We start from the raw sequence: 220493 nt of genomic DNA on the forward strand, positions 1-220493 counted from the left end.
GACAGCGCTTGAGAAAGTGGCGGCTGCCTGCGGATGCGAGAACGTCGTCACCTGTCAGGACGTGGACACGGGCGCGACGCTGCAAGCGGCGATCGACAGCAAGCAGATGACGATCATCGTGGTGAAATGCGACAGCGGCAACATCAAGCTGCCAGTGATCACCATGGACCCCGTCGTCATCAAAGTCAGGTTCATGAAGGCGGTCGCAAGCTGATGAGCCGCGCCGCGCGTATTCATTCCAGTGAGGATGCGCGGCGCCTGGCCAAGTCCCGTCTGCCGTGGATGGTGTTTGATTACATCGACGGCGCGGCGGGCCGCGAGATGGGGGCCGCACGCAATCGCGCGGCCCTTGACGATTTATGCCTTGAGCCGCGCATTCTTCGGGATGTCAGCAACCGCACCCTAGCCGTACCTCTGTTCGGCAAAACGGCCAAACGTCCCTTTGGGATCGCGCCGATGGGCATGTGCAATCTGTCCGGCCCGGGTGCCGATCTCATGCTAGCGCGACTGGCGGCGCGCGACTCAGTGCCGGTTGGCGTGTCGACGGTGGCCTCCACTCCGCTGGAAAAGATGATCGAGGTGGCGGAAGGCAACGCATGGTTCCAGCTCTATTTCAGTGGTGACGGAACCGGGTCCTTCAAACTGGCCAAACGCGCGCAAGATGCGGGATACCAAACCCTTGTCGTGACCGTCGATGTGCCTGAAGTCGGCCGGAGGCCGCGGGAATTGCGCCACGGCTTTACAATGCCGTTCCGCATCGGACCGCGCCAATTTCTGGATTTCGCACTACATCCGCACTGGTCCTTGAGCTCGCTCGCCGCAGGGCGCCCACAGATGGCCAATTTTGAGATGGACGGTTTCGATTTTGATCGGACCGAAAGCCGCGCCAAGGCGGATTGGAATACTCTCAAGGACCTGCGCAATCTATGGCATGGGCAATTGGTGATCAAAGGCGTGACCAACGCGGAAGATGCACAGCTGCTCAAGGCAGAGGGCGTGGACGCCGTTCAAGTCTCCAATCATGGTGCGCGCCAGTTGGAAAGCGCACCCGCTCCGATCCACGCGCTTGAGCGGATTCGCGCTGCGGTAGGGCCAGAGTACCCGCTGTTTTACGATAGCGGACTGCGCAACGGCGAAGATGTTTTGAAAGCGTTTGAACAGGGGGCAAACTACGCCTTCTTTGGCCGCATTCTACAGTTTGCCATTGCGGCAGCTGGCGAAGAGGGTTTGCACAGGTTGTGGGAAGTTCTCACGGCAGAGCTATCGAGCGCGATGGCGCAGACGGGTCGAGTTGGTCTGGTTTGAAGGCTAAAAGTCGCTCTTTTTCTCATGTGTAACCAGCATTGCCGCGGGGATAGTATCATAAACAGGCCAATTCAGACTTTTTGGTAAATTACGGAGACTCTTCAGGGCACTACGATTACTTTTGTCCTGCAGCATGCATTCCCCCAGCAAAGGAAGGATCAAGTTAAACAGTTTTGCTTGTGAGCTAATACCACATTTTCTGTAGAGCCGTTTGCGAAATACTTCCACTGTTTCAGGACTGATAGCCAGCTTCCAAGCGACCGACATTGATTAGTGCCCCGTTAAATCATCTATCCAACCTCGGCCTGGAGGGTGCCTAGCCACACATGGTGTTCGGATCCTTGGGTTTGGATCAGGCGCGCTTTGATATTGGGCTCCTAAGATCCATCTGATGCATCAAATTCCGACCAACGCCGTTCAAAAAAGGCCAACGCCACTGAGGCAACGCGCTGGGTTGCTGCAATCTGGCCCGCTGAAAACCGGGAATTGGAAGGGGTATCGCGGCCTAGGTTCAGGGCCCATTAGTTGCCTTGAGGTTTGCGAGACAGGGCGCTTCAAGATTCCAAAGTGATGGGGACTTGATGAGTAATCTTTTCTGACTGAGCAACGAGCAGAAGGCGCGGCTTCGGGCCTATTTTCCGAAGAGCCGAGGTAAGCTACGTGTCGATGATCGGCGTATTCTGAGTGGCATAATCTTCATCAACCGCAATGGGTTTCGCTAGTGTGATGCACCGGCGGAGTATGGCCTCCCCAAGACGCTGTACAATCGTTGGAAGCGCCGGAGCGATATGGGTGTGTTCGCCCGCATAATGACGGGGCCGGCAGCAGAGGCCCCAGTTCTCTATCGACGCGACCTACCTCAAAGCACACCGTGCTGCCTCAAGCCTAGGGTTGAAAAAAGAGGGGCGTGGACGCCGGATCGGGCAGACGAAGGGTGGCATGAAAACCAAGTTGCATGTCGTTACGGACACCAGTGGTCGCCCGATCCGTTTCTTCATTACTTTGGGTCATATCAGCGACTACACGGGGCCTCAGCATTGCTGAACAGTTTACTGGGTGCGGACTGGTTACTTGCAGATCGGGGCTATGATGCCGATTGGTCCCGAGAAGCCTTGATAGACAAGGGCATCAGGCCCTGCATTCCGGGGCGCAAGTCACGTAGTAAGGCCATCCGATACGATAAGTGCCGCTACAAACGGCGCAATAGGCTCGAGCGGATGTTTGGCAGGCTGAAGGATTGGCGACGCGTAGCAACCCGCTATGACCGATGCCCTAAGGTATTCCAGTTAGCCGTAGCTCTCGCAGCAACCGTCACATTCTGGTGATACGTCCTTAGCCTAGGAAGTGATCGATGACCGAAAGATGCCGACCGTTCGGCGAAGTGGCTATTGCATTCGGTCGATTTGTGCACAAAAGTCTGGTAAACCATCCAAACAATATTTTTGATGAGTCCATTACGTAAAAATCGAGAGATACGAAATAATTTTGGGAGACCCCAGTGAAGAAAACGCTTTGTAAATCAGCTATTCTGTTGACAACTTTTGCGATGCTATCGGGATGCCAACCGCCGCAGGTGGAAGCCGAAGAAGCAGAGGAGGTTGTCCAAGCGGTTGCGCCTGCGCCCACTACTGCCGCTGCGCCTGCGCCCACTACTGCCGCTGCGCCTGCGCCCACTACTGCCGCTGCTCCTATTCCTGCTAGCACTTCGAGTTCCATTTCATCCCCGGATGAGGAAGAACCTGAGCGTGGCGATGGAGGCGACGGCGGAGGCGGCGGCGGCGGAGGCGGCGGAGGCGGCGGCGGAGGCTGGAGCGGGTGACAACGAGGCGGCCAAAATCGCTGATCGCTGCGCTGCTTCTGTCTGCATCTACGCTTACGGCAGGAACTGCAGACGCCCAAAATGGGCCTGCTCTCGAACGCCTGATTCGAGGTTCCTCCGAGGCTTCGCCAAAGCTCAGCGTCAGTGCTGAAACCCGGGCTGCCAATCGTTATGCGATTGTTATTGGGAACTCGGACTATAGCGCGATTCCGGACCTACCCAATGCCCTTTCTGACGCCCGCATTATGGCCCAGTTTTTCGAATCTCAGGGCTATGAGGTCAAACATCACGAAAACATCACCAAACGCGGATTTGAAGGGGTACTACGGCGCGTTTTGTTCGACGTTGATGGTGACACGGAAGTTGTAGTTTTCTTTGCGGGGCACGGGTTCCAAATTGGTTCAGAGAATTATCTGGTCCCTGTCGATGCCAATTTTGACTCAGTCTATGATGTACCATTTGAAGCAGTGTCTCTGGGGAGCCTTGTTGGTATCATTGGAGCCCGCGCACGGCTGCAAATTGTTATATTGGACAGTTGTCGCGATAACCCTTTCGCCGGTCAGGTTGCGTTGACCCAAATCGGCAACGAACTTCGAGAAACACGAACGGGTTTTTCCTCTCAGGCCGCGCCGCTGAATTCGATGCTGGTTTATTCCACGGCACCGGGGTCCGTCGCCTATGATGGTGAAGGTGCCAACAGCCCGTTTACTGGTGCATTGTTTCAAGAGGCCAGTTCGCGGCCTAACGATCTCGTCAAGGATGTGTTTGAGGGGGTTCGCCGCCGTGTTTATGAGGAAACCAACGGTCTTCAGGTTCCATGGGACAGTTCGACTCTGATCGAACCGGCAAGCTTTGGAATCGGGGACTCGCAATTAGAGAACATCGTTGTTGACGGTCGCGGTGGCGGTGGGACACGCGGGTTGGTCCGAATTGTCGTACCATCCCAGTCTGAGAATGTTTCTACAACGGAAGAGCCGGCTGCCAATTCGGCAATCCTTGACGCGGACTTTGTTCCAGAGGCCGAAATCCGGTTTTCCATTCGTGATGCGCTGGATTTGTCCCCGGTTGATCAGGTTACGATCACCGAGGGTCCTAAATCCGGTCGCTTGGTCTTGATGGACGAGTCAGGGTTTCGTCGTAATGTGGCAGGGGAATCCATCCCGGGTGCGGATGTGGATAAGCTTCTTCTGATCAATGATTCCGTCCAAGTGCCCGCCGTTTCGCTCGTTGACGGTAATATTGACGATGGACTCGTCTTGTCGGTCAACGGGGACCAAAGGAACATAGCGCTGCATCTGACACCTGATGCATGTGATTTCGAGGCAGGAGATCATCTTGATCCCGATGGCATGGGAGTGACACGCTATGCCAATGAGATACGGCCAGAGTTTGCTTTGGCCGCATGCGAAGTTGCAGTGCTACGTGACCCTGCTGTCGGCCGTTTCCATTACCAACTTGGACGCGCCCTCACGGCGCTTCGACGCTACGATGAAGCCGCTGCTGCTTATGAAAGGGCACGGGATTTGAACCACGCTCGCGCTTGGGTCGCTTTAGGTAACGCTGAACTGAACAAGGCGCGCATCACCGGCGGATTGACAAGTGGTCAAGCCAGCGATGAAGTCTTGCAATTGTTCGCACGCGGCGTTGCGGAAGGAGACCCTTATGCGTTTTACGCTTTGGGTCGCCAATTTATGCGCTTTGGCGGTAACGAAGAGCTCGAAATTGAGGGCTACGACCTGATGATGCGGGCTCTTGAAGTCGGCCACACGTTCGCAATGAACGAACTTGGCTACTTTTATCTGAACAAAGACGCAGAGTATTATGATCCGGAACGTGGTTTGCGGTATCTGCGCGAAAGTGCGCTTCGTGGTGATATCTATGGTTACAACAACATGGGCCTTGTCTACCTGCGTGGACTAGGGGGCGCCAAAATCAACCACCCTGCCGCATTTGAAATGTTCACGAAAGCTGCCGAAGGCGGACAACCGGACGCGCCATTCAATCTTGGCGTCATGTATCGCGATGGTTTCGTCAGCTCGGGAAAGGATCTTCGCAAGTCAGTCGACTGGTTTACCGAAGGACTAAACCGAGGAGACGCCTACGCCGGCGAGGAAGCGGCCTATCTGGTTTCGTCAGGCAATGTTCCCGGTTACGATCTATTCGATGCAGCCGTTATCGGCGCCAAGGCTGCGGCGCTTCGCAACCACCGGGCCGCGAACAGATCTCGCGAAATGATCGCCCGTTTTCCACGAAAAACACTGGACGGTGGGGCGCAGAAACTGATTTTGGAACTTGGCGGCGACGTATCAGTGGATGGCGCTTTCGGGCCGAGTAGCCAGAGCGCAATGGACGAAGTGTTGTTGAAGTATAACGCAGGCTCCGCGGCTACAGATCCAGTGGAAAGGATCATTCAACTGGCAGCTATAAGTTGGAAAATTTCGCCATTTCGCGTCGATCTCTATTGATCGCACGCTTCAACGGATTTGCCTTCAAAGGGGCGCCGTCAGACAAAAATGCGGTGAGTCGGGCAAAGTGGCTCTCAAACCCGTCCTCGTTATAAAACAGAGATCGCTTCAAGGGCTTTCACAGTAACTCCGAATTCATCGACCTCGCCGTCGCGCTGAGAGTGAGATTTTCGCCTTCGCTGCGGCCTCAACGAGTGGCCGCTTCTATAGTTGCATTGGAGTGTGGTTCTCGGATTGACTGGCGCGGCAGGTTTGCTGCATCTGCTCGGTTGGCAGTCGGGGCATGTCCGCTCTGATCGCTGAGCCGTCGTTATACACGCTCGGCTTTGAGCTGCGTAGTGCGGAAGTGAAACAGATTCTGTAAAGTCCATTTCCCGTGTCTAGCCCCCTGTTTCTGGGCCGCTGATTTGAGCTTTCTCTAATATGGTTTCAGGAACTGGTGGACGCATGTTGAGCGCCTGATGTGGACGCGTGTGATTGTATTGCCTGAGCCAGCGATTGATGACGATCTGTGCCTGCTTTGTCGTCGTGAACCACTCGGCATTGAGAACCTCGCGGCGCAGTGTCCCGTTGAATCGCTCGTTGTATCCGCTCTCCAAGGGCGAGCCTGGATAGATACGGATCGGCTTGATGCCCACTCTTCGCAACAATTCCTGCATTGCTTCAGCAGCGAACTCCGGACCGTTGTCTGACCGGATGTATTCCGGCGAGCCGTGCCTCAGCAGGAGTGGGTAGAGCGCTTCAAGTACGTCTTCGGCTCCCATCTTAGTGCGGACCGTCACTGCCAACGCCTGCCGCGTGTACTCGTCCAGCAAAGTTAGCATCTTGTAGGTTCGCCCGTTACTGAGCTTGTCGTTCACGAAGTCGATGGCCCAGACGTGGTTTGGATGGGTTGGCCTCAACCGGATGATCGAATGGTCCTTGTGATATAGCAGCTTGCGTTTCTTTTGGCGCTGCGGAAGCTGTAGCCCTTCTTCGAGCCACAGGCGCTCGACCTTTTTGTGGTTCACCCTCGGGCCTTCAACATGAAGCAACTCGGTGATCTTACGATAGCCGTATCGACCATATTGCTTTGCTAGCCGGATCAACGCCAACCGTAGCGCATCATCGTCTCTCGGCACTGGTCGGTATTGCAGGGAGCTCCGCGCGACGCCGATCACCCGGCACGTCCGTCGCTCATGTCAGCCAACCTTTGCGTAGAAAGCCATATGCGTGAACTGCTTGAGACCGGTTTTGAAGTCGCGGTGGTTCGGGATGCGACCGCTGGTGCGAAAGTCCCTGAAGGGGATGGATACCTCGCCGCATTAATCAACTTCCGGATGATCGCAAACGCCGTTTGGTGGACCGACGAAGCAGTCACTCGCATCGATCAGTCTGCCTAACTCTGCCCCCACCCCCCTCTTACGAAAGGACAAATCCAATGAAACTCTCTGTTTTTATCCGAGCCCTATCTGTCTCTCTGGCAATTTCGACAGCTGCCTTTGCGGCCGACGAATACAACGTCGGCAATGGCCTGACGCTGAACGGCAACCCCTTGGGCATGCATGGCATTGACCCTGTTTCCATGTTCCAGAGCGATGCACCTGCTCTTGGAACTGCCGTTCACACCTCCACCAATGCTGGAGTGGATTACTACTTTGCATCTGAGCAAGCACAGTCAGCTTTCGATGCTGAACCAGCACAATACTTGCCTCAGTTTGGCGGGTTCTGCGCCTTTGGTGTCTTTGTTGGCAAAAAACTGGATGGTGATGTGCGCTACGCCGACATTGTCGACGGCAAGCTTTATCTCTTCGTCAATGCGGCAATCTTCGAAAAATATCTCGAAGACAAGGCAAACGTGATTGCCGGTGCCGAAGCGAAATGGCCTGAAATCATGACAACTCCCATCAGTGAACTCTGACCAATCGGGATGCAACGCGGAGGCTTTCGCGTTCAAGAAAGCCTCCGCGACCCAACGAAAATCTTCACCAGCGGACTGTCAGAACGTTTCCGCGAATAAGGACAGCAACATGACCGATTTCCCCACGCACACCATGGCCTCTGCCCCGGAGGCAGCTAAACCGATCCTTCAGGCATCCCGCGAGAGCTACGGTTTTGTGCCAAATCTGTATGCCACAATGGCCGAAGCCCCAACGATCCTCGAAGGGTATGCGACACTTTCGAAAATCTTCGGCAAAACCGATCTCTCAGAAACCGAACGCCAGATCATTCTGATGACCAACAACCGTCTAAATGGCTGTCAGTATTGCATGGCAGCTCATACGACGCTTTCGCAGATGGGTGGGGTGGCTGATGATGTCATCACAGCCTTGCGGGATAACACCCCCCTTGAAGACCGCAAATTGGAGGCCTTACGCCAATTCGCGATCGCTATAAATGAACGTCGCGGCTGGCCAACGGACGCGCAACTCGACGCATTTCTGGCAGCGGGCTATGCACGTCAAACTGTCTTGGAAGTCATCCTCGGCACTGCTCTGAAAGTTCTGTCCAACTACACCAACCACGTTGCAGAAACGGCATTGGATGGTGCGTTTGCAAAGAACGCCTGGTTGGCCTCAACCAGACAAGCTGCGGAGTGAGGCGTCCCGACTGTTAAAGTTTCCGGAGGGGAGGGAGGTACCCTACTGCTGAGTTTGGAGCGATCTGTTCCTTCCCCTCAGGGCATTCCCTTGTCCTTGCTGTCGATGGGGAGGAAGAACAGCTAACTGAGCGGCATCAAACCGCGACAGGTCCAAAGTTTCACTTTCGGTATCCAATCGACAGACTTGCTGGAAGGCTGTACTTGACGCCCTCAAGGCTATGAAATACTACCTAAATTCGTTGAGCGGGCGTTGTGTAGTGGTAAGACCTTAGCCTTCCAAGCTAATGACGCGGGTTCGATTCCCGCCGCCCGCTCCAATCCCCAAAGTTCCTCACTTTCAGTCGCCTGCGGTGGCCTGTCCACTTGACCTTACACAGCCATTTCGGCCATCTGCACTGCGACAAGAAACTCCGAGGCCCGCATGAGCGAAACCACGAACCCTCAAATGCCCCCTCCTTCGGGCAATGAAGAGCGTGAAAAGTCCAAGAAGATCGGGGCTTTGCGGGAACTTGCGCCCTTTGTGCTACCCTATTGGCCGCTTTTGGTCGCGGCCCTTCTGGCGCTGGTGACGACGGCGATTGTTTCGCTGACCTTGCCGCTGGCCGTACGCCGCGTGGTGGACAATTTCGGGTCCGAAGATCCACATATTCTCGATCTCTACTTCATGGCCGCAATCGGCATTGCAGGCCTGCTCGCGGTGGGGACCGGGGTGCGCTACGCACTGGTGACGCGGCTGGGGGAACGCGTGGTGGCCGACATCCGAAAAGCGGTGTTTGACCGCGTGATCGGAATGTCGCCGACGTTCTATGAGAATATCATGACGGGTGAAGTCCTGTCCCGCATTACCACAGATACCACACTGATTCTCAGTGTGATCGGCTCCTCTGTTTCAATTGCTCTGCGCAATCTTCTGATCTTCATCGGTGGCCTTGCGTTGATGCTGCTGACTTCGGCCAAGCTGACCGGTCTTGTCCTGCTGATCGTGCCTGCCGTAGTTGTGCCGATCCTTGTGCTAGGGCGTAAATTGCGTGTGCTCAGCCGAGAAAATCAAGACTGGATTGCAGCATCATCAGGCCGGGCCTCCGAACAACTCAGTGCGGTGCAAACGGTGCAGGCGTTTACCCACGAGGCTGCCAGCCGCAGCATGTTTTCCGATGTTACTGAGGCAAGCTATGGGTCAGCCAAACGCCGCATTACCACCCGCGCGTTGATGACCGTCATCGTGATTTTTCTGACCTTTTCGGGTATCGTCGGAGTGCTTTGGATTGGGGCAAATGACGTGCGCGCTGGCCTTATGTCCCAAGGCGCACTGATCCAGTTTGTGATCTATGCGGTGATGGTGGCTGGGTCTGTTGCGGCCTTGTCCGAAATCATAGGAGAGTTGCAACGTGCAGCCGGAGCCACAGAACGGCTGGTGGAGTTGCTGCAAACCCGTGATGACGTGCGTGACATCGACACCCCCGCCGTGTTGGCGCAACCCATTCAGGGGCGCATTACATTTGAAGACGTACATTTTTCCTATCCCGCCCGGCCCAAAATCGCCGCACTCGATGGTACGAGCTTTGATATTCAGCCCGGCGAAACCGTCGCCTTTGTAGGGCCCTCCGGAGCGGGGAAAACCACCGTCATTCAGATGCTTTTGCGTTTTTATGATCCACAGTCGGGGCACATCCGGCTGGACGGGGTCGACGTCTCGACTTTGGAGCGAGAAAAATTCCGTCAGAACATTGCGCTGGTGCCGCAGGACCCAATGATCTTTGCGGCTTCTGCAGCAGAAAACATCGCCTTTGGCCGCCCAGGCGCATCGCGAGAAGAGGTCGAAGCCGCTGCTAAAGCCGCTGCAGCCCATGACTTTATCTCAGCCCTGCCTCAGGGCTACGACAGTCCGCTGGGTGAACGCGGTGTGATGCTGTCTGGGGGGCAAAAACAACGCATCGCCATCGCGCGGGCCATTCTGCGCGACGCGCCCGTTCTGTTGCTGGACGAGGCGACAAGTGCACTGGATGCGGAAAGCGAACGCGCCGTGCAGGACGCCGTGGACAAACTGGCCAAAGGGCGGACCACACTTATTGTGGCGCACCGTCTGGCGACCGTGAAAAAAGCTGACCGCATCATCGTGCTGGATCAGGGACGCATTGTGGCGCAGGGCCCCCACGATGCGTTGGTCGAGGAAGGTGGGCTTTACGCCCGTCTTGCGCGCCTCCAATTCACCGACGGGATCGCGGCCGAGTAAGGCCGTTTGTGACCTAGGGTCACAACATTTGACGCCGCGTCCTTGCGGCTCGGATCGTCTCGCAGAGCTTGCAGATTGCGACCATCCACCGCATCTTGACCACTGAAGAATACATGCGCCCGGATCTCAAGAAGGCGCGTCAGGGAGTATGCATATGACTTTTGCCGGGATCGCGGATCGCGACGCTATCGAGAATGAAATGCCGTGGGCAAGCCGCGACTTTGCCAGCACGCTTTATGGCATGCTCAGCAACACAGCAGAGAAATTCCCGAACCACAAGGCAATCAGTTACCAGATCTTCTCTGACCCGAAATCCAAGGCAGACACGCTGACGTGGACGCAGCTCAAGGACCGCACGACGCAATGCGCCAACATGCTGCGTGATCTTGGGATCGGCCCGACGGATGTCGTTGCCTATGTTCTGCCCAATGCGACGGAAACCGTGGTTGCCCTGCTAGGTGGTGCCACCGCCGGCATCGTGAACCCGATCAATCCGCTGCTGGATGCTGAACAGATCGGCGCGATCCTGCGCGAAACGAACGCCAAAGTTGTCATCACTTTGCGCGCTTTCCCGAAAACGGATGTGGCCGAAAAAACCGCCAAGGCTGTCGCCTTGGCACCCAATGTCAAAACCGTGCTTGAGGTCGATCTGCTTGCGCACGTCTCTGGCCTCAAATCTCTGATTATCCCGCTGATCCGCCCCAAAATGGAAAAGGCACCGGGGGCGACGTACAAATCCTTCAACGCCGAAGTAGACAAGCAACCCAAGACCCTCAAATTCGAGGACGTGCAGGAAGACCGTGTCGCCTGCTATTTCCACACTGGCGGGACCACGGGTATGCCCAAGGTCGCGCAACACAAGTATTCCGGCCTGATCTACAACGGTTGGCTCGCCAATCGCCTGCTCTTCACCGAACAGGACGTGGTGATGTGCCCGCTGCCGTTGTTCCACGTTTTTGCATGCCACCCGATCCTGATGGGCGCGGTGGCCTCTGGCGCGCATGTGGTGTTCCCAACGCCGCAGGGCTATCGTGGCGATGGCGTGTTTGACAACTTCTGGAAGCTGATCGAACGCTGGAAGGTGACGTTTATCATCACCGTGCCCACCGCGATCTCGGCCAAGATGCAGCGGCCTATCGACGCCGACGTCTCGTCGATCAAAACGGCCTTCTCCGGTTCAGCCCCGCTGCCCCAAGAGCTGTTCAAACGGTTTGAAAAGGCCACTGGTGTTACGTTGGTCGAAGGGTACGGTATGACCGAAGCGACCTGCGTGGTCTCGCTCAACCCGCTCGATGGCGAGAAAAAGATCGGCTCGGTTGGCATCCCGGTCCCTTACACTGGCGTCAAAATCTACAAAGGGACGCCCGAAGGTCCGGTCGAGGCAGGCATCGACGAGATTGGCGAGATTTGTGTGTCCAACCCCGGCGTCTATTCGGGGCACACCTATACCGAGGTGGATAAGAACAAAGACCTCTTTTACAACACCGATTTCCTGCGCACCGGCGATCTGGGGCGTATCGACTCTGACGGTTATCTTTGGATCACCGGTCGCGCTAAGGATCTGATTATCCGTGGTGGGCACAACATCGACCCCGCAGAGATCGAAGAAGCACTGCTCGGCCACGAGGCCGTCGCCTTTGCAGGCGCGATCGGTCAACCCGACATCCACTCCGGCGAAGTGCCCTGTGCATATGTCGAACTGGTGGCCGGAGCGTCAGTCACACCGGATGAGTTGATGGCATTTTGCTCTGAAAACGTACACGAACGCGCCGCGCACCCCAAGCACATGACCATCATGAATGAGCTGCCCAAAACGGCTGTGGGCAAGGTATTCAAACCCGACCTGCGCCGCGACGCCATCACCCGTACCTACAACGAAGCCCTTCAAAAAGCAGAGCTTGAGGCGCGCGTGACCTCTGTCATTGATGACAAGAAACGTGGGCTTGTGGCGCAGGTCGAACTCAATGGCGCAACACAATCATCGGTGCAAACCGTGCTGGGCGACTTCGTGAGACCATGGGAAGTTGCAAACGCGGCGTTAGCGGCTGAGTAAACTCGCTCCATGACGCGAACGTGAGGGTTGCGTGATCGGTTTCTGAACTAGTGTGGCGGCATCAAAAGGATACGCCACACGATGCCCAAGTCGCGCGCAAAAACCCGCAAACCCAAAGCTGCCCAACCACCCCAACCGACCCGGCGCGGCATGCTGAAGTTGGCAGGCGGTGGGGTTTTGGCTGTCGCCGGGGCAGGGGGCGTTGGCCTTTGGGCGATGGGGTCTTTCCGCGCCTACGCGGCTGAGCACGATCTGACCCGTGTAGGCCAGGGTGACATCGCGATCGTGCAAATCCACGATCCCCAATGTCCCACCTGTACCGCTTTGCAGAAACAGACGCGTGCTGCGTTGCGCGATTTTGATGACTGCGGGATCACTTGTCTAGTGGCTGATATCACAACGCTCGATGGTGCTGCGTTTGCGCGCAAACACCGTGTCTCTCATGTGACGTTGTTGCTTTTTGACGGGGCCGGTGAATTGCATGAAACGGTGCAAGGGTTGCAGCAGGCCAGCCAACTGGCCCAGACCTTTGCCGCGCATAAGGCAGCGGTCGGGTAGAGGCACCGGTTTTACCGCGACAGACGCGCACCGCCCGCGCCCGCGATTCAGTGTTTCGGGACCGGTGGTTGAGAAGGGGCGGGCGTTGACCTACAAAACCCGGCATCGCACCTGAGACGTCCAAATCACCAGAAAAGGAACGCAGCGGAATGATTTCCTACGTCACAGTTGGGGCCGATGACATGGCTGCTGCGAAACGGTTCTACACAGCATTCCTGCCCGCCCTCGACTATGGGCTGAAAGAAGGGTCAGAGGGCCTCAGCTTTGCCCTGCCTGTAGAGCCGGGCAAAAAGCCAGTCTTCCCGGATTTCTACGTCAAACCGACATTCGATGGACGTCCGGCCTCCGCCGGAAATGGCGCGATGGTCGCATTCGAAGCACGCAACCAACGTCAGGTGCGCGACCTGCACGCCGCCGCACTGGCAGCGGGCGGCAGTGACGAAGGGCGGCCCGGTTTTCGCGCCGACTATGGCGCGCATTTCTATGTCAGCTACCTGCGCGATCCCCAAGGCAACAAGATCGCCCTGTATTCGAGCGACCCAACCGAACCGGGACGCGACGGATAGCAGGATAGGGTTTGGCTTTTGCCGTGCATGGGCGATGGCCATCCGCCTTTTGACGAGTGACCCGCCTGTGACACGGGGGATTGCGTGAACGTTCGACACTCGTTTGGCTTGCGGTTAGGTTTTGGTGCAACTGGACGGAAGCAGACATGAGCGCCAAACCACTCGCCGGGAAAACAATCCTCGATCTGACCAACGTGCTGGCTGGCCCGTTTGCCTGTCACCAACTGGCGCATCTGGGCGCCGAGGTGATCAAGATCGAAATGCCGGGCAGCGGGGACCTCGCGCGGCAACTGGGCCAAGACGAAGGCCTGAGCGCGCGAAACATGGGCATTTCGTTTCTGGCCCCCAATCTGGGCAAAAAGTCGGTCACGCTGAACCTCAAGCACGATTCCGGCAAGGCGCTGCTCAAGCAGTTGGTGCGCAAGGCGGATGTGCTGGTAGAGAATTTTCGCCCCGGTGTAATGGCCGGGCTCGGGCTCGGGCCGGACGTGCTGCGCGGCGAAAACCCGCGCCTGATCTATTGCGCGATCTCGGGCTTTGGACAGGACGATGCGCTGGCAGGACGTCCGGCCTATGACCAGATCGTGCAGGGCATCTCGGGGGCGATGGCGATCACCGGAACACCCGAGGCGAACCCGCTGCGGGCCGGGTGGCCCGTGGCAGACACGGTCGGCGGCTTGACGGCAGCACTTGCGATCTCAGCAGCCCTGAACGCGCCAGAACCGGGCGGCGTCATCGATATCTCGATGCGTGATGCGCTGATGGCGACGATGGGCTGGGCGGTGTCGAACTATCTGGTCGCCGGGGTCGAGGCAGTGCCAGCAGGAAATGAAAATCTGACCTCTGCACCGTCCGCCGCCTACGAAACCGCGAACGGCCCGATCAACATCGCGGCCAACAAACAGGACCAATGGGAAAAACTGGCCCGCCATCTGGGTCTCGAGGCGCTTTTGGACGATCCCCGCTTTGAAACCCGTGCGGATCGCAAGGCAAACAGAACAGCGCTTGACGCAGCCATCCAAGCGAAGCTGGGCACACGCCCGGCAGAAGTCTGGGAAGACGAGTTGAACGCGCTCGGCGTGCCGGCAGGGCGGGTGCTGTCCCTGCCTAAAGCGTTGGAACAAGCGCGCGCAGCGGGCCAAATCGCGGCGTTCGAATTGCAAGGGGGGCGTCAGGCCGAAGTGTTTCGGACGGGCATGCGGATCGACGGAGCACCCCTTTCGGTCGACACGGGGCCGCCCGAACTGGGGCAAGACACCGACGCGGTTCTTGGGGAACTGGGATTGGATGCGAACGAGATCAACGAGTTGCGAAAGGCGGGCACAATATGAGCGACGTGGTAGACTGGTGGCGCACCTCGATCATCGACATGGAACCGGGGCGGATAGACATTCGCGGACGCCCCATCGCGGACCTGATCGGAAACACAAGCTTTGCGCAGATGATCTGGCTCATGATGCGCGGCGATGTGCCAAGCGACGGACAGGCGCAGCTTTTGGAGGCGGCTTTGGTGGCCGCGGTCGATCACGGGCCACAAGCGCCTTCGATTGCGACCGCACGGATGGCGGTGACGTGCGGCGCATCGCTTAATCAGGCGATGTCCAGCGCGGTCAACATGCTGGACGATGTGCATGGCGGCGCTGGCGAGCAGGCAGTCGAACTGTACCACAGAATTGCCAAAAGCGGTGATCTGGAACGCGAAGTCGCAGGCTGGCGCAAAGAACATGGGAAATACATTCCCGGCTTTGGGCATCGCTTTCACAAACCGGTCGATCCGCGCGCGCCACGACTGATGGCCTTGGTGCAGGATGCGGCGTCAGACGGGGTGGTCGAGGGTCACTTTGGCCAGATAGGCATGGCGGTTGAGACCCGTCTGACAGAACGCGCAGGCAAGCCCGTGCCGATGAACATCGACGGCGCAACGGCGGTCATTTTCGCCGAACTAGGGTTCGAAGCGCCCCTTGCGCGGGGGCTGTTTTGCCTGTCCCGCTCGGTCGGCATTCTCGCCCATGCATGGGAGCAGAAACAGCAGGGCGGGCGGAACAAGGGACCAACGCCGCCCAGCTACCGCTGGACCTACGAAAAGCCGAACACGCGCTAAACACTGGACAGGCAGCCGTATATTTGGTGTTCTCGACGAGTCAAAAAAGGCCACCCGGAAACCGGGGGCACAATGACTATTGGGAGGATATCTATGAAAACCCGTTTGACCGGTCTTGCGACCGCGTTTCTTTTGTCTGCTGGCGCGGTCCAAGCCGCTGAATGCATTGCGCCTGCGAACCCCGGCGGTGGCTGGGACTTTACCTGCCGCCAGATCGGCAAAATTCTTTATGATATTGGCCAGGTCGATAAACCTGTTCAGGTGACCAACATGGCCGGTGGCGGCGGTGGTCTGGCCTTTGCAAGCGTCGTGAACGAACGCAATGACGATGGCGATCTGATCGTGGCCGCATCGCAAGCGACAGCGACACGCCTTGCGCAGAACGCCTATGGCGGAGCAACCGCAGATCAGGTGCGCTTTGTTGGCGCAATCGGTGCCGATCCCGGCGTGATCGTGGTGGCGGCTGACAGCCCGCTGAACAGCCTTGATGACCTGATGAATGCTATCAAAGCTGGCGACGACGTATCCTTTGCGGGCGGTTCAGCTGCGGGTGGTTTTGACCATCTCAAAGTGCTGATGCTGGCCAAAGAGGCGGGCATCTCTGACATCCGTTCGATCAAGTATATCGGTGTGGACGGTGGTGCAGATGCGATCACCCAGACCATCGGTGGATTCACCACGGGTATGACTGGTGACATGTCGGAAATCGTGGGCTTCCTGAAGTCCGGCGAAGTCAAAGCGCTTGCCGTTCTGACCGAAGAGCGGGTTCCGGGCTTTGAAGACGTCCCTACGGCTGTCGAACAGGGCTATAAAACGGTCGCTGTGAATTGGCGTGGATTGTATGTGCCCAAGGGCATTTCGGACGACCGGTTCAACGAGTGGGGCCAAAAGCTGGCCGCAGTTGCTGAAAGCGCCGAGTGGAAAGAAGCCATGGCTGCGAATGGTCTGGCGCCATTCACCAAAGTCGGCGGCGACTTCCAAAGCTGGGTGGACGGCGTGATCGCTGACACCGAAGAACTGAGCCGTGAAATCGGCGTCATCCAGTAAGGCGCTGACACATGCTTCGATCGGACCGAGTCTTCGGACTGGTCGTGATTCTGGCGGCGCTCGCGTATATCGCGAGCGCCCTTCAGCTTCAGACCAGCTTTTTGTCTGACCCGATGGGGTCGAAGTCCTTTCCCATTGGGTTAGGTGCTATCGCGGTCCTTTGTGGGATCGTGATGATTTTCAAACCGGAGGACGAGGCCGAATGGCCCGCGCCGGTTGCCATCCTCAAAATCTTTATTTCAGTGGTTGTCATGGTGGCCTACGCCTACGCGCTGAAACCGTTGGGCTTTCTGATCCCAACCACTCTGGCGGCCGGGATTCTCAGTTACCTGATCACCCCACGCCTGACGTTTAACGTGATGGTGGGCATTGGACTGGCTATCGGCCTGTACCTGCTTTTCCGCTATGCGCTGGGCCTAGAGACATTGCAGGCCATTCCCAAAGGCTGGAGGGGTTAGGCCATGGACATTCTTTCCAACCTTGCGCTGGGTTTCTCGGTGGCGCTCAGCCCATGGACCCTGATGCTGGCTGTTATTGGCTGTTTTCTGGGCACAATCATCGGCGCGTTGCCGGGGCTTGGTCCCTCGAACGGTGTGGCGATCCTTATTCCGCTGACCTTTTCGCTGGGGCTGGATGCGACCTCGGCGCTCGTTCTGCTGACCTCGGTCTATTACGGGGCGATGTATGGCGGGCGGATCAGCTCGATCCTTTTGAACATTCCGGGCGACGAACCGGCCCTGATGACAACCCTTGATGGCTATCCGATGGCCAAGAACGGGCGCCCCGGCGATGCGCTGGTGATCTCTGGCGTGGCCTCTTTCGTCGGCGCACTTCTGGCCACCATCGGGTTGATGCTGCTCGCCCCTCTGCTCAGCCGGGTGGCCTATCAGTTTGGTCCGGCCGAGTATTTCGCGCTCTATCTGCTGGCCTTTTGTACATTGGGTGGCCTGTCGTCCAAGAACCAGGCCAAGGCGGCCTTTGCGGCGGCGTTGGGGCTCGCGATTGCGACCATCGGGCTGGACAACCAGACGGGTATGCCGCGCTTTACCGGCGGAAACCTGCACCTGATGGACGGCGTTGATTTTCTTGTCCCGCTCGTCGGGCTTTTCGCTGTCTCCGAGGTGCTGATCTACATCGAAAAGCAGGGCAAGGATTCCTCGCTTGGGATCAAACTTGAGAAGGTGACCATCCCGTTCCGCGAGATTGGGCAATCCTTCTTTACCATGCTGCGGGCCAGTCTGGTGGGGTTCGTCGCTGGCGTTCTGCCGGGGGCAGGGGCGTCGCTGGGTTCTTTCCTGGCCTACATGTCCGAGAAATCCATTGCGGGCAAAAAAGGTGGCTTTGGCACTGGTGTTGCGCGCGGGATCGCGGCTCCAGAGGCCGGGAACAATGCGGCGGCTGGCGGGGCTTTGGTCCCGATGCTGACCTTGGGTGTTCCGGGCTCGGGCACCACGGCGGTGCTCTTGGCGCTTTTGATGACATTGAACATCACACCCGGTCCAACCCTGTTCACTGACCGGCCCGAAGTTGTCTGGGGTCTGATCGCCTCGCTTCTGATCGCCAACTTCGTGCTGCTGGTGATGAACGTGCCGATGGTAAAGCTGTTCGTGTACATTCTCGCCGTGCCGCCTTCGCTGCTGTTGCCGGGGGTGATGATGATCAGCTTTGTCGGGATCTTCTCGCTGACAGGCAGCTACTTTGACCTGCTGCTGATGACCGGCTTTGGCGTGATGGGGTACCTCTTCCGCAAGATCGGGATACCAACGGTGCCCATTATCCTTGGCATCCTGCTGGGCAAGCACATGGAGGACGCGCTGCGGCGCGCGATGATCCTGTCGGACGGCGATGTCAGCTATCTGTGGTCGTCTCCGATTGCCATCGGCCTATGGGTCGCAGCGATTGTGGGGTTTGTCGCGCCAATGTTCCTGCGCCCGATCCTCAAGCGACCTGACCGGGTAATCGACTAAGCGATGGTGCGGGTGCTCATCCCTTCTGGCGCGCTTGGGCTTGGCTATGACCACGACGCGCTGGAACGCGGGATCGCCAACAAACCGGACCTGATCGCCATCGATGGGGGGTCAACGGACAGCGGGCCGTCCTATCTGGGGCGCGGTGTGTCCAAATACGCCCGCTCCTCGACCAAGCTGGAATGGGCCGGGCTGATGGACGCCGCACGCCGTGCGGGATGCCCACTGGTGATTGGGACAGCGGGCACCTGCGGTGCTGGCAGTGCGGTGGACTGGCTGGTCGAGATCACCCAAGAGATTCTGACTGAACGCGGCGAAACGGCCAAGATCGCGGTCCTGAAATCCGACCAACCCGCGAACCGTGTCGTTGATGCACTTGGCGCGAACTGGATCACGCCGCTCACGCCCGCACCCGACATTGATGCGCCCATGCTGGAAAGCTGCACCAACATCGTGGCGCTGGCCGGAGTGGAACAAATCACCTGCGCGCTGGACACCGGGGCGGACATCGTGATTGCGGGGCGCACGACCGACACGGCGATCATCGCCGCCCTTCCGATTGCCAAAGGCATTGATCCCGGACCGGCATGGCACGCAGCCAAAATCGGAGAATGCGGCGCATTGTGCGCCACCAACCCGCAATCCGGCGTGATCCAGATCGATTGGGAGGGCGCGGCGTTTACGCTTACCCCATTGGCCGATGATGCGCGGGCGACCCCGCATACAGTCTCCGCCCACATGCTCTATGAAAATGCGGACCCGTATTTGTTGCACGAACCGGGCGGCACGCTGGACGTGACCGAGGCGCGCTATGACGCGCTCGATGACACCCGCGTGCGGGTCACGGGATCAGTCTGGCGCAAGGCGAACGGCTATAATGTCAAACTCGAAGGCGCGCGCGTGGCTGGGTATCAAACAGTGGTGCTCGCCGTGGTGCGCGACCCACACTACGTGACCAATGCGGCAACCTGGGCCAAGGACATCATCGCCAAATGCACCGACAAGGCGCTGCAACGCACCAGTGCCACGGCGGATGATTTCACCATCGAAATCAGACTGATTGGGCAAAACTCGGTGCTGGGCGACTTGGAAACCCGTGTGGCTGACCCTGTCGAGATCGGGGCGCTTGGTTTGGTGACCGCAAAAACGCCGGAACTGGCCAATGAGATTGGCAAGCTGTTGAACCCCTACCTGTTGCACCACCCGCTGACACGAGAAGAGGAAGTGCCGACATTCGCCTTTCCCTTTTCTCCGGCCGAGATCGACCGCGGACCCGTCTACGAATTCTGCCTGAACCACGTGATGTGGCTGGATGATCCGATGGACGCCTTCACACTTGAGGTACTCGATGCCTGAAGTGCGCGATCTGGCCGAAAAGGTGCGGTCCAAGAATGCCGGGCCATTCTGGGTGACGGTGGACATTTTCTGCGGCTCGGCGGAAGCGTTTGAGCGCATCAAGAACGGCCTGACGACCAAGGCCGTTGCCGAACGGTTCGATACACCCGAACAACTGCTGAAACGGTTCGATATCCAAAGCCTGAACGTCGTCAAAATTTCCGTGCCCCGCCCGTCGGTTCAGGGCACAATTTCAGACCGCGATATGCATGGCGCAGGGTGGGCGGCGCTGGTCGCCGAGATGCAGATCGAAGAATAGTCAGCCAACCACGGTTCGTCAGGTGCCGCTATATGTCTGCGGTAGGGTTTCTGCCGTCCGGTAACAACTGTCGCGGGTTTAAATTTCACGCCTGAGTTGCAACAGTGTGCGTTTTTATGCTATTATTGGAGCATTGAAACGCCGGGCGTCATTTTTGGATGCCGATATTTTTAACGCAATTCTCTTTTCTTTTGGTCGCCCTGCGTCCCGTAAAAGTCAATTTAGGAGCAAGTTAAGATGCCAAAAACACCCAACAAAAAGACCGTCGACAGCGCGATCGAAAAACTGAACGAAGTGCGCCGTGAATGGATGCGCCGCCCCGGGGTCACGGCTGTGGATGTGGGCTTTAAGATCAAAGACAAAGTCATGACGGACGACGTGGCACTTCGTGTTCATGTCGCGCGCAAAAAGCCCGTCACTGACCTGTCCTCCAGCGAAGTTTTCAACACAACCGGCAAGTCGCTCACGAAGCAAGGCGGGTTTCCGGTCGACGTGATCGAAGGCGATTACGCGCCAGCGGATGTCAGCACCGACCGTGTCGCTCTTGAGGACCTGATGGGCGAAGTGGGGGTCGGTATTGAGCGCACCACGGCTTTCAACCCACTTGTCGGCGGGATCAGCTGTGGCAACCCAAGGGTTACGGCAGGCACGCTGGGCGCAATCGTGTTTGATCGTGCGAGCTGTCGACCAATGATCCTCTCAAACTGGCACGTTCTGGCTGGCGGTTCGGCTGCGGCTGTGGGCGAAGACATCCTGCAACCGGGCCGGGTCGATGGCGGAACAGAGGCGGTTGCGACCCTCACGCGGATGCGGCTCGACTCGTCCATGGACGCCGCCGTTGCGACGCTCAACAGCGCGCGCGCGCACAGCCGTGACATCATGAACATTGGCACTGTCACCGGCACAGACGACGCGACACTGGGTATGGAGGTCGAAAAATCTGGCCGCACCACGGGTCTGACCAAGGGCATCGTGGATGGGGTCAGCATGAGTGTGTCCATCGACTACGGCGATCCGGGTGTTGTGGCATTCACAAACCAGATCCGCATCGTTCCGCGTCCGCCATGGCCTGCTGTGGATGTTGAAATCAGCTTGGGGGGTGACTCTGGCAGTATCTGGTTGAACGAGCGCACAAACCGGGCAATTGGCCTGCACTTTGGGGGGGAACGGAACCCATCGCCAGCGTCAGCGGAAAACGCACTGGCCAATCCAATCAAACCTGTCGCGTCGGCACTGAACTTCTCGTTCCTGCCGATTTTCTGCCCCTCCCGGCCAATCCCGACCAGACCCGTATTCAACATTTGCCAGCGCTATCCAGAGATTTGTGATCTGCTAATCCGCCGGCGCATTCCGATCTTTAACCCGCCCCGCCCGCGCCCAGACCCCAGACCGTTTGATGATCTGAGGTTTCTGCGCCAGTTGCTTGAGATGATGGAGGCGGAAGAACACGGCGGCGGTGGCTGTTCCTGTGGTGGTCATTCGGGCGAATATGACTACGGTCAAGACTACTAAGCAGGAGGTGAAAGTGGCAGATCCGGATCACGTCAAAACTGCGACTGAGGCGCTTGATTCCGTGCGCCGGGACTGGATGTCACGGCAAGGTGTCATCTCGGTCGAAGTCGCGCGGCGATGGATCGATGGAGTCCCGACCGATGAGGTCGGGATTCGCATCACCGTGGAAAAGAAACTGCCGCCCGATGATGTTCCGGCGGGTGAAGCGTTCCCGGAGGATTTGCAGGGCGTTCCCGTCGATCTGGTGGAGGGTACAACGCCAGTGCCTGAGAGCTGATCAGCCTCTCCGCTCACGGACGCTTTTGCAAAAGTTCTTCTTGCAAATCGCGCCCAGCTTGTGAAGCTGGTGACAGCCACGCGTGAGGGATAAATATGCGGAATTTTTGCGTTATGTTGTCGATTGTCGGTCTGACGGGTTGTCTCGCGCCTCCGGTTCCAGAAGAACCCGAGTTTGAGCCCGAGCCTGTTCCCCTCTACGAACCGGAAAACCCCGGTCCATGGTGCGGATACGCAACGCGCATTGGCTTGAACCCAGACACGCCCGCGTCCGAAAAGGAAGCCATCGAAGCCCTCGCGGCTGAACGGGGTTGCTAGTCTGAACTGCCGGCATTTTAGATCAAATTGACTGCGCGCGGGGCACTGCTCGGGGCGTTGGAGATCCACGCTTTAGGTGATTTTTTGCAAGGCATCAGATGCTGGAAAAAGGAAAATCGATTTGGCGGTTCCGTTTTCGATCATCAAATTCCTAGCAGTCCTATTCTTGATAGCTGTACCACTGGCTCAACCCGCCAAAGCAGAGAGTTATTGCAAGCCCGGCGATCGATTTGCACCGGATGGGCAGACAATTGATCTCGGCGGGCGTCAGTTTCGGATATGCGACGGTCGGTTTCAGCTCAACAATGGCTCTGGCGACGAGCTTTTTCTGACAATCTCACGAAACAGCTCACATGTGGCGCCGATATTACAGAAGTTTGAGAAGATGGATTTTTTGTGGGGTCGTCTGACCCAGGCAGATCAAGACTTCAGCTCTCGAATTGAGCAGGTTCAAGTGATCATGGACACCTATATCGGTGACATTTATTTGTCCGGCGCCGCGTACAAGTTTTATTCAAACGACGAGTTGAAGCCAGCAGAAGTCGAAAAGTTCTCGAATGGAACAGTTCCATATGGAATGTTGGTGTATGCTCCGACCTCTACGTCGACTGTTCAACCGCACTTTTTGAGTTGTCGCGGTGATTTAAAAGGAGCACCGCGCAAGCAATACAACTGTTTCATTTATGTTCGTTTTGACGCTGCCAACGATCTCTACCTGTTCTCAAGACTGCTTTGGGACCCCGAGGTGAGCAAAAACGATCCCTTTGATTTCGACAACCTCCACACGTATATTGAGGCTCTCACGGCGTTGTTTGCGAGTCTTGAGGTGTCGCCCTGACAAATTTTTCGTGTCAAAACGGATCTTCTTAGATCCGGCTGGGCTTAAGCCGTTTAACTGACAATTAAATTACCCCAATTCCGTCAAGTTGCAGTGCCCCGTTTGATGGCCAGACCACTTCGGGACCTCATTGAAATAAGGAGACTCCGGGAAAATTCTCGCGTTATGCACCCAAAAAAATGCCCCGGTGTTCTCACACCGAGGCAAAACCGAACGATCGGCCAGGGAATAAATCGTTACCAGTCTGCGGGGCCTTTGTCCGCAAATGCGTGCACCAAAAAGTCGATGAACGCGCGCACCTTCGGCTGCGTAAAGCGGCCTGGAGGGTAAACAGCATAGATACCTTGGGTCTCAAGCGGCAGGTCCGGGATCGCATCTTCGATCAGACCCTTTTCGAGGGCCTCCGCATAAAGAAAGCTGGGCAGGTAGGCGATGCCAAGGCCGGAAACGGCGGCATTCAGAAGGGATTGCCCGTCATTAACAGATAGCCAGCCAGCCGTACGCACTTGACGTTTTTCGCCTGATGGCGCGGTCAGTTTCCACATGTTGCCGGAGGACTGGTTGGAATAATGGAGCAGCTTGTGCTCGTTCAGATCGTCGATCTTTTCAGGGCGGCCATATTGTTCAAAATACTTGGGGCTCGCGATCATGCGCTTGGTCGTTTCGGTCAGCTTGCGGGCGCGCAGTGTGCTGTCTTCCAACTCACCGATCCGCACGGCCATGTCGAAGCCTTCCGAAATCAGCTCTACATAGCGGTTGTTCAGAACCATGTTGACCGTGATGTCCGGGAAATCGGCGAGGAATTCGGACAGGCGGGGTGACAGGTGATTGACTCCAAAATCTGTCGCAACTGAGATACGTAGCAGACCAGAAGGCGCCGATTGCATCGAAGTGACCAGTGAGTCCGCTTCGCCAGCATCATTCAGCACGCGGCGGGCACGGTCGTAGTAGGCCAAGCCAATCTCAGTTGGCGAAACGCGGCGTGTGGTGCGATTTAAAAGACGGGCACCTAAACGGGCTTCCAGAGACGAAACGTGTTTTGAGACGGCGGACTTGGAAATCCCCATCTTCTTGGCAGCATCCGTAAACCCGCCCTGGTCCACGACCATAGCGAAGGCTTCCATCTCGGTAAGGCGGTCCATGCCCGGCCCTTTCTTCTCAGTTCTTCGAGGACCGTGTATCGCGGCCAATCGCGGCACAATCAGGGCGGGGATGGGATAATATCGGGGTGATTGCAGGAATCGTTCCGGGCATGGAAACGACGGCGTTCGCTTAAGTGGCGATGTCCTGCGACCATTCCTGGAAGGTTTCGGCCTCTTGCGCGAGCGGTTCGCCGTCTTGTCCACCGATCAGCAGGAAGCCGAAACCGGGCGTGTTCCAGCGCGCTGCATCAAGGCCTTCAGCGGCCCCCATGCTCACGCCTTTCGCATCCGGTCCCGCAGGGATGATGCACAGAGCCACAGGCGTGCCGTCATCGCGAAGGTAGGAAATCTGTACCAGAGGCTTTCCGTTAAAGCCCAAAAGTTGCGCCCGCTTAAACGTCAAACCTTCGGCCTGTGGCAGTGCGGCTAGATCAATGCCAATCCCCTCGGATACGGACGCGAGCTGAAGTGCAGCCTCTGCCTCAGTCGGATTTACTTCTGTCAGCGTAGCGGTCGTGTATAGCGTCTGGTAGCTGGCCACGAAGCTGACCCAGCCGCGCGGCGCAGGTTCAGGCGTACCAAAGCCTGTGAAAAGTGCAACGGCCAGTCCGGCTGCGATCCCGGTGCCGAAAGTGCCAAGTCCCCACGCCCACTTGAGGGGCGCATTGGTGTTGGCCGGTTCCGGTTTTGCGACCTCCGGTGTAGGTAAAACTGGCATCGCCGGAGCATCGGCAAGCATCTGATCGAAGGCCCCTGCAATAGCATCCATTGGTATTTCCAAACCCGCCATCCGATCTGCCAGGTCCGGATCTGTTTCAAGCGCTGCGGAGATATCGGCCATCAGCGCATCATCCGCCTCGCCGTCCAAGAAGGCGGTTAGATCCTCGTCACTAAAGGCGCGGGGCGTGTTCATTGCTGGCCTCCCTCCGGGTCGGCCATGATCGTGTTCAACTTTTTGCGTGCGCCGGCCAACCGGCTCATCACGGTACCCACGGGGATCTCCATTATCTCTGCCGCTTCCTTGTAGCTGAACCCCTCCACATAGACGAGCAGGACGGACTGCCGTTGGGCCTCAGGGAGGGCATTCACATGGGATAACACCTGACGCGCCAGAATATTCACTTCGGTGCCCGGAGAATTGTCAGCAAGGTCGATCTCTTCAACCGGCATAAGGCCGCCGCCCGTGCGCATCTTGCGCGAGCGCAGTTCGTTCAACCACACGCGTTGGCACATGCGGAACATCCAACGGTCGAGATGGGTGCCAACTTCGAACTGATCGGCCTTGTCCAGCGCACGCAGACAAGTTGTCTGCGCCAGATCATCACCCCAGTCGCGCCGACCCGTCAGCGCAACAGAATAGCGCCAAAGACGCGGATAAATCGCGCCCATGCCATCACGCACGGTTTGTTGAGCATGAGTTGAGATGAATTCGGTCCTTAGAGCGCTAACTTTCTGTGAACATCAATAAACGGAGGAGGAAATCAATGAAACCTTTAGTGATCGCATTCGGCGCGGGGTTGCTCATGTCGACGTCTCTTTGGGCGCAAGGCACGCCAGTACCCGAAAATGCAGCAGTCTATTTCATAGGCCTTGAAGACGGCGACACAGTTTCATCTCCTGTGACCGTCGTTTTCGGTCTGGAAGGCATGGGCGTTGCACCTGCGGGTACGGAAAAAGAAAATACAGGCCATCACCACCTATTGCTGAACCGTCCCCCGATAGGAGAGGGTGAGGAGGGTGCTGAAGAGTTAGAATACGGCCTGCCTGCGGATGACAATCATATTCATTTCGGTGGTGGGCAAACGCAAACCACCATCGATCTGCCCGCAGGCACCCACACGATGCAACTTGTTCTTGGGGACCTGAACCACATTCCGCACTCGCCGCCCGTGACGAGCGAGGTGATTACAATCACTGTCGAGTAGCGCACGTCTTGCGCCGGATCACAACCAGCCCATCCGGCGCAATATCCAGACCGCAAGTCCTGTTAGAACAACCAGCGCCACACATAAAACGGTAAAGGCCAAGTCTGACTGCAGGCCCGGCATGCCACCTACATTGACGCCGAACAATCCAGTCACAAAGCCCAAGGGCAGAAAGATCGCTGCCACTAGAGAAAGCATGTAACCGTTATGGGCCTGCTTACTCGCGATCTGGCTGCTGTGATGGTCCTGGATGGCTGTCATGCGGCTGATAAGGCTATCCAGTTCCTCGACGGCCAGCTTGCCAAGGTTCGCCTGTTCGCGCAGCTGTGCCCGCTGCCCTTTGGACATCAGATCGGTCTGCGTGGCAACAAGCGCGAGCAACGCATCTCGTTGCGGGCCAAGGTAGCGACGAAAGCGGATCGCCATGCGTCGATCATCTGCCAGGTCGCCGGGCAGAAAACCGGTGTTTTCTGCTATCCCGTCTTCCATCGTGTCGACGCGCTGGCTCAGAGCAAAGACCGAGTCGCTGACGCGCCGCATCAGTGACGCGCTCAGCGTGCCCACAAACTCCATTGGGGTTGAAGGTGCCTTGCCCGCCGCAGCTGCGCTGCGCATGTCGTCCAAGACAAACACCCTGCGCAGGCGGACCGTCACAACCAATCCCGCAGTCACCCAGAGACGCACAGACACCATTTGATCAGCAGGTCCGTCCGCATTCAGGTTGACGCCTCGCAGGTTTAGGATCAGCCCCTCCCCATAGCTATCGCAGCGCGGACGCGTTTCGGGAGCAGTCAGGGCCGCTGCCGGAATGTCAGGCACATGGTCCGAAAGAAAGCTGGGGAGCTCAGGATCTCCGAGATCGAAATGGCACCAGCGGTAGTGCTGATGGGGCACCGGATCGGACAAAGCGGAAGAGACTGCCGTGCCCTCGGGGCTGATATCAAAGACGCAAATCGGCATGATCAGACGCTAACGTCGGGTGTGGAGCCCTGCAAGCCAAGGCTAGATTTGAGCCGCCAACCGTGTGCCCTGATCAATGGCGCGCTTTGCATCCAGTTCGGCGGCAACATCCGCGCCGCCAATAATGTGGTGGGAAATACCTGCTGACTCCAAGGCATCCGCAAGGGTTCGATCCGGCACCTGCCCCGCGCAGAGAATAATATCATCCGCCTCGATCAGTGTCGGGTTTTCGCGTGCCTCACCAAACGATACGTGCAGCCCTGCTTCGTCGATCTTTTCATAGTTCACTCCGCCCACGAACTGCACATCTTTCATGTTGAGTGCGGCGCGGTGAATCCAACCTGTTGTTTTGCCCAATCGACGCCCGTGCTTTTCTGCCTTGCGCTGCAGCAATGTGACCGCCCGCGCAGGTGCGTCGGGTTTAGGGCCTTCGGGGGCGAGGCCGCCACGGTTCACTGCGGGGTCGCTGACCCCCCATTCAACCATCCAGTCGGGCAGGTTCTCGGTCGGGCTGGTGCCTTCGTGCACAAGAAATTCAGAGACATCAAATCCAATGCCGCCCGCGCCGATTACAGCCACTCGTTTGCCGGGTTGGCTGCGTTTCTTGAGCACGTCGATATAGGAATGCACGTGCGCGCTGTCTTGCCCGGGAATGCCGGGGTCGCGGGGCAAAACTCCCGTGGCGATAATCACCTCATCAAATCCGCTTAACATGTCTGGTGTCGCTTCGGTGTTCAGACGAACGTCGATGCCTAGTTCAGCCACCATGGTGCGGTACCAGTCGACGAGACCCCAGAACTCTTCTTTACCGGGCACCTGCTTGGCCATGTTTAACTGCCCGCCGATCTCATCTGCACGGTCGATCAGTGTGACGGTGTGGCCGCGTTCTGCGGCCGTCATGGCTGCCGAAAGGCCTGCAGGGCCTGCGCCAACCACGGCGACGGATTTGGCTGTGGCTACCGGTTCAATGACCAGTTCCGTCTCGGAACAGGCACGCGGGTTCACAAGGCAGGAACTCAACTTACCTGAGAAGGTGTGGTCAAGGCAGGCCTGATTGCACGCAATGCAAGGCGCGATATGGTCTGCTTTTCCATCGCGCGCTTTGGCTACGAAATGCGCATCCGCGAGCATGGGCCGGGCCATCGACACCATGTCGGCGCAGCCTGTGGCCAACACATCTTCGGCCACCTCCGGCGTGTTGATGCGGTTTGAGGTGATGACAGGGATGCCCACCTGTCCCATCAGCTTTTTCGTGACCCATGCAAAAGCGGCCCGCGGGACGGATGTGGCGATTGTCGGAATGCGGGCCTCGTGCCAGCCAATACCGGTGTTTATGATCGTCGCACCTGCTGCCTCAACGGCCTTGGCCAGTTGTACGACCTCGTCAAAGGTCGACCCATTCGGCACAAGGTCGATCATGGAAAGACGGTAAATGATGATGAAATCTGTCCCCACCGCTTCGCGGGCGCGGCGGACCACCTCGACGGGCAGGCGCATGCGGTTCTCATATGATCCGCCCCAGCGGTCTGTGCGTTTGTTCGTGTGGGTTACGAGGAACTGGTTGAGGAAATAGCCCTCGGACCCCATGATCTCGACCCCGTCATAGCCCGCCTGTTTGGCGCGCGCGGCCGTCGCCACGATGTCGCTGATCTGCTTTTCGATGCCCTCTTCGTCAAGTTCTGTGGGAGGGAAGGGAGAGATCGGAGATTTCACAGCAGAGGGGGCCACACATTTTGGTCCGTAGGCATAGCGGCCCGCGTGCAGGATTTGCATGGCGATCTTGCCGCCTGCGTCATGTACCCGTTGCGTGACCACAGAGTGGTTTTCGATGTCTGCGTCCGTTGTCATCATCGCCGCGCCGGGCAGTACGGACCCTTCTAGGTTCGGGCCAATCCCGCCGGTGACCATCAACCCTACTTCGCCGCGTGCGCGTTCTGCGTAGAACTCCGCCACGCGGTTCCAGTCCTTGGTTTCCTCAAGTCCGGTGTGCATTGACCCCATCAACACGCGGTTCTTCAGTGTGGTAAAGCCAAGGTCAAGCGGGGCGAGCAAGTGGGGATATTGGTTCATTTTCGTCCTCCCAAACGAGTTAGGTCTTGGTGTCTTGTAAGATACGCGCGATGTCACGCACAACGCGGCGTCATGGGGGTGTTAAGCATGTTAGAAGTCAGGGAGATGCGCAGTGGTGAAGCAGACATGCTTGGTGCGGTCATGTTCAGTGCTATCCACGAAGGCGTCAGCCTTTACACCGCGGCACAACGGGCTGCCTGGCTGCCCGTACCGAATAGGGGGTCCTCTTGGGCCGAGCGGTTGGGTGCGCAAACCGTATGGGTGGCGCTGACGGATGCATCGCCGGTTGGATTTGTCACGCTGGCGTCAGGTGGATACATCGACTTTGCTTATGTGCGCGCGGACGCGCAGGGACGGGGTGTATTTTCGACCCTTCTTGCAACATTGGAAAATGAGGCGCGTGTATCTGCGTTTCCAAGGCTGTGGACCCATGCCAGTCTGATGGCAGAGCCCGCTTTCGCAGTGCGCGGCTTTCATGTAACGCGTCGTGAGACGGTGACGCGTGCTGATCAATCGCTGGCGCGCGCAGAGATGGAAAAGGTGTTGCCATGACCCCGGAAGAGATTGCCAAACTGCCCTATCGCCGCAACGTCGGTGTCATGGTGATCAATGGTGCTGGTCACGTCTGGGTCGGTCAACGCAATGACCGCTATAAAGACGCCTGGCAAATGCCCCAAGGAGGCATCGACAAAGGCGAAGATGCGCGCGTGGCCGCCTTGCGTGAGTTGGAAGAAGAAACAGGCATTACCCCTGATCTGGTTGAGGTGGTCGCAGAATCTGACGGCTATATTCCTTACGAACTCCCCCACGACCTGATTCCAAAGCTTTGGAAGGGCAAGTATCGTGGCCAAGAGCAGAAATGGTTTTTGCTGCGCTTCGCCGGTTCAGACGCACAGGTGAACATCGAAACGGATCACCCGGAGTTTTCGGCGTGGCGTTGGATGCTGCCTGCCGAATTGCCCGATGCCATCGTGCCGTTCAAACGTGACGTCTATGTTGCTGTTCTTGAGGCCTTCGCCGATCACCTCTGAGGGAAGACGTGCCGGGCGTTATTGCTTAACGTGGATCGTGGACAGCAAATTTGATCATGGTGGAGCGGGTCTGATCCCGTTTCGGGACGTTGGGAGTTAGTGGATGCGGTTTCTGGTTCTTGCGTTGAGCGTTTTACCTTTGCCTGCTGTTGCCCTGTCCTGCATGCCCTTTGGCGTCACCGATGCCTATCTGGAAGCAGCCGGAGCAGAGGAAGGTTATGTCCCGGTATTTGGCAATCTCAGCTTTGATCCCGCGCTTGTCCCAGAGGTCGATTGGAACAATCAGGCTAACGTTCCCCAAACAACGCTGATCCCTGCGACCTTTGAGGGCGATGCCCTGAGCGTCCGCGGAGTCGCCCAGCCGTTCTCGACAGATGTCGTGCTTGAGATCGGATGTGCTGGCCCTTGGTGCCCATCGCCGGCGCCGGGCCGTAGCCTCGCCTTCTTACGCAAGACCTCACACAGCTATGTGCTTGTTGTGGGTGCGTGTAGCGGCTTCTTGTTCGGGGATCCGAGCGAAGAGCAGGTCAAACAGGTCCAGGATTGCCTCGCTGGACGGCAGTGCCAACCCTCGAACTCTCGCTAAGCGTTTTAATCGCCCTTGGGCTCAATAATAGGTACATGCGGGGCCAGTGCCCGATTGTAGCCATGGTAGATCCGCGGGTCTTCGGCCACTTCGATTTTTTGCATGATCGGCGTAAAGCCCGACCTACGGTAGAACGGCAACGCTTGCTGGCTGTCAATTGTGCAGGTGTGCACGTGCAAACGGGTGATGGACGCTGCAAAGGCATGCTCGACCGCGCGGTCCATCAGGTACGCGCCCGCTCCCGTGCCGATCAGTTTGGAAGTCAGGCCAAAATAGGCCAGTTCGCATTCCCCCTCTTGGCGAAAATCCAGTTCCATAAGTGCTTCGGGCACACCGTCCTTCATGAAGGTGAAATACCGAGTGTCAGGATCGTCTAGGATCGTAGCGAGGTCTGCATTCGGAAGTAGATTGCGCCCATACCACAGCCAATCATCACCCACGCGTCGATAGAGTTTGCGATAGGACGCAACATCCGGGCTCATTTCTTCAAAGGTAAGCCCGTCTGGGAGTGGGACACCACGCAAGTGCGGCGTGCGCATTTCCAGATATGTGACCACCATCGCCACCTTGCCCGATGGGATGTCGTGAAAACCGTCCGCCAGCATTTATTCCAGTCCGGCGGCTGCGAACTGCTGTCTCATGTCTGTCTGGGGGCGGGGGCCAATATGGCTGATGACTTCTGCGGCGCACAGGTTGCCCATGCGCCCGCAGGTTGCCAGATCGCGCCCCGTTGCGATGCCGTAGATGAACCCGGCGGCGAACTGATCGCCTGCGCCTGTTGCATCGACAGGGGTGACCGTTTCGACCGGGATGTCGTGGCGTTCGCCCCGTCCCATGATGGTCACACCGTCGCCTGATTGTGTGCAGACCATAAGGTCGATCATGCCTTTGGTTTTGGCCATTGCCGCCTCAAGATCGTCCGTTTCGAACAGCGACATGATCTCGTGTTCGTTTCCAATGACGTAGTCCAACTCGTTGCCGATCATGTCGAGGAAGTCGGCGCGGTGCCGGTCCACGCAGAACGGATCAGAAATGGCGATTCCGGATTTGCCACCCGCTGCACGGGTCAGGCGGGAGGCTTGGCGGAACGCCTCTTTGCCCTTGTCCTTGTCAAAGAGATAGCCCTCCAGAAACATCAGTTCGGATTTGGACGCCACTTCGTCCGGAACGTCCTCGGGGCCAAGCTCGGTCGAGATGCCCAGATAGGTGTTCATCGAGCGCTCCCCATCCGGCGAGACAAAAATCATGGAACGCGATGTGGGCAGTTCGCCGCCGGGAACAGGCGCATTTACGAAATCCGTTCCGCTGTCCTGCATGGACTTTGCGTAAAACTGGCCCAGAGCATCGTCATGCACGCGTCCGATAAAGGCCGTGGGCAATCCAAGCGCGCCGACGCCTGCAATCGTGTTGGCAACAGCGCCACCCGGTGTCTGCAACCGGTCGTTCATTGCCCCGTACAAAACTTCACCACGCTCGCGTTCGATCAACTGCATGATCCCTTTCTCGATCCCCATAAGGTCCAGAAAGGAATCGTCGGCATGGGCAATCACATCGACAACAGCGTTGCCGATTCCGGCGAGGGTGTATTTGGTCATTCGGTTTTATCCTCAAAAGGGCAGAGATCGCGGATCAGACAAGCCCCGCATTTGGGCTTGCGCGCCACGCATGTATAGCGTCCGTGCAGGATCATCCAGTGATGCGCGTGCAGCTGGAAGTCGGCCGGTATGTTGTCTTCGATCGCGCGTTCAACAGCGTCCACGGTTTTGCCGGGCGCGATGCCAGTGCGGTTGCCAAGGCGGAAGATGTGGGTGTCGACGGCTTGGGCCGGGTAATGCCACCACATGTTCAGCACCACATTGGCCGTCTTGCGGCCCACTCCCGGCAGGGATTGCAAGGCGGCACGGGAATTGGGAACCACACCGCCGTAATCGTCCACGAGGATCTGGCTCAGCTTGATCACGTTCTTTGCCTTTTGCCGGAAGAGGCCGATGGTCTTGATATGCTCTGTCACCCCCTCAAGGCCGAGGTCGAGCATTTTTTGCGGCGTATCAGCGATTTGGAACAGAGCGCGGGTGGCCTTGTTTACGCCTGCGTCAGTCGCTTGCGCTGACAGTGCGACGGCCACAACAAGAGTGTAGACGTTCACATGCTCCAACTCGCCCTTGGGTTCGGGATCAGAGGTTTGGAACCGGGTAAAGATTTCGCGGATCGTGTGGTAGTCGAGTTGCTTGGCCATGGTGCGAGGTATGGGCACTTTTACCCGCTTGGGCAAGGTTCGGTTGCGGGGCGGTTAGACCTGTTGGGTTCGCACTTCGCGTCGGCGCGGCGGCCTGCGGCCTTGATCCCGCGCATGGGTTTCGCTGGGGCGTCTTTCAGTTGATTTGTTTGCAGTTGCGGCGAAGGTCGGCTTTGAGCCCGGAGCAGACGTCGTAAAGGGCGGAAACTCTCCAACGATTACGACGCGTGGCAAACAAACGTGGTTGCCGACAGCGGCATGGTCATATCGTTTGGTCCAAATGTCGCGTGGAGGCCCGACAGCATCTCTGCAACGACGTCTTCTGGGGAAACCCCACCGCGTTCCTTGATTTCATCTATCAACGGATTGCCAAAGACGAGAGCGGTCGCAAATGCCTCCGGGTCTTCAATGGTTTTATTCAGTTGGATTGTTTCGTGTTCTATGTCGGACCAACCTCCGGCGGCCAGATCGCCCCGTACCAATTCAGGGTCCCCATAATGAAAGGGAACATGATAGAAGCCGGGCGGATCGTCTGGAAAAAACATCTCTCCAACACCATGAGCCATTTTCGAGAAAGGGTTTTCGGACATGGCGCTCCAAACGTTGAAAACATAACGCCCACCGGGTCTGAGAACCCGAGCCGCTTCTTTGTATGACGCTGGCTTGTCAGGAAAAACATCACGCCGAATTGGCAAACCATCAAGTCGAACTCGTTGCTATCGAAGGGGATATCCATAGCGTTTGCGACGTGAAACTCGACGTTTTCCCCTTGCACGAATTTGCCTTTCGCGACGTCCAACATCGGAGGGTTTAGGTCGGTGACAACGAGATCAGCCTCAGGCGGCAACGCGTTTCGCAACTTTCGGCTTACAATGCCGGTCCCAGCTGCAAGTTCGAGCGCATTTCGAACATTGCTGTCGCGGCAAAGGCCTACAAGGCGGTCCGCGTAGTCGGCAAAAATATTTGGGCCAAGACCAGTGTCGTAGTGGCCCGGAATATCACCTACAAAACTGGAAGAGTTAGTCGACATTGGAGACCTCCTGCTGGCATTAGTAATTGTCTGTTGACGGAACACTATCTGAAATTGCCAAACTAAACCAATTTGGTTGCCTCAAACCGATTTCCGCATTTCGACTTTTCGGTCCGCACATCGGTCATTGGGGCCGCACGGGACGAATTACCGTTTCGTCCGCCAAGCCGCCATTCACCCTTTCTGAACAAACACCACCGTCCGCTGTGTTAACCACGCAATTTCGCCGCAAAGTGCACAGAGTGGTGCACAGGTTGTGTACAGGTTGTGACTGGCTCAACCCCTATTTTCATGGCGTTAACGCCTCGATTCGCGCGCGCCCCCTGCAATGGCCATCGAACGTTGCGTGATCCGGCGCGCCGAAGGTTCGAAATTCCTCTCAAGACCGGAAGGGTTGGGTCTGGCGCCATGCACATGTCATCAGCGCCCCGGATGATTACAGCAGGAAACGGGTCGCGTGTGATATCACCTTCGCCTATCTTCGCTCCATGGAACAGACACATATCTCCGACGCCGACAGCGGCTACCACTTCAACGTCATGCGCCGTGCAATCGACCTGATCGATGGGGCGGAGGATACGCTCAGCCTTGATGCGCTGGCAGGTGAAATGGGCATGAGCCCCGCCCACTTTCAGCGCATCTTTTCCCGCTGGGTGGGCGTCTCGCCCAAGCGTTATCAACAGTATCTGACACTCGGTCATGCGAAGGCGCTGTTGGCCGACCGTTTTACAACGCTTGAGGCCGCACATGAGGCGGGTCTGAGCGGGTCGGGGCGGTTGCACGATCTGTTCTTGCGTTGGGAGGCGATGAGCCCGGGTGAGTTTGCCAAGGGTGGTGCGGGGCTCACCATCTATTGGGGTTGGTTTGACAGCCCCTTTGGCTTGGCTTTGGTCATGGGCACGGACAAGGGGATTTGTGGTCTCGGGTTCGCCGCCGAGATGGGCGAAGACTGGGCCATGCAAGACCTTGTGCGCCGCTGGCCGCAGGCCGATTTTGTCGAAGACCCGATGCGTCTGCGCCCTTGGGTTCTGGCTGCTTTCGGGGCCGAAGATGCGGAACTAAAGCAAGCGCCCTTGTACCTGATTGGGGCCCCATTTCAGATCAAGGTATGGGAGGCGTTGCTGCAAATCCCAACGGGGCACGTGACCACCTATTCCGAGATTGCAGACAGCATTGGCAATCCGCGGGCTGTTCGTGCTGTAGGCACTGCGGTTGGGCGAAATCCAGTGAGTTGGTTGATCCCGTGCCATCGGGCTTTGCGCAAATCCGGTGGTCTTGGTGGCTACCATTGGGGCCTGCCGGTCAAGCGTGCGCTGCTCGCCTATGAATCTGCGCGCGTAGAGGCGTAATCGCCCTCTTCGTGCGCGCAATTGCACGTAAAATAAGTGCGCGAGATGCCGCTCATTTGAAATTCCCCCTATTTGTGGGAGTGCGCCATGCTTATCTTGTGCCCATCATAAGGCGCCCCGCCCGAACGGGGCCCGCTTCGAAGGCAGTAGGATAAAACCATGAACAGAATTCACCTTTCCATCGCTCTGAGCGCCGTTGTCGCGCTGGGCGCGTGTACTGATCCCGCAGCTCTTGGGACCGTTGGCCCGAACGGAGAGCCGATCAACGAAAAGCGCAATACGGGGGCCGCCATTGGCGCGGCTTCTGGCGCGGTGATCGGCGCTATCGCCGGAGGCACCGATACCGCGCTTGCAGGCGCTGTTGTTGGCGGTCTCGTTGGCGGTGCCATTGGCTATGACCTTGATCAGCAAGAGGCAGAGTTGCGTCGTGATCTGGACAGCGGCGTGACGATCACCAACACAGGTGACCGTCTCATCGTGTCTTTCCCCGAAGCGATCCTGTTTGACTCTGGAAGCTTTACCGTTCGTCCGGGACTGAATGACGATATGTATGCTCTCAGCCAGAGCCTCGATCGTTATCCACAATCCACCATCCAGATTGTGGGTCATACGGATTCTGACGGCGACGCGGCATCAAACCAGGAACTCAGCGAACGGCGCGCAAATGCGGTCGCAGATGTCCTGCTGAACCAGGGCGTGCCGTTCAACCGCGTGCGCACCTTTGGCCGAGGCGAAAGCCAGCCCATCGCGTCGAACTTTACCCCCGAAGGCAAGGCGCAGAACCGCCGGGTCGAGATTGTGATCCTGCCCAACGCTTAAGCGTTCATCCGGATGTGAGTTAGAGAGGCCCGGTAAACCGAACCGGGCCTATTGCTTTGCGAAGTGGCCGGGTCATCTTTTGAGCGAGCATAGGAGAGAGAAGATGAGCACCCCATCCCTGCTGGGCATTTCCGGCTCACTGCGCATAGACGCGACCAATCGAAAGTTGCTCCGCGAGGCCGCACGCTTGTTTGGTCCGTGCACCTATGTTGAGGCGGATTTGCGGATGCCCCTCTATGACGGTGATTTGGAAGAGGCGGAAGGCATACCTCAAGCCGCTGTCACCTTATCAGAGCAGATTGCGACAGGCGATGCGGTGATAATTTCCACGCCCGAGTATAACAAAGGTCCGTCAGGTGTATTGAAGAATGCGCTGGATTGGGTCAGCCGGACCAAAGGCGGTCCTTGGGCAGGCAAGCCGGTTGCAGTGATGTCCTCGGCGGCCGGCCGGGCCGGTGGTGAGCGCGCCCAACTGATCCTACGCACCTATATGGTTCCCTTTCGTCCTCGCCTGTTGCCTGGGCCAGAGATTCATCTTGCCTCCGCAAGCAACCAGTTTGACGAAGCCGGGCAGTTGACCGGAGAGATGTACATCAAGGACCTGACCGCCTTGATGGAGAACCTCAAAGCAGAGATCGTGCGTTAATCCCTTTGCTTTGGCCCGGCTCAAGTTTTCACTGTTCCTTGCCCGCACCATTGCCCATGATCGAAAGATGCAGCCGGATAGTACTCTGACGCAAAGCGATGTGATGGACCCTGCGCGTGCGCAGGCGATGCAGGTGGCTTTGGGGCATGCGCCCACACTTGTAGCTGGCGATGCGCTGCCACCGTTTTTTCACCAACTCTATTTTTGGACACCTTTGCCCAGCTCTCAGCTTGGGCGGGATGGCCATCCCAAGGTTGGTGGGGTGATTCCGGATATGGGCCTGCCAAGACGGATGTGGGCGGGGGGACGGTTGCAGTTCGATGCACCATTGCGCCTTGGGGCAGAGGCGCGTCGCGTGTCGGCGTGTGAAGCCGCCAACCGCAAGGAGGGGCGCACCGGCCCGCTGGCCTTTGTCACCTTGCGCCATGAGGTGTGGCAGGCCGATACGCTGTGCTTGACCGAATGGCAGGACCTCGTCTATCGCAAAGACCCGGACCCAAATGCGCCGCGCCCGGTTGTCCGGGAGGCCGCAGCGGATGAAGGCGCGGCAGAGATCGTGCATTTCGATGCGACCCTGCTTTTTCGCTATTCGGCGCTCACGTTCAACGGGCACCGCATTCATTACGACCAACCCTATGCGCGCGAGGTTGAGGGGTATGACGGATTGGTCGTGCATGGGCCACTTTTGGCCCAACACCTGATGCTGATGGCTGAGCGGGACTTGGGTCCGCTAACCGTTTTTTCATTCCGAGCGACGTCACCCTTGATGCATCACGAGACTGCAACTCTGTGTCGCAAGGGGCGTGAGTTCTGGGTGCGGGGGCCTGATGGTCGGTTGTGTATGACGGCCAGCGCCTAAAGTGAGGCGGCGACTTCGAACCCCTGCGGTATCGTATTTCGCCCTTCAAGGATCAGGTCAGCCATCACATGTGCGACTTTTGGGGCCATACCAAACCCGATCTTGAACCCACCATTGGCGATGAAGTGCCCGGGGCGGTCGGGCCACGCCCCCAACATCGGCGCGCGGCTGCGGCTGCGGGGGCGTAGACCGGTCCAGCGGGCCAGCACGGGGGCATCAGCCAAGGCGGGGACCGCCGCCCGTGCCCGCGCTATGATGTCGTCAAGCTGTGCGTCCGTTCTGGCAGGATCGTCATAGTCCCGCTCGGTCGTGGACCCAATGGCTGTTGTGCCATCCGCGTGCGGGATGATGTGCAGCGTATCGGCAAAGAGTTGGGGGGCGTCTGGGCGAGCAAAGCCAAGCAGAGCGGCCTGCCCTTTGATCCCGGCACCAACCAGTCGCGAATGGTTAGCATTTAGCGCCTCAAGTCCTGCGACCCCTGTCGCATGTACGGTGAGGGGAGTTTCAGGCCCGTTTTCCATCACCTCGACACCCTGTTCTTGCAGGGCGGAGGCGAGGGCTGCACAGGCTTGTTTCGGGTGAATCCGCCCACTGAGCGTGTCGTGAGTTTCAAGACCAGTTGCGCTGGGTGCGCACCATTCCTGGTCCTCAATTGGACGCACTTTCCAATGTGCAACCTCTCCCCACAACGTCTTGGCGGTGTCCTCGCGCGCTCTGGCCAATGTGAGGGCTGCTGCGTTTGCGATGGGCTGCACGCGGCCAGAGCGGGCGTATCCCGCGGACAGGCCTCCGACCTCTTCGACCTGTTGCCAAAAGGCGGTCGCCATCAACAGACTTTCCAGTTGGAATTGCTTTTTGGGGTTCCAGTTTTCCGGCACGTGCGGGGCAAGCGCCCCGACGATACCCCCGCTGGCCCCGGCCCCAACACCATACGGGTCGATCACCTGCACCTTTGCCCCGCGCTGTGTCAAAACCCATGCGATGGAGAGCCCAAAAACCCCAGCCCCGCGCACTGTGATCTTGTCCGTTGCCAAGGTCTGATCCTTCCGCCAATGTCACGCTGCTTTGAATGCCCTCCTTACAAGGACTTATAATGCAGGACCAGCAGGCAGAACTGGAATGGCGCGATGGCGGCGTCCCTGTTTCCGTGCGCTTTGATGATCCGTATTTCAGTCTGGACAACGGGTTGGCAGAGACACGCCATGTGTTTGTCGACGGGAACGATCTGCCTGCGCGCTTTGTTGACGGGTTTGCCATTGCAGAGCTTGGGTTTGGCACGGGTTTGAACTTTTTGACCACCTGGGCTGCGTGGCGGACTGCTGGGGTGCCGGGTGCTTTCCACTTCACCAGTTTTGAAGCCTACCCGATGGCGCCTGCGGACATGGCTGCGGCCCTTTCGGCCTTTCCTGACCTTGCCCCGTTGGCGCGGGCTTTGGTCGACTCTCTTGGCGCGGATGGCCGTGCGACCTTCGAAGATGCCACTTTGGTGGTGATTGGAGGCGATGTCCGCGAGACGTTACCCGGCTGGCAGGGTCAGGCGGATGCGTGGTTTCTGGACGGTTTTGCCCCTGCCAAGAACCCCGAGATGTGGGGCCCCGATTTGATGGCAGACGTGGCCCGGCATACCCGCCCAAATGGCACAGCGGCGACTTACACAGCGGCCGGTTTTGTCCGCCGCGGTCTGGAGGCGGTGGGTTTTGATGTGACTCGCGCGCCCGGCTTTGGTCGCAAGCGGCACATGACCCGCGCGGTGTTAAGATGAGCGCAGGCAACAACACCCGCCTTGGCATCGCCTTCATGATCGCGACCTCTATCGTCTTTGCCGGGCAAGACGGAATTTCGCGCCATCTGGCTGGGGAATACAACGTCTACATGGTCGTGATGATCCGCTATTGGTTCTTTGCAGCCTTTGTCATCACCATAGCCAGCCGTAAGGCAGGGGGGATCGTGGCAGCGGCCCGTACCAAGCGGCCTGTGATCCAGATGACCCGTGGCGCGCTGCTGGCAGCAGAGATTTGTGTGATGGTGACGGGGTTCACTATTCTGGGCTTGGTCGAGAGCCACGCCGTGTTTGCCGCTTATCCGCTATTGGTGGCAGCCTTGTCTGGCCCGATCCTCGGGGAACGCGTCGGCTGGCGGCGTTGGGTGGCAATCGGGGTTGGGTTCGTCGGAGTGTTGTTCATCCTCAAACCGGGCCTTGGCGTTTTCAACCCAGCGGCCGTCATTCCGTTGATCGCTGCGATCATGTTTGCCACTTACGGTTTGTTGACCCGCTATGTGGCACGCGATGACACAACAGCTACCAGCTTTTTCTGGACTGGCACGGTGGGCGCTGTGGGAATGACGGCCGTAGGATTGTGGTTTTGGGAGCCGATGACGAGTACCGACTGGATGTGGATGGGGGCACTTTGTATCACTGGTTCGCTTGGCCACTGGTTGCTGATCCGCTGTTACGAAGTGGCCGAAGCGAGTGCGGTGCAGCCGTTCGCCTACTTCCAAATGGTGTTTGCTGCGGGCGTAGGCATCACGGTGTTCGGAGAGGCATTGCAGATCAACGTTCTGATCGGCGCATTGATCGTGGTGGGTGCAGGTCTATTCACCCTGTGGCGCGAACGGCAGCAGGGTTGAGCCTGTAAGCTCTTGTGAAAACGGGATCGGCAATGGATCCTTACCCAGCCGTGCGCGGTAGATCGGCAGGCTTTCGGTGACGCGCATCACGTAGTTGCGCGTTTCGCGAAATGGGATGTGTTCGATCCAGTCGATCATGTCGAATTCTTCGGTTCCCATGCGTGGGTCGCCAAATCGTTCGATCCAGTTGATCGGTCGGCTTGGCCCTGCATTGTAAGCGGCGGACATCAGTATCACGTTGCCATCGAAGCGGGCGGCCAGTTGGGACAGAAACGCGGCACCAAGTTCGGCGTTGTAAACAGGATCTGAGGTCAGTCTGTCCGTGGAGTGTCCATCGCTGCGCCCCAGAGACGCGGCGACCTCGCGCCCTGTGGCGGGCATGATCTGCATAAGGCCGCGCGCACCCACCCCGGATTGCACCACAGGGTCAAATTCGCTTTCACGCCGGGCGATCGCGAGGTTCATTTCTGCGGCCATAGGCAGATCGGCCTCGGCCAGCGGGTGAAGGGGATAATAGGGCGCGTGCAGGGTGCGTCCGGTCCGTGCCACACGTTTGCCGATCATTACAGCGATATGAGGCTGACCGACATCAATGGCTGCCTGACCCAACTGTCCGGCCTGTTCGCGACCAAGGTCTTCGGCAAGGTGGGTCCAGAACCTCTCTGCCAGGGTGATCTCGCCCGAGGCTTGCAGCAGCAGCCCTGCCTCAAATAGATCGCGCGCCGCAAGCTCCGAGTTGCGCCAGTCTGGAAAGATTTCGGACCCGTCAAGATATGGGTCTCTTGGCAGTTTGCCCCGCTCGGCCGCGAGCAATCCATAAAAAGACGTCTGGTACAGGGCGCCGTCTGCGTAGGAAGACAGTGCGGCATCGGCATTGCCCGCCGCCTCATGAGCGCGTCCGACCCAGTACCCGGCACGGCCTTGCGAAATTGGCGATTTCGTCGCGGCGCTGTGCGCCTGAAAATGGCCCAGTGCCAGTTCCGGATCGTTCAGTTTGCGCAGGGCGATGTAGCCAGACAGCCATTCCAGATCAGCAAAATGCGATCCTTCAGTCAAAAAGTGCTGTGATGCGAGTTGATAGGCGAGGGTCGCGTCTCCGTCCCGCATTTCGTCGCGCGCAAGGGCACGGCGACGGTTCGACCACTTTTCGGGGCGGCCGAGGGTTTCGGCTGAGGCCGAACTTTCCAGAAGCAGCGCCTTGGCATCCGCCCATCGTCCCTTGCGAACACGCCATTCGAAAAGGTCATGGGTCAGGCCGGGATCACTTTGGAGGGCCTTAGGCACGGCCTCGATCAACGCATCGACGGCACCCGAGCGGGCCTGCAGCGCGAAACGCGCGCGGGCCAAAGCGACCTCTCCTTCGGGGATCAGATTGTACATACGCTCGGCTGGGCCGCGTAGGCCGTCCCAAACCATCGCTGCGGCGCGTGCACTGTGGTGTGGCGCCAACAAATCGCCGTAACGTGCCAGATAGCGCGCATGGACGCTGTCCGACATCGACAAGGTGCGCCAGGCGAGAACGACACTGGCCTCTGCCTCTCCGGAATTGCCGGCTTGAGTTTGCGCTTCGGCGTAATCAAGAATGCCTTGGGGGCTTTGGGGGTCTGACACGCTGTAAAACGCGCGCACCGCGTCTGCCCCGGCAGCTGCTACGGCGGGTTCGGCGCGGCGGCGCAGTGCCGGCATGCCCGGCCAGTCAGGACGGCGGGCAAGAAAGGCTTCGACTTCAGCGTATGTTCCGCGCCCTGCGCGCAACCTATGCCATTCGATCACGTCAGCGGCCACCGGCCCGTCACGTGCGGCCAGAGTGGCCGCGACGTCCCAATTTCCGTTCCGCATCGCATCCATCGCCCAGCCCAAAGGGCGTGGGCGTTCAGCTGATGCGACCGCTACGCTCAGGAAAAGCGCGATCAAGATGCCTGTAAACCGGCTCAACTCTTGCAATTTCCTTTGCTGCGTGGCTAGAGGCTCTGAGCTTATCCTTGGTTGGTCACGTTTCAACAGAACTTTCCGGGATTGGCTGAATTTAATCTCAGGCCATTTGCCGGCCAAACGACAATAAAGGAGCGTCGACATGCTGAAAGGTTCTATACCTGCCCTCGTCACGCCGTTTCGTAACGGCGCTTTGGATCTGGAGACGCTCAAGAAGCTGGTCGAGTGGCATATCGAACAGGGTAGCCATGGTCTGGCTCCGGTCGGCACTACTGGCGAAAGCCCTACTTTGAGCCATGAAGAGCATGAGACCGTGATCGAGACGGTTGTGAAAACTGTTGCTGGCCGGATTCCGGTGGTTGCCGGGGCGGGGTCGAACAACACCGCCGAAGCGATCCGCTTTGTCCAGTTTGCCAAAAACGTGGGGGCGGATGCGGCCTTGGTCGTAACTCCTTACTACAACAAGCCCACACAGCGCGGTCTGATTGCGCATTACACGGCGCTGCATGAATGTGCTGACCTGCCGATCGTCATCTATAACATTCCGCCACGCTCCGTGATCGACATGAGCCCGGCCACGATGGGTCAGTTGGCTAAGCTACCCAATATCGTGGGTGTAAAGGATGCTACGGGTGATTTGGCGCGGGTTTGCGATCAGCGCATGTCTTGCGGACAGGATTTTATTCAGTTGTCTGGCGAGGATGCCACCGCCCACGGGTTCAACGCCCAAGGTGGGACGGGCTGTATCACCGTGACGGGCAACGTAGCCCCGAATTTGCTGAGCCGGATGCAGGAGGCCTGCCTTGCCGGTGATTATGCCACTGCGCTGGAGATACAGGACAAAGTGATGCCACTGCACAAGGCTGTGTTCACTGAGCCCGGTCTTTGCGGCGTCAAATACGCCATGTCACGCCTGGGTCTGTGTTCAGACGAAGTGCGTTTGCCACTGACCACTCTGACAGATGAGACAAAGGCTCTGGTCGATGCCGGGTTGGCCCACGCCGAGTTGCTCTAAGGACAAGGCGGACGACACGTCCGTCTTACCTCAGCGTTTTCCGTAGTAGAGCCCGACAACATGTTCGGCTTCTGCAAAGAACAGCCATCTTGATGCCAATGCACCTGCGACGTGGCTCGCCACCGCGAGCGCAGCCAGAAAATGCGAAAACGGCGGAAGCAGGAACAGAATTGGTACCCCGGCCATCAGCACGATCGAGATGATCCGTACTTTCTGGCTGTGTTTACGCCCAACCGTGAATGCAAATTCCTTGAGCAGGTAGTTCGTGCCTGTATGGGGCGGTTCGAACGCGCGCACGTCGCCGCGCGGACCCAGTCCGGTTGCCGTTGCCAACGTCGTGCCAGAGCGTGCAAAGGCGCCATCACCTAGCGCCCAAAGGGCAATTTGGGTCGCACTGGCGATCAGCAGCAGGATAATTGCCCATGGTTCTTGCGCGGACAGCAAGGCTCCGGCGGCGAGCGAATAGCTTAGGAACATCACCGGCGTCAGGAGTGAATTCCAGCGTGGGATGGTTTTAAGCTGTGTGTAGATCATCGAAGTGGTGAATACGGTCAGCACTGAAAAGGCGGCGCCGATCAGCCCCAAGAGCTCCCAACGTTGGTCAAAGAATACAAGGCCCGCACCATAAAGTGCCATGGTGAGCAGCGCGACCACAGCGCACCAACCTTCGCGGCTTAGCCACGAAGAGCGCCACTGCGTAAACGCCTTGAGTGCGCGCTCAGGATGGCCGAGGTGGAAGGTCGACGAGATCAGACCGCCCACTGCCGCCAGATAAGCGATGAAGAAGAACGCGAAGGCTGTAAAGCCTGTGACGCCCGGATAACCGAGGCCGAGGAACGTCAGCAAACCAAAGCCGACCCCTGAAAACACGGTAAAGAATATGACGGAAGGAGCTGGATGCATCAGATCTTCTCCAGCGTTTTGTCAAGCCAGCCAAGGAAGCCTTTGGCCTCTTGCGCGACGGGTTCGAGGTAAGGGGCCAAAATATCGATATCGCCCTCTGGGACTGCCAATGTGTCTTTAGGCCGAGGTGGCAGGTATTTGTTCACAGGTTTGGTCCCTTGCTCGGGCATCAGGTTCATACCGCCGCGTTCTGCTGACAGCTTGGATACGTTACTGTCCGGGTCGGCAAAGTCGCCAAAGTGGCGTGCACCTGCAGGACACGTTCGCACACAAGCGGGTTCACGGTCTTCCTCGGGCAGGTTTTCGTTATAGATGCGGTCCACGCAAAGTGTGCATTTCTTCATCACCTTTTCAACGGCGTCCATTTCACGTGCACCGTAAGGGCAGGCCCATGCGCACAAGCCACAACCGATGCAGTCGCTTTCATTGACCAGCACAATCCCGTCCTCGACCCGCTTGTAGCTGGCCCCGGTGGGGCAAACCGTGACGCACGGCGCGTCCTCGCAATGCAGGCAGGATTTGGGGAAGTGGATCAACTGCGCCTCGCCTTGCGCAGGCTGAACTTCGTAGCTGTGCACGCGGTTGAGGAAGGTGCCGGATGGGTTGGCCCCGTAGGCATCCGTATCGGACAGAGCCGCGCCATAGTTTTCGGTGTTCCAGCCTTTGCACGAGATCACGCAGGCGTGGCAGCCAACGCAAGTGTCGAGGTCGATGACGAGCCCGAGTTTCTTCTGGGTGGAGGTGGGAAGTGTTGTCATGTCATGCGCCCCGCGTGTGGTGAGGACAGGACTGCGGCGCTGCCCCAGACCCCGGGATTTTTTGAATCAGAGAAGAGGGACGCATGTTGAGTCGGTTGCGCCGTGAGGCCGCCGATGGGTCCTGCCGTGCTGCTGTCCCAATTGGCGATGAAGTAGATTAAAGAGCCTAAGGCGAGCGTCACAAAAGCCGCGATGGCGAGCAGGGTGCGTTTGATCGGGGTCATTTGCCGACCTTCCAGACAAGATCACCGGGGTCATTGCCCACGGGCGACTCAATTGGCGGCAGGCTGGGTTGGGATTCGGATTGCGAATCGGCCTTTTCAATCCGCACCTTGAGGTCGAACCATGCAGCCTGTCCTGTGATCGGGTCAGAGTTGGCCCACCGCAGCCCGTCCCCTTTGGGGGGCAGCAATTCGTGGATCAGGTGATTGAGCAGGAACCCTTTGGTCGATTCGGGCGCATTGTCATCCAAGGCCCACGCGCCTTTCCGTTTGCCGATCGCGTTCCATGTCCACACCGTGTTTTCATTGAGCGCAGCCATTTCCAACACCGGCACTGTTATTTCACCGTGCGGAGAAGTGACCCGCGCCCAATCCCCGTCTACCAGATCATTTTCACGCATAAGCTTGGTCGGCAGATAGAGCGGATTGTGTCCGTGCAACTGACGCAGCCAAGCATTCTGGCTGCCCCAGGAGTGATACATGGCCATCGGACGCTGTGTGAGTGCGGTGATTGGGTAATCGTCGCTCTTGTTGTCCGGGGCGGGGTCGTACCACATTGGTAGAGGGTCCATTGCGTGTTTGATCCGGTCGCGCAGATGGTCAGGGGGTTGGCGGTCTCCGTGCCCTTCAGCGGCCAGTTGGAAGCGGCGCATCGGTTCGACATAGAGCGAGAACAGGTAGGGTTGGGGGGCATCAAACAGGCCCATGCCGACGGCCCAGTCCTGATAGTCAGCGTTCCATGGTTTATAGTAGTTCGCGCCCTCCGGGATGTGTTCGACAAAGAAGCCGCCATTCTTGATGTAGCTGTCAAGCTGGCCCTCGTTCACACCGCCGCGCCCGTTGGTCAGTCCCTTTTCACCCATGCGCCAACCTGCGAGCGGCCCGATTCCGGGTTTGCGTTCATGGTTGACGATGTAGTCGGCGTAATCAGCGTATTTCTGGCTGCCGTCGTCGTTCGTAAAGGCGGGCAGACCCAGCTTGGCACCCAATTCGCACAGAACAGACTGGAACCCGCGCACATCTCGGTCCGGTTCGATCACGGGCCAGCGGATGGCGTCAGCTGCAGCGTCCGCCTCGCAAATGGGGCGATCGAGCAGCGAGATGCAATCGTGCCGTTCAAGGTATGTGGTATCAGGCAAAACCAGATCGGCGTAAGCGACCATCTCCGAGCTATACGCATCCGAATAAATGATGCGTGGGATGACGTATTCGCCATCTTCAGTCTTGTCCGTCAGCATTTTCATAACGCCACCGGTGTTCATGGACGAGTTCCACGACATGTTGGCCATGTACATGAACAGCGTGTCGATCTTGTAGGGATCACCGGCATAGGCGTTCGAGATCACCATGTGCATGAGACCGTGGGATGACATCGGGTTTTCCCAGCTGAAGGCCTTGTCGATGCGGGCGGGCGTTCCGTCCTCTTTCAGCGCCAGATCGTTGGGGCCATGGGTGAAGCCAAGGTGGGGGCCATCAAGTGGGGCGTCTGGTGTGACCTTGCAGTGCGGCTTTGGGTGTGCGGTGGCCGGCTTGGGATAGGGCGGTTTGAAGCGGAAGCCGCCCGGCACTTCGACGCTACCCAGTATGATTTGGAGTACGTGCAGAGCGCGACACGTCTGGAACCCGTTGGCATGGGCCGAGATTCCGCGCATTGCATGGAAAGAGACCGGACGACCTTGCATGGTTTTGTGCGTTTCGCCGCGGAAGTCGGTCCACTCCTGATCGAGTTCGAACGCTTCATCAAAGGCGACGCGGGCAATTTCGGCTGCCAGCGTACGGATGCGTTTGGCAGAAATTCCAACCTTTTCGGCCACGGTCTCAGGGGCGTATTCGTCTGTGAGATAGCGTTCAGCCATGTGCTGCATAACAGTGCGGTGGCTAATGCCTGCGTGCCGGTGTGTGGCGGCGAGGTCGGGTTTGACCCCTTTCTGATCGAAGGGCGCCAGTTTTCCCGTGGCGCGGTCGATTACCAGTTCCTTGCCGTCGTCATCGCGCAGCAGCAAACCGAAGTCTGATGATTTTTCATCGCCATTTACTAAACAGGGCGCGTTGGTGAATTGCGCCAGATAGTTCAAGTCGATCTTGCCTGCCTTCATCAGGCAATTCACGAGGGACAGGATAAACAGCCCGTCGGTTCCGGGTGTGATCCCGACCCAATCGTCGGCCACAGCGTTATACCCGGTTCGGATCGGGTTCACGCCGACAACTCGCGCGCCGCGCGCCTTGATCTTGCCAATACCCATCTTGATCGGGTTGGAGTCATGGTCTTCGGCGACACCAAACAGCATGAAAAGTTTGGTATGGTCCCAGTCGGGCTGGCCGAATTCCCAGAACGCGCCGCCCATGGTGTAGATGCCAGCCGCTGCCATATTGACCGAGCAGAAGCCGCCATGTGCTGCGTAGTTCGGGGTGCCAAAGCTTTGGGCCCAAAGGCTGGTAAAGGACTGGGATTGGTCGCGGCCTGTAAAAAAGGCCAGCTTTTCCGGGTTTTCCTTGCGAATGGGTTCCAACCAATCGGTGGCGATTTGCAGCGCCTCGTCCCAGCTGATCTCTTCAAACGCGCCAGAGCCGCGTGGACCGACCCGTTTGAGGGGCGCCTTGAGGCGAGAAGGTGCGTTGACCTGCATGATTCCCGCAGAACCTTTCGCGCAGAGCACGCCCTTGTTCACGGGATGATCGCGGTTGCCCTCGATATAGGCGACTTTGCCTGATTTGAGGTGCACGTTGATCCCACAGCGACAGGCGCACATGTAGCAGGTGGTTTTGCGTATCTCGTCAGACACTTTGGGCGACAGATCAAGTTTGGGCTGGTTCATGTGCGCTCCTTGAGGGCGGCGGCTTGTAGTGCTGTGACGGCGATCATGTGCACCACGTCATCCGCCGTACACCCACGTGACAGGTCATTGGCAGGCTTGGCAAGTCCTTGCAGGATCGGGCCGATTGCCGCACAGCCGCCAATGCGTTGCGCGATCTTGTAGCCGATGTTGCCTGCGTCGAGGTTGGGAAAAATCATAACGTTTGCGTGGCCGGCGACATCCGAACCCTTGGCCTTGCTTGCGCCCACGTCAGGGTCAAAGGCGGCGTCGAATTGGAGTTCGCCGTCCGATGCTATGTCGGGATGTTGCTCCTGAAGCAACTTGGCGGCATCCGCCACTTTGGTGACCGATGGGTGACGCGCGCTGCCTTGCGTTGAAAAGGACAACATCGCGACCTTGGGTGTGGCGCCGAGCAGGGCGGCGAAAGATCCGGCGGACTGAGCCGCGATGGCGGCCAGTTCTTCGCTGTTTGGATCGATGACTAGCCCGCTGTCAGAGAAAATCATGGCGTCGCGCCCCGATGCGTGACCCTCTGGCAGAACCATAAGGAAAAAGCTGGAAACAAGGGCGGCGTCCTGGGCTTTGCCGATCACTTGCAGTGCGGCGCGTACAGTGTCGGACGTGGTGGCAACGGCCCCGCCGACGGTTCCGTCCGCATGACCCAAACGCACGAGCATGGCGGCAAAGACCATCGGGTCATGTGCTTGCTTTTGAGCTGTTTCAGGCGTGACGCCCTTGTGCTTGCGCAGTTCGAGATACGTATCAGCCACGTCTGTCGTGAGGGGGGATGTCGCCGGATCGGCGATATGCAACATCTCGGAAGGCGCGGCACCGATGGCGGCGAGTTGTTCCGTTACTGTTGCTGTGTCCCCGACCAGCGTGACTTGCCCAAGGCCTGCATCGACTGCACGGACTGCAGCCGAAACAATGCGCGGGTCGGACCCTTCGCTCAGGACGATATGCGCGGGCTGGGCCGCAGCGCGACGCTGGAGGGTTTCCAGCACGCTCATGCGGCCCAGCCTGTTGGTTTTATTGCTACCACGAAGATCAAACGACCTGCGCGCGCATGTCATCTTTGCTGATGCCGGCGACTTGCACTGGTTTCTTCATTGCATCGCGGCGGAAAGGATCACCAAGTTCCTGATTGATCATCGCTTCGATCAGAGTGGTGACACCATTTTCCATCTGGTCCTTGATGGCCGTCGCGAGGGCTTCGGTCAGTTCATCCTGCGTGCGGCAGACTACGCCCTTGAGACCGCAAGCGTTTGCGATACCGGCGTATGACACTTCCTCATCCAGTTCGGTGCCGACAAAGTTGTCGTCGAACCACAGGGTCGAGTTCCGTTTTTCCGCGCCCCACTGGTAGTTGCGGAAGACGATCTGCGTGATGGCAGGCCAGTCGCCGCGTCCGATAGCTGTGAGTTCATTGACCGAGATGCCAAAGGCGCCGTCACCGGCAAAGCCGACAACCGGCACATTGGGCTGACCAATTTTTGCGCCGACGATGGACGGCAGGCCATAGCCACAAGGACCAAACAGGCCGGGGGCCAGATACTTGCGGCTCTCGTTGAACGAAGGATAAGCGTTGCCGATGGCGCAGTTGTTGCCGATGTCCGACGAAATGATCGCCTCGACGGGCAGGGCCGCCTGAATCGCGCGCCATGCCATACGGGGGGCCATCCAGTCAGGCTTGGCCGCGCGGGCACGTTCGTTCCAGTTGGTGCCTGGATCGTCCTGTTCCTCGGTCATCGAGGTCAGTTCCTGCGCCCAAGCAGATTTTGTTGTCGCAATGGTGTTCTTACGCCCGGCGCGGTTTGTGTCGCCCGCATCGTCAGCCAGTTGGGCGGTGATGCCCTTTGCTACTTTGGCCGCGTCACCCACGATTCCAACGGTGACCTTCTTGGTCAAACCGATGCGGTCGGGGTTCAGGTCAACCTGAATGATCTTGGCCTCTGTGGGCCAGTAATCCATGCCGTAACCGGGCAAGGTAGAGAACGGGTTGAGGCGGGTGCCAAGGCAAAGCACGACGTCAGCCTGATTGATCAACTGCATTCCTGCCTTGGAACCGTTGTAGCCCAAGGGGCCTGCAAACAGTGGGTGGTTGCCGGGGAACGCGTCATTGTGCTGGTATCCGACGCAGACAGGTGCATCGAGTTTCTCGGCCAGAATGCGGGAGGCCTCGATGCCACCCTTGGACAGCACAGCGCCAGCGCCGTTCAGAATGACGGGGAATTTGGCTTCGCTGAGCATCTTGGCAGCGTCTGCAACCGCGGTGTCGCCGCCTTGGGGCAATTCAAAGTCGACGATGACAGGAAGGTCCACGTCGATGACCTGAGTCCAGAAATCGCGGGGAACGTTGATCTGGGCTGGGGCCGAAGCACGCTTGGCTTGCATGATCACCCGGTTCAGAGTTTCGGCGATGCGAGTGGGGTCGCGCACTTCTTCTTGATAGGCGACGCAATCTGCGAACAGGTGCATCTGCTCCATCTCTTGGAAACCGCCCTGACCGATGGTCTTGTTCGCGGCTTGGGGTGTGACCAGCAGCAGTGGCGTGTGGTTCCAGTATGCTGTTTTGACGGCTGTCACAAAGTTTGTGATACCGGGGCCGTTTTGCGCAATCATCATGCACATCTTGCCAGTGGCGCGGGTAAACCCGTCCGCCATCATGCCGCCGGATGTTTCATGGGCGCAGTCCCAGAATTTGATCCCTGCGTCCGGGAAGATGTCGGAAATCGGCATCATCGCCGATCCGATGATCCCGAATGCGTTATCGATCCCATGCATTTGCAGCGTTTTAACAAAGGCTTCTTCGGTGGTCATTTTCATGGCGGCGCTCTCCCAAATGAAAAGGGGGCGTCGAATCGCCCCGTGTAAGTTGGCTCCAAGGTAGTCGGCGACGTGTGGCGAGGTTAGGGCCAGTTGAAATCGCCGTTTAGGTCCAGACTACGCTGCGACTACATTCGCTATGCGGGCAATCCCTTCGGTGATCCGAGCGGGGGGGATGGAAGAGTACCCAAGCCTGTAAAAATTGCGTGGCGTGTCCTCTCCGGAAAAGAAGGCGTGGCCGGGTTCGATCAGAACGCTGTCTTCCTGCAGGCGCGTGGCCAGTTGGCGTGTATCCGTGTGCACGGGCGCACGCATCCAGAACGAAGAGCCGCCAACCCCCCCTACGCCTGCAACCTCAAGCCCGTGCGCATCAATCGCTGCCTGCATGGCCAGACGACGGGCGTGCAGTGCCGCGCCCATGCGCCGAATTTGAGCATCATAGTGCCCCATTGACAGGAAATAGGCCGCTGTGCGCTGGATGTGGCCGGGCGGATGGCGGAGCACGCTTGCGCGCAGTGCGCGTGCCTCGCGGATGAACGGCTCTGACCCCACAAGGAACCCAAGGCGCAATCCTGGAAACAGCGATTTTGAGAAGCTACCCACGTAGATCACCCGCCCGTCCGCATCCATGGACTTGAGCGCGGGCGACGGTGGCGCGAGAAAGGACATCTCGAACTCATAGTCGTCCTCGATGATCAGCGCATCGAGGTCGCGGGCCCGGTCCAGCAGGGCCTGTCTGCGCTCCATCGGCATCGTCGTTGTGGTGGGGCATTGATGGCTGGGTGTGGTAAAGATCGCATCCGTCTGGGGCGGTATCGCGTCGGGCGGCAATCCTTTGTGATCGACGCGAACTGGGGCCATATGGCACCGGGATTGCGTCAGAATTTCACGCAAGGCTGGATAGCATGGATCCTCGAACGCTGCAGTGCGCCGCTGTGTCAGCAGCACCTGTGCGGTGAGCCACAGCGCATTCTGCGCACCCATGGTGATCAGGATCTGATCCGCATTCGCAGCAATGCCGCGGCGGGGCAGGCTGTTGCGCTGAATGAACTCGATCAGCTGCGGGTCGTCACGATCAAAATAGTCCTCGGTCAGCGCCAAGAAATCACGCTGGCCCAATGCCTGCAATGCACACTGACGCCAGTTGGCATGGTCAAACAACTGTGGATCAGTCTGCCCGTAGATGAAAGGATAACGGAACTGGGCCCAGTCTTTGGGTTTGCTCAAAGTCTGGCCGCCAGAAAACCGCTGCCCGATTGCGCGGCTCCAGTCTACAGATTCCGATCCTTGGGGCTGAGGCTGATAAACCGGCGGGACGGGCGCGTTGTCGGATACGTAATAGCCCGAACGGCCCCGTGCGGTCAGATAATCAGAGGCAACAAGTTCGGTGTAGGCCAGTGTTACGGTGATCCGGCTGATCCCCAGATGCATGGCCAGCTTGCGGGTCGAGGGCAGTTTTTCCCCGCAACCGAAACGACCCGAAAGAATGCCATGCGCAATCATTTGCTGCACCTGACTTTGCAGGGTGCCCTGATGATTGGCGGATAGAAAGAAAGTTTCGATGGGTAGAGCCATACAGAAGTATAAACTGGACTTATGGGAAATTCAATCTGGTATTATTTTTGGCTGAATACCACAAAAGACGCGCTGTCCACAGCACGCTTCAGTCGATCATTTTATAAAATAATGGAGGCCTGTGTATCAAAAATTGCGGATTTGGCAAGTGATTTGAGCCAAAGTACCATGCACATCCTGTGCACAGGTCGTGCACAGGATGTGCACCGTTCTGCCATATCAGCGGCTCTTAACCTTGTCTGTCGCACAAGTAACGCACAGGTCGGCACTGACAAGAAAGGACGACACGATGCCTTACACATCCCGCGCCAGTCACAAGACAGATATGATGTACGAACTGGAACGCCACCAGGAAGACATAATGATCAACTGGCTTGACAAGAGCCTGCCGGATGCGTGGACCGGTTTGGATTACGGTGACCCGGTGGATCACCACAAGACCCGCGTAACGCTGCGCGTGGATACTGAAATGCTGAAATGGTTTCGCAAACTCGGGCCCGGTTATCAGGCGCGGATGAACCGCGTGCTACGCACCTATTGGACAGCGCTGCTGAGTGGTCACATCAAGGGCTATCCGGACGATCATACAATACCGCGCATTCAGGCCGAGGCGTTTCGTGCACTTGAAGAATTGAAGGCGGGTATGAACCGCGACCGGGGCGCATGACAGCGAAGGTTGGGTTTTGGACCATACCGGACTTTCGTAAAGTGCTGCAGCGAACGACTACTTTGAGCCCAAAGCAGCCGGACCAAAATCGTGCCCTTCGCTCTTGCAGCAAACTTTTCGCCTCGGCTAGGCGCTGCATCGCACCTAGAAAATCAGACAGTGAGGGGGCTTGTACGCCGCGATTTGGCCGTTGTGAATCCTAAGAACTTCGCCGCGGGTCGGAGCCGCTCCGTTCCATTGACACCGAATAAGGTAATACGCTGACTGGCGACTTTGGTCCAAAACTTGAAGCATCCACTTGGAACCTATTCTTCAATAAGTTCTTCTACAGCGCCGATTTCCTTAACTTTTTTACCGAGTTCACTTTCTCTCACTGCATAGTATCGCTCTTGAAAGTCCAAATCATCTGGTCCGATCGAGCAACCGGGCATCTCAATGCACCGCTCGATAAGTTCAATTTTTCCTTTGGACCCGAATTGAATCTGGACTGCCCTCACAAATTTGGGGCCACCCATACTGATGCAGAGAAACAGGCCTACTGTGACGGCAACGAGAACTAAATTTTTGGTCTTTTTTGGCACTTGGAACCCTTTTTGCGTCGTTACTCATGCAAGCAATGACTACTTCAGCAAATCTCCGACGATCCCCACGGCATCAACGACTGTTGAAAGATCTTCGGTAACTTCAAGAATTTCATCGTCCACGCGAATGTAGCGATTTCCGTTTCCAGGCGCTTTCAGATTCCACTTCGACAGATCCCCGATATCCGTGTACTTCAGATCACCAGAGAGTTTTGCCCCGCGCGTGTACTTTTTGATCTGTCCAGGTGGAATTGTCTTTGGCCCTTTGCCCGGTTTGCCATCCACTTGAACTTTATTACCCTTGGGCTTTCCCCCCTTGTCTTTGGCAAGTGCCGGATCGGCATACCCGAGCGTTAGTACAAGACAAAACACGGAAGCAATAGCTGTGAAGTATCTCATATGTTGTGTCCCGTTTTTGGAGAAACCTGGGCGTTGGTCAATTGCGATTGGGGTCTGAGGAGTACCTTCACCCAAGCGTGAAAACAAACAACATCGCGTTGCCGGGTGTCTCTATGTCCAGAAGCCATGCAGTTCGAAGTCATGCTGGGTTGCTTGAAAGATTGGCGGAGTAACTGACGCGATTTACCGACAACACACAATCGTTGCCTGATTTAAATCCCAGCAATCCTTCGCAAAGTCACTTCGTTTTTCACTTCAACAAAACCGCGGCCCGTCTGCAGAGTGCCTTGCTTTTTCCAACCTGACAGTACCTTAGACACCGCTTCCCGCGAAGCGCCGGCCATTTCTGCTAACTCGGAGTGCGATAGCTTCAGGCGGGCGCACCCTTCACCGTCCCTGGATGCAAACTGCAGAACCTTGCGCGCCAGTCGTTGCGGCAATGGCATAAAAACATATTCATGCAACTGCAGGTTCATATAGCGCATGCGTTGTCCCATGAGGCGGAGAAGTTCAAACGCAAGTCCGGGGTTGCCCTCAATCGCATGTTTGAGGTCTCCATGGCGCAGCATAAGAAGTCGGCACTGTTCCAGTGCCATTGCTGTCGCGGTCCGCGGACCAGGATCGAATAGCGCGATCTCACCAAACACAGCACCCCGAGACAAGACATCAAGGCCAAGCCTTCGCCCGTCTTCACAGGCAATAGAAATCTCTACCCGGCCCGAGAGCAACACATAGAGTGCATCACCTTGATCGTCTTCGCTAAAAACAGTTTCGCTGGTCGCTAGCCTGATGGGCATGGCCGCGCTCAGAAGCGCCGAGCGCAGGTCCCGCGACCCGACGTCCTTCAGAATATCCTCTTCGCCCAACATAGCAAGCCTCAGTTATATTAACTGTCAGACTATAACACACTTGCTGCACCAATGGGACGCTGCACTCTTGGCGCACTCCGGATGGCGCTCAACCTATGTGTCCTAGTTCACAGACCAGACACGCGACTCAGGGTAGTTTGAGTTAATTCACAGGAGGCAAAAATGACTTACCCAAAATCATTCCGTAGCGTCGCAGAACGAGCCCACTTCGCAAGCTTTTTCATTTCCCTGGTGCGAGGATGTCAGCGTTGCTCAGAAATGCAGTCCCGAGTGAACCGTTACCATTAATTGAAAGAAGCCTGAGACCGCTTTGACATCTGAGAACCAATAAACCGCAAAGTTTCTGAGCCTGTGATTTCAATTCTACGCGAACTGGTTTTGGTGCGAGTCAGATCAGAAAACGCCATCTTGCTGGACCCGGATGGCGAGTAAGCTTCTTCTCAGAACGGCCTGGGTCGCTAGCTAAGCCTGCACAGAAAAACTTCTTCCCACCCTTGGTTCTGTTCACAGTCGATGAAATGAGCCCACGGCCGTCTTTGCTACAAATGCAGCGCAAGTAGGGTCTGTCCGCATATCGGTCGGTTGTGAACTATGCGGCGAACGGCGACTTTTGTTCGCGAAGAGGACGCTGTCCATGGCATCTTGGGCTCAAAAATAATACGAAAAGACCCCGGCTGTTGCCGAGCCGTTTCGCGCGCTTTTGAAGCCGTTCGCTACCACCTACCGGGTCCGAGTGTGACCGCTCAAAGTGGGTTTCTCATTATTTGCAATATAGGGGCAAGCTTTTGATTTTATGTTGAATTCGCCAATTGAAACGGCTGTTAGAAGAGCTGCCTTGGCGGCTTGTGTGGCTTTGGCTTTGGGCGAGTCTGCCCGACTGACAAGTCCTAAATGACGGCTTGGGGCATCATTGCCCAGCGGTATCCTTTTAAGAGGCAGATGGTCACTTTCAGCTATGCACGTCTTTGGCACAATTGAAATTCCAAGACCGGCTGCGACCATGCTGGAAATAGCCTCAAGCCCCTCCAATTCCATCACATCATTCACGACGATCCCGTTGTTTTGTAACCACGCCTCAATTTTCCGTCCGACGACCGCATCCCGGTTGAAACGAATGAATGGTTGTGATTGCAACAAGTCCAGTGGCGGCAGATCCTTGGTGCTTTGAGCCGCAAGTAAGACGAGCTCTTCGGCGGCAATCTCTGAAAAAGCCATAGTATTTGGTACGACCTCAGGCTTTGAAACGACCGCGGCATGAATTTGTCCACGGTCAATCTGTAGCAAGAGCTGATGTGACAAACCCGGCACGACGCGAACCCGAATGCTCGGATGCGACTTCTTAAGCTGTGTCAGTGCAAGAGGCACCAGCCCGGTAAGCGTGGTTGGAACGGCGCCAAGAATGAGCTCTCCCGACACTTCGTCGTCAGAGCGGACCTTGTCTGCAAGGCTGTCATAAGCTGTGACGATTGCATCGGCCTCATCAACCAGTGCAAGGCCAGTCAAAGTGAGTTTCGGAGACCTGAGAGATCGTTCAAAGAGCTCGAGGTCCCATGACGCCTCCAAGTTTCGCATTTGTTGACTCACCGCCGCCGGCGTCAGGTTTTCCGCTTCTGCGGCTGCGCGAAAACTGCCATGCCGATGAATCGAGATAAGGGTGCGAAGTGCGCGAATGCTCATGTCACTGTACTCTCCCTTTCAATGATAGTTCATGAAAGAGATATACTTTTTCTTAACATTAGGGAAAAAATTTATCGTTTTTATCAAATCTAGCTTACGTCTAGTATCCGTCGCAGCGCGCAATTTACTGTCAAATAGCTGGAGATCTCATGGTTGCCCCGAAGACGAATGATTACAAACTGATCGATGCAAAGCCATTTGCGCCCAATCTTGGAGCGGAGATCTATGGTGTCGATCTGAGCCAAGATGTTCCAGACGATCAGTTCGACGAAATCCGTGACGCGTTCCACAAATATCAGGTCTTGTTCTTCAAAGAACAAAAGGAAATCCCGCCGGAGCAACATGTGAAGTTCGGCAAACGGTTTGGGCCACTGCACGCGCACCCGGCCGCCCCCACGATGAAAGGCCATCCCGAGATTTTCGAGATCCATGCAACCAAGGATTCCAAAATTGCGAACGGCGAGTTTTGGCATTCCGACGTCTCGTGTGATGAAAAACCGCCGCTTGGAACGATGCTTCAAATCCACATCGCTCCGCCGTGTGGTGGGGACACAATGTTCAGCGACATGTATGCCGCCTACGATGGCTTGTCCGAGCCGATCAAGTCGTTGGTTGACGGTCTGTCAGCCCTTCATAGTTCGGAGCACATCTACAAAGGCAGATACAGCGACCGCGGGAAGGCTGACGCGGACATCGACTGCCCAGAGGCGGTGCATCCGATTGTCCGAACCCATCCTGATACCGGCAGGAAGTCGTTGTTCGTAAATCGTACGTTTACCACAAAGATTCTGGGACTATCGGATAGTGAAAGTGACGCCGTACTTGCCATGCTGTTCGAACACGCGGAACATATCAATTATCAAATCCGTTTTCGCTGGACGCTCAACGATATGGCGTTCTGGGACAATCGGTGTTGTATGCACCGCGCGATTTGGGACTATTGGCCCGAGGAACGAAAAGGCAGGCGTGTGACCATTGAGGGTGACCGGCCCAAGTAACGGGTTCAGAGCCAGTGGCAGGGAAGGCCACCGAATGACAACAAAGGTGCGGGGATGCTTGCGGCAGTCGTAAGAAATTTTAACGAAGACCTCTCAATCGAAACGGTTGATGATCCGGTCTGTCCAGACAACGGTGTCGTGCTGGCGGTCGCCGCGTGCGGTGTGTGCCGTTCGGACTATCACGGATGGACTGGAGGGCACCCCAAAGTACAGAACGGATCGATCTTAGGGCATGAGTATTGCGGGACAGTGGTTGAGGCTGGTTCTGAGGCCAAGTACAAGGTCGGTGACCGGCTCATTGCCCCGTTTATCCTAGGCTGCGGGAACTGTGTGGCTTGTCATACGGGCGTTTCAAATACATGCGCTCATCAAGTCGTTCCAGGCTTTGGCACGCCCGGGGCCTATGCTGAATTTGTGGCTGTGCCTTACGACCACAACCTTGTTCACCTTCCGGCTTCGATATCTCCTGCACTTGCGGCGGGCCTGGGGTGCCGTGTGACAACCGCCTGGCACGCGCTTACCGACCGCGCCAATGTCAAAGCGGGGGAGTGGGTTGCCGTGCACGGAACGGGTGGCATCGGGCTGTCTGTTTTGCTTTTGGCAAAGATGTTGGGCGCGCAGGTCGTTGTCGTCGACATCGTCGAAGAAAAGCTGGAGCATGCGCGCCAACATGGAGCTGACGCCACTGTAAATGCGGCAACGGATGACGTGGTGACTGCGATCCATTATATCACTGGCGGCGGCGCGCAGGTTTCAATCGAGGCGCTTGGGATCGAGACCACGACAAACGCATCTGTCGAATGTCTTGCAATACTGGGTCGCCACGTTCAGGTTGGCATGCCTGCCGGTAGTGGTCAGATGCAAGTTAACATGCGGGCTATCTATTCGAAGCAACTTGCCTTTTTCGGCACGCGGGGAATGCCATCATGGAAATACCCGGACCTGCTAGGAATGATCGAACGTGGTGACGTGGATATTAGTCCGATGTTGGCCAGAGTGATTTCTTTGTCTGGGGCGAGCGGTGAGTTACGCGCGATGAACGGACCGACCCCTCCTGGTACTGCCGTCATTAATGACTTCCGACACTAGGCAGAACTGCTCTTGGTTCCTGTTCTGAAATTGTGAACTGCCTTGATGATGGGTTTCAGCGTCGAACAGCGCGCAGAGAGGACTGCCTGCGTGCGGTAATTTGTTTTTGCGGAGAGTATAACGAGAGCATTGCTTAGTAGACAAAAAAGACCGCAGAGTTCTTGTCTGCAAAGGTCTTGCCGATAGGTTGATACCCAGACTTACGCTTTTTGCCAATTTCATAAGTCAGGCCAAAGCTGATGCCTTTCCCTGAAAACCCGTTGAACGCGCCATATTCCACATATTCAATCCGAGCGGCGGCGCCTTCACCGAAGACATATTCGATGCCTGTGGAAACTTCCGTCGTGCTGTCCCCAGTTGGGTCGTCCGAGTTAAGAATGCCCCCGATCAGGTTAAACTGTTTGTAGATATTGTAGCGGCCATCAATTGAAACAAACTGAACTGTGGATGGACCGTTGTCGGTATTGATCAGCGAAAAGCTAACGTCGCCCTTGTTGAATATGTAGTCGGCATAAAGTTCCAGAAGTTCGAAATCGCTTTGTACGGTGGCTTGTGCTCCAAGCGTCAGGCCGTTTCCAAAGTCGTTTGAGATGAAGGCGAGAACGCCCATTTCGTCAACGTCAGCCGCGCCTGCATCGCTGATGTTGCTGTACAAAAGACCAGCACCAGCCACCAGTCCGTTCGCTGCGTATTGTCCGTAGGCAGAGACAACGTCGAGGGATGAATTCACGCCGAGGAAATCGTTTTCAAAGCTGATATGTGCGAGTTGCCCGCCAAAACTGAATGCGCCAAAGCTGCGTTCTCCGCCCAGGTCAACATACACGTTTTTGTATTTGTCATTAGGATCGCCGCCATTGGCGGTAAAATCGGTGCGCTGTGTTTCGAGCCCACCGAAGATGGTCCATTCGCCAAGTTCATAGACACCGTGGGCAGACGTTTGAACGTCGTTGTCGAAGGTTGCGACCGTTCCGTTGCGGTCCGCTTCACCGGTGTTGAACCTCACCTTTGCATTGAGCGAGGTAAAGCCATCCGCTGCGGCATTTGTCGCCCAAATCAGAGTTAAAGATGCAAAGGCGGATATCAGTCGCATATTTGTGGACCTCCTCATTCTTAGAAGTGGAGACTCCGGTTTTTTTCTACTGTTGCTAGTGGGTAGAAATGGAAAGGTGTTCGTCCGTGATAAAACTACATCATAAGTCGCCAGAAAACGCCGGGTGTCACGGCGATTTCTGGCGGCCAGAGATTTACCCGAACACGTCCGTCAGCGCTGTATCTACGGCTCCGACAATGTGATCGATGTTGTCTTTCGTTGCGATCAGCGCAGGCGAGAAGCACAGTGTGTTGTTGCGCCCCGGAAGCGACCGGTTGGTTGCACCAATGATCACTGCCTGCTTCATGCAGTGGCCGACCACCGCTTGAACCATCTTTTCGTCCGCAGGCTCGCGGCTATCACGGTCCGCAACCAGCTCCGCGCCAAGGAACAGGCCCTTGCCGCGCACATCGCCAATCACTTTGTGCTTGTCTTTGAGCGCGTTCAGTTGGTCGAGCATGTAGTCGCCCATGGCGATAGTGTTGCCTAGCAGGCCTTCGTCTTCGATGATCCGCATGTTTTCGATGGCTGCTGCCGGTCCTGCCGTGCAACCCCCAAAGGTCGAGATGTCGCGGAAGTAGTTGAGGTGGTCCGAAGTGTCGTCTTTGAACATGTCAAAGACTTCGTTCGTGGTGACCATGCAGGCGATGGCGGCGTAACCAGATGCAACCCCTTTGGCCATTGTCACGAAGTCAGGTTTGATCCCGTAGTGCTGGTAGCCGAACCACTCGCCAGTCCGGCCTACACCACAGACAACTTCGTCGATGTGCAGCAAGATGTCGTATTTTTTGCAGATCTCCTGCACGCGCGGCCAGTAGTCATCCGGCGCTTCGATCACGCCGCCGCCTGCGGTGACGGGTTCAAGGCAGAGGGCGCCGACCGTGTCCGGGCCTTCGCGCAGGATGATCTCTTCGATCTGATTGGCGGCCCATTCGCCGTAGTTCTGTTCTGGTGCGCCGTCCTGTTCGTGTTTGCGGTACTCAAGGCAATGAGGGACGCGCACGAAGCCAGGTGTGTAGGGCCCGTACTGTGCGTTGCGTTCGTCCTGGCCACCAGCTGACAGGCAAGCGATTGTGGTGCCGTGGTAGTCGCGGTCGCGGTAGAGGATCTTGTGCTTCTTACCGCCGTAACGCTTTTGCGCGATCTGACGGACCATTTTAAAGGCTTTCTCGTTCGCTTCGGATCCGGAGTTGCAATAGTAGACCCGATCAAGGCCGGGCATCTTGGTCAGCAGCTTTTCCGCGAACAGCGCACCGGGAACCGAGCCCACGGTGCCGCCGAAGAAGTTCATTTTCACAATGGCGTCACGCACCGCGTCGCCGATAGTCTCGCGGCCGTAGCCGACGTTCACCGTCCACACGCCGCCAGACACGGCGTCGATGTGTTCGATTCCTTTTTGGTCCCAGACCTTGATCCCTTTCCCCTCGACGATGATCTTGGGGTCCGCGCCGCTAAAGAAGGGCTGGTGCTGAATCAGGTGGTGCCACACGTTGGCGCGGTCAGCTTCGACCACACGGCTGATGTCGTTTTCGTTGAACGTTCCGTCCATTGGCTCAAAACCTTTCGATTAAACGCGGGGCCTGTGTTTCAAAGGCAGATCGGCCGGGCGTGTGGAGATAATCGCTGAGAATCTAGTCATAGCAATAGGGCCAGTTTGGGGGCGTAAATAAAGCCAGTTGCGCGCCGCAGAGGTGCCTATTTTGAAGCAGGGCGGTGCAATTCGCCTTATTTTCAGGCAGATGCTATGATTTTCGAAATATCAAAGGTACAGATCAAAGCATTCGCATTGTAACAGTTTCTTTGAATAAACATTGATCCTCCGAGCATTATCGGCTCGGATCACGCCAGCGCCGTAAGTTTTTGCGTGCCACCAGAGGCGGAGATACCGCCCGAAACCTAATCCAACATGCTGCCACAAGGCTGCATGAAACACGGGAGTTTAACATATGACCTTCAAATCCAAGCTGATGGGTGCTGTTGCAGCCACTGCAATGCTGGCCGGTGCACAAAGCGCGACGGCTGAAATCACAGTCGGGTACTTCCTGGAGTGGCCAATGCCGTTCCAGTTCGCCAAAGAGACTGGCATGTACGAAGAAGCCATGGGCACCAAAGTCAACTGGGTCAGCTTTGACACAGGGACAGCAATGTCCGCAGCGATGGCGTCCGGCGACGTCCAGATGTCCGTCTCTCAGGGTGTGCCACCCTTCGTTGTTGCAACATCTGCCGGTCAGGACCTTCAGGTCGTAGACGTGGCCGTGTCCTATGCTGACAATGACAACTGCGTTGTGCGCGCCGATCTTGAAATTGACGGCTCGAGCGCTGGTGAAATGGCCGGCAAGAAAGTCGCCGTGCCACTGGGTACAGCTGCTCACTACGGTTTCCTGCGTCAGATGGACCACTTCGGCATCGACGTTGGCGGCCTTGAAGTGGTCGACATGGCCCCTGCCGAAGGCGAAGCAGCCCTGAGCCAGGGTTCTGTTGACATGGCTTGCGGCTGGGGCGGCGCCCTGCGTCGTATGCTGGGCAGCGGCAACGTGCTGCTGAGCGGCGCGGAAAAGACTGAACTGGGCATCCTGACCTTCGACGTCACATCTGCACCTACCGGCTATGTTGCCGAAAACTCCGACGAAGTTGCGGCATTCCTTGCTGTGACGGCTGCAGCCAACGCGATGTGGGCGGATGAAGCCAACCAAGCCAAGATGCTGCCTGTAATCGCCAAAGACGCCGGTATGTCCGAAGATGACGCCAAGGCCACACTGGCCGGTTTCATTTTCCCAACAGTCGAAGAGCAGCTGTCTGAAGCGTGGCTTGAAGGTGCTGCGGTTGCGCACATGAAAGGTGTGGCGGATGTCTTCGTTGCTTCCGGATCGATCGACGCGGCAAAAGCGTCCTATGACGACAACGTCAACATCGGGCCGCTGAGCCAATAATCCAAAACTTTGAACGGGTGCCCATCGGGCGCCCGTTCTCCTTTAAAGTGCGCCGCAGCGACACGCACAGCAAAGCAACCTGGCAAGAGGGGAACACCCGTGAGTGGGCTTTTGGTCAATGATGTTTCGATGCGGTTCGACCTGCCAAATGGCGGGCACGTTCAGGCGTTGAAAAATGTGTCTCTGGATATCAAATCCGGCGAACTGATGAGCGTACTGGGGCCTTCGGGCTGCGGTAAGACGACACTGCTGAATATCGTGGCAGGTTTTTTGGCCCCAACTGAGGGTCAGATCGTGCTGAACGACGAAGAGAAAATCGGCCCCGGCCCCGAACGCGGGATGGTGTTTCAGCAGGGTGCTCTGTTTGAGTGGATGAGCGTGCGCGACAACGTGAGCTTTGGCCCCGACATGAAGGGCATGAGCCGCGCCGAAAGCAAAGAGAACGTTGAACACCTGCTCGACGTTGTTGGTTTGCAGGATTTTAAGGAAAAGGCCGTTTACGAACTGTCTGGCGGTATGCAACAGCGCGTTGCACTGGCCCGCTGTCTGGCCAATGACCCGGACGTTATCCTGATGGACGAACCGCTGGGCGCGCTGGACGCGCTGACCCGCGAAAAGATGCAAAGCCTTGTTCTGGATCTGTGGAAAGAGACTGGCAAGACAATCATTCTGATCACCCACTCGGTCGAAGAGGCGTTGTTGCTGGGCGAGCGGTTGCTCGTGATGGCGCCGCGCCCCGGTCGGGTGCACAAAGAATATCGTTTGCCCTTTGCCGACATGGGCGTTGGCAACGATCTGCGCGAAGTGAAAAAGGATCCCAAATACGCGCCGACGCGTGAAGAGATCCTCGAAATGATCTGGAACATGGAAGAAGAGATTATGGGCCGCACGGAGGAAAGCGCATGACCGGGGTACTTGTTCTTGCGCTCTATCTGGGCGCGTTCTTTGGATCGTTCTTTTTGGCGCGCATCATCTTCAAGAGCGCCTTTGAGAAGAAAGGTTTTAACAAACTAAAGACCGTCACCTTTGGCGACGAAAGCGCGATTACGGCGAACCGGGTCGCGTCTGTCATCTCGGTGATTACGGTATTCTGGCTGTGGGTGGCCTTCACGAACTCGGCCATCCCACTGCCCAAGTTTCCGGGGCCGTTCTCGGGCGATATGACCTTTACCTACACCGCGGAACTTGAAGACGGTACGACTGACGACGCCACCGTTTCTGTGCGCGTCTACCGTGAGGACATTCAGCAGACCCTTGATGCCGAAGGGAACCCGGGCCGGGAACCTGAAGCGGCAGAGGTGGAACTTGGCGACGGCTTTGCCAAGAACGACACTCTGACGGTGGCGCGCTATTCCTTTAAGGTAATCAACGTCTGGTCCAATGACGAGGTTTCCAAGAAAGATGGTTCGACGGTTGTCGCGATCAACGGGCAACCGATTGCTGCTGGGGAAAAGATCAGCATACCTGAGGGCACAGTTGGTTTGACGGACAAGGGCACGCCAACTTTCGAACCGGCGGTTGGTCTGCGCATGGCGCGCTTGTACTTGCCGGCCCCGGAAGTCGTGTTTCAGCGGTTTATCTGGCTCAACAAGGAAGGCTATCAGGGCTACACGCTCTTGGAGCACACTTGGTATTCGCTAAAACGCGTTCTACTTGGCTTTCTGATCGGTGCCGTTGTTGGTGTGCCGATTGGCTATGCCATGGGCCTGACGGGCTGGGCGCGCGGTTGGTTTGACCCGATTGTTGAATTCATGCGTCCCGTTCCACCACTGGCGTTGATCCCGCTGATCATCATCTGGTTCGGGATTGGTGAGATTGGCAAGGTTGTCCTGCTCTTCCTTGCCGCGTTGTGGATTATGATCATTGCCGCGCGATCCGGAGTGTCAGGTGTGGCCATTTCCAAGGTCCATGCAGCCTATTCCCTTGGCGCCTCCAAGTGGCAAATCCTGTCCAAGGTCATCGTGCCAAACTCTCTGCCCGACATCTTTACCGGTGCCCGCGTTGCTATGGGTGTGTGTTGGGGCACGGTTGTTGCGGCGGAACTCGTCGCGGCGAATGTGGGCCTTGGCAAGATGATCGTGACGGCGTCCAAGTTCCAGCTGACTGACATCATCATCGTCGGGATTATCATCATCGGTGTGATTGGTTTTGCCATTGAAGTTGGCATGCGGGCTCTGGAGAACTGGCTGATCCCATGGAAAGGCAAGTCCTGATCCGGACCCTTTGATAAAGCACACAAGAGCGGCGCCTTTGGGCGCCGCTTTGCGTTTCTCCTGATGGCCATCATGCAGGGAAGATGATCGGCCTGCCTACGCGATCGAGAATTCGCTAACCTGGCCGGGCGTCTGGCTGTCGCTTATTGCATGCTCATGCGGCTGGAAAAGTCGGCCCCGTCGCTCTAACGTAACGGAATTCGATAAGGAATTTGGATAACGCGGTGACGGGCAGGCAGGACGACACACAAGCACGAGACGGCTCCGCAGACGCTCAGGTTCATCTGGATGCCTTGCGGGAAATTCTGGACGTCATTAACAACAGTCGCGACGACGAGCGCCCCGTTTTTGATACGCTTTTGCGGGCGGCCAACCGGCTATGCGGAGCGAGTACGGCAGGTTTGCTTTTGGGGCGTCCAATTGACAAGCATCTGACGCTGGCAGCGCTGCAACACACCGACGACACGGAGAATGATGCCAGCGCCGACCGGATTGTGCGCGCCAATACCCCACCCATGGAAATGGACCCGGCGGTACATATTTCTGCCCGCGCCATTTGTGAGGGAAGCGTGGTTCACATTGCTGATCTGGCGGAGACCGACAGCTACAAAGCGGGCACTCCGTCATTCAAGATCATGGTGGAGGAAATGGGACAACGTTCCACACTCAGTGTGCCGCTCATGGATGCAACCGGGCCGATCGGTGCGATCAATCTGCACCGGAAAACCGCCGGTTTGTTCAGTGAAAGTGAGATCTCACTGATCAAAAGTTTTGCCATTCAGGCTGTCATCGCCATTGAAAACGTGCGTCAGTTCCGCGAGGTCCAGACCCGGCTGGAGCGTGAGCGCGCATCTTCGGAAGTCCTCGAGGTCATCAGCCAGAGTAGGGATGACGAGGGTCCCGTCTTTGATGCGATACTCAGCAACGCTTCGCATCTTTGTCACGCACCGATTGCCGGGCTGGTCATGGTCGATGATGAGCGGAAAACATACGACTTCGGGCATCACGAGGGGCCAAACCCGAGTTTGTGGAGGCTATTGAGAAAAATCCTCCTGCTCTGGATCCTGAACGGTTTGCAGCCGCGCGCGCCATCGTCGAACAGCGCATCGTCCATGTCGACGATCTTGCCTCGCCAAACCTTTACGGTGCGGATGACAAGCATCGGATCCGCACGACGCAACTGGAAGGTATCCGCACTGTTCTGTTTGTTCCTCTGATCTGGGAGCAGCAGAGCATTGGTGCCATTGGATTGTGGCGCCGCGAGGTCAAACCGTTCTCCGAAGATGAGATTGCTCTGGTCGAAACCTTTGCCGCCCAAGCCGTGATTGCCATCGAAAACGTGCGCCAGTTCCGTGAAGTGCAGGAACGGCTGGAACGTGAACGCGCATCTTCCGAAATATTGCAGGTGATCAGTCAGAGCCGCGACGACGATACGCCAGTTTTCAAGACGATCGTGGAAAATGCTGCACGCTTGTGTAACGCGCCAATGACTTTTCTGGTCTTGATCAAGGAAGACCATTCGCAGTGGAAGGTGGCCGCTGCCACGGGTGATGCAACGAGCATGATGCAGGTCGGTAACGTCTTTGACGTCGGGCAGGAATTTGCGCCTTACCAAAGCATCAAGACGCGTCGGATTGTCGAAGAACCTGATGTGCGCGAGACGGATTTCTACAAATCACGGCATCCGGACGCGATAAAACTGGTCGATGAGGACGGCATCCGGTCACGTGTTTTCGTACCACTCGTTTCGGGCGGCAAATCTCTTGGCAATCTGGTTCTTCTCCGAAGAGAGGTTGGGCATTTCGCCCCAGAAGACCTGCTTTTGGTCGAGACCTTCGCTGCTCAGGCCGTCATCGCCATTGAAAACGTGCGCCAGTTCCGCAAGGTGCAAACGCAGCTTGAACGCGAACGCGCCACCAGCGAAATCCTCAAGGTCATTTCCGAGTCGCGTGACGACGAAACCCCTGTGTTCGACTTGATGCTGAGAAAGGCTGCGCAGTTGTGCAATGCAGATGCCGCAGCGCTTGCCCTCGGCACGAAGGGGGGCACCTACCAGACCATGCCCGCCTCCTACGGCATCGCGCCGGCAACGCAAGAGATGTACGATAGCGGCCAAGTGCCGATGGACCCCGAGACATCCGTGGGAGCCAAGGCAATCCTGAGCGGAAAACCCGTCCATGTGCGGGACATGTCAGACACCGAACAATATCGTAGTGGCGTGTCGATCTTTCAGTCGGTGGTGCAGGACACAGGCATTCGCACCAATCTGCTGGTACCGCTTCTGACGCCCGCCGGTGGAATTGGCGTTTTGATCCTCTTCCGCAAGGAGGTGCGCCCCTACACCGAAGACGAAATCGCACTGGTCGAGACTTTTGCGGCACAGGCCGTCATTGCCATCGAGAATGTCGGCCAGTTCCGCGAAGTGCAGGAGCGGTTGGAGCGGGAGGCCGCAACATCTGAGGTTCTATCGATCATTAGCCAATCTCGTGATGACGAACGGCCAGTGTTTGACACCATCCTCAAGAAGGCAGCGGAACTTTGCGATGCCAATCAAGCCTCTTTGCAGCTCGCCAACGCTGAGCGGACGCACTTTGGGGTTGCCGCCTATTGGGGGTTCGAGGAAACCGCATTTCAAGTTGGTGGGTCCGCTCCACTGCACAGTGGGCGCCCAATTCCGCAGGTCATAAGCACCGGATGTTCCATGAACATCAAAGACTTGAGCCAGTCGGACCATTACCGTCAAAAAGATCCGATCATTACCCATGTGGTTGACATCGAAGGGATTCGTTCATGGCTCATCGTTCCCTTGATGAAAGACAAACAAGCAATTGGTGCCATCGCGCTCAGTCGTCGCGAAGTCAAATCGTTCAACGATTTTGAAATTGCTTTGGTCGAGACCTTTGCAGCCCAAGCCGTGATCGCCATCGAGAATGTACGCCAGTTCAAGGCCCTGGAGGAGCTGAATGCCGAACTCGGTGACCGCGTAGAGGAACAGGTGGATGAGATTGAGCGGATGGGCCGTCTGAAGCGGTTTTTGCCTGCTGCCGTGGCGGACACGGTGGTGTCACAAGGTTCGGACAACCTGCTCAAGAGCCACCGCGCGCTGCTGGGTGTTTTGTTCTGTGATATCCGCGGTTTTACGGCTTTTTGCGAAACGGCTGAGCCTAAAGAGACCATCGAAGTTCTGCAATCCTATCACGAAGAGATGGGCGCGTTGATCGCTGAACATGGGGCGGGTGTGGACACCCGTGCGGGTGATGGGATCATGGTGTTGTTTAATGACCCGCTGCCTTGTGATGATCCTGCCGGCGACGCTTTGCGTCTTGGTCTTGCAATGCGCGAACGTATGGCGGAGCTTTCCAAAAAGTGGCGCCGTCATGGGCATCGGTTGGGCTTTGGCGTCGGAATATCGCTAGGCTATGCGACGGTGGGTATGGTCGGCTCGGCCGGTCGTTTTGACTACACTGCCAGCGGGACGGCCGTGAACCTTGCCGCGCGCCTCTGTGATCAGGCCAAGGATGGTGAGATATTGTTAAGCCCGCGGGCCTATACAGCGGTTGAAGATGATTTTGACGCCGAGCCAGTAGGAGAGCTGACCTTGAAGGGGATACATGCCCCCGTCGAAGTGTTCCGGGTCCGCACAGAAGGTTGAGTACCAAGCCCACTTGTATCCTCCGACGTCCAATGAATAAAATCCCCGTATCGCATGTTATCTGTTAGATTGCTTTGACGCGTTGGTGTTTTGGCGACCTGCTATATTGACGAACGACCCGACTTCCGCATTTACGGAGCCTAAATGACCTGTTTTTGCCCTCCCCGCGTGGCACCTCTTGGGGCTCTGACTGCACCCAAAGCCAGTCTGTCCGTTCGGCCAGTTCCGCCACAAATGCCAAGACTGATTGCTGCGCTGGGTCTGCCGATGCCAGATTCTGCCCCTGCGCCCCGTATCGATATGAAGATGGCTGCTGTTATGGCCCCGATGGTAGGCCGGTCATGGGTGCCCCCCAAACCTCCAGCACTCATGGGCAGGATGGCAAACCTGTCCTCTTTAGCGGCCTTTTTGCCGCTGACGGATATTGCCGCGCTGATGGCTGAGTTGCAGCAGCTGGTTTCAGAACTGGCCCAGAATGTGCAGCCGGTTCTCAGTCAGGCGGCCTACATGCCCAAGAAACCCATGCTCAATATGGTCATGGCGGCTCGTATGACTTTGTCCATGCGCGCTCAAGGTCTGTGCCCGATGGATCTGTCGGGTCTTGATAGTACCTTTGCTCAGGCCGAGGGGCTTCCGCCCCACCCGGGCAAGATGAATGCGACCATGGCTGCGGTGCGCGGCATGGGGCCGATCCCGCGCTTTGCGGTGCCCATTCCGATGCAGTCCATGGCAATGACCTTGGCGAGCCTTGCCCCGCTGAAGACAATTCCGACATCCCTGGCAATGCCGCCGGTTAGTTCGTCAAAGTTTGGTGGCGCCGCGATGGCGATGCTGGCGCAGCTTGCGCGTATTCCACCTTTGCCAATTGACGCGAGCAAATTGTTGTCCGAGTTGGCCCGCCTTACGGATTTGGCGGCCATTCAGGCCGCCTTTGGCCAAGGTGCGATGACCACAACAGGCGTGGGCAAAGTACAGGCGATGCTGAACTACATGAGCCGGTTGCCCATGCCTCCGATCCCACCGATGGCACTGGGGTTGCAGCCCAAGCTTGACATGTTGCCACCGCTTCCAGCCGTCGAGGCTGGGGCACGGGTCGCGAGCCTGAATGTGCAGACCTTTAATCAGGCCCATTCCCTGAGCCCACCGCGCGTGCCGATCCTGTCGCCGCTGATGGCCCTCAATGCACTTAAAAACGTTTTGGCTGACATTCTGGGTGTGAAGCCGCATCAGGGGTGCCCGGTCTGTATGGGGTAAGCGAGCCTGCCACCCCAGCAGAGTATTGGCTAAGCAGATGAGCGAGAGGGCTGTTCATGCATTTGGGCGGGTTATGCGTTCTGGTGTGGATCGGGACATGACGCGCAAAACTGCAACAGTATGAAGCGGAAGAGACTCCGTTCGGGGACAGTCGGTTATATCCATTGACTAAATTCGCCGACAATCTTTGAATCTCGGCCATGGCACCAAAGCACACAGGTATATGGGCGCAAACGCTGGTTGAAGCGTTACGCGACCGAGGAATCTCTGACCAAGCTATCGTTGGTAATACTGGTATCCGTTTACGCCCTCTGGCAGGTGACGAGCCTAAAATCGGGTTTGACGATCTCGCTTTGCTTTTCGAACGTGCCGGAGAGGTGACAGGCGACAACCTGCTCGGATTTCATCATGCTCAGGGCCTCGACTACAGAAGAGGTGGATTGATCACCTACACGGGCGTGTCATCCCCAACCGTCCGCACCTGTCTACACAATCTTGCGCGCTACCAGCGCATTAGCGGCGACGCGATTGAACTCAGCACGACCAATTTGGACGATCATGGACTCATTGAGTGGCACTTTAAGGTTCCGCGCAGTTTAGTGCGTCGACAATATGTTGAGTTCGGTGGAACCGCGGTTGTGGATATCATCCGCCGTCTGACCAATCGTCGTGTGACCCCTCAGAAGGTTGAGTTCAGGCACTTCCGCAAGACAAACCTCAAACCAATTTCGCAGTTCTTTAGCTGTACGGTCGAATACGGAAGTGACGAAAATCGCATCACGCTGAAACAAGCGGATCTCGATCTGCCGCTGCGGAGCGCAGATAATCAACTCTACAAGTTGCTCAGAAAATTTAGTGAAGAGTCTTTGGATACGTTATGTCCTGAAAAGCCATCTATTGTGATTGCCTTAGAAGAACGGGTCGCTGCTAACCCAGGGAAGTCTCAGGACGATGTGGCAAAAGAGTTGGGCATGAGCACGCGAACACTATCACGACGGTTGACCGAGGCTGGAACAACATATTTCGGCGTGGTTGAAGCTTATCGCGAAGCCATGGCAAAGAGCATGTTGTCCGGGACAGAAATGCAGTTCACCGAAGTGGCCTATGTCCTTGGGTATGCAGACGCCAGCACCTTTAGCACAGCCTTCAAACGTTGGATGGGCAAGACGCCGTCGCAATACCGGGAACAGAACTCCCAATAGACTAACCGGATCTCCAAAGGTTCATCGCGCAGTCACTTCAATTGGAGAAGAGCAAGACAGGAAGTGCCTGATAGGCTGAACCGGTCTGCTGGTAAGGCGAGACCAATGCCCCTTAATTTCCAGTGTTTTTCAGACCAATTGAAATGGCGGTAATCCCAAAGCATTTGGCTCAAAATCAAAAGCGGCAAGAGAGCGGTCCACTTAGATCGGTAGTGTCGCTGGCGCAGTAGTGCCGACGGCGCTTGGCGCACCAGATTGCATCTATGTCTATCTGCGCGACCAAGCAACTGAGGGTGGGGGCAGTAGTTGGTGACTTGATAAAAAGTACCGCCCTCGATCCCCCACTTTCCTTGAAAACACGCTTTCGTTCGACACATTAATCTTGGGGCGGCCAAGTGTACCTACGATGAGGGCGAAGTTTCTGCCCGGTCAATTTCCTAGATTTAGGGGATTGAAGGTGATGGGAAGGTTCTATGGATCACAGCGGGACCGAACCGGTGTGATCCGCATGGACGCGCTACCGGATACGCGTCAATCAGCCCCCACAGTTGTATGCGAGCGCTTCTGGATATTCGCAATTTCGCAGGAGAATGGAGGAGCATAGCGGGATCGAACCGCTGCACTCAGGGTGGCGGCGTGAACCGATGCCCGTAAGTCAGCGCCCACGGTGGTCATCGGGACTACCTGCCATGCGTGGATTGGTAGGGGAATGGAGGAGCATAGCGGGATCGAACCGCTGCACTCAGAGTGGCTGCGGAGCAGACGCGCGTAACTCAGCGCCGGAAAGCGTTATCAGGCGAATGGTTTGTGCGTGAATTGGCAAGGGAATGGTGGAGCATAGCGGGATCGAACCGCTGACCTCCTGCATGCCATGCAGGCGCTCTCCCAGCTGAACTAATGCCCCATTCCTTGGGCGGCTGTTGCCAGCCGTGCGCCGCTGATTAGGCGCTTTGAGAGACGGGATCAAGTACTAATCGACCCCGTCAGGCTCGTGTCTTTAGCTGTCGTCGTCGTTGGTTGCGACGTCAGCGATCTCTTCGAGCGGAACTGTATCTTCGTCCGCGTCGTCGTCATCCAGAAGATCATCATCCAGATCCACATCGACGTCATCATCATCAACAACCTGATCCTCGTCCTCGGAGGCTGTGGCGGCCTTGGCTTTGGCTGTGACGGCATCTTCGGCGTCTGCTGCGATCATGCGAGTTTTAGAGCTGTCCAGCTCCACCACATCACCAGTATAGGGGCTGACGATGGGCGAACGGTTCATATCGTAAAACCGTTTGCCCGTGGTTGGGCAGAGGCGTTTGGTGCCCCATTCTTCCTTTGGCATCGGGTATCCTTGTGTGTCTGAAGGCCTCGGGCGCGGGTGCGTTTGGGCCATCTCTTATTGAAGCGATTCTGGGCAAGTGCCATAAGGCCAGCACGGAGTCAAAGCCTTATGGCCAGATAGGGGAAATGGGATGTCGACGCGTGTCCTGCAAGGGGATCCGGATATCGCGCTGACCTTGCGCCGCTCGGCCCGTGCGCGCCGCATGACCTTGCGCATCAATCAGATCGACGGGCGGGTCACTCTGACCCTTCCAACGCGCGCCAGTGAACGTGAGGCGTTGGCTTTTGCCGAGACAAAACAGGCTTGGATTCGCAAGCATCTGGAAGCGTCTATGGGCCAAGTGGCGGCTGTTTTGGGTGCCCGCATACCCATGGAAGGCACATTGTGCGACATCGCCACCGGCAAAGGGCGGCGCGTTCAATTCGAGGACGGTGTGTTACACGTGCCTGGCCCGGAAGAGAGAGTGCCCGCCCGCGTTCTTGGTTACCTGAAAACCCGTGCGCGTGATCGCCTGGCAGGGGCGAGTGATCATTATGCCGCTCGTTTGGGCCGATCCTATTCGGGCATTTCCATTCGCGATACGCGGTCCCGGTGGGGATCGTGTTCCAGTGCGGGGCGCTTAATGTACTCATGGCGTCTGATCATGGCCCCACCTGCAGTGCTGGACTATGTAGCCGCCCACGAGGTCGCACATCTGGCGCAGATGAACCACTCGCCCGCATTCTGGTCGGAGGTAGAGCGTATCCACGGCCCTTACGCCCAAGCGCGTGCGTGGTTGCGCCGAGAGGGCAATGACCTGCACCGCTATCGATTTGGCGATTGACCGCGCGACCCGCATGTGATCACAAATTCATATGCAGCCTGTATTGCCCGCAAAAGAAGCCTCGACCGCCGCCCATGATCAGGTCTATCGCCGTTTGCGAACCCGAATTATGCATGGTGATATCCTGCCGGGAACGGCCCTGACATTGCGCGGGATCGGCAAGCAGTATGAGGTGTCCATGACGCCGGCGCGCGAGGCGGTGCGCCGTCTGGTGGCTGAAGGGGCGCTGACCCTGTCTCAATCCGGTCGGGTTTCCACACCGGAATTGTCAAACGAGCGCATCGAAGAATTGGCTGCCCTGCGCGCCCTGATCGAGGTGGAACTGGCGACCCGCGCCTTGCCCCGCGCGCATCTGGCCCTGATCGAACGGCTGCAAACCATCAACGGGGCGGTGGCCGAAGCTGTCGCGCACCGGGACGCGGTCAGCTACATCCGTACCAATCTTGAATTTCACCGCACACTCTATCTGCGGGCACAAGCGCCCGCCATGCTGGCCATGGCCGAAACGGTGTGGTTGCAGATGGGACCGACGATGCGCAATCTTTATGGCCGCTTGCGGCGCACGGAACCGCCGCAATATCACCGCCATATCATTGCTGCTCTGCGCGCGGGAGACGAGCCCGGCCTACGCATCGCGGTACGTTCGGACGTCACTCAGGGATTGCGCATGTTGGCGACCTGAACGGAGCGACTTCGGATCGGGTGGCAACTCTATCTACAGAAAAGCTGGCGCTAGGCCGCGAGGCCCGTCTGCCCCAAATTCATGAATTTTTCACGCCGCTGTTTGATCAGTGCTTTGGCATCCATTTTGTCCATGTCGGCCAGCATCGCTTTTAGCGTCTTGCCGACCGCGGCCATCGTTTCGTCTGCAAATCGATGCGCACCGCCCAAAGCCTCTGGAATGATACGGTCAATGATACCCAGTTGTTTGAGGTCTTGGGCTGTTAGCCGCAGCGCTTCGGCGGCTTCGCGCATCTTTTCGGAATCCTTCCACAGGATCGAAGCGCACCCTTCGGGGCTGATCACCGAATAGACGGAGTGTTCGAGCATCGCGATCTTGTTGGCCGTGGCAAAGGCTACAGCGCCGCCCGATCCACCTTCGCCAATGATCACTGAGGCAATGGGTACTCCAATTTGCAGGCATTTTTCGGTTGAGCGTGCGATGGCCTCGGATTGGCCGCGTTCTTCGGCCCCTTTGCCGGGGTAGGCACCGGGCGTGTCCACCAGAGTGATCAGCGGTAGACCAAAGCGGTCCGCTATGTCCATCAGCCGGATTGCCTTGCGATACCCTTCGGGTCGCGCCATGCCGAAATTCCGCGCAATGCGGGATTTGGTGTCGTTGCCTTTTTCATGGCCAAGAACCACGACAGGCCGGTCATCGAACCGGGCCAGACCGCCCATGACGGCGTGATCATCGGCAAAATTGCGATCGCCGGCCAGCGGTGTGTATTCCGTGAAAAGCGCGTTAATGTAGTCGACGCAGTGGGGGCGATCAGGATGGCGTGCCACCTGACATTTGCGCCACGGTGTGAGGTTTTTGTAAAGATCTTCGAGAAGTGCCGCGGCTTTGCCATCCAGTGCCGCTGCCTCGTCCGCGACATCCATGTCCTCGTTTTGCCGACCCAGGGCGCGCAGTTCTTCTGCCTTACCTTCGATTTCTGCCAGCGGCTTTTCGAATTCCAGATATTGCGTCACGCGCACACTCCTGCTGCGGTCTTTGGCGTTATATGGCCGGGTGCGGAACCATTTGCAATGTTCAGGGAAAGAGCACGGGGTAAAGCGATGCCACCAGTAGCGCTGCCATAGTCCAGTTGAAGGCACGCAAACGCGCCGTGTTGGTAAGAAACCGCGCCATTTGCTGGCCCACAATTGTCCATGTGCTGACCGCCGGCAGGTTGATCGACCCAAAAACCAACGCCACTAACGCGATCGCGGCGAGCGTATTGTCGGGCGTGTAGACGGTGACCGCAGTCAGCGCCATGCTCCACGCTTTTGGATTGACCCACTGGAAAGCAGCAGCCTGAAGGAACGTCATCGGAGTACCGGTGTCTTCGCCTTTGCGCACAGGTGCGGCGTTGGCGATTTTCCACGCCAGATAGAGCAGATACAGGATCGAGCCGACTTTCAGTACCTGGTGGCTGATCGGGTAGGCGTCAAAGATCTGAACCAGCCCGGCCCCGACCAGCATAACCATCAGTGAAAATCCGATGCCGATGCCCAACATGTGCGGCACCGTGCGTCGGAATCCAAAGTTGGCCCCTGACGCCATAAGCATCAGGTTGTTCGGGCCCGGTGTGATCGAGCTGACAAAGGCGAAGGCGGCTAGCGCCGGTATGAGATCAAATATCATGGGCAATAAATGGGCCTATGTGGGCGATATAAAATTGCAAGTATGCCAAATACTGGTTTAAGTTTGCAACACATGAGTGATTTGGGTCCAATATCTGAACGAATAGTGCAAGAGTTGAGTCGCGATGGGCGGCTGAGCAACATTGCGCTGGCGGATCGCGTGGGCCTGTCACCCTCGGCGTGTCTGCGCCGTGTGCAGGATCTTGAACGGCGTGGGGTCATCACCGGATACCGAGCCGTACTTGATCGCTCCAAACTGGGCGGCGGGTTTGTTGCCTACATAGGCGTTGGTCTTAGCGCTCATTCCAAGGCCAGCCAGGAAGCTTTTGAGCATGCTATCGCGCGCGCCCCGGAAGTGCGTGAGTGCCACAACATCACGGGCACGATCGAATACCTGCTGCGCGTCGAATGTGCTGACATTGCTAGCTACAAGCTGTTTCACACTGAGATGCTGGGGGCGTTGCCAGATGTGAATTCTATCACGTCCTATGTGGTGCTGGGGTCACCCAAGGACGAGCGTGCCTGAGATTTGAGCGGGTGAGAGCGAGGGACCAACCTTTCGCGCTCCCCATGACATATCTGTTCAAGAGAACATGTGGATCAGTTCGTCGCTGCGGCGCTGATGGCTGAAAAGATCGTGTCGAGTTCATCTGCCAGTTTTGTCAGTTCGGGCCCTGCATCATCTGTGTAGGGCGCGAAGACCGTGGACGGCAGTTTGTAGCTGAGGGTCGCTGTGCCGTCCTCGTTTTCAGTGACGTACATCCGAATGGGTGCTTCGATCATGGCCGCGGTCGACAAGTTCAGAATGTTGACGGCGTAGGCGTTGTTGAACAGCCCGATCACCCGATTGCCGGGGATAGTGATCCCCCGCTTTTTCGCGGCGCCGGTTGGGCCGGCTTGGGTAACGACACCCATCTTGTTGGCTTTGGCGGCGGATTTGACGTCATCGACCAGTTGCCCGAACGGCTTGGTCGTGCGGGTTACAGACCAGCCGTCCCGCGCCGTCATTTCAGCGTGGGCGAGTGAGGCCGTCAGGATCAAAATGAATGCTGCAAAGAGGTGGCGCATGGGTTGGCTCCTACAGTTTGGGCAACCAATGCACAGCGCACATGGCCTTGCCCAATCACGTCTGTGTGCGCACAGGTTCGCCGGTGCCGATCAGCCAACACATCTGTGACTGGTCGCGTCCTTATGTCCGGTGTAGGTGAATGCCAGCTGAATCCGACGTCGAGGCCCATGCCAATGCGATTTCTTGTCCTTGCCTTTTCCCTTGTCCTGGCTGCCTGTTCTTCGTCGCAGCCAGAGCCACTCAAACCTGTTGAGTTGTACCCGAATGAAACTCCGGAACTGCGTGCGCTGATCGAAGCGGCTGCAGCTGAGAACGATATTCCCGTCGCTCTCGTCCAGAAGGTTGTTATTCGCGAAAGCACGCATCGTCCCAGCGCGCGCAATGGGCCCTATTTTGGATTGATGCAAATTCTGCCCGCGACGGCGCGGAGTATGGGATTTAGTGGCCAGCCCAGCGACCTTTTGGATGCCGAAACCAACCTTCGCTACGCGACCCGCTATTTGCGTGGGGCGTGGCTGGTGTCGGACGGGGACATGGACACGGCCGTCATGTGGTATGCGCGCGGCTACTACTTTGAGGCTAAAAAGCGCGGATTGGTCTCTGAGACCGGGGTGGACGGGCGCAAGGTCTGGCCGTCTTAATGATGAAGCATGACGTGCTTCGGCTGTCGCCAAAGGCCCTTCACGCTCCATCCTTTTTGGCTCAGATGCCCGCGATCATCTCGGATTGGCGCACGATCACCTCGGCCTGTTTTATCGAAGCGATGTCGACGAGCCGACCTTTGTAGACGGTAGCGCCTTCGCCATTGGCCTTGGCCGTTTCCATGGCAGCAAGAATCTCACGCGCCTCAGCGACGGCTTCTTGGGATGGGGTGAAGACTTCGTTTGCGATGGCCACTTGTTTGGGGTGGATCGCCCATTTGCCGACCATGCCAAGGGTCGCCGACCGGCGCGCCTGCGCACGGAAACCGTCATCATCCGAAAAATCGCCGAAGGGTCCGTCCACGGGCAGAACGCCATGGGTGCGGCAGGCGGCCACGATGGCGGCTTGGGCCCAGTGCCACGGATCAGACCAGTGCTTCTGGCCCTCGTGGAGCATGTAGTAGTTTTCCTGCGTGCCCCCGATGCCGGTGGTTTGCATGCCCATGGAGGCCGCAAAGTCCGCCGCTCCGAGCGACATAGCAGCCATACGGGGTGAGGCGGCGGCGATCTCTTCGACATGGGCGATGCCGGCGGCGGATTCGATGATCACTTCGAACTGGATGGGTTTTTTGCGTCCCTTTGCGTCCTCGATTGAAGTGACCAGCGCGTCGACAGCATAGATGTCGGATGCATTTCCCACTTTCGGAATCATGATCTGATCGAGCCGGTCGCTTGCCTGTTCCAGCAGGTCGACAACGTCGCGATACCAATAGGGGGTGTCGAGCCCGTTAATGCGCACCGATAGCGTTTTTGTGCCCCAGTCGATGTCGTGCGTCGCCTGAATGATATTGGCCCGGGCGCTGTCTTTGTCCGTGGGGGCAACCGAATCTTCGAGGTCGAGGTTGATCACATCGGCCGCAGACGCGGCCATCTTTTCGAAGATGGCAGGGCGCGAGCCGGGACCAAACAGCTGGCAGCGGTTGGGGCGGGCCGGCGGGGTGGGTTGGAGGCGGAATGACATGGCATGCTCTTTCGGTAAGAATATTGCGTCGGATTTGGTCGTTCAGTTATTAAATTACGCAATGCTCCACAACCCGCATTGTGCAGGTGCAGCATAAGTGCCGTTGCGCTCCGAAATGTTACGAAGCGGTGCGTTTTAGAGCGGATCGGCGCACCAATAGGTCCCATTTCGCCTCCGGAATGACGATTTTGCGATGTACGCCGCGCGCAAATAGGCCATTTTGCGCGCAGACATGTGTATAGAAAGACCTAGAGATGATTCAGACACCTTACCTTTTGTTTCTGGGCGACGCCCCGGATCAGCTTGCCGCCAAAGTGGCCCAGGGCATCACGGACTGGCGCCCGGAAAACGCTGTTGGCCAGTTCCGTCTGCCCGGATGTGGGGCGGATATGGGTTTGACAGATATGACTCTGGAAGAAGGTTTGGCCGCGGGTGCCAAAACGCTGGTCATTGGTGTGGCTAACCGGGGCGGCACCATTTCGGACGCGTGGAAGGTGGTTTTGGTGAAGGCCTTGCAGATGGGCTATGACCTTGCTGCCGGTCTGCACAATCTGCTGCGCGACGAGAACGAATTGCAATCCGCCGCTAAGGTGAATGGTGGAACGCTGCATGATGTTCGTGTGCCCACTGTGGCCTACCCCATAGCCAACGGGGTCAAGCGGACGGGCAAGCGTGTGCTTGCCATCGGCACCGATTGTTCCTGCGGCAAGATGTACACAGCCATGTCGATGGATGCAGAGATGCAAGCGCGCGGCATGAAGTCTGATTTTCGCGCCACCGGTCAGACCGGCATTCTGATCACGGGCAAAGGTGTGCCGCTGGATGCCGTCATCGCCGATTTCATGGCTGGTGCTGTGGAATATCTGACGCCTGACAATGATGCGGATCACTGGGATCACATTGAAGGGCAGGGCAGCCTGTTTCACGTGTCCTATTCCGGCGTCACGATGGCGCTGATCCATGGTGGCCAGCCTGATGCGCTGGTTCTGTGTCATGAACCGACGCGTACCCATATGCGCGGTCTGCCCCACTTCGGTTTGCCGGCGCTTGAAACATTGCGCGACACGGCCTTGCCTTTGGCGCGACTGGCCAACCCGGCCTGTCAGGTTACCGGCGTGTCTGTGAACACCAAGGCGCTGGATGAGGCGGCGGCCAAGGCATGTTTGCAGGAGATCGAAGATCGCATGAACCTGCCGGCGACCGACCCTTATCGTTTTGGGGCGGGCAAGTTGGTCGATGCGCTTGTTGACCTGTGAACACCGGTGTTCTGACGAGCCTTTTGGGAAAAGTTTTTCCGGCGAGATGAAGGTGAAGCATGCACATTGAAGTTAGCCACGATGTGTTTCAGCTGGCGCAAGTTTTCACGATCTCACGTGGGTCGCGCACCGAAGCAAAGGTACTGAGCGCGGTGATCACCGATGGGGACGCGCGTGGCTGGGGCGAGTGTGTTCCGTATGCGCGTTACGATGAGACGCTCAAGTCCGTAACATCCGAGATCGAGGGGTTGCCCGATGTGCTAACACATCAGGCGCTCTATGATCTGTTGCCTGCTGGTGCAGCGCGCAACGCAGTCGATTGTGCGTTGTGGGATCTGGAAGCAAAACGGTTGGGAAAACGGGTATGGGAACTGGCCGGGCTGGCCGCACCCGGCCCGGAAATTACTGCTTATACGCTGTCCCTTGCTTCGCCTGAGGCCATGCAGGCACAGGCGGCGCAGAATGCGCATCGCCCACTGCTCAAGATCAAGCTGGGAACGCCAGATGACATGCCACGCCTCGAAGCGGTGCGTGCCGGTGCGCCCAAGGCCCGCATCATTGTGGATGCCAATGAGGGGTGGTCGGCGGAAGTCTATGCCGATCTGGCCCCACATCTGGTCCGCTTAGGCGTGGAACTGGTAGAGCAGCCATTGCCCGCCGGGGAAGATGACGCACTGATTGGGATGGAACGACCCGTGCCAGTCTGCGCGGATGAATCCTGCCATGACCGCGACAGCCTGCTCGGTTTGAAGGGCAAGTATGACGTGGTGAACATCAAGCTCGACAAGACGGGTGGCCTGACCGAGGCACTGGCCCTGCGCGATGCCGCATTGGCCGATGGGTATGGCGTGATGGTCGGCTGCATGGTCGGGTCGTCCCTTGCAATGGCACCTGCAACGTTGGTGGCGCAGGGTGCGGCGGTCGTGGACCTTGACGGGCCGCTCTTGTTGGCCGAAGACCGTGATACACCGTTGATTTTTGATGACGCCGGGGTGCACCCGCCCCGCGCAGAGCTATGGGGATAAAGATGCGCACTGTTTACGTAAACGGAGACTACCTGCCTGAGAATGAGGCGAAGGTGTCGATCTTTGACCGTGGTTTCCTGATGGCCGACGGGGTCTATGAGGTAACGTCCGTTCTGGATGGCAAGCTGATTGATTTTGACGGTCATGCAGTGCGGTTGCAGCGCTCGCTTGATGAGTTGGACATGGCCAACCCGATTTCGAAAGAAGACCTGTTGGAAGTGCATCGCGAATTGGTGCGTTTGAACGGCATTGAGGAAGGCATGATTTACCTTCAGATCACGCGCGGCGCGCCAAGCGATCGCGACTTTGCCTTTCCCGACCCTGAAACGCCGCAAACAATCGTTCTGTTTACCCAGAACAAGCCCGGCCTTGCTGACAACCCTGCCGCCAAGAAGGGCATGAAGGTCATCAGCATCGAAGACATCCGCTGGGGTCGTCGCGACATCAAGACGGTGCAGTTGCTCTATCCTTCGATGGGGAAAATGATGGCCAAGAAGGCGGGCGTGGACGATGCATGGATGGTGCAGGACGGGTTCGTCACCGAAGGGACATCGAACAACGCTTACATCGTGAAGGGCAACAAGATCATTACCCGTGAAGCGTCGCCCGATATCCTCAAAGGGATCACCCGGACAGCGGTGCTCCGCTTTGCCCAAGAGGCGCAGATGGAAGTGGAAGAGCGCAACTTTACCATCGAGGAAGCACGTGAAGCGGACGAGGCGTTTATCACCTCGGCCTCCACGTTTGTGATGCCGGTCGTCGAGATTGACGGCGTGGCCTTGGGCGATGGTACGCCGGGCCACGTGGCACCGCGCCTGCGCGAAATTTATCTGGACGAAAGCCGTAAGGCCGCTGGGTGATCAGGGCACCTGGTCGCCTCTACAAAAGCGGCGATCTGCGCCATCTGAGACTCGTTTGGCCTTGAAATTCAGTGAAATCGTGTACAGATATGATATGTAAATACGATTAACTTTGAGGTGTATATTTATGAACGAAGACTTGATCCTGGGCCTGCTAAACGAAAACCTGATCCCAATTCTGGCCGCGCTCTTTTTGCTGCTGTGCCTTTTTCTGGGTGTGCGGATCGTTCCTCAAAGCGAGAAATATGTCGTCGAACGTTTTGGGCGCCTGCGCGCGGTGCTTGGGCCGGGGATCAATTTTATTGTCCCGTTCATGGATGTCGTCCGCCACAAGGTGTCTGTGCTTGAACGCCAGTTGCCCAACGAAAGTCAGGATGCCATCACGTCCGACAATGCTCTCGTACAGGTCGAAACCAGCGTGTTTTATCGCGTGACCGAACCGGAGCGTACCGTGTACCGGATCCGCGATGTGGATGGCGCGGTGCAGACGACAATTGCAGGCATTGTACGCTCGGAAATCGGCAAGATGGAGCTGGACGAAGTGCAGTCCAACCGCACGCAACTGATCAGCCAGATCAAGATACTGGTTGAAGAGGCGGTGGATGACTGGGGTATTGAGGTGACGCGCGCCGAGATTCTGGACGTGAACCTTGATGCGGCGACTCGTGAGGCAATGTTGCAGCAGTTAAACGCGGAACGTGCGCGCCGTGCCTCGGTCACCGAGGCAGAGGGTCACAAAAGGGCCACCGAGTTGAACGCCGATGCCGAGCTTTATGCTGCTGAGCAAGCCGCCAAGGCCCGCCGGGTGACGGCCGATGCTGAGGCCTATGCAACGCAGGTGGTGGCCGAAGCCATCAACACCCACGGTATCGAATCCGCGCAATTTCAAGTGGCGTTGAAACAGGTCGAAGCAGTTACCGAAATCGCGCGCGGTGAAGGGCAGCAGACAATCGTTCTGCCCTCGAGCGCGATGGATGCCTTTGGGGAAGCGTTTGGCATGCTGACCGGGAAGGCACGCAAATGAGCGAGCTTTGGAGCCTTTGGTGGGTCTGGATCGTCGCTGCGCTGGTGCTGAGCATCATTGAGGTCTTTGTGCCGGCCTTTGTTTTTCTGGGCATGGCGGTTGGCGCAGTGGTCGTCGGCGTAGGGCTGGCCTTTGGCCTGCTCGGATGGATCGCAACGCCGCCTGTCCTGTTCCTGATCTTTGCATCAGCCTCGGTGGTTGCGGCGCTGGTTCTGCGCTCTGTGATCGGCGTGCGCCGGGGACAGGTCAAAAAATGGGACCGCGACATTAACGAATGACGCGGTCTTCAGCCTAACCTTTTTTCTCGACGTTTTGTTCAAAGGCGGTCTCGAAGGCCGCCTTTTTCGCGTCTGACGCATCCGTCTGATAGTTAGCTTTCCATTCATCCATGGTCATGCCGTAGAACGCCTCACGCCCTTCGTCCTTGCTCATCTCGATACCTTTTTCGGCGGCAGCCTCTTGGTACCAGCGACTAAGGCAGTTCCGGCAGAACCCGGTGAGGTTCATCATGTCGATGTTTTGCACGTCCGTGCGGTCTTGCATCAGGTGTTGGCGCAAGCGGCGGAATGCTGCAGCTTCGAGTTCGAGTTGGGTTTGTGCGTCCATGGTGGTTTTCCTTGGTTTGGGCGTTGGACCGGTGCGATGCCCCAGATCCCGCGGTATTTTCCGTCAGAAGAACGTTTGTTTAAAGATTGGCCTTTTTGTGGGCCGCTTCAAGGTGTGGTGCGAGGGTGCTGGCCCAACGTTGCTGGCTGTCAGGGCTCGCGATGAGATCTTGGCGGATTTCCAGTATCACATTGGGCCGACCCGGTCCGTGGGCATGCTGGCTGAGCGCATCACCCGGAAAGAACCCTGCATAGGGCGCGTTGTCTCCAACCGGGCTTGTCAGGTGGTTGCTTAGGTTCCCGATCAGCGGGTCTGCAATCCGCCTGTCCTCAGCGGAGAGCACGCTGATTTCCCAAGGTCTTGGTGCACGTCCGACCAGTTGAGGCGTAAAGCTGTGGATCGAGAGGAAGGCGATATCGCGCCCATGTGCCAGCCCTGCAATGGCGTCATGATAGGGCTGGTACAGCGCTTCGATTCGTCGCGCGCGCTCTTGGGCGTCGACCCGTCTGTTCCCGTCGATGATGGTCCCATCGTAAAGCTGGGGGATCAACGTCGGATCGTCTGCACCACGGTTCGGGTCGATCACCAGCCGCGAATAGTTTGAGCAAATGACGGGCGCATTCAGTGCCTCTCCTAGGGCCAGCGCCGTGCCCATTGCGCCGATGTCATATGCGATATGACGGCCCATATCAGCGTCTGTCAGCCCCAGTGTCCCGCCTGCGACAAAATCAGGCACCGTGTTGGTTGCATGGTCGCATGTGATCACCCAAGGTCCCTGCCGGTCTGGACCATGGATGGAAAACGGGGAATATGTCATAGAGGCGTCACCATATTGGGGGCACATGTAGGCCAGTTGCTTCGGAAAGTGAATTGAGCAATAAGCGGCCCTGTTAGCGGTACCACAAAAAGGCTTTGGACGATGAAACGCATGCGCAACGTAAAAATCGTGGCCACTTTGGGCCCCGCATCGGAAGATTATGAAATGATCCGGGCGCTGCATGAGGCTGGCGCGGATGTGTTTCGTCTTAATATGTCCCATGGCAGCCATGACGAGATTGCAAAGAAACACGCAATTATCCGTCAGGTGGAAAAGGACACGGGTTCGTCCATCGCTATTTTGGCAGACCTTCAGGGGCCCAAGCTGCGCGTGGGTGTGTTTGCCAACCAAGATGGCGAAATGCTGGAAGACGGCGCCAAGTTCCGTCTGGACCTTGACACCGCAGACGGAGACAACGCCCGCGTTTGCCTACCTCACCCAGAGATTTTTGCAGCACTTGAGCCGGGCAAGACGTTGTTGGTAAATGACGGCAAGATCCGTCTGCAAGTAAAAGACTGTGGCCCCGACTTTGCCGATTGCGTCGTGATCGCAGGCGGCGTGATTTCCAACCGCAAGGGCGTGAACGTGCCGGATGTGGAACTGCCCCTTGCCGCGTTGTCCGAAAAGGACCGTGCTGATCTGGAGTTTACCGCCAAGCTGGGCGTGGACTGGATGGCGCTGAGCTTTGTTCAGCGTCCCGCTGACGTGGAAGAGGCCCGCGCGTTGGTCAAAGGCCGCGCCGCTATCCTTTCCAAAATTGAAAAGCCCAACGCAGTGGAACGTTTTGACGCTATTCTGGCCGCAAGCGATGGAATCATGGTCGCTCGGGGCGATCTGGGTGTTGAATTGCCTGTTCAGAATGTGCCGCCGATCCAGAAACGTCTGGTTCGCAAGTGCCGCTATGCGGGCAAGCCTGTGATTGTGGCCACCCAGATGCTTGAAAGCATGATCGAAAGCCCAATGCCCACCCGTGCCGAAGTCTCGGACGTGGCCACGGCCATCTATGAAGGTGCTGATGCTGTCATGCTGAGTGCTGAAAGCGCCGCGGGCAGCTATCCGATCGAAGCGGTTACGACGATGGACCGGGTTGCGGCAGAAGTCGAATTGGACCCCAACTACACCCAAATCATCGAGGCTAGCCGTCAGGCCAATCGTGGATCGATTGCTGACGGTATTGTTGCGGCTGCCCGAGAGATTGCGGAAACCACCAACATTAAGGCGATCTGCTGTTTCACTCAAAGCGGCACTACAGCCTTGCTGGTCTCGCGGGAACGCCCGCGCGTGCCGATCATCGCGCTGACTCCGCTGCATGGAACCGCCCGGCGTCTGGCGCTGAGTTGGGGATGCAACTGCGTCATCACACCCGCCATGGACCGCTTTAAGGGTGCCGTTGTCAGTGCGGCTAAGGCTGCATTGGAGGGCGGGTTTGGCACAGTTGAGGACCAGATTGTGGTCACCGCCGGAGTGCCGTTCAATGTCACAGGCACCACCAACATCTTGCGTGTCGCCCCATGCGATGAACGTTTGATTTTTGCGACCGATCCGGAGTAAATCTTGCCGCAGGTAAGCTTGAGGTGAATACTTGACGCCGGATATGTATTTGGTGCTCGGCATTCTGGTTGCCGGGTTTTCAATTCCATCGATTTTGTCGGCAATCGCCGACGGGCGCGCGCCACGCGCATCTGCCATAACTATCCTGATTGCCGGTGGCTTGATCCTGCTTGCGATCCAGACGCAGCCCGGCGGATACACGTTGCATGAGATCCCGGATGTGTTTGTGCGGGTGATTGCGCCGTTCATTTCCTGACGTGCGCGATACTTCGCTGTAGGATTTAGCGGCCCTTAAAGCCCGCCCTTTGAAAAATGGCTTGCACTTGGTGCAGCACCGCCTTATCTGGCGGCTTCGTTCCTGTGCGTCCGGCCTAAGTGGCATGCCGAGTCGCACGTTTACCGAACTCGAACTATGGAGACGGAAATGCCCAAGATGAAGACCAAGTCGAGCGCAAAGAAGCGCTTTAAAGTTACCGCGACCGGTAAGGTCATGGCAGGTCAGGCCGGCAAACGCCACGGCATGATCAAACGTACCCGCAAATTCATCCGTGACGCCCGTGGCACCACGACCCTGTCGGCTCCCGACGCTAAAATCGTCAAGGGCTTTATGCCCTACGACCGCTGATAGGAGGTATCTGATATGTCCCGTACCAAAGGTGGAACAATCGCCCACGCCCGTCACAAGAAGGTCATCAAGGCTGCGAAAGGCTACTACGGCCGTCGTAAGAGCACCTTCAAGGTCGCGCGCCAGGCCGTCGATAAGGCGAACCAGTATGCAACCCGTGACCGCCATAACCGCAAGCGGAACTTCCGCGCGCTGTGGATCCAGCGGATCAACGCCGCCGTCCGTGCCCATGATGAAGCGCTGACATACAGCCGTTTCATTAACGGTCTGTCGCTGGCTGGTATCGAAGTTGACCGTAAGGTTCTGGCTGATCTGGCCGTAAATGAGCCCGACGCGTTTGCTGCGATCGTAGATCAGGCCAAAGCGCAACTGGCCTAAGCGCCGTCGAAACAAATGTTTAGGCCCCGTCGATCCAATCGGCGGGGCTTTTTTCTTGTCTGCCGCAACAGCGGCAGTTCAGTTGCCGCTGAGTCTAACCGTCGCCGGCGCGCTACGTGGTGCAAGCGGGAACTGAACTCGACGGTTTTCTGCTTCGCCTGAAATGGTTCCTGCAAAGTTAACTGGTCGCGTCGCACCAAATCCGCGGGGCTGCAGGGAGGAGATGTCGTAACCTTCGCGCTGCAGTTGGTCGATCACAGACTGGGCGCGGAACCAGCTAAGGTCCATGTTCAATTGTGCGCTGCCGCGACGGTCCGAATGCCCCTCGACGATCACCTTGACCTCGTCGCAGGTCTTTACAGCTGTCGCGATGTTGCGCGCGCGGATCATGTCGGCGGCAACCGGGATGTCACTGCCCAGGGGAAAGTTGACCGTTGTAATCTTCACCAACGTATCAAGGTAGTCGATGCAACTGGGCACGCGGTAGCGATGTGTTGCCCCCAACCGCAGCGTTGATGGCGTGGTAGCGGCGACCTCGATCGGTTTGGGCGCGGGGGCCTCTTGTTCGATTTCGGGCGTCGGGGCCGGCGTTGCAATCGCTGGTACCGCCTCGGCGGTTTCGGTTTGCAGCAGGCTCATTTCCTGACGGGCGACGGCATTGGTCAGGTCGGGCAGCGACGGTTCTTCGAGCGCTGTGGCGGTTTCGGCAGTTACAAGGCCTGCCCGGTTCTGCTGGGAGATCAATAGGGTGGTGGTGATGACCAGCCCGGTGAACATCGCGAGAAACACTGCCGCGCCTGCGGCCAGTATCCACTTCGATATTCCTTGCTGCTTTTGCGGTACAAACACCGCTTCCCTTGGCGTGCTACTGCCGGGTGTATTCATCGTTAACTTTGCCATTGCCCGTCCCCCAAGCCAGATCAATGTATTGACTAAGATCATCGCTGTGACAGGCTTAGCCCGTATGTCACCCGCACATGTGGCAGCATGGCGGACGCGATCATCTAATGATTGCGCTAAGCATATCGCGGGTGTTTTCTCAATAGCCTCTATATTCGGTATTTTGCTTTTCTTGTTTATTTGTCGCGCAATGCTCGTATCGCGTGTTCTGCAAATGGAATGGCGGTCATGACTTGCACTGTAGTGACCGAAAGACTACTCCGCCTCGCAAGCGGGAGCGGAGCCGGAACCATGGATGATCTCAAAGCGAAATACCTGACTCAGATCGCGCAAGCGGGCGATGAAGCCGCTTTGGAGGCGATCCGACTTGCCGCGGTCGGCAAGAAGGGTGAGGTGGCTCTGAAAATGCGAGAGCTTGGCCGCATGACGCCAGAGGAACGCCAGGTCGCGGGCCCGGCGCTGAATGCGCTCAAGGACGAGATCAACAGTGCACTCAGCGCCAAGAAAGCTGGGCTGGCTGATGCTGCTTTGGATGAGCGGTTGCGTAGTGAATGGCTCGACGTCACGCTGCCCACACGTCACCGTCCGGTTGGTACCATCCACCCAATCAGTCAGGTGAGCGAAGAGGTCACCGCCATCTTTGCCGAAATGGGCTTCTCAGTTGCCGAAGGGCCGCGCATTGACACCGACTGGTACAACTTTGATGCCCTCAACATCCCCGGCCACCACCCCGCCCGGGCCGAGATGGACACGTTCTATATGCACCGCGCGGAGGGCGACAACCGCCCGCCGCACGTGCTGCGCACACACACCTCGCCCGTTCAGATCCGGTCGATGGAGAAATCCGGTGCACCTACCCGCATCATTTGTCCCGGTGGCGTGTATCGCGCCGACTACGACCAGACCCACACGCCCATGTTCCATCAGGTCGAAGGTCTGGCCATCGACCGCGACATTTCCATGGCGAACCTCAAATGGGTGCTCGAAGAGTTCGTGAAATCCTATTTCGAAGTCGACGGAGTCGATCTGCGCTTCCGCGCGTCGCACTTCCCATTCACCGAGCCGTCGGCCGAAGTCGATATCCGGTGTTCATGGGAAGGTGGCACGCTGAAAGTCGGTGAGGGCGATGATTGGCTCGAAATTCTGGGTTCTGGCATGGTGCACCCGAAGGTGTTGCAAGCCGGTGGTATCGATCCCGAAGAATGGCAGGGTTTTGCCTTTGGCATGGGGATCGACCGGATTGCGATGCTGAAATACGGCATCCCAGACCTGCGCGCGTTCTTTGACAGCGATCTGCGTTGGCTGCGTCACTATGGGTTCGCCGCGCTGGACGTGCCAACGTTGCATGGCGGGTTGAGCCGCTGAAGCGACCCGGAGAGATCCGGAGTTTCCGGCCCAACTTCACGACTTCCTTGATCACTTAGTGCAGTTGGTGCACAGGCGCGCCTGCACAGTACATTCCCGAACTCGGCGAAATTCTCGCCGACGCTTTGGCGTAATTCACCGACTGAGTGGTGTTCAAAGGTCAGGTGCAATTGCCTGGATCGGCAGGGGCGCTACTCTGTCGGGCATGCGTGTATATCTGGTTTTCACCTTGGTCGTCCTTATCGTTATTGCCCACATTTTCCTGTGGCGCTCCGACATGCCGGGTCATTTGAAACTGACGTTCACGATTTTGAACGCTATGGGTTGGGCTATCGTGCTGGCACCGATCTTGCTGATCGATCGCTGGCTTGACGCAATAAAAACTCGCAACGTGGACAAACATGATGATCTTTGAACCGCCCCATTCCAATCGAAGCGAAGCGTGGAAGCGCCGCTATGCTGTCTTTGAGATCGTGCACACGCTGATCGACTTTGGCGCCGCACTTTGCTTTATCATCGGCTCGATCATGTTCTTTTCCGAAGAGTGGCTGACCCCGGGAACATGGCTGTTTCTGGTGGGCTCCATCCTCTTCGCCTGCAAGCCCACAGTGCGCCTGATCCGCGAGTTGCAACTGGCCGCGCACGGCGATGTTGATGCGCTGGCCAAAGGTGAGGGCGGCACATAGCACACTACCCACAAAGATGTGACGTGACATGCCTGCGCTCGGGCGTAGCGTGCGCGTCATGAGATATCTGTTCTGTCTTTTGATGTTGTGGGTTGTGTCGCCCACGTTTGGTCATGCGGCCTCTTCCCGGTGCCAGCTGGATGTGCCGTGTGCCATTGGCGACCGGTCTTATCACGTCAAAGAGCCGGATGGCTGGGACGGCGCCAGCCCGTTGCCCGTTCTTATTCACTTTCACGGTTGGCAACGTACCGGGGCGCTGCCAGTGCAGCATCAGCGGATATCGGGTGCGACCCGTCTGCGTGGAGTGTTGCTGATTGCGCCTAACGGTTTGCGCAAGACGTGGAACATGTGGTCGCCAGAAACCGAGGACGTGCAATTTGCGGCCGACGTATTAAAGGATGTCATCAACCGCTACCCGGTCGATCCCGATTACATTTTTGTCTCCGGCTACTCCTATGGCTCCATCATGGCGTGGCGGGTAGCCTGTGATCGGGGCGAGGCGATGAACATCCGTGCGCTGCTGGGCATTTCCGGAACGTTACGGTTGGACGAAGGCTGCGCCGAGGCCCCCAAAGAGGCGCGCCATGTGCACGGTTTGAAAGACAATGTGCTCGACTTCCCCTATGGACCGGAGGGCGACACGACTTATCCGGTTAAACTGTGGCGCGACGCTCTGGGCTGTTCCGATATGGCCAGCACGCCCGAGGACTGGTCGGTTGTCGAATTCCTGACCCTCACCCGCACCTCATGGTCTGACTGCGCAGGCGGTGCGCAGGTCGCGCTTGATACCCACCCCGGCGGTCACTTTATCCCGCATGGCTGGATTGGGCGGCAACTGGATGAACTGCTGGGCCGCCCACCCACCTACCCCTGACTGCGGGTGCATAACGTGCTCCGATTGTTTCTGTCAGGCGCAGGACACCTGCGCCACGCTTGCACCTTGGCGCGATCTTTGCCATTGCAGGGCCACCGCAGACCCAAGGGCGAAACGACATGAAATTCACGCTTTCCTGGCTGAAACAACACCTCGATACCACTGCAACAGTGGACGAGATCACTTATGCGCTGACGGACCTCGGTCTTGAGGTCGAAGGCGTTGAGGATCGTGGGGCGAAACTGGCTGACTTTACCATCGGCCATGTGATCAGCGCGGAAAAGCATCCCGATGCGGACCGCCTGCGCGTGTGTCAGGTGGCCACGGACGAGGGCACCAAGCAGATCATTTGCGGTGCGCCTAACGCGCGCGAGGGGATAACTGTCGTGATCGCCAAGCCCGGCGTCTATGTGCCAGGCATCGACACAACCATCGGCGTTGGCAAGATCCGTGGCATCGAAAGCTTTGGCATGATGGCCTCTGAGCGCGAGATGGAGCTGTCAGAAGAGCATGACGGCATCATCGAACTGCCTTCGGGCGAGGTGGGCGATCGGTTCGTGGATTGGCTTGCCGCCAATGACCCGGCCAAGGTTGACCCGGTGATCGAAATTGCTATCACTCCGAACCGCCCCGACGCACTGGGCGTGCGCGGGATTGCACGCGATCTGGCTGCGCGCGGTCTTGGTACGTTGAAACCTATGCGCGACCCAAGTGTCGAGGGCGCGTACCCGTCGCCTGTTACCGTCACAATCGATGACGACACATTGGGCCAGTGCCCTGTGTTCTTCGGCCGTCACATTCGCGGCGTAAAAAATGGCCCCAGCCCTGTCTGGTTACAAGATCGCCTGCGCGCGATTGGTCTGCGCCCGATCTCCTTCCTTGTGGATGTGACCAACTACTTTACCTATGATCTCAACCGCCCACTTCACGTCTTTGACGCAGACAAAATCGAAGGCGGAGCGTTGCGCGTGCACCGCGCCGCTGGCGGTGAGACGCTGCTGGGGCTGGATGACAAAGAGTACACATTCGGTCCGGACATGACCCTGATTTCGGACACGAGCGGTGTCGAAAGCATCGGCGGCGTCATGGGGGGGCTGCGCACAGGCTGCACCGAAGAGACGGTAAACGTGTTTGTCGAGGCGGCATACTTTGATCCGATCCGCACCGCCTATACGGGCCGCGCGCTCAAGATTAATTCGGATGCCCGCTATCGCTTTGAACGCGGTATTGACCCGGCGTTCACACCCGCTGGCCTTGATCTGGCCTGCGAAATGATTGCCGAAAACGCGGGCGGAGAAGTTTCGAGCCGTGTGCAAGCCGGCGATGTACCGGATACGTCCCGCGCCTACCGTCTGAATGCCGCGCGCGTGCAAAGCCTTGTTGGCATGGACATTCCCGAGTCTGAACAACGCCAGACGCTGACCGCCCTTGGCTTCCGCCTTGAAGGCGATATGGCGCAGGTCCCCAGCTGGCGTCCTGACGTCATGGGCGAGGCCGATCTGGTCGAAGAGGTGGCGCGTATTGCCTCCCTAACCAAGCTACAGGGCCGTTCCTTGCCTCGGATAGGCGAGGGTGTGCCCAAGCCTGTGATGACCCCGATGCAGCGGCGCGAACAGATCGCGCGGCGCACGACGGCGGCGCTGGGCTACAACGAATGCGTGACTTACAGCTTTATCGATCAACGCTCTGCCGCGTTGTTTGGTGGTGGCGACGACGCCACGATGCTGGAAAACCCGATCTCGTCAGATATGAGCCACATGCGTCCCGCCTTGTTGCCGGGATTGTTGCAGGCCGCTGCACGCAATCAGGCACGCGGAAACATGGATTTGGCCCTGTTCGAAGTTGGCCCCGCCTTTCACGGCGGAGAACCGGGAGAGCAGCATTTGCTGGTCTCTGGTTTGCTGGTCGGTCGAACTGGTCCCAAGGACGTGCATGGCGCCTCGCGCGCAGTTGATCTTTACGATGTGAAAGCAGACGCCGAAGCGGTTCTGTCTGCCATGGGCGCGCCCGCGCGCGTGCAGATTCTGCGTGGGGCTTCAGATTGGTGGCATCCGGGCCGCCATGGCATGATCTGCCTTGGACCCAAAAAGGTACTGGGCGTTTACGGTGAATTGCACCCGCGCGTAATTGAAGCGATGGACATCAAAGGCCCGGCGATGGCCTTTACTCTTTGGCCCGCCGAAGTGCCGATGCCGCGTAAGGCTGGTGCCAATCGCGGTGCGCTTGAAATCAGCGATTTGCAAGCGGTCGAGCGTGATTTTGCCTTTGTGGTGGATGCGGATGTCGAGGCGCTGACATTGGTCAATGCGGCTCTTGGAGCCGACAAAGGGCTGATCTCGGACGTGCGTGTATTCGACGAATTCATCGGCGGCGCGTTGGGTGAGGACAAGAAATCCTTGGCCATCACCGTGCGATTGCAGCCCAAGGATGCCACACTGAAGGATGCGGATATCGAGGCCGTGGGCCAAAAGGTGGTTGAGAAGGTAACCAAGGCCACAGGCGGCACCCTGCGCGGCTAACCTATTTTCGGGATAGCATCTCGGCCAGTAGGTCAAACACCAGCCGGATGCGGCGGCTGGTGTGCAAATCCCGATGCGTGACCAGCCAGACCGGGAAAGACAAGTTGGTGTCCTCCGCAAGGACCGGGACCACATCGTCAAAGCGTCGCCCAATATCTCGGGACATCGGAAAAAGTCCGAACCCTTTGCGCACCAGTTCCCAGATCGTGATGCCGCTGGTTGAGCCTGCGCACAGGTTGGCCTCGGTGATTGGAATGCCCCTCCGCTGCATCTCTTCGAGATAACGTGCATCATCGCCCATGCTGATGAAATCATGATCGACAAGTGCTGGGATATCCTCGGGCACACCGCGCGCCTCCAGATACCCTTTCGAGGCATAAAGGCAGGCGGTTGCATCCCCGATCCGGCGTGCGATCAGATCGGGTTGTTCCGGACGCACGTGGCGGACGGCGATGTCAGCCTCGCGTTTGAGAATATCGCGGATGTCATTTGAGGCGATCACATCCACCCGCAGACGCGGCGCCAGATCGCGCAACTTTAGCAATGTCTCGGGCAGAACATAGGCGCTCATCATGTCGCTGGCGGTGATGCGGATGGTACCATCCAAGGCGTGCGCGCGCCCCTGGGCCAGCAGCGTGATGCGATCTGCCGCACTGCCCATCGCTTGCGCTGCCACAAGCAGGTCGCGCCCTGCATCAGTGAGCGTCATGCTGCGCGCGGTCCGCTCAAACAGAGCGATCCCGAGTTCTTCTTCCAAAGCGGTAACTTGTCGGCCAAGCGTGGGCTGGGTTTGCCCCAGCTGACGTGCGGCGGCAGACAGCGATCCTGTCTCTGCGGTCGCGAGAAATGCGCGCATGCGGTTCCAGTCAAATCCCTTATCCATGCAAATACGTATACTTAACTTGCAAAAATTGGCAATTCCGCTGGCAAGGCGACAGAATTATATGCGCTTGGAAAGGAGATGACCCATGAAACCCAATCGAGACTTCTGGAGCAAGATCGCCAAAAAATATGCGGCGTCGCCCATTTCCAACATGGATGCCTATGAGGCAACTCTGGACCGCGTACTGGCACACATGCCAAAGGGCGCCCGGGTTCTTGAACTGGGATGCGGAACCGGAGGCAACGCCTTGCGTCTGGCAGAGCATGCCCACAGCATCGTCGCCACGGATTTCGCGGATGGCATGATCGAGCAGGCCAAAGCGCGCGATGGCAAACCGAACGTGGAATTCGACTGCGCCGATGTGTTCGATCCATCCTTCAAGGACGGGTCATTTGACGTTGTTATGGGCTTCAACCTGTTTCATCTCGTGGAGGATGCGCCCCGAGCCTATGCCCGCATTCACGAGCTGTTGGCCCCCGGTGGTCTGCTCATCTTAAAAAGCCCCTGCTTGGGTGAGGGGTCTTTGGGCTTCAAATTTAGTTTGATGAAACGCGCCATTCCGCTGATGCAATGGATGGGCAAAGCGCCGTTTGTCCGCTTTGAAACGATCGCAAACCTAGAAGCAGACATCGCGCGGGCCGATTTTGATATCGTTGAGACCGGAAATTACCCGGTGCGTCCGCCCAACCATTTCGTCGTTGCCAAACGGGTCTGACGATTTCGATCCGCGCGCGGCCCGGCAGGGTGTAAGGCTTGCCTGCTGACCTTAGTCAGATTCCGGTACGCGGATAAAGTGCGCTCCAGTCGAATCTTTATTCGACGGCGTGGTTGCGGTTGAGTCCGTGTCCAACCCATCCTGCCCATCACTTTGCGGCACGGTTATGAATTTCGGGTCAGGCACGTCGGCAGGCGGAGGCGTGGTTGCGGCAGCATCAAGTTCCAATTCTTCTGGTTGGGAACCATGCGGCCTGGTCGCGACCCAAGCCCTGCCACTTGCCGCGCGCGGGGCCCTGACAAGGTAGCGGACCATGCCCACCGTGTTTTTGTTGACCTGACAAAAGAATTTAACGTTCTTGATATCGTCAAAATCCGCGGCGCCATACACAAAGGGGATCTGGTTTCGCCAGCGCACTTTCATGTCCCGCAGGTTGCTGGCGGCACGTTCCCCGGTCATTTCGGCACGACAAACATCTTTGGCGCGGTCTTCCAAACCCTGGGCGGAAGCAGCGGTTGCGCCAAACAGCAGAAGCACAAAAAGCAGCTGGGCAAAGGCCCTGCCGGCTGGATTTACTTTCATCATTTGGCTCTTCCTATGGCACCAATTTGGATCACATCAGGCCTTTGCTGCACGGTCTCCCATTACGGGACATACATTCAAATACGCCCCAGCATGATTAAGCCGTCACATTAAAAAAGCAACTGGACGTGTGAGGGCTATGGTTTGATATGCATGGCGTCTGGTACATTCAGGTAATTGACTGCAAACGAAGGGAACGAGCGGATGTTGAACGTATATCTTTCAGGTGAAATCCACACAGACTGGCGCGAACAGATCATCAATGGAGCGCAAGGGCTGGATGTTACGTTCAACGCGCCTGTCACGGATCATGCGGCGAGCGATGATTGTGGTGTGGCCATTCTGGGTGAGGAACCCAACAAGTACTGGCATGACCACAAGGGCGCGATGGTGAATGCCATTCGCACCCGCAAGGGGATCGCGGATGCCGATGTGGTCGTTGTGCGTTTTGGTGAGAAGTACAAGCAATGGAATGCGGCCTTTGATGCGGGCTATGCCGCCGCTTTGGGAAAATCGCTGATCGTTTTGCATGGCCCGGATCATGCCCACGCTTTGAAAGAGGTGGATGCCGCAGCCCTTGCCGTTGCTCAGGAACCTGCGCAGGTTGTCGATATCTTGCGCTATGTTTTGACAAGCGCGCTTCCAAAGTAGGTACCGGTCTGGTCTCCAGTTTTTCATGTTAAAGACCATTTCGGGGGGACAGCATGAAGTATGACTACGTCATTGTCGGCGGCGGTTCTGCCGGGTGCGTGATGGCCGCGCGGCTCAGCGAGGACGCCAATGTTTCCGTATGCCTGATCGAAGCAGGCGGCGACGGTCGCAGCCTGTTTGTGCGCGCCCCCGCGCTCGTGGCAGGCATGATTTCGGGGCGGCCAAAGATCAACAACTGGGCCTTCCACACTGAGCCTCAGCCCGGACTGAACGGACGGCGTGGATTTCAACCGCGTGGAAAAGGGCTTGGTGGGTCCAGCGCAATCAATGCCATGCTCTACGTTCGCGGACATGCGCGCGATTATGACGAGTGGGCGGACTTGGGCGCAACGGGCTGGGATTGGGAGTCCGTCCTTCCTTATTTCAAGATGTCTGAAGGCAACGTGCGGGGCGCGGATGATCTGCACGGTGTAGATGGGCCGCTGCAAGTCGCAAACCAGTCCGAGCCGCGCGCAATCAGCCATGCCTTTGTCGAGGCTGGCACGCAGGTACAGGTGCCCCTGCGCGAGGATTTCAATGGGCCGGAACAAGAAGGTATCGGCCTTTATCAGGTGACACAGGCCCATTCCGGAGCGGCCAAGGGTGAGCGATGTTCAGCGGCAGCAGCCTACCTGACGGCTTCGGTGATGGCCCGGTCAAACCTGACGGTGCTGACCCGTGCGGTTGCGCAAAAGGTCGAAATGCAAGACGGGCGCGCTGTTGGCGTGCGCATGCGACATGGCGGAAAGATCAAGCTGGTGGAGGCGGGGCGCGAAGTCATTCTGTCGGGCGGCGCCTTTGGCTCGCCGCATCTGTTGCTGCTGTCGGGGATTGGGCCGCGCGACGAGCTTGCGGCCCATGGCATCGAGGTCGTCCACGAATTGCCGGGTGTAGGACAAAACCTGCAGGATCACCTCGACTACATCATCAGCTATCATTCCAAGCGCGATGACGTTGTTGGACTTGGCCCCAAGGGCCTCATGGATCTGGCCCGAGCCGGTTTGCGCTGGCGCAAGGATGGGTCTGGCCTATTTGCGTCCCCCTTTGCCGAAGGTGGCGCATTCCTGAATTCCGACCCGAGCGTTACCCGTCCGGACCTGCAACTGCACTTCGTGGTGGGGATCGTGGATCAGCACATGCGCAAGATCCACCTGCGCTTTGGCTATTCCTGCCATGTCTGCGTGTTGCGCCCATACAGTCGCGGGCAGGTGGGGTTGCAGTCTTCTGATCCGGGGCGCCCACCGCGCATTGATCCGAATTATCTGGATGACTCACGCGATCTGGATCTGCTGATGAAAGGCGCGCGCAGTATGGAGCGTATACTGGACGCGCCGCCGCTCGATCCCTGGCGAGGAAAAAAGCTTTATGCGCATGATGGCAGTGATGCGGCTTTGGAGGCTGATATCCGGGTGCGCGCTGACACCATTTACCACCCTGTCGGAACATGCCGGATGGGGCATGATGATATGGCGGTCACCGACCCTGCGGGTCGTGTACATGGCTTGAAAGGTTTGCGTGTGGTGGATGCGTCACTGATGCCCCGCCTTTTGGGTGGGAATACCAACGCGCCGACCATTATGATGGCCGAGAAGATTTCGGCCGGGATGCGTGGCGCAACCTGAGCAAGGCTGCACCACGCAATCTGTCAGGGGCGCGGCGGGATGTTTTTCGCTTTTTCCACTGCTGGGCGCGCCATGAACCGGTCCAGATAGGCGACAAGGTTCTTGTGATCGTCCCAGCCAACCATGTCTCTGGATTCGTAAAAGTTGAGTGCATTGAGCCAAGGGGCGATTGCAATGTCGGCGATGGAGTACTGTCCGGTCACCCAGTCTTGTCCCTCAAGCTGCTTCTCCAACACCGCCAGCAGCCGCTTGGCTTCACTCACATAGCGCTGTTGCGGGCGTTTATCTTCCCACTGGCTGCCTGCGAATTTGACGAAAAAGCCCATCTGACCCAGCATCGGGCCTAAGCCGCCCATCTGGAACATGAGCCATTGGATAGTTTTGGCTTTTTCCGTGGCCGATTGACCCATCAATTTGCCAGATTTTTCGGCCAGGTAGATCAGGATGGCACCGGATTCAAACAGACCGATCGGCGTACCGTCGGGTCCGTTCGGATCAATGATGGCGGGGATCTTGTTGTTCGGGTTCAGGGACAGAAACTCCGGGCTTTTGACATCTGCATCAGCCAGCGTGACCAGATGGGCCTCGTAAGGGATTTCCATTTCCTCCAGTGCGATGGACACTTTGACCCCGTTTGGCGTGGGAAAAGAAAAAAGCTGCAAGACGTCGGGGTTCTGCGGTGTCCATTTTTGGGTGATCGGAAAGGCGCTGAGGTCAGCCATTGGGGTGTCTCCTGATTGTACCCGACTGACATAGGGGAAAAGTGGCGCCAAAGTACCCTTTGAGGTGTCCGCCAGTGTGCTATCCAGTGTTCATCAGCGCACGGATAAGCAAATTCGTGTTGGGACAGTGTGAGTAAGGAACAAAAAATGCTAAATGAATTCAAAGACTTTATCGCCAAGGGCAATGTCATGGACATGGCTGTGGGTATTATCATCGGGGCGGCGTTTACTGCGATCGTGGCTTCACTTGTCGCCGATCTGATTAACCCGTTCATCGGTTTGTTCATGGGCGGTATCGACTTTACCAACATGTATGTCGTGCTTGCGGGTGATGTCGCGGCGGGTACCTCGCTTGAGGCTGCGCGGGAAGCAGGGGCGGCTGTGTTCGCTTATGGGTCGTTCATTATGGCGATCATCAACTTTCTGATCATCGCTTTTGTGGTTTTCATGCTGGTGCGCAACGTCAACAAGATCAAAGACGCGGCTGCCAAGAAAGAAGAGGCGGCGGAAGAGGCACCTGCTGGTCCGAGTGAATTGGATATCCTGATGGAAATCCGGGACTCGCTGGCCAAGTAAGGCTAACCCGCCTTCGGCTCCCAAAACAGCGAACGCCACTCCAATGAAATGGGGTGGCGTTCTGCGTTTTTGTCCGACTAGGACTTTAACGCCAGTGAAGGGGCCAAAACGTCGATCCCCAGTGCGCGGCCCACGGCGTAATAGGTCAACTTGCCCGCGTGCACGTTAAGGCCCGCTAGCAGGTGCGCGTCATCTTCGCAGGCCTGTCTCCAACCCTTGTCAGCGAGAGCCAGCATGAATGGCATTGTCGCGTTCCCCAGCGCGATGGTCGAGGTTCGCGCGACGGCCCCGGGCATATTGGCAACGCAATAGTGCATGATGCCGTCCACGTCGTAGATCGGGTCTTCATGTGTGGTGGCGTGCGACGTTTCAAAGCAACCGCCCTGATCAATAGCCACATCCACCATGACCGCACCCGGTTTCATCGTGCCCAATTGTTCCCGTGTTACAAGTTTGGGCGCAGCTGCGCCGGGTATCAGTACAGCACCAACAACCATATCTGCGGCAGCGACCAGTTCTGCAGTGTTGCCTGCGCTGGCAAAGCCGGTCTTGAATTGAGTTCCAAAGGCATCGTCCAGATACCGCATCCGTGGCAGCGACCGATCCAGAACCGTAACGTCTGCCCCCATGCCCGCCGCCACACGAGCCGCATGGGTGCCCACGACACCACCACCGATCACGACGACGCGGGCCGGGCCCACACCGGGCACGCCACCCATCAGTACGCCGCGCCCGCCATTGGCCTTTTGCAATGTCCACGCACCAACCTGAGGCGCGAGTTTGCCTGCAACTTCAGACATGGGCGCAAGAAGTGGCAGGCCACCAGCGGCATCCGTTACGGTTTCATAGGCGATGGCCGTACAACCAGACTCAAGGAGGTCATTGGTCTGATCCGGGTCCGGAGCGAGATGCAAATAGGTAAAAAGAAGCTGCCCTTCCCTCAGCATTTTCCGCTCCACCGGCTGAGGTTCCTTGACCTTTACGATCATATCCGCTGCGGCAAAGATGTCCGCCGCATTGCCCGCGATTTCAGCGCCTGCATCAATGTAGGCTTGATCTGGGAATCCCGCACCGTCGCCTGCGCTGGTTTCTACAGTCACTTTGTGGCCGTGCACGACAGCCTCGTGCGCGGCGTTTGGGGTCAGGCCCACACGATATTCTTGCGGTTTGATCTCTTTTGGGCAGCCGATATGCATATTGATGTCCTTTAGTTGCAGGAAATACCTTAGGCTCTTCCGCTTGCAATTGATCGCGAAATAACGTTCGTGTTTAGGCGCAAACATAGAATATATTTGCGTTAAAGTATAAATTCTTCGAAGAAACGAGCGCCAATGACACTCGACTCAACGGATCGACGCATTCTGTCGGCATTGCAAAGGCAAGGCCGGTTGTCGAACGCAGACCTCAGCGAGACGGTCCACCTGTCACCATCGGCCTGCCATCGGCGGGTTCAGAGGTTAGAGGAAGCAGGTTACATCCGTGACTATGTCGCCTTGCTGGACGCACGCAAAATGGGCGTACCGACGACAGTTTTTGTTGAGATCACGCTGCAGGGACAAACCGACGAAGTCTTGGAAGCGTTTGAAAAGGCCGTTTCGCGCATCCCAGATGTGCTTGAATGCCATCTGATGGCCGGCACTGCGGATTATATCCTGAAAGTTGTGGCCGAAGACACTGACGACTTCGCTCGAATTCACCGTCAGCATTTGGCCCGGTTGCCGGGTGTGGCGCAGATGCAAAGCAGTTTTGCGTTGCGCACAGTTTTAAATACGACTGCACTGCCTGTCTGACAGAGGGTGTCTTTGCTTCTGGCAACCGATGCTTGCACAATGAGATAACCCGCAAAAATGAACCCCGCGGCTTTGTCACTCCATGAGGTGGGCTGCCGCACCCAGGAAGCTACGCCGCTCGTCAGGGTCGCCGATATGTTCAGCCACCTCGTTGGCAAGTACGGTCAACGTCGCCGCCGTTTTTGCTTGTCGTTTCACAAGCACGGGAGCGATGGGGCCCAGATGAGGCGTCAGTAATTTGACGAGGGCCGCGACTCCGTCCGGTGGCAGGGTACTGGTCACGGCGGATTGGGCAGACCCGGCAGAGGATACCGACCCGCCCGTCTTGAGAGCAGATTGAATTTTGAGCCGCAACGCATCCTTTTCGTCTTGTGTAGGAATGTCCTGCAGTACGGCGTCTATCAGTTCCTCGGCATTACGGGCGCTGCCGGCCACACGCCGTGCGATGACTTTTCCCATCGGCCCCATGCTGGTCGTCAGGTGGTGCTCGACTTCGCGCAGAGTCTGTCCACTCAGCTGGGTCAGCATTGTGCCGGATGTTGCCTCACTGCCCGAAGTGGGGACCTGTGGCATCACTCTAATCATGGTGGTTGGATCCGCGCCGGACAACGCAGCGTCGATCGCCGCTCGCATCTGGGCGGCATCTGCGAACCGCTTGTCAGCGTCGATCTGCATCGCCTTCATCACGACCTTGTCCAACGCGGGCGGGAGCTCCGGAACCAGAACGCTCGGCAGCACCGGCGTGTCATTCTGCACCGCGTTGAACATCGCTTCCATACCGCCACCCGGATAGGGTTTGCGCCCGGTCAGCAATTCATAAAGCATCACGCCGGTCGCGTAGATGTCGGCGCGCGCGTCGACGGGGTGACCCATCATCTGTTCTGGCGAAATGTAAGACGGCGTGCCGATCATGCCGGCATTCGTGGCCTCCATAGAGGTCAGTCGCGCGATCCCGAAATCGGTCAGCTTGACGGTATCATCCTCGGCCAGCATCACGTTCGCCGGCTTCATGTCGCGGTGCACGATTCCTGCTGCGTGGATTGCCGTCAGACCAGCCAGCATTTGTTTCAGAATGCTGTGGATGTCGTCCAGCGACAACAACGAGGATGCGTTGCAGTGATCCTTGAGCGTGACCGAACGCACCCGTTCCATCACGAGGTAGGGCACGCCATCCTCCAGCAAGAAATCGAAGATCGTTACGAGATTGGTGTGTAACACACGCCCCGCTGCGCGCGCCTCGCGGCTGAAACGTTCCAGCAGATCGTCTCCGGCAGAGGTGCCCAAAAGGTGGCCATGGATCGTCTTGATCGCGACAGGGCGCTGAATGTCGGGATCAACGCCTGCATAGACCACGCCCATTGCCCCTTCACCTAGGACGCTTTGGACCATGTATTTGCCGATGAACCGGCGGCCGCCATTCGGGGCTAGGACTGTAACTTCAGTCATCGATCATTCGCATCGCTTGTTCGAGGCTGCGGCGCATCCGGTTGAAGGACTTGGTCAGCGAGCTGATTTCATCATTGCCAGGTTTTTGATACTCAGGCACTGAAAAATCGCCCATGCTGACCTGTTCAGCAAGTGTCGACATCTGCCGCACGGGTTTTAGAACAATCCGACCCAGCATCAGGTTCGTCAAAGCAAAAACAAACAGGAAAACGGTCGACAGGCCGGCGATCAGGACCACACCAGTTTCCCAGGTGCGCTGCTCAACCAGTGACATGGGGGCCGAGATGATCTGCGCCCCAACGGTCTCTCCCAATTCCCATCCAAAGCCGTTTTCAGACCCGTAGAGATCGACCATGGCGGGCGGAGCCGCCTCCGGGGTTGAGTGGCAGCGCAGGCAGCCTTCTTGTGTCACGGTAATAGGGTACGCCATCGTCAGAAAGCGCCCGTTCTCATTCTCGACGACGGTCGAGACTTCGGTCAGCGATGCATCCGCCCGAAAGTCAAGGATCATGGACGCTTCGAGTGGGTTGGCCAGATCTGCGGGGTTGGTCGGGTTCAGCGCGGCTTCCTTGTAGCTGTATTCCGGGAACTCTTCCTGCATGCGGGCAAAGACAGACTGCGCTGCGAAAGAGGCCACCGTCTCTGGCAGGAACAAGATGTCATTATCTTCGGACAAAAGCGGCGTGACGCTTCGAACTGTGTGAAAGCGCACGGCATTTGCATTGGCGTGAATGATGTTGATGGAGTGCTTAATTTCCTCAACCGCGAAACGCTGGACGATTGTATAAGAGATGCCCGCAGCTCCGGCGAGGCCCAGAAGACAGGCAAGAAGCAGAACAAGGTTGTATTTAAATCGCAGGCCCATGGGTCGGTGTCCTTAACATGTGCGGTGTAGCGGTCTGTCTGCCGCCGGATGCGTTCAAGTGCTCAGATCGGTCAATTGGCGGCGGGTGAGTATGCCGGTCTGTTCTTCAGAACGGCTGTTCTGATAAGCGCTGATGGCGGCGCGGGTTTGGGGGCCGAAACTGCCGTCGACCAAGCCACGATAAAAACCGCGAGTGCGCAAATTCCGTTGGACAGACCGCTTTGCTGATCGTGAAAGGGACTGTTCCAGCGCTTCCAGTTCTTCTCGGGTTTCGGCTTCGTCAGTCGGGCTTGCAGGTTCTTTTAGCACGGGCGTAACCGCAGCGACCTCGACATCCTCCTCGGCCACGGCAGGCTGTTTCAGAAAGACGGGGCGCGGTTGCACATCGGATAGCGTGGCACCCTCAACCCGGGCCATCGCATTCAGAAGCGCCCCAAGCTCGACTGTGTCCAGTGGGGCCGCAGTGGCCAAAATGTCCAGTATCGGGCCAAAGGCGTCTGGGGCCGCCAAAAGGATCGGGCTTGATCCGGTGGCCGGTTGAGGTGCTGCGGTCGCAAGCGACAGATCAGTGGGCAGATCATCCTGCGTCGCCGCCACAGTTGCCACGACTGAACCTCCCTGTGCGGCCTGAACGGAGGATCGCGCAAATGCCTGTAACGGGATCGACCGGGTGAACAAGTCAGTGGCCTTATTCAGTTCCGACCCAGACGGCAATACAAAGGCGCGTCCTTCGAAGGTCACGATTGGGAGATCAATGTAGACCAGCGCAGCGCGGGAATCGGCGGCCTCACCGGCAAACCGTTTGAGGAGCGAGCGTAATTCCGTGCTGTTTGCAGATTGGGCGCGCAACGTTTCTGCGCCAATGGTTTGCAGTTGCGCCTGAAAAGCGTCGGCTCGGTTCTCGCCGTCGTCGCCGGCGACCACCAGCGCGACCACGCGATCGCTTTGCGCCATAACGCTCGGCCCCAAAAAACAGAGACCGCAGACTAACAAGATAACGCGTGCAAGCATTTTTCCCTCCTCACGCGGGTTGCTTCTTCACACCTTGGCGGAGCACCCACGGACTGCTTCTGGCTCTTCTATGACACAAACACCTTAACAATCGAGTTTCTTCATTTTTGGTGGCGGAATTACGTTCATTGCGCGGCAAATAATGCACGTGTGTCTCTGCAGTATCAAAACAGAAGGCCGCGGAACGTGGCAGTGTCCGGCTAAGGGCACCCAGTCCTCGCCAATGAAAAACCCCGGCAGCCACGCGGCTCCGGGGTTTTTGATGTTCTTTCAGCGTCGCTGTTGGTGTGACTTACATCATACCTTCGCGTTGCGCTTTTTTGCGTGCCAGCTTGCGGGCACGGCGGATCGCTTCAGCTTTCTCGCGCGCTTTTTTCTCGGACGGTTTCTCGAAATGTTGCTTGAGCTTCATTTCACGGAAAACGCCTTCGCGCTGGAGCTTTTTCTTCAGAGCCCGGAGGGCCTGATCGACATTGTTGTCGCGAACACTAACCTGCATGTGGTTGTCACCACCTTTCTAGTTTCGAGTTGCAAGGATTTGCAGGAAGTGGGCACATAGCAAGTGTGCCCTAGTTTGTCTAGTACCCGTTGAGCAGGAGATTGCCATGACAACGCCTTACGAGACCACCAAAGATGCGCTTCTGGATGCCGCATTGATGCATGTCCCCTTTGACGGCTGGTCAGAGACGACGTTCAAGGCCGCGGCAACGGATGCTGGTGTAGAATGGGCGATGGCCCGGGCGGTGTGCCCACGCGGCGCAATCGATCTGGCGCTCGCTTATCATGCGCGCGGGGATGCCGAGATGGTGGCACGTCTGAAGTCCGATGAACTACCGCAACGGTTTAGTGAAAAGATTGCGGCAGGGGTCCGGTTTCGCATTGAGGCTGTGAGCGACAAGGAGGCCGTGCGACGCGGCACCACGCTTTTTGCATTGCCGATGCATGCCGCCGATGGAGCCAAGGCCATTTGGGGCACTGCGGACAAAATCTGGGATACGCTGGGCGACACATCCGACGACGTGAACTGGTATACAAAGCGGGCCACTCTCGCCGGGGTGTATAGTGCGACGGTGCTCTATTGGTTGGGTGACGACAGCCCAGACAATCAGGCAACGTGGGCTTTTCTTGATCGGCGTATCGAAGACGTGATGCGGATCGAAAAGGTCAAGGCGCAAGTGCGTGACAGCAAAGCGTTGAGCAGTCTGCTTGCCGGACCCAACTGGCTGTTGGGTCAGATCAAAGCGCCATCGCGTATGTCGAACCCTGATTTGCCCGGCACGTGGGGCTCACGCGGCAAGTAGCCCGGCGCGCAGTGTGACTAGCACCGCCGCAATCTGAACTACAATAACCAGAACGTTTGTCATCACCACCGGATTGGACGAACCGACGACCCAAACAGTGGCAAGTTTGTAGCTGACCTGCACGCCAAACAGAGCCAGCGTCATTTGTATAGCCCACGGGTGCCCGACGCTATGCAGGGCGATCAGTGCAGCGCTCACAACTGCAATCGCTCCATAAACACAGGTCAAAATGCGCCGGGCGTCAGTCTCTGGGCCAAAGGCCGCATCCATGTAGGGCGATCCAGTGCTGAGGGCCCAGATCACGGGCGCAAGGATGGCGGTGTTCAGGATCAGCGCAGCGATGAGCATTTGGGTTTCTTTCCCGATCTGAATAAGGGTACGTTGCGCAAAAAGGAGCGGATCAGATGGCTGAACAGATGCGAGCAGTTGAAATCAGCGCCCCCGGCGGGCCTGAGGTTTTGCAAGTGGTCGAGCGGCCAAGACCTGAGCCGGAACACGGTCAGGTGGTGATCAAGGTGGCCTGGGCCGGCGTGAACCGCCCTGATGCTTTGCAGCGCGCGGGGCTTTACAATCCGCCCCCAACGGCAAGCGACTTGCCCGGCCTTGAGGCAAGCGGGACGATCGTGGCGATTGGCTCGGGCGTCAGTGGGTGGTCCGTGGGCGATACTGTGTGCGCGTTGCTGCCGGGCGGTGGATATGCGGAGTACGTCGCAACTCCGGCCGCTCATTGTTTGCCTGTGCCCGATGGCATGGGTCTGAAAGAGGCCGCCTGCCTGCCAGAGACCTATTTTACCGTCTGGTCCAATGTGTTCACACGCGGCGGCCTGCAAGGCGGCGAGCGTTTCCTGATCCACGGCGGGTCGAGCGGCATTGGCACCACGGCAATCCAACTGGCCAACCATTTTGGCGCACGGGTTTTCGTCACTGCTGGCTCAGAAGAAAAGTGTGCGGCCTGCCGCGATCTGGGGGCCGAAGTTGCGATCAACTACAAGGATGCGGACTTTGTCGAGGTGATGAAGGCGCAAGGTGGCGCAAACCTGATCCTCGACATGGTTGGCGGTGAATACATCCAACGGAACCTGAACGCCCTCGCCGACGATGGGCGCTTGGTCCAGATCGCCTTTCTTCAGGGACCCAAGGTCGAGTTGAACATGGTCCAGCTCATGACCCGCCGCCTGACCATGACGGGCAGCACCTTGCGTCCGCAAAGCGACCTGGCCAAGGCCCGGATCGCTCAGGATTTGCGCGAAGCGGTTTGGCCGCTTCTGGCGGCTGGACGTATTGGGCCGGTGATGGACTCTGAGTTTCCGCTGGAGCAAGCGGAAGCGGCGCATGTGAGGATGGAAAGCTCGGGCCACATCGGCAAGATCGTACTGGAAGTTGCGGGCGGATAGGTCCGCATCATCCAAATCACTCTCCAATCAAAAATGTTGAACGCACTGTCTTGAATTTCGCTACCAAGTGATACACTTTTGTCTCATGCGAGACAAAAGTGTATCAAAACGAGCTGTCATTCTGAACGCGGCCTTCGATGTGTTCAGTCAAAATCCTGGTGCGTCTTTGGCCGAAGTGGCCACACAGGCCGGTGTCGGGCGCGCGACGCTGCATCGCTACTTTGCGGGCCGCGATGACTTGATGGTCGCCCTGACCCTGACCGCCGCGCAAGAGTTGGACGCTGCCGCCGAAGCGGCAGTGGCCGAATGTACGACATACACAGAAGGGTTGCGCTTTGCCCTTGCTGCGATCCTGCCGCTCGCAGCGCTCCACATGTTTCTCGCCACCGAAGCGGCCAGCAACGATCCACGCGTGATCGAAGTGTACGCAGCGCAGGATCGTGACCTGTCTAGCGATATCGAGGCCGCCAAGGCGGAAGGCACATTTGCCGAGCACGTGCCGACGGCGTGGATCGTGCAGGCCTACAACAACCTAATCTACGCCGGTTGGGCGATGGTCGCAGCAGGTGACGCGACGCCAAAGCAAGCGGCTGATCTGGCGTGGCGCACTCTTACAGAAGGATTGAAGCCATGACTCTGGACATGCTGAAAACGCTGGGCAGCAGAATTGATGAAGCTTTCTTTCTGATCGGGGGTGCAGTCCTGCTCATCGAAGTGGCCGAAGTTTGCTTCAAAGGGGCTCATAAAGGTCGCTCTCTTGCGGAAATGGCGGTGAGTGCGTCGACTCAGATCCCTTCGATCCTGATGGAAGTGTTTGTACTGACCTTTGCTTACGGCCTTTACTATGTATTGTCAGAGACGCTGGTCAGCTGGAGCATTCCGTTAACGTGGTGGTCGGTGGTTCTGGCGCTGATCGCAGCAGATTTTACATACTATTGGGAACACCGGATCGCCCACGAAGTGCGGCTTTTGAGGACGCAACACGCAGTCCACCATTCGTCGCGCGAATACAACATCGTCACTGGGATACGGTTTGGACCTCTTGAAGGTGTATGGAGCCTGATCGCGCATATGCCGTTGGTTTTGATAGGGTTTTCTCCTGAGATGGTCTTTTTCGGGATCATCGTAGTGCTGGCCTACCAGACGTGGATACACACAGAGTTGGTGGGGAAAATGCCCGGCTTTGACCTGGTGATGAACAGCCCGTCCAACCACCGCGTGCATCATGGATGCGACGACAAGTATTTGGACAAGAATTATGGTGGGATTACCGTCATCTGGGATCAGCTTTTTGGCACCTACCAACCCGAAGACGAAACCCCGCGCTATGGTCTGAAGCGCGATTTTGACAGTCGAAATCCGATTAAGGTTTGGTTTTCCGAATTGCCCGGCCTGTGGCGCGACATGCGTGCTGCGCGCACTTGGGGAGAAGCGTGGCGCTATATGATGCGCGCGCCGGGGTGGGCGCCGTCAACGGACCGGAGTGAATAGGGCGTCCCGGGCCTTGCAATCTCGCACGACATCCTGACCGCAGGGCACCGGATCTAAACCTCGCGACAGGCAAATCCGCGCCTCCTGAATATAACCGTCGCGACAAGTGATTGTGATCCCGTCGGGTTCTATGTCCGGATTGGCCTGAATAAAGGCCTCTTCCACCACGGAAGCGGGCAGTTTGACTTCGCGATCAAGGTTGCGAAAAACCGCAGGACGCACGACACGGCCATAAGCCTCGCGCGATAAAGCATAATAGTCGCGGGCGGACAGGCCCGAGCATACCCCGTGTTTTTTCCATTGATGCCAGGCCAGGCCGGACGTGCCCATGATGTCTGCCATCCCGGCTGTCATGCCCCGCGATGGCGCGCGTTCAGACATTGGGCAATAGGACGGATACCCACGATGGAATTGCGGCCAAAGCCCATGCATGATCCACCCGTGATCGTGGCGCGCGTTGCACTGATCCGATCCGCGGGCATCCCCTTCATAGGCGCACCAGTTGGGCGACCAGCTGAGGCTGAGGACGTAGTAATCGAACGTTCCCGCCTTTTCCCCGTCAGCAATGACGGGCAAGGCCATACATAGCCAGATCAACAGAATACGCATTGGGCTTTCCTTTTTCCGCGCTGCCACTTATACGGCGTCCAAGTTCCCCCACAACGGAAACCCGCCTTGCCAAGCAAGGCCGCCTATTTCAGGCGACGGGAAAGATATGCGCGAAGGAGCACTAGAAATGGCAAAACCGATCATGGCACGCGCCACCGCCGTCTGGCTGGTGGACAACACAACCCTCAGCTTCAAACAGATTGCTGACTTTGTTGAAATGCATGAGTTGGAAGTTCAGGGCATTGCTGATGGCGATGTTGCTGCGGGCGTCAAAGGTTTTGATCCCATTACGAACAACCAGCTGACGCAAGAAGAAATCGACGCTGGCGAAAAGAACCCGCTCCACAAGCTGGCTCTGAAATTCTATGCCGCCGCTGCTGGTGAAGAAAAGCGCCGTGGTCCTCGCTATACTCCACTGTCCAAGCGTCAGGATCGCCCTGCCGCGATTTATTGGCTGGTGAAATTCCACCCCGAACTGACGGACGGTCAGATCTCCAAACTGGTGGGTACAACCAAGCCGACGATCCAATCGATTCGTGACCGCAGCCATTGGAACATCTCAAATATTCAGCCCGTAGACCCGGTTGCCCTTGGCCTGACCAAGCAATCGGAACTGGACGCCGCCGTACAAAAAGCCGCCGCGAAGAAGGCCGCCGACAGCCCTGTAATGTCTGATGATGAGCGCCGCAAGCTGGTCAGCACAGAACAGTCTCTGGGCATGGAAGCCGAGCCCAAGATCCCAACCGCCATCGAGGGGCTTGAGACGTTCTCGCTCTCCATGGACGTGGATTCGGACGAGGACGATGAGGATAAATCAACCCTTGTGGACGCAGACAGCCTGTTCAACCTGCCCAAAGGGGATGGGTCGGACGAAGACGAACAGCCCTGATCACAAACCCAAGCTTTATCATTTGAACGGGCGCGCCTAAGTTAGGCGCGTCCGTTTTCGTTTCATCAAAAGGGTTGCCCGATGAACCAGTATGCCGCTCTGAAAGAGGCCCCGGCTGTTCCGATCATCTGCGATTTGCGCAGCGATACCGTCACGTCCCCGGATGCCGCTATGCGCGCCGTTATGGCGAATGCTGAGGTGGGCGACGACGTCTACGGAGAAGACGCGACCGTCAATCGGCTTGAGGCAACCCTTGCTGAACGTTTGGGCAAAGAGGCGGGGCTGTTTCTGACCTCGGGAACTCAAAGCAATCTTGTCGGTCTGCTCGGCCACTGCGCGCGGGGCGAAGAGATTATTACAGGGCGCGATTATCACATCTGGAAATATGAGGCGGCGGGGGCTTCTGTGTTAGGCGGGATTGCGCTGGACCCGCAGCCGGTCGCGCAGGACGGAGCATTGGAGCCGGACATCATCCGGGCGGCCGTCAAAGAAGACGACTCGCATCATGCCATCTCGCGGCTACTGACGCTGGAGAACACCCACAATGGTATGGCCGTCCCTCTTGAGCGTTGTCAGGCTGCGGCAGAGGCTGCGCGCGATGCCGGGTTGTCCGTCCATCTGGACGGGGCCCGGTTTTTCAATGCTGTCGAGGCGCTGGGCTGCGCCGAGACGGATCTGGCGGGGATCTTTGACACCGTTTCGATCTGCTTGTCCAAAGGGCTTGGCGCACCGGTCGGGTCGGTGCTTGTTGGTCCTCGCGATCTGATCGATCGTGCCCGTCGCTGGCGCAAGATGCTGGGAGGGGGCACTCGGCAAGCAGGAGTTCTGGCTGCTGCTGGCCTGCACGCTCTTGCGCACAACGTTGACCGTCTTGCCGAAGACCGGATGCGGGCGGAACGTCTGGGGCAGGCACTGTCCGCCTATGGCGACGTAAGCCAAGGGACCAACATGATCTTTTTCACACCAACCGGCGGAGTGACGCCTGACTTGCAACAGCATATGGCAACAAAAGGTGTGCGTCTAAGCGGCGCGACAGGTACGACCCGGCTCGTGCTGCACAAGGACGTCACCGATGCCGGGTTGCAGGCTGCGATTTCAGGATTTGAAACCTACGCCGGCTGATTTTTCCGCTTTTAGCAGGCGACGATTTGAGGCCAAACAAACGTGTGTTGGTGGCGTTCATGTGTGGTTTGATGCGCTACAATGCTTTGCGGGCCCGCATGGCGGCAGTGATAGTGCCGTCATCAAGATAGTCCAACTCTCCCCCAATCGGCACACCTTGGGCGAGTGAGGTAAGGCGCACCTGTCCTTCAAGCTGATCCGCAATGTAGTGGGCCGTAGTTTGCCCATCGATTGTGGCGTTAAGAGCAAGGATCACTTCCGAGATGCCCTCGGTCTCTACCCGGTCAATAAGGCGCGGGATGCGCAATTCGTCCGGGCCAATGGCATCTAGCGCGGACAGGGTGCCGCCCAGCACATGATAGCGGCCCTTGAAGACGCCCGACCGCTCCATCGCCCAAAGGTCGGCGACATCCTCGACCACACATAGCTCGCCCGTGGCGCGCTTTTCCGAGGTGCAGATGTCACATATGTCCGTGGTGCCGACATTGCCGCAGTTTATGCATTCGCGTGCTGTAGCAGCGACGATTTGCATCACGTCCGCGAGGGGTGTCAGCAACAGCGCACGTTTTCGGATCAGGTGCAGCACTGCGCGCCGAGCCGAACGCGGACCAAGCCCGGGCAGCTTGGCCATCATTTCGATCAGCGCGTCTATGTCCTTGGTACTGCTCATGTGCAGGACTCTATTGCCGATTGTTCAGGACAGAAAGCGCAGATTGCTTTGTGCTGATTCATTTGTTCTCAATAGGTTCCGTGCAAAGTGCCGACAAATTGACCTTTGTGTTGAGGAGATATGCCGCACATTTTGCGATTGTACTGCACTTTGATCGCCTGGACAGTGATGTCCGGGGCGGCGATGGCGTGCGCGTATCCTCATTCATTTCGTCTGGTTAACAACACCCTGATCGAACAGCTGGATCGCGGGGGGGAGGTTGGTGCGTTTGTGCGTTCGACCTTGCGGCGTGCCCTTGATCACATGCCGCCGGACGCGATGCTGACGTCGATGTCGGGTGACATCAGGCGCGGGGATTTGCGTGCAGCGCGGCGCGTGCTCGCGGCGGCGGGTGCTCTTGCGGATGGCCGCGGCCTCAAGGTTGATCCCGACTTGCGCGGACACCAGTCGACTGAACGAAGCGGTTGAACTCGAGTGTTCCAATGGCGTGCACAGCGCCAGCGGCACCCGCGAGGCGACGGGTGTTGAAGGGGGCGGGGTACGCAGAAACGGCGGGGTTGGGCGCAGTTTGACCTTTGAAGAAGGTATGGCCCGGCTGAGCATTGCCTTCACGCTTTACGCCGTGTTTCTGGTGATTTTGTTCGCCTTTCGGCAACTTTATCACCGCCGCCTTCGTTCTGAAAACCACGACGGCGATGACGCATCACTTCCGTTGCCCATTCCTATGGCAAAGGATGGTTCGCAAAGACTACGGGATCCTTAAAAAGGCAGTTTCATCCCGGCAGGCAACCCCATGCCCTCTGTCAGTTTGCCCATTTCTTCCTGCGCACGTTCGCCGGCCTTGGTTTGCGCGTCCTTGATTGCGGCAAGGATTAGGTCTTCGACCACTTCCTTGTCGTCGCCGTTAAAGATGGATGGATCGATGTCGAGGCTGGTCAGTTCGCCCTTGGCAGTCGCTGTCGCCTTCACAAGGCCCGCACCGCTTTCACCCGTGACAGTGATCCCGTGCAGATCGTCCTGCATCTGCGCCATCTTGGTCTGCATTTCTTGGGCTTTTTTCATCATCCCGGCCATATCGCCGAGCCCGCCTAGGCCTTTGAGCATTTTGAGGTCTCCGTTGAGTTCAGAGCCGCGTTTCGCGCGGCGCAGTATAAAGGATCATGCCACCACATATCGCAGCCACAACCGCGATGAACAAGACGGGCGAGCCGATACAGCCTTCGGCGATCGCCAAAGCTTGCGTTTCACTGTCCAACCCGACCAGCGCCACGACCGAAACCCAAGCCGTCCACAGCAAGACCACGACCAGTGCCCCCCACTGGTGACGAAAGCGCACCGCCAAAGCGGACAGGACCAGAAGGATGAGCGAAGGGGGCGTTCCCATCAATCCAATCAGCTCGTCCCAGCTCGTCGCTTGCGCGCCAGGTGTCCACAATGGACGAACCTTGTCGCACACTTCAGCCAGTGCGGATCCCGGGAGTATCGAAATCAAAAGGGTCAGTCGTTTCATTGAAACATCCGATCAGTCATCGGTTCCATTGGTCTTTGGATGCAACGCTCGCAGCCGGAGGTGCATGTGTTGATACGTTCCGACGCTCTCAGTCTTCCTCAAACGGATCCCATTCATCGTCGACCTCCGGCAGCGCTTCGGCTTCGGCGGCATTCGCAATCTCTTGTGCGGTGCGGATGGACGTTATGCTGGCCTTGGGAAAGCTTGCCATGACGGCCTGAACCAACGGGTGCGCGATCGCTGCCTCTTTGAGTGCTAGATCGGCGGCATCACGCACTTCGACCACCGTCGGCGCGCCACCCTCGTTCACAACCGATACGGCCCAGCGATTGCCCGTCCACAATTGCAAACGTTGACCAAGCCTTTGCGCAAGGTCCCTTGGCGCGTTGTCTGCGGGGACAAATTCAATCCTGCCGGGCTGATAGGCGGCAAGGCGCAGACCGGTCTCAACCTCGACCAGCAGTTTAACGTCGCGATTGGCGCGGATCAGTTCCAACACGTGCTCGAAGGTTGGAAATCGGGCAAGGGCGGCTTCCACATTTTGCGCAAGGGCCGTGGTATGGCCCGCCGCGTTCGGGTTTGACGCCATCCGTGTCTGCGCCTGCACAACAGCCTGCGCACCCGAGGGCGCTCCGACGGGCGTGGTCTGTGCGGTGGGGGCAGGGGGCGTCGCGTTCTGCAACTTGCGCACCAATTCTTCCGGGCTGGGCAAGTCGGCCACATGGGTCAGACGAATGATCGCCATTTCGGCGGCCATCATCGCATTTGGGGCCATTCCAACTTCGTCCAGCGCCTTGAGCAGCATCTGCCACAACCGAGTTAAAACCCGCATCGGCAGTGTCTCGGCCATGGCCAGACCACGGCTGCGCTCATCGGGTGAGATGGTGGGGTCTTCGGCGGCTTCTGGCGTAATCTTGACCACCGACACCCAATGGGTGATCTCGGCCAGATCGCGCAGCACCGCCATCGGGTCGGCCCCATCGGCATATTGCGCGCCCAACTCGGTCAGCGCACCATTCGCATCGCCCTTCAGCACCATGTCGAACAGATCAAGCACGCGGCCACGGTCCGCCAGCCCCAGCATAGCTCGGACCTGATCCGCTGTCGTTTCACCGGCACCATGGCTGATGGCCTGATCAAGCAGCGACGTGGCATCACGCGCTGACCCTTCGGCCGCGCGGGTGATCAGCGCAAGCGCGTCATCTGTAATTTGCGCCTCTTCACCGCCTGCGATCTTGCTCAAAAGCGCAATCATCACTTCGGGCTCGATCCGGCGCAGATCAAACCGCTGACAACGCGACAGAACCGTCACGGGCACTTTGCGAATCTCGGTTGTCGCAAAGATAAATTTGACGTGCTCGGGCGGTTCCTCAAGCGTCTTGAGCAGCGCGTTAAAGGCGCTGGTCGAAAGCATGTGCACTTCGTCGATGATGTAAATCTTGTAACGGGCGGACGCCGCGCGGTAGTGCACCGAGTCGATGATTTCGCGTATATCGTTGACGGAGGTGTTCGAGGCGGCGTCCATCTCCAACACATCCACGTGCCGTCCCTCCATGATGGCGCGACAGGGTTCGCACTCTCCACATGGATCAGTGGTGGGACCGCCGTTCCCATCTGGCCCGACACAGTTCATGCCTTTGGCTATGATCCGTGCAGTGGTCGTTTTGCCCGTACCCCGGATACCCGTCATCACAAAGGCCTGCGCGATGCGGTCCGCTTCAAACGCGTTTTTCAGCGTGCGGACCATGGCGTGTTGTCCGACCAGATCGGCGAAGGTTTCCGGCCGGTATTTGCGCGCCAGAACCTGATATTTGGGATTTGCGTCTGTCATGGGCCTCGGGCTTGGATTCGCTGTGACCTGCCAAGACTACGGGCCGCGTGGGGTGACGTCCACCGCTACAATTGGTCAGCAAGCCTGCGCAACACGTCCGAATTGCGCCTCGCCCGCGCCAGCATCCAGCCCCCCTGGATCAAGACGAACAGATGTTCGGCCTTTGACTTGGCATCCGTGTCTGACAGCCCCAGTCGTTCGGCGTGATCCAGCACTTCAGCGATCCACCCATCATATATATGGGCCGCATGGGCGCGCATCTCGGTGTTGTCCGGCCCTTCAAACAAAGTGGCGGCGATCGGGCAGGTGTCCCAGCCGGTTTTGTCAAACAGCTTGGCCAGTTTGTAGCACAAGGTTGTCGCCCCGGCCTTGAACGTGTCAGCCCCGTCAAAACTGGCAGCGATCAGCCGCAGCATCTCATCAGACGCCCATGTTGCAGCAGCAATAGCAAGGTCGGATTTCCCGTTGGGAAAGTGATGATAAAGCGACCCTTTGGGGGCCTTCGCCTCAGCAAGCAAATCCGCCAGACCAACACCGTGATAGCCCCGCGTGCGGAACAGCGTGGCAGCGGCAAGGATCAGGCGGTCTTTGGTCGGGCGTGCGGTATCGTTCATGATCGTTATCTTGACAGGACTAGACCGATTGGTCCAGTGTCTGAATTGGACCGATTGGTCTAGTCTTTCCATGACCCGGAGTCGCGTGATGTTTGATCAAAGTTCAACCCTTTATCCGGTGTCCGAAACCTCTCTTACTTTCAAGACGGAAGACGGGGCAGAACTGGTTGGTCGTCTGTATCGACCTGACACTGATCCGGTTGCTGCGGTTGTGCTGAACAGTGCCACGGGCGTGTTTCAAACCTTTTACACTCACTTTGCCCGCTGGCTCGCAGCCGAGAGAAGGATTGCCTGCCTGACCTACGACTACCGGGATGTCGGGCGGTCGTGGTCGGGGCCTTTGCGGGCCTCAACGGCGAACATGTCCGATTGGGGGATTCGCGATCAGGTGGCCGCACGCCGCACGATGTCGCAGGCCATGCCCAATGCGCCCTTGTGGATCGTGGGCCATTCTCTGGGTGCGTTGTTGCTGCCCAACCAGCCTGAGACGGAAGCCATCGAACGCGTCATTGGAGTCGCCTCTGGCATTGTGCATTTCAGCGATCACCCCTGGCCATATCGTGCCCTCGCGATGAATTTCTGGTTCACCATTGGGCCATTGGCGACAGCGATCTGTGGATACCTGCCGGGTAAACGGTTGGGGTTCGGAGAAGACTTGCCCAGTGACGTGTTCTGGCAGTGGCGCAAGTGGTGTACCGCACGCGGGTTTAATGTAGGCGATATTGGCCCGAGGCTGCCAGCGCCAAACTGGGCGAGTGACGCCAAGGTGCGCCTGCACGCGTTTACCGACGATGAATTGATCCTGTCACACTGTGTGGATCGTCTGGCTGAGAAATATGCCGGCAAGGCAGAGGTTGTACTGATTGATCCGAAAAAGCACGGGCTGGACAGCGTCGGACATCTGAGTGCGTTTTCGCGACGCAATCGGGCGCTGTGGCCGCTTTTTCTGGATGGGTAGGGGGAAGGGCGGCCTACCGCTTCGATTCTGGGGAGTTTCCCATCTGTCAGTATTAGGGAAATTGCGGTTGCCCTCTCGCGGTTCTTCCGAACCGCTGCCGGGCTTACGCGCGTCTTGCGCCTCAAGACACGCTTTGGTGAGAGATTGACAACGACCCAAGCGGGGCTCGTTACGGCTGCTTCCTTCCGGATCTGACCGGGTTGGCGAGGCGCCTGCCCGCGCCAACCTCTCGACGAGTGGTATAGTCTTGACGTCTGACGGGTGCAAGCACCTGATCAGATCAACACACTCACCTCAAGAAAACCGGCCTCGTTTTCTTTGATCAACTGCGGCTCGAACGCCGCGATCTCGTCAAGATGTGCTTTGGCGTGGGGCGACGTTTCGATGAACACGCGTGTCGGACGCTCAGTCACAAAACCCCAAACCGTTGGGCAATGGTCAGGCGATATAGTTCCCCGTGCGACACTGCGATGTACTGCCTCGCATAGATCGTGGTTTGTCCGAACAACTTGGGTGTGTTTGGTAATGCCGGGAAAGTTCCCTCCACCGGCACCTCGAAAGCTGGTCATGGCGACAAGAAATTTTGCGTTCTCATCGATAGGAGCGTCGCCGTAGCTGAGCCGTCGCACACGTCGCGCGTTCGGGTTAATAACTTGCCCCGAGGCGTCAAACATTGCCGGGCGGAACGGATCGATGTCGGCCTTCAACCCATGAAGCATGTCAAAGTTGAACGAGGGTACATCAGGATTCACCAGTCGACCATTCCCGCCGCAAGCCGGACCAAAAAACACGGATGCGCGCTCAACCCATTGGATCAATTCGGCGCCGGTCAGAACAAGCGCCCAAATGGCATTCGAAAACGGAGTCAGCATGGCGATATGGCGCGCCTGAACAGGCCCGGGCGGGATGTCCACATAGTTGCCGGGTCCTGAAACGCCGCCCATGGTCACTGGTGCGACCGATGCCAGCAAAGGCAGATCTGCCAGATCCGAGCCCGCGACCTGTTCTTTGATGACATCCATCATGGTGCGCGCGACCAATGCATCCGATGGTCCGGACATCAACATCCCGAAGTATGTGTGCAGCCCAGCATTGGTGTTTGCCAGTGTGCGATCCAATTCGGCTTCGGTCTGTTTTACGGCTGACTCGGTGAGGGCGCCAATGCTCGGGGCTGGAACGTCGCCATCACGGGGCGTCAACAGCTTTGCGTTATGGCCGGCGGTATGCCAGCCACTTTCCGTCCAGCCCAATGACAAATCGATCTGGCCAAGCGCTTCGGCCGCATAGCCAGACATTACAGCCGGTATTCCATTCAAGTCTGTTCGCCCGTCAACGCTCGGAAATCGCTGATGGGTGTGACCCAGCACGAGGGCGTCAACCCCCTCGACTTCATGGGCGAGTGAGACGCCAAAGTTCTCGTCGTCCGCTGCTTGGCGGGTGCCAAGACCGCTGTGGCACAGCATCACAACGATGTCGGCCCCGTTCTCTTGCAAGTCAACAACAGCGCGCTGAGCAGCTGGGACGCCGTCATCAAATTCAATCAATCCTGCCAGGAAGCGTTGATTCCAGATCGCAGTTTGTGGCGGCAAAACAGATGTCACGCCAATCTTGATGGAACGCGTTTTCCCGTCTGAAAGTGTTACGTCCCGCGTCAGAATTACGGACGGGGCGACTCCATCCACGCCGCCTTGCGAAAAACTTGCACATAGAGTGGGAGCATTTGTGTATCTGACGATCCGTTCCAGAAACGGCACGCCGAAATCAAAATCGTGGTTTCCAAGGCCCACGGCGTCATAGTCCAGCGCATTCAGGATGTCGGGCCAGGGGTGGCCTGCTTTATTTGGATGCGCTGCGCAATGGGTTCCAACAGGTGTGCCCTGCAGCGAGTCTCCATTGTCTAAGAGGATGCAAGCCCCTTTGGCTGTTGACCGCGCCCTAAGAAGTGCACTTACCAAAATATCAAATCCGCGCCCTTCCTCATGGCGCTGGTGCAACGCGTCCCAACTGGTCAGGTGCATATGGACGTCGCTGGTTGCAAGAATACGCAAATCAGCAAAAGCTAGAGGCGAGTTCATATCTCAAGGTGCTCCCATAGGTAGAATTAATGCAACCCCGGACAGACTGGCTTGATTCAATTGGCGCTCAAATGTGGTTTGTATGCCGCCATTGCGCCCGGTCGATGCCCGTGCCAAGCCTGCGCGCAGATTTGAGATGCTGAACATGGAGGCATTGGGGCATGCGTCACGCCGAAACAGTCACTTTTGGAGGGTCTGCGCTAGATCGGGCTGGCGAAGTGCGCGGGGACGCCACTGCTTTGGCCGCAGCAGTTGCAGACCCGGCTGCGCGCACGATCCTGTTGTGGCGAGGCAAGCCATTGATTGATCAGTCCCGCCCGGCCAAGCTCGTGCGTCTGCCGATGGACCACCCAGTCTTGGCGTCCGCTGACCCAACGCCAATCCTGTTGGGACGCGAAGACGGCGCACCCCGCTTTGCGTACAACCTGTCTGGTTGGGAACCCGAAGACCTTGATGCCAGCCAATTGGGCGGCTTTCTGGATCCTTCAGAGCAGCATCACCCATCCTTTGTGCCCGACGAGGTCTTTCTTGAACTGCGCCGCGTGATGACATGGCTGAACCCGCGGGATGCGGAACTGGCAGCGACGGCCAAGGCAGTGTTTGGGTGGCATGCAAGCCACCGGTTTTGCGCCAAATGTGGGGAAGCATCGGACGTGACGATGGGCGGGTGGCAACGCACGTGCCCTGCTTGCAACGCCCATCACTTTCCGCGCACGGATCCGGTGGTAATCATGCTGATCACACATGGCAATTCCGTGTTGATGGGCCGCTCTCCCGGTTGGCCGGAGGGGATGTTTTCTTTGCTGGCTGGTTTTGTGGAACCGGGTGAGACGCTGGAGGCGGCCGTGCGCCGAGAAGTGTTTGAGGAATCCGGTGTGCGCGTCGGAGCGGTTGAGTATTTGTCGAGCCAGCCCTGGCCTTTCCCGGCCTCTTTAATGTTTGGATGTCATGGCCATGCTACCAGTCAAGAGATCACCATTGATCCGGAGGAAATCGAAGCTGCGATGTGGGTTAGCCGCGAAGAGATGATGACTATTTTTGCCGGAGAGCATCCAACTGTCCTGCCGGCGCGCAAAGGGGCCATCGCACACTTTTTGATTGAAAACTGGCTTGCGGACACTTTGGATTAATCAGAAACTGCAAGGCGCAGTGAAAAAGCAGGCCAGTTCATGAAATTCTCAGCCCAAGAGGACGTTTCAGCCCCGATCGAACAGGTGTTTGAGGCCCTTTGCGATTTTGAAACGTTTGAGCGTCTGGCCATGCGCCGTGGGGCGGAGTTGCAGCGGGTTGATCCTTTGGCCCGCGCCGGCGCGGGCATGCGCTGGAAGGTGAAATACACCACCCGCGGACGCAGGCGCATCTTTGATCTGGAATTGACTGAGTTTGATCCGCCAAATCAGATGCTGTTTTCCGCCAATTTCAGCGGAATTGACGCCGCATTTACGGTCGATCTGCTGGCCCTGTCGCGCAACAGGACGCGCTTGGCTGTGGCTCTGGAAATGAAGCCGCTGAACTTGTCCGCACGCTTGCTGATCCAGTCGCTGAAGCTTGCCAAGTCTAGCCTGACCAAGAAGTTCAAAGGTCGCGTGGCGGACTATGCCGAAAATCTTGGTGAGCGGCTACAGAGCACATTCTGATATGTCGACCGGGCGCGGAACTGTTCGGCCCTGACGGGCCAAATACGCCCGCTCGCCGATCAGGTTCATCAGTCCCGTTTGGCTGCTGCCGGATAAACCCCGAGGATATCGAGGCGGTTGGTAAAGAACGACAACTCTTCCAGTGCGCGCGCAACGGGCGGATCTTCTGGATGCCCTTCGACATCTGCGTAGAACTGCGTCGCCGTGAAGGCGCCACCGACCATGTAGCTTTCCAGCTTGGTCATGTTCACCCCGTTTGTCGCAAACCCGCCCATAGCTTTGTAAAGCGCGGCAGGAATGTTGCGCACCTCAAAGACGAAGGTGGTGATGATCGTCTCGCCCCGCCGGGACATATCCGCTTCGGGCGACATCAGGAGGAAGCGGGTGGTATTGTGCCCCTGATCCTCAATGTCGCGCGCCAGAATTTCCAGACCGTGGATATCGGCCGCAACGGCTGAGGCCAGAGCGCCCACGCCCATCTCGCCAGCTTGCGCGATGGCGGCGGCGGCACCAGCACTGTCGGCAGCTGCCTCCGATGTGATCCCGTGGGCATCAAGGAAAGCGCGGGCCTGTGGGATCAGAACCAGATGTGCGCGGACGTGTTTTATGTCTGCCAGCGTCTGTCCCGGCACCGCCATCAGTGCGATGCGCACACGAATAAATGCCTCATCCACGATATGCATACCACTTTCGGGCAACAGCCGGTGAATGTCTGCAACGCGTCCGTAGGTGGTGTTTTCGACTGGCAACATGGCCATGTCCGCGCGCCCATCGCGCACCGTTGCAAACACGTCCTCAAACGTGGTGCACGGCACGGCTATGGCATCGGGGCGCGCTTTGACCACGGCCTCGTGGCTGTAGGCGCCCAATTCCCCCTGAAACGCGATCCGATCTGCCATCTTTGTTCGTCCTTCGTGCACGGCCCCACATCGCGCACAACAACGGGCAGGGCGATTGGTCGCGCTTACTACACCTTGCCAGTTGCAAGGGGAAGCCGTAGATACCCGCGGACAACAATAGGCGACACGGGGACACGATTCCAAATGTTCGACACGATGACCTTCACCAAGATTGCAGCAAGCCTATGTGGTGCTCTGCTTATTTTACTGTTGGGTAAATGGGCTGCTGAGGAACTTTATCACGCAGGCGGACATGGTGAGCAATCCTATGTGATCGACACGGGCGCCGATGAAACGGCCGAAGTCGTCGAAGAAGTGCCTTTTGAAACAATTCTTGCCTCTGCTGACATCGGAAACGGTGCGAAGGTCTTCCGCAAGTGCAGCGCGTGCCACAAAGTGGAAGAGGGTGCGAACGGCACTGGACCATATCTTTATGGCGTTGTTGGCCGCGACGTAGATTCTGCCAGCGGGTACGGATCATATTCCGGTTCGCTTGAGGCTGTCGTCGATGTTTGGACTGCCGAAGCTCTTAACGGTTTCCTTGAAAACCCCAAGAAATATGCCCCCGGCACATCGATGGGCTTCAACGGCCTGCCCAAAGTTCAAGACCGCGCCGACGTGATCGCGTATCTCGACAGCCTAGATGGCTAAATAAAATTGCCTTGTTGGCCGTAAAACAGCCGTTCGCACAGCGCGGGCGGCTTTTTTTGTGCCCAGTTAGGCCTCTCTCACGCTCAAGCGCGTCAGATCACATATTCTCAAGTTGCATATTGGCAGCGGGCGTCATTAGCTTATGTCACAGAACAAGACGCCCAGAATGCCACCAGACGGAGGATCAGCAATGCGTAAAATCCAGGACCGACACCAAGCACAGGCACGGACGAAAACAGTCCATGCACGAAATACCCGGTGGGGTTTGGGGATCTTCGGGCTGATCATTACCTTTGCGCTCGCTGGCCTTGCACGCGCGGACGGGCATGAAACGATTGTAAGCAGCCATGGCTATTCCTTTTACGGCGACTTGAAGTATCCCGAGGACTTTCCGCATTTTGACTATGTGAACCCCGACGCACCCAAGGGCGGTGAAATATCGCTGGGCACTGTCGGCACGTTCGATTCCATGCACCCCTACACCCGTAAGGGCCGCGCAGGCGCGTTGTCGTCTTCGATTTACGAAAGCCTTTTGGGAGAGGGCGTGAACGGCACCTCGGTACCGGCAGACGTCTACGGCGAAAGCTATTGCCTGTTGTGCGAGCGGATCGAATACGACGAAGGCAAGAACTGGGTCATCTTCTACATGCGCCCCGAGGCGCGGTTCTCTGACGGCTCGCCCGTGACAGCGCACGACATCGCGTTCAGCCACAACCTGTTGCTGGATGAGGGCCTGAAATCCTACGCTGACGCCGTGCGCAAACGCATCCCGAAGGTCGAAGTGCTCGACGATCACACCATCAAATTCTACTTCACCGAGGGCATCTCGCGCCGCAGCCTGATTGATCAGGTCGGCTACGTGCCGGCATGGTCCAAGAAATGGTACGAAGAAACTGGCGCCAGCCTTGATGAAAGCCGCTTGGAAATCTCGCCCGGTTCCGGCCCATACATTGTCGACTCCGTGGATGTGAACCGCCGCATCGTCTACAAGCGCAACCCCGACTACTGGGCGGCCGACTTGCCGTTCAACGTTGGACGCAACAACTTTGACAGCATCCGGATTGAGTATTTCGGCGATGCAGAGGCCGCGTTTCAGGCGTTTTTGGCGGGTGAGTTCACATACCGGACCGAAAACGACAGTAAAAAATGGGCGACCGGCTATGACTCGCCCAAGGTGCGCAGTGGCGCGATTGTAAAGAATGAGCTTCCTGATGGTTCTCCTCCGACACCATCCGGTATCGTGTTCAATCTGGGCTCTGAAGTGCTTAAAGATAAACGCGTGCGCGAGGCGATCTCGCTTGCGTATAACTTTGAGTGGACCAACGCATCGTTGCAGTATGGGCTGTTCCAACAGCGCGCGTCCTTTACCCAAGACACACCGCTCATGGCGACAGGCCTGCCAGAAGGTGCTGAACTCGCATTTTTGGAATCGCTGGGCGATGTTGTCCCTGCAGACATGCTGACAACAGAGGCCCGCATGCCCCACACCTCGAACGAGGAGCGCCTGTTTGATCGGCGTAACGCGCGCAAGGCGATGGCCCTTCTGGATGAAGCCGGATGGCTGGTCGGTGACGATGGCATACGCCGCAAGGATGGGAAGGTGCTTGAACTCAACTACCTGTTCAACTCGTCCTCCGCCGACACACTGTCCGGTGCGATGGAAAACTTCGTGTCTAACGTCCAAAAGCTTGGCATCGACATCACCTTTGAAAAGGTCGACTCGTCCCAATACACGTCGCGCGAACGCGACCGTGACTATGATCTGGTCTATGACGCCTACGCGCCCTTCCTCGGCACTGGCACCGGTCTGATGCAACGCTACGGCTCCGAAGCGGCAGAGTTTTCGCTGTTCAACCCCGCCGGACTTGCCAGCCCAATGGTAGACGCGATCATCGAAGCGTCCCTGAACGCGGAAACGCGCGAAGCAGAAGAGGCCTCGTTGACGGCGCTCGATCGCGCATTGCGCTACGAGTTCATCATGATCCCTGTCTGGTACAAGCCCACGCACTGGGTCGCGCACTACGATATGTATGAATATCCTGAAACGATCCCGCCTTACGCGCTCGGGCAACTGGATTTCTGGTGGTACAACGAAGAAAAAGCTGCTGCTCTGAAAGCTTCTGGCGCGCTAAGGTAATCGCATGGGCCCCTATATCCTGCGCAGGCTGCTCCTGGTCATTCCGACCTTGTTGGGCATCCTGTTGGTCAACTTCACCCTCACCCAATTTGTGCCCGGCGGCCCGGTCGAACAGGCCATCGCACGGGCTCAAGGCGGCGGGGACGTCTTTGGTGGCTTTGCCGGGGGCAACAACGATGCGGGCGCGGATGAGCTGAACACAGCATCAGACAGCACCTATGTGGGCGCGCGCGGCCTGCCGCCCGAATTCATTGCTGAACTGGAAAAGGAGTTTGGGTTCGACAAACCCCCGGTTCAGCGGTTCCTGAATATGGTGTGGAACTATGCCCGCTTTGACTTTGGCGAAAGCTACTTCCGAAGTATCGGGGTCATAGATCTTGTGATCGAAAAGCTTCCCGTGTCGATCACGCTAGGGCTGTGGTCCACGGTGATTGCCTATCTGGTTTCGATCCCACTGGGCATTGCCAAGGCGGTGCGCGACGGGACGCCCTTTGATACATGGACCTCCGGCGCCATCATCGCGGCCTATGCGATCCCCGGGTTCCTCTTTGCGATCCTGCTTCTTGTGCTGTTCGCAGGGGGCAGTTACTGGCAGATTTTCCCGCTGCGCGGTCTCACCTCAGACAATTGGGACGACCTTGGCACCTTCGCCAAGATCGCCGACTACTTCTGGCACATCACTTTGCCGGTTCTCGCTGGAACAATCGGGGCGTTTGCCACGCTGACCTTGCTGACAAAAAATAGCTTTCTGGACGAAATTAAAAAGCTGTACGTCATGACCGCCCGCGCCAAGGGTCTGTCGGAAAAGCGGGTGCTCTACGGCCACGTCTTCCGCAACGCGATGCTGATCGTGATTGCTGGCTTTCCGGCCGTGTTCATCGGAGTGTTCTTTGGTGGATCGTTGATCATTGAAACGATCTTTTCCCTCGACGGTCTTGGCCGCCTTGGGTTCGAGGCAGCGGTGGCGCGTGATTATCCAATTGTGTTCGGGACGCTATATATCTTTGGCCTCATGGGCCTGCTCGTCGGCATCATCTCTGACTTGATGTATGTCCTCGTTGACCCCCGCATCGACTTTGAGCGAAGGGAGGGCTGATGGCGATTCAAGAGGCAGGGTTGGACTCGCCCGTCATCGTCCCGCCACGCAAGCGTGGGCTGTTCGAATTGTCCCCGCTAAACCAGCGACGCTGGCGGAATTTCAAGAAGAACCGGCGTGCCTACTGGTCACTGTGGATTTTCTCGATCCTGTTCGGCCTGTCGCTCTGCGCAGAATTCATCGCCTACGATAAACCGATCATCGTGCGCTACGACGGCGCATTCTATACGCCGATCTGGAATTTCTATGCCGAAACCGACTTTGGCGGCGACTTCCAAACCGAGGCGAGCTACCGCGACCCTGAGGTTGAATGCCTGATCGTCTCTGGCGGATTGGATGCCTGTTTCGACGACCCCGAAGGGGTTATCGAAGACGCGCAAGACGGTGAAGTGAACGGCGAGGCAATCAGCAAGGGTTGGACCATCTGGCCGCTGATCCCTTACAGTTTCGACACGGCTGTGGATCGCCCCGGAGCCGCGCCGCTGCCGCCTAATCGTGAGAACCTGCTTGGGACAGACGGGACGAAACGCGACGTGATGGCACGGGTCATCCACGGTTTCCGCCTGTCGGTACTGTTCACGCTTCTGGTCACAGGCGCATCGGCTGTGATCGGGGTGATCGCGGGTGCCGTTCAGGGCTATTTCGGCGGACGCACAGACTTGATTTTCCAGCGCATTATCGAGATTTGGTCATCCACGCCCAGCCTTTATGTGATCATCATCATGTTCGCTATATTGGGGCGAAGTTTCTGGCTATTGGTGTTCCTACTAGTCCTCTTCGGCTGGACCGGCCTTGTAGGCGTGGTGCGCGCCGAATTCCTGCGTGCGCGCAACCTTGAATACGTCCGAGCGGCGCGGGCATTGGGTGTCAGTAACCTCACCATCATGTTCCGCCATATGTTGCCCAACGCAATGGTCGCGACGCTGACGATGCTGCCGTTCATCATTACCGGCACGATTTCGTCACTGGCGGTGCTCGATTTCCTCGGCTTTGGGTTGCCGTCATCCGCACCCTCGCTGGGCGAGCTGACGCTGCAAGCCAAACAGAACCTGCAGGCTCCATGGCTCGCGTTCACTGCGTTTACGGTATTCGCGATCATGCTCAGTCTGCTGATTTTCATCTTTGAAGGCATCCGCGATGCGTTCGATCCCAGAAAGACGTTCTCGTGACTGCACTCCTGAATGTAACAGACCTGTCGGTGGGTTTCCGTCAGGATGGTCATCTGACAAAAGCCGTGCGCCATGTCTCGTTCTCAGTCGACAGGGGCGAAACCGTCGCGCTCGTGGGCGAGTCCGGCTCGGGCAAGTCCGTCTCCGCCCTCTCTACTGTGTCCCTGTTAGGCGACAGCGCAGAGGTGTCAGGCTCTGTCACTTATGACGGGCAAGAGATGATCGGGGCCAGCGAGAATCTGCTGCGCAAGGTGCGCGGCAACGACATCTCGTTCATTTTTCAAGAGCCGATGACCTCGCTGAACCCGCTGCACACTATCGAAAAGCAACTGGGCGAGAGCCTGGCTTTGCACCAGGGGTTAGTGGGAGAGAACGCGCGGGCCCGTATCCTCGAACTGATGGACAAGGTCGGTATTCGCGACGCAGAAAGCCGTCTTGGCGCCTATCCCCACCAATTGTCCGGTGGGCAGCGGCAGCGGGTGATGATTGCCATGGCGCTTGCCAACCAGCCCGATGTGCTGATCGCCGATGAACCCACAACGGCGCTCGACGTGACCATTCAGGCGCAAATCCTTGATCTGCTGGCCGAACTGAAAAAGACCGAGAACATGGGGCTGTTGTTCATCACCCATGACCTTGGAATCGTGCGCCGGATCGCGGATCGCGTCTGTGTTATGCAGCAAGGCGAGATTGTGGAAACGGGCCCCACAGCCGAGATTTTTGCCAACCCGCAACATCCTTACACCCAAAAGCTGTTGTCGGCCGAACCCACCGGCCAGCCCGCCCCGGTGCCAGCCGATGCGCCGATGATCGCCGAGACCCAGAACCTCAAGGTCTGGTTCCCGATTACCGCGGGGTTGCTGCGTCGTACGGTTGGCCACGTGAAGGCGGTCAATGATGCGACGTTGCAAGTCCACGCAGGTGAAACCGTTGGCATTGTTGGAGAGTCCGGTTCTGGCAAGACCACATTGGCGCTTGCCATCATGCGCCTGATCTCGTCCGAGGGCGGCATCGTCTATATGGGGCAGGACATTCGCGGCTGGAAAGTGCGCGAACTACGCGCCTTGCGCAAAGATATGCAGATCGTGTTTCAGGACCCTTATGGCTCGCTTTCGCCCCGCATGACGGCAGAGCAGATCATCGCCGAAGGCCTTACCATCCACGGCGTGGAAGGAGGACGAGGGCAGCGCGAAGTTGTTGCTGAAGTGATGTCTGAAGTCGGCCTTGATCCGGCTACTATGGACCGCTACCCGCATGAGTTTTCCGGCGGTCAACGCCAGCGGATCGCGATTGCGCGCGCGATGGTGCTGCGCCCCAAACTGGTGGTTCTGGACGAGCCGACCTCGGCCCTTGATATGACGGTGCAGGTGCAGATTGTGGAATTGCTGCGGGGGCTTCAGCAAAAATACGGGTTGGCCTTTTTGTTCATCAGCCACGACCTCAAGGTGGTCCGTGCGATGAGCCACAAGGTACTGGTGATGAAGCAGGGCGATGTGGTCGAACAGGGCAGTGCGGATGATCTGTTTGAACGCCCTCAGTCCGAATATACCCGGACCCTGTTGCAGGCAACGCATTAAGGGAAGTTGACATCTGTCAACTTTCCCTAATTAACAATGCGTTAACTGTTCGTGAGGCCGATCAACATGGCCGCCGCGGCCACCACATGGATCAGCATGATCGCACGGTCGTTCCAGTGCAGACCAACAATGAACCACCCCACCAGTCCAAAGGCGAAGAAGTACAGGTTCGCAGGGTGCGCGCCCATTGCCGTTGCTCCGTATCCGAAGATCTGGGCAATGGACGCGCCCCATTTGATGACATCGGTTGTCCCGACCTGATGTTTCGCGACGATCATAGCCGGTTCAGATCAACACAAGTCACTGGGCGTGCTTGCCACCATTTGCGCTTTCCAACATGGGCGACGCGGGTGCAGTGGGGGTTCCGGCCTGTGGCAGTCATGAAAGTCTGAGCGTAAACGTTTAACATGTTTCACCTCATCGGTTTGCGTTAATTGATGCATTATATATTGATCAGAACGTGTGTTTGTGCGAGTCAAAGAGAATGTCTTTATGTAAGTTAGAATGACATATGAAATGGCGTGAGCTTCCTCCATTGGCTGCATTGCGCGCCTTTTCTACTTTTGTTGAGACAGGCAGCGTAGTGGCGGCGGGGGCGGCTTTGTCTGTTAGCCATGCGGCGGTCAGCCAACAATTGCGTGCCCTTGAAAATCATCTGGGTGTCAGCCTGCTGGACCGGTCTGGTCGAGCGCTGCGTTTGACGGCTGATGGCGAAATCCTTGCGCACGGTTGCGCGGAGGGGTTCGATCAGATTGCTCGTGCCATCGCGCTGGTCAGCGGGGCTGAGGCATCCCGTCCGCTGCACGTTTCCCCGACGCCCAGTTTTGCGGCCGCCTGGTTGATGCCCCGCCTGCCGGAATTTCGCGCAGCACATCCCGGTCTTTCTATAGTGCTCGATCCCACGCCCGAACTGGTCAAATTAGCGCCGGGCGGCGTCGATGTTTCGATCCGGTATGGGAATGGCGACTGGCCTGGCCTGCAGGCTGAATTGCTTCTGGAAACGGCGATGGTCGTCGTGGCGGCCCCGCCGTTGATTGAAGGAGTGGACACATCTGATCCGGCGAACCTGAGTGCGCTGCCATGGCTAAAAGAAGTTGGCACTACCGAAAGCACCCGTTGGCTGGATGCGCGTGGCGTCGGGCGAGCGATGCGGGGCAGTCTGACCCAAGTTCCGGGGAACCTGCTGTTGGATGGTGCTCGGGACGGGCAGGGCGTCGCAGTGACTGTCCGCCACTTTGTCGAGGCGGACATCCAGTCAAACCGCCTTTGCGTGTTGCACGAGGATGCAATAGCCGGGTTCGGTTACCATCTGGTGACCCGGCCGGGTGTTCAACGCCCGCCGCTCAAGGCGTTTGTGACTTGGATCAGGAAAACCGCCCGAACCTGAACGATGCCCTGTTTTGATTGGAGGCGCCTCACGTAAGACAGTCGCGGCCTTTCGTGCTATAGTGGCAGTATTATGCAGAATTCGAATTTATCCGATACGTTGAAAGGAGTTCCATCATGCCAGATCTAATTCCGGCCGCCGCCAAGAAAAAGATGGAAGGGGCGTGCAAAAAAGTAGCCAAGAAAGTCGGCAAGGCCGTCAAGCCAATCGATGATAAGGCCAAGATCGAAAAAGCGATCAACGAAAAATGCAAAAAAGAGATCAAATCGATCGACAAGACGGTCGTCAAATTCTTTGCTGAACAGTTGAAGAAAGAGTTGGCCAAGAAGAACAAGAAAGTGGATGGCGAAGCGACCATTCCGAAGATCGACAAGAAATGGGTGCCGAAACCGCCGGGATCGGGGGTGCCGTCCCTGACCATTCCCATCACAGAACTTGTTCTCGACCCAAAACACGACGTGAAGGGTAAGTTTTCCATCAAGGTCTGGGCAGACCCGCGTGAATTCGAGAAGAAAGACAAAGGCGTGATGGTGAACTTCACGCTTGTGAATTGGTAGGGCGTCGGTTCGCCTAGGACGGCCCGATCATAAAGCAGGTCACATTGCGGGCCTGCAGGCGACGGCAGGCAAGGTCAGCCCCGTCACGCGTCATGCCCATAAAGTTGGCGTCAAACCCGGCTGGCCGCCTCACGACTTTGCGTAGCGATCCATCCAGCGTCGACATTTCAGCCAGTGCGGTTTTTAGTAGGACCTTTTCGGCCTTATAGCGGCTGGGGTAGCGCCCAATGTTCACGCCCCAGTGCCGCCCGCCAGAGGTCGAGACACGTGTGACCACTTCGGGTTCGGTGCTGGCAAGAACGACGTCATTTGGACGTGCGCTCGGCCGTTTGGCTTGGGGTGTCGTGGCCGTTGGAGCGACCGCAACTGTTGTCTGTGCCTCTTCAAGTGCGGCTTTGATGTCTCCGGGCAGCACGCTTGCTTTCAAGGATGCCGACGCCATAAGCACGGGTGCCTCTGATCCGGGACGGGATTTTGGTCTGAGAGAGGTTTTGACTGCGCCACTCAGGCGGATGATCTTGCCCGCGGTGCGGGGCGCGGATGCGTTGTCTGCGACCACAATGGCGTCGTCGCCGGGCACAAAAGCTGGCTTGTTTGGACGGCGCAGAGGCGCACGGCTGGGTGCCCGGCGGAAACCTAGGTCGAGCAGTTCAGCCACCTTGGCGTTGCGGTTCGCTGTCGACGTGCCACCAAAGACGGTCGCAATGATCCGTTCCTGCCCGCGTTCAGCAGAGGAGACGAGGTTGAACCCGGCGGCGTTTGTGAAGCCGGTTTTGATCCCGTCCGCGCCTTTGTAAGCGTTGAGAAAGCGGCGGTTGGTGTTGGACACTTCGCGCATACCTGCATGGGTCGAGATGCGCGAGAACAGGTTATAGTACTGCGGGTAATCATAGATCATGTGCCGACCCATGGTGGTCATGTCGCGTGCTGTCGACATATGCCCGGTTTCTGTCAGACCGTGGGCGTTTTTGAATGTTGTGCGTGTCATGCCCAGCGATTTGGCGGTACGCGTCATCCGGCGGGCAAAGGCAGCTTCGGAGCCTGAGATGGCCTCGCCGATGGCTGTGGCGGCGTCATTTGCGGATTTGACGGCGGCGGCGCGCACCAGAAAGCGCAATTTGATCTTTTGCCCGGAGCGTAATCCAAGTTTGGACGGGGGTTCAGCAGCGGCGTTCTTGGAAATGGTCACTACAGTGTCCATCGAAATCTCGCCTGCCTCTACCGCCTGGAAGGCGATGTAGAGTGTCATCATCTTGGTCAGCGATGCTGGGTGCAGTCGGGTGTCGGCGTTGCGTGAATGCAAAACCTCGCCTGTGCGCGCATCGATTACCATCGCTGCATATGGGGCGGCCATTGCTGATATCGGTGCGATGACCAACATCCAGATTGCCAAGAATACGAAAAGCCCTAACCGGGCCGGCGTTGTGTGCCGAACCTTCACGATGAACCTGCCTATGTCTGCCTCTGACCGCCGATTATTCGACTGGCCTTGTTTTAATTACCCAAACGCTACCACAGGTGTGAATCTCGATAAAGTGTTGATGCAGATAACCCGTTGATTTTTCTGCGTTGCAACATCTCAATATCTAGGGGTGCTGCGCATTTAACCCCCAAGACTGGCAATTGTGGCAAGAATGTGGCGCTATTTCAGAGCACTCAGAAAATCGGGCAGGGCGCCGAGGTCGGGCAGTTCGCCGAAGCGCGGATGGCCTACCGGGGCCTCTGCGTCCTCAAGCGCCCATGCCAGATCATGGGGTACAAAAACGCCGTATCCGCCTGCATCAATCATCGGCCGCACGTCGGATTTCATGGAATTGCCGATCATCATGCCCGTCTGTGCCCCACCAAAGAGGTCAAAGATGCGGGTATAGACCTGCGGATGCTTGTCGGAGACGATTTCCACGCCGTCGAACATTTCGCCCAAGCCTGATTGAGCTATCTTTTGTTCCTGATGCAGCAAGTCGCCTTTGGTGATCAGCAAGACAGGTCCGTATGACTTGGCCGTCTGTACCGCTTCGGCTGCATAGGGCAACAGATCGATTGGATGTTGCAGCATGTCCTGCCCCGTTGCGATCAGGTCTGCAATCACGTGGCCCGGGACACGGTTGTCCGTGACCTCCAACGCAGTTTCGATCATCGACAGAACGAACCCTTTGATCCCAAATCCATAGTGCCCAAGGTTGCGCCGCTCTGCCGCCATCAAAACCGCGTCCAGATCAGGTGTATCAGTGTGCGGAGCAAGCAAATCGGCAAATCGCTCTTGCGTCAATTTAAAGAAGCGTTCGTTGTGCCAAAGGGTGTCATCGGCATCAAAACCGATGCATTTGATGGGCGATGTGCGGGGATTGCTGCTTCTATTGATTTCAGACATATCCAACGCCCCTCTTTTCTAACAGCCATTCTACGTTATATAAACCACTCACAACACCACCACTGGATTCTCGGTTTGATGAGGGCGCGCATGCAGCCAGACGTGCATATGATGGCAGGTCCGCAGGATGAAGACGGCGATACGTCCGTCATCACTGACGTCAAGCCTAAGACCAAGCGCCCGCCGCTGTATAAGGTGTTGCTACTCAATGATGACTACACGCCGATGGAGTTTGTGGTTCATGTGCTGGAGAGGTTTTTTGGCCTCAACCATGCGCAAGCCTTCGAGATCATGCTGACCGTGCACAAAAAGGGCCTCGCCGTTGTCGGCGTGTTCAGCCACGAGATTGCCGAAACGAAAGTGGCGCAGGTCATGGACTATGCCCGCCGTCATCAGCATCCGCTACAATGCACCATGGAGAAAGAAGAGTAGGTGATTTCTGATCGCCTGCCTTTGGCGCTCGATGCGGTGACGCTGCCGAGCGATGGACTGATTGCTGTTTTGCACCCCGCAAGCGGAGCAGACCTGTCCGCTTTGCCGCGTGAACGGGTACTGGTTGTCTCGCCCATGGCGACGGTGTGCGCGGGGTTTGCCGCGCGGGGCTATGAAGTGGCTCCCGAACTTCCTGCTGGCACGCGCTTTGCCACAAGTGTGGTATGCCTGACCCGTGCGCGAGCCGAAGCGCAGGCGCTGATCGCCGGAGCTATGGCGCGCACAGACGGACTGGTGATCGTAGACGGGCAAAAGACCGACGGTGCGGATTCGATGCTAAAGGCGATGCGCGCGCGGGGGGATGTCAGTGCGCCGATCTCAAAGGCGCATGGCAAGATTTACTGGGCAGATGGTGGCGCCGACTTTTCGGAGTGGGTCAAAAGACCGGAACTGCAACCGGGCGGTTTCTGGACGGCGCCGGGCGTGTTCTCAGCGGATGGAGTGGATCCTGCGTCGGAGTTGTTGGTGCAGGCCTTGCCCGAGGTGATGGTAGGCACCGTTGCTGATCTTGGAGCCGGATGGGGATATCTGTCTGCCCATATCCTGACCCGCGATGTCAAAGCAGTGCATCTTGTCGAAGCCCACGACATGGCGCTGCAATGTGCGCGCCACAACGTGACGGACCCGCGCGCCGAATTCCACTGGGCGGATGCCACCAGGTGGACGCCACCTGTACAGGTCGACGCGGTTGTGATGAACCCACCGTTTCATGCAGGCCGCGCCGCTGATCCGTCATTGGGCCGTGCATTTATCGCGACTGCTGCCCGCATTCTGAAGCCGCACGGAGCACTGTGGATGGTGGCCAATCGTCACCTGCCATACGAAGAGGCGCTGACAGACGCATTCACCAAAGTGGTTGATTTGGACGGCGATGCGCGGTTCAAACTGGTGCGGGCCGAACGGCCCAAGCGAAAACGGGGATAGCCATGTCATTTTCCATCAGCGGCAAGACCGCGATTGTGACCGGTGCCGCAAACGGCATTGGTCTGGCCATTGCCCGACATTTTGCAGATCGCGGGGCAAACGTGATGTGCGCGGATATGGATGAAAAGCGCCTTGCGGATGAGTTGGGTGATGTGGCGGACGATGCCAGCATTCGTTATTTCGCAGGTGATCTGCGGCAACGGCTGACCATCGCCAACCTGATTTCGGCAACCATTGATGCCTTTGATGAGATCGACATTCTTGTAAATGCCTCGCGTCAGGTCATGGAAACCGATGCGCTCAATCCAGAAGACATGTCTGTGGACGATCTGTTTCAGCAAAATGTTATGACGGCACTGCGGTTGACCCAGCAAGTCGCCCGCCGGATGATCAAACAGAACGAGGGGCGTGAAGGGGACAGCGGTAGAGGCTCGATCATCAACCTCAGTTCAATCGCTGCGCACCAGACGCGACCTGAGTTGCTGGGATATTCCATTGCTTCGGCGGGGCTGGAACAGATGACGCGTTCCATGGCCTTGGCGCTGGCACCATCGGGCATTCGCGTGAATGCGGTGGCGTTTGGGTCGGTCATGTCTGCCTCGCTCAAATCCTCGATCGGCAACAATCCTGATTGGCGGGAAGAGATCGAACAACACACGCCGCTACATCGGATCGCCAGCCCGACCGAGTTGGTAGATGCCGTGCAGTTCCTTGCGTCGGATGGATCCGGCTTTGTCACCGGGGATGTCATGACGGTGGATGGTGGGCGCAGTCTGTTGGATGCTGTCGAGGCTCCGGCGCACTAAGGTGCTTTTACCCTTGGCCATGGCGCAGGCCTTGGGCTAGAAAATGTCAACTTCACAGGACAGTGCCCATGACTGAACAGTTCGACACCCAGAAAACCCGCGCTGCCGCCTGGTTCCGCCAATTGCGCGACGATATCGTTGCGGCTTTTGAGGGTTTAGAGGCAAGCCACGATACCGGTCCGATGTCGGATGCAGCCCCTGGCGCGTTCGATGTGAGCGAGACCAAGCGTACATCTGACGATGGATCAGATGCGGGCGGCGGTCTGATGAGCGTGATGCGAGGTGGGCGTGTTTTTGAGAAGGTCGGCGTCAACATCTCGACCGTTTATGGCACCTTGGGTGAGCGCGCACAGAATGCGATGGCTGCGCGCAAGGGCATTCCGGGGATGAAGGACGACCCGAGGTTCTGGGCTTCTGGCATCAGCCTTGTCGCACATATGCAGAACCCGCATGCGCCGGCTGTGCATATGAACACGCGGATGTTCTGGACGCCCCATGCTTGGTGGTTCGGGGGCGGATCTGATCTGAACCCGTGCATTGAGTATGACGAAGATACGCAGCATTTCCATGACCAGCAGCGGGTGCACCTCGACCCGCATGGTGCGGAGCTATACCCAAAGCTCAAAGCATGGGCGGACGAGTATTTCTATGTCCCGCATCGCGGCCGCGCGCGCGGTGTCGGCGGAATTTTCATGGACGATCACTGCACCGGTGACTGGGAGACCGATTTCGCCCTCACGCAGGACATTGGCCGCGCGTTTTTGCCTGCGTACCTGCCGCTGGTCGAAAAGCGTCGGGTGCAACCTTGGGACGACGCGGACAAGGATGCGCAGCTGGTGCATCGCGGTCTTTATGCAGAATACAACCTTGTTTACGACCGGGGCACCAAGTTTGGTCTGGAGACAGGCCACGACGCAAACGCCGTGTTGATGAGCCTGCCGCCTTTGGCAAAGTGGGTTTGACCGGGGCCTAAGCCGCCTTTGCGCGACACAGACAGCTTGCACGGATCGCGATGTCTGCGCGTGCGGTCGCCTGATCCAGAAGCCCCTTGATATGCGTGATCTCCACAGTCTCGCCGCGCCTCTGCAGACATTCGTGCAACCCATGCAAGGCCCAGACGTTGCGGGGATGCTGGCTTGGGCGTGGTAGTTTGCCATCCAGCCCAAGATCCGCCCGGTAAACGGCCTCGGCCTCTTCGTACTCTCCTGCCTCCATCAGCAGCGCGCCCAACGCATGGCGCGTCGGCTGCGGCCATGACCAAGGCTCTTCGTAAAGCAGGTTGTCGTCGCACGCGACGGCGGCGCGCAGATGGTCTAACCCTTCGGCCTTGCGCCCGGCCTTGAATGCGATCTCGCCACGCATCATCTGCTCGGCCACGCCCAAAACATCGCGCGCTGCGTTCTGGAACAGGTAACGGTCCTCCGGCACAGCAGCATAGGCGGCATCGAAGGCCGCGCCTGCGGTCTCAGCTTCTTCGTGGCGGCCCAGATTGGCAAGTGCGACTGCGCGTGCATAGAGGATCAGCGCGTTGGTTGTCGTGTAGAGTTCTTTGTCCTCCGGCAGGTCCAGATCAAGGATGTCTGCCCACATCCCAAAGCGCACATAGACGTGCGGTTCGGCTGCGACAAAGGTTTCAAACAGGTCTGGGTAGACGCGGACAACCTCGTCCGGCACCTCAGCGCGCAAACGGTGGGCGGTGTCGATTGCCGCGGCCTTCTGGCCCAGAAACATCGCCCCATACAGCGCGAAGTGCAGGTTGTGGATGCGATAAAGCGCATAGAAGTTCGCAGCCCCCGCATGGGCCTTGAACTTCTCATCCACCTCCGCTGCGGCCAGATTGCGTGACAGCACGTTCTGATAATCTCCGCACAAAACGTCGATATGTGTGGCCATGTGCACCAGATGCCCGGCATCGGGTACCAGACCGTTCAGTCGATCGCCGTGTCGCAGCGCCAACTCAGGGTGCGGCGACATCTCCATCAGGTGGATGTACATATGCAGCAATCCGGGATGATCCCATGCGTCCGTGCGCTCAAAGGCGCGTTCCAACACGGCCTGTGCCTCGACCGTCGAAGCCTCAGGGTTTGGTACGCCTTTCCAGAAGTCCCATAGCTTCCATGGCGTGCGGTTCATCAGTGCCTCGGCATAGACAAAAGTTACGTCCAGATCGTCAGGAAAGGCGTCGTAGACAGGCTTCATCGCGGCGGCGAACCCGTCATTGAAGGGCTGGTAGTCTTCGATTGCAGGATCGTCCGGGTAGCGTAGGGCAAGCGCATCAAGCAGTGCTTTTTCAGGCGGAGTTGCCGTTGATGATGCAATGCCTGTGCTCAAAGCCTTGTGCGCGCGGGCAAGGGCAGGGGCCTTTTCCTCAGGCGAAAAAACCTCCCAAGGTTTGTTGTAATTTGGCCCGATCGCGTAGGCGATGCCCCAGTGGGCCAGCGTACAATCTGGGTCAGCCGCCAGAGCGTGATCAAAACAGACAATGGCTTCTTCGTGGTTGTAGCCGAACAGCCAGACGAGGCCCCTGTCAAACCAGATTTGCGCGTCGGTAACGGTGCTGGCGGGGCGCGAATATGTGCCCAGATCAAAGTAGTCTGTCATGGTCAGCTATCCTTTTTGTCAAAATAATGCACACACCCTACAGGGAATGTGCCGATTCTGCGCAAGGAAAGATTGCTTGGTCAGTGCCAGTCGAAAAAGCCGGGGCCTGCGCGTTTCAGCAGCGTTTGCGCAAGTGCCATGCCCATGTCAGGCCCATCCGCGATGTCGCCGGAGACCGTATCAGACATTGCGTCTGACCCGTCCGGGCGCAGAACCTCGCCGGTCAGGGTGAGTGTCGATCCGCTGAGCGTCGCCAGCCCGGCGATTGGAGTCTCGCAGGATCCATCAAGCGTGAACAGTAACTGCCGTTCGGCGGCGAGGCGTTGACCAGTTTCGGCGTGATGGATGGCCGCCAGCATTTCGGCGGTATTGCTGTCATCCGTGCGCCGTTCGATCCCGATCGCACCTTGGGCAATGGCGGGCAGCATGTCGGTTGGATCAACAGGTGTGGCGGGCACATCCGTCATCTGAAGCCGATTGAGGCCGGCGCAGGCCAAAAAGGTGCAGGCCGCGACACCGTCTTTTAGTTTTTTCAGCCGGGTTTGCACGTTGCCGCGAAACTCCACGACGTTTAGGTCGGGTCGTTTGTTGAGCAATTGCGCACGGCGTCGCAGTGACGATGTTCCGACCGTGGCGCCTTCGCTCAGGTCGGCGATATGTTTGGCGCTCGGTGAGACAAACGCGTCGCGCACGTCCTCGCGGGGCAGGTACGTTTCAAGGATCAAACCCTCGGGTTGTACGGTTGGCATGTCCTTCATCGAATGTACGGCGACATCGATTTGGCCTGCCAGCAAATCCTCTTCAATCTCGCGGGTGAAGAGTCCCTTGTTTCCAATTTCCTTCAGCGGGCGGTCGGCGGCCACCATGGAGCGGTCATCGCCCATGACCTTGATCACAATGATCTCGAACGCTTCAAATGGTAGATCAAAAGTTGTAGCCAACCGTCGACGGGTTTCATACGCTTGGGCCATCGCCAGGGGTGAGCCGCGCGTGCCGATTTTCAGCGGCGCAGTTGGATTTGGAAGTCGCACTGTCATGGGTTTATCTTTTAGGTGTGTCAACTTATCCTGACAACTGGAAACGACGAGTCAAAGGCAATGCGCGATGAAAGATGCGGTTCAAACCAAGACGATACTAAGGGCGCTTTCTGGTGAGACGCTGCCGACGCCGCCCATCTGGATGATGCGTCAGGCCGGTCGATATCTGCCCGAGTACAAGGCGACACGTGCGCAGGCTGGGGACTTTCTGTCACTGTGCTACAATCCTGAACTTGCCGCCGAAGTCACTCTGCAGCCCATTCGACGCTACGGTTTTGATGCTGCGATCCTGTTTGCTGACATCCTTTTGGTGCCGCAAGCGCTGGGCGCCGATCTGTGGTTTGTGACTGGTGAGGGGCCGCGGCTTTCCACCATAACCGCTCAGTCAGATTTCGATGTACTGAAACCGGTGAGTTCCATTCACGACACGTTGAACCCGATCTATGAGACCGTGCGAATCCTGCGCAAGGAACTGCCCGAAGAGACCACCTTGATTGGATTTGCCGGGGCTCCGTGGACCGTCGCCACCTACATGATCGCGGGGCAAGGTACGCCTGATCAGGGACCTGCACATGCATTGATGCAAGGGAATGTCGCGTTGTTCGAAGCGTTGCTGGCCCGGATTACGGCGGCGACAATTGAATACCTGTCCGCCCAAATCGATGCCGGTGCGGAGGTCGTCAAGATTTTCGACAGCTGGGCGGGATCGCTCAAGGGTGAGGCGTTTCAGAAATACGCGGTTGCCCCCTGCGCTGAGATCACAGCCACCATCAAAGCGCGCCATCCGGGTATTCCAATCATTGGCTTCCCGCGTGAAGCCGGAGATGGGTATATCGGGTTCCATAGCAAAACCGGTGTCGACTGTGTTGCGCTGGACAATTCCGTTTCGGCAGAGTGGGCGGCGGCCAAGGTTCAGGTGGACGGCTGCGTGCAGGGAAATCTGGCCTCGTCCCATATGGTGACGGGTGGACAGGCGTTGGTGGATGAGACGCGGGCGATCGTAAAAGCATTGTCGAACGGCCCGCATATCTTCAACCTTGGCCATGGGATCACGCCTGATGCGGACCCTGAAAATGTGACGTTGATGATTGAGACGGTGCGCGCGGGCTGAACCACTGGTTTTCGGTCTTGACGAGTCGGAGGGGCTGGCATAGTTGACGCCTCCATGGCGCGGTAGCTCAGCTGGTTAGAGCGCTCGACTCATAATCGAGAGGTCGGGAGTTCAAGTCTCCCCCACGCCACCACATCCCAACCAAAGATTTACTTGCCGACGTCCGGCCAAGTGGCTGGCCCGACGTATGCGCGTCCGCTGTCGCGGCCACTCTGCGTCGGGAGTTCAAGTCTCCCCCACGCAACCAGTCTTTCAAATCGAACAAGTGTACTGGTCTCACCCGACATGTCCCACGCTGGGACAGGCGATCGGGTGCTACAAATCAATGGGTTACAGAGGCGAGGTAAGGATCTGTTTACACTTTGGCCGCTTTGGCCTGGGCCGACACCAAAGCTTCCATCGCCCGTTCTGCGTCTGCCTGCGGGACGAAAATGTGGTCGTGGTGATACGCGGCGACAACGTTGCAAGATATGTCGACCTCTGTGAGTGCGCCCGCCACAGCCGCCGTCAGCCCGACCCCTTCGAGATCGGAGAATACGTTCAACGTGATCAGACGCATCGTGAGGGTCGTGTCATAGCCCTGCTCTGCGGCAACCGCTTGGGGCAGGATCAACGTCACCCCTTCGGCTTCTCGCATGACCGCAAAAGCTTTGGACACAAGACCTGCTGCCTTAGCCAAGTCCGTTTCGCAGCAGTAGACCCACGTGCCCTCCGCCAGAACTGGGGTCATGCCAGCGATCATAAGGTGTGTATCTTTGACGGTCATGGGGCGATCCAATGGGTAAGCCGGCTGAAAGTCAAATCCGGAAAACTCCTAATAGCAGTCGAGATCGAAAATGGACCGCCCGGCAAGTTCAGCGAAGGGTGGATTTTGTTATGCGGTTTTGCCAAGCCGGTGTTAGTGACTTTTTCAACCAGACGCAGTGCTTAGATCGGGGAGAAACGTGAGCATATGAAAGACTTCCGATTGCTCAATCTGGCACTTGCGCTTTTTGTCATGCTCGCCGTCGGGTGGCTGCTTTATATCGGGCGCCCGATTATTCTGCCCTTGGTGATGGCGCTGATCACCGTTTACGTGATGGTGTCGGCGTCAAATCTATTGCATCGACAACCGCTGTTGCGTGTTTTGCCTGCTCCGGTTCTGCGGTTTTCGCTTTTGTCTGTGTTTGCCATTATTGTCCTGGCGCTGGCCTTTCTGACCGCTGCAACGATCCGGGAAATCGCGTCTCAGGCGACAGTCTATGAGGCAAATATCGACACTATACTGGAGGGCATCGCGACGCGGTTTGAGCTCGATCGCCAAGAGATTTGGGAAGAATTGCGTACCGTCACAATCGATGCCTTCGATCTGCGTGCCGTGTTTCTTGGGGCTTTGGGCGGCTTTTCCAGCGTCGGGGCAACGGTATTTCTTGTCGTGCTTTACGCAGCTTTTCTTATGAGCGAGCGCGACGCGTTTGATTCCAAAATCAAGGCGGCTTTTGACACTGAGGAACAGTCGGAAAAAGTTCTGGAATTTATCAAAGCGATCAACAGCCGGATCAGTGACTATCTCGCAGTGAAAACCCTGATCAATCTGGTGCTCGCGGCGTTCTCATTCGTGGTGCTTTGGGCGCATGGAACGGATTTTGCGTTGTTTTGGGCCGTCCTAATCGGGCTGCTGAACTACATTCCTTACATCGGCTCATATTTCGGTGTTTTCTTTCCGGTAGCATTGTCTGTGGCTCAGTTCGGATCGTTATATGTGACCCTGTCGCTCACTGGATTTCTGGTTCTGGCACAGGTCATCGTTGGCAACGTTTTGGAACCACGCCTTGTCGGACGGCAAGTGAACCTTAGCCCAATAGTCGTGCTTGTCGCTCTGTCGGTCTGGACCGCGCTGTGGGGCATACCCGGAGCCATTCTGGCGGTGCCAATGACATCCGTTTTGGCCATTATTCTAGGCAGTTTCAAAGAGACGAGGTTTCTGGCCGTTCTACTGGCTGAAAAAATCGATGCTGAGGACCAAGCGACGGCAACGGACAACTGAGCGCGCCACCGACTGAAGAATTGAGCCGTAGTGCGCGGCCGCCCATTTCAGGGATCTTGGATGTCAAACGTTGCGCGGATCTTCGCATCTGCGGCCGGGTCTATGTAGCCCGGCGCCCGAGCGGCCAGTATCTCGTCCACCCTCTTGCTCGCACGGTCCCATGCCGTCAGTGCGCCTGCTTCTGCCCATGCACGTGGTGTTTCGCGGTCGGCGAGTTGGGGGTACACGTAGTCCCGCTCCATCGCAGCGATGGTTGCCGCACCACCCAGAAAATGTCCTTCGCCCAGCACAGCCGCACAGATGCCGTCATAATCCAGAGTGCTTTCGCTGACCTCGACCCCGCGTAGGATGCGGTAGGTGTGGCCGTGCATTTCGTCATCAAGCACAAAGCCCTCGAAACTGGCGCCAAGAAGTGCCGAGGTCATGCCGGAGCTTTCGTAGATCAGGTTACCCCCGGCGAGGGCTGCGGCCAGTGAAGTCAGGCCTTTCTCTGCGCCGTATTGTGCGTCCAGCGCCTTGGCGTCAGTCATCGATGCGGCGACGCCGGACACGAGCCCAAGCCAGTTGATGATCTGGGCGGACGCTGCATTCATAACCGCAATCTCGCCCCCGCCGCCCGAAAAGGCACCGGTGCGCAGGTCGATCACGAGGGGCCAGTTGGAAAAGACCATGGGGTGGCCCGGCTTGATCGCGTGGACCATGACGAGGCTGGCCAGTGTTTCGGCGAGCGATTGGGCAAGGAACCCGGCGAGTGTTGCCGGAGCAGTGGCCCCGGCCTGCGCTGCTGTGATGCATGAGACGGGAATGTTGTGTTCAAGGCAGGCGTAGGTCGTGTCGACCGCATCCGCGCCGAACCGCATCGGTGAAATGACAGGGCTGATATGCGCTTTGACGAAGGGGCGGTGCGCAAACGCGCCGTCGCCCCCAGCCGCCATATCAAACATGGCGACGATGGGCGCGACGTGCTCTGCGAGTGTAAAGGCGGTCGCGACGGGTTTCGTTGTGTTCCGCAGAAGGGCGTAGGCGGTGTTGACGTCCAGCGTCCATTCATCCGGCAGATCGGTGGCGATGCAGCATCGCGTGAACCAGCTGACATTGGTCAGGCTGTCCTGTAGCCGCGTGAAGTCGTGTAGATCGGCGAGGGTTGAGGCGCGGTATTGGCGGGTTCGGCGGTCGAGCGTTTGTACCGCTGCGCCGCCGGTGCCGAAATATACCGCATTTCCGCCAACCTCGATACTGCGCGCAGGGTCGCGGGCATGCAGGGGGAAGGTTTTGGGTGCGGTTGCGATGGAGTCTTCGACGAGGCCGCGGGGGAGTGTGACGCGCCCCGTGGCTGTTGAGCTCGCACCTGCGGCCTCGAGGCTTTGGCGCAGTCGGTCGGGCACTTCGCCCATCCCAAGATCGGACAGCAGGCGGAGGGCTGTGTCGTAGATGTCTTGGACTTCTTGGCTATTCAGCGGTTTGTATGTTCCGCCCTGTTGTCCCGGCGGGGCCGGGTTAGACGGTGGGCCAGCGGCGCGGGCGGCTGTTCGGGCCTTGCGTCCTGCGCGTTTGGGGCGGGTATCAGACATGGTGCAATGGGGCCCAAGGCGGGTGCACCGCACAAGCCCCGTATGTTTATTTCAATGTTTCTGAATGCATGTTTTCAGAACGGCAAAGATAGAAAAGCCTGATTGACCGAGTTAGGTCAGATATCCTTGATACCGCAATCCAAGTCAGCCCGGAGGATGCCCCTATGAAAACCCAGACACGCGCCGTTGTCATCGGCGGCGGGATTGCCGGTTGTTCGACCCTGTATCACCTGACCCAAGAAGGTTGGACAGACGTTGTGTTGGTCGAGCGGGACGAGTTGACCAGCGGGACAACGTGGCATTCGGCGGCTCAGGTCACGAATTTTGGGATGAACCAGACGATGGTCGGCCTTAAGACCCATTCGATCAATCTGTATCAAGAGTTGCGCGACGATCTGGATTATCCGGTGCAGTACAATCACGGGGATGGCGGTATTCGGCTTGCCAATACCGAGGCGCAGATGGACGGGTACCGCCATTTTGCCTCAATGGCGCGTGGCATGGGCGTCGAATTTGAAGTGCTGGATGCCGCCGAGTGCGCGCGCCGCCATCCACTGATTTCGACGGACAACCTGCTGGGTGGATTGTGGGACGGGAACGATGGCGACATTGATCCGGCGTCCTTGTGTCAGGCCTTGGCACGCCGTGCGCGCAAGGCGGGGGCAGAGGTGTACCGTCAGACAAACGTTACGGGGCTGACCCAACTGAAGGACGACAGTTGGATTGTGCACACGAACAAAGGCGATATCGCCTGCGAGGTAGTGGTCAATGCCTGCGGTTATCGTGTGAACGAGGTTGGAGCGATGATGGGGGTGGAGCATCCTGTGACCTCGATGGAGCACCAATACTTTGTAACAGACGAGATCCCCGGCATCGTCGAGGCGGGCCACCGGATGCCGCTGCTGCGCTGTCCGATCAGCGACTATTACTGTCGGCAGGAAAAGAACGGTTTGCTGCTTGGGTTTTATGAGCAGGACTGCAAAACGTGGGGCATGGACGGGATTTCGCCGGATTTCTCAAACGATCTGTGCCCGGATGATCTGGATCGCATCACAGACGTTCTGGAAGGCGCGTTTGAGCGGATGCCTGCGCTGATGGAAGTGGGCATCAAGAACGTAGTGAACGGGCCGATTACCTACACGATCGATGGGGCACCTTTGGTCGGGCCGATCCCGGGGAAGCGAAATGCGTTTTGTATCATTGGCCTTCGTGCTGGTCTGGGCGAAGGCGGCGGCCATGGTTGGTTGCTGGCCCAGCAGATTGTGCATGGCGAGGCGTGCTATGACACGTGGGTCATTGATCCGCGTCGGTTCACCGGGCACGCCACTGTTGAACTGACGGCGCTCAAGGCCATTGAAGACTATCAAAACGAGTTTCGGTTTCATTTTCCCAACGAACACCGCCCTGCGGGACGGTTTGCGAAAACGACCGCTTTGACCCCTGTTTTGGCCGCTGAGGGCGCCGAGTTTACCGTGATCAATGGCTGGGAACGGGCGGAGTATTTCAAACCCACGCCTGACTTTGAGGTCACCCATGGGTTCCATTTTGACGAAGCGTTTGAGGTTGTCGCCGGTGAGGTTGCGGCCGTTCAGAACACCGTTGGTCTGGCCGAGGTGAACGGGTTCAACCGGATCGAGATTGTGGGGCTGGATGCTCACGCGTTCCTTGATCATGTGATCTGTGGGCGCGTGACGAAGAAGGCAGGCCGCGTGGGCTTGGGTTATTTGCTGAATGATCATGGTTGTGTGAAGGCTGAAGCGACTGTGGCCAATATCCCGGAGGGCCCCGTCTGGTATGGGTCTGCGGCGGCATCTGAGTGGCATGACATGGACTGGCTGAGTGCCCATGCGGATGGTTTTGACGTGTCGCTGCGTTCGCTGACCAACGACTACACGATCCTTGTGCTTGCAGGCCCCAAGGCCCGCGATGTGCTGAGCGCGGTGAGCCGGGCTGATTGGTCGGCGAGCGCCTTTCCGTGGCTGTCCGTGCGCCGTGCCTACATCGGGATTGCACCCGCCGTGGTGATGTCTGTCAGCTTTTCGGGCGAACTAGCTTATGAAATCCACGTGCCCAATGCGAATCTTTATTCGGCCTACCATGCCTTGCGCGGTGCTGGAGAGGCCCACGGGTTGCGTCTGTTTGGGGCGCGTGCGGTGGAATCGATGCGCATGGAAAAGGGGTATCTGCATTGGAAATCCGACCTGATTACCGAATTTGACCCGTTTGAGACGGCGCTGGATCGGTTTGTGAAAATGGACAAGGATTTTGTCGGGAAGGCAGCGCTTGAGGCGCGTCAGGCCAAGGGGCTGGGCGCGAAGCTGGTCAGCCTCAAAGTCGCTTCAACGACAGGGCCAGTGCATCCCGGAGCCTCTTTGGTGCAGGATAATGCAGTTGTCGGTACAGTGACGTCCGGGGATTGGGGGCACAGACTGGATATGAACATCGCCTATGCGTTCATCCGCCCGGACCTTGCAGTGCCGGGCAAGAAAATAAGGATCGATATGCTGGGCCAGATGGTCAGCGCAGAGGTGATCACGCCCGGACCCTATGATCCTGAAACGCGGCTGCCCCGGGGGTAGCGCCACACATGAAAAGTTACAAAGGCGGGTGACATGGTTAGTTGTGTTGCATAACAATTCCCCCAGATGAACGAGTCAGGCGCGCAATGCCTGACCGCACCTAGGAAGGAAATCACATGACACTTACACGTAAGTCGTTCCTGAATTTGGTCGGGGCTGCTGCCCTTGCCATTGGGGCCGGAGGGGCCGCGCAGGCTCAGGAAGTCACACTGTCGCTGCACCAGTTCTTGCCCGCGCAAGCCAATGTGCCAAAGCTCATTCTTGATGTCTGGGCTGACAGTGTTGAGGCCGCCAGCGATGGCCGGATCAAGATTGACCGTTTCCCATCGATGCAGTTGGGTGGCCGCCCGCCTGAGTTGATGGACCAGGCGATCGACGGTGTTGCGGACATTGTCTGGACTGTCGTTGGCTATACGCCTGGCCGCTATCCCAGCACCGAAGTGTTCGAATTGCCCTTTATGATGACCGATGCACGCGCGATGTCGTCGGCCTATTGGCAGATGTTCGAAAAGCACATGAAGGATACCGAATTCAAGGACGTCCATATCCTTGGCACATGGGTCCACGGCCCCGGTATGCTGCACGTGAACAAGGAAGTGAACACGCCCGCAGATATGGAAGGCATGAAAATTCGCGGTGGTTCGCGCACCGTGAACATTCTGCTGGAAAAGATGGGGGCGACGCCTGTTGGGATGCCTGTGCCAGCCGTGCCTGAGGGGCTGAGCAAGGGCGTCATCGACGGCACAACGATCCCGTGGGAAGTAACCGCGGCGCTGAAAGTGCCTGAACTGGTTAACAACCACACCGAGTTTGAGGGCAACGCTCTTTATACGCTGACCTTTGTGCTGGCGATGAACAAGGACCGCTATGAGGGTCTGCCTGCTGATCTGCAAAAAGTCATCGATGACAATTCGGGCCTTGAGTTCAGCATCTTTGCCGGTGGCACGCAGGCCGATTCCGATGGTCCAGCCCGCGCGCTGGCTGTGGACAACGGCAACAACATCGTGACCGTGTCGGGCAGTGATCTGGACGCATGGAAAGAGGTGTCGCAGCCCATTTTTGAAGAATGGGTTGCCGATATGGAAAGCAAGGGCATCGACGGTCAGGCCCTGATCGACGAAGCCCGCGCCTTGATGGATGCCTATGAGGGCTAAGGCACAACCGGGGTCGCAGTGTCGCATTGCGACCCCATTTTTCTTCTTAAAATGAGGCGTTTATGCACCGTTTGGTGAAATGGCTGGCCCGCGCATCGGCCATCATTGGCGGGCTTGTACTGGTTGGTCTGATCATTCTGACAACGCTGTCCATTGTGGGGCGGGAGCTGTCCAAGCTGGGGCATACGTGGGCCGATGGCTGGTTTCCGGGTCTGGGTCAGGCGCTGATCAACAGTGGTATTGATGAGATCAATGGCAGCTATGAGCTGACCGAAGCGGGTGTTGCCTTTGCCATTTTCGCCTTCTTTCCCGTCTGTCAGTTTTACGGCCAGCACGCGACGGTGGATGTGTTCACCTCGGCTTTGCCGCGCCGCGTCCTTGGATGGTTGCGCGCCTTTTGGGAAGTCGTTTTGACGGCCGTCATCATCTTTATTTCGCTGCGCCTTTACGAGGGCATGCTGCGCTATCTGGGGAATGGCGAAACGACCCTGTTTTTGCAGTTTCCTGTCTGGTGGGCCTATGCGGCCAGCGTTGGTGCCGCGACGATTGCCAGTCTGACCGCCCTTTATTGTGCATGGGCGCGGATCGCGGAGGCCGCGACTGGCCACGCGATCCTACCGGAGGGGTAGGGCGATGGAGTGGATCCGCGATATCGTCCAGTTTGTGGGCCTGAGCCGTCTGGAGCTGGGTTTCTGGTCCTTCCCTATTCTGTTGGGCCTGATTTTTCTGCGTGCGCCCATTGGTCTGGCAATGTTTTTGTGCGGGTTGTTGGGCTGGATTTTTGCGATGAACGGCAATCCGACCCCGATCCTCGCCAAGCTGAAATCCGAGACCTACACGACGTTTTCCAACTACTCGCTGACCATCATTCCGATGTTCCTGCTGATGGGGCAGTTCGCGACCCTGTCGGGGATGTCGTCGGCATTGTTCAAAGCGGCGGAGAGTTTTCTGGGCCATCGGCGCGGGGGCGTCGCGATGGCGTCCGTGGGTGCCTGCGCAGGGTTCGGAGCGATCTGTGGGTCGTCCCTTGCCACCGCTGCTACGATGAGCCGCGTGGCGCTGCCAGAGTTGAAAAGGTACGGGTATTCGGGTGGTTTTTCGACCGCCACCCTTGCGGCGGGTGGCACGCTGGGCATTCTCATTCCGCCTTCGGTGATCCTCGTGATCTATGCGATCATTACCGAACAGAACATCGCCAAGCTGTTTCTGGCCGCCTTCATTCCCGGCATCCTGGCAGCCCTCGGATATGTCATCACCATCTCGATCTATGTGCGCCTGTACCCCGGATCGGCGGGTACGCGGCCTGCTGTTCCTATGGCCGAACGGTGGAAAGCACTGGCCGAAACCTGGCCTGTTCTGGTGATTTTCAGCGTTGTGGTTGGAGGCATCTATGCCGGTTGGTTTACGCCGACCGAAGGGGCTGCGATTGGTGCTGCCGGGACAGGTCTGGTCGCACTTGTAGGCGGAAATCTGAGTTGGAAGATCTTGGGCGAGGCGCTGATCGGGACGGCCAAGACCACGGCTATGATCTTTTTCATTGTGCTGGGGGCCGCTCTTTATAACAACTTCCTCGCCTTGTCGGGTGCGCCACAATTCCTTGCAGATCTGGTTCTGGGGCAAGAGTTCAGCCCATTTTTCGTGCTGTCTGTGATCCTGCTGTTCTACCTGATCTTCGGCTGCGTCATGGACAGCCTTTCGATGATCCTGCTGACGGTTCCGATCTTTTTCCCGGTCATCTCTGCCCTCGAATTTGGGATGTCGCCAGAGCATGTGGCGATCTGGTTCGGGATCCTCGTGCTGATCGTTGTGGAGGTCGGGCTGATCACGCCGCCCGTCGGTATGAACCTGTTCATCATCAACGCGATGGATCGCGAGACGCCGATGACCGAGACCTACAAGGCGGTCATGTTCTTTGTCGGGTCGGACATCGTGCGAGTGATTTTGCTGGTTGCGTTCCCGGCGATCACACTGTTTTTGATCCCGGTCTGAGGCATATACGAATTTTTGGAGTTAACACCCTTAAAACAAGGATGATGGGCGATGCACCTCGCGTGAACAGCTTGTGCACAGAACGTGCACCGCAGTGTCACAGTCCATGTGGTTAACAGACCGCACGGGCCGACCGGGCGATCGACACACTTGCGCGAGTTCGCCGAATCGTCGTTGATAGTTATGACGCATAACAAAAGGCGCGGGCATGGGCAAAAACCTCAAAATCGAAATCAACGGCGCGATTGCCGTTCTGACCCTGAACCGACCGGACAAGCGCAACGCCATGTCTGATGGCTTGCTCGCCGAAATCGACGCTTTCTTTCGTTCGCCAGACGAAGGCGTAAGGGTTGCCGTGATGCATGGTGCTGGCGGTCATTACTGCGCGGGTCTGGACCTGAGTGAACATGTTTCCCGCGACGCAGAAGGCACGTTGCATCACTCGCGGGGCTGGCACGGCGTCATGGACCGCGTGCAGAGTAGTGGACTACCGGTGGTGTCCGCGCTGACCGGTGCCGTAATCGGCGGAGGACTGGAACTGGCCACCTCCACCCACGTGCGCGTGGCCGAACCAGATTGCATCTTTCAACTGCCCGAGGGGCGGCGCGGTATCTTTGTTGGTGGCGGGGCCACTGTGCGCGTCGGCCGCATTCTTGGCGCGGACCGGATGACCGAGATGATGCTGACCGGCCGGAAATACGGCACCGATGATGCGGTGGCTATGGGGCTTGCCCATTATGCGGTTGGAGTGGGTGAGGCGCTGCCGAAGGCGATGGAGATTGCAGCGCAGATTGCAGGCAACGCGCCGCTCAGCAACTACATGATGATCCAGGGCATTGCGCGCATTCAGGACATGGGCCGCAGCGACGGACTGTTTGTTGAAAGCCTTTGCGCGGCACTGTCGCAAACCAGCCCGGATGCGGTCGAGGGACTGGCGGCCTTCCTTGAAAAACGCGCGCCAAAGTTCCGCTGATGGCGCGCCCTGATCCACATCCCGCGCCTGAAAACGTATCCGATGCGCCCTTGCGCGCCCTTGTTGGGTATCAGATGAAACGGGCGTTCAACGTGATACAGGCTGACCTGACCCGGACTTTGGACCCGTTCGGCCTGCGCATGCTGACCTATTCCGCACTTGCGTTGATCGTTGAAAACCCGGGTCTGCGGCCCAGCCAACTGGCACATGCGCTGGCTGTCGAGCGGGCCAATGTGGTGGTTTATGTGGATCAACTGGAGGAAGCTGGATGGGTCACCCGGACCCCTGCTTTGGGTGACCGGCGCGCCTATGCGCTGCAATGCACTCTGGCGGGGCGGCGTCTCTATGAGCGCGCACAAAAGGTGGTTCATGCCCATGACACCCGGATGTTAAACGGGTTGTCCGAGGACGAAACGGCCACCATCCGAAAAGCACTTGCGCAGATGGAGCAACAAACATGACCGAACATCTGGGCCTGCGCCCCCATGCAGTGCGCCGGGAAGACCGGGATGATGGCACCATTCTGCTGCATTCCGGATATGATCTGCGTCCCGTGGACCGCTCAACAGGTGTTTGGCTGGATCGCTGGGCTAATGCGACCCCTGATGCAGTTTTTCTGGCAGAACGCTCAGGGGAAGGGTGGCGCACGCTCAGCTATAGTGAGGTGCGTGATCAGGTTTATGCCCTGGCTGCAGGCTTACTAAATCGCAACATCGAGGGCCCAATTCTGATTTTATCGGGCAATTCTGTAGATCACGCGATGCTGTCTCTCGCCGCGCAGTATGTCGGGTTGGTCACGGTCCCAGTTGCAGAGCAATACAGCCTGGTACCCGCCGCCCACAAGCGCCTCCGCTATATAGCCGATCTGGTCAAACCCGCGTTGGTCTATGCTGCGGATGGTGATACATACGCTAGCGCACTGAAGCTGATTGATTGCCCTGCCGTCTGCTCAAAGGTGGGCAGCAGCGGGGCCATCGCGTTTGATCAGTTGAAACAGGGTCAGGCCGACGTGCTTGCCGCCCACAAGGCTGTTGGACCAAACACGGTCGCCAAATTGTTGCTGACTTCCGGTTCCACGTCGGACCCCAAGGCTGTCGAGACCACGCAAGGCATGATGACGACCAATCAGGCACAAATCCGGGACTCACTGCCGTTTCTGCAGGCCCGCCCGCCCGTATTGGTGGATTGGCTGCCGTGGAACCATGTCTTCGGCGGGTCTCACAATTTCAACCTCGTGCTCAGCAATGGTGGGTCGCTGTACATAGATGACGGCAAGCCATTGCCTGCACTGTTCCCACGCACTGTCGAAAATCTGGGCCATGTGCCGGGAACGATTTCGTTCAACGTGCCTGTTGGGTTTGCGCAACTCACTAAGGTGTTGGAGGCAGATGATGCCTTGCGCAATACATACTTCAAATCACTCGACATGATCTTTTATGCGGGTGCTTCACTGCCACAGGATGTTTGGTCCAAACTGGAGCGTATGGCGCTAGAGACTGCGGGGCGCATGCCTTTGATAACGTCCAGCTGGGGGCTGACAGAAACGGCGCCCGCCACGCTGTTGCAGCATGAGCCTGCCCAAGGCGCAGGCATTGTAGGCGTCCCGTTGCCCGGCGTCGTCACCAAGTTGATCGACGATGGAACTGGCCGGATGGAGGTGCGGGTCAAAGGACCGAACATCTTTGAACGTTACAGTGCCAATGCCGAAAAAACGGCGAAAGCCTTTGATGAAGAAGGGTTTTTCAAAACAGGTGACGCCATGCGCTTTGTAGACCCGCAGGATATGGATCGTGGGTTACAGTTTGACGGACGCATGTCCGAAGACTTCAAGCTGAGCACTGGGACATGGGTTCAGGCAGCGCAAATCCGGTTGGAGATGATCGCATGTCTGGGGCCGTTTGCGCAGGATGTGGTGGTCTGTGGGCACGGTCGGGATGAGATTGGGATTTTGATTATCCCGGGGCCGGAGGCACGGGGTGGACCAGCGGATGGTGGTGCATTGCTAAGTGACGGATCGAAAGACATACGAGAGCGTATGCGCGATATCTCTTCTGTCACCGTTGGCTCTGCCCGTCGGGTCGTGCGTGCCCTTGTTCTGGCAGACCCGCCCGACATTGGAGCGGGGGAGATTACGGCCAAAGGCAACATCAACTTTGCCCGGCTGCTTGAGCGGCGCGCGAACCTTGTGGAGCGCCTTTATGACGACAATGACGCAGCGAGTATTCTGACATGATTGATTTGGAGAACGTGCGGGCGATCGACATTCATACCCACGCTGAAGAACCGTGCGGGTGCCATTCCGACGATGGCTATGACCATTTACAATCGACGATGGCGGAGTATTTTCGCGCGCCATGGAAACATCCGCCGACCGTACCAGAGACGGCGGCGCACTACCGTGAACAGAACATCGCGGCCGTGATTTTTCCGGTCGATGCGGAGCGTGAGACCGGTTATCGCCGCTATGCCAATGAAGAAGTTGCTGAAATTGCTGCGGAAAACAGTGACGTGTTGATTCCCTTCGCCAGTATTGATCCGTGGAAGGGCAAAATCGGTGTGCGCGAGGCCCGCCGACTCATCCGTGATTTTGGGATCAAAGGGTTCAAGTTTCACCCCACCATGCAGGGGTTTTATCCCAACGACCGGATTGCCTACGCGCTTTATGAAGCGATAGAGGCGGAAGGTGGGATCGCCCTGTTCCATACCGGTCAGACGGGCGTTGGGTCCGGCATGCCTGGTGGCAACGGGATGCGGTTGAAGTACTCCAACCCGATGTACATGGATGATGTCGCGGTGGATTTCCCGGATCTCAAGATCATCCTCGCCCATCCGAGTTTCCCCTGGCAGGAGGAGGCGCTCGCCGTCGCGCAGCACAAACCCAACGTTTACATCGATCTGTCGGGATGGTCGCCCAAGTACTTTCCGGACATTCTGGTACGCTATTGCAATTCAATTTTGAAGAAGAAGGTGTTGTTTGGATCCGACTGGCCGATGATCGCACCGGAACGGTGGCTCAACGACTTTGACGGGATTGATATCAAGGACGCGGTCCGCCCCGACATCTTGAAAAACAACGCGGCCCGATTGCTTGGGTTGCAGTAAAATGCGTATTGCCAGCGCTGACGTTGCGGCGAGGTGACGCAGGGCGCAAGATAGCGCAACATTCAAGCGCCTTTGGGAGGGGCCGCATGAGCAACGCTGCCAGTTATTTCGTGGACCGTCATGGGGTTGAGGGGCGCTCTGACAAGGTCGCTTTTCGTGAGGCCGAGACAGGGCGCACGTTGACTTATGGAGAGCTTGCGGATGCGTCGGGACGGGCAGCAGCGGCGCTCTTGGCGCATGGTGTTGCGCGAGAAGAGCGCATGGCGATGCTTGTGCTGGATCAGATCGAGTTCCCGATCCTGTTTTGGGGTGCGATCAAGGCAGGGGTGATCCCTGTACCGCTCAACACATTGCTCGCGGCACCAGTTTACGATGCGATTTTGCGCGACAGTCGTGCGACCATGCTGGTTGTGTCTGAGGCGTTATACGAAGTTGTCGCGCCTGTACTGGCCGACAACCCATATTTGCGCAGCGTAGTTGTCATTGGGGCAGAGCAAGAAGATACGATAACGTATGGTGTGTTCATGTCCCTGGGGCAGTCTTCGCTTCCTGCCTTTGACGCGAGTGATGATGAGACGGCATTCTGGCTTTATTCATCGGGTTCAACTGGTCAGCCTAAGGGTGTTCATCATATCCATTCGGCATTGCGTGCCACGGCTGATACCTACGGGGCGCAGGTATTGGGCATGCGCGAAGATGATGTCGTGTTTTCGGCGGCCAAGTTCTTCTTTGCCTATGGCCTTGGCAATTCAATGACTTTCCCCATGTCGGTGGGTGCAACGACAGTAATCTTTGGTGGTCGTCCAACGTCGGACGGTATGGTGGGCGTCATCCAAGTGGAGCGGCCAACAGTTTTCTGTGGAGTACCAACGCTTTATGCGGCAATGGTTGCGCATATGGAAGACGCAGGCGTGCCGGAGGCGCCGCTGCGCGTTTGCATTTCAGCCGGAGAGGCACTGCCTGAATCGGTTGGCGCAAAATGGCGGGCGTTGATGGGGGTCGACATTCTGGACGGTGTTGGATCGACCGAGATGCTGCACATATTCCTGAGCAACGCGCCGGGTGACGTGGTCTATGGTACCTCCGGCGTTCCGGTTCCGGGTTATGACATGCGGCTGGTCGATGAAGCAGGTGTTGAGGTGGCTGTCGGCGAAGTCGGTGAGCTGCTGGTGAATGGTGCGTCGGCCGCGGCAGGATACTGGAATAAACGAGACAAGACGCGCGAAACATTCGAGGGCGTATGGACTCGGACCGGCGACAAGTATGAACGTCGCGAGGATGGACGATACGTCTACTGCGGACGCACGGATGACATGTTCAAGGTGTCTGGCATCTGGGTTAGTCCGTTCGAGGTAGAGCAGGCGATTGCCAGCCATCCAACGGTGCTTGAATGTGCTGTTGTAGCAGCGCGAGACGAGGAGGATTTGGACAAACCCAAAGCCTTTGTCGTGATGAAGGGCGACCGCCCCGACAACCTCGAAGATCTGCTGAAGGATCATGTGAAGGAACGGATTGGCAAGTGGAAGTACCCGCGGTGGATTGAGTGCGTCGAAAGCTTGCCAAAGACGGCGACCGGGAAAATTCAGCGGTTCAAGTTGCGGGAGGGTGCGTGATGGACTGGGGTTCGGGGACGGTCCAGGTCGAACAACATACGTTGGAATATGCAACTTGGGGGCCATCCCCGACCGTGGCGCCAACGCTGGTCCTGTTGCACGAAGGATTGGGATCGCTTGGGCTTTGGCGCGATTGGCCGGCCCAACTGGCTGAGCGCACGGGAATGGGTGTGCTGGCCTATTCGCGTGCCGGATATGGGCGATCTACGCCTGTGAACCTGCCGCGTCCGCTTGGGTACATGACGCTTGAGGCGACAGACATGTTGGGCCCTGTTCTGGATGCGGCCGGCGTGGGCGCTTGCGTGCTGCTGGGCCATTCGGACGGTGCAACGATTGCGGGTATATACGCGGGGTCGGTGTCTGATTTGCGCGTCCGTGGGCTGATCCTGTTGGCGCCGCATTTCTTTACTGAGCCTGAGGGCCTAGCGGCCATTCGTTCAGCCGGCGAGGCTTATTCGAGTGGGGCGCTCAAGGAAAAGCTGGCCCGCCATCACGATCATCCTGATATCGCGTTTTATGGGTGGCATGATGCGTGGATGGACCCGGGTTTTATCGATTGGAATGTGGCGGACGCGATTGATCATTGGCGCGTGCCGTCTTTGATTGTTCAGGGAGATGCCGATCCCTATGGAACGCTGGCGCAAGTTCATGAAGTGGAAGAGCGCGCCTATGCTCCTGTAGAGACGCTGATTCTGAAGGGATGTGGGCACGCACCGCATAAAGAACGCCCAGAAGAGGTCACTGCGGAGATTGTCGCCTTCTGTGCGCGGTTGCAGGCCTTTGAGGCATCGGACGTGGTGATACCCGAGCTCACCTGACTGCAAGAAAGTGCACAAATGATCCAGAATTGCGCTGGCGGAGTGCACTTTGGGTACGGTGCGTTGTACGATATTGCCACATTACCCGAGCAAAGAGCCGCCCCAACCCATGTCAAATATCGTCGACTTTCAGACCGATCCTTCGAAGTACCGTCATTGGCGCGTCGAATATGATGGCCCAGTGGCCAATCTGTTCATGGATGTGGACGAGGATGGTGGGTTGTTTGATGGCTATCAGCTCAAGCTGAACTCTTACGATCTGGGCGTGGATATTGAGCTGGCTGATGTTGTGCAGCGGATGCGGTTTGAGCATCCGGAGGTCAAAGTTGTTGTCATGCAATCGGCCAAGGACAAGGTGTTTTGTGCAGGCGCCAACATCCGTATGCTGGGTGGCGCGGCCCATGCCCACAAGGTCAACTTTTGCAAGTTTACCAATGAGACGCGCAACACCTTTGAGGCTGCGGAGGCCGACAGTGGCCAGAAGTATATCGCCTCTGTCAAAGGGGCCTGTGCGGGTGGGGGCTATGAATTAGCTCTGGCGTGCAACCACATCATGCTGACCGACGATTCATCGTCGTCCGTTTCTTTGCCCGAGGTTCCTTTGCTGGCCGTTTTGCCGGGCACCGGCGGGTTGACCCGTGTGACGGACAAGCGCCACGTGCGCCGTGATCTGGCGGACGTGTTTTGCTCGACCGAAGAGGGCGTGAAGGGCAAACGTGCGGTGAAATGGCGGCTGGTGGACGAGGCGATCCCGAATTCGAAGTTTGACGAGGTTGTCGTCACCCGTGCGCAGGAATTTGCATCCTCCTCGGCCAAGCCGGACGTGGCGCAGGGCATCCACCTTGGCCCGCTGGACAAATCCATTGGTGGGGATGGGTCGGTGGCCTACTCCCTTGTCGATGTGGCAGTGGACCGGGCCGGGCGATCCGCGACGATAACGTTGAGCGGACCGGATGCGCCCGCACCGACGGACATGGCTGCGTTTCAGGCTGAGGGCGATCAGGCCTATATGCTGCGCTTGGCGCGCGAATTGGATGATGCGATCCTGCATTTGCGCTTGAACGAGGTTGAACTGGGTTTGCTTGTGTTCCGCACCCAAGGCGATCCTGAACAGGTGCTTGCCCATGAGGCGGTTTTATTGGGCGACCGGGGTCACTGGCTTGCCAATGAGGTGCTGGCATATTGGAAGCGCGTACTGAAGCGGGTCGATGTCACCTCGCGGTCGATGGTTGCGCTGGTTGAGCATGGCAGTTGTTTCGCGGGCGTTTTGGCCGAACTGCTGTGGGCCGTGGATCGCAGTTACATGATGGAAGACGCCTTTGAAGGCGACAATCGCCCGATTGCGACGGTCACATTGAGCGCGGGCAATTTCGGCGCCTTTCCGATGGGCAATGACCTGACCCGCTTGCAGACAAGGTTTTATGGCGTTGATGGTCTGGACGACGTTCAGGGCCAAATAGGTGAGCCGCTGGAGGCTGAGGAGGCGGATGACCTGGGTCTGGTCACCGTGATTTTGGATGACATCGATTGGGAAGATGAAATCCGCATCTTTATGGAAGAGCGTGCAAGTTTCAGCCCCGATGCGATGACGGGCATGGAGGCGAACCTGCGCTTTGCTGGTCCGGAGACGATGGAGACCCGCATTTTTGGCCGTCTGACGGCCTGGCAGAACTGGATATTTAACCGCCCCAACGCGGTTGGCGAAGACGGTGCCTTGCAACGCTATGGCACTGGCGTGCGCGGAAATTTTGACATGAAACGTGTGTGAGGGACCGGATTTTCAAAGAAAATCTGGACCGCAGAATGACCTCATTTTGCGCCCCACCCAGAGAGGAGAGAAAAGATGGACTTGGTTAACGTCAGCTATGATTCACAGATCCCCAACAATGTGGGTCTTTCACAGGATCGCAAGGTGCTGAAAGCACTGGAAAAGTGGCATCCCGGTTACATCAATTGGTGGAATGACCTGATCCCCCAGAACTTTCAGGAAAGCATGGTCTATTTGCGCACGGCTGTGAGTGTGGATCCGAAAGGCTGGGCCAAGTTCGACTATGTGAAGATGCCCGAATACCGCTGGGGTGTTCTGCTGGCGCCGGCCGTCGAGGATCGTCGCATTCCGATGGGCGAGCACAAGGGCGAACTCGCTTGGCAGGAAGTGCCCGGAGAGTATCGTAATATGCTCAAGCGTTTGATCGTGATCCAAGGCGATACCGAGCCGGGGTCTGTGGAACAGCAAAAGTTCCTCGGCCTTACCGCGCCGTCGCTTTACGATATGCGCAACCTGTTTCAGGTGAACGTTGAAGAAGGGCGTCACCTGTGGGCGATGGTCTATTTGCTGCAAAAGTACTTTGGCAAGGACGGGCGCGAGGAGGCGGATGATATGCTGGTCCGCTCGTCCGGCAGTGAGGAGGCCCCGCGTATGTTGGGCGCTTTTAATGAGGAGACACCCGATTGGCTGTCCTTCTTCATGTTCACCTACTTTACGGACCGGGATGGCAAGATGCAGCTTGAGTCCCTGGCGCAGTCGGGCTTTGACCCGCTGTCGCGCACCTGCCGTTTCATGCTGACCGAAGAGGCGCACCACATGTTTGTGGGCGAAACGGGCGTTGGCCGCACAATTCAGGCCACGATCGAGGCGATGCAGGCCAATGGCATTGATGATCCCTATGATATCGACAAGATCCGCGCGTTGGGTGTTATCGATCTGCCCACGATCCAGAAAAAGCTGAACCTGCATTATACCCTGTCTCTTGATCTGTTTGGACAGGAGGTCAGCACCAATGCGGCCAATGCCTTTAACGCTGGTATCAAGGGGCGTTATCTGGAGCAGCGGATCGAGGATGATCACATGCTGCAAGGTGACACTTACAAGGTGGCCAGCATCCAAAATGGTCAGATCGTCACCGAGGATGTGCCTGCCCTGACCGCTATCAACATGCGTCTGCGCGATGATTATGTGCGTGACGCCTCTGGCGGTTTGCGCCGCTGGAACAAGCAGATCCAGCGCACCGGGATCGAGTTTGAACTGAAACTGCCCCACGAGGGGTTCCATCGCAAGATCGGGGTGTTTGCCAACCAGCCCATCACGCCAGAGGGCACGTTTATCAGCACCGAAGACTGGGCTGCGCGCGAGGCCGAATGGCTACCGACGAAGGCGGATGGGGATTTCATTCAGTCGCTGATGAAGCCCTGTTTCGAGCCGGGCAAATACGCCAGTTGGATCGCCCCGCCCCGCGTTGGTATCGACAACAAACCGGGTGATTTCGAATACGTCAAACTGCATATGGCCTGAGGGAGAGCGCGATGCAGATCAACCGTTCGACTTTGAAAAGCTCCAGCCAGTCCCGCGCTTTTTGCGCTTTGGAGTGTGATGGGTGTACTGGAATGTGTCTGGCGCTCTACATGATGTTAACGCGGGACGAGCAGGATGCGATGTGCCGCCAGTACCGACAGGGTGCGGCCCCTGTCACGCGGCACTGAACGAAGGGAAACGTGATGAAGATTGGACTGTATTACGGGTCTGAGACCGGCAATTCAGAGATGCTGTGTGAGGACATGGAGGCGGAGCTGGGGGCAGACTATGACTGCCATATTCTCAGCCTTTCTGATGTGGACCCAGCGATGCTGGCCAAAGAGACGTTTTATATCTTTGTGACCTCTACGTATGGGAATGGTGATCTGCCGTCGACCGCGTTGCCGTTCGAAGAGGCGATGCAGGATCAGAAACCGGACCTGAGTGGTGTGCGCTTTGCCATATTCGGTCTGGGCGATCAGGTGTTTTCAGAGACGTTCAATCACGGGTCGCTCAAGCTGTCCCAGATGTTGCTGGACGCCAAGGCCGAGATGGTGGGCGAACGGGGCCTGCATGATGCCTCTGGTTTTGACATGCCCGAGGACGTCGCCCTGCCATGGGTAAACGGGATCATGGAGCATCTGGAGGCTGCCTGAGGTTCCGGACACTGAAACGCGCGACCCGTTCGTTCACGAAGTGCGCGTTGCGTGGGGCGACTGTGACCCGGCAGGCATTGCCTATACCGGGCGGCTACCTTGGTTTGCTCTGGATGCCATCAACGCATGGTGGGAGGCCCACACAGGTGGTGACGGCTGGTACCAGTTGGAACTGGATCGCAATATTGGCACGCCGTTTGTGCATCTCAGCATGGATTTTCGCGCTCCGGTCACGCCCCGCCACCGATTGATGTGCGAGGTGTGGCCCAGTCGTTTGGGAAACTCGTCGATCACTTTTTCAATGCTGGGCCGACAGGCGGATACGCTGTGTTTTGAAGGTACGTTCACCTGTGTGTTCATCATCGCGGATCAGTTTAAAAGCCAGCCAGCCCCACCGGACCTGCGAGATATCATCGCACCTCTGCTGCGCAGCCCCCAAATCCCTTGAAGCGGCACTTGGCCGGGCTAGAATTCAGTGAACTAATGGAAAATTCGCATATGTCATCCCCAAAACCTATCCCTTGTGTCTCTGTCCCTCTGATAAGCCGACTGGCTGAGCGAGTACGGGCGGCGCGGGTGCGACTGGGTTTGCCCCGGCGTGAATTGTCCGAACGCTCGGGTGTGTCGCCCCGTTATTTGGCGCAACTTGAGGCGGGCGAGGGGAACATTTCTGTTCTATTGTTGCACCGCGTGGCGACGGCGCTGAACGTGAAGATCGAAGACTTGCTGTCGGAGACCAGCCCGTTCAACGAGGATGTGTCCCGCGTGGCGCGGCTTTATGAGCAGGCACCGGTGTCTGTGCAGGGTCGTGTACGGGCGTTGCTTGCCCCTGAAAACCCACAGACGTTGCGGGCTCAGCGCATTTGTTTGGTTGGATTGCGCGGCGCCGGCAAATCGACGCTTGGTCGAATGGCCGCGGACAAATTGAAGATCCCCTTTATTGAACTGACGGACGAAATTGAGGCGGATGCTGGCATGCCACTGGGCGAAGTGATGGCGCTGTATGGGCAAGACCGTTACCGCGCAATGGAGGCGCAAGCCCTGGCTCGAGTGGTTGAGAGCCATGACAAGTTGATCCTTGCCGTTGCCGGTGGGATCGTGGCGCAAACGGCCACGTACGAGCAGGTACTGGAGCGCTTTCACACCGTGTGGGTCCGCACGAGCCCTGCCGAACATATGGCCCGCGTGCGTGCACAGGGCGATTTACGCCCGATGGAAGGCAACCCCGAAGCGATGGATCAGCTCAAGACATTTCTGACCATCCGCGCGCCTTTGTATGAGCGCGCCCATGCGCAGGTGGATACGAGCAACAAGCCGGTGCAAACCTCAGTGAACGAGTTGCTCGCGACCATTGCAACCAACCAGTTTCTGGACCGTATCGGGCAGTCATGAGTGGCCATTTTGCACCCCTGCAGGACGCGTTCTGGCAGGCGTGTGAGCAGATGCTCATGGATCATACGAACCCTTGGGAATTGGACGCTGCGCTTGTGGCATGGGGCTATGGCCTTGGACCTTGTGAGGCGCAGGACCTTGTCGGTTTGGATGTGGTTTTGTCTGGCCGGTCCGGTTCGACGCCCGCCCCCATACTTGCCCGCATGGTTGTCGAAGGACGGTTGGGCAAAAAGGGCGGTTGGGGGTATTACCGATATCCCGGCGGCGGAGGGGCGGTGATTGATCCGCTGATCGAGGATCTGATCTTTGAGGAGGCCCATTTTGCCAAACGAGCGCGGCAAGAGTTGGAGGGTTCTGATCTGGTGGCGCGCTTGCATGCTCTGGTCGGGCCGGTGTTGCGCGTGGACGTGGAAGGTGCCGTTGACCTGCTGCATTTTCCACCCGAAAAGATTGATTTGATCTGAACCGCCGAGCGGTCGCTGTCTACCACTTTGCGGTGTCAAAGGCGCTCCGCCCGCCGTCCGTTAGACCTTTTTGCGCCAGTCTAGCCCTGCATCAGCACGATCAGCGTGCCCAGTCCCCAAAGCGTCATCTGGTAATGGGTGTTCTGTGCCCCCTCGTGGCAGAACCAATAGCAAAAGTGATTGCCGACGATCAGGAACCCGGCCCAGACGGCGGTGAAGAGCATGGCTCCGACGAGTGCGATGCTACGTCCTGTTTCGACACTGCCGGTACCTGCAATGCTCATGAGCAGCGCAACGGTCCCGATCCAGAGCACAATGGCTGCCAGTAGTTCGATGCCGACGACCAGACGGAAGGCCAAGTGCTGCAGGCGTCGATCGGTGACGGGGCGATGCGCAAGAGGGGCGTAGGCATCGGGGTATTCGGCCTTGAGCCGCGTCATTTCCATCACTTCGGCAGTGTAGGTTTCGTTCACCGAAGGGTGCAGAATGTTGTCGCGCACCCCAAGCGTCAGCCACGCGGCGATCAGGGATGTGGCAAGGGCCTGTGCGGCCAGAATTGTGGTTTCCATGGCATTTGCCTTTGATTGTGCGGCTTCCATAAAAAAGGGGCCGCCCAAGAGAGGCGGCCCCGATCATGTTCGCGCAATCGTCTGGATCAGGTCCAAGCGATTTGCTCGGGGCGAATTTCGAACGAGATGTGGTGGTTGCCGCCAACCAGACCTTCTTTGGTGTGGTTGTAAAGCGAACGCCAGTAAGGCTGGATGGTTACAGCATCGTTTTGCAGGATCGCCTGACCTTCGGCCATCAGGGCACGGCGTGCCTCGATATCCGCTGTTGCCAGTGCTTTTTCCAGAACGGCGTCGAATTCAGGGTTAGAGTAACCGAATTCGTTCCATGCCTCGCCTGTGCGGTAGGCAAGCGCCCAGATCTGCACGCCAAGTGGACGGTGGTTCCAGTTGGTCGAGCTGAACGAATACTTGGTCCAGTCGTTCCAGAATGTCGAACCGGGCAGGATTGTCCGTTTGACGTTGAAGCCTGCATCACGCAGCTGGGCTGCCACCGCGTCGGTGGTGTCCTTGCGCCATGCATCATCGATGGAGAACAGCTCGTGCTCGAAATCCATCATGCCGGCTTCTTCCATCAGCGCGCGTGCACCTTCCGGGTCGACCTTCATAGCTGGCAGTTCGGCATATTCTGGGTGCATCGGACCAACGTGGTGGTTTTCGGCAGGAACGCCGCGCCCGGCATAGCCGAGTTCGAGCAGAACCGAGTTGTCCACGGCCATGTTGATCGCCTGACGTACGCGGGCATCCGCATAGGGCTTTTTGCCATCGACTTCTGCCAACTGGTTGGGCCGGATCACGATGGTCGCCGCTGTGACGATTTCGTTGTTCACCCAGCCATCCAGCGTATCAAAGATATCGATGAACTCGCCTTCGATCGAATAGGTCATATCGATTTCTTCAGCTTCGGCGGCGGCCACGAATGCCGATGGGTCGGTCCCGTAGTCGATGTATTCGATGCTGTCGAGGTACGCGCCGTTGCCTTCGTTCCACCATGTGTGGTCCTCGTTTCGTACGAGGACGGCCTTGACGCCAACTTCGAGCGATTCAGGCAGGTAAGGGCCTGTGCCGATCGGGTTGTCGATGCTGTCGATGGACGTATCCGCGTGGATGATGGCCGCAGGATAATCCGCCATGCCGGGGATCAGGGACACGTCAGAGGCTGGCAGGTTCAGTTTGACAGTGTGGCTGTCCACGACTTCGATGGCGCCGTCGATGGCCTTGTCCGTCTCGGGATCGATCAGGGTCGCAAAGCGGCCCGCCATCGAGTTGCCTTCAACGGCCTTGTCACACCAGCCCGTGATGTTGCGTGCAACGTCTTCGGCTGTGAAGTCGTCACCGTTGTTCCACTTGACGCCTTTGCGAACGTTCAGAGTGTAAACCGTCGCATCGTCGTTGATTTCCCAGCTTTCGAGTAGTTTGCCGGTGAATGTGCCATCGTTCTCGTAGTGGACGAGGTATTCCTGCCAGCCGCGCGAGAAGTTGGCGATTTGCGACCAGTCGTATGTACGAGGGTCTTTTAGGCCGCGGACTTCCATCTGGATGCGCACAGTGCCGCCCATCTGGTGCGCTGCGGCTTGTGCCGGCGTGGCCATGCCAAGCATGGCATAGGCGGTTGCTGTCGTGGCGCCGAACGCGCTGGCCAGTGCCAGAAACTCGCGACGGTTGACCGGATCAGTGCCGACTTTACCGGCCGAATCCACAACGGATTGCGGCAACGGTTTGCCGGTACGTGTCAAAAATGTCATTTTCTTCCTCTCTGTTGGCGGCGTGAAATCATGTCCGCGCCTTATAAGCCGAGGTGAGTGCCCCGGCCGTTGGTGTTGCAGTTTACCTGCTATACTCCGACACCCCACTTTCGGGGGATGGCAAATAGTTCAAACGATAGGACGCATGGCGTCAACCCCATCCGTCGCTGTCGCGGATACACAAATACTCGATAAAACTCGGGGCTCTTTGTAATTCCACGCCGTCCCACGGTGCAAAACCGCCCTTTGGTCCCAAATTAGGACGTCTCCGACCTGCCACTGGTGGCTATAAACATACTGGTCCTGGGTCACCCAGGCGATCAGATCGTCGATCAGTTTGGTGCCTTCTTCGGCCTCCATCCCTTCGATCGCAAAGGCATGGCTGGCGATGTAGAGCGCCTCGGCCCCGTTGACCGGATTGCGCCAGACTGCGTTCCAAAGCTGGTCGGGCCATTTATGAAACATCGGCAGTGCGGCGAGTTCAGCACTGATCCGCGCCCGGCTATGGGACAGGCGGTGCCAGGCTGCGCGATCCCGGATGCGGTCCTTAAGGCTGTCTGGCATGTCCGCCCATCCGGCGCGGGTCGAGGCCAGTTCCGTGGCGCCGCCCGTTTGCGTCACGACCCGTCCGATCAGGATGTTGACCAGAGCAGGTATGGGCAGAAAGGTACTATCGGCATGCCACAGCATGTTGGCCTTGAGGTTGAGCGTGTGCAGGTCCATTTCGGGTGTGACGGACCCGTCCTCGCGCATATTGCTGACGCGGGGTACTTTGAAATCCTCGCCCACTTCGAGGGTTTCGGTATCGCGGTCTTCGATAGGTCCAAACATTCGGGCAAGCCGCATATGCGCCGCATCGTCGATGGTTTGGTTTCGAAACAACAGAGCCGAGTGGGTTTCGAAGGCGTCGCGCACGGCGGCAAAGCTCTGCGTGTCGAGTTCCGCGAGTTCGACGTCGTGCACTTCGATCCCGAATGTTTCTGTCAGTGGTGTTGTTTTCATCAGGCCTCGGTCTCCGTCTGAGTGAGAGATTGGATTGTGTCCGCGTCGAGGTGGGCCACATCTGCCCAAAATCGCGACTTGGCCGCGTTGAGCAGCCCCTTGGGGTCCATCCGTTTCTTCCACGCCAGGTGATTGTAGTCGGCCTTGAGCCCGCCGCCTTCGACATTCCATGTGTGTGCGTCATAGACGGTAAAGCCATTCGCCTCATAGGTGGCGTTGATCTCGGCAAGCCGTTCGGGCGTGGTGAACCAGATGATTGGTAGATCGAAGGTCACGATCTCGCCCCCGACGCGCGCAAATTCGTGGTGCATCCAGACGTCATCGCCAATTTTGGGACGCAGAGCCCCGATGGCCTTTGGGTCAGGTGGGATCGGGCAGCCAATTTGCTGATAGGTCGCGGAGCGATCTGCCTTCAGCACTTGCAGGGTCGTGTGGTTGTAGCTGAAGTCATAGACGTGGGGCAGTCCTGCCGCCTCGCGTTCGCCATCGGTGAGCATCAGGTCCACAAGCCCGCCCGAAGCTGTGATCAGCGTAGCGAAAGCATCGCGATCCTCGATCGGGATCATCGACACGAGCAAGTGCTTTTCAGGCCGGATGTGTCCTTCGAGTTTGGGGAAGTAGGCGCAGATCCGGGCGTCGACCGTGGTCAGAAGTTTGCGAGCAATGTCGGGAGCTTCGGCAAGGGCGAGGCCGGCGGCATAGGCTGCCTCGTAGGTGTCGAAGGTGGCGATGCAACCGACCCAGTCCCGTTTTGGAACCGTGCGCAACGTGACGTCTGTGATCACCCCGTTTAGTCCCCATGCGTGGTGGATGTGCAGGGCGTCTGCGCCTTCGAACACGCGGGCTTTTGGCGTTTCCTCGACGCTCATGGCGGTCAGTGAAACGATGTTGCCCGGATCGCGTAGTGCGCCATTCGCGATGGATCCGATGCCCGCACTGCCCCCCGCCACGAACCCGCCGACAGTGGCGATGCCTTTGGTAGAGGGGAACATGGCCATTTCCTGACCTGACTCCTCAAGGGCGGTGTTGATGTCAGCCATCAGCGCACCAGCTTGCGCCTTCACATAGCCCTCGCCGACCTCCAGCACGTTGTTCATGGCCGTGGTGTCGATGATCAGCCCGCCGTCCATGGGCACTGATTGCCCATAGTTCCCAGTGCCCCCCCCGCGCAGCACGATCGGGGCATCGTGGGCGTAGGCGACCGACAGGGTGTGGGCCATTTCGTCTGCGGATTGGGGCCTTGCCACCAGATCGCCAAAACAGCGTTTCAACTCGGCATTCAGGATCGGGGAATACCAGAAGAAGTCGCGGCTGCGTTTCTTGATCAGGACGGGTTCCGTGATGACTTCGACCGGAGCGAGTTGGTCTGCAAAGGCCGCCCAGTCGATGTCGGTCTTTCCGGATATGGAGGTCATGTCAGCGTTTCCGTTGTGGGATGCAGGGTGGTGCGCCCAGAAATGAGCGTGGCGGTGTGAGCGGCGTCGCAGGTGAGCAAGTCAGATAAATGTGCGCCTTCGACTTTTATGGGTTCGCGCCCAAGGGCGGTTGCGGCATCGGTGGTGATTGCTGTCAGCCAGTCGCCCAAAGGCGGGTCGAGATGCGCAGTGACGCAGGCCAGGGCAAGGGCGGCGCGTGGGTCATGGGCGCCCAGTGGGCAGAAGGCGTCCGCCACGTTGTCCGAAGCCACGACGACTTTGACCCCGGCGTCTCGCAACTCGTGCAACCGTGTGATCCCGCGCCTGTCCGGCGTGCCGTCCGTGCGTCCTTGCAAATAAAGGTTGGTGATGGGCAGCGCGCATATTGTGATGCCAGCGCGTGCGCATTTGTCGGCGATGCGTGTGAAATCGTCTGGGGTGCGGTCCATCAGGCTGACGGCGTGTCCACAGAGGATCGGCCCCTTGAACCCGGTGGCGAGCGCGGTGTCGGCCACAGCTTCAAGCCCGTTGAAATCCCCAAGTCCCTCGTCCACGTGAAAATCCAGCATCAGCCCATGCCGCGTGGCAGCGGCAAAGATGTTGTCCAGACCTGCCTGCGTCGTGTCATGCCCAAGCACAAACGCGCCCGCCACGCCGCCCGTGAGGGCCAGCAGATCACTTACTTTCCCAGCAAATTCCGGGTCCGCCCATTGCCCGATGCCGCAGAGTGCGGCGAGTTGCAGGTCCGGATAGTCTTCGGCACATTCCAGCAGCACGGACCAGCTGAGCGGCGGTGCGGCTGTGTCGCCCCAATCAACATGGCTGCGGATGGCGCGGCACCCGTTGGAGTGCGCCTCTCTTAATCCCTGCATGGCGCGGGCGCGCAGGTCGTCTTCGTCCCAGTTGTTCTTGTCTGCGCGTTGTTGAGTGATCGCATGGGCGAGGTCTCCGCCAACTTGCCCGATGCGCTGGATGGTGTGGCATTTGTCGAGGTGGCAATGAGCCTCGGTCAAGGTGGGAATGACCATACACACATCGCCCCCCGTAGGCGGCGCAAGGCCAAGCAGTTGGCCGTCCTTGATAAAGGGCACACCGCGCCTGCAATCCCCGGCTGGCGCACCGCCAAAGGAGGAGGGATCAGCGATGAACGCGGTGGGCACCAGCACGTCTGTCATTTGCGCGCACCCATTTCAAAACCTGCGAAGTCTTCTAGCCAGCGCCCAAACCCCTGTGCTGCCGAGTTGAGCAGGAATTCCCCTTTTTCGACCGTTGCGGCGGCGGCGTTTCCAAGTGCGCCTTCCGCGTTCAGGTCATCGATGGTCCAGCCGGGGCGGGCGGGTTGACCGGTGAGGCCGGTAAGGTGACCTGCGGCCTCCCAATCTTGCATATTTGTTTGGAAGTCTTGCGCAAGATCCATGTTCACAAGGTCGGGCCGGGCCGCCAGCATGGCACTGGTTTCTGTGTCGCCTGCGTGCAGATCATGGGCCATGGGGGAGGGATCAAAGCCGCTAAGATCGGCAAAGGCGAACCAACTTGCGTGCGCTGCGATCAGGCCGTGATCAAGGCGGGCTGCGCGCACTGCGACTTCGAGCAGAGCGGTGTTCCCGCCGTGTCCGTTGAAGTAGACCAACCTTTTGACGCCAGCGCGTGCGACCGAGGCGGTGATGTCGCGCAGGACGGCCATCAGAGTTTCTGCACTAAGTGTCAGGGTGCCCGCGTGTGCGATGTGCTCGTCGGATTTGGTGATGCTGAGCGTTGGCAGTTGGAGCGCGTTTGCAGTGGTCTCTGTCCGTGCCAGTACGGCTTCGGTCAGGGTGGTGTCGACGCTGAAAGGCAGGTGCGGCCCGTGCTGTTCCGTTGCGCCGAGTGGCAGGATTGCGATGGCGCCGCCTGCATTGATCGTGCCGCGTGAGAGATCTGACCAGAGCGGGATCATGTTGCACGTCCAAAGAAAGAGTTGAGAAAGCCCGTCATCCACGCCCCTTGTGCTGCGTCATGTTCGAGCATCAGCGCGGTAGATTTCTCGCGCGGCTGCACGCCGGGTTCCTTGTAACGACCCCAGCCCTCGGCCCGGTCTTGCCAGCGTTGAAAGCCCGCAATGGTCTGTTCGGGATGGAACTGTAGCCCGACCACGGTGTCGCCGACCGCAAAGGCCTGGTTTTCAAACAATGCGCTGCGGGCCAGATGCGTTGCGCCGTCGGGAAGGTCGAAGGTGTGAAAATGCGCTTGAGCAAAGTGCAGAGTCTCAGGAAACGTGCCGCGGCCAGCGTCAGTTGGTGAAATCTCGTACCAGCCGAATTCGTGCTTCCCGGGTTCGGGTGCCCCGGCCCATGCCCCCATATGATGGGCGATCATCAGCGCACCTTGGCACAGACCCAGAAGGGGTACATTCGCCTTCATTGCGGCGTCGATCATGCGGTATTCTTCGTTCAGGAACGGGTGCAGGTCCGCGTCGTCTGCGTTGTAATTGCCGCCGTAGACCACCACTCTGGCCAGATCGTCGGTCACATCGCCCAAGGTGTCGCCCTTCCATGGACGGCGTGCGTCGAGGCGGACATTGTTCACCGCGCACCACGTCGTAATCCGGTCGTCCATGGGGCCATCGCCGTGGCGCACGCATAGCAGTCGCTTTTCCATATCTTTCCCTTTCAGTGGAAAGTGGATTTCAGCGGCCCTTGAGATATTAAATCTGTGCCAGAGATGTTGAGGAAGGGTTTCAAATTTTCACCGTGTGCGCAAGTGTTGAGAGATGAAAAGCCTGACCCCTGCTGCCATCGCCCCGCCTTTTGCCCTCTATTCGCATGGGGTGGAGTTGCCGGCGGGCGTGCGCATCGTGCGTACGTCCGGGCAGCTGGGCCTCGCGCAGGACGGTTCGGTGCCCGATGGGTCGCAGGCGCAGGCCGAGATTTGCTTTGTCAATATCGCCGCGATTTTGGAAGAGGCGGGGATGGGTGCGGAAGATGTATGTCATGTGAGTGCGTACGTCACAGACCGCACCTACATGCCTGGGTACATGGCCGCGCGGGATGCGTTTTTGGCCAATGCCACGGTCCTGCCCAGTTCCACATTGGTGATCGTGTCGGGCTTTACCCGGCCGGAATTTGTCGTTGAGGTCGAAGTGTGGGCCGCAGCGCCCTAGCTGTGATCGTGGCGCGCCAGTTTCCAGAGCGTCCAGCCACAAGTGCCGCCAAAGAAAAGTGTGGCAATGCCGATGGCCTCCCATCCGCCGGGGCCTGTTGGCAGGCCGCGATAGAGCAGGGCCGCACCGACCAGAGCCAGCCCGATCAGTGAAAAGCTGAGGCGGAAGATCAGGTCGTTGCGGGTGGGGCCGTGTTTATTGCTCATGCCTGAGCAATATGGGGCACCGTTGCTGGGGGGCCAGCCCCCGTCCTTTCAGGACTCCCGCGGGATATTTAAATCAGAGAAGTTGAGGGTGGCTTTACGTTGGGAACAGGTCTTTGGTTGCGGGCAGGATGGTGCCCGTGCAGGTGCCGAAGCCGATCTTGTAACCGTCGCCGCTGGCATGTCCTGACAGAGTCAGAGTGTCGCCGTCTTCCAGAAAAGTCCGGGTGTCCCCGCTGTCCAGCGTCAGGGGTTCCTTGCCGCCCCAGCTGAGTTCCAGAAGACTGCCTCGTTCGGATTTGGTGGGGCCTGAGATTGTGCCGGAGCCTAAGAGGTCACCTGCGTTCATCGGGCAGCCCGACGTGGCGTGATGTGCCAGTTGCTGGGCAGAGGAGTAGTACATCTCGTTGTAATTGGTCTCTGCGATAGTCGTGGCAGCTTTGCCTGTCGGGGCCAGTGTCACACTGAGGTCGATGTCATAGAGCATCGGTCCGGTGTCCTTGAGGTGGTCGAGCAACGGGACCTCGCGCGGTGGCGTTGAGGTGCGAAACGGATCAAGGGCTGCTTTGGTCACGATCCAAGGGCTGATCGAGGTGGCTGTTGCCTTGGCCTGAAACGGGCCGAGGGGTTGGTATTCCCACGCCTGAATATCGCGTGCCGACCAATCGTTCAGCAACACGTAGCCAAAGATCGCTGCATCCGCCTGATCGAGGGTGAGCGGGCCACTGGAAGACGTTCCGACGATGGCGCCCATCTCAAGCTCGAGATCAAAGCGGCGAGAGGGGAGATAGGCTGGCATGTCGTGATCTGGTGATTTGAGTTGCCCCCAGGGTCGGCGGATGTCGGTGCCGGACACCACAACAGATGAGGCCCGTCCGTTGTATCCGATGGGCATGTGCAACCAGTTCGGCGGTAACGCATTTTCAGGCCCCCGAAACATCGTGCCCACATTGGTTGCGTGATGACGACCTGCATAAAAGTCGGTGTATTCGGACACGACGAGGGGCATGTGCAGCGCGGCCTCGCCCATAGGCACCATCAGTGGTTCGACCATTGCTCGGTCGCGCGCGCCTTCGCCCAGTAGGTCGGTCAGTCGGTTGCGAAGGGCCGTCCAGACGGCAGGGCCCTGTTCCATCAGCTCGTTCCAGAACGGTACGTCAAACAGTGGCTCGTCCGTAAGGTCGATCACCCCCTGTTCCTCTGCCGCCTGCATGTCAAAAATCATGTCCCCGATTGCGACGCCGCAGCGTGCATCAAGGGTTGGCGTTGAAAACACACCATATGGCAGATTGTTGAGCGGGAAGTCAGTGTCAGCGGTGTTCGCGCTGGTGATCCATGAAAGTTTGAGAGGCATATAGATCTTTCGTCAACCTACCATCAGCCCGAGTTGATGGATGGGGGCATTTGGCCCTGGTGCATTTTCTGTTTGGTGCGGGGGCTGCGCAATTGCAGGGTGATGGCGGGCAGTTGCGAAATCGTGGCCAAGGCCAGCGCAAATAGCGTCCAGCCGAGTAACGTGTCCGAGGACAGGAAAGTCAGCACGCGCTGGCACCCCTTGCACGTCTGAAAACGATGGAGACATCACTCACTGTCATCATCACTCTTGTCCTTGCGCTTGTTCTGGAGCCAGCGTGCCACGACAAAAAACAGGATGAAAAAGACCGTCCATGACAGTAGATCAGCGAGGTAGTCGGGCATCCTATTTCCGGCCCGGTGTGCCGTCGAACTTCTTTTCGATGTCCGACCAGCAATCGATGTAATCGTCCTGCAACGGAGCCTCCTGGGCCGCAAAGCGTGTCAGGTGTTGGGGAAAGCGCGTTTCGAACATGAAAGACATTGTATTGTCTAATTTCTCCGCTTCAAGGGTGGCATTGCTTGCTCCTTCAAACGCGGTCTTATCGGGCCCGTGTGGCAGCATCATGTTGTGGAGCGACATTCCCCCCGGAACGAAGCCTTTGGGTTTGGCGTCGTACTGTCCGTAGATGTTGCCCATCAGTTCGGACATGATGTTCTTGTGATACCAAGGCGGGCGGAACGTATCCTCGGCCACCATCCAGCGTTCGCGGAACAGTACGAAATCGATGTTGGCAGTGCCCGGTTGACCCGAGGGCGCAGTGAGCACAGTAAAGATCGAGGGGTCGGGGTGGTCAAACAGGATCGCGCCCACCGGACAGTAGGTTTTCAGATCGTATTTGAGGGGGGCATAGTTGCCGTGCCATGCTACTACGTCCAAAGGTGAGTGGCCGATTTGGGTTTCGTGGAACTGGCCGCACCATTTGATGGTCAGGGTCGAAGGTGTTTCGCGATCCTCAAAAGCGGCCACCGGGGCCTTGAAGTCCCTTGGGTTGGCCATGCAGTTGGCGCCAATGGGCCCACGCCCGGGCAGCTCGAATTTTTGCCCATAGTTTTCGCAAACAAAGCCGCGGCACGGCCCTTCCAGCACTTCGACCCTGTAGACGAGGCCTCGGGGAAGGATGGCGATTTCCTGTGGGGCGACGTCAATGATGCCGAGTTCAGTGCAGAACCTCAGTCGTCCTTCTTGTGGGACCACAAGAAGTTCGCTGTCTGCAGAAAAGAAGTAGGCGTCTTTCATCGACTGGGTGACAAGATAGATGTGGCTGGCCATGCCCACTTGGGTGTTCGCATCCCCCGCTGTCGTCATAGTGCGCATGCCAGTCAGCCATGTAAGCGCCTCGTCCGAGTGGGGAACCGGATCCCAGCGGTATTGCCCAAGGCTGGTTACATCCTCGATTACGTGCGGCGCGGATGCCCAATGGGGCAGGTTGATCCGTGCATATCGGCCTGAGTGTTTGACAGATGGGCGGATGCGGTAACACCACGTCCGCTCAGGGCGTTCATGGGTGAAGGCGGTGCCACTTAGCTGTTCACCATAAAGGCCGTAGTTGCATTTCTGCGGAGAGTTCATGCCCTCGGGCAGGGCGCCGGGCAGGGCCTCTGTCTCGAAATCATTGCCAAAGCCGGGCATGTAGACGGTCGTGATGCCAGCGCCGGATGGGGCCTGAATCATGCCATGCGGATCGGTTTGACGGTTCATGGGTGCGCTCCCTTGCAGATGAAGCCCAGAGGTAATAGTTGTATTTGTAACTAACAAGGGGTGAGATATGCGTGACGATCCTGATTTCGATGTGCGGATGTTTCTTCCTTACTTGCTAAATCAGGCGGCGGAAGCTGCGAGTCTAGAGTTCCAGAACGTCTACAAAGACCGATATGGGATGCTGCGCAACGAGTGGCGCGTGCTGTTTCACCTTGGTATCTACGGGCGAATGACGGCCAGCGACATTGGGGCGCGTGCGCAAATGCACAAGACCAAGATCAGCCGCGCTGTCCAGCGTCTGGCTGAACGGCGGTATCTTGTGCGCACCCGTGACGATTCAGACCGCCGGGTTGAGCATCTGGATCTGACCAAGATGGGTCAAAAGGTTTATGCTGATCTGCGCAGTACGGCGCGTGATTATGACGCTGCTCTTGTTGAAGGTTTGCCTACAGAGGATGCCGATCGGCTACGTTCGCAGTTGGTCGCACTGGCCGCGCGTCGCGGGTAAGTGATTTGCTTGGATTTTGTTCCCGGCTCAGGGTGCGCGAGAAAGTGGTCCTGAGAGGATACTGAATGCGCCCACTAATCTTTACGCTGATCGCCGCGTTCAGCTTTGCAGCGACAAACCTTTCCGCCCAGCACACAGGGTGCGGGGATGCCCAAACCCCATGCGATGTTGAGGGTGGCACCTATCACATGGCGATGCCTGAGGCGAAGGTGCCGAAAGGCATTGTTATCCATTTGCATGGGGCGGGGGCCCAAGCGTCAGGATTGCTGAAGTCCGGTTTGGCACGGGGCGCCGCTGCGCGCGGTTATGTCTTTGTCGCGCCAGAAGGATATCACCCTGATTCACGCTTTGTGCGAAATTGGTCGGTGCGGGCGAATGGGTCGTCTTTTGAACGGGATGACGCCGTATTTCTCCGCGCTGTTCTGGCGGATGTGCGTCGCCAGACGGGGCTGACCGAAGAACCGGTTTTGCTTGCCGGGTTCTCGCGCGGTGGGTCGATGGTGTGGGATATTGCTTGTCATGACCCCAGTTTTGCCACCGCCTACGCGCCGCTTGCAGGCGCATTTTGGGATGACCTGCCAGAGGAATGCACCGCGCCAATCATGCTGTTCCACACCCATGGCTGGAACGACCGAACCGTGCCGCTTGAGGGCCGCTCGTTCCGAAATGGTCAGGTGGTGCAGGGGGATGTCTGGGCGTCGCTCAAAATCTTGAGAGAGACAAATGGGTGCGACGCGCGTCAGCCCGAGCGCAACAGCTATGACGGCGAGTTTTGGTTCCGGCACTGGACCGACTGCAAGGCCGGAAAAATCGAATTGATGCTGCACAAGGGTGGGCATGGCGCGCCGCAAGGCTGGTCTGGCCGAATGCTGGATTGGTTTGAGGCGCAGACGGGCTGAGCTTCAGATATTCACCTCGACGCCGGGAAGTTCGAGAGTCTTGAGCAGCTCGCGCAACTCCTGCCGTGCGGCCACATTGGAGATGTTGAGTTGTTTTACACCAATTTCCTTGAGGTCCAGCAGAGTCAGGCCGCGTGGGAACAACTCGCGGAAAATCACCCGCTCGGAGAACCCCGGCGCGATACGAAAGCCGACGCGCTTGGACAGCATTTTGAGCGCGCGCTCCATCTTTTCCTTGTTGACCATGCGCTGGGCGCCCATGCGGTTGCGCACCACGACCCAGTCGATCGGTTTGAGCCCTGCCTGCGCCCGCAATTGCCGGGCGTTCCAGACCATTTCGGAATAGACCGACGGCCCAAGGATCTTGTCGCCTGACGCGTCGATCCGGGCCAGCAGGTCAAAGTCCACAAAACTGTCGTTCAGCGGCGTGATCAGCGTATCGGCCAGCGAGTGTGCCACCTGAGACAGGCGCGTGTGCGAGCCGGGGCAGTCGATCAGGATGAAATCGCTGTCCGCTTCCAGCGTTGCGACCGCCGCGCTGAGACGGTGATCATAGATGTTCTCGCCGGGCTTCAGAGCAGCGGCATCAATTTCGGGCAGTTCGTGCGCGTTGGGTGATGGCAGGTCGAGACCTGAGGAGGCAAGGAATGCCTTGCGGTTTTCCACGTAGCGTCCAAATGTGCGTTGCCGCAGGTCAAGATCAAGCGCGTTGACCTTGTGTCCCAATCTGGCAAGCGCCGTTGCGACATGCATGGAGACGGTGGATTTGCCTGCTCCGCCCTTTTCGTTGCCCACGACGATGATATGCGCCATTTCTGCCCTCTTGCCCCGTGTCCGCTTGCCGGATTTTGCACTACCATATGTTGTGGTTTGCACGTTGAAAAGCGGCGTGGGACCTTTTCCTGCGTCAGCGTGGCACAGCAGACTCAATCACCTCTTTGTTAGCGCTATCAGGAAGGATGTGTTATAGATGCGCCAAACCGAATTCCGACACAGGAGAGCACTATGCCCCTTCACCCCGTAATGACCCGTGTGACTGAGCGCGTGATTGACCGCAGCGCCCCGACCCGCCGCCGTTATCTCGACCGGATGGCCAAGGCAAAATCGGACGGGCCTGCGCGCGCGCACCTGTCCTGCAGTGGGCAGGCCCACGCCTTTGCTGCCGCTGGCGACGATCAGGGCCATCTGGCTGAGGCGAGCAGCGGGAACCTTGGGATCGTGACTGCCTATAATGACATGTTGTCCGCCCACCAGCCGTTTGAGCGTTATCCCACGCTGATCCGCGATGCGGTGCGCGCCTCTGGCGGGACAGCGCAGGTTGCGGGCGGCGTGCCCGCGATGTGCGATGGTGTGACCCAAGGCGAGGCAGGCATGGAACTCAGCCTGTTTTCGCGCGATGTTATTGCCATGGCGGCTGGTGTCGCGCTCAGCCATAACACGTTTGATGCCGCCGTATATCTGGGTGTCTGCGACAAGATTGTGCCCGGCTTGATCATCGCCGCGCAATCGTTTGGTCACCTACCGTCGGTCTTTCTGCCCGCCGGGCCAATGACCAGCGGCTTGCCCAACGACGAAAAGGCCAAGGTGCGCCAGCGCTATGCCGCGGGCGAAGCAACACGGCAGGAACTGCTTGCCTCCGAGATGGCCGCCTATCACGGCCCCGGCACGTGCACCTTTTACGGCACTGCCAACACCAACCAGATGCTGATGGAATTCATGGGGCTTCACTTGCCGGGTTCGTCTTTCGTGAACCCCAACACGGATCTGCGCGATGCTCTGACAATTGAGGGGGCCAAACGTGCGCTGTCTTTGTCGGCCCTTGGCAATCATTACACCCCGGTTTGCGATGTGCTGGATGAAAAGGCATTTGTGAACGGGATCGTGGGCCTTAATGCTACCGGAGGGTCCACGAACCTGTTGATCCACTTGATCGCGATGGCGCGCGCGGGTGGGATCATTCTGGATTGGGAAGATTTCTGCGACCTCTCAGAAATCACGCCATTGATCGCACGGGTCTATCCAAACGGTCTTGCGGACGTAAACCAATTCCACGCATCCGGTGGGCTGGGCTTCATGATTGGAGAACTGCTGAACGCGGGCCTCTTGCATGACGACACCAAGACGGTCGCGGGCGACGGGTTGGAAAACTACACCCACGAGCCCAAGCTTGAGAGTGGAGAGTTGACGTGGAAACCTGGGAGTGGCGAGAGCCTGAACACAGGCATCCTGCGCCCTGCGTCCGAACCGTTTCAGGAAACTGGCGGCCTTAGCCGTCTCGTTGGAACGCTCGGTACAGGCGTGATGAAGATTTCCGCTGTGGCCCCTGAACACCGCGTGGTCGAAGCGCCCTGTCGCGTGTTCCACGATCAGGATGAAGTCAAAGTGGCCTTCAAGGCGGGTGAGTTTGAGGGCGATGTCGTCATCGTTGTCCGCTTTCAAGGGCCAAAGGCGAACGGTATGCCGGAATTGCACAGCCTGACCCCTGCGTTGGGGATCATGCAGGGGCGTGGTCAAAAGGTGGCTTTGGTGACGGACGGACGGATGTCGGGAGCGTCGGGCAAGATTCCATCAGCTATCCATGTGTGTCCAGAAGCGCTGGACGGCGGTCCGATCGGGCAGCTTAGGGATGGTGATATTGTCCGCGTGGATGCCGTTGCTGGCGTTTTGGAGGTGCTGACTGAAGGCGTGTTGGACCGCCCCCATGCGACGGCTGATTTGACGGATTCACACTGGGGTGCAGGTCGCGATATGTTCACGGCCTTCCGTTCCAACGTCGGCTCTGCCAATACTGGCGCGACTGTTTTTGGAGACTTTTGAATATGATTACTGCCAAAGCCGCTTCTGCTCGTGCGTGGGAAATCTGCAACCTTGCCCCGATTGTGCCGGTTCTTGTGGTTGAGGATGTCTCTCATGCCCGCCCCTTGGCCGAGGCGTTGATCGCCGGTGGGTTGCCGGCGCTTGAGGTAACTTTGAGGACACCAGCCGCTTTGGACGTGATTGCGGCCATGGCCGAAGTTGAAGGCGGCGTGGTTGGTGCGGGCACGCTCGTCACACCTGATGATGTCTATGCGGCCAAGGAGGCGGGGGCGCAGTTTGGGGTCTCGCCTGGTGCCACGGACGCTTTGATTGCGGCCTGTGAGGCCGAAGGGTTGCCCTTGTTGCCGGGGGCGGCGACGGCGTCCGAGGCGATGGCTCTGCTCGAGCGCGGCTATGACATGCTCAAGTTTTTCCCAGCGGAGGCTTCTGGCGGCGCGCCCGCTTTGAAGGCGATTGGTGCGCCGTTGCCTCAAATCTCGTTCTGCCCGACCGGTGGTGTCAGCATGAGCAATGCTGACAGCTATCTGAGTTTGCCCAATGTGGTTTGTGCGGGCGGGTCCTGGGTCGCACCCAAGGATAAGGTTCTGGCTGGAGACTGGGCTGGAATTGAAGCGCTGGCGCGAGAGGCGGCGGGGTTGTCCCGATGAGGGTCAAGACTGCCCCAGCTGGCGGTCGGCTCTGCATTTCGTTTGGTCACAGATTTGACTGGCTCGAATTCTAAACTGGGGATTTGGGCGGCGATATTTGCGTGGTAAATTGCACTGATGTGATGATTCAGCCACTGAGCCGCGCTTCCCGACATCCGAATTTGACAAAAGACCGTTTTCGACCACAAACTTGTCTTTGATTTTCAAAGGGCAAGTCAAAAACCATGCGCATATTTCTGGCTCTTGTCGTTCCGGTTTTAATTGTTCTGCTTGTTATTTTTTCAATCAATAGCCTTACACCACCTGAAAGCATCCGACTGGCCGCCGGATCAAAGGGCGGGGGCTATTGGCAAGTTGGTCTAAGATATCAGTCCAAACTCGCGCGCGATGACATAAGGGTTGAACTGGTCGAGACTGCCGGATCGATCGAGAATATCCAGAGGTTGGTCGATGGTAATGTCGACGTCGCCTTTGTGCAGGGCGGGCTTGATCTGCCAAGTGACCATGATCTGCAGTCACTAGGCGCGATTTTTCCGGAGCCCTTGGTTATTTTTCGTCATATCTCGGCTGATGTGGGACGCTATCCAGGCGATTGGAAAGACCTGAGACTGGCAGCAGGACAAGTTGGGTCAGGGACGCGCGCGGCGGCAATTGCGCTTATTGAGGCCGCTGGAATGCAAAATGCCGGGATCGAACTGGTCGAAAAAGGTGGTACGGAGTCTATTGCGGCACTGCGGGTAGGGGAGGCAGACGCTGCATTATTTGTGGCGCCCCTTGATGCACCATACCTCAAAGAGGCGTTACTCGACCCCCAATTGGAACTTGTCCAATTGGCTTTGGTGGATGCGATTTCCTTCAATTTCACCAGCGCCCATTCGGCCGTGGTGCCCGCCGGGGCAGCGACGTTGGACCCTCCCATCCCGGCAGAAGACGTGAAAATCCTGACTCTGACCGCTTCGATGATTGCCCCGAGCGATCTGCACCCGGCGGTCATTGATCGACTGGTGCACGCTGCCAACAAGCTGCACGCGGATCGCACCGTTTTGCAGGAGGCCAAGGAATTCCCCAATACGAATTCGCCCCCCGCCGCGATGAATGACGTGGCATGGCACATGATTACGTCCGGCACGAACGTGCTGCATGACTTTTTTCCGTTTTGGATTGCTGCCCAGTTTGGCAGAGTTTTGCTGCTTCTTTTGCCTTTGTTGTTCCTTGCCCCGTTATTGCGTGTCGTTCCGTCGGGATATGTGTGGTTTCAAAATCGTCGGGTGTGGCGCCATTACCAGCGGATATCTGCATTGGAAGTTGAGATGCTCAACGCCTCTGACATTGATGAAGTGGATGTCATTGCCAAAAAGCTGGACGAAGTTGCTGAAACTCTGGCTAGTCTGAAGCTGCCCCTAGCCTACCGCCAAAAAGCTTATGATGCGCGATTGCACATTGATCTCATTCGGACAGAGATCGAGCGTCGTCGGGCCGCGTAACTGACCCTTCTTTTTGTGTCGATGGCGCTGCCGTCACGTGAAATGGTCCCCGCCACGAAAAAGGCCGCCCCATCTGGAGCGGCCTTTTGATCTTGCGTGGCAAGTGGCTTTAGAAGCCCAGACCTGCGTACTTGTTCTTGAACTTGGAAACACGGCCGCCGGTGTCCATCAGGCGGGATGTGCCGCCTGTCCATGCTGGGTGCACGGAGGGGTCGATGTCGAGCGACAGTTGGTCGCCTTCTTTGCCCCATGTGGATTTCATTTCCACAATCGTACCGTCGGTCATTTTGACGTTGATCATGTGGTAGTCGGGATGCGTATCGGCCTTCATGCCTTGGCTCCTTCGGACTTGGGTTTGTAGTTGGACACTTCTGCGATACGGGCGGATTTACCGCGGCGCGAACGCAGGTAGTAAAGCTTGGCGCGACGCACGCGCCCGCGGCGAACCACGGTGATGCTATCGATGTTTGTCGAGTAGAGGGGGAACACACGTTCCACGCCCTCGCCAAAGGAGATCTTGCGCACGGTGAACGAGCCGGCGATGCCGTGGCCGTTGTTGCGTGCGATGCAGACGCCTTCGTAGTTCTGAACCCGGGTACGTGTACCCTCGGTCACTTTAAAGCCGACGCGGATGGTGTCTCCGGCTTTGAAATCGGGGATGTCTTTCCCCAGGGCGGCAATTTGCTCCGCCTCGATCTGTGCGATCACGTCCATTGACGTAACTCCTATATGTGCGCGTGGTTCGTGCCACGGCGTTTGTGTGCGATCTGAGAGCTCTTTGGTCTTCACCGGGTCCGCATTCGCGCCCGCCAGAGGTCAGGTCATCATTCGTTCATCTCATACCCGCCCTACAGCTTGGATGGACCGAAGAAGGCCCCACAGCAAAACAGGTCCGGTCGGATTAGCCCCGAGTCGGAATGGGCGACGTATAGGGGCAGCCAAGGTGGCAATCAAGGGTGTAAATATGCACTCAGCACGCACGCTTTCGCGTTTTATGGCCAGTGCGATGGGCCGTTAGGCTTGCGAAAAGAAGGCCGCGATTTCTGTGTCGCCTTCGTTGTCGTAAATCTTGGCAAAGCGTTGTGGTAGCGCCTTGCGGAAGATCGACAGGGGAATGTTGGCCTCGGACATTAGGTGGTCCATTGCATTGGTCGGCTGCTGCAATGTGGGCGACATGGAGCAGTCAGAAATTGATGTGGGTGAGATTTGTTTAGGCTGTGGCTGTCGTCGTGCGGGCGCGGGTGCCCGCTTTGTATGCTGAGGGGCGAAGCGAGTGAACTTTTTGTCACCGGCTGTCGCGCCGATGTGAGCCACGTCCGTCGTTTCAAACCGCGTGAACCGGGCCTGAGTGTCGCTAGACACTCGGTGTGCCGAAGTGTTCCCCAACGCAGAAAACAGTTTTCTCATATCATTTTTCCCGACCTCGTTGAATCGAAGGTGGTGCTGAATTATGGCATAAGTTAGCCGCTGGGGTGAAAACTTCGACGCAAATTTGTACAAAATCCCAAACTTGTTATGGCTTTTTGTACTTTTGCCACAAATCAGGGCGACGCTCCTGCGTCAGTTTTTCGGACATCTCCTCCCGCCAGCATGCAACTTTACCGTGATTTCCGGACATCAAAACCTCCGGGATCTCTCGTCCCTCCCATAGGGAGGGCTTGGTGTACTGCGGGTGTTCGAGAAGGCCTGAGGAATGGCTTTCCTCGGTTGCGCTTTCGGCGTTGCCCAGCACGCCCGGCAACAGGCGGACAGTGGCGTCCAGCATGGCCTGTGCAGCGATCTCTCCTCCCGTCATCACAAAGTCGCCCAAGGACACTTCAGTCACACCCCAGTGTTCCAGCACCCGTTCATCTACCCCTTCGAAGCGACCGCAAAGCATCGTGACCCCGTCGCAGCGCGCCAGATCGCGTGCCATCTCCTGATCAAAGGGCCGCCCACGTGGCGACATATAAAGGATGGGCCAGCGTCCGCGTGCGTGCCTTTGGGCCTCGGACAATGCCGCGCTTACAACATCCGCGCGCAGCACCATGCCTGCCCCGCCACCCGCAGGTGTGTCATCGACGTTGCGATGTTTGCCCACCCCATGCGCGCGCAGGTCGTGGGTCTGAAGCTGCCATTTGCCGTCTTGCAACGCCTTGCCCGTTAGCGAAGCTCCCAGCACGCCGGGGAAGGTTTCAGGGAAAAGGGTCACAATCCTTGCTTGCCAAGTATCGACGAGGTCCGGCGCTTCGTCCATCAAAGATGATGGTTGGAGCGTCGGGCGGATGGCTTTGCGTCCGTGGGATTTGGTGGGTGATGTCATGGGACCGTCGCTCAGTTGCACGCAATGGATATGCGCCGTTTGGACGGGAGAGTTCAAGCAAGACGTGCCTTTAGGCCTTTGTGTCGAGGCTCTGTAGAAGATCGGGTTCTTTGTCGGTTCTTAGAACAGCCCTTCGGGTGGGTCAGCAACAATGCGACCTGCGCCAAGGTCGACGGTGGGCACAATGGCCTGAGTGAAAGGGACAAGCACTGTCGTGCTTTCGCCCGGCAACTGGACTTCGAGCAGATCGCCTGCGCCATGGTTTTGCACGGACTTGACCCGGCCCAGTTCCACACCGCCAGTATCAAAGACGGAGAGCCCGGTGAGATCGGAGTAATAAAACTCGTCATCTGGCAGGGTCGGCAACTGGTCGCGGCGCGCAAACAACTGCGTGCCCTTTAGCGCGTCGGCCTGCTCCTTGGTCCCGACCTCGGTGATCCGCGCAACAAAGCCTTTTTTCATTGGTCTGATCAGGGCGAGGGTGAAGCTGCGCATGCCGTCTTCTGTCGTAAGCGGGTTGTAGTTTTCGATGTCGTATGGGTCGGCGCAGAAGGATTTTATACGCGCCTCGCCTGCGACTCCGTAGGAGCCGCTGATCGCGCCCACACAGATCAAATCGTCACTCATTCCAACACACTCCGTCTCGCAAAATGCCGCCCGCCTCTGCACAGGCATCGCCCGCCTGATCGCGTTCAAACAGCAGGCCCGCCGCGAAGGCGAGCAGTATCAGGATGGGGGTGCGGATCAGGCCGAACATGTGTCCCTTTCAAGGAGCGGCGGACCCATGCATTTGCGCCGGAGCGAGTGGGATTGTCCAGAGTGGGCTTGAAGGGGGGGTAGGGCGGCCCTTCCGGTTTTGCGGGGCGGAGGTCGGGACAGAATGAGGCCGGACAGCGCAACGTTTGGTGCCCGATTTTCGGAACAGCCTCAAATCGAAGGGTTGACGCCATAAAACACGGGGTTTGGGCGATGCACAAACCGTACACGGCGCATGCACAAGGTGTGCACCGCCTGTACACGGGTTGTCGAGATAACGCGGCGTGCGGTGATGTTTGTTAAGAAAGGGTGAATTGGGGCTGTGTGCGGGCGAAGCGGGCTCAGGTTGTCCTTATTATTGGCTACTCCCAGTCCTGAGCCGGCATTGACCCTCGGCACTTTGGCAACCCTTTTGCGGACAAAGCAGCCGTTCGCCCTTGTTTGCACCAGTGAACGCCATGCGGACGAACCGGCCACTGGCCGTTGACATACCAATGGCGGCTTTTGATCGGGTTGATAAGCCGCAACAAGGATCGTGGGCTGATCTTTACGTTTTGTCATCCGGAGCGCCCTCGTCTTGACACTTAGCTGCGTGGATCGCGGAGTTTTGCTAGTATGAGGTCGGTAGAAATCTGTCCAATCATGGTTTCGCCTTCCATGACGCCAATCATCGCCCCGTCTTCGCCGATCTGGCCCATCACATCGCGGATGCTCGTCTCGGGGGGGACGGTCGTTGTAGGTGTCTGGGTCACAGGCTCCATGACATCGCGTGCGCATAGCACGCCGAGTGGGTTCATATGAGCAACGAAATCGCCAACATAGCCGTTAACCGGGTTGGTATATATGTCTTGAGGCGTGCCGCATTGTACGATCCGCCCGCCCTCCATTATTGCGATACGGTTGCCCAGTTTGAAAGCTTCGTCCAGATCATGAGACACGAAGATGATCGTACGCCCGCGCTTGGCTTGCAGCTCCAGCAATTCGTCTTGCAGCCGGGTGCGGATAAGGGGGTCCAGAGCAGAGAATGGTTCGTCCATCAACAGGATCGGCGCATCCGTGGCAAAGGCACGCGCAAGCCCAACTCTTTGCTGCATCCCGCCAGAGAGTTCCCCAACCAGCGCGTCGGCACGGTCCAGCAGGCCGACGCCGTCCAACTCCTCGTCGACACGGGCGCGGCGCGCAGAGGCAGATTGGCCACCCAGCTCTAACCCCAGCCCAACGTTGTCACGCACGGTTCGCCAAGGCAGCAGGCCAAATTGCTGGAAAACCATCGCAACGGTACGCAGGCGCAGGTCTCGCAGTGCCTGGCGGTTGGCCGCAGAGACACTCGTCATCTCGTCGCCGGTCCTGACCCGTACTTCTCCGCGGACCACAGGATTCAACCCATTCACGGCCCGCAGCAATGTAGACTTGCCAGAGCCGGACAGGCCCATCAGCACCAGAATCTCGCCTTCTTCCACAACGAGAGAGCAGTTGTGCACTCCTAGAATCTGGTTACAGGCGGCTCTTATTTCAGCCCTTTCTTGCCCGGCGTCCATCAGGGGTAACGCACTGGCGGGGTGATCGCCAAAGACGATGCTCACGTTATCAAATTCGACGGCGTTCATTATCTTTTCACCCGCAGCATGCGGTCGAGCATGATCGCGACTGCGACGATGACAAAGCCAGACTCAAAACCCAAGCCGGGATCATTGCGCCCAAGCGCCTGCACTACAGGTTTGCCAAGCCCATCTGCACCGACATAGGCGGCAATGACAACCATCGACAGGGACAGCATAATCACCTGATTCAAGCCGGCCATAATCTGCGGCACTGCATAGGGCAGTTCGACCTTCCAGAGCAGTTGGGTCGGGGTTGCTCCAAAAGCTTCAGCGGCCTCTGTAAGTGCTGTAGGCGTTTTGGAAACGCCAAGGTATGTCAGTCGGATTGGGGCAGGGATAACGAAGATCACCGTTGCAAACAGGCCCGGCACCATGCCTAGGCCGAAAAAGACGATCGCAGGTATCAGGTAGACGAAAGTGGGCAGCGTTTGCATCAGGTCCAAAACAGGGCTGACGAACTGATAAGCGCGGGGGCGATGCGCGAGGAATATGCCGATCGGAACGCCCAGTCCCATGCAAACCACACAGGAGGACAGCACGAGCGCAAGGCTATCGGTCGTTTCCTCCCAATATCCCTGGTTGATGATGAAAAGCAGGCACAACGTGACCAGAAGGCAGACCTTCCACGAGCGCTGCAACACCCAGGTCAAAGCGACAAACAGTAAAACGATGAAGAAGGCTGGCGGCGACTGCAATGCCCAGACAATGCCGTCGATCATCCACTCTAAACCGTCGGAGAGTGTGTCAAAGAACGGGCGCGCATTGGACTTGAGCCAATCCACGATGGCCTCTGATATGTCGTCCATCGGGATTCTATATGATTCTAACCAGTCCATGCGCGCCCGTTACTTTTAGTTGCTCAACGCGGCCTTAACGGCACTGGCAGCATCGCCGCCATCCAGCGTTGTTACTCCTTCGACCCACGCCATCCATGTATCGGTATTGGCGGCCAGCCACGCTTTGGCGGCATCCTCTGGATCAACACCATCATTTAGGATTGCGCCCATAATCTCATTCTCCAACGCGAGCGTGAATTCGAGGTTCATCAACAGCTTGCCAACATTCGGGCATTCGCTGACGTAACCGGCCCGCGTATTTGTTGCAACTGTCGCACCACCCAAGTCGGGGCCAAAGAAATCATCTCCACCGGGCAAGTAGGTCAGGTCAAAGTTTGCGTTCATCGGATGCGGTTCCCAGCCAAGAAAGACGATGGGTTCTTCGCGATCAACAGCGCGTTCAACTTGGGCCAACATGCCTTGTTCGGACGACTCAACAACTTCAAAATCCGAAAGGCCGAAAACATCGCCGTCGATCATGTCTTGGATGAGACGGTTGCCGTCATTGCCTGCTTCAATCCCGTAGATCTTACCCTCAAGGGCGTCAGCAGCGGTCGCAATTGAGGCGAAATCCGTGATTCCTGCGGCAACACCAGCGGCATTGGTGGCAAGCGTGTACTTGGCGCCTGTCAGGTTTGTACGCACAGTATCTACAGTGCCAGCTTCGCGGTAAGTGGCGATATCGCCTTCCATTGTCGGCATCCAGTTGCCAAGGAAGATATCAATGTCACCCTCTGCCATGGAAGCATAGGTCACAGGCACGGACAGAATATCGGTCGATGCGTCATACCCCAGTGCTCCGAGTACGATGGATGTCGCGGCGGTGGTCGCCGTGATGTCTGTCCATCCGACATCCGAAAAGCGGACCTCTTCACAGGCGGCAAATGCTGTGTTCGCGGTTGTGATCAACGCGAGCGTGGAAATCGTAGTTCGGAATTTCATTGAAATCTCCCTTTCTCTTGAACTGCCTCATTGACTGAGTTGCATCAGTTTAAGCAGTTCGACAGCCCAGCGTCACGCGCTTTCGGCAAGGCAGGCTGCTCCGGGGCGAAATCCCGGCCTTGGTTTTGTCGATCTCCCTTTATCGGACATTCGCTGCAAGGCAACAAACCGGCGCAATGGGCTCAGTGCGGTTGTAGCAGGCCTCGTAGTCCAACGACTGCTTCAAACAGCCGAATATCCGAGCATCGGGCCACGCCGCTGAAAGCGTTGAATTTTCTGTGTTTCGGGAAGGGCTGTTTACGGAGCGCAGTCCAAGCTTAGAGCGAAATTCGCTCTAACAACCGGTTTTTTTGGGAAAAGCACGCTATAGAAGTTTGGCCATGAACTTACTAAGGCACTCTCCAGTGTGAGCTATTCTGCCAGGTCCCAAACAGTCTTTTGGCTGCAAATCCGTTTGATGCGAGGCATTCGATTATTCTCCGCTCCCGGCCGCAAATTCTCTAACCACGGTCCACAACTTTCCGTCGGATCGATTTTTGGAATCAACAAACCGCTGGGTCGATTAACTCAAATCCGCTTTAGCGCCGAGATATGCAAAGCGGTAGGCCAGTGCGACACCCAGACCGCCACCGACTACGTTACCGATTGTGACCCAAAGCACATTGAACAGAGCAGCGCTCATCGGAAGTGTTCCACCCGCAGCCCAAGCCTGTGGGAAGAAGTACATATTCGCAACTGAGTGCTCGAGGCCCATCAGAACGAATGCTGAAATTGGCCAAAGAATGGCGAGGATTTTGCCTGCAGCAGTGCGCGCAGCGCATGCAAGCCAAATTGCAAGGCACACGAGTGCGTTACAGAGTATGCCTCTCACGAACGCCTCGGATAATGAAAGTGCGCCCTTTGCGTCGGCGATACTCACTGCCGTCTCACCCATCGGTCGGTCCAATATCCCCGACAGACCAAAACACAAGGCGAGCACCGCCGCACCTATCAGGTTCCCGAGATAAACGACCACCCAATTGCGAACCAAACGCCTGACAGAGATGCGTTTGTCGACAGCGGCCATGACCATCAGAGCATTGCCCGTAAAAAGCTCCGCGCCCCCGACAACAACCAGTATCAAGCCGAGAGCGAAGACAATACCGCCCAATAGTCTTGCGGGGCCATAGCTCGGGTCCACTCCTGTCATGACCATGGTGTATGCGGCGGCTCCGAAACCGATAAAAACTCCTGCAAGGCCGGCAAGTACCAGCATCTGCGCTGCGGGCAGTTTCGCTTTGTTGACACCCGCGACTTCAATCAGTTCCGCTATATGTGCCGGAGTATGAGCGTCCAGAAACGAAGTATTTTTCAATCTATCACCCTGCAATTGGCCCTACCTGTCAGCTTACCGGAATTCGACCTTGTCCAGCTTTGATCAGGGTCAATTCGTTGCGTTGAAAAATCGCCTATAGTTGACAAAGCCGATACCTTGAGTGGGACCAAAAGATGTTGCGTGCAGACTTTTGGGAGAAGCAACACCAGCACAGCATCGGTTCGAGCCATGTCATGAAAATAGGAGGATTTAATGGTTGAGAAGAACGCAGAATATGGCCGCTGGCCTTCGCTTTACGACCCCTTGTTTGAACCACTGCGAACCTTGGGGCATCGGGTCGCGGATTGGCTGAAGCCAGCCAGTGCCGCATCGAGTAATGATGACGTTTATACCATTAGCATGGAGCTTCCGGGCGTATCGGAAAGCGACGTAGACCTTTCGGTTCACAACGGATCTCTGGTCATCAGAGGCGAAAAGAAAACTGAAAGCGAACAGAAGGGCGACACTTGGTATTTCAGCGAACGGCAGTACGGAGCCTTCAGCAGAAGTTTCCAATTGCCTGAGGATGCTGATGGGGGGAAAGCCCAGGCATCCATGAAAGACGGAGTCCTCGAAGTGACTGTCCCGAGACTGGTTCTTGAAGAGAAGAACAAGTCGCAAAAGATCGCGATCTCAAAATTTTGACCCACGTCGTGGCCGGGGGCTCGCGCTGCGAGCATCCCGGCCAGTAAGGCACAATATCAAAAGAAGGTAGCTGATGGCACAAGCGACCCACTACGACACTCTGGGCGTATCGCGCACGGCAAGCAACGATGAGATCAAACGTGCGTTTCGCAAGCTGGCGCGCAAATACCATCCTGATGTTGCGAAAGGTCCAGAGGCCGAAGCAACGTTCAAAAAGGTCAATGAAGCATATGATGTTCTGAAGGACCCAGAAAAGCGTGCAGCCTATGACGCGCCGGAACCGCAGCCCGACTTCTCTTCGTCGCCCAATTGGGAGGGAGGCTTTGGGTTCTCGCATCCGGGGGCTGGAGACATGCGTGATTTCGAAGAAATCCTGCGCAACCTTCAGGGAGCCCACCGCCACACTTCAAATGCTGGGAATAACAGGAGGTTTGCGGATCAACATGCCCGCATAAATGTGCCGCTGGACGCGGCATACACCGGAGCTACCCGCAAGCTGACACTGCAAGTGCCACACATCACGCAGAACGGCGAAGTCGTCATCACAGAGCGTGACATCGAAGTTCGGATTCCGAAGGGTATTTTAGAAGGGCAGAACATCCGCCTGCGCGGTGAAGGTATCAAGGCGTCTGATGCCATCGGAGACCTGTTTCTGGAAGTCCATTTCGAGCCGCATCCGGTCTATCGCCCCGAAGGCAGAGACTTGTACCTGGAGCTGCCGGTTACACCTTGGGAAGCCGCGCTGGGGCATAAAATTGTATTGCCAACGCCAGACGGAAAGGTCGATCTGAAGATCCCTAAAAACGCGCGCAATGGCCAGAAACTCCGGCTCAAAGGAAAGGGGCTGCCATCTTCGCCCCCAGGTGATCTTTACGCCAAACTGCTCATCGTGAACCCGCCAGTCGCCTCGAAAAAAGAGGCCGAACTCTATGAAGCGATGGCGCAGGAGACGGCATTTAATCCACGCCGCGCAATGGGAGGATAGGGAATGAAAAAAGCACGCGCTAACAGCGAATTACTCGACTGCCTGACATCGGTCGAACTTTGCCGCTTTTGCAATGTGAATGAAGCTTGGGTGATCGAGCTTGTCGAGCACGGTGTGCTTGATCCCAGAGGCAACTCCTTTGAGGAATGGAACTTTTACGGCATAAACATCGTCAGGGCAAAGAAAGCACGTCGATTGCAACGCGATCTGGGATTGAACACCCCGGGCATTGCGATGGTGCTAGATCTGTTGGAGGAACGCGAGGAATTGATGCGCGAACTCATGAAAGCGGAAACGGTTTAAGGTTTAGCATGTGCCGGAGTTCAGAAGCTTCCACGGGTACGGTGTCCGCAAGCGGGTCAGAGTGGTGCAGAATCACAGATGCTGTGACGCACCGCTATCTGAGGCACCACCGCCTGCTTCAAAGTGATGAACATGGAACAGTCTGGCAGACACTTTGGAATTGCAACCGCAGCACACTGCCCGACACCCAGGTCGCTGGACTGACGTGTTTGCAAAACTTATCAAGGAAAACCCTGCTGTACATGGGCATATCGACAACTGTTTTGACAGTTGTTTCGCTCTCCGTGTTGGCGGCTCCACTCTTGCTCGTTTTTACCGGTGCTTCCCCAATCGCAGAGCGAGGTTTAAGCAGGTTCTTACTCTTTGCTGCAGGTTCTATCATGACCAAGGAATATGACAGCCATCCCTACTGAGAACGGCAATTCAGAGAATGAACACGGTTGGCTGACCGTTTGGTGGCAGGTTACCTTCTTGGATCTGGCCAAACAGATGCGCTGGTCTTACCTGCCGCCATTGATGGTGTATTTCGCTGCTGGTGTTTCCGGCCTGACATCAGTCGTTGGCGCCTTCTTTCTCAAGGAATATCTGGACCTTTCTGCTTCCTTTGTTGCCGGATTGGCCTTCTGGGCGGGGTTGCCGTGGATACTGAAGATGCCGATGGGACATGTGGTCGACCTGTTCTGGCGGTGGAAGGCTCTTCTGATCCTGCTTGGGGCATCTTTGATTACGGGATCCTTGCTCATAATGTATGCGCTGGTCTCGGCGCCTGGGCAGATGGACGACATAATGCCATTGGCGACTTGGTACGTGGTTGCCTTGATGTTGGCACCGTCCGGATACGCCATCCAAGACGTGGTCGCCGACGCCATGACAGTCGAGGCGGTGCCACAGAAAGATGAGAACGGCCAACCGTACAGCGAAGAAGACGCACGCGCACTGCATACCACGATGCAAACTCTCGGGCGCATTGCTATTATTTCGGGGTTTGCAAGTGTGGCTGCTGTTAACATCTGGGTGTTTTCTGGCACCGAAGATATCAGCGACGCAGCGCGTCTGGGGCTTTACGGAAACGTATATCTAACCGCGCTTATCATTCCCGTCCTGTCATTGAGCGGTACGGTCCTGCACGCGGTGATCCAGCGGCGACAAAGGTCACGTGGGCAGACACTGCAAGGCCCAGAGGTCGAAACGGAAGTCAGTTGGCCGATCCTGGGTGGTGGGTTGGCCTTCGTAATTTTCAGCATCCTGCTCGGCACCAGCTCCTTTGACTACGCACAGGAAGCGATTTTTTCGGTGTCGTTCATCATCATCGCCTATCTCATTGCCCAACTGATGAAGGAATTGCCAACTGCAAAGGCAAATGTACTGATTGGGACAGCCATCATTATCTTCGTTTTTCGGGCTGTGCCTTTGCCCGGTCCAGGGCTTACTTGGTTCGAGATTGATGAGTTGGGCTTTGACGAACAGTTCCTCGCCATCTTGGCCTTTATCACATCGCTTCTCGCCCTGATCGGGTTGATCGTTCTTCGGCCGTTGATGGCCCGCAAGTCCATTGCTTATGTCGTGTTTGTTCTGACGCTCGCTGCAGGGGTTTTATCGCTCCCCAACCTCGCGCTCTATTACGGAGTGCACGAATGGACAGCTGCGCACACAGGGGGGGTCGTGGACGCAAGGTTCATTGCAATTCTCGATACCGCCATCGAGTCGCCTCTTGGCCAGGTCGCCATGGTGCCGATGCTGGCCTGGATCGCGCGAAACGCACCGCCGCACCTGAAAGCTACTTTTTTCGCCGTCATGGCCTCTTTTACCAATATGGCGTTATCCGCCAGCAGTCTTGGCTCGAAATACCTCAACGAGGTCTTTGTCATCACCCGATCCTCTGTTGATCCGGCAACCGGAGAGGTTCTGTCGATCGCAGATTACAGCCAGTTGGGACAACTGCTGATCACAGTGGGGAGTCTCACGGTAGCATTGCCGCTGATCACCATCTTCGTTGCCCAGCAGTCACGCCTGCGCACCAAGGAATAGGCTTCGTTCTATTTGTTGGTGGCATCGTTTAAGAGCTGGTCCAGATGCGCGACCGGCACCCCTATGTTTGATCCACCGAAGTTTGGCAGGATGGCGGCGTTTACAGCCACCACATGGCCATGCCGGTTCAATGCCGGGCCGCCGCTGCCGCCTACGGTGGTCTCAGCATCGTAAGTGACTGCACCCATACTCACCTGGGCAACGATCCCTTGGCTCGCAAGCGGATTGATGAGGTTCTGCTTGGACAGTTGGCTTGCGATGATCCAAAAATCGACTTCGCCCTCTGTGCGGATTGAGCTGATAAAGTCATTTCCAGCTTGGGCAAGAAGCGCTTTTAATCCGGTTGGATAGCCCAAAAGGTAAATTTCCTCTCCAACGCGGGTCGGACTGTCTGACAGGGAAAGCCCACGCCCTTCTATGTGAGACGGTGCAATGGACAAAACCGCAAGATCCGCAGTTTCGCTATGACCAACCAGTTCTGCCTCGATTGGACCTGTGATCCCCGGGAAATAAACGACCAACCTGAGCATTTCAGGTACGAGGCCGGATGCCTCAAACGCTTGGGCCTGTTCCTTGCTCGTCCAAGGTAAGGCAACGTGTCTGTTGGTCACGATGTGCTGACCGTTCATCAAAAGAAAGCCTGTGCCGGTGAACTGAAACTCGCCAGGCATTCCATTGCCGAAAGGGTCGAGCCTGGGCTGCCCAAATGGTGTTCTGAGCAGGCGTCCGTCTGGACTTAGCACCTGCTTCAACATCTCACCGCTTTCAACATGCCTCAGACCAAAGGCGCCTTGAACGAATGCAACGGAAGGAACTGACGCTGCGATAACGCGCGCGGCTGCGTCTGAGCGTTCTTCAAGAACTCCAAGCCGGCTCGTGTTTCGCTCTAGGCGACTCTCAAGCGTCTGCTGTAGTGCAACCAAGTCATCCTCCGACAGTGCATTGTCACGGGTCTGCGCAAGCATGATTGTAACAGCTTCGATGCGGTGCGCGTCACGTTCCAACGCCTGCTGTATCTGCTGGTCGCTTCGGTAAAGATAAATCCCAAATGCAGTGATCAAGCATAGGACAATGATGACCGAAAGCCGGAAGTAGTAAGTCGTTTGCACAGCAGCTCGCCGGAAGCTCTCGCCCACAGCGAACGATATGCGGCGAGGCAACGGACGCCTGCTGCTACGTGCATAGGTCCAGGCATCGCTGACAATTTCGTCGATGGGCCATCTTTTGGGAAATGCCTGCTCACACAAACGAAAACGCGCCATCGGTCCATGCGCATCGAATTCGATCATGTCGCCATGCATCAGGTGAACTGCGTCTATTCGGTGCCCGTTTACCCAAACAGATTTGCCACCAACCCCCTCGATTGAATAGGTATCACGATCCCACTTCAGGACTGCCAACAGGTCCAGATCATCTGCTTGCGTTGTGCCTGTGTTGATATGCAATACTCTGTCAGAGCCGACTAAGGTCGACAAAACATCGCTGGAAAGCCAGTATGTTTTTCCCTTGGATGGGCCGGTTAAACCTTCCAGAAAAGCTCGCGCCACATTCTCATCTGGCGCCGTTTTTGAGCTTTCCGATTGTGCGTACGACCGGTTCATGTTCGGTCTCTAAATCTCTGATAGAGTGCAGTCCATGATACCGAGCGTCCCGGCTACGGTCCACACAATTTTGGTTTCGGGCCGTCGAAGGCGGGCGCAAAAACCGTACAGAAATTTGATGGCGGAGTAGAACATTGCAGTGCCCCAGATAATGCAGGGTCACTTCTTATCGCTCAGGACTGCTGGCAATGGAGAACCCTGTACTTGCCTGAATTTTTTCTTTTGACAATTTCAACCGTCATCCCGTCATCCCGTCATCCCGTCATCCCGCCATCCCGCCAAATGCGTTTCGTGGCGTAGCTTGGCTATAAACAGCCAGACTAAATCGCTCGAACAGGGACATGCAGTTGTTGATTGAACGTCCGCTTTGGGCTGCCGTTTCAACCGATCGCCGCAACACATTCATGGAACGTCTCTGCTGGTGAGAAGTAATGCAACGTCTTTCTCGGCCGCTCGTTGAGTTCACTAGCAACTGCGTCGAGATGTTCCTGGCTGTGCACTGAGAGGTCGGTGCCCTTTGGGAAGTACTGGCGCAGGAGACGGTTGGTTTTCTCGTTGGTGCCGCGTTGCCACGGGCTGTGCGGGTCGCAGAAGTAGATGTCGAGATCGGTGGCCAGTACCAGGTTCTTGTGATCGGCAAGCTCTTTGCCGCGGTCCCAGGTCAGCGTCTGGCGAAGCTCTCTCGGCAGATGTTGGATTTGTGCGGTCAGCGCAGCCACGACAGTCTGCGTTTCTTTCCCGCCCACCTTCACGAGCATGACATAGCGCGTGCGCCGCTCCACCAGCGTCGCGATGAAGCTGGTGTTTGAGCCGGCGATCAGGTCACCTTCCCAGTGGCCGGGAATGGCGCGGTCTTCGACAGCGGCCGGGCGTTCCCGGATCGAGATCGCATCCTTGATTTGACCGAGCCCATCCCGCTTCAGGCTGCCGTTGTCAACGCCCGCTGTGATCGCCGCCGCTCTGGTGGCCGTATACCACCCGTTCTCGCAAGCAGGGGATAGATCGACGACGAGCCTCGATCAAACAACCGACCGATTAAGCTCATCGATTCCCCGCGCTGCCAGCAATCCCAAATCTCTGCCTTCTGTTTCTCCGTAAAACAAATCCGACGACGATAAGCCATGCCAACACTCCATCCTTGTTTCCAAAGTGAAGTGTTGCGTCGATCCGTTGAGTCCGCCGGACTAAGCGGCCATTCGACGAAAGTTTGCAAAGTCCGCTTCCAGCGCATTCCAGCTGCTCGACGACGTGCAGCATATTCAGAAATGGGCTTAAACCTGCCCTTTGGCCCGTCAGCCTGCCACGTGGTGCAGGCCAAAGAAAAGCCCGCCCCCGTGACTGACAGGGGCGGGCCTTTTGGTCAGAGCTGCGCTGCGCCTTACTCGGCTGCGGCTTCTTCCGCTGGAGCCTCTTCGGCAGGGGCTTCTTCGGCTGGTGCTGCTGCGGCTTCGGCGGCTGCGGCAACCTTGGCGGCTTTCTCTTCTGCGCGCTCTTGTGCTTTTTTACCGGGCTCACCCTTTTTGAGATTCGCGCGCTCTTTCTTCTCCATTACGCCTGCGGCTTCGAGCATGCGGGCGATACGGTCTGTGGGCTGTGCGCCTTCACCAAGCCAGTACTGAACGCGCTCGATGTTCATCTTCACGCGCTCTTCGTTGTCTTTGGCGAGCAGCGGGTTATACGTGCCCAGCTTTTCGATGTAGCGGCCGTCGCGTGGCATGCGGCTGTCCGCGGCAACGATACGGTAGAAGGGGCGCTTTTTGGAGCCGCCGCGGGCGAGACGAATTTTCATAGCCATGGTTTTATTTCCTTTTGGTTTGTTAGGGTTGGTGCGTGTGAACACGCACCTTACGTTTGGTGTTTCTGGTGTTTCTGGTGTTTCTGGTGATGCTGAATGACTTCAGCGATGATGAAGTTCAGGAACTTCTTGGCAAATTCGGGGTCGAGATTGGCCTCTTTTGCCAAAGCTTCGAGCCGTGCAATCTGGTCTGCCTCGCGGGCAGGATCGCTTGGTGGAAGGTCGTGTGCTGCCTTGAGTTTCCCCACGGCTTTCGTGTGTTTGAACCGCTCGCCCAGCGTATAAACCAGGATCGCATCGAGGCGGTCGATGCTGCTGCGGTGTTCGGCCAGCACTTCGGCGGCCTTGGAGACGACGTCAGTCAAGAGCCCATCCTTTCGGCTTGAATTGAGGATCGGCGTAGTGCCCGATTTCCATTTCGATCCCATGGGCCAGTTGCGTGTCATCAAGCTGGGCCGGGGACGGGTGACGATATACGGCGTCCGAACCGTCAATGCTGGGGGCATCGGCGTCTTTTTTCGCGCCAAGCCGTTCAGCCAGCCGGACGCTGTCGAGGTTCTTTGGATCCAGATAGCTGACAGCGGTGTCCCAGCCATTTGCGTAGTAGTATTTGCGCACGGCATGTGTCGCTTCGAGCGCAAAGCCTTTGCCCGCCTTGTCTGGCCAGATGATCCACGCGATTTCACGTTCGGGCCAACCAGCGGGCTGCCAGCCACCGGCCATGCCATAAGTTTCGTCTGTGTCTTTGTCGTGGATCATCCACATTCCAAAGCCCCGGATGTCCCAGTGCCCCATTTCGGCGGCATAAAGCATCCAGGCTTCATACGTGTTCAGCGGCCCGCCCATGAAGCGGGATCGGTAGGACGCAAAGGTCGCCTTGAAGTTCGGGTAGTCTTCGGCCACGGGTCCGCGCAAGGAAAGTCGCCCGGTTTCGATGGTTGGGATCAGTTGAGAGCTCATACCAACGCCCCCCTGTGGTGGCGATAAACGTAGCAAGGGTCTTCGGGTTTGGTTGGGAGCGCATCTGTGTCCAGTGTCGCACCAAGCCGTTTGGCCAGGGCAACAGACGCGTCGTTACCATGGTCGATATAGCTGACGATCGTGTCCCATTTCAGAGTGTCCCACGCATGGGCAATGCAGGCCTTTGCCGCCTCAAATGCGATGCCCTGACCTTCGCTTGCCGGATCGAACAGGACCCAGCCGACTTCCCGCTCGGGCCACGTGCGGGGATACCAGTGCCCGACAATGCCCAGTGGCGTGTCATCTCCGTGGCGGGTGACTGTGAACATCCCGAAACCGCGCATCATCCAATGCCCGAATTCCGTGCCAAAGAAGTTCCAGGCCTGCCGCTCCGTCATCGGGCCGCCTACGAACTGGGAACGCTTGCTAGCAAAGAACGCGATGAAGGCATCCGCGTCCTGCGGCTGTGGCGCACGCAGGGTCAGACGCTCGGTCTGCAATGTTGGGGTGCCGGTCAAACTGATCATGCCAGCGCCTCAGGACCGGGATGGCGGTAGACGCCCATCGCGCCGTAAACGGGGTGTTGGTAATCTTCCTCGCGTTGGGCACCCATCGAAATAGCCACCCCGACCGAGGCGTCATTCCCATGCGCGATCATGCTGACCACGGTGGTCCATCCCAACGTGTCATAGGCATGCGCTCGCGCCGCTTTACCCGCCTCGACGGCATAGCCTTTGCCGGTGCCGGACCAGATGTACCAGCCCACTTCGGCTTCGGGCCAGTCCAGCGGGTTGTGCAGGCCAACAAGCCCTATGGGCGCTTCATCGTCGCGCAGTGTCACGATCCAGCGTCCGTAACCGCGCATGCTCCAATGACCGATTACCTGACACAGGTAACGCCATGTCTCGGCCTCGGTCATCGGCCCGCCGACAAAGCTCGCAGCCTCACTTGCATAAAACGCGACAAATGCGGGTACGTCCTCTGCACATGGTGCGCGCAGGGTGAGCCTCTCAGTGTTTATGGTGGGGATGTCGATCACAGGCCGAGCTCTTGGACTGTTGCGCCATCAAGAACCGGGCGGGTGAAGGTACGATCAAAGCTGAGAATGCAGCCGGTGTCTTTTGCATGCGCATAGGCGCGCTGGCACTCGGCGTCCTGCGCCATTTCTGTGCGGTAGATCTCGTAGGCTGCGAGCGACGGGAAAGAGAACATGGCCCATGCCTTGTTGTTGGCCCCTTCCGAAGGCAGGAAATAGCCGTGATGCGTTCCGCCCATCGCATTGACGAGATGAATCCACGCCTTTGCGTAGACTTCGAACGCATCGACCTTGGCCGGGTCGATCACATATGTGATGAGCGCCGTGATCACTTTTTCTTTCCAAAACCAGAGAGGCCAGGGGGCAGGCCCATGCCGCCGCCCAAACCGGGCATCTTGCCGCCAAGTTGCTTGGCAGCCGCTTCAAGCTGTTTGGGGTCCATATCGGCAGGCATCCCGCCGGGCATGCCACCTTTGCCACCCATCATGGCTTTCATGGCCTGTTTCATCATGCCGCCTTTGCCCTTGCCGAGCTTTTTCATCATGTCTGACATCTGACGGTGCATTTTGAGAAGCTTGTTGAGGTCAGAGACTTCCATGCCAGACCCGCGCGCAATCCGTTTCTTGCGGGAGGCTTGCAAGATTTGTGGCGCGGCGCGCTCTTTCTTGGTCATGGAGCCGATCATGGCGATCTGCTGTTTCAGGATTTTGTCGTCAAAGCCTGCGTTTTTGACCTGAGCGGCCATTTTACCCATGCCGGGCATCATGCCCATCATGCCTTCCATGCCGCCCATCTTGAGCATCTGTTCGAGCTGCATGCGCAGGTCGTTCATGTTGAACTGACCCTTGGCCATGCGCTTCATCATGCGCTCGGCCTGTTCGGCCTCGATGGTTTCCTGCGCCTTTTCGACGAGGGCCACGATGTCGCCCATGCCGAGGATGCGGCCAGCGATCCGGTCGGGTTCAAACGTCTCAAGCGCGTCCATCTTTTCGCCAAGGCCGACGAATTTGATTGGCTTGCCGGTGACCGCGCGCATGGACAGGGCCGCACCGCCGCGCCCGTCGCCGTCCATCCGGGTCAGGACCACGCCGGTAATGCCGATGCGCTCGTCAAAGTTTTGCGCGGTGTGCACGGCGTCCTGACCGGTCAGGCCATCGACCACCAGCAGGGTTTCGCGTGGGTTGGCCACGTCGCGGACCTGTTCGACCTGCGTCATCAACTCTTCGTCGATAGAGAGCCGCCCGGCGGTGTCGAGCATATAGACGTCATAACCGCCCATGCTCGCCTGGGTCTTGGCCCGCTTGGCGATCTGGACTGGGTTTTCGCCTTTGACGATGGGCAGGGTGTCGACGCCGATTTGCGTGCCGAGGATGGCAAGTTGTTCCATCGCCGCAGGGCGGTTGACATCCAGCGACGCCATGAGCACGCGCTTGCCGTCGCGGTCGGTGAGGCGCTTGGCGAGTTTGGCGGTGGTTGTCGTTTTACCGCCACCTTGCAGGCCGACCATAAGGATCGGGGCAGGCGGGCTGTCGATGCGCAGGGCACCCGGTTCGCCTTCGCCCGTCAGGGTGTCGATCAACGCGTCGTGCACGATCTTGACGACCTGCTGACCGGGTGTGACCGATTTGGTGACGGCCTGACCGGTCGCTTTGTCTTGCACCGCTTTGACAAAGTCGCGGGCGACAGGCAGCGATACGTCCGCCTCCAGCAATGCCACGCGCACTTCGCGCAAGGCGGTTTTGACATCGTCCTCGGACAGCGCGCCCTGTTTCGTCAGGCGGTCAAAGACACCGGAGAGGCGTTCGGATAGATTTTCAAACATGGGCCATGCTCCTTGTGCGACCGTTGACGTTTGCCTGACAGGTAAGGTCGGGCGGTGATTTTCCGAAGGTAACGGGCAAAACGAAAATCACCCCCGTGGGCGCAACGCGCTGACGGAGGTCGATCCCGGGCCAATCCCAAGGGACCGGAAGTTTGATGCTTCCGGGTATTGCGGGGCGATTACGGTGTTGATGGGTATGAGTCAAGGGCCGTGGAGCCGGCATGTGTTGTCGGCGAGTCCTTGCTAGTCAGGCGTTTGCGGTCTTTCAGCCTTGTCATAACAGGCCTTGATCGCCAGTCTGCTGACCAGTCACCCGCTTGGGTTCAAACTATTTCACATACGTGCTTTTTGAACGCACCAGACAAGGCTTTTGTAAGATGGATTTTACGGAAATGATTAAGCAGAGCGGTAAGGAAACTGCCGCCTTCGCCAAGCGAAACTCCAACAGATATGCGGTGATTTCCGATCTCAGAGCAGCGCGGGATCAGTGTAAGACCGCTGCCGCGGCCGCCATCATCGGGGACTTGCTGTTTCCGCTTGATAAAGAGTTGCGCAGGGAAACGGATGCCTATGACAAGAAAATGTCGGGAATCTGGAAAGCAGCGAAGGGCGAAAAAGTACCTAAAGATGCTCAGAAAAAGCTGGATGACCTGATGAAGAAGTCCGCGGACTCAATGAAATCCAAAACGGGCGACAAACCCAAAATCAACACCAAGCCGGGCGATTTCAAATGGATGGAAATCGAGCGCCCTTAGCCAGTGCGGTGAACGCAGCGCTGTCTAAGCGGATGACCTGTCTTGCCGGACGGTCGCGCCAATGCAGCCGCGTATATTTCAGGTAAATCCGAAGAGGTTAAAAATGAGTTTGAATTACAAAGATCTTATCAAGTCGAGCGCTCAGGAAGCAGCCAGTTTCGCCAAGAAGAACGCGCCTAAGTACAATGTTGCCACTGATTTGCTGGCCGCGAAGAATCTGTGCAAGACCAAAGAGGCACGCGCCATGATCGAGGCGCGGATGTCACCGTTGCAAAAGGAACTGCAAAAGGAACGCGCGGCTTTCGAAAAACGCCTGTCCGGCATCTGGAAGGCCGCTAAGGGCGAAAAGGTGCCCAAAGAAACGCAAAAGGAGCTGGACGGATTCCTGAAGAAATCAGCTGACGGGATTCGGGCCAAGAGCGGGTCCAGATACAAATTAGACAACCTTTTCATAACCAGCTACTCCCTTTGATGCGGGGTTGGGCGTCTCATGTATCCAGTGTTCAAAATGTCGTTGTGAAAAGGAAACACGCAGGTGCCGGATATTATTCAAAATCCAGCGCAAGGTTTTTCTAAACAGGTTGGTATCACGCCCGGGCTGCGCGCGTTGATCGTCGGGGCGAAGGACGAGGTTTAGTGTCCGGCCTTAGGCCGACTCCCGCCGATAGCTGCGCAGCCAATCGTTGATAGCATCCGCCGCCTGCCGCGGACCGTTGCCAGACACATAAGCTTCGACCAGTGGATAGGCCGCAGTCGTGTCATTAAATGTCAGCGTGGCGCGAGCGGTGTCTGAAAATTCCTCGACCTCTGCGCGGCGTACAGTGGCGAGCGGATAAGTAGCACTGCAATACCGCAGCAGCGTGCGCCGTTGAACGGTGGCTGTGCCCGCGCTGGCATCAAAAATCACCTGATCCCGCTTGATGGCCAGAGCAAAGATGCCAAGCGGAACGCCCGCTCCCGCAAGCACCGTGGCAAGTCCAACGATTTCACCTTGTGCGATCAGGGCGAGACCCGCAGCCGCGCAGGCCACGATGCAAACAATCAGCCCTCCGCCCAGCAGCCATGGGGCGTGCGCAAGGATCAATTGTGAGGGCAGGTTGCGCAGAACGGTCATGACCCAATTCTAGGCGCGGACCTCATGGGGCGTCCAGATGACAGCGAGGCATCTTCGTGCCTCACAACGAGAAACCCCCTCTGACTTGGGTCAAAGGGGGCTGAGTGGTGGGCTTTGGTAGAGAAAGCGGGTGACTTAAGCCGCCAGTTTCTGGATATCGGCCTTGGCACCAGCGATGGCCTCTTCGCCTTGCGCCATGACCCGGTCGGCGGCGATGATCTGCACATTCGTAATACCGATAAAGCCGAGCACATGTTTCATGTAGCCAGTGGCAAAGTCGATTTCGCTGCCCACGGGCGTGCCTCCGGTGGCAACTGCCAGAATGACGCGTTTGCCTTCGAGCAGGCCAACTGGGCCGGATTCGCTGTACTTGAAGGTCACACCAGCGCGCGCGACCAGATCGACCCATGCCTTGAGGGCGGCCGGAATGCCAAAGTTGTAGACCGGCACGCCGATCACAATCGTTTCCGCCTCTTTAAGCTCGCCGACCAATTGATCTGATAGGGCCAGCGTGTCGATCTGTGTGGCATCACGCTGATCTGCTGGTGTGAAGTTGGCGTTGACCCAGTTTTCGGTGATCTGGGGCAGTGCTTCGCTCAGATCCCGGCGGATCACGAGGCCTGCGAATTTGCTAACGATCTGGGCAGAAAGGTCGCGGGTCACAGAGCCTTGGAAACGGGCTGAGCTGTCGATGTGCAGGGTGGTCATGTTCTGGTCCTTTTATAGGAGAGGCTTTTGGTGTCTGCCCTTACAATTGGGCCTTGCAAATTCGAACGCAATTAGTGAAAATCAACACCACGTGTTTACAAATGCACAATAGGGACGGCATGGATAACTGGGACGAAATCAAGACAGCCTACCAAGTGGCCCGCATGGGCACGGTCAGTGGCGCGGCAGAGGTTTTGGGCGTTCACCATGCCACCGTGATCCGTCATATCGACGCGCTGGAGGGCCGGTTGGGGGTCAAACTCTTTCAACGCCACGCTCGTGGGTACACCCCGACTGAGGCGGGGGATGACCTGTTTCGGGTAGCGCAGGCCACAGATGATCAGTTTGGTCAGTTGGTGGGTCGTATCAAGGGGCGTGGAACCGAAGTGTCGGGCGAGTTGGTTGTCACGTCGCTCGTGACCATGGCCCCGCGACTGGCCCCTGTTCTGACCGCATTTCAGCAAGAACATCCGGATGTCATTGTGCGTTATCTGACTGGGGATCGTCTGTTCCGCCTTGAATACGGAGAGGCACATGTGGCGATCCGGGCGGGGAATGCACCGGATCAGCCGGACAATGTAGTGCAGCCGTTCGTGCGTTTGACCGTGGGGCTTTTTGCCACGAAAGGCTATGTGGAGCGCCATGGCCTCCCGGATTTGTCTGGCGATACCAGTGGTCACCGCTTTGTCGGCCATGACGCTGCCGACAGCCGCGCGCCTTTTCACAAATGGCTGCGTTCTCAGGTGTCCGAGGACACGATCACCTTCCGCTCAACGGACGTGCGCGCGCTCGAACAGGCGGTGTTGGCCGGGGCGGGGGTTGGATTTCTGCCTGTGCTTGAGGCCCGCGCAAACCCCGACCTGGTAGAGATCATGGAGCCGAGCGAAGACTGGACCGCGCCTTTGTGGCTCGTCACCCATGTCGACCTGCATCGCACCAACAAAGTGCAGGCGTTCCTGTCCTTTCTCAAAGAGAGGTCCAAAGACTGGAAGGTGCTGTGAGGGCCGCGTTTTGAGCCCTGCTTTGCGTGGACATGCGGCCATGCTTACATTCTCGGCCCTTGTGGCGGGGTCGTTTTCCCTTGGCGCTCTGGTCGCCAACGAGATTGATCCCGCTGCCCTGAACGCGCTTCGCTTTGCTTTGGCCGCGTGCATCATTGGGGTTGCGGTTCTGGCCACGGGTGGGATGACGCGCGCCGCACTTGCTGCGCCCTGGCGTTATCTGGTTTTGGGCGGGCTGTTTTCTGTCTACTTTGTTCTGATGTTTGAGGGGTTAAAGACCGCTCCGCCGGTAAGTGCGGCGGCGGTGTTCACCCTGACCCCTCTGATGTCTGGGTTTTTTGGCTGGTGGTTGCTTCGCCAGATCACCACACCCCGCATGGCACTTGCACTGGCCATTGGGGGCGCGGGTGCGCTCTGGGTCATATTCCGCGCGGATGTGGCGGCGCTGCTCGCTTTTGAGGTCGGGAAGGGCGAGGTCATCTATTTCTTTGGGTGCCTCAGCCACGCTATCTACACCCCAATGGTCCGCAAGCTGAACCGCGGTGAACCGGCCGTGGTGTTCACGTTTGGCATGCTGGTGGCAGGCGCGCTGCTGCTGACCATTTACGGTTGGTCCGACATCCGGGCGACTGATTGGGCTGGGTTGCCAGCGATCGTTTGGGTGACGTTGGTTTATATTGCTGTATTTGCCTCGGCGGCGACCTTTGTCTTGTTGCAATTCGCCACGATGCGCCTGCCCAGTGCCAAGGTCATGGCCTATACCTACGTCACTCCCAGTTGGGTGATCCTTTGGGAAGTCGCCCTTGGAAATGGTGTGCCACGTCCTCTCGTATTTGGAGGCGTGGTGCTGACCATCATTGCACTGGTGATGCTGCTGCGAGACGATGAGGTGACGGCATGACAGTGTTATATGAACGTCGATCGCAAAGGACGGTTTGTGACCCTGGTTGGTCTGTCCATGTATGACCGCCTTTCAGGGTTGATCAGCCCCAGGCAGCTCATTGGCGAGAAACCGTTCGAATGCATCCAGATTGACCGGTTCAAACTGGCCAAATCCTTGCATCCATACGCTGGCCGCACGCATCGCGTCCGGTTGCAGCTTGCACCACTTGACCCTGCCTCGTTTCTCCTGCGCGATCAGCCCGGCGCGGGTCAGGATTGTCAGATGTTTGGAAATTGCCGCCAGCGACATCTCGAACGGTTCGGCGACGTCCGTGACAGCCATGTCATCCTCAAGCAGCATCGACAGGATCGCGCGGCGCGTAGGGTCTGCAAGGGCGGAAAAGGTGGTGTCGAGCGTGTCTGCCATGCCCTGTCATACGAGGGCATGGCGCCGGTGAAAAGTGTTCAAAGGTAGGGATGGCGTGTCGATTGTGAGGGCCAGCGATGACGCATCTGCTCCAGTTCGCTTGGGCTCAACCCGATATCGCGGGCGATATGGGCAGTAAGCGGGGGCAGTGCGGTACCTTCGATCGCCTCCTTTGACGACGCATGGCGGAAGATTTTTGCACAAGTGTTCAGTGCGCGCAAAGGCGCGTTGGTGTGGATCAGTTGCATGGGTAACCTCAACGAATATGAGTTGTGCGAACATATTTGCCAGAAAAAATGGACTGCCACAAACTCAGTTCTTTGACATTACTTGTGCAAAAAATGCACAATTCCTCCATGTCGCGTACATTGCCAAACCTGAATGCCTTGCGCGCCTTTCAGGCCGCCGCCCGTCACGAAAGCTTTAGCCGTGCCGCTGACGAATTGGGTGTCAGTCATTCCGCGATCAGCCGCCATGTGCGGGGTCTTGAGGCGCGACTGGGTGTTCAATTGTTTCGCGATGCCTCGCGGGGCGTGGCACTGACTGCGGAAGGGGGGCACTATCTGGGCCGGATCACGCCGGCCTTCGACGTCATTGGTGAGGCCACCGAAGGGTTGGCCGACACGCCTTCGGGCCGGGTGGTTGTGAACAGCGAACCTGTCTTCGCCGCCAAGATTGTTGTTCCGCTGTTGTCGAAGTTTCAGGCGGACTTGCCTGAGATCGAGTTGCGTCTGATAGGATCAAATGAGTTGGCCGATCTGGATCGGTACGAGGCTGATCTTGCGATACGTTATGCCAAGACGGGGCATTTACAGGAGCCATCGGATTTGCTGAGTGATGCCGCGATATATCCCTTTGCGGCGCCAGGTTATCTGAAAGACGACATCCTGCGCCCTGAGGATCTGGTCCGTGTGCCGTTGCTGAGGGATCGCGGTCCGAACATCTGGATCGATTGGGCCGCGCGCGCGGGTTGGGATGTCGAGGTGCCTGATCCCCCATGGCGGATGCGTGCTGCACTGGCGATGGAGGCGGCTGTGCATGGGGCAGGCGTGTATCTTGGTGCATCGGACGGGACCCATCTGGACGAAGCGGCGGGGCGTCTGGTGCGGGTGTCCGATGTGAGCTTTCGGCAGGGCTCGTTTCACTTGCTTACCAGCGGCCAAGCGGGAAGGCGCAAGGCCGTGCGCTCAGTGCGTCGCTGGCTTTTGGACCATACTCAGGCGTTGCGCAGTACTTAAGATCAACCAAATGGTTGAATAAGCGATATGCTTGAGATTGGGGCCTTGGCGCACTGCGGCGGTTTGTCCGCCCTATTTAAGCGCTAGTAAAATTCTTTTAATTTCATGAATTTAGGCCTGTTTTGATCTGAGTTCCGCCGCCGTTGACTCATTCATCGCCGCATCATATCCCAAACGCATCCAAAGGACGGGACAAAGGCACGTGACCGACCCTGACGACAAGGCCAAGATGGAGGCGCTAAATGCGCGTTTGCAGGCCGTCAAAGAGGACCACGCGCCAAAACCCCGCACGCCGGATCATCACTCTCAGGCACAGCTTGCCTGGCGCATGGTGATCGAGTTGGTGGCCGGTCTCGGGATCGGGTTTGGTATGGGGTACGGGTTGGATGCGCTGTTTGGCACCTCTCCGTGGTTCATGATCGTGTTTATATTCTTGGGCTTTGCCGCCGGCGTCAAAACGATGATGCGCAGTGCAGAAGAAGTCCAAAGCAAGCAGGCCGCCGAATTGGCCGAAGAAGATGACCGCCCCACGGGGTGAGCTAAGACGGAGAGAGCCAGATGGCAGATGAAGCAAAAGGTGGCGGTGGTCTTTCGTTCCACCCAATGGACCAGTTTCAGGTAAAGCCGCTTTTCGGCGCCTATGGCGATCCAATCCACTGGTACACCATCACCAACGTGACCTTCTGGCTGGCGCTGGCCGTTCTGGCAGTTCTGGGCCTGATGGTTTTGACAACGTCCAAGCGCGCGGTCGTTCCGGGCCGGGGCCAATCGATCGCCGAACTCATGTACGGCTTTGTCTACAAAATGGTTGAGGACGTAACCGGCAAGGACGGGATCAAGTATTTTCCCTACATCATGACGTTGTTCATGTTCATCCTGTGCGCCAACTTCCTCGGACTGCTGCCCACATCTTTCACGACCACATCCCACATTGCCGTTACGGCGGTTCTGGGCTTTGGCGTGTTCTTCGCAGTGACCATTCTGGGCTTTGTCAAAAACGGCGCGGGTTTTCTAAGCCTGTTCTGGGTCGCAAGCGCACCCTTGCCGTTGCGTCCGATCCTTGCCCTGATCGAAATTATTTCCTACTTCGTGCGCCCTGTTAGCCACTCCATTCGTTTGGCGGGCAACATGATGGCGGGTCACGCCGTTCTGAAAGTGTTCGCAGGCTTCGCCCAAGTCGCAGCAATTGCCCCGGTGGCGATCATCGGGGTGATGGCGATCTACGGGCTCGAAGTGCTGGTGTCAGCCATTCAGGCCTACGTCTTTACCATTCTCACATGCGTGTATCTCAAGGATGCATTGCACCCGCATCACTAACGAATGGTGCGTGAGATCACGCACCCTACCAACTAACTTCCAATCGTAAGGAGAATTCTCATGGAAGGTGAACTCGCACACATCGGCGCAGGCCTCGCAGCAATCGGTTCCGGCGCAGCCGCTATCGGTGTTGGTCACGTGGCTGGCAACTTCCTCGCTGGCGCTCTGCGCAACCCATCGGCAGCCGCCGGTCAGACAGCGACACTGTTCATCGGCATCGCCTTTGCAGAAGCCTTGGGGATTTTCTCGTTCCTCGTCGCTCTGCTGCTGATGTTTGCTGTTTAAGTCACTCTGATCCGCATTCCTTACGGTTGGGCGGTGTGATATGGTCACGCTGCCCAAAGTAACGGCTCGCTATTAGGCCCCGGCTTAGGGGTCACCTCAGAGGAACGACCGATATGGCAGATAACAACAACGCAGCAGGTGAGGTCGCCCTAGGCGCTCCTCCCGGCATGCCACAGCTGGATGTAGGCACGTTTGGCAACCAGATTTTCTGGTTGGTGCTGGCGCTTGTCGCCATCTACTTTGTGCTGTCGCGCGTCGCACTGCCCCGCATTGCGGCCATTCTGGCCGAGCGTCAGGGTACGATCACAAATGACATTGCCGCCGCCGAAGACCTGAAGGTCAAGGCGGAAGAAGCGGAAGCCGCATATGAAAAGGCGCTGGCCGATGCCCGTGCCGAAGCACAGCGGATTGCCGGCGAGACCAAGGCCAAGATCCAGGCTGATCTGGATGTCGCCATCGAAAAGGCCGACGCCAGCATTGCTGCGAAGGCCGCTGAAAGCGAAGCTGCTATTGCCGAAATCCGCGCCGGTGCGCTGGTGGCTGTGGCAGAAGTGGCCAAGGACACCGCTGCTGAAATCGTCTCAACAATGGGCGGCGCTGCAGATGCGTCCACCATCGACGCGGCAGTTTCGACCCGGATGAAAGGATAGTCTGATGCGTATTCATACTCTGACATTCGCGACAGTGCTGTCCGCCGTCGCCGCCCCGGCGCTGGCTGCGTCCAAGAACCCGTTTTCTGCGGAGTTTTGGAAGCTGAGCAATACGGACTTTATCGTCTCGATTGCCTTCATCCTGTTTGTGGGCGTCCTGTTCTACTTTAAAGTCCCGGCGATGCTGTCCAAAATGCTGGATGACCGCGCAGGCGGCATTCAGTCTGAACTGGACGAAGCGCGCGCATTGCGTGACGAAGCACAGGCGCTGCTGGCCTCGTACGAGCGCAAGCACAAGGAAGTGCAGGAACAGGCAGACAAGATCGTGGCTCAGGCCAAGGTTGATGCTGAAGCGGCTGCCGATCAGGCACGCGCCGATCTGGAACGCTCGATTGAGCGTCGCATGGCCTCTGCCGAAGATCAGATTGCCTCTGCTCAGGCCGGTGCGATCAAGGAAGTGCGCGACCAGGCGGTTTCGGTCGCCATCGCTGCGGCACGCGATGTGATCGCCAAGCAGATGACGGCAGGCAATGCCAACAAGCTGGTGGACGACGCCATTGCTCAAGTGGATTCCAAGCTGCACTGAGTGCTGCTCCACTCCACGCTTATTAACCCGGCTCGTCTTTGACGCGGCCGGGTTTTTTTATGCGGGATTGATGAAATATGGAGGCGCATGCCTCAGGACAGCGAACCGTTTTCGTGGGCCGATGGAGCAGCGGTCAACCGCTGGTTTCGTGATCCAGCCGCTGGAGGGCGATGGTTTCGTTGCTCTCGCCCCGTTTCTGGTCTCGCAGGGCCCGTTCAACGTAGTCGAGATGAGCATGGACCGCCGCCCGCGCAGCCTCCGGTTCGCGTCCTTGCAGCGCGTCGTTGATGGCGCGGTGCTGGTCCAGAAGGGCCTGACGGGTGGTGCGTTGTTTGAACATCACTTGCCGGTTGTAGAAGACCCCATCGCGCAGCAATTGGTACATTGAGCGCATCATGTGCAGCATGACGACGTTATGGCTCGCTTCGGTGATGGCCATGTGGAACTGGGCGTCCAGTCGGGCCTCTTCATCGCTGTTGCGTTTGGGGTGAGCGGCCACCATCTTTTCAAAGACGGCGTTGACCACCGCCAGATCGGTGTCCGAGGCAAGGCGCGCGGCCCGCTCAGCGGCGAGCCCTTCGAGGTCGCGACGAAAGCTGAGGTAGTCAAACACGGCCTCGTCATGGCGGGCGAAGAGTTCGGTCAGGGCTGGTGCAAAGGCCGAGCCAAGAACGTCTGCCACAAAGATTCCAGCACCGGGGCGCGCTGTCAGCAGACCGCTGTCCTGTAGCGTACTGATCGCATCCCGCAAGGACGGGCGTGATACGTTCATCCGTTCTGCCAGTTCACGTTCGGGGGGAAGGCGTTCACCGGGGCGCAGGATCCCGCGCAGGATCAGTTGTTCGATCTGCCGTATCACGGCAGAAGACAATTTTTCGGGTTGCACGGGTCGGAAGGGCATTAGCTCACCTGTTCAGAATTGGTAAAGTCATATGACCAATTCCAAAAGGGCGCAATTGCTCGTGTAAGGCGGAAGTACCGTCAGCATCGGTTAAGGCGATGTTAACCATGACAGGACAAGGCTTCGTCATGCGCCTTTGTCTGCTTTTCATTGCGATATCTTTTATTATGGCCTGCAATTCAGCTGGCCCACACTTTCGCGGATTGCTCGTGACGTCTGTCACATTGGATGGATCGACCTTTGATATCCGCGTAAACGGGCACTTGGCCGAAGCAATCCGTACCAACGTCGAATACGCCCCTCGTTTTGGTCCCGTACAAACCCGCGCGCAAAAGGCGATGGAGTTGGTCAGCGGGTGCCGCGTCAAGGAAGTCCGCGGGGATCAGGCGCAAGCGACAGGCCTGCTAAACTGCGGCAAGGGAGGGCCGTCGCCGGATCGGTTGAAGCGGCAGGGTGAGTATGACTGCCTGACCCTTGATTCCTACATCAGTCCAGCCACGAATGAGGTCGTGCTGGATCTGGATTGCACCCTGATTTAGCGCCAATCAGCGCAATATCTTGTGGATAAGCCGCCACGAGGCCCTGTTTGTGGGGCAATCTCGTTGACATGCGGGGGTCGCAATGGTCACCATGAGGGATACGAGTGAACTAGCAGAACAGGCCGCCCTTGCGCTTTTCCAAACTCAGACTGACAGGGTTCAAATCCTTTGTTGATCCAACCGATCTGATCATCGCGGACGGTCTGACGGGCGTTGTCGGTCCCAATGGCTGCGGCAAATCCAATCTGCTTGAGGCGCTGCGCTGGGTGATGGGTGAAAACCGCCCCACTTCGATGCGTGGCGGCGGGATGGAGGATGTGATCTTTGCCGGGGCAGCGACTCGCCCGGCGCGCAATTTTGCCGAAGTCTCTTTGCATATCGACAACACCGACCGGCTCGCCCCGGCGGGTTTCAATGATGCGGATGCGCTCGAAATTGTGCGCCGTATCACCCGCGATGTGGGCAGTGCCTACAAGGCTGCCGGTAAAGATGTGCGCGCACGCGATGTGCAGATGCTGTTTGCCGATGCTTCAACCGGCGCGCATTCTCCGGCGCTGGTCGGTCAGGGGCGGATTGCCGAGCTGATCAACGCAAAGCCGAAGAACCGGCGCCGAATTCTGGAAGAAGCGGCTGGCATCTCCGGGCTTTATCAACGCCGGCACGAGGCGGAGTTGAAGTTGAAAGGGGCCGAGCAAAACCTGGCCCGCGTCGATGACGTGATCGAACAGTTGGCAGCGCAACTGGCGCAGTTGGCGCGGCAGGCGAGACAAGCGGCCCGCTATCGCGAAATCGGCACAGAGTTGCGTCAGGCCGAAGGGCAGCTGTTGTATCGCCGCTGGCGCGAGGCTGATATGGCCCGAAGTGCGGCAGATGATGAATTGCGTGCGCGCACAACGGCGGCCGCGCAGGCCGAAACGGCTGTGCGGGATGCGGCCAAGGCGCGCCAGTCAGCAGAAGAGGCCCTGCCACCGTTGCGCGAGGAAGAGGCGATTGCGGCGGCTGTTCTTCAGCGCCTGGCCGTCCAGCGCGATACGCTCAGCGATCAGGAAGCTCAGGCGGCCCGGACCATTGAGACACTGAGTCAGCGCATCGCGCAAATGGCCCGCGATATCGAGCGTGAAGGCGGGCTGAACCGCGATGCCGGAGAAACAATCGAGCGCCTAGAGTGGGAAGCGAGCGAGATTGCTAAGGCCAGTGAGGGGCATGAGGCCTTGTTGGAAGAGGCCGCAACTCTTGCGCGCGACGCTGGTCAGATTCTGCAGCTGCGTGAATCCGATCAGGGAGAAAAGACCGAGGATGTGGCCCGACTGGCCGCACGCCATGGCTCGGCCCAGCGTCTGCTCGAAGATAGCCGTAAGGTTGAACAAAGGTCTGAGTCCGAAGCGATCAAAGCCCGTGACGCTGTGGCGACCAGTCAGGCTGCGTTGGACAAGGCCGGGACAGATTTCAGTGCTGCTCAAGCGGCCGTCCAGCAAGCCGAAGCAACCGCGGCGCGGGCTGATGAGACCCTCATTGCTGCCGAAGAGGCCCGTGCCGAAACGCAGGCCATGGAAGCCGATGCCCGCGCCGAGCGTTCGGAAGCGGAAGGGGAAATGAATGCTCTGCGCGCCGAGGCCGGGGCCTTGGCCAAGCTGGTCGAGCGCGATACCGCAGAGGGCGGTCAGATTTTGGATCGCTTGCAGGTCCAGCAGGGTTTCGAAAAGGCTCTGGGGGCCGCAATGGCGGACGATTTGCGAAGCCCCGAGGTCGAAGCAGATGGTCCCTCAGGTTGGGCCGTGCTGCCGGCTTATACCACAGAGCAATCCTTGCCTGATGGCGTCACACCGCTGACCCAGCACGTTTCAGTGCCGGATGTTCTGGGCCGTCGGATGAGCCAGATTGGCCTTTGCGATGCAGACGACGCGGCGCGTTTGCAACCCTTACTTAAACCCGGTCAGCGGCTGGTGTCGCCCGAGGGTGACCTGTGGCGTTGGGATGGGTTTCGCGCATGGGCCGAAGACGCTCCGAGCGCGGCTGCGTTGCGTTTGCAGCAGCTCAATCGACTTGAGGAACTGAAGCAGTCACTGGAACGGGCTACCGCCCATGCGGAAGGGGCGCGGCAGGCCCATGAGGCATTGACGCAGCGCCTCACCGACTTGACCGAAGCTGACAAACAGGCCCGTCATGCGCGGCGCGAGGCCGACCGGATGGTGGCCGAAGCAGCCCGCGCCCTGAGCCGGGCGGAGGCGGATCGCAATCTGGCAGCAGGTCGGCTTGAGTCTCTGGGGCTGGCTGTCACCCGCCATGAAGAAGATGCAATGGCGGCGCGCGCCCGGGTGTCTGAGGCTGAAAGCGCGATAGCTGACCTCCCAGACCTTGAGACCGCCCGGGCCGAGGTCGAAGACCTGCGCATGACGGTCGAGGCGGCGCGTATCACCATGATGTCCCGCCGCTCTGCCCATGATGATCTGCGTCGCACAGGCGAAGCGCGTACCAAACGTTCGCAGGAGATCACAAAAGAGATCAGCGGCTGGCGTCACCGTCTTGAGACGGCTGAAAAGCGCAGCGCAGAGTTGATAGAACGCAAGACAGCTTCGGAGACCGAGTTGAAAACGGCGCAAGCCGCCCCAGAGGAACTTGCCGCAAAGCGCGATGCTTTGGGACAGGAGATTTCGGTGGCCGAGGCGCGCAAAGCCGAAGCAACCAATGCGCTGTCAGAGGCCGAAGGGCAGTTGCGCACTACCACTATGGCCGAACGGGAGGCCGAGCGAATTGCATCCGAAGCGCGCGAAGCCCGTGCGCGGTCCGAGGCGCGGTCCGAGGCCGCCCGCGAAACTGTCGCGCTTGCTGCAGAACGCATTGCGGATGATCAACAAATGACGCCGAACCAGTTGTTGACCGCCTTGGATGTGAACCCGGATCAGATGCCCGCCGCGGGTGCGCTTGAGGCGGATGTGAATCGCCTGAAGCGCCAACGCGACGCGCTGGGTGCCGTGAACCTGCGGGCCGAAGAAGATGCCAAAGAGGTGCAGACGGAACATGACACGCTGATTAGCGAAAAGGAAGATTTGGAAGAGGCCATCAAAACCCTGCGCGGTGGCATAGCAAGTCTGAACCGCGAAGGGCGGGAGCGTCTGTTGACCGCGTTTGAGCAGGTCAATTCCAACTTTTCGATGCTCTTCACGCACCTGTTTGGTGGCGGCGAGGCGAACCTTGTTATGGTGGAAAGTGACGACCCGCTGGAAGCCGGACTTGAGATCATGTGTCAACCACCCGGCAAGAAGCTGAGCACGCTCAGCCTGCTCAGCGGCGGCGAGCAAACGCTGACTGCCATGGCACTGATCTTTGCCGTGTTCCTCGCCAACCCGGCGCCGATTTGTGTTCTGGACGAAGTTGACGCGCCATTGGACGATGCAAACGTCACGCGGTTCTGCGACTTGCTGGATGAGATGTGTCGCCGCACAGACACCCGGTTCCTCATCATCACCCACCATGCGGTGACCATGTCGAGGATGGACCGTCTGTTCGGAGTGACGATGGCCGAACAGGGCGTCAGCCAATTGGTGTCGGTTGATCTGAAAAAGGCTGAAACGTTGGTCGCCTAGGCAAGTCACCATGACGTGACCCCACCGTGTGCGGTCACCATGATAGCGTCGCCTCATGCGATTTATCCCATTTCTCGTCTGCCTTGCCACGCCCCTGTCCGCACAGGACTGGGCTGTGCGGACCTCCGACACCATTCTGGATCGCAGCGCTGTATCCGTGCTGATTGACGGGAATACCCTCACCTTCTTTGACGACGGTCAGTCGAAGTTTTCTGCGGGGGGAGCGTATTCCTACACCTATGCCAATGGGGGCGGGACGGCCTTTGGTAGCTATGACATCGCCGAGGATGGGAAAGTGTGTATCGCCTATCGCAACGGGTTTGGCCGCTGCGACAGATACGTGGAAAACGCAGGCCGATTTGTTTTGCTGACTGAAAAGGGCGAGCGGTTTCCGATCCGCCCCTAGAGCTTGTTGAGCAGGGCGGGTGTTGGCCATGCATCCGCAGGCAAGCCCAGTCGCTTCTGTTCCGCTTGTACGGCGGCCCGCGTGCCGGCCCCCAAAATGCCGTCGATTTTACCAACGTTATACCCGCGCGACTGCAACTTGGTTTGCAGTTGCTTCATGGTGGCGCCATCCAACCCCGTGTCAGGGTTGCCCGCATCATAGATCTGGGCGCCGTCAAGGCGGGTCGCGAAATAGGCTGCGGTCAGGACATAGGTAAACGATTGATTCCATTCGAAATAGACGTTGAAATTCGGGTAGGCGAGGAACGCAGGACCTTTGTGCCCCTGCGGTAGGATAAGAGAGGCGGGCAGATTGCTGAGGGACCCGCTGCGCGCTCGTATGCCGCGTGCCTGCCAGTCTTGTGCCGACATAACTGTACCCAGACCGCTGAGCGACCATTCCATTTGTGCGGGCACTGTAACCTCTTGCAGCCACGGCTCACCTGCGCGCCAGCCAAGGTGCTGCAGCATCTTGCCCCCCGACGTCAGCGCGTCGGGCGCGGAAGTTTTGAGGCGCACTGCCCCGTCCCCATCGCCGTCCACACCGTTGATCAGGATGTCTTGAGGCAGCATCTGGACCATGCCGATTTCACCTGCCCACGCGCCTGTGGTGCGGCGTGGATCAAAACCGCCTTGGGCAAAAAGCTCCATCGCGGCAAAGACTTGGGGGCGGAACAGCTCGGGGCGGCGGCAATCATGCGCGAGCGTGACGAGGGCGTTGGCGGTGTTGAAGTCGCCTTGGAACGCGCCGTAATCGGTCTCAAACGCCCAAAACGCGAGAAGCACGTGCCGGTCCACGCCGTAACGCTGTTCAATCTGGTCGAAGATACTTTTGTACTTGCGTGCGTTTGCGCGGCCCGCGTCGATGCGGTTTTGCGAAATCAGGCGGCGAGAGAAGTCGATGAATGGGCGTTGAAAGACGCCTTGGGACCGATCTGCGCGCAGCACTTTTGGATCCTGCTGCACACCTGATAGGAACGCATCCGCGGTGTCCTTGGCGATGCCGCGAGTTGTGGCCTCGGCCGTCAATCCGGATTTGAAGGCGTTGAAGCCGCCGCCGCACTGAGCCCAAGCGCCAAGCGGCAGCGCACAAAGGGCGAGCCCCGCCAAAGTTCGTGTCAAAACGCCCATGCCAGTCCTCCGATACATACGCACAAGGCCAGTGCCAGCCTCCATGCTTTCCACACGATTGTGATGGCGGCGTCAATGTTATGGGGGGCGAGGGTGCGACGGCCCGCGCCGTTGACCCATGCAAGCTCTTGAACCTCGCCGTAATAGCTGCGCGGGCCTGCAAGGGCGATGTTGAGCGTGTGCGCCATAGCGGCTTCGGGCCAGCCTGCGTTGGGAGAGCGGTGGAGGCGTGCATCCTGTTGCACGTTATGCCAAGCGCTTGTGCTACGTCCTGCAACTGCGATCAGGGCGGCAGTTACCCGCGCCGGTATCCAGTTCAGAACATCGTCCAACCGGGCTGCCGCCCAGCCGAATGCGGCGTATTTGGGAGTGAGATAGCCGATCATGCTGTCAGCAGTGTTGACCGCCTTGTAGATAACGATGCCCGGCAGGCCTGCCACTGCAAACCAGAAGGCCGGGGCGATAAATCCGTCGCCGAAGTTCTCCGACAGGCTTTCGATGGCGGAGCGGGATGTGGCAGAGGTGTCGGACGTGGAGACATCGCGGCTCACGATCATCGCCACGGCTTTGCGCCCAGCCTGTTCAGACTCTCTTAGGCCTGCCGCCACTGCGCCAACGTGATCGACCAGCGATTTTTGCGCCAACAGGATGGCTGCGATGACAATAGTGACCGCTGTACCAAGGTGTTGAAGCAGCCAACCGATCACTCCAGCTGCACTCACCAGAACGAGGACCGCGATGGCTCCTTTGAGCCTTTGCATTTCTCCGTGGTTCAGAGTGCGATCTAGTGCCGAAACGACCCGCCCCATGATCACCGCGGGGTGCGGCACGCGGGACCACAACCAGCGTGGTTCGCCAATCACCGCGTCAAGAACGATAGCGAGCGCGAGCAGCAGAAAACCGTTCAAAACGCAGCCTCAAGCTGGTCCCAGGCGTCAGGCGCAGGTAAACCAAATCGGATCCAGTTGTCGGCATAGGGAAAGATGCGCGTCCAGATGTGGTGGCGCGCCAGTCGTTCCTGCCATCTGGCAGCATCCTCTACATGGTAAAGGCGGAATAGGGTCGTTCCGCCCAAGAGCGTGGCGCCCTGATTGCAGATCAGTGCGTCCAGCCGATCTGAGTCTTTGGTAAGCCGTTGGCGTGTATTATCGGCCCATGCAGTATCACTCAGAGCGCGCGCACCGACCTCGAGTGCCACACCTGAAACGGGCCATGGCCCAAGCATCTCGCGCAATTGCCCAATCAAGGCGGGGTCTCCAATGGCAAATCCAAGTCGCAACCCGGCCAGACCCCAGAATTTCCCAAAGCTCTTGAGCACAATAGTGCCGGGCTCTTCGGCGAGTCTTACAAGGCTATTTTCGGGCGTTACGTCGCAAAAGCTTTCGTCGATGATGCTGAACGGGCTCGTGACATCAGATGCGGTCCACAACCGCCCGTTCGGGTTGTTGGGATGCACGAGGACCCGTGCCTGAGCTTCCCCGTCACGCTGGATTTGCCAGTCACAGTTCGAAAAGCTGGCGGCGTGTTCGTTATAAGTTGGATGTGGAATGTGCACAGATGCTGCGGACTTCAACCGGGGTATCTGAGCGATGAGAGCAGATGCACCCGGTGCGGCAATAAAATCTGCGCCCTGTGGAATGTTCCAGAAGGCCCTGGCGGCCGCGTGAAGGCGGTCGGTCAGCCCAGTATCTGGCAGCGCGGTCCATGCCTCTTCTGAAAGTGCTGGCACAGGATAGGCAACTGGGTTGATGCCGGTCGAAAGGTCGATCCAATCCGCGCGCTGCCCGCCGTACTGGCGAATGGCAGCATCAAGACCGCCTCCATGATCACGCTTGGTCGTCACGTTTAAACCTTCCCTGTCCATGTGCCGATGGTCGGCGGTTTTACGCTCGCAAAAAGCGGATTGGCGCGAATTTGGCAAGTCGAAGCGCTAGCGTTAAGCAATTAAGCGCGTCATTAACGAATTGTTAATAGATAGTGCCGCACTTACTGCTCATGAGCTGTGGGTCTGCAAGCTCTGGAGACAAGATGAAAGTTCTGATCGTAGAGAGCCGTCCTGAGCTGCGAAAGCTATGGGTGCGGCACCTTGAGCGGCAAGGTTATGCGGTGACGCAAGCCTGCTGTCAGGACGATGCGGTCTCGCATCTTTCCAAGGATACAGCGGATATTATCGTTTTGGATCTGGTTCTTGAACAAGGCAGCGCACTGGCCGTGGCGGATTTCGCCAGCTACCGTCAGCCTGATGCACGCGTAATTTTCGTGACGGATACGACGTTTTTCTCGGACGGGTCGATCTTTAATCACGCAAGCAATGCCTGTGCTTTCCTGCCCGCAGGCACCCCTCCAGAAGACCTAGCAGCGATGGTCGCGCATTACGGCCATCACTAACCCCGCCCGTGCGGCTCCATGAAATCAAGCTGTGGGTTGATCGGAATGATGCAGTGCGGATTGATGGTTTCGTGGCTGAAGTGATAGTGGCGCACGATGTGCTCCATGTTGACCGTGTCTGCCACACCGGGCCGCTGGTAAAGTTCGCGCGTATAGGCCCAAAGGTTAGGGTAATCGATCACCCGTTTACGATTGCATTTGAAATGCAGGTGATAAACGGAATCGAACCGCACTAGGGTGGTGAACAGACGCCAATCGGCCTCCGTGATCTGATCCCCCATAAGGTAACTGTTCTCTGACAGCCGGGCGTCGAGCCAGTCCATTGTCTCGAACAGTGGGTGCACTGCGGCGTCATAGGCCGCTTGCGTGGTGGCAAAACCGGATTTGTATACGCCGTTGTTCAAGGTGTCATAGATCCGGTCATTAACGGGTGCGATGTCGTCGCGCATTGCGACGGGCCAATAGTCATCCGTGTTGCCGGTGATCCCGTCGAATGCACTGTTGAACATCCGGATGATTTCGGAGCTTTCATTGCTGACGATGGTATTCTGGACCTTGTCCCACAGAATCGGGACGGTCACGCGGCCAGTGAACTTGGGTTCGGCACATGTGTAAATATCGCGGGCGAAGGGCAGGCCGAAAAGGTCGTCCCCAGTGGCGCCGTGCTCGTCTTTCTCAAAGGTCCAGCCGTCAGACAGCATGTCGGGATGCACGGCCGAGACAGCTATGTGATCTGTTAACCCTTTGAGGGCACGAAAGATCAGTGCGCGATGCGCCCATGGGCAGGCATAAGAAACGTAAAGGTGATAGCGTCCGCCTTCGGCTTTGAACCCAGCCTCGCCAGATGGACCTGCGGAACCATCCGCGGTCACCCAGTTGCGGAATACGGCGTCTTTGCGTTTGAACGCCCCGTCGGTGGACTTTGTATCGTACCATTGGTCCGCCCAAACGCCGTCGATCAACAATCCCATTGTGCTTCCCCACTTTGTTTCTGGAAACGCCTTAACCCACGCAAAGTTACACATATATAGGGCTATGCGCGCAGGTCACCTGCGCGGCTGCACACGCAATGAGTCACGCGAAAGCCACAGGGTAAATGAGTCCTTCCTGCATGCCCGAATTTACTGGACCGAAACCATGTTTGGCGCATGTTTTGCGTAAACGAACTCGAAGGAACCACTGCTATGACAACCTTTGTCCCAAAAGAAGTGCAAGCTGGGCTGGATAGCGCAAGGGTGCAGTCGCTGAAGTCTGGATCTCGGTTGCGTATCTTGGCAGACGGCAAGCATCATCCGGTTCTACGGATGTGGGAAACCGGTTTTTCCGTGGATGCAGAAACCGCACCGAACCTGCGTGGCTATGTGGATCTATATGATGGCGCGATCCATCTCTTTCAGTGTCTGATCATAGCCTCGGAAGAGGAATTGGGCGAGATGCGGTTTGAGTTCAAGCAACTGACGGCGGTGTCAAACACCGCACCGTTGGATTTCGAACGTGCCGAGGATGCGCCTGTCGCCTTGATCGAAGCGCAAAAATAGCTACCGCTATTGCAGATCGCCAAAGGCGACAGCCAGACGCTCCACTGCTTCCTGTACTCGTGCCCTAGGCGTGGCGATGTTGAACCGCAGCCAACTGTCGCCGCCCTTGCCGAAGGTCGGCCCATGATTGACGGCAATGCAGGCGTCCTGCTCGACCCTACGCGTGAATTCTTCGCGCGCCATACCTGTATCCTCGAAGCTGACCCATGACAGATATGTCGCCTCCAGATCCATGGATTTAAGGCCCGGGATTGCGTTGATTCCGGCGTCAAACAGGCGACGGTTTCCATCCAGATAGTCAACGAGTTCATCCACCCACGCAGCCCCTTCCGGAGAATAGGCCGCTGTAACCATGAATAGCCCGAAAGCATTGGGCGACATCCCGAGAGCCATCATGCGCGCGGCGAATTTGGCACGCAAGTCTGGGTCGGCGATGATCACATTCCCGATATGCGAGCCAGAAAGATTGAACGTCTTATTGGTCGAAGTCATCATGATCAGCCGATCCTCGATCCCTTCGATGGCTGACATTGGAATGTGAACATGACCCGGCATGACAAGGTCATGGTGAATCTCGTCTGAAACAATGATCAGTTCGTGACGTTTGGCGAATGCAGCGACTGCGGCCAATTCTGCACGGCTCCAGACCCGGCCGCCGGGATTGTGGGGCGAGCATAGGATGACCATCCTCTCAGAGCCGTCCATTTGAGCGTCATAGGCGTCGAAATCCAATTCATAGCGACCGTCGATTTGGATCATTTCGCACTCCACGACCCGCCGCTCGTTGGCTTTGATCACTTTTGCAAAGGCGTGATACACCGGGGTGAACAAGACGATGCCGTCATTTGGCTTGGTAAATGTGTCCACGCACATGGCGGTGCCATTCACCAGCCCGTGAGTCGAAAAGATATGCTCGGGCTCGATGGACCAACCGTGCCGGTTTTCCATCCACCACTGGATCGCTGTGCGGTACTTGCTGTCGTCCCCGAAATACCCGAAGACGCCATGATCAACCTGAGCCTGGACGGCGTCCCGTATACACTGAGGTGGACGGAAATCCATGTCCGCGACCCACATCGCCAGACCCTTGTCTTGGGGCACGCCATAAATCTTTTCCATCATGTCCCATTTGACACAATGGCTGCCTTTACGGTCGATAAATTCGTCGAAATTCATGGGAAGCCTTCTTCACGTGAGTCGGCGCACGCTACCAACGCCGTTCCCGAGCGCAAGGGGACATTGCGACCCGCATCGTCTTGTCCTACATCGGGTGCATGAAACGTCCCATTATCCTGCACCCCGACCCGCGTTTGAAAAAGGCGTCAGAGCCTGTGGCTGATCTGACGGATGAGTTGCGTGTTTTGGCCAAAGACATGCTCGAAACGATGTATGACGCACCGGGCATCGGTCTGGCAGCGCCGCAAGTGGGGTTGCTGACTCGCTTGATCGTACTGGATTGCGTCAAGGCAGAAGGCGACAAACCACGCCCGCTGATCATGTTCAATCCCGAGGTTATCGCTTCCTCTGAGGAGACGAACGTCTACGAAGAAGGTTGCCTGTCGATACCTGAACAGTTCGCCGATGTGACCCGCCCTGCGGAGGTCGAGGTGCGATGGATGGACGAGAACGGCGTGGAACATACCGAAGGTATGGACGGGTTGTGGGCCACATGCGTGCAGCACGAGATTGACCATCTTGAGGGCAAGTTGTTCATCGACTACCTCAAACCGCTCAAGCGCCAGATGATCACCCGCAAGATGGTAAAGTTCAAACGCGAAAAGGCCCGTGAAAAGGCATGACCGTACGCCCGATCCTGACATGGCCTGATGGCGGGTTAAGTGCGATGTGTACGCCCGTTGAGGCCATTACGGATGAGTTTCGTGTACTCGCCGCTGACATGCTTGAAACGATGTATGCTGCGCCGGGGCGGGGCCTCGCCGCCCCACAGATCGGTGTTCTGCAACGCCTGTTTGTGATGGATGCTACTTGGAAAGATGGTACAGCTACCCCTGTCATCTGCATCAACCCCGAAGTGATTTCGCGTGGCTCCGAAGAGACGACCAACGCGGAAGGTTGCCTGTCGATCCCTGGCGTAACCGCCGACGTGACGCGCCCCACAGAAGTGCGCATGGAATGGACCGATCTTTCGGGTCGCGTGCATGAAGAGGACTTGACCGGTTTTTCTGCACTCTGCGCTCAACATGAACTGGACCATCTGGATGGGATCGTAACGCTGGACCGCGTGGATGCCGAACAGCGCGCAGAAATTCTAGCTGCGTATGAGGCCGCCTGATGGCCATTCGCCCAATCCTGCGCTGGCCTGACAAGCGTCTTCGCATGCCGACCTCGGACGTAGAATCGATTACCGATGATATTCACAGCATCTGGGCCGATATGGTCGACACGATGGATGCTATGCCCGGGCAGGGTATCGGCCTTGGTGCACCACAGATCGGCGTTATGCAGCGCCTCGCTGTTGTGGACGTCACTCCGGTCCGGTCGCGCCGTATTCTGCTTGCCAACCCGCAAGTATTGTCGGCAAGCGAAGAACTGGAAGCTGGTATTGAGGCAAGCCCTTGTTTGCCGGGAGTGCATGCAGAAATTATGCGGCCCAAAGCCATCGCCGTTCGGTTTCTAAACGAGTCTGGCATGTTTGATCGGCGCGACTTTACCGGGCTTGAGGCGCGATCGGTCTTGCACCAGATCGACCATCTGGCGGGCCGAATGTATTTCGACAACCTAGGCCGGGTGAAGCGTGATATGCTGTTGCGCCGTGCGCGCAAGGTGAGCTGACATGCGTTTGATCTTTATGGGGACGCCGGATTTTTCTGTTCCGGCACTCGAAGCCCTGCACGGGGCGGGTCATGATATTGTCTGCGTCTATTCCCAACCGCCCCGACCCGCGGGCCGCGGGAAAAAGGATCGACCCAGCCCGGTTCAGGCGCGTGCAGAAGCACTGGGATTGCCTGTTCGCCATCCGGTGTCATTGCGCGCCCCCGACGCGCAGGCGGAATTTGCGGCTCTTGATGCCGAGATCGCAGTGGTTGTGGCCTACGGGTTGATCCTGCCGCAACCCATTCTGGATGCTCCGACGCATGGTTGCCTGAACATTCACGCCAGCCTTTTGCCGCGTTGGCGGGGGGCTGCCCCGATCCATCGCGCCATCATGGCTGGGGATGCCGAGACGGGCGTGTGCATCATGCAAATGGAAGCCGGACTGGATACTGGCCCGGTGCTGATGCGCGATGCCACACCGATTGAGGCAGGTGAAACGACAGCGATGTTGCATGATCGCCTGTCAGTGATTGGCGCGACGTTAATCGTGTCGGCGTTGGCGCGACTTCCTGACCTCACCCCTGAGGCACAGCCCGAAGCGGGCGTGACCTATGCCCACAAGATCGACAAGACAGAGGCGGCCATTGACTGGAGCCTTTCTGCAACTGAGGTCGACCGGCAAATTCGTGGGCTTTCGCCCTTTCCGGGGGCGTGGTTTGAACGGGATGGTGTGCGGATCAAGGTGCTTGGATCGGCGCTGGTCAGCGGCGAGGGCGCGCCGGGCATTGTGCTGGACGATGCGCTGAGTGTTGCTTGTGGAACGGGGGCGGTGCGTCTAACGCGCTTGCAACGGGCTGGCAAAGGCGCGCAGGATGCGGACGTGTTTCTGCGCGGCACACCGTTGCCGCCGGGCGCGCAGTTGTAACAAAGGATCGCCCATGTTTCCCACAATCATCGGCACTGTAGTCATTGCAGGTATCGTCGGTTATCTGGCGGAAAAGTCGGGTTTTACTCGTAACGGAATTCTGCAATCGATCATTATCTGCGTGGGCGGCGCATTCCTGTTTTACTTTGTTCGCCTGATGTTCGGCTTTGGCTTTGGCAGTCCGGGCCTGAATGCCATCGTGTCGTCCGTGGGCGCATTGATCATTGTCCCAACGCACTGGCGCAAACGCTAGAGCCAACCAGTTGTCTGCTCGAAGTCTTCGATGAGTATTGTGGGGGCGGCGGTGTCTGCCTGTATGGGAAGTTGCGCACCCAGCATGATGAGGCTGGCGACGGCCACGATCAGCAGTGGTGTTGTGTTTGCTTTGATGTTCATTTTGGTGACACTCCCTTGTTGACCCGAAATCTAAGAGCCCGGGTGGGAAGCGTTAG

Annotated in this window: 233 protein-coding genes, 3 tRNA genes, 1 other RNA gene and 5 pseudogenes; 138 read left to right on the top strand and 104 right to left on the bottom strand. The window is 57.7% G+C overall.

The window, feature by feature from the left end; translation table 11 throughout:
• From ABJD00_RS11510 to ABJD00_RS11520, 3 genes and pseudogenes are all read left to right on the top strand, one after another.
• Nucleotides 1-214: pseudogene (locus ABJD00_RS11510) on the top strand (sulfopyruvate decarboxylase subunit beta); the annotation flags it as partial.
• The gene (locus tag ABJD00_RS11515) at nucleotides 214-1305 is read left to right on the top strand and encodes an alpha-hydroxy acid oxidase (protein WP_413833174.1); all 1092 of its coding nucleotides are present in this window, start codon (nucleotides 214-216) and stop codon (nucleotides 1303-1305) included. The pseudogene ABJD00_RS11510 and the gene ABJD00_RS11515, both read left to right, overlap by 1 nt.
• A gap of 599 nt (nucleotides 1306-1904) precedes the next feature.
• Nucleotides 1905-2630 (top strand): annotated as a pseudogene (locus ABJD00_RS11520) (IS5 family transposase).
• A gap of 7 nt (nucleotides 2631-2637) precedes the next feature.
• On the opposite strand, the gene ABJD00_RS11525 reads toward ABJD00_RS11520, so the two are convergent.
• Nucleotides 2638-3021 (bottom strand): hypothetical protein, encoded by a 384-nt coding sequence (locus ABJD00_RS11525; protein WP_413858621.1) that lies wholly within the window; start codon nucleotides 3019-3021, stop codon nucleotides 2638-2640.
• A 99-nt stretch (nucleotides 3022-3120) separates the two neighbouring features.
• Between ABJD00_RS11525 and ABJD00_RS11530 the strand changes: the two genes are divergently transcribed.
• Nucleotides 3121-5589, top strand: coding sequence for a caspase family protein (locus ABJD00_RS11530; RefSeq protein WP_413833178.1), 2469 nt, complete (start codon nucleotides 3121-3123; stop codon nucleotides 5587-5589).
• 380 nt (nucleotides 5590-5969) lie between these two features.
• Here the strand turns inward: ABJD00_RS11530 and ABJD00_RS11535 are convergent.
• A pseudogene (locus tag ABJD00_RS11535) lies at nucleotides 5970-6752 on the bottom strand (IS3 family transposase); the annotation flags it as partial.
• A 15-nt stretch (nucleotides 6753-6767) separates the two neighbouring features.
• On the opposite strand from ABJD00_RS11535, the gene ABJD00_RS11540 reads away from it, so the two are divergent.
• From ABJD00_RS11540 to ABJD00_RS11630, 19 genes are all read left to right on the top strand, one after another.
• Complete coding sequence (locus tag ABJD00_RS11540; RefSeq protein WP_413833180.1) at nucleotides 6768-6971, top strand: isochorismatase family protein; 204 nt, start codon at nucleotides 6768-6770, stop codon at nucleotides 6969-6971.
• Between the two features lie 38 nt (nucleotides 6972-7009).
• Complete coding sequence (locus ABJD00_RS11545) at nucleotides 7010-7489, top strand: YHS domain-containing (seleno)protein (RefSeq protein WP_413833182.1); 480 nt, start codon at nucleotides 7010-7012, stop codon at nucleotides 7487-7489.
• A gap of 109 nt (nucleotides 7490-7598) precedes the next feature.
• Nucleotides 7599-8168 carry a carboxymuconolactone decarboxylase family protein gene (locus ABJD00_RS11550; protein ID WP_413833184.1) on the top strand — a complete coding sequence of 190 codons (570 nt, stop codon included), beginning with the start codon at nucleotides 7599-7601 and terminating at the stop codon, nucleotides 8166-8168.
• 245 nt (nucleotides 8169-8413) lie between these two features.
• A tRNA-Gly gene (locus ABJD00_RS11555) sits at nucleotides 8414-8487 on the top strand.
• Between the two features lie 104 nt (nucleotides 8488-8591).
• The gene (locus ABJD00_RS11560; protein WP_413833186.1) at nucleotides 8592-10403 is read left to right on the top strand and encodes an ABC transporter transmembrane domain-containing protein; all 1812 of its coding nucleotides are present in this window, start codon (nucleotides 8592-8594) and stop codon (nucleotides 10401-10403) included.
• A 154-nt stretch (nucleotides 10404-10557) separates the two neighbouring features.
• Nucleotides 10558-12456 carry an acyl-CoA synthetase gene (locus ABJD00_RS11565; protein ID WP_413833188.1) on the top strand — a complete coding sequence of 633 codons (1899 nt, stop codon included), beginning with the start codon at nucleotides 10558-10560 and terminating at the stop codon, nucleotides 12454-12456.
• A gap of 81 nt (nucleotides 12457-12537) precedes the next feature.
• A complete protein-coding gene (locus ABJD00_RS11570; protein ID WP_413833190.1) occupies nucleotides 12538-13014 on the top strand; it encodes a hypothetical protein in 477 nt (158 codons plus the stop codon).
• Nucleotides 13015-13163: 149 nt separating this feature from the next.
• A complete protein-coding gene (locus tag ABJD00_RS11575; protein WP_413833192.1) occupies nucleotides 13164-13580 on the top strand; it encodes a VOC family protein in 417 nt (138 codons plus the stop codon).
• 146 nt (nucleotides 13581-13726) lie between these two features.
• On the top strand, nucleotides 13727-14911 hold the full coding sequence (locus tag ABJD00_RS11580) for a CaiB/BaiF CoA transferase family protein (RefSeq protein ID WP_413833194.1): 1185 nt from the start codon (nucleotides 13727-13729) through the stop codon (nucleotides 14909-14911).
• Nucleotides 14908-15681: a citryl-CoA lyase gene (locus ABJD00_RS11585; protein ID WP_413833196.1), complete on the top strand. Its 774-nt coding sequence runs from the start codon at nucleotides 14908-14910 to the stop codon at nucleotides 15679-15681. Before ABJD00_RS11580 ends, ABJD00_RS11585 begins: the two co-directional genes overlap by 4 nt.
• Nucleotides 15682-15774: 93 nt before the next feature.
• The gene (locus tag ABJD00_RS11590) at nucleotides 15775-16728 is read left to right on the top strand and encodes a Bug family tripartite tricarboxylate transporter substrate binding protein (RefSeq protein ID WP_234423511.1); all 954 of its coding nucleotides are present in this window, start codon (nucleotides 15775-15777) and stop codon (nucleotides 16726-16728) included.
• Nucleotides 16729-16739: 11 nt separating this feature from the next.
• On the top strand, nucleotides 16740-17186 hold the full coding sequence (locus ABJD00_RS11595; protein WP_413833199.1) for a tripartite tricarboxylate transporter TctB family protein: 447 nt from the start codon (nucleotides 16740-16742) through the stop codon (nucleotides 17184-17186).
• 3 nt (nucleotides 17187-17189) lie between these two features.
• Nucleotides 17190-18695 carry a tripartite tricarboxylate transporter permease gene (locus ABJD00_RS11600; protein WP_108835956.1) on the top strand — a complete coding sequence of 502 codons (1506 nt, stop codon included), beginning with the start codon at nucleotides 17190-17192 and terminating at the stop codon, nucleotides 18693-18695.
• Nucleotides 18696-18698: 3 nt separating this feature from the next.
• Nucleotides 18699-20051: an acyclic terpene utilization AtuA family protein gene (locus tag ABJD00_RS11605; protein ID WP_413833201.1), complete on the top strand. Its 1353-nt coding sequence runs from the start codon at nucleotides 18699-18701 to the stop codon at nucleotides 20049-20051.
• Nucleotides 20044-20349, top strand: coding sequence for a DUF4387 family protein (locus ABJD00_RS11610; protein ID WP_413833203.1), 306 nt, complete (start codon nucleotides 20044-20046; stop codon nucleotides 20347-20349). Before ABJD00_RS11605 ends, ABJD00_RS11610 begins: the two co-directional genes overlap by 8 nt.
• Before the next feature lie 237 nt (nucleotides 20350-20586).
• On the top strand, nucleotides 20587-21861 hold the full coding sequence (locus ABJD00_RS11615; protein ID WP_413833205.1) for a hypothetical protein: 1275 nt from the start codon (nucleotides 20587-20589) through the stop codon (nucleotides 21859-21861).
• 13 nt (nucleotides 21862-21874) lie between these two features.
• Nucleotides 21875-22138, top strand: a complete 264-nt coding sequence (locus ABJD00_RS11620; protein ID WP_413833207.1) for a hypothetical protein — start codon at nucleotides 21875-21877, stop codon at nucleotides 22136-22138.
• A gap of 95 nt (nucleotides 22139-22233) precedes the next feature.
• Complete coding sequence (locus tag ABJD00_RS11625) at nucleotides 22234-22455, top strand: hypothetical protein (RefSeq protein ID WP_413833209.1); 222 nt, start codon at nucleotides 22234-22236, stop codon at nucleotides 22453-22455.
• A gap of 121 nt (nucleotides 22456-22576) precedes the next feature.
• Entirely contained in the window at nucleotides 22577-23293 is a 717-nt protein-coding gene (locus ABJD00_RS11630) for a hypothetical protein (RefSeq protein WP_413833211.1), read from the top strand.
• 236 nt (nucleotides 23294-23529) lie between these two features.
• Here ABJD00_RS11630 and ABJD00_RS11635 read toward each other — a convergent pair whose 3' ends face one another.
• The 3 genes from ABJD00_RS11635 to ABJD00_RS11645 all read right to left on the bottom strand — a co-directional run bounded on the left by ABJD00_RS11635 (nucleotide 23530) and on the right by ABJD00_RS11645 (nucleotide 25824).
• Nucleotides 23530-24435, bottom strand: coding sequence for a LysR family transcriptional regulator (locus ABJD00_RS11635; protein ID WP_108835962.1), 906 nt, complete (start codon nucleotides 24433-24435; stop codon nucleotides 23530-23532).
• Nucleotides 24436-24565: 130 nt separating this feature from the next.
• The gene (locus ABJD00_RS11640; protein ID WP_413833213.1) at nucleotides 24566-25348 is read right to left on the bottom strand and encodes an anti-sigma factor family protein; all 783 of its coding nucleotides are present in this window, start codon (nucleotides 25346-25348) and stop codon (nucleotides 24566-24568) included.
• Nucleotides 25345-25824 (bottom strand): RNA polymerase sigma factor, encoded by a 480-nt coding sequence (locus ABJD00_RS11645; protein ID WP_413833215.1) that lies wholly within the window; start codon nucleotides 25822-25824, stop codon nucleotides 25345-25347. Before ABJD00_RS11645 ends, ABJD00_RS11640 begins: the two co-directional genes overlap by 4 nt.
• A 95-nt stretch (nucleotides 25825-25919) precedes the next feature.
• Between ABJD00_RS11645 and ABJD00_RS11650 the strand changes: the two genes are divergently transcribed.
• The gene (locus ABJD00_RS11650; RefSeq protein WP_413833217.1) at nucleotides 25920-26360 is read left to right on the top strand and encodes a DUF4399 domain-containing protein; all 441 of its coding nucleotides are present in this window, start codon (nucleotides 25920-25922) and stop codon (nucleotides 26358-26360) included.
• An 18-nt stretch (nucleotides 26361-26378) separates the two neighbouring features.
• Here the strand turns inward: ABJD00_RS11650 and ABJD00_RS11655 are convergent, their stop codons facing one another.
• Both ABJD00_RS11655 and ABJD00_RS11660 read right to left on the bottom strand, forming a co-directional pair.
• Nucleotides 26379-27320 (bottom strand): zinc transporter ZntB, encoded by a 942-nt coding sequence (locus ABJD00_RS11655; RefSeq protein ID WP_413833219.1) that lies wholly within the window; start codon nucleotides 27318-27320, stop codon nucleotides 26379-26381.
• Nucleotides 27321-27362: 42 nt separating this feature from the next.
• The gene (locus ABJD00_RS11660; RefSeq protein WP_413833221.1) at nucleotides 27363-29390 is read right to left on the bottom strand and encodes an FAD-dependent oxidoreductase; all 2028 of its coding nucleotides are present in this window, start codon (nucleotides 29388-29390) and stop codon (nucleotides 27363-27365) included.
• An 87-nt stretch (nucleotides 29391-29477) separates the two neighbouring features.
• Here ABJD00_RS11660 and ABJD00_RS11665 point away from each other — a divergent pair, with 87 nt between their 5' ends.
• The 3 genes from ABJD00_RS11665 to ABJD00_RS11675 all read left to right on the top strand — a co-directional run bounded on the left by ABJD00_RS11665 (nucleotide 29478) and on the right by ABJD00_RS11675 (nucleotide 31007).
• The gene (locus ABJD00_RS11665; protein WP_413833223.1) at nucleotides 29478-29942 is read left to right on the top strand and encodes a GNAT family N-acetyltransferase; all 465 of its coding nucleotides are present in this window, start codon (nucleotides 29478-29480) and stop codon (nucleotides 29940-29942) included.
• On the top strand, nucleotides 29939-30421 hold the full coding sequence (locus ABJD00_RS11670) for an RNA pyrophosphohydrolase (protein WP_413833225.1): 483 nt from the start codon (nucleotides 29939-29941) through the stop codon (nucleotides 30419-30421). Before ABJD00_RS11665 ends, ABJD00_RS11670 begins: the two co-directional genes overlap by 4 nt.
• Nucleotides 30422-30524: 103 nt before the next feature.
• Nucleotides 30525-31007: a hypothetical protein gene (locus ABJD00_RS11675; protein WP_413833227.1), complete on the top strand. Its 483-nt coding sequence runs from the start codon at nucleotides 30525-30527 to the stop codon at nucleotides 31005-31007.
• A 5-nt stretch (nucleotides 31008-31012) separates the two neighbouring features.
• Here the strand turns inward: ABJD00_RS11675 and ABJD00_RS11680 are convergent, their stop codons facing one another.
• From ABJD00_RS11680 to ABJD00_RS11700, 5 genes are all read right to left on the bottom strand, one after another.
• Nucleotides 31013-31612, bottom strand: coding sequence for a GNAT family N-acetyltransferase (locus ABJD00_RS11680; RefSeq protein WP_413833229.1), 600 nt, complete (start codon nucleotides 31610-31612; stop codon nucleotides 31013-31015).
• Nucleotides 31613-32602 carry an adenosine kinase gene (locus ABJD00_RS11685; protein WP_413833231.1) on the bottom strand — a complete coding sequence of 330 codons (990 nt, stop codon included), beginning with the start codon at nucleotides 32600-32602 and terminating at the stop codon, nucleotides 31613-31615.
• Nucleotides 32599-33243 carry an endonuclease III gene (nth, locus tag ABJD00_RS11690; protein WP_413833702.1) on the bottom strand — a complete coding sequence of 215 codons (645 nt, stop codon included), beginning with the start codon at nucleotides 33241-33243 and terminating at the stop codon, nucleotides 32599-32601. The genes ABJD00_RS11685 and nth overlap by 4 nt, the downstream gene beginning before the upstream one ends.
• A 218-nt stretch (nucleotides 33244-33461) precedes the next feature.
• Nucleotides 33462-33788, bottom strand: a complete 327-nt coding sequence (locus ABJD00_RS11695; RefSeq protein WP_413833717.1) for a hypothetical protein — start codon at nucleotides 33786-33788, stop codon at nucleotides 33462-33464.
• Nucleotides 33683-34273 carry a class I SAM-dependent methyltransferase gene (locus ABJD00_RS11700; RefSeq protein WP_413833233.1) on the bottom strand — a complete coding sequence of 197 codons (591 nt, stop codon included), beginning with the start codon at nucleotides 34271-34273 and terminating at the stop codon, nucleotides 33683-33685. Before ABJD00_RS11700 ends, ABJD00_RS11695 begins: the two co-directional genes overlap by 106 nt.
• Before the next feature lie 488 nt (nucleotides 34274-34761).
• Between ABJD00_RS11700 and ABJD00_RS11705 the strand changes: the two genes are divergently transcribed.
• From ABJD00_RS11705 to ABJD00_RS11720, 4 genes are all read left to right on the top strand, one after another.
• On the top strand, nucleotides 34762-35622 hold the full coding sequence (locus ABJD00_RS11705; protein ID WP_413833235.1) for a methylated-DNA--[protein]-cysteine S-methyltransferase: 861 nt from the start codon (nucleotides 34762-34764) through the stop codon (nucleotides 35620-35622).
• Between the two features lie 159 nt (nucleotides 35623-35781).
• The gene (locus tag ABJD00_RS11710) at nucleotides 35782-36441 is read left to right on the top strand and encodes an OmpA family protein (RefSeq protein ID WP_413833237.1); all 660 of its coding nucleotides are present in this window, start codon (nucleotides 35782-35784) and stop codon (nucleotides 36439-36441) included.
• 103 nt (nucleotides 36442-36544) lie between these two features.
• Nucleotides 36545-37087 carry an NADPH-dependent FMN reductase gene (locus tag ABJD00_RS11715; protein ID WP_413833239.1) on the top strand — a complete coding sequence of 181 codons (543 nt, stop codon included), beginning with the start codon at nucleotides 36545-36547 and terminating at the stop codon, nucleotides 37085-37087.
• A 67-nt stretch (nucleotides 37088-37154) separates the two neighbouring features.
• Complete coding sequence (locus ABJD00_RS11720; protein WP_413833241.1) at nucleotides 37155-37946, top strand: acyl dehydratase; 792 nt, start codon at nucleotides 37155-37157, stop codon at nucleotides 37944-37946.
• Here ABJD00_RS11720 and ABJD00_RS11725 read toward each other — a convergent pair.
• The gene (locus ABJD00_RS11725) at nucleotides 37943-38980 is read right to left on the bottom strand and encodes an NAD(P)/FAD-dependent oxidoreductase (RefSeq protein ID WP_413833243.1); all 1038 of its coding nucleotides are present in this window, start codon (nucleotides 38978-38980) and stop codon (nucleotides 37943-37945) included. The genes ABJD00_RS11720 and ABJD00_RS11725 overlap by 4 nt on opposite strands.
• Before the next feature lie 59 nt (nucleotides 38981-39039).
• On the opposite strand from ABJD00_RS11725, the gene mnmD reads away from it, so the two are divergent.
• Together mnmD and ABJD00_RS11735 are read left to right on the top strand one after the other, a co-directional pair.
• Nucleotides 39040-39708: a tRNA (5-methylaminomethyl-2-thiouridine)(34)-methyltransferase MnmD gene (mnmD, locus tag ABJD00_RS11730; protein ID WP_413833245.1), complete on the top strand. Its 669-nt coding sequence runs from the start codon at nucleotides 39040-39042 to the stop codon at nucleotides 39706-39708.
• Complete coding sequence (locus ABJD00_RS11735) at nucleotides 39705-40574, top strand: DMT family transporter (RefSeq protein ID WP_413833247.1); 870 nt, start codon at nucleotides 39705-39707, stop codon at nucleotides 40572-40574. Before mnmD ends, ABJD00_RS11735 begins: the two co-directional genes overlap by 4 nt.
• Here the strand turns inward: ABJD00_RS11735 and ABJD00_RS11740 are convergent.
• Nucleotides 40539-42518, bottom strand: a complete 1980-nt coding sequence (locus tag ABJD00_RS11740; protein WP_413833249.1) for a lytic transglycosylase domain-containing protein — start codon at nucleotides 42516-42518, stop codon at nucleotides 40539-40541. The genes ABJD00_RS11735 and ABJD00_RS11740 overlap by 36 nt on opposite strands.
• A 130-nt stretch (nucleotides 42519-42648) precedes the next feature.
• Here ABJD00_RS11740 and dapA point away from each other — a divergent pair, with 130 nt between their 5' ends.
• Nucleotides 42649-43521, top strand: a complete 873-nt coding sequence (dapA, locus tag ABJD00_RS11745) for a 4-hydroxy-tetrahydrodipicolinate synthase (RefSeq protein ID WP_413833251.1) — start codon at nucleotides 42649-42651, stop codon at nucleotides 43519-43521.
• A gap of 30 nt (nucleotides 43522-43551) precedes the next feature.
• Here dapA and ABJD00_RS11750 read toward each other — a convergent pair whose 3' ends face one another.
• The 7 genes from ABJD00_RS11750 to ABJD00_RS11780 all read right to left on the bottom strand — a co-directional run bounded on the left by ABJD00_RS11750 (nucleotide 43552) and on the right by ABJD00_RS11780 (nucleotide 52620).
• Complete coding sequence (locus ABJD00_RS11750) at nucleotides 43552-44424, bottom strand: dimethyl sulfoxide reductase anchor subunit family protein (RefSeq protein ID WP_413833253.1); 873 nt, start codon at nucleotides 44422-44424, stop codon at nucleotides 43552-43554.
• Entirely contained in the window at nucleotides 44424-45182 is a 759-nt protein-coding gene (locus ABJD00_RS11755; protein WP_413833255.1) for a 4Fe-4S dicluster domain-containing protein, read from the bottom strand. Before ABJD00_RS11755 ends, ABJD00_RS11750 begins: the two co-directional genes overlap by 1 nt.
• A complete protein-coding gene (locus ABJD00_RS11760) occupies nucleotides 45179-45406 on the bottom strand; it encodes a hypothetical protein (RefSeq protein WP_413833257.1) in 228 nt (75 codons plus the stop codon). Before ABJD00_RS11760 ends, ABJD00_RS11755 begins: the two co-directional genes overlap by 4 nt.
• Complete coding sequence (locus tag ABJD00_RS11765) at nucleotides 45403-48219, bottom strand: molybdopterin oxidoreductase family protein (RefSeq protein WP_413833259.1); 2817 nt, start codon at nucleotides 48217-48219, stop codon at nucleotides 45403-45405. The genes ABJD00_RS11760 and ABJD00_RS11765 overlap by 4 nt, the downstream gene beginning before the upstream one ends.
• Nucleotides 48216-49229, bottom strand: a complete 1014-nt coding sequence (gene pta / locus ABJD00_RS11770; RefSeq protein WP_413833261.1) for a phosphate acetyltransferase — start codon at nucleotides 49227-49229, stop codon at nucleotides 48216-48218. Before pta ends, ABJD00_RS11765 begins: the two co-directional genes overlap by 4 nt.
• A 37-nt stretch (nucleotides 49230-49266) precedes the next feature.
• Nucleotides 49267-51045 (bottom strand): sulfoacetaldehyde acetyltransferase, encoded by a 1779-nt coding sequence (gene xsc, locus ABJD00_RS11775; RefSeq protein WP_413833263.1) that lies wholly within the window; start codon nucleotides 51043-51045, stop codon nucleotides 49267-49269.
• 117 nt (nucleotides 51046-51162) lie between these two features.
• Nucleotides 51163-52620 (bottom strand): PLP-dependent aminotransferase family protein, encoded by a 1458-nt coding sequence (locus tag ABJD00_RS11780; RefSeq protein ID WP_413833265.1) that lies wholly within the window; start codon nucleotides 52618-52620, stop codon nucleotides 51163-51165.
• A 289-nt stretch (nucleotides 52621-52909) separates the two neighbouring features.
• Between ABJD00_RS11780 and ABJD00_RS11785 the strand changes: the two genes are divergently transcribed.
• Nucleotides 52910-53287 carry a BrnA antitoxin family protein gene (locus ABJD00_RS11785; protein WP_413833267.1) on the top strand — a complete coding sequence of 126 codons (378 nt, stop codon included), beginning with the start codon at nucleotides 52910-52912 and terminating at the stop codon, nucleotides 53285-53287.
• Nucleotides 53288-53592: 305 nt separating this feature from the next.
• On the opposite strand, the gene ABJD00_RS11790 is transcribed toward ABJD00_RS11785, so the two are convergent.
• The 4 genes from ABJD00_RS11790 to ABJD00_RS11805 form a co-directional block, all read right to left on the bottom strand.
• Complete coding sequence (locus tag ABJD00_RS11790; protein ID WP_413833269.1) at nucleotides 53593-53868, bottom strand: hypothetical protein; 276 nt, start codon at nucleotides 53866-53868, stop codon at nucleotides 53593-53595.
• Nucleotides 53869-53907: 39 nt separating this feature from the next.
• A complete protein-coding gene (locus ABJD00_RS11795; RefSeq protein WP_413833271.1) occupies nucleotides 53908-54267 on the bottom strand; it encodes a hypothetical protein in 360 nt (119 codons plus the stop codon).
• 212 nt (nucleotides 54268-54479) lie between these two features.
• Entirely contained in the window at nucleotides 54480-55136 is a 657-nt protein-coding gene (locus ABJD00_RS11800; protein WP_413833273.1) for a Crp/Fnr family transcriptional regulator, read from the bottom strand.
• A 720-nt stretch (nucleotides 55137-55856) separates the two neighbouring features.
• The gene (locus tag ABJD00_RS11805) at nucleotides 55857-56813 is read right to left on the bottom strand and encodes a LysR family transcriptional regulator (protein ID WP_413833275.1); all 957 of its coding nucleotides are present in this window, start codon (nucleotides 56811-56813) and stop codon (nucleotides 55857-55859) included.
• Nucleotides 56814-56962: 149 nt separating this feature from the next.
• On the opposite strand from ABJD00_RS11805, the gene ABJD00_RS11810 reads away from it, so the two are divergent.
• Together ABJD00_RS11810 and ABJD00_RS11815 are read left to right on the top strand one after the other, a co-directional pair.
• Complete coding sequence (locus ABJD00_RS11810; protein ID WP_413833277.1) at nucleotides 56963-57811, top strand: TauD/TfdA dioxygenase family protein; 849 nt, start codon at nucleotides 56963-56965, stop codon at nucleotides 57809-57811.
• 54 nt (nucleotides 57812-57865) lie between these two features.
• Nucleotides 57866-58900, top strand: a complete 1035-nt coding sequence (locus ABJD00_RS11815) for a zinc-binding dehydrogenase (protein ID WP_413833279.1) — start codon at nucleotides 57866-57868, stop codon at nucleotides 58898-58900.
• A gap of 133 nt (nucleotides 58901-59033) precedes the next feature.
• Here ABJD00_RS11815 and ABJD00_RS11820 read toward each other — a convergent pair whose 3' ends face one another.
• Nucleotides 59034-59990, bottom strand: a complete 957-nt coding sequence (locus ABJD00_RS11820) for a hypothetical protein (RefSeq protein WP_413833281.1) — start codon at nucleotides 59988-59990, stop codon at nucleotides 59034-59036.
• A 154-nt stretch (nucleotides 59991-60144) separates the two neighbouring features.
• Nucleotides 60145-61539, bottom strand: a complete 1395-nt coding sequence (locus tag ABJD00_RS11825) for an aspartate aminotransferase family protein (RefSeq protein ID WP_413833283.1) — start codon at nucleotides 61537-61539, stop codon at nucleotides 60145-60147.
• Nucleotides 61540-61936: 397 nt separating this feature from the next.
• Between ABJD00_RS11825 and ABJD00_RS11830 the strand changes: the two genes are divergently transcribed.
• The 7 genes and pseudogenes from ABJD00_RS11830 to ABJD00_RS11860 all read left to right on the top strand — a co-directional run bounded on the left by ABJD00_RS11830 (nucleotide 61937) and on the right by ABJD00_RS11860 (nucleotide 71241).
• Nucleotides 61937-62920: an ABC transporter substrate-binding protein gene (locus ABJD00_RS11830; protein ID WP_413833285.1), complete on the top strand. Its 984-nt coding sequence runs from the start codon at nucleotides 61937-61939 to the stop codon at nucleotides 62918-62920.
• Between the two features lie 99 nt (nucleotides 62921-63019).
• A complete protein-coding gene (locus ABJD00_RS11835; protein WP_413833287.1) occupies nucleotides 63020-63826 on the top strand; it encodes a taurine ABC transporter ATP-binding protein in 807 nt (268 codons plus the stop codon).
• Nucleotides 63823-65133 carry an ABC transporter permease gene (locus tag ABJD00_RS11840; RefSeq protein ID WP_413833289.1) on the top strand — a complete coding sequence of 437 codons (1311 nt, stop codon included), beginning with the start codon at nucleotides 63823-63825 and terminating at the stop codon, nucleotides 65131-65133. Before ABJD00_RS11835 ends, ABJD00_RS11840 begins: the two co-directional genes overlap by 4 nt.
• A 224-nt stretch (nucleotides 65134-65357) precedes the next feature.
• A pseudogene (locus tag ABJD00_RS11845) lies at nucleotides 65358-65918 on the top strand (GAF domain-containing protein); the annotation flags it as partial.
• A gap of 242 nt (nucleotides 65919-66160) precedes the next feature.
• Nucleotides 66161-68785, top strand: coding sequence for a GAF domain-containing protein (locus tag ABJD00_RS11850; RefSeq protein WP_413833291.1), 2625 nt, complete (start codon nucleotides 66161-66163; stop codon nucleotides 68783-68785).
• Between the two features lie 234 nt (nucleotides 68786-69019).
• The gene (locus tag ABJD00_RS11855; RefSeq protein ID WP_413833293.1) at nucleotides 69020-70039 is read left to right on the top strand and encodes a hypothetical protein; all 1020 of its coding nucleotides are present in this window, start codon (nucleotides 69020-69022) and stop codon (nucleotides 70037-70039) included.
• A gap of 200 nt (nucleotides 70040-70239) precedes the next feature.
• Nucleotides 70240-71241: an AraC family transcriptional regulator ligand-binding domain-containing protein gene (locus ABJD00_RS11860; RefSeq protein ID WP_413833295.1), complete on the top strand. Its 1002-nt coding sequence runs from the start codon at nucleotides 70240-70242 to the stop codon at nucleotides 71239-71241.
• Nucleotides 71242-72069: 828 nt separating this feature from the next.
• Here ABJD00_RS11860 and ABJD00_RS11865 read toward each other — a convergent pair.
• Together ABJD00_RS11865 and ABJD00_RS11870 are read right to left on the bottom strand one after the other, a co-directional pair.
• Nucleotides 72070-72145 (bottom strand) — tRNA-Ala (locus ABJD00_RS11865).
• Between the two features lie 93 nt (nucleotides 72146-72238).
• Nucleotides 72239-72571, bottom strand: a complete 333-nt coding sequence (locus ABJD00_RS11870) for a TIGR02300 family protein (RefSeq protein WP_108835997.1) — start codon at nucleotides 72569-72571, stop codon at nucleotides 72239-72241.
• A gap of 130 nt (nucleotides 72572-72701) precedes the next feature.
• On the opposite strand from ABJD00_RS11870, the gene ABJD00_RS11875 reads away from it, so the two are divergent.
• The gene (locus tag ABJD00_RS11875; RefSeq protein WP_413833297.1) at nucleotides 72702-73394 is read left to right on the top strand and encodes a M48 family metallopeptidase; all 693 of its coding nucleotides are present in this window, start codon (nucleotides 72702-72704) and stop codon (nucleotides 73392-73394) included.
• A gap of 31 nt (nucleotides 73395-73425) precedes the next feature.
• Nucleotides 73426-74076, top strand: a complete 651-nt coding sequence (locus tag ABJD00_RS11880) for a GntR family transcriptional regulator (RefSeq protein ID WP_413833299.1) — start codon at nucleotides 73426-73428, stop codon at nucleotides 74074-74076.
• Nucleotides 74077-74126: 50 nt separating this feature from the next.
• On the opposite strand, the gene ABJD00_RS11885 is transcribed toward ABJD00_RS11880, so the two are convergent.
• Together ABJD00_RS11885 and ABJD00_RS11890 are read right to left on the bottom strand one after the other, a co-directional pair.
• Nucleotides 74127-75089 (bottom strand): acetyl-CoA carboxylase carboxyltransferase subunit alpha, encoded by a 963-nt coding sequence (locus ABJD00_RS11885; RefSeq protein ID WP_413833301.1) that lies wholly within the window; start codon nucleotides 75087-75089, stop codon nucleotides 74127-74129.
• A gap of 61 nt (nucleotides 75090-75150) precedes the next feature.
• On the bottom strand, nucleotides 75151-75744 hold the full coding sequence (locus ABJD00_RS11890) for a LysE family translocator (protein WP_413833303.1): 594 nt from the start codon (nucleotides 75742-75744) through the stop codon (nucleotides 75151-75153).
• Between the two features lie 72 nt (nucleotides 75745-75816).
• On the opposite strand from ABJD00_RS11890, the gene ABJD00_RS11895 reads away from it, so the two are divergent.
• Nucleotides 75817-76269 (top strand): Lrp/AsnC family transcriptional regulator, encoded by a 453-nt coding sequence (locus tag ABJD00_RS11895; RefSeq protein ID WP_413833305.1) that lies wholly within the window; start codon nucleotides 75817-75819, stop codon nucleotides 76267-76269.
• A gap of 74 nt (nucleotides 76270-76343) precedes the next feature.
• On the opposite strand, the gene ABJD00_RS11900 is transcribed toward ABJD00_RS11895, so the two are convergent.
• Nucleotides 76344-76811: a DUF302 domain-containing protein gene (locus ABJD00_RS11900; protein ID WP_413833307.1), complete on the bottom strand. Its 468-nt coding sequence runs from the start codon at nucleotides 76809-76811 to the stop codon at nucleotides 76344-76346.
• A 174-nt stretch (nucleotides 76812-76985) separates the two neighbouring features.
• Here ABJD00_RS11900 and ABJD00_RS11905 point away from each other — a divergent pair, with 174 nt between their 5' ends.
• The gene (locus ABJD00_RS11905) at nucleotides 76986-77453 is read left to right on the top strand and encodes a transglycosylase SLT domain-containing protein (RefSeq protein WP_413833309.1); all 468 of its coding nucleotides are present in this window, start codon (nucleotides 76986-76988) and stop codon (nucleotides 77451-77453) included.
• Between the two features lie 61 nt (nucleotides 77454-77514).
• Here ABJD00_RS11905 and ABJD00_RS11910 read toward each other — a convergent pair whose 3' ends face one another.
• The gene (locus ABJD00_RS11910) at nucleotides 77515-78474 is read right to left on the bottom strand and encodes an L-malyl-CoA/beta-methylmalyl-CoA lyase (RefSeq protein ID WP_413833311.1); all 960 of its coding nucleotides are present in this window, start codon (nucleotides 78472-78474) and stop codon (nucleotides 77515-77517) included.
• A gap of 254 nt (nucleotides 78475-78728) precedes the next feature.
• On the opposite strand from ABJD00_RS11910, the gene dgcN reads away from it, so the two are divergent.
• The 5 genes from dgcN to ABJD00_RS11935 all read left to right on the top strand — a co-directional run bounded on the left by dgcN (nucleotide 78729) and on the right by ABJD00_RS11935 (nucleotide 82917).
• Nucleotides 78729-79730: an N-acetyltransferase DgcN gene (dgcN, locus tag ABJD00_RS11915; protein ID WP_413833313.1), complete on the top strand. Its 1002-nt coding sequence runs from the start codon at nucleotides 78729-78731 to the stop codon at nucleotides 79728-79730.
• A 59-nt stretch (nucleotides 79731-79789) separates the two neighbouring features.
• Complete coding sequence (gene dgcA / locus ABJD00_RS11920) at nucleotides 79790-80755, top strand: N-acetyl-D-Glu racemase DgcA (protein ID WP_413833315.1); 966 nt, start codon at nucleotides 79790-79792, stop codon at nucleotides 80753-80755.
• Between the two features lie 2 nt (nucleotides 80756-80757).
• On the top strand, nucleotides 80758-81615 hold the full coding sequence (locus ABJD00_RS11925) for a D-amino-acid transaminase (protein ID WP_413833317.1): 858 nt from the start codon (nucleotides 80758-80760) through the stop codon (nucleotides 81613-81615).
• A gap of 127 nt (nucleotides 81616-81742) precedes the next feature.
• Nucleotides 81743-82639 (top strand): SPFH domain-containing protein, encoded by an 897-nt coding sequence (locus ABJD00_RS11930; RefSeq protein WP_413833319.1) that lies wholly within the window; start codon nucleotides 81743-81745, stop codon nucleotides 82637-82639.
• A complete protein-coding gene (locus tag ABJD00_RS11935) occupies nucleotides 82636-82917 on the top strand; it encodes an NfeD family protein (protein ID WP_108836009.1) in 282 nt (93 codons plus the stop codon). The genes ABJD00_RS11930 and ABJD00_RS11935 overlap by 4 nt, the downstream gene beginning before the upstream one ends.
• 13 nt (nucleotides 82918-82930) lie before the next feature.
• On the opposite strand, the gene ABJD00_RS11940 is transcribed toward ABJD00_RS11935, so the two are convergent.
• Nucleotides 82931-83245, bottom strand: coding sequence for a DUF1244 domain-containing protein (locus tag ABJD00_RS11940; RefSeq protein ID WP_108836010.1), 315 nt, complete (start codon nucleotides 83243-83245; stop codon nucleotides 82931-82933).
• Between the two features lie 79 nt (nucleotides 83246-83324).
• A complete protein-coding gene (locus ABJD00_RS11945; RefSeq protein ID WP_413833322.1) occupies nucleotides 83325-84062 on the bottom strand; it encodes an N-formylglutamate amidohydrolase in 738 nt (245 codons plus the stop codon).
• 102 nt (nucleotides 84063-84164) lie between these two features.
• Here ABJD00_RS11945 and pyk point away from each other — a divergent pair, with 102 nt between their 5' ends.
• The 4 genes from pyk to rplT all read left to right on the top strand — a co-directional run bounded on the left by pyk (nucleotide 84165) and on the right by rplT (nucleotide 86616).
• Nucleotides 84165-85613 carry a pyruvate kinase gene (pyk, locus tag ABJD00_RS11950; protein ID WP_413833324.1) on the top strand — a complete coding sequence of 483 codons (1449 nt, stop codon included), beginning with the start codon at nucleotides 84165-84167 and terminating at the stop codon, nucleotides 85611-85613.
• 43 nt (nucleotides 85614-85656) lie between these two features.
• Nucleotides 85657-85869: a hypothetical protein gene (locus ABJD00_RS11955; RefSeq protein ID WP_413849618.1), complete on the top strand. Its 213-nt coding sequence runs from the start codon at nucleotides 85657-85659 to the stop codon at nucleotides 85867-85869.
• 168 nt (nucleotides 85870-86037) lie between these two features.
• Nucleotides 86038-86238 carry a 50S ribosomal protein L35 gene (gene rpmI, locus ABJD00_RS11960; protein ID WP_027263382.1) on the top strand — a complete coding sequence of 67 codons (201 nt, stop codon included), beginning with the start codon at nucleotides 86038-86040 and terminating at the stop codon, nucleotides 86236-86238.
• Between the two features lie 15 nt (nucleotides 86239-86253).
• Complete coding sequence (rplT, locus tag ABJD00_RS11965; RefSeq protein ID WP_108836014.1) at nucleotides 86254-86616, top strand: 50S ribosomal protein L20; 363 nt, start codon at nucleotides 86254-86256, stop codon at nucleotides 86614-86616.
• 78 nt (nucleotides 86617-86694) lie between these two features.
• On the opposite strand, the gene ABJD00_RS11970 is transcribed toward rplT, so the two are convergent.
• On the bottom strand, nucleotides 86695-87516 hold the full coding sequence (locus ABJD00_RS11970; RefSeq protein WP_413833329.1) for an OmpA family protein: 822 nt from the start codon (nucleotides 87514-87516) through the stop codon (nucleotides 86695-86697).
• A gap of 291 nt (nucleotides 87517-87807) precedes the next feature.
• Between ABJD00_RS11970 and pheS the strand changes: the two genes are divergently transcribed.
• The 5 genes from pheS (at nucleotide 87808) to pheT (ending at nucleotide 92960) form a co-directional block, all read left to right on the top strand.
• Entirely contained in the window at nucleotides 87808-88881 is a 1074-nt protein-coding gene (gene pheS, locus ABJD00_RS11975) for a phenylalanine--tRNA ligase subunit alpha (protein ID WP_413833331.1), read from the top strand.
• Between the two features lie 205 nt (nucleotides 88882-89086).
• On the top strand, nucleotides 89087-89296 hold the full coding sequence (locus ABJD00_RS11980) for a phenylalanyl-tRNA synthetase subunit beta (RefSeq protein ID WP_413833333.1): 210 nt from the start codon (nucleotides 89087-89089) through the stop codon (nucleotides 89294-89296).
• Nucleotides 89283-89567, top strand: a complete 285-nt coding sequence (locus ABJD00_RS11985) for a YrhK family protein (protein ID WP_306415971.1) — start codon at nucleotides 89283-89285, stop codon at nucleotides 89565-89567. The genes ABJD00_RS11980 and ABJD00_RS11985 overlap by 14 nt, the downstream gene beginning before the upstream one ends.
• 58 nt (nucleotides 89568-89625) lie before the next feature.
• Nucleotides 89626-90441, top strand: a complete 816-nt coding sequence (locus tag ABJD00_RS11990; RefSeq protein WP_413833335.1) for an alpha/beta hydrolase family esterase — start codon at nucleotides 89626-89628, stop codon at nucleotides 90439-90441.
• A gap of 119 nt (nucleotides 90442-90560) precedes the next feature.
• Complete coding sequence (gene pheT, locus ABJD00_RS11995) at nucleotides 90561-92960, top strand: phenylalanine--tRNA ligase subunit beta (protein WP_413833337.1); 2400 nt, start codon at nucleotides 90561-90563, stop codon at nucleotides 92958-92960.
• Between the two features lies 1 nt (nucleotide 92961).
• Here the strand turns inward: pheT and ABJD00_RS12000 are convergent, their stop codons facing one another.
• Complete coding sequence (locus ABJD00_RS12000) at nucleotides 92962-93843, bottom strand: LysR family transcriptional regulator (protein WP_413833339.1); 882 nt, start codon at nucleotides 93841-93843, stop codon at nucleotides 92962-92964.
• Between the two features lie 85 nt (nucleotides 93844-93928).
• Here ABJD00_RS12000 and ABJD00_RS12005 point away from each other — a divergent pair, with 85 nt between their 5' ends.
• The gene (locus tag ABJD00_RS12005) at nucleotides 93929-94558 is read left to right on the top strand and encodes a class I SAM-dependent methyltransferase (RefSeq protein ID WP_413833341.1); all 630 of its coding nucleotides are present in this window, start codon (nucleotides 93929-93931) and stop codon (nucleotides 94556-94558) included.
• Between the two features lie 51 nt (nucleotides 94559-94609).
• Here ABJD00_RS12005 and ABJD00_RS12010 read toward each other — a convergent pair whose 3' ends face one another.
• Complete coding sequence (locus ABJD00_RS12010; protein WP_413849620.1) at nucleotides 94610-95140, bottom strand: hypothetical protein; 531 nt, start codon at nucleotides 95138-95140, stop codon at nucleotides 94610-94612.
• Nucleotides 95141-95344: 204 nt separating this feature from the next.
• Between ABJD00_RS12010 and ABJD00_RS12015 the strand changes: the two genes are divergently transcribed.
• The gene (locus tag ABJD00_RS12015; RefSeq protein ID WP_413833345.1) at nucleotides 95345-95791 is read left to right on the top strand and encodes a YtoQ family protein; all 447 of its coding nucleotides are present in this window, start codon (nucleotides 95345-95347) and stop codon (nucleotides 95789-95791) included.
• A 53-nt stretch (nucleotides 95792-95844) separates the two neighbouring features.
• Entirely contained in the window at nucleotides 95845-97452 is a 1608-nt protein-coding gene (locus ABJD00_RS12020) for a GMC family oxidoreductase (protein WP_413833347.1), read from the top strand.
• A 23-nt stretch (nucleotides 97453-97475) separates the two neighbouring features.
• On the opposite strand, the gene ABJD00_RS12025 is transcribed toward ABJD00_RS12020, so the two are convergent.
• On the bottom strand, nucleotides 97476-98174 hold the full coding sequence (locus tag ABJD00_RS12025; RefSeq protein ID WP_413833349.1) for a glutathione S-transferase family protein: 699 nt from the start codon (nucleotides 98172-98174) through the stop codon (nucleotides 97476-97478).
• A gap of 147 nt (nucleotides 98175-98321) precedes the next feature.
• Here ABJD00_RS12025 and mscL point away from each other — a divergent pair, with 147 nt between their 5' ends.
• Complete coding sequence (mscL, locus tag ABJD00_RS12030; protein WP_413833351.1) at nucleotides 98322-98750, top strand: large conductance mechanosensitive channel protein MscL; 429 nt, start codon at nucleotides 98322-98324, stop codon at nucleotides 98748-98750.
• A 77-nt stretch (nucleotides 98751-98827) separates the two neighbouring features.
• On the opposite strand, the gene ald is transcribed toward mscL, so the two are convergent.
• Nucleotides 98828-99946: an alanine dehydrogenase gene (gene ald, locus ABJD00_RS12035; protein ID WP_413833353.1), complete on the bottom strand. Its 1119-nt coding sequence runs from the start codon at nucleotides 99944-99946 to the stop codon at nucleotides 98828-98830.
• Nucleotides 99947-100081: 135 nt separating this feature from the next.
• Here ald and ABJD00_RS12040 point away from each other — a divergent pair, with 135 nt between their 5' ends.
• A complete protein-coding gene (locus ABJD00_RS12040) occupies nucleotides 100082-100540 on the top strand; it encodes an Lrp/AsnC family transcriptional regulator (protein WP_413833355.1) in 459 nt (152 codons plus the stop codon).
• Nucleotides 100541-100615: 75 nt separating this feature from the next.
• On the opposite strand, the gene ABJD00_RS12045 is transcribed toward ABJD00_RS12040, so the two are convergent.
• The 5 genes from ABJD00_RS12045 to rpsU form a co-directional block, all read right to left on the bottom strand.
• Nucleotides 100616-101986 carry a serine/threonine-protein kinase gene (locus tag ABJD00_RS12045; protein WP_413833357.1) on the bottom strand — a complete coding sequence of 457 codons (1371 nt, stop codon included), beginning with the start codon at nucleotides 101984-101986 and terminating at the stop codon, nucleotides 100616-100618.
• On the bottom strand, nucleotides 101979-102851 hold the full coding sequence (locus ABJD00_RS12050) for a DUF3365 domain-containing protein (protein WP_413833359.1): 873 nt from the start codon (nucleotides 102849-102851) through the stop codon (nucleotides 101979-101981). Before ABJD00_RS12050 ends, ABJD00_RS12045 begins: the two co-directional genes overlap by 8 nt.
• Before the next feature lie 54 nt (nucleotides 102852-102905).
• A complete protein-coding gene (locus ABJD00_RS12055) occupies nucleotides 102906-103805 on the bottom strand; it encodes a peptidoglycan-binding domain-containing protein (RefSeq protein WP_413833361.1) in 900 nt (299 codons plus the stop codon).
• A gap of 67 nt (nucleotides 103806-103872) precedes the next feature.
• Nucleotides 103873-104106, bottom strand: coding sequence for an alpha-E domain-containing protein (locus ABJD00_RS12060; RefSeq protein ID WP_413833363.1), 234 nt, complete (start codon nucleotides 104104-104106; stop codon nucleotides 103873-103875).
• 48 nt (nucleotides 104107-104154) lie between these two features.
• On the bottom strand, nucleotides 104155-104361 hold the full coding sequence (gene rpsU, locus ABJD00_RS12065) for a 30S ribosomal protein S21 (RefSeq protein WP_007118112.1): 207 nt from the start codon (nucleotides 104359-104361) through the stop codon (nucleotides 104155-104157).
• 106 nt (nucleotides 104362-104467) lie between these two features.
• Between rpsU and ABJD00_RS12070 the strand changes: the two genes are divergently transcribed.
• On the top strand, nucleotides 104468-105163 hold the full coding sequence (locus tag ABJD00_RS12070) for a COQ9 family protein (protein WP_413833368.1): 696 nt from the start codon (nucleotides 104468-104470) through the stop codon (nucleotides 105161-105163).
• On the opposite strand, the gene ABJD00_RS12075 is transcribed toward ABJD00_RS12070, so the two are convergent.
• The gene (locus tag ABJD00_RS12075) at nucleotides 105149-105511 is read right to left on the bottom strand and encodes a hypothetical protein (RefSeq protein ID WP_413833370.1); all 363 of its coding nucleotides are present in this window, start codon (nucleotides 105509-105511) and stop codon (nucleotides 105149-105151) included. The genes ABJD00_RS12070 and ABJD00_RS12075 overlap by 15 nt on opposite strands.
• A 56-nt stretch (nucleotides 105512-105567) precedes the next feature.
• Here ABJD00_RS12075 and ABJD00_RS12080 point away from each other — a divergent pair, with 56 nt between their 5' ends.
• From ABJD00_RS12080 to ABJD00_RS12090, 3 genes are all read left to right on the top strand, one after another.
• A complete protein-coding gene (locus ABJD00_RS12080; protein ID WP_413833372.1) occupies nucleotides 105568-106557 on the top strand; it encodes an NAD(P)H-quinone oxidoreductase in 990 nt (329 codons plus the stop codon).
• An 85-nt stretch (nucleotides 106558-106642) separates the two neighbouring features.
• Nucleotides 106643-107191 (top strand): TetR/AcrR family transcriptional regulator, encoded by a 549-nt coding sequence (locus ABJD00_RS12085; RefSeq protein ID WP_413833374.1) that lies wholly within the window; start codon nucleotides 106643-106645, stop codon nucleotides 107189-107191.
• Nucleotides 107188-108048, top strand: a complete 861-nt coding sequence (locus ABJD00_RS12090) for a sterol desaturase family protein (RefSeq protein WP_413833376.1) — start codon at nucleotides 107188-107190, stop codon at nucleotides 108046-108048. Before ABJD00_RS12085 ends, ABJD00_RS12090 begins: the two co-directional genes overlap by 4 nt.
• Here ABJD00_RS12090 and ABJD00_RS12095 read toward each other — a convergent pair.
• Entirely contained in the window at nucleotides 108028-108657 is a 630-nt protein-coding gene (locus ABJD00_RS12095; RefSeq protein ID WP_413833378.1) for a ribonuclease T2 family protein, read from the bottom strand. The two genes, ABJD00_RS12090 and ABJD00_RS12095, sit on opposite strands and share 21 nt — an antisense overlap.
• A 127-nt stretch (nucleotides 108658-108784) precedes the next feature.
• Here ABJD00_RS12095 and ABJD00_RS12100 point away from each other — a divergent pair, with 127 nt between their 5' ends.
• On the top strand, nucleotides 108785-109546 hold the full coding sequence (locus ABJD00_RS12100; RefSeq protein WP_413833380.1) for a DUF1013 domain-containing protein: 762 nt from the start codon (nucleotides 108785-108787) through the stop codon (nucleotides 109544-109546).
• Nucleotides 109547-109627: 81 nt separating this feature from the next.
• Nucleotides 109628-110668 (top strand): low-specificity L-threonine aldolase, encoded by a 1041-nt coding sequence (ltaE, locus tag ABJD00_RS12105; RefSeq protein ID WP_413833382.1) that lies wholly within the window; start codon nucleotides 109628-109630, stop codon nucleotides 110666-110668.
• A gap of 76 nt (nucleotides 110669-110744) precedes the next feature.
• Here the strand turns inward: ltaE and recR are convergent, their stop codons facing one another.
• Nucleotides 110745-111338, bottom strand: coding sequence for a recombination mediator RecR (gene recR, locus ABJD00_RS12110; protein WP_413833384.1), 594 nt, complete (start codon nucleotides 111336-111338; stop codon nucleotides 110745-110747).
• A 120-nt stretch (nucleotides 111339-111458) separates the two neighbouring features.
• Between recR and ABJD00_RS12115 the strand changes: the two genes are divergently transcribed.
• Both ABJD00_RS12115 and ABJD00_RS12120 read left to right on the top strand, forming a co-directional pair.
• Nucleotides 111459-111806, top strand: coding sequence for a hypothetical protein (locus tag ABJD00_RS12115; RefSeq protein ID WP_413833386.1), 348 nt, complete (start codon nucleotides 111459-111461; stop codon nucleotides 111804-111806).
• Nucleotides 111742-112101: a hypothetical protein gene (locus ABJD00_RS12120; RefSeq protein ID WP_413853727.1), complete on the top strand. Its 360-nt coding sequence runs from the start codon at nucleotides 111742-111744 to the stop codon at nucleotides 112099-112101. Before ABJD00_RS12115 ends, ABJD00_RS12120 begins: the two co-directional genes overlap by 65 nt.
• Here ABJD00_RS12120 and ABJD00_RS12125 read toward each other — a convergent pair.
• From ABJD00_RS12125 to ABJD00_RS12140, 4 genes are all read right to left on the bottom strand, one after another.
• Nucleotides 112098-112442 carry a YbaB/EbfC family nucleoid-associated protein gene (locus tag ABJD00_RS12125; protein ID WP_413833388.1) on the bottom strand — a complete coding sequence of 115 codons (345 nt, stop codon included), beginning with the start codon at nucleotides 112440-112442 and terminating at the stop codon, nucleotides 112098-112100. The two genes, ABJD00_RS12120 and ABJD00_RS12125, sit on opposite strands and share 4 nt — an antisense overlap.
• 19 nt (nucleotides 112443-112461) lie before the next feature.
• The gene (locus tag ABJD00_RS12130) at nucleotides 112462-112848 is read right to left on the bottom strand and encodes a hypothetical protein (protein WP_413833390.1); all 387 of its coding nucleotides are present in this window, start codon (nucleotides 112846-112848) and stop codon (nucleotides 112462-112464) included.
• A gap of 88 nt (nucleotides 112849-112936) precedes the next feature.
• Entirely contained in the window at nucleotides 112937-114679 is a 1743-nt protein-coding gene (locus ABJD00_RS12135) for a DNA polymerase III subunit gamma/tau (RefSeq protein ID WP_413833392.1), read from the bottom strand.
• Between the two features lie 65 nt (nucleotides 114680-114744).
• Nucleotides 114745-115293, bottom strand: coding sequence for a TetR/AcrR family transcriptional regulator (locus ABJD00_RS12140; protein WP_413833394.1), 549 nt, complete (start codon nucleotides 115291-115293; stop codon nucleotides 114745-114747).
• An 88-nt stretch (nucleotides 115294-115381) separates the two neighbouring features.
• Here ABJD00_RS12140 and ABJD00_RS12145 point away from each other — a divergent pair, with 88 nt between their 5' ends.
• A complete protein-coding gene (locus ABJD00_RS12145) occupies nucleotides 115382-116251 on the top strand; it encodes an alpha/beta fold hydrolase (protein WP_413833396.1) in 870 nt (289 codons plus the stop codon).
• Between the two features lie 134 nt (nucleotides 116252-116385).
• Here the strand turns inward: ABJD00_RS12145 and ffs are convergent.
• Together ffs and ABJD00_RS12155 are read right to left on the bottom strand one after the other, a co-directional pair.
• An RNA gene (gene ffs / locus ABJD00_RS12150) (signal recognition particle sRNA small type) lies at nucleotides 116386-116483 on the bottom strand.
• 43 nt (nucleotides 116484-116526) lie between these two features.
• A complete protein-coding gene (locus ABJD00_RS12155) occupies nucleotides 116527-118326 on the bottom strand; it encodes a 5'-nucleotidase C-terminal domain-containing protein (RefSeq protein WP_413833398.1) in 1800 nt (599 codons plus the stop codon).
• A 161-nt stretch (nucleotides 118327-118487) separates the two neighbouring features.
• Between ABJD00_RS12155 and nudC the strand changes: the two genes are divergently transcribed.
• Both nudC and ABJD00_RS12165 read left to right on the top strand, forming a co-directional pair.
• Entirely contained in the window at nucleotides 118488-119456 is a 969-nt protein-coding gene (gene nudC, locus ABJD00_RS12160; protein WP_413833400.1) for an NAD(+) diphosphatase, read from the top strand.
• Between the two features lie 39 nt (nucleotides 119457-119495).
• Complete coding sequence (locus tag ABJD00_RS12165) at nucleotides 119496-119963, top strand: SRPBCC family protein (protein ID WP_413833402.1); 468 nt, start codon at nucleotides 119496-119498, stop codon at nucleotides 119961-119963.
• 68 nt (nucleotides 119964-120031) lie between these two features.
• On the opposite strand, the gene ABJD00_RS12170 is transcribed toward ABJD00_RS12165, so the two are convergent.
• Nucleotides 120032-120862, bottom strand: coding sequence for a prephenate dehydratase (locus ABJD00_RS12170; protein WP_413833404.1), 831 nt, complete (start codon nucleotides 120860-120862; stop codon nucleotides 120032-120034).
• A 144-nt stretch (nucleotides 120863-121006) separates the two neighbouring features.
• Here ABJD00_RS12170 and ABJD00_RS12175 point away from each other — a divergent pair, with 144 nt between their 5' ends.
• From ABJD00_RS12175 to ABJD00_RS12195, 5 genes are all read left to right on the top strand, one after another.
• Nucleotides 121007-121513, top strand: coding sequence for a c-type cytochrome (locus tag ABJD00_RS12175; RefSeq protein WP_108836041.1), 507 nt, complete (start codon nucleotides 121007-121009; stop codon nucleotides 121511-121513).
• Nucleotides 121514-121703: 190 nt separating this feature from the next.
• Nucleotides 121704-123650, top strand: coding sequence for an extracellular solute-binding protein (locus ABJD00_RS12180; RefSeq protein ID WP_413833407.1), 1947 nt, complete (start codon nucleotides 121704-121706; stop codon nucleotides 123648-123650).
• Between the two features lie 4 nt (nucleotides 123651-123654).
• Nucleotides 123655-124746, top strand: a complete 1092-nt coding sequence (locus tag ABJD00_RS12185) for a microcin C ABC transporter permease YejB (protein ID WP_108836043.1) — start codon at nucleotides 123655-123657, stop codon at nucleotides 124744-124746.
• The gene (locus tag ABJD00_RS12190) at nucleotides 124746-125915 is read left to right on the top strand and encodes an ABC transporter permease (protein WP_413833409.1); all 1170 of its coding nucleotides are present in this window, start codon (nucleotides 124746-124748) and stop codon (nucleotides 125913-125915) included. Before ABJD00_RS12185 ends, ABJD00_RS12190 begins: the two co-directional genes overlap by 1 nt.
• The gene (locus ABJD00_RS12195) at nucleotides 125912-127492 is read left to right on the top strand and encodes an ABC transporter ATP-binding protein (RefSeq protein WP_108836045.1); all 1581 of its coding nucleotides are present in this window, start codon (nucleotides 125912-125914) and stop codon (nucleotides 127490-127492) included. Before ABJD00_RS12190 ends, ABJD00_RS12195 begins: the two co-directional genes overlap by 4 nt.
• 41 nt (nucleotides 127493-127533) lie before the next feature.
• Here ABJD00_RS12195 and ABJD00_RS12200 read toward each other — a convergent pair whose 3' ends face one another.
• Nucleotides 127534-127770 (bottom strand): DUF6552 family protein, encoded by a 237-nt coding sequence (locus ABJD00_RS12200; RefSeq protein WP_413833411.1) that lies wholly within the window; start codon nucleotides 127768-127770, stop codon nucleotides 127534-127536.
• Between the two features lie 233 nt (nucleotides 127771-128003).
• Between ABJD00_RS12200 and ABJD00_RS12205 the strand changes: the two genes are divergently transcribed.
• Both ABJD00_RS12205 and ABJD00_RS12210 read left to right on the top strand, forming a co-directional pair.
• Entirely contained in the window at nucleotides 128004-128879 is an 876-nt protein-coding gene (locus tag ABJD00_RS12205; RefSeq protein WP_413833413.1) for a LysR family transcriptional regulator, read from the top strand.
• A gap of 116 nt (nucleotides 128880-128995) precedes the next feature.
• Nucleotides 128996-129436, top strand: coding sequence for a hypothetical protein (locus tag ABJD00_RS12210; protein WP_108836047.1), 441 nt, complete (start codon nucleotides 128996-128998; stop codon nucleotides 129434-129436).
• Between the two features lie 13 nt (nucleotides 129437-129449).
• Here ABJD00_RS12210 and ABJD00_RS12215 read toward each other — a convergent pair whose 3' ends face one another.
• Nucleotides 129450-130877: a D-alanyl-D-alanine carboxypeptidase family protein gene (locus tag ABJD00_RS12215; protein WP_413833416.1), complete on the bottom strand. Its 1428-nt coding sequence runs from the start codon at nucleotides 130875-130877 to the stop codon at nucleotides 129450-129452.
• 201 nt (nucleotides 130878-131078) lie between these two features.
• Complete coding sequence (locus tag ABJD00_RS12220) at nucleotides 131079-131807, bottom strand: HAD family hydrolase (RefSeq protein ID WP_413833418.1); 729 nt, start codon at nucleotides 131805-131807, stop codon at nucleotides 131079-131081.
• A 90-nt stretch (nucleotides 131808-131897) separates the two neighbouring features.
• On the opposite strand from ABJD00_RS12220, the gene clpS reads away from it, so the two are divergent.
• The 4 genes from clpS to hemF all read left to right on the top strand — a co-directional run bounded on the left by clpS (nucleotide 131898) and on the right by hemF (nucleotide 134991).
• On the top strand, nucleotides 131898-132239 hold the full coding sequence (gene clpS / locus ABJD00_RS12225; RefSeq protein WP_108836048.1) for an ATP-dependent Clp protease adapter ClpS: 342 nt from the start codon (nucleotides 131898-131900) through the stop codon (nucleotides 132237-132239).
• Between the two features lie 3 nt (nucleotides 132240-132242).
• Entirely contained in the window at nucleotides 132243-133223 is a 981-nt protein-coding gene (locus ABJD00_RS12230; RefSeq protein WP_413833705.1) for a class I SAM-dependent methyltransferase, read from the top strand.
• Nucleotides 133224-133225: 2 nt separating this feature from the next.
• Nucleotides 133226-134029: an SDR family NAD(P)-dependent oxidoreductase gene (locus ABJD00_RS12235; protein ID WP_413833420.1), complete on the top strand. Its 804-nt coding sequence runs from the start codon at nucleotides 133226-133228 to the stop codon at nucleotides 134027-134029.
• Between the two features lie 68 nt (nucleotides 134030-134097).
• Nucleotides 134098-134991, top strand: coding sequence for an oxygen-dependent coproporphyrinogen oxidase (gene hemF / locus ABJD00_RS12240; protein ID WP_413833422.1), 894 nt, complete (start codon nucleotides 134098-134100; stop codon nucleotides 134989-134991).
• Between the two features lie 7 nt (nucleotides 134992-134998).
• On the opposite strand, the gene ABJD00_RS12245 is transcribed toward hemF, so the two are convergent.
• Both ABJD00_RS12245 and hemC read right to left on the bottom strand, forming a co-directional pair.
• Entirely contained in the window at nucleotides 134999-136630 is a 1632-nt protein-coding gene (locus ABJD00_RS12245; RefSeq protein WP_413833424.1) for a hypothetical protein, read from the bottom strand.
• An 80-nt stretch (nucleotides 136631-136710) separates the two neighbouring features.
• Entirely contained in the window at nucleotides 136711-137667 is a 957-nt protein-coding gene (hemC, locus tag ABJD00_RS12250) for a hydroxymethylbilane synthase (RefSeq protein ID WP_413833426.1), read from the bottom strand.
• A 67-nt stretch (nucleotides 137668-137734) separates the two neighbouring features.
• On the opposite strand from hemC, the gene hemE reads away from it, so the two are divergent.
• Both hemE and ABJD00_RS12260 read left to right on the top strand, forming a co-directional pair.
• Nucleotides 137735-138778, top strand: a complete 1044-nt coding sequence (hemE, locus tag ABJD00_RS12255; protein ID WP_413833428.1) for a uroporphyrinogen decarboxylase — start codon at nucleotides 137735-137737, stop codon at nucleotides 138776-138778.
• A gap of 56 nt (nucleotides 138779-138834) precedes the next feature.
• Nucleotides 138835-138911, top strand: a tRNA-Met gene (locus ABJD00_RS12260).
• 222 nt (nucleotides 138912-139133) lie between these two features.
• Here the strand turns inward: ABJD00_RS12260 and ABJD00_RS12265 are convergent.
• The gene (locus ABJD00_RS12265; RefSeq protein WP_413833430.1) at nucleotides 139134-139544 is read right to left on the bottom strand and encodes an ACT domain-containing protein; all 411 of its coding nucleotides are present in this window, start codon (nucleotides 139542-139544) and stop codon (nucleotides 139134-139136) included.
• A gap of 186 nt (nucleotides 139545-139730) precedes the next feature.
• Here ABJD00_RS12265 and ABJD00_RS12270 point away from each other — a divergent pair, with 186 nt between their 5' ends.
• The gene (locus tag ABJD00_RS12270) at nucleotides 139731-140804 is read left to right on the top strand and encodes an AI-2E family transporter (RefSeq protein WP_413833432.1); all 1074 of its coding nucleotides are present in this window, start codon (nucleotides 139731-139733) and stop codon (nucleotides 140802-140804) included.
• Between the two features lie 47 nt (nucleotides 140805-140851).
• Here ABJD00_RS12270 and ABJD00_RS12275 read toward each other — a convergent pair whose 3' ends face one another.
• Complete coding sequence (locus ABJD00_RS12275; protein ID WP_413833434.1) at nucleotides 140852-142375, bottom strand: trimethylamine methyltransferase family protein; 1524 nt, start codon at nucleotides 142373-142375, stop codon at nucleotides 140852-140854.
• Nucleotides 142376-142539: 164 nt separating this feature from the next.
• On the opposite strand from ABJD00_RS12275, the gene ABJD00_RS12280 reads away from it, so the two are divergent.
• The 16 genes from ABJD00_RS12280 to ABJD00_RS12355 all read left to right on the top strand — a co-directional run bounded on the left by ABJD00_RS12280 (nucleotide 142540) and on the right by ABJD00_RS12355 (nucleotide 160407).
• A complete protein-coding gene (locus ABJD00_RS12280) occupies nucleotides 142540-144954 on the top strand; it encodes an FAD-dependent oxidoreductase (protein WP_413833436.1) in 2415 nt (804 codons plus the stop codon).
• Nucleotides 144955-145070: 116 nt separating this feature from the next.
• Nucleotides 145071-146108 (top strand): TRAP transporter substrate-binding protein, encoded by a 1038-nt coding sequence (locus ABJD00_RS12285; protein ID WP_413833438.1) that lies wholly within the window; start codon nucleotides 145071-145073, stop codon nucleotides 146106-146108.
• Nucleotides 146109-146170: 62 nt separating this feature from the next.
• Nucleotides 146171-146737, top strand: coding sequence for a TRAP transporter small permease (locus ABJD00_RS12290; protein WP_413833440.1), 567 nt, complete (start codon nucleotides 146171-146173; stop codon nucleotides 146735-146737).
• A 40-nt stretch (nucleotides 146738-146777) separates the two neighbouring features.
• Nucleotides 146778-148097, top strand: coding sequence for a TRAP transporter large permease (locus ABJD00_RS12295; RefSeq protein ID WP_413833708.1), 1320 nt, complete (start codon nucleotides 146778-146780; stop codon nucleotides 148095-148097).
• A 208-nt stretch (nucleotides 148098-148305) separates the two neighbouring features.
• A complete protein-coding gene (locus ABJD00_RS12300; protein WP_413833442.1) occupies nucleotides 148306-149070 on the top strand; it encodes a crotonase/enoyl-CoA hydratase family protein in 765 nt (254 codons plus the stop codon).
• Nucleotides 149070-149531, top strand: coding sequence for a MarR family winged helix-turn-helix transcriptional regulator (locus tag ABJD00_RS12305; RefSeq protein ID WP_413833444.1), 462 nt, complete (start codon nucleotides 149070-149072; stop codon nucleotides 149529-149531). The genes ABJD00_RS12300 and ABJD00_RS12305 overlap by 1 nt, the downstream gene beginning before the upstream one ends.
• The gene (locus ABJD00_RS12310) at nucleotides 149528-151303 is read left to right on the top strand and encodes a feruloyl-CoA synthase (protein WP_413833446.1); all 1776 of its coding nucleotides are present in this window, start codon (nucleotides 149528-149530) and stop codon (nucleotides 151301-151303) included. Before ABJD00_RS12305 ends, ABJD00_RS12310 begins: the two co-directional genes overlap by 4 nt.
• Nucleotides 151300-152172 carry an amidohydrolase family protein gene (locus ABJD00_RS12315; protein WP_413833448.1) on the top strand — a complete coding sequence of 291 codons (873 nt, stop codon included), beginning with the start codon at nucleotides 151300-151302 and terminating at the stop codon, nucleotides 152170-152172. The genes ABJD00_RS12310 and ABJD00_RS12315 overlap by 4 nt, the downstream gene beginning before the upstream one ends.
• 86 nt (nucleotides 152173-152258) lie before the next feature.
• Nucleotides 152259-153785 carry a benzoate-CoA ligase family protein gene (locus ABJD00_RS12320; protein WP_413833450.1) on the top strand — a complete coding sequence of 509 codons (1527 nt, stop codon included), beginning with the start codon at nucleotides 152259-152261 and terminating at the stop codon, nucleotides 153783-153785.
• A complete protein-coding gene (locus ABJD00_RS12325; RefSeq protein WP_413833452.1) occupies nucleotides 153785-154603 on the top strand; it encodes an alpha/beta fold hydrolase in 819 nt (272 codons plus the stop codon). The genes ABJD00_RS12320 and ABJD00_RS12325 overlap by 1 nt, the downstream gene beginning before the upstream one ends.
• A 109-nt stretch (nucleotides 154604-154712) precedes the next feature.
• Nucleotides 154713-156371: a 2,3-epoxybenzoyl-CoA dihydrolase gene (boxC, locus tag ABJD00_RS12330; protein ID WP_413833454.1), complete on the top strand. Its 1659-nt coding sequence runs from the start codon at nucleotides 154713-154715 to the stop codon at nucleotides 156369-156371.
• Nucleotides 156372-156446: 75 nt separating this feature from the next.
• On the top strand, nucleotides 156447-157895 hold the full coding sequence (gene boxB / locus ABJD00_RS12335) for a benzoyl-CoA 2,3-epoxidase subunit BoxB (RefSeq protein WP_413833456.1): 1449 nt from the start codon (nucleotides 156447-156449) through the stop codon (nucleotides 157893-157895).
• 203 nt (nucleotides 157896-158098) lie between these two features.
• On the top strand, nucleotides 158099-158551 hold the full coding sequence (locus ABJD00_RS12340) for a flavodoxin domain-containing protein (protein ID WP_413833458.1): 453 nt from the start codon (nucleotides 158099-158101) through the stop codon (nucleotides 158549-158551).
• 40 nt (nucleotides 158552-158591) lie between these two features.
• Nucleotides 158592-158999 (top strand): acyl-CoA thioesterase, encoded by a 408-nt coding sequence (locus ABJD00_RS12345; RefSeq protein ID WP_413833460.1) that lies wholly within the window; start codon nucleotides 158592-158594, stop codon nucleotides 158997-158999.
• Nucleotides 159000-159049: 50 nt separating this feature from the next.
• Nucleotides 159050-159943: a helix-turn-helix transcriptional regulator gene (locus ABJD00_RS12350; RefSeq protein WP_413833462.1), complete on the top strand. Its 894-nt coding sequence runs from the start codon at nucleotides 159050-159052 to the stop codon at nucleotides 159941-159943.
• Nucleotides 159940-160407: a 3-hydroxyacyl-CoA dehydrogenase family protein gene (locus ABJD00_RS12355; RefSeq protein WP_413833464.1), complete on the top strand. Its 468-nt coding sequence runs from the start codon at nucleotides 159940-159942 to the stop codon at nucleotides 160405-160407. The genes ABJD00_RS12350 and ABJD00_RS12355 overlap by 4 nt, the downstream gene beginning before the upstream one ends.
• 80 nt (nucleotides 160408-160487) lie before the next feature.
• On the opposite strand, the gene ABJD00_RS12360 is transcribed toward ABJD00_RS12355, so the two are convergent.
• The 7 genes from ABJD00_RS12360 to ABJD00_RS12390 all read right to left on the bottom strand — a co-directional run bounded on the left by ABJD00_RS12360 (nucleotide 160488) and on the right by ABJD00_RS12390 (nucleotide 167772).
• Nucleotides 160488-160976 carry a DUF2165 domain-containing protein gene (locus tag ABJD00_RS12360; protein ID WP_413833466.1) on the bottom strand — a complete coding sequence of 163 codons (489 nt, stop codon included), beginning with the start codon at nucleotides 160974-160976 and terminating at the stop codon, nucleotides 160488-160490.
• An 86-nt stretch (nucleotides 160977-161062) separates the two neighbouring features.
• Complete coding sequence (locus ABJD00_RS12365; protein WP_413833468.1) at nucleotides 161063-162718, bottom strand: ABC transporter substrate-binding protein; 1656 nt, start codon at nucleotides 162716-162718, stop codon at nucleotides 161063-161065.
• Between the two features lie 129 nt (nucleotides 162719-162847).
• Complete coding sequence (locus ABJD00_RS12370; protein ID WP_413833470.1) at nucleotides 162848-163720, bottom strand: TauD/TfdA dioxygenase family protein; 873 nt, start codon at nucleotides 163718-163720, stop codon at nucleotides 162848-162850.
• Nucleotides 163720-165135 (bottom strand): FAD-binding oxidoreductase, encoded by a 1416-nt coding sequence (locus ABJD00_RS12375; protein WP_413833472.1) that lies wholly within the window; start codon nucleotides 165133-165135, stop codon nucleotides 163720-163722. Before ABJD00_RS12375 ends, ABJD00_RS12370 begins: the two co-directional genes overlap by 1 nt.
• A complete protein-coding gene (locus tag ABJD00_RS12380) occupies nucleotides 165132-166310 on the bottom strand; it encodes an amidohydrolase family protein (RefSeq protein ID WP_413833474.1) in 1179 nt (392 codons plus the stop codon). The genes ABJD00_RS12375 and ABJD00_RS12380 overlap by 4 nt, the downstream gene beginning before the upstream one ends.
• On the bottom strand, nucleotides 166307-167071 hold the full coding sequence (locus ABJD00_RS12385; RefSeq protein ID WP_413833476.1) for a creatininase family protein: 765 nt from the start codon (nucleotides 167069-167071) through the stop codon (nucleotides 166307-166309). Before ABJD00_RS12385 ends, ABJD00_RS12380 begins: the two co-directional genes overlap by 4 nt.
• The gene (locus tag ABJD00_RS12390) at nucleotides 167068-167772 is read right to left on the bottom strand and encodes a glutamine amidotransferase-related protein (RefSeq protein WP_413833478.1); all 705 of its coding nucleotides are present in this window, start codon (nucleotides 167770-167772) and stop codon (nucleotides 167068-167070) included. Before ABJD00_RS12390 ends, ABJD00_RS12385 begins: the two co-directional genes overlap by 4 nt.
• Before the next feature lie 112 nt (nucleotides 167773-167884).
• Here ABJD00_RS12390 and ABJD00_RS12395 point away from each other — a divergent pair, with 112 nt between their 5' ends.
• On the top strand, nucleotides 167885-168274 hold the full coding sequence (locus ABJD00_RS12395) for a RidA family protein (protein WP_413833480.1): 390 nt from the start codon (nucleotides 167885-167887) through the stop codon (nucleotides 168272-168274).
• Here ABJD00_RS12395 and ABJD00_RS12400 read toward each other — a convergent pair.
• From ABJD00_RS12400 to hmgA, 4 genes are all read right to left on the bottom strand, one after another.
• On the bottom strand, nucleotides 168271-168480 hold the full coding sequence (locus ABJD00_RS12400) for a hypothetical protein (protein ID WP_413833482.1): 210 nt from the start codon (nucleotides 168478-168480) through the stop codon (nucleotides 168271-168273). The genes ABJD00_RS12395 and ABJD00_RS12400 overlap by 4 nt on opposite strands.
• 94 nt (nucleotides 168481-168574) lie before the next feature.
• Nucleotides 168575-169831 carry a fumarylacetoacetase gene (fahA, locus tag ABJD00_RS12405; RefSeq protein WP_413833484.1) on the bottom strand — a complete coding sequence of 419 codons (1257 nt, stop codon included), beginning with the start codon at nucleotides 169829-169831 and terminating at the stop codon, nucleotides 168575-168577.
• Nucleotides 169832-169854: 23 nt separating this feature from the next.
• Complete coding sequence (locus tag ABJD00_RS12410; protein ID WP_413833486.1) at nucleotides 169855-170019, bottom strand: hypothetical protein; 165 nt, start codon at nucleotides 170017-170019, stop codon at nucleotides 169855-169857.
• Between the two features lie 157 nt (nucleotides 170020-170176).
• Entirely contained in the window at nucleotides 170177-171532 is a 1356-nt protein-coding gene (hmgA, locus tag ABJD00_RS12415; protein WP_413833488.1) for a homogentisate 1,2-dioxygenase, read from the bottom strand.
• 67 nt (nucleotides 171533-171599) lie between these two features.
• Here hmgA and ABJD00_RS12420 point away from each other — a divergent pair, with 67 nt between their 5' ends.
• Together ABJD00_RS12420 and ABJD00_RS12425 are read left to right on the top strand one after the other, a co-directional pair.
• Complete coding sequence (locus tag ABJD00_RS12420; protein ID WP_413833490.1) at nucleotides 171600-172040, top strand: MarR family winged helix-turn-helix transcriptional regulator; 441 nt, start codon at nucleotides 171600-171602, stop codon at nucleotides 172038-172040.
• A gap of 65 nt (nucleotides 172041-172105) precedes the next feature.
• Nucleotides 172106-172939 (top strand): alpha/beta hydrolase family esterase, encoded by an 834-nt coding sequence (locus ABJD00_RS12425; RefSeq protein WP_413833492.1) that lies wholly within the window; start codon nucleotides 172106-172108, stop codon nucleotides 172937-172939.
• 3 nt (nucleotides 172940-172942) lie between these two features.
• Here ABJD00_RS12425 and ABJD00_RS12430 read toward each other — a convergent pair whose 3' ends face one another.
• Nucleotides 172943-173752: a division plane positioning ATPase MipZ gene (locus tag ABJD00_RS12430; protein WP_413833494.1), complete on the bottom strand. Its 810-nt coding sequence runs from the start codon at nucleotides 173750-173752 to the stop codon at nucleotides 172943-172945.
• A gap of 192 nt (nucleotides 173753-173944) precedes the next feature.
• Between ABJD00_RS12430 and edd the strand changes: the two genes are divergently transcribed.
• The 3 genes from edd (at nucleotide 173945) to ABJD00_RS12445 (ending at nucleotide 177887) form a co-directional block, all read left to right on the top strand.
• Nucleotides 173945-175756 (top strand): phosphogluconate dehydratase, encoded by a 1812-nt coding sequence (gene edd / locus ABJD00_RS12435; protein ID WP_413833496.1) that lies wholly within the window; start codon nucleotides 173945-173947, stop codon nucleotides 175754-175756.
• Nucleotides 175757-175758: 2 nt separating this feature from the next.
• Nucleotides 175759-176403 (top strand): bifunctional 4-hydroxy-2-oxoglutarate aldolase/2-dehydro-3-deoxy-phosphogluconate aldolase, encoded by a 645-nt coding sequence (gene eda / locus ABJD00_RS12440; protein ID WP_413833498.1) that lies wholly within the window; start codon nucleotides 175759-175761, stop codon nucleotides 176401-176403.
• A 224-nt stretch (nucleotides 176404-176627) separates the two neighbouring features.
• Nucleotides 176628-177887, top strand: a complete 1260-nt coding sequence (locus ABJD00_RS12445; protein WP_413833500.1) for a TAXI family TRAP transporter solute-binding subunit — start codon at nucleotides 176628-176630, stop codon at nucleotides 177885-177887.
• Between the two features lie 109 nt (nucleotides 177888-177996).
• Here the strand turns inward: ABJD00_RS12445 and rpmE are convergent, their stop codons facing one another.
• From rpmE to ABJD00_RS12495, 10 genes are all read right to left on the bottom strand, one after another.
• The gene (rpmE, locus tag ABJD00_RS12450; protein ID WP_108836092.1) at nucleotides 177997-178218 is read right to left on the bottom strand and encodes a 50S ribosomal protein L31; all 222 of its coding nucleotides are present in this window, start codon (nucleotides 178216-178218) and stop codon (nucleotides 177997-177999) included.
• Nucleotides 178215-178601, bottom strand: coding sequence for a 50S ribosomal protein L19 (gene rplS, locus ABJD00_RS12455; RefSeq protein WP_108836093.1), 387 nt, complete (start codon nucleotides 178599-178601; stop codon nucleotides 178215-178217). Before rplS ends, rpmE begins: the two co-directional genes overlap by 4 nt.
• A 300-nt stretch (nucleotides 178602-178901) precedes the next feature.
• The gene (locus tag ABJD00_RS12460) at nucleotides 178902-179063 is read right to left on the bottom strand and encodes a hypothetical protein (protein ID WP_413833502.1); all 162 of its coding nucleotides are present in this window, start codon (nucleotides 179061-179063) and stop codon (nucleotides 178902-178904) included.
• A 337-nt stretch (nucleotides 179064-179400) separates the two neighbouring features.
• Entirely contained in the window at nucleotides 179401-180189 is a 789-nt protein-coding gene (gene trmD / locus ABJD00_RS12465; protein WP_413833504.1) for a tRNA (guanosine(37)-N1)-methyltransferase TrmD, read from the bottom strand.
• Between the two features lie 120 nt (nucleotides 180190-180309).
• The gene (gene rimM / locus ABJD00_RS12470) at nucleotides 180310-180816 is read right to left on the bottom strand and encodes a ribosome maturation factor RimM (protein ID WP_413833506.1); all 507 of its coding nucleotides are present in this window, start codon (nucleotides 180814-180816) and stop codon (nucleotides 180310-180312) included.
• On the bottom strand, nucleotides 180809-180946 hold the full coding sequence (locus ABJD00_RS12475) for a hypothetical protein (RefSeq protein WP_413833508.1): 138 nt from the start codon (nucleotides 180944-180946) through the stop codon (nucleotides 180809-180811). The genes rimM and ABJD00_RS12475 overlap by 8 nt, the downstream gene beginning before the upstream one ends.
• Before the next feature lie 583 nt (nucleotides 180947-181529).
• A complete protein-coding gene (choV, locus tag ABJD00_RS12480; protein ID WP_413833510.1) occupies nucleotides 181530-182552 on the bottom strand; it encodes a choline ABC transporter ATP-binding protein in 1023 nt (340 codons plus the stop codon).
• Complete coding sequence (gene choW / locus ABJD00_RS12485; RefSeq protein ID WP_413833512.1) at nucleotides 182552-183382, bottom strand: choline ABC transporter permease subunit; 831 nt, start codon at nucleotides 183380-183382, stop codon at nucleotides 182552-182554. Before choW ends, choV begins: the two co-directional genes overlap by 1 nt.
• A 15-nt stretch (nucleotides 183383-183397) precedes the next feature.
• A complete protein-coding gene (gene choX / locus ABJD00_RS12490; protein WP_413833514.1) occupies nucleotides 183398-184324 on the bottom strand; it encodes a choline ABC transporter substrate-binding protein in 927 nt (308 codons plus the stop codon).
• A 562-nt stretch (nucleotides 184325-184886) separates the two neighbouring features.
• Entirely contained in the window at nucleotides 184887-185678 is a 792-nt protein-coding gene (locus tag ABJD00_RS12495) for a formate/nitrite transporter family protein (protein WP_413833516.1), read from the bottom strand.
• 213 nt (nucleotides 185679-185891) lie between these two features.
• Here ABJD00_RS12495 and ABJD00_RS12500 point away from each other — a divergent pair, with 213 nt between their 5' ends.
• The 4 genes from ABJD00_RS12500 (at nucleotide 185892) to ABJD00_RS12515 (ending at nucleotide 189639) form a co-directional block, all read left to right on the top strand.
• A complete protein-coding gene (locus ABJD00_RS12500) occupies nucleotides 185892-186323 on the top strand; it encodes an Hsp20/alpha crystallin family protein (protein ID WP_413833518.1) in 432 nt (143 codons plus the stop codon).
• Between the two features lie 73 nt (nucleotides 186324-186396).
• Entirely contained in the window at nucleotides 186397-187308 is a 912-nt protein-coding gene (locus ABJD00_RS12505) for a DnaJ C-terminal domain-containing protein (protein ID WP_413833520.1), read from the top strand.
• Nucleotides 187309-187311: 3 nt separating this feature from the next.
• Complete coding sequence (locus ABJD00_RS12510) at nucleotides 187312-187611, top strand: chaperone modulator CbpM (RefSeq protein WP_413833522.1); 300 nt, start codon at nucleotides 187312-187314, stop codon at nucleotides 187609-187611.
• A 393-nt stretch (nucleotides 187612-188004) separates the two neighbouring features.
• Nucleotides 188005-189639, top strand: coding sequence for a hypothetical protein (locus ABJD00_RS12515; protein WP_413833524.1), 1635 nt, complete (start codon nucleotides 188005-188007; stop codon nucleotides 189637-189639).
• An 8-nt stretch (nucleotides 189640-189647) separates the two neighbouring features.
• Here ABJD00_RS12515 and ABJD00_RS12520 read toward each other — a convergent pair whose 3' ends face one another.
• From ABJD00_RS12520 to ffh, 9 genes and pseudogenes are all read right to left on the bottom strand, one after another.
• Complete coding sequence (locus tag ABJD00_RS12520) at nucleotides 189648-191240, bottom strand: trypsin-like peptidase domain-containing protein (RefSeq protein ID WP_413833526.1); 1593 nt, start codon at nucleotides 191238-191240, stop codon at nucleotides 189648-189650.
• Between the two features lie 380 nt (nucleotides 191241-191620).
• Nucleotides 191621-192160: pseudogene (locus ABJD00_RS12525) on the bottom strand (IS30 family transposase); the annotation flags it as partial.
• 458 nt (nucleotides 192161-192618) lie between these two features.
• Complete coding sequence (rpsP, locus tag ABJD00_RS12530) at nucleotides 192619-193035, bottom strand: 30S ribosomal protein S16 (protein ID WP_413833528.1); 417 nt, start codon at nucleotides 193033-193035, stop codon at nucleotides 192619-192621.
• A gap of 50 nt (nucleotides 193036-193085) precedes the next feature.
• The gene (locus ABJD00_RS12535) at nucleotides 193086-193400 is read right to left on the bottom strand and encodes a chorismate mutase (RefSeq protein ID WP_413833530.1); all 315 of its coding nucleotides are present in this window, start codon (nucleotides 193398-193400) and stop codon (nucleotides 193086-193088) included.
• Nucleotides 193393-193995 carry a GNAT family N-acetyltransferase gene (locus tag ABJD00_RS12540; protein WP_413833532.1) on the bottom strand — a complete coding sequence of 201 codons (603 nt, stop codon included), beginning with the start codon at nucleotides 193993-193995 and terminating at the stop codon, nucleotides 193393-193395. The genes ABJD00_RS12535 and ABJD00_RS12540 overlap by 8 nt, the downstream gene beginning before the upstream one ends.
• Nucleotides 193992-194522, bottom strand: coding sequence for a GNAT family N-acetyltransferase (locus ABJD00_RS12545; protein WP_413833534.1), 531 nt, complete (start codon nucleotides 194520-194522; stop codon nucleotides 193992-193994). The genes ABJD00_RS12540 and ABJD00_RS12545 overlap by 4 nt, the downstream gene beginning before the upstream one ends.
• Nucleotides 194519-195034: a GNAT family N-acetyltransferase gene (locus ABJD00_RS12550; protein ID WP_413833536.1), complete on the bottom strand. Its 516-nt coding sequence runs from the start codon at nucleotides 195032-195034 to the stop codon at nucleotides 194519-194521. Before ABJD00_RS12550 ends, ABJD00_RS12545 begins: the two co-directional genes overlap by 4 nt.
• Nucleotides 195031-195363, bottom strand: coding sequence for an NIPSNAP family protein (locus ABJD00_RS12555; protein WP_413833538.1), 333 nt, complete (start codon nucleotides 195361-195363; stop codon nucleotides 195031-195033). Before ABJD00_RS12555 ends, ABJD00_RS12550 begins: the two co-directional genes overlap by 4 nt.
• The gene (gene ffh, locus ABJD00_RS12560) at nucleotides 195360-196853 is read right to left on the bottom strand and encodes a signal recognition particle protein (protein WP_413833540.1); all 1494 of its coding nucleotides are present in this window, start codon (nucleotides 196851-196853) and stop codon (nucleotides 195360-195362) included. The genes ABJD00_RS12555 and ffh overlap by 4 nt, the downstream gene beginning before the upstream one ends.
• 341 nt (nucleotides 196854-197194) lie before the next feature.
• Between ffh and ABJD00_RS12565 the strand changes: the two genes are divergently transcribed.
• Together ABJD00_RS12565 and ABJD00_RS12570 are read left to right on the top strand one after the other, a co-directional pair.
• Nucleotides 197195-197608: a hypothetical protein gene (locus ABJD00_RS12565; protein ID WP_413833542.1), complete on the top strand. Its 414-nt coding sequence runs from the start codon at nucleotides 197195-197197 to the stop codon at nucleotides 197606-197608.
• 103 nt (nucleotides 197609-197711) lie between these two features.
• Complete coding sequence (locus ABJD00_RS12570) at nucleotides 197712-198080, top strand: hypothetical protein (protein WP_413833544.1); 369 nt, start codon at nucleotides 197712-197714, stop codon at nucleotides 198078-198080.
• 174 nt (nucleotides 198081-198254) lie between these two features.
• Here ABJD00_RS12570 and ABJD00_RS12575 read toward each other — a convergent pair whose 3' ends face one another.
• Both ABJD00_RS12575 and ABJD00_RS12580 read right to left on the bottom strand, forming a co-directional pair.
• The gene (locus ABJD00_RS12575; RefSeq protein ID WP_413833546.1) at nucleotides 198255-198722 is read right to left on the bottom strand and encodes a hypothetical protein; all 468 of its coding nucleotides are present in this window, start codon (nucleotides 198720-198722) and stop codon (nucleotides 198255-198257) included.
• A 135-nt stretch (nucleotides 198723-198857) separates the two neighbouring features.
• Nucleotides 198858-199430: an FMN-dependent NADH-azoreductase gene (locus tag ABJD00_RS12580; RefSeq protein ID WP_413833548.1), complete on the bottom strand. Its 573-nt coding sequence runs from the start codon at nucleotides 199428-199430 to the stop codon at nucleotides 198858-198860.
• 119 nt (nucleotides 199431-199549) lie between these two features.
• On the opposite strand from ABJD00_RS12580, the gene ABJD00_RS12585 reads away from it, so the two are divergent.
• Both ABJD00_RS12585 and ABJD00_RS12590 read left to right on the top strand, forming a co-directional pair.
• Nucleotides 199550-200431, top strand: coding sequence for a LysR family transcriptional regulator (locus tag ABJD00_RS12585; RefSeq protein WP_108836721.1), 882 nt, complete (start codon nucleotides 199550-199552; stop codon nucleotides 200429-200431).
• 10 nt (nucleotides 200432-200441) lie between these two features.
• Nucleotides 200442-201332 (top strand): DMT family transporter, encoded by an 891-nt coding sequence (locus tag ABJD00_RS12590; RefSeq protein WP_413833550.1) that lies wholly within the window; start codon nucleotides 200442-200444, stop codon nucleotides 201330-201332.
• A gap of 72 nt (nucleotides 201333-201404) precedes the next feature.
• Here the strand turns inward: ABJD00_RS12590 and ABJD00_RS12595 are convergent, their stop codons facing one another.
• Together ABJD00_RS12595 and ABJD00_RS12600 are read right to left on the bottom strand one after the other, a co-directional pair.
• Nucleotides 201405-201740: an ArsR/SmtB family transcription factor gene (locus tag ABJD00_RS12595; RefSeq protein WP_413833552.1), complete on the bottom strand. Its 336-nt coding sequence runs from the start codon at nucleotides 201738-201740 to the stop codon at nucleotides 201405-201407.
• Nucleotides 201741-201778: 38 nt separating this feature from the next.
• Nucleotides 201779-201988 (bottom strand): hypothetical protein, encoded by a 210-nt coding sequence (locus ABJD00_RS12600; protein WP_413833554.1) that lies wholly within the window; start codon nucleotides 201986-201988, stop codon nucleotides 201779-201781.
• Nucleotides 201989-202096: 108 nt separating this feature from the next.
• Between ABJD00_RS12600 and ABJD00_RS12605 the strand changes: the two genes are divergently transcribed.
• From ABJD00_RS12605 to ABJD00_RS12630, 6 genes are all read left to right on the top strand, one after another.
• Nucleotides 202097-202978: a LysR family transcriptional regulator gene (locus tag ABJD00_RS12605; protein WP_413833556.1), complete on the top strand. Its 882-nt coding sequence runs from the start codon at nucleotides 202097-202099 to the stop codon at nucleotides 202976-202978.
• A 202-nt stretch (nucleotides 202979-203180) separates the two neighbouring features.
• Nucleotides 203181-203516: an AtpZ/AtpI family protein gene (locus tag ABJD00_RS12610; protein ID WP_108836422.1), complete on the top strand. Its 336-nt coding sequence runs from the start codon at nucleotides 203181-203183 to the stop codon at nucleotides 203514-203516.
• Between the two features lie 20 nt (nucleotides 203517-203536).
• Nucleotides 203537-204295, top strand: a complete 759-nt coding sequence (locus ABJD00_RS12615) for a F0F1 ATP synthase subunit A (protein WP_413833558.1) — start codon at nucleotides 203537-203539, stop codon at nucleotides 204293-204295.
• Nucleotides 204296-204355: 60 nt separating this feature from the next.
• A complete protein-coding gene (locus ABJD00_RS12620; protein ID WP_015496525.1) occupies nucleotides 204356-204580 on the top strand; it encodes a F0F1 ATP synthase subunit C in 225 nt (74 codons plus the stop codon).
• A 113-nt stretch (nucleotides 204581-204693) separates the two neighbouring features.
• Nucleotides 204694-205230: a F0F1 ATP synthase subunit B' gene (locus ABJD00_RS12625; RefSeq protein WP_108836420.1), complete on the top strand. Its 537-nt coding sequence runs from the start codon at nucleotides 204694-204696 to the stop codon at nucleotides 205228-205230.
• Between the two features lie 4 nt (nucleotides 205231-205234).
• The gene (locus tag ABJD00_RS12630) at nucleotides 205235-205816 is read left to right on the top strand and encodes a F0F1 ATP synthase subunit B (RefSeq protein WP_413833560.1); all 582 of its coding nucleotides are present in this window, start codon (nucleotides 205235-205237) and stop codon (nucleotides 205814-205816) included.
• 133 nt (nucleotides 205817-205949) lie between these two features.
• Here the strand turns inward: ABJD00_RS12630 and ABJD00_RS12635 are convergent, their stop codons facing one another.
• Complete coding sequence (locus tag ABJD00_RS12635) at nucleotides 205950-206717, bottom strand: FCD domain-containing protein (protein ID WP_413833562.1); 768 nt, start codon at nucleotides 206715-206717, stop codon at nucleotides 205950-205952.
• A gap of 107 nt (nucleotides 206718-206824) precedes the next feature.
• Here ABJD00_RS12635 and ABJD00_RS12640 point away from each other — a divergent pair, with 107 nt between their 5' ends.
• The 3 genes from ABJD00_RS12640 to ABJD00_RS12650 all read left to right on the top strand — a co-directional run bounded on the left by ABJD00_RS12640 (nucleotide 206825) and on the right by ABJD00_RS12650 (nucleotide 211246).
• Complete coding sequence (locus tag ABJD00_RS12640) at nucleotides 206825-207256, top strand: hypothetical protein (protein ID WP_413833564.1); 432 nt, start codon at nucleotides 206825-206827, stop codon at nucleotides 207254-207256.
• Nucleotides 207257-207384: 128 nt separating this feature from the next.
• Nucleotides 207385-210840, top strand: coding sequence for a chromosome segregation protein SMC (smc, locus tag ABJD00_RS12645; RefSeq protein WP_413833566.1), 3456 nt, complete (start codon nucleotides 207385-207387; stop codon nucleotides 210838-210840).
• Nucleotides 210841-210895: 55 nt separating this feature from the next.
• On the top strand, nucleotides 210896-211246 hold the full coding sequence (locus ABJD00_RS12650; RefSeq protein ID WP_413833568.1) for a hypothetical protein: 351 nt from the start codon (nucleotides 210896-210898) through the stop codon (nucleotides 211244-211246).
• Here the strand turns inward: ABJD00_RS12650 and ABJD00_RS12655 are convergent.
• Genes ABJD00_RS12655 through cobD form a run of 3 tightly spaced genes read right to left on the bottom strand, consistent with a single transcriptional unit; the run spans nucleotide 211243 to nucleotide 214258 of the window.
• On the bottom strand, nucleotides 211243-212415 hold the full coding sequence (locus ABJD00_RS12655; protein WP_413833571.1) for a lytic murein transglycosylase: 1173 nt from the start codon (nucleotides 212413-212415) through the stop codon (nucleotides 211243-211245). The genes ABJD00_RS12650 and ABJD00_RS12655 overlap by 4 nt on opposite strands.
• Nucleotides 212403-213323 (bottom strand): adenosylcobinamide-phosphate synthase CbiB, encoded by a 921-nt coding sequence (gene cbiB / locus ABJD00_RS12660; RefSeq protein ID WP_413833574.1) that lies wholly within the window; start codon nucleotides 213321-213323, stop codon nucleotides 212403-212405. Before cbiB ends, ABJD00_RS12655 begins: the two co-directional genes overlap by 13 nt.
• Nucleotides 213320-214258: a threonine-phosphate decarboxylase CobD gene (gene cobD, locus ABJD00_RS12665; protein WP_413833577.1), complete on the bottom strand. Its 939-nt coding sequence runs from the start codon at nucleotides 214256-214258 to the stop codon at nucleotides 213320-213322. Before cobD ends, cbiB begins: the two co-directional genes overlap by 4 nt.
• A 185-nt stretch (nucleotides 214259-214443) precedes the next feature.
• Here cobD and ABJD00_RS12670 point away from each other — a divergent pair, with 185 nt between their 5' ends.
• Nucleotides 214444-214803, top strand: coding sequence for a response regulator transcription factor (locus ABJD00_RS12670; RefSeq protein ID WP_413833580.1), 360 nt, complete (start codon nucleotides 214444-214446; stop codon nucleotides 214801-214803).
• Here the strand turns inward: ABJD00_RS12670 and ABJD00_RS12675 are convergent.
• The gene (locus ABJD00_RS12675; protein ID WP_413833583.1) at nucleotides 214800-215774 is read right to left on the bottom strand and encodes a glutathione S-transferase family protein; all 975 of its coding nucleotides are present in this window, start codon (nucleotides 215772-215774) and stop codon (nucleotides 214800-214802) included. The two genes, ABJD00_RS12670 and ABJD00_RS12675, sit on opposite strands and share 4 nt — an antisense overlap.
• Nucleotides 215775-215987: 213 nt before the next feature.
• Between ABJD00_RS12675 and ABJD00_RS12680 the strand changes: the two genes are divergently transcribed.
• Entirely contained in the window at nucleotides 215988-216341 is a 354-nt protein-coding gene (locus tag ABJD00_RS12680; RefSeq protein ID WP_413833585.1) for a hypothetical protein, read from the top strand.
• Between the two features lie 6 nt (nucleotides 216342-216347).
• Here ABJD00_RS12680 and ABJD00_RS12685 read toward each other — a convergent pair whose 3' ends face one another.
• Nucleotides 216348-217517, bottom strand: coding sequence for a MalY/PatB family protein (locus ABJD00_RS12685; RefSeq protein WP_413833588.1), 1170 nt, complete (start codon nucleotides 217515-217517; stop codon nucleotides 216348-216350).
• 98 nt (nucleotides 217518-217615) lie between these two features.
• Here ABJD00_RS12685 and def (ABJD00_RS12690) point away from each other — a divergent pair, with 98 nt between their 5' ends.
• From def (ABJD00_RS12690) to ABJD00_RS12710, 5 genes are read left to right on the top strand one after another with little or no spacing between them, the layout of a single operon-like run.
• Nucleotides 217616-218140, top strand: a complete 525-nt coding sequence (gene def / locus ABJD00_RS12690) for a peptide deformylase (protein WP_413833590.1) — start codon at nucleotides 217616-217618, stop codon at nucleotides 218138-218140.
• Complete coding sequence (gene def, locus ABJD00_RS12695; RefSeq protein ID WP_413833593.1) at nucleotides 218137-218634, top strand: peptide deformylase; 498 nt, start codon at nucleotides 218137-218139, stop codon at nucleotides 218632-218634. Before def (ABJD00_RS12690) ends, def (ABJD00_RS12695) begins: the two co-directional genes overlap by 4 nt.
• Complete coding sequence (def, locus tag ABJD00_RS12700) at nucleotides 218634-219134, top strand: peptide deformylase (protein WP_413833596.1); 501 nt, start codon at nucleotides 218634-218636, stop codon at nucleotides 219132-219134. The genes def (ABJD00_RS12695) and def (ABJD00_RS12700) overlap by 1 nt, the downstream gene beginning before the upstream one ends.
• A 1-nt stretch (nucleotide 219135) precedes the next feature.
• Entirely contained in the window at nucleotides 219136-220041 is a 906-nt protein-coding gene (fmt, locus tag ABJD00_RS12705; protein WP_413833599.1) for a methionyl-tRNA formyltransferase, read from the top strand.
• A gap of 13 nt (nucleotides 220042-220054) precedes the next feature.
• The gene (locus ABJD00_RS12710) at nucleotides 220055-220294 is read left to right on the top strand and encodes a hypothetical protein (RefSeq protein WP_413833602.1); all 240 of its coding nucleotides are present in this window, start codon (nucleotides 220055-220057) and stop codon (nucleotides 220292-220294) included.
• Here the strand turns inward: ABJD00_RS12710 and ABJD00_RS12715 are convergent.
• The gene (locus ABJD00_RS12715) at nucleotides 220291-220437 is read right to left on the bottom strand and encodes a hypothetical protein (protein ID WP_413833605.1); all 147 of its coding nucleotides are present in this window, start codon (nucleotides 220435-220437) and stop codon (nucleotides 220291-220293) included. The genes ABJD00_RS12710 and ABJD00_RS12715 overlap by 4 nt on opposite strands.
• Between the last annotated feature and the right edge of the window lie 56 nt (nucleotides 220438-220493).

The sequence above is a fragment of the Tateyamaria sp. genome (assembly GCF_039945315.1).
GTDB lineage: Bacteria > Pseudomonadota > Alphaproteobacteria > Rhodobacterales > Rhodobacteraceae > Tateyamaria.

Coding starts and splice junctions, on each gene's coding strand:
- ABJD00_RS11515 (WP_413833174.1), top strand. CDS start 214: ATGAGCCGCGCCGCGCGTATTCATTCCAGTGAGGATGCGCGGCGCCTG.
- ABJD00_RS11525 (WP_413858621.1), bottom strand. CDS start 3,021: ATGGAACTCGAAGTGCTAGCAGGAATAGGAGCAGCGGCAGTAGTGGGC.
- ABJD00_RS11540 (WP_413833180.1), top strand. CDS start 6,768: ATGTCAGCCAACCTTTGCGTAGAAAGCCATATGCGTGAACTGCTTGAG.
- ABJD00_RS11545 (WP_413833182.1), top strand. CDS start 7,010: ATGAAACTCTCTGTTTTTATCCGAGCCCTATCTGTCTCTCTGGCAATT.
- ABJD00_RS11550 (WP_413833184.1), top strand. CDS start 7,599: ATGACCGATTTCCCCACGCACACCATGGCCTCTGCCCCGGAGGCAGCT.
- ABJD00_RS11560 (WP_413833186.1), top strand. CDS start 8,592: ATGAGCGAAACCACGAACCCTCAAATGCCCCCTCCTTCGGGCAATGAA.
- ABJD00_RS11565 (WP_413833188.1), top strand. CDS start 10,558: ATGACTTTTGCCGGGATCGCGGATCGCGACGCTATCGAGAATGAAATG.
- ABJD00_RS11570 (WP_413833190.1), top strand. CDS start 12,538: ATGCCCAAGTCGCGCGCAAAAACCCGCAAACCCAAAGCTGCCCAACCA.
- ABJD00_RS11575 (WP_413833192.1), top strand. CDS start 13,164: ATGATTTCCTACGTCACAGTTGGGGCCGATGACATGGCTGCTGCGAAA.
- ABJD00_RS11580 (WP_413833194.1), top strand. CDS start 13,727: ATGAGCGCCAAACCACTCGCCGGGAAAACAATCCTCGATCTGACCAAC.
- ABJD00_RS11585 (WP_413833196.1), top strand. CDS start 14,908: ATGAGCGACGTGGTAGACTGGTGGCGCACCTCGATCATCGACATGGAA.
- ABJD00_RS11590 (WP_234423511.1), top strand. CDS start 15,775: ATGAAAACCCGTTTGACCGGTCTTGCGACCGCGTTTCTTTTGTCTGCT.
- ABJD00_RS11595 (WP_413833199.1), top strand. CDS start 16,740: ATGCTTCGATCGGACCGAGTCTTCGGACTGGTCGTGATTCTGGCGGCG.
- ABJD00_RS11600 (WP_108835956.1), top strand. CDS start 17,190: ATGGACATTCTTTCCAACCTTGCGCTGGGTTTCTCGGTGGCGCTCAGC.
- ABJD00_RS11605 (WP_413833201.1), top strand. CDS start 18,699: ATGGTGCGGGTGCTCATCCCTTCTGGCGCGCTTGGGCTTGGCTATGAC.
- ABJD00_RS11610 (WP_413833203.1), top strand. CDS start 20,044: ATGCCTGAAGTGCGCGATCTGGCCGAAAAGGTGCGGTCCAAGAATGCC.
- ABJD00_RS11615 (WP_413833205.1), top strand. CDS start 20,587: ATGCCAAAAACACCCAACAAAAAGACCGTCGACAGCGCGATCGAAAAA.
- ABJD00_RS11625 (WP_413833209.1), top strand. CDS start 22,234: ATGCGGAATTTTTGCGTTATGTTGTCGATTGTCGGTCTGACGGGTTGT.
- ABJD00_RS11635 (WP_108835962.1), bottom strand. CDS start 24,435: ATGGACCGCCTTACCGAGATGGAAGCCTTCGCTATGGTCGTGGACCAG.
- ABJD00_RS11640 (WP_413833213.1), bottom strand. CDS start 25,348: ATGAACACGCCCCGCGCCTTTAGTGACGAGGATCTAACCGCCTTCTTG.
- ABJD00_RS11645 (WP_413833215.1), bottom strand. CDS start 25,824: ATGGGCGCGATTTATCCGCGTCTTTGGCGCTATTCTGTTGCGCTGACG.
- ABJD00_RS11650 (WP_413833217.1), top strand. CDS start 25,920: ATGAAACCTTTAGTGATCGCATTCGGCGCGGGGTTGCTCATGTCGACG.
- ABJD00_RS11655 (WP_413833219.1), bottom strand. CDS start 27,320: ATGCCGATTTGCGTCTTTGATATCAGCCCCGAGGGCACGGCAGTCTCT.
- ABJD00_RS11660 (WP_413833221.1), bottom strand. CDS start 29,390: ATGAACCAATATCCCCACTTGCTCGCCCCGCTTGACCTTGGCTTTACC.
- ABJD00_RS11665 (WP_413833223.1), top strand. CDS start 29,478: ATGTTAGAAGTCAGGGAGATGCGCAGTGGTGAAGCAGACATGCTTGGT.
- ABJD00_RS11670 (WP_413833225.1), top strand. CDS start 29,939: ATGACCCCGGAAGAGATTGCCAAACTGCCCTATCGCCGCAACGTCGGT.
- ABJD00_RS11675 (WP_413833227.1), top strand. CDS start 30,525: ATGCGGTTTCTGGTTCTTGCGTTGAGCGTTTTACCTTTGCCTGCTGTT.
- ABJD00_RS11680 (WP_413833229.1), bottom strand. CDS start 31,612: ATGCTGGCGGACGGTTTTCACGACATCCCATCGGGCAAGGTGGCGATG.
- ABJD00_RS11685 (WP_413833231.1), bottom strand. CDS start 32,602: ATGACCAAATACACCCTCGCCGGAATCGGCAACGCTGTTGTCGATGTG.
- nth (WP_413833702.1), bottom strand. CDS start 33,243: ATGGCCAAGCAACTCGACTACCACACGATCCGCGAAATCTTTACCCGG.
- ABJD00_RS11695 (WP_413833717.1), bottom strand. CDS start 33,788: ATGTTTTTTCCAGACGATCCGCCCGGCTTCTATCATGTTCCCTTTCAT.
- ABJD00_RS11700 (WP_413833233.1), bottom strand. CDS start 34,273: ATGTCGACTAACTCTTCCAGTTTTGTAGGTGATATTCCGGGCCACTAC.
- ABJD00_RS11705 (WP_413833235.1), top strand. CDS start 34,762: ATGGAACAGACACATATCTCCGACGCCGACAGCGGCTACCACTTCAAC.
- ABJD00_RS11710 (WP_413833237.1), top strand. CDS start 35,782: ATGAACAGAATTCACCTTTCCATCGCTCTGAGCGCCGTTGTCGCGCTG.
- ABJD00_RS11715 (WP_413833239.1), top strand. CDS start 36,545: ATGAGCACCCCATCCCTGCTGGGCATTTCCGGCTCACTGCGCATAGAC.
- ABJD00_RS11720 (WP_413833241.1), top strand. CDS start 37,155: ATGCAGCCGGATAGTACTCTGACGCAAAGCGATGTGATGGACCCTGCG.
- mnmD (WP_413833245.1), top strand. CDS start 39,040: ATGCAGGACCAGCAGGCAGAACTGGAATGGCGCGATGGCGGCGTCCCT.
- ABJD00_RS11735 (WP_413833247.1), top strand. CDS start 39,705: ATGAGCGCAGGCAACAACACCCGCCTTGGCATCGCCTTCATGATCGCG.
- dapA (WP_413833251.1), top strand. CDS start 42,649: ATGCTGAAAGGTTCTATACCTGCCCTCGTCACGCCGTTTCGTAACGGC.
- ABJD00_RS11750 (WP_413833253.1), bottom strand. CDS start 44,424: ATGCATCCAGCTCCTTCCGTCATATTCTTTACCGTGTTTTCAGGGGTC.
- ABJD00_RS11755 (WP_413833255.1), bottom strand. CDS start 45,182: ATGACAACACTTCCCACCTCCACCCAGAAGAAACTCGGGCTCGTCATC.
- ABJD00_RS11760 (WP_413833257.1), bottom strand. CDS start 45,406: ATGACCCCGATCAAACGCACCCTGCTCGCCATCGCGGCTTTTGTGACG.
- ABJD00_RS11765 (WP_413833259.1), bottom strand. CDS start 48,219: ATGAACCAGCCCAAACTTGATCTGTCGCCCAAAGTGTCTGACGAGATA.
- pta (WP_413833261.1), bottom strand. CDS start 49,229: ATGAGCGTGCTGGAAACCCTCCAGCGTCGCGCTGCGGCCCAGCCCGCG.
- xsc (WP_413833263.1), bottom strand. CDS start 51,045: ATGAAAATGACCACCGAAGAAGCCTTTGTTAAAACGCTGCAAATGCAT.
- ABJD00_RS11780 (WP_413833265.1), bottom strand. CDS start 52,620: ATGGCTCTACCCATCGAAACTTTCTTTCTATCCGCCAATCATCAGGGC.
- ABJD00_RS11785 (WP_413833267.1), top strand. CDS start 52,910: ATGCCTTACACATCCCGCGCCAGTCACAAGACAGATATGATGTACGAA.
- ABJD00_RS11795 (WP_413833271.1), bottom strand. CDS start 54,267: ATGAGATACTTCACAGCTATTGCTTCCGTGTTTTGTCTTGTACTAACG.
- ABJD00_RS11800 (WP_413833273.1), bottom strand. CDS start 55,136: ATGTTGGGCGAAGAGGATATTCTGAAGGACGTCGGGTCGCGGGACCTG.
- ABJD00_RS11805 (WP_413833275.1), bottom strand. CDS start 56,813: ATGAGCATTCGCGCACTTCGCACCCTTATCTCGATTCATCGGCATGGC.
- ABJD00_RS11810 (WP_413833277.1), top strand. CDS start 56,963: ATGGTTGCCCCGAAGACGAATGATTACAAACTGATCGATGCAAAGCCA.
- ABJD00_RS11815 (WP_413833279.1), top strand. CDS start 57,866: ATGCTTGCGGCAGTCGTAAGAAATTTTAACGAAGACCTCTCAATCGAA.
- ABJD00_RS11820 (WP_413833281.1), bottom strand. CDS start 59,990: ATGCGACTGATATCCGCCTTTGCATCTTTAACTCTGATTTGGGCGACA.
- ABJD00_RS11825 (WP_413833283.1), bottom strand. CDS start 61,539: ATGGACGGAACGTTCAACGAAAACGACATCAGCCGTGTGGTCGAAGCT.
- ABJD00_RS11830 (WP_413833285.1), top strand. CDS start 61,937: ATGACCTTCAAATCCAAGCTGATGGGTGCTGTTGCAGCCACTGCAATG.
- ABJD00_RS11840 (WP_413833289.1), top strand. CDS start 63,823: ATGACCGGGGTACTTGTTCTTGCGCTCTATCTGGGCGCGTTCTTTGGA.
- ABJD00_RS11855 (WP_413833293.1), top strand. CDS start 69,020: ATGCCAAGACTGATTGCTGCGCTGGGTCTGCCGATGCCAGATTCTGCC.
- ABJD00_RS11860 (WP_413833295.1), top strand. CDS start 70,240: ATGGCACCAAAGCACACAGGTATATGGGCGCAAACGCTGGTTGAAGCG.
- ABJD00_RS11870 (WP_108835997.1), bottom strand. CDS start 72,571: ATGCCAAAGGAAGAATGGGGCACCAAACGCCTCTGCCCAACCACGGGC.
- ABJD00_RS11875 (WP_413833297.1), top strand. CDS start 72,702: ATGTCGACGCGTGTCCTGCAAGGGGATCCGGATATCGCGCTGACCTTG.
- ABJD00_RS11880 (WP_413833299.1), top strand. CDS start 73,426: ATGCAGCCTGTATTGCCCGCAAAAGAAGCCTCGACCGCCGCCCATGAT.
- ABJD00_RS11890 (WP_413833303.1), bottom strand. CDS start 75,744: ATGATATTTGATCTCATACCGGCGCTAGCCGCCTTCGCCTTTGTCAGC.
- ABJD00_RS11895 (WP_413833305.1), top strand. CDS start 75,817: ATGAGTGATTTGGGTCCAATATCTGAACGAATAGTGCAAGAGTTGAGT.
- ABJD00_RS11900 (WP_413833307.1), bottom strand. CDS start 76,811: ATGCGCCACCTCTTTGCAGCATTCATTTTGATCCTGACGGCCTCACTC.
- ABJD00_RS11905 (WP_413833309.1), top strand. CDS start 76,986: ATGCGATTTCTTGTCCTTGCCTTTTCCCTTGTCCTGGCTGCCTGTTCT.
- ABJD00_RS11910 (WP_413833311.1), bottom strand. CDS start 78,474: ATGTCATTCCGCCTCCAACCCACCCCGCCGGCCCGCCCCAACCGCTGC.
- dgcN (WP_413833313.1), top strand. CDS start 78,729: ATGATTCAGACACCTTACCTTTTGTTTCTGGGCGACGCCCCGGATCAG.
- dgcA (WP_413833315.1), top strand. CDS start 79,790: ATGCACATTGAAGTTAGCCACGATGTGTTTCAGCTGGCGCAAGTTTTC.
- ABJD00_RS11925 (WP_413833317.1), top strand. CDS start 80,758: ATGCGCACTGTTTACGTAAACGGAGACTACCTGCCTGAGAATGAGGCG.
- ABJD00_RS11930 (WP_413833319.1), top strand. CDS start 81,743: ATGAACGAAGACTTGATCCTGGGCCTGCTAAACGAAAACCTGATCCCA.
- ABJD00_RS11935 (WP_108836009.1), top strand. CDS start 82,636: ATGAGCGAGCTTTGGAGCCTTTGGTGGGTCTGGATCGTCGCTGCGCTG.
- ABJD00_RS11940 (WP_108836010.1), bottom strand. CDS start 83,245: ATGGACGCACAAACCCAACTCGAACTCGAAGCTGCAGCATTCCGCCGC.
- ABJD00_RS11945 (WP_413833322.1), bottom strand. CDS start 84,062: ATGACATATTCCCCGTTTTCCATCCATGGTCCAGACCGGCAGGGACCT.
- pyk (WP_413833324.1), top strand. CDS start 84,165: ATGAAACGCATGCGCAACGTAAAAATCGTGGCCACTTTGGGCCCCGCA.
- ABJD00_RS11955 (WP_413849618.1), top strand. CDS start 85,657: ATGTATTTGGTGCTCGGCATTCTGGTTGCCGGGTTTTCAATTCCATCG.
- rpmI (WP_027263382.1), top strand. CDS start 86,038: ATGCCCAAGATGAAGACCAAGTCGAGCGCAAAGAAGCGCTTTAAAGTT.
- rplT (WP_108836014.1), top strand. CDS start 86,254: ATGTCCCGTACCAAAGGTGGAACAATCGCCCACGCCCGTCACAAGAAG.
- ABJD00_RS11970 (WP_413833329.1), bottom strand. CDS start 87,516: ATGGCAAAGTTAACGATGAATACACCCGGCAGTAGCACGCCAAGGGAA.
- pheS (WP_413833331.1), top strand. CDS start 87,808: ATGGATGATCTCAAAGCGAAATACCTGACTCAGATCGCGCAAGCGGGC.
- ABJD00_RS11980 (WP_413833333.1), top strand. CDS start 89,087: ATGCGTGTATATCTGGTTTTCACCTTGGTCGTCCTTATCGTTATTGCC.
- ABJD00_RS11985 (WP_306415971.1), top strand. CDS start 89,283: ATGATGATCTTTGAACCGCCCCATTCCAATCGAAGCGAAGCGTGGAAG.
- ABJD00_RS11990 (WP_413833335.1), top strand. CDS start 89,626: ATGAGATATCTGTTCTGTCTTTTGATGTTGTGGGTTGTGTCGCCCACG.
- pheT (WP_413833337.1), top strand. CDS start 90,561: ATGAAATTCACGCTTTCCTGGCTGAAACAACACCTCGATACCACTGCA.
- ABJD00_RS12000 (WP_413833339.1), bottom strand. CDS start 93,843: ATGGATAAGGGATTTGACTGGAACCGCATGCGCGCATTTCTCGCGACC.
- ABJD00_RS12005 (WP_413833341.1), top strand. CDS start 93,929: ATGAAACCCAATCGAGACTTCTGGAGCAAGATCGCCAAAAAATATGCG.
- ABJD00_RS12010 (WP_413849620.1), bottom strand. CDS start 95,140: ATGAAAGTAAATCCAGCCGGCAGGGCCTTTGCCCAGCTGCTTTTTGTG.
- ABJD00_RS12015 (WP_413833345.1), top strand. CDS start 95,345: ATGTTGAACGTATATCTTTCAGGTGAAATCCACACAGACTGGCGCGAA.
- ABJD00_RS12020 (WP_413833347.1), top strand. CDS start 95,845: ATGAAGTATGACTACGTCATTGTCGGCGGCGGTTCTGCCGGGTGCGTG.
- ABJD00_RS12025 (WP_413833349.1), bottom strand. CDS start 98,174: ATGGCTGACCTCAGCGCCTTTCCGATCACCCAAAAATGGACACCGCAG.
- mscL (WP_413833351.1), top strand. CDS start 98,322: ATGCTAAATGAATTCAAAGACTTTATCGCCAAGGGCAATGTCATGGAC.
- ald (WP_413833353.1), bottom strand. CDS start 99,946: ATGCATATCGGCTGCCCAAAAGAGATCAAACCGCAAGAATATCGTGTG.
- ABJD00_RS12040 (WP_413833355.1), top strand. CDS start 100,082: ATGACACTCGACTCAACGGATCGACGCATTCTGTCGGCATTGCAAAGG.
- ABJD00_RS12045 (WP_413833357.1), bottom strand. CDS start 101,986: ATGACTGAAGTTACAGTCCTAGCCCCGAATGGCGGCCGCCGGTTCATC.
- ABJD00_RS12050 (WP_413833359.1), bottom strand. CDS start 102,851: ATGGGCCTGCGATTTAAATACAACCTTGTTCTGCTTCTTGCCTGTCTT.
- ABJD00_RS12055 (WP_413833361.1), bottom strand. CDS start 103,805: ATGGCGCAAAGCGATCGCGTGGTCGCGCTGGTGGTCGCCGGCGACGAC.
- rpsU (WP_007118112.1), bottom strand. CDS start 104,361: ATGCAGGTTAGTGTTCGCGACAACAATGTCGATCAGGCCCTCCGGGCT.
- ABJD00_RS12070 (WP_413833368.1), top strand. CDS start 104,468: ATGACAACGCCTTACGAGACCACCAAAGATGCGCTTCTGGATGCCGCA.
- ABJD00_RS12075 (WP_413833370.1), bottom strand. CDS start 105,511: ATGCTCATCGCTGCGCTGATCCTGAACACCGCCATCCTTGCGCCCGTG.
- ABJD00_RS12080 (WP_413833372.1), top strand. CDS start 105,568: ATGGCTGAACAGATGCGAGCAGTTGAAATCAGCGCCCCCGGCGGGCCT.
- ABJD00_RS12085 (WP_413833374.1), top strand. CDS start 106,643: ATGCGAGACAAAAGTGTATCAAAACGAGCTGTCATTCTGAACGCGGCC.
- ABJD00_RS12090 (WP_413833376.1), top strand. CDS start 107,188: ATGACTCTGGACATGCTGAAAACGCTGGGCAGCAGAATTGATGAAGCT.
- ABJD00_RS12095 (WP_413833378.1), bottom strand. CDS start 108,657: ATGCGTATTCTGTTGATCTGGCTATGTATGGCCTTGCCCGTCATTGCT.
- ABJD00_RS12100 (WP_413833380.1), top strand. CDS start 108,785: ATGGCAAAACCGATCATGGCACGCGCCACCGCCGTCTGGCTGGTGGAC.
- ltaE (WP_413833382.1), top strand. CDS start 109,628: ATGAACCAGTATGCCGCTCTGAAAGAGGCCCCGGCTGTTCCGATCATC.
- recR (WP_413833384.1), bottom strand. CDS start 111,338: ATGAGCAGTACCAAGGACATAGACGCGCTGATCGAAATGATGGCCAAG.
- ABJD00_RS12115 (WP_413833386.1), top strand. CDS start 111,459: ATGCCGCACATTTTGCGATTGTACTGCACTTTGATCGCCTGGACAGTG.
- ABJD00_RS12120 (WP_413853727.1), top strand. CDS start 111,742: ATGGCCGCGGCCTCAAGGTTGATCCCGACTTGCGCGGACACCAGTCGA.
- ABJD00_RS12125 (WP_413833388.1), bottom strand. CDS start 112,442: ATGCTCAAAGGCCTAGGCGGGCTCGGCGATATGGCCGGGATGATGAAA.
- ABJD00_RS12130 (WP_413833390.1), bottom strand. CDS start 112,848: ATGAAACGACTGACCCTTTTGATTTCGATACTCCCGGGATCCGCACTG.
- ABJD00_RS12135 (WP_413833392.1), bottom strand. CDS start 114,679: ATGACAGACGCAAATCCCAAATATCAGGTTCTGGCGCGCAAATACCGG.
- ABJD00_RS12140 (WP_413833394.1), bottom strand. CDS start 115,293: ATGAACGATACCGCACGCCCGACCAAAGACCGCCTGATCCTTGCCGCT.
- ABJD00_RS12145 (WP_413833396.1), top strand. CDS start 115,382: ATGTTTGATCAAAGTTCAACCCTTTATCCGGTGTCCGAAACCTCTCTT.
- ABJD00_RS12155 (WP_413833398.1), bottom strand. CDS start 118,326: ATGAACTCGCCTCTAGCTTTTGCTGATTTGCGTATTCTTGCAACCAGC.
- nudC (WP_413833400.1), top strand. CDS start 118,488: ATGCGTCACGCCGAAACAGTCACTTTTGGAGGGTCTGCGCTAGATCGG.
- ABJD00_RS12165 (WP_413833402.1), top strand. CDS start 119,496: ATGAAATTCTCAGCCCAAGAGGACGTTTCAGCCCCGATCGAACAGGTG.
- ABJD00_RS12170 (WP_413833404.1), bottom strand. CDS start 120,862: ATGGCAGATCGGATCGCGTTTCAGGGGGAATTGGGCGCCTACAGCCAC.
- ABJD00_RS12175 (WP_108836041.1), top strand. CDS start 121,007: ATGTTCGACACGATGACCTTCACCAAGATTGCAGCAAGCCTATGTGGT.
- ABJD00_RS12180 (WP_413833407.1), top strand. CDS start 121,704: ATGCGTAAAATCCAGGACCGACACCAAGCACAGGCACGGACGAAAACA.
- ABJD00_RS12185 (WP_108836043.1), top strand. CDS start 123,655: ATGGGCCCCTATATCCTGCGCAGGCTGCTCCTGGTCATTCCGACCTTG.
- ABJD00_RS12190 (WP_413833409.1), top strand. CDS start 124,746: ATGGCGATTCAAGAGGCAGGGTTGGACTCGCCCGTCATCGTCCCGCCA.
- ABJD00_RS12200 (WP_413833411.1), bottom strand. CDS start 127,770: ATGATCGTCGCGAAACATCAGGTCGGGACAACCGATGTCATCAAATGG.
- ABJD00_RS12205 (WP_413833413.1), top strand. CDS start 128,004: ATGAAATGGCGTGAGCTTCCTCCATTGGCTGCATTGCGCGCCTTTTCT.
- ABJD00_RS12210 (WP_108836047.1), top strand. CDS start 128,996: ATGCCAGATCTAATTCCGGCCGCCGCCAAGAAAAAGATGGAAGGGGCG.
- ABJD00_RS12220 (WP_413833418.1), bottom strand. CDS start 131,807: ATGTCTGAAATCAATAGAAGCAGCAATCCCCGCACATCGCCCATCAAA.
- clpS (WP_108836048.1), top strand. CDS start 131,898: ATGCAGCCAGACGTGCATATGATGGCAGGTCCGCAGGATGAAGACGGC.
- ABJD00_RS12235 (WP_413833420.1), top strand. CDS start 133,226: ATGTCATTTTCCATCAGCGGCAAGACCGCGATTGTGACCGGTGCCGCA.
- hemF (WP_413833422.1), top strand. CDS start 134,098: ATGACTGAACAGTTCGACACCCAGAAAACCCGCGCTGCCGCCTGGTTC.
- ABJD00_RS12245 (WP_413833424.1), bottom strand. CDS start 136,630: ATGACAGACTACTTTGATCTGGGCACATATTCGCGCCCCGCCAGCACC.
- hemC (WP_413833426.1), bottom strand. CDS start 137,667: ATGACAGTGCGACTTCCAAATCCAACTGCGCCGCTGAAAATCGGCACG.
- hemE (WP_413833428.1), top strand. CDS start 137,735: ATGAAAGATGCGGTTCAAACCAAGACGATACTAAGGGCGCTTTCTGGT.
- ABJD00_RS12265 (WP_413833430.1), bottom strand. CDS start 139,544: ATGACCGTCAAAGATACACACCTTATGATCGCTGGCATGACCCCAGTT.
- ABJD00_RS12270 (WP_413833432.1), top strand. CDS start 139,731: ATGAAAGACTTCCGATTGCTCAATCTGGCACTTGCGCTTTTTGTCATG.
- ABJD00_RS12275 (WP_413833434.1), bottom strand. CDS start 142,375: ATGTCTGATACCCGCCCCAAACGCGCAGGACGCAAGGCCCGAACAGCC.
- ABJD00_RS12280 (WP_413833436.1), top strand. CDS start 142,540: ATGAAAACCCAGACACGCGCCGTTGTCATCGGCGGCGGGATTGCCGGT.
- ABJD00_RS12285 (WP_413833438.1), top strand. CDS start 145,071: ATGACACTTACACGTAAGTCGTTCCTGAATTTGGTCGGGGCTGCTGCC.
- ABJD00_RS12290 (WP_413833440.1), top strand. CDS start 146,171: ATGCACCGTTTGGTGAAATGGCTGGCCCGCGCATCGGCCATCATTGGC.
- ABJD00_RS12300 (WP_413833442.1), top strand. CDS start 148,306: ATGGGCAAAAACCTCAAAATCGAAATCAACGGCGCGATTGCCGTTCTG.
- ABJD00_RS12305 (WP_413833444.1), top strand. CDS start 149,070: ATGGCGCGCCCTGATCCACATCCCGCGCCTGAAAACGTATCCGATGCG.
- ABJD00_RS12310 (WP_413833446.1), top strand. CDS start 149,528: ATGACCGAACATCTGGGCCTGCGCCCCCATGCAGTGCGCCGGGAAGAC.
- ABJD00_RS12315 (WP_413833448.1), top strand. CDS start 151,300: ATGATTGATTTGGAGAACGTGCGGGCGATCGACATTCATACCCACGCT.
- ABJD00_RS12320 (WP_413833450.1), top strand. CDS start 152,259: ATGAGCAACGCTGCCAGTTATTTCGTGGACCGTCATGGGGTTGAGGGG.
- ABJD00_RS12325 (WP_413833452.1), top strand. CDS start 153,785: ATGGACTGGGGTTCGGGGACGGTCCAGGTCGAACAACATACGTTGGAA.
- boxC (WP_413833454.1), top strand. CDS start 154,713: ATGTCAAATATCGTCGACTTTCAGACCGATCCTTCGAAGTACCGTCAT.
- boxB (WP_413833456.1), top strand. CDS start 156,447: ATGGACTTGGTTAACGTCAGCTATGATTCACAGATCCCCAACAATGTG.
- ABJD00_RS12340 (WP_413833458.1), top strand. CDS start 158,099: ATGAAGATTGGACTGTATTACGGGTCTGAGACCGGCAATTCAGAGATG.
- ABJD00_RS12350 (WP_413833462.1), top strand. CDS start 159,050: ATGTCATCCCCAAAACCTATCCCTTGTGTCTCTGTCCCTCTGATAAGC.
- ABJD00_RS12355 (WP_413833464.1), top strand. CDS start 159,940: ATGAGTGGCCATTTTGCACCCCTGCAGGACGCGTTCTGGCAGGCGTGT.
- ABJD00_RS12360 (WP_413833466.1), bottom strand. CDS start 160,976: ATGGAAACCACAATTCTGGCCGCACAGGCCCTTGCCACATCCCTGATC.
- ABJD00_RS12365 (WP_413833468.1), bottom strand. CDS start 162,718: ATGACATTTTTGACACGTACCGGCAAACCGTTGCCGCAATCCGTTGTG.
- ABJD00_RS12370 (WP_413833470.1), bottom strand. CDS start 163,720: ATGAAAACAACACCACTGACAGAAACATTCGGGATCGAAGTGCACGAC.
- ABJD00_RS12375 (WP_413833472.1), bottom strand. CDS start 165,135: ATGACCTCCATATCCGGAAAGACCGACATCGACTGGGCGGCCTTTGCA.
- ABJD00_RS12380 (WP_413833474.1), bottom strand. CDS start 166,310: ATGACAGACGTGCTGGTGCCCACCGCGTTCATCGCTGATCCCTCCTCC.
- ABJD00_RS12385 (WP_413833476.1), bottom strand. CDS start 167,071: ATGATCCCGCTCTGGTCAGATCTCTCACGCGGCACGATCAATGCAGGC.
- ABJD00_RS12390 (WP_413833478.1), bottom strand. CDS start 167,772: ATGGAAAAGCGACTGCTATGCGTGCGCCACGGCGATGGCCCCATGGAC.
- ABJD00_RS12395 (WP_413833480.1), top strand. CDS start 167,885: ATGAAAAGCCTGACCCCTGCTGCCATCGCCCCGCCTTTTGCCCTCTAT.
- ABJD00_RS12400 (WP_413833482.1), bottom strand. CDS start 168,480: ATGAGCAATAAACACGGCCCCACCCGCAACGACCTGATCTTCCGCCTC.
- fahA (WP_413833484.1), bottom strand. CDS start 169,831: ATGCCTCTCAAACTTTCATGGATCACCAGCGCGAACACCGCTGACACT.
- hmgA (WP_413833488.1), bottom strand. CDS start 171,532: ATGAACCGTCAAACCGATCCGCATGGCATGATTCAGGCCCCATCCGGC.
- ABJD00_RS12420 (WP_413833490.1), top strand. CDS start 171,600: ATGCGTGACGATCCTGATTTCGATGTGCGGATGTTTCTTCCTTACTTG.
- ABJD00_RS12425 (WP_413833492.1), top strand. CDS start 172,106: ATGCGCCCACTAATCTTTACGCTGATCGCCGCGTTCAGCTTTGCAGCG.
- ABJD00_RS12430 (WP_413833494.1), bottom strand. CDS start 173,752: ATGGCGCATATCATCGTCGTGGGCAACGAAAAGGGCGGAGCAGGCAAA.
- edd (WP_413833496.1), top strand. CDS start 173,945: ATGCCCCTTCACCCCGTAATGACCCGTGTGACTGAGCGCGTGATTGAC.
- eda (WP_413833498.1), top strand. CDS start 175,759: ATGATTACTGCCAAAGCCGCTTCTGCTCGTGCGTGGGAAATCTGCAAC.
- ABJD00_RS12445 (WP_413833500.1), top strand. CDS start 176,628: ATGCGCATATTTCTGGCTCTTGTCGTTCCGGTTTTAATTGTTCTGCTT.
- rpmE (WP_108836092.1), bottom strand. CDS start 178,218: ATGAAGGCCGATACGCATCCCGACTACCACATGATCAACGTCAAAATG.
- rplS (WP_108836093.1), bottom strand. CDS start 178,601: ATGGACGTGATCGCACAGATCGAGGCGGAGCAAATTGCCGCCCTGGGG.
- ABJD00_RS12460 (WP_413833502.1), bottom strand. CDS start 179,063: ATGTCGCCCACATTGCAGCAGCCGACCAATGCAATGGACCACCTAATG.
- trmD (WP_413833504.1), bottom strand. CDS start 180,189: ATGACATCACCCACCAAATCCCACGGACGCAAAGCCATCCGCCCGACG.
- rimM (WP_413833506.1), bottom strand. CDS start 180,816: ATGAGTGACGATTTGATCTGTGTGGGCGCGATCAGCGGCTCCTACGGA.
- ABJD00_RS12475 (WP_413833508.1), bottom strand. CDS start 180,946: ATGTTCGGCCTGATCCGCACCCCCATCCTGATACTGCTCGCCTTCGCG.
- choV (WP_413833510.1), bottom strand. CDS start 182,552: ATGAACGCCGTCGAATTTGATAACGTGAGCATCGTCTTTGGCGATCAC.
- choW (WP_413833512.1), bottom strand. CDS start 183,382: ATGGACTGGTTAGAATCATATAGAATCCCGATGGACGACATATCAGAG.
- choX (WP_413833514.1), bottom strand. CDS start 184,324: ATGAAATTCCGAACTACGATTTCCACGCTCGCGTTGATCACAACCGCG.
- ABJD00_RS12500 (WP_413833518.1), top strand. CDS start 185,892: ATGGTTGAGAAGAACGCAGAATATGGCCGCTGGCCTTCGCTTTACGAC.
- ABJD00_RS12505 (WP_413833520.1), top strand. CDS start 186,397: ATGGCACAAGCGACCCACTACGACACTCTGGGCGTATCGCGCACGGCA.
- ABJD00_RS12510 (WP_413833522.1), top strand. CDS start 187,312: ATGAAAAAAGCACGCGCTAACAGCGAATTACTCGACTGCCTGACATCG.
- ABJD00_RS12515 (WP_413833524.1), top strand. CDS start 188,005: ATGACAGCCATCCCTACTGAGAACGGCAATTCAGAGAATGAACACGGT.
- ABJD00_RS12520 (WP_413833526.1), bottom strand. CDS start 191,240: ATGAACCGGTCGTACGCACAATCGGAAAGCTCAAAAACGGCGCCAGAT.
- rpsP (WP_413833528.1), bottom strand. CDS start 193,035: ATGGCTATGAAAATTCGTCTCGCCCGCGGCGGCTCCAAAAAGCGCCCC.
- ABJD00_RS12540 (WP_413833532.1), bottom strand. CDS start 193,995: ATGAGCTCTCAACTGATCCCAACCATCGAAACCGGGCGACTTTCCTTG.
- ABJD00_RS12545 (WP_413833534.1), bottom strand. CDS start 194,522: ATGATCAGTTTGACCGGCACCCCAACATTGCAGACCGAGCGTCTGACC.
- ffh (WP_413833540.1), bottom strand. CDS start 196,853: ATGTTTGAAAATCTATCCGAACGCCTCTCCGGTGTCTTTGACCGCCTG.
- ABJD00_RS12570 (WP_413833544.1), top strand. CDS start 197,712: ATGAGTTTGAATTACAAAGATCTTATCAAGTCGAGCGCTCAGGAAGCA.
- ABJD00_RS12575 (WP_413833546.1), bottom strand. CDS start 198,722: ATGACCGTTCTGCGCAACCTGCCCTCACAATTGATCCTTGCGCACGCC.
- ABJD00_RS12580 (WP_413833548.1), bottom strand. CDS start 199,430: ATGACCACCCTGCACATCGACAGCTCAGCCCGTTTCCAAGGCTCTGTG.
- ABJD00_RS12585 (WP_108836721.1), top strand. CDS start 199,550: ATGGATAACTGGGACGAAATCAAGACAGCCTACCAAGTGGCCCGCATG.
- ABJD00_RS12595 (WP_413833552.1), bottom strand. CDS start 201,740: ATGGCAGACACGCTCGACACCACCTTTTCCGCCCTTGCAGACCCTACG.
- ABJD00_RS12600 (WP_413833554.1), bottom strand. CDS start 201,988: ATGCAACTGATCCACACCAACGCGCCTTTGCGCGCACTGAACACTTGT.
- ABJD00_RS12605 (WP_413833556.1), top strand. CDS start 202,097: ATGTCGCGTACATTGCCAAACCTGAATGCCTTGCGCGCCTTTCAGGCC.
- ABJD00_RS12615 (WP_413833558.1), top strand. CDS start 203,537: ATGGCAGATGAAGCAAAAGGTGGCGGTGGTCTTTCGTTCCACCCAATG.
- ABJD00_RS12620 (WP_015496525.1), top strand. CDS start 204,356: ATGGAAGGTGAACTCGCACACATCGGCGCAGGCCTCGCAGCAATCGGT.
- ABJD00_RS12625 (WP_108836420.1), top strand. CDS start 204,694: ATGGCAGATAACAACAACGCAGCAGGTGAGGTCGCCCTAGGCGCTCCT.
- ABJD00_RS12630 (WP_413833560.1), top strand. CDS start 205,235: ATGCGTATTCATACTCTGACATTCGCGACAGTGCTGTCCGCCGTCGCC.
- ABJD00_RS12635 (WP_413833562.1), bottom strand. CDS start 206,717: ATGCCCTTCCGACCCGTGCAACCCGAAAAATTGTCTTCTGCCGTGATA.
- ABJD00_RS12640 (WP_413833564.1), top strand. CDS start 206,825: ATGACAGGACAAGGCTTCGTCATGCGCCTTTGTCTGCTTTTCATTGCG.
- ABJD00_RS12650 (WP_413833568.1), top strand. CDS start 210,896: ATGCGATTTATCCCATTTCTCGTCTGCCTTGCCACGCCCCTGTCCGCA.
- ABJD00_RS12655 (WP_413833571.1), bottom strand. CDS start 212,415: ATGGGCGTTTTGACACGAACTTTGGCGGGGCTCGCCCTTTGTGCGCTG.
- ABJD00_RS12670 (WP_413833580.1), top strand. CDS start 214,444: ATGAAAGTTCTGATCGTAGAGAGCCGTCCTGAGCTGCGAAAGCTATGG.
- ABJD00_RS12675 (WP_413833583.1), bottom strand. CDS start 215,774: ATGGGATTGTTGATCGACGGCGTTTGGGCGGACCAATGGTACGATACA.
- ABJD00_RS12680 (WP_413833585.1), top strand. CDS start 215,988: ATGACAACCTTTGTCCCAAAAGAAGTGCAAGCTGGGCTGGATAGCGCA.
- ABJD00_RS12685 (WP_413833588.1), bottom strand. CDS start 217,517: ATGAATTTCGACGAATTTATCGACCGTAAAGGCAGCCATTGTGTCAAA.
- def (WP_413833590.1), top strand. CDS start 217,616: ATGAAACGTCCCATTATCCTGCACCCCGACCCGCGTTTGAAAAAGGCG.
- def (WP_413833593.1), top strand. CDS start 218,137: ATGACCGTACGCCCGATCCTGACATGGCCTGATGGCGGGTTAAGTGCG.
- def (WP_413833596.1), top strand. CDS start 218,634: ATGGCCATTCGCCCAATCCTGCGCTGGCCTGACAAGCGTCTTCGCATG.
- fmt (WP_413833599.1), top strand. CDS start 219,136: ATGCGTTTGATCTTTATGGGGACGCCGGATTTTTCTGTTCCGGCACTC.
- ABJD00_RS12710 (WP_413833602.1), top strand. CDS start 220,055: ATGTTTCCCACAATCATCGGCACTGTAGTCATTGCAGGTATCGTCGGT.
- ABJD00_RS12715 (WP_413833605.1), bottom strand. CDS start 220,437: ATGAACATCAAAGCAAACACAACACCACTGCTGATCGTGGCCGTCGCC.